Source organism: Magnetospirillum sp. XM-1, assembly GCF_001511835.1.
GTDB lineage: Bacteria > Pseudomonadota > Alphaproteobacteria > Rhodospirillales > Magnetospirillaceae > Phaeospirillum.
In genome coordinates this window covers 3,283,670-3,511,470 of record NZ_LN997848.1, presented here as the reverse complement: position 1 = coordinate 3,511,470, position 227,801 = coordinate 3,283,670, and the positions used below count along the sequence as shown (strand labels likewise).

General features: G+C 66.5%; 209 protein-coding genes (2 of these 209 running past the window's edge). 105 read left to right on the top strand and 104 right to left on the bottom strand.

What is annotated here, in order from left to right:
• The 5 genes from XM1_RS16240 to XM1_RS16220 all read left to right on the top strand — a co-directional run.
• Positions 1–1,054, top strand: the 3' portion of a protein-coding gene (locus tag XM1_RS16240; protein ID WP_068435280.1) for a hypothetical protein. 722 nt of this gene lie to the left of the window's left edge; only the last 1,054 of its 1,776 coding nucleotides appear in the window; the start codon falls outside the window, past its left edge; the stop codon is at positions 1,052–1,054.
• Positions 1,055–1,259: 205 nt separating this feature from the next.
• A complete protein-coding gene (locus tag XM1_RS16235) occupies positions 1,260–2,639 on the top strand; it encodes a ribulose-bisphosphate carboxylase (RefSeq protein WP_068435278.1) in 1,380 nt (459 codons plus the stop codon).
• A gap of 12 nt (positions 2,640–2,651) precedes the next feature.
• Positions 2,652–3,545 (top strand): phosphoribulokinase, encoded by an 894-nt coding sequence (locus XM1_RS16230; RefSeq protein ID WP_068435276.1) that lies wholly within the window; start codon positions 2,652–2,654, stop codon positions 3,543–3,545.
• A 68-nt stretch (positions 3,546–3,613) separates the two neighbouring features.
• A complete protein-coding gene (locus XM1_RS16225) occupies positions 3,614–3,862 on the top strand; it encodes a CopG family ribbon-helix-helix protein (RefSeq protein ID WP_068435275.1) in 249 nt (82 codons plus the stop codon).
• Positions 3,859–4,152 (top strand): type II toxin-antitoxin system RelE/ParE family toxin, encoded by a 294-nt coding sequence (locus XM1_RS16220; RefSeq protein ID WP_068435273.1) that lies wholly within the window; start codon positions 3,859–3,861, stop codon positions 4,150–4,152. The genes XM1_RS16225 and XM1_RS16220 overlap by 4 nt, the downstream gene beginning before the upstream one ends.
• 3 nt (positions 4,153–4,155) lie before the next feature.
• Here the strand turns inward: XM1_RS16220 and nudC are convergent, their stop codons facing one another.
• Positions 4,156–5,076, bottom strand: coding sequence for an NAD(+) diphosphatase (gene nudC / locus XM1_RS16215; protein ID WP_068435271.1), 921 nt, complete (start codon positions 5,074–5,076; stop codon positions 4,156–4,158).
• A gap of 89 nt (positions 5,077–5,165) precedes the next feature.
• On the opposite strand from nudC, the gene XM1_RS16210 reads away from it, so the two are divergent.
• The 8 genes from XM1_RS16210 to XM1_RS16175 all read left to right on the top strand — a co-directional run bounded on the left by XM1_RS16210 (position 5,166) and on the right by XM1_RS16175 (position 13,280).
• A complete protein-coding gene (locus XM1_RS16210) occupies positions 5,166–6,812 on the top strand; it encodes an EAL domain-containing protein (RefSeq protein WP_068435269.1) in 1,647 nt (548 codons plus the stop codon).
• Between the two features lie 173 nt (positions 6,813–6,985).
• The gene (locus tag XM1_RS16205) at positions 6,986–7,471 is read left to right on the top strand and encodes a ferredoxin-type protein NapF (protein ID WP_231920548.1); all 486 of its coding nucleotides are present in this window, start codon (positions 6,986–6,988) and stop codon (positions 7,469–7,471) included.
• 10 nt (positions 7,472–7,481) lie between these two features.
• Positions 7,482–7,796 carry a chaperone NapD gene (locus XM1_RS16200; RefSeq protein WP_068435265.1) on the top strand — a complete coding sequence of 105 codons (315 nt, stop codon included), beginning with the start codon at positions 7,482–7,484 and terminating at the stop codon, positions 7,794–7,796.
• Entirely contained in the window at positions 7,793–10,276 is a 2,484-nt protein-coding gene (napA, locus tag XM1_RS16195) for a nitrate reductase catalytic subunit NapA (protein ID WP_068435263.1), read from the top strand. Before XM1_RS16200 ends, napA begins: the two co-directional genes overlap by 4 nt.
• 70 nt (positions 10,277–10,346) lie before the next feature.
• Positions 10,347–11,174: a ferredoxin-type protein NapG gene (gene napG, locus XM1_RS16190; RefSeq protein ID WP_068435261.1), complete on the top strand. Its 828-nt coding sequence runs from the start codon at positions 10,347–10,349 to the stop codon at positions 11,172–11,174.
• Positions 11,171–12,124 (top strand): quinol dehydrogenase ferredoxin subunit NapH, encoded by a 954-nt coding sequence (napH, locus tag XM1_RS16185; RefSeq protein WP_068435259.1) that lies wholly within the window; start codon positions 11,171–11,173, stop codon positions 12,122–12,124. The genes napG and napH overlap by 4 nt, the downstream gene beginning before the upstream one ends.
• Positions 12,125–12,162: 38 nt before the next feature.
• Positions 12,163–12,618: a nitrate reductase cytochrome c-type subunit gene (locus tag XM1_RS16180; RefSeq protein WP_068435258.1), complete on the top strand. Its 456-nt coding sequence runs from the start codon at positions 12,163–12,165 to the stop codon at positions 12,616–12,618.
• Positions 12,619–12,638: 20 nt separating this feature from the next.
• The gene (locus XM1_RS16175) at positions 12,639–13,280 is read left to right on the top strand and encodes a cytochrome c3 family protein (RefSeq protein WP_068435256.1); all 642 of its coding nucleotides are present in this window, start codon (positions 12,639–12,641) and stop codon (positions 13,278–13,280) included.
• A 275-nt stretch (positions 13,281–13,555) separates the two neighbouring features.
• On the opposite strand, the gene XM1_RS16170 is transcribed toward XM1_RS16175, so the two are convergent.
• From XM1_RS16170 to XM1_RS16155, 4 genes are all read right to left on the bottom strand, one after another.
• Positions 13,556–14,419, bottom strand: a complete 864-nt coding sequence (locus XM1_RS16170; RefSeq protein ID WP_068435255.1) for an FkbM family methyltransferase — start codon at positions 14,417–14,419, stop codon at positions 13,556–13,558.
• A 140-nt stretch (positions 14,420–14,559) separates the two neighbouring features.
• Positions 14,560–15,360, bottom strand: coding sequence for a ferritin-like domain-containing protein (locus XM1_RS16165; RefSeq protein ID WP_068435253.1), 801 nt, complete (start codon positions 15,358–15,360; stop codon positions 14,560–14,562).
• 109 nt (positions 15,361–15,469) lie between these two features.
• Entirely contained in the window at positions 15,470–15,931 is a 462-nt protein-coding gene (locus XM1_RS16160) for a peroxiredoxin (RefSeq protein WP_068435251.1), read from the bottom strand.
• On the bottom strand, positions 15,928–18,897 hold the full coding sequence (locus XM1_RS16155) for a bifunctional [glutamine synthetase] adenylyltransferase/[glutamine synthetase]-adenylyl-L-tyrosine phosphorylase (RefSeq protein ID WP_068437949.1): 2,970 nt from the start codon (positions 18,895–18,897) through the stop codon (positions 15,928–15,930). Before XM1_RS16155 ends, XM1_RS16160 begins: the two co-directional genes overlap by 4 nt.
• A gap of 82 nt (positions 18,898–18,979) precedes the next feature.
• On the opposite strand from XM1_RS16155, the gene XM1_RS16150 reads away from it, so the two are divergent.
• On the top strand, positions 18,980–22,141 hold the full coding sequence (locus tag XM1_RS16150; protein ID WP_068435249.1) for a DUF3971 domain-containing protein: 3,162 nt from the start codon (positions 18,980–18,982) through the stop codon (positions 22,139–22,141).
• A gap of 58 nt (positions 22,142–22,199) precedes the next feature.
• Here the strand turns inward: XM1_RS16150 and XM1_RS16145 are convergent, their stop codons facing one another.
• Together XM1_RS16145 and XM1_RS16140 are read right to left on the bottom strand one after the other, a co-directional pair.
• Positions 22,200–22,778, bottom strand: coding sequence for a DUF1013 domain-containing protein (locus XM1_RS16145; RefSeq protein ID WP_068435247.1), 579 nt, complete (start codon positions 22,776–22,778; stop codon positions 22,200–22,202).
• 185 nt (positions 22,779–22,963) lie between these two features.
• Positions 22,964–23,956, bottom strand: coding sequence for an NAD(P)H-quinone oxidoreductase (locus XM1_RS16140; protein ID WP_068435245.1), 993 nt, complete (start codon positions 23,954–23,956; stop codon positions 22,964–22,966).
• A 75-nt stretch (positions 23,957–24,031) separates the two neighbouring features.
• On the opposite strand from XM1_RS16140, the gene XM1_RS16135 reads away from it, so the two are divergent.
• From XM1_RS16135 to XM1_RS16120, 4 genes are read left to right on the top strand one after another with little or no spacing between them, the layout of a single operon-like run.
• Positions 24,032–24,214, top strand: coding sequence for a DUF1192 domain-containing protein (locus XM1_RS16135; RefSeq protein ID WP_068435243.1), 183 nt, complete (start codon positions 24,032–24,034; stop codon positions 24,212–24,214).
• A 58-nt stretch (positions 24,215–24,272) separates the two neighbouring features.
• The gene (locus tag XM1_RS16130; protein WP_068435241.1) at positions 24,273–25,055 is read left to right on the top strand and encodes a 3-hydroxybutyrate dehydrogenase; all 783 of its coding nucleotides are present in this window, start codon (positions 24,273–24,275) and stop codon (positions 25,053–25,055) included.
• Positions 25,052–25,495, top strand: a complete 444-nt coding sequence (locus tag XM1_RS16125; protein WP_068435239.1) for a thioesterase family protein — start codon at positions 25,052–25,054, stop codon at positions 25,493–25,495. Before XM1_RS16130 ends, XM1_RS16125 begins: the two co-directional genes overlap by 4 nt.
• Positions 25,492–26,109, top strand: coding sequence for a transferase hexapeptide repeat family protein (locus XM1_RS16120; RefSeq protein ID WP_068435237.1), 618 nt, complete (start codon positions 25,492–25,494; stop codon positions 26,107–26,109). The genes XM1_RS16125 and XM1_RS16120 overlap by 4 nt, the downstream gene beginning before the upstream one ends.
• 88 nt (positions 26,110–26,197) lie before the next feature.
• On the opposite strand, the gene XM1_RS16115 is transcribed toward XM1_RS16120, so the two are convergent.
• The 9 genes from XM1_RS16115 to fdhD all read right to left on the bottom strand — a co-directional run bounded on the left by XM1_RS16115 (position 26,198) and on the right by fdhD (position 34,672).
• Positions 26,198–27,178: a formate dehydrogenase subunit gamma gene (locus XM1_RS16115; RefSeq protein ID WP_068435235.1), complete on the bottom strand. Its 981-nt coding sequence runs from the start codon at positions 27,176–27,178 to the stop codon at positions 26,198–26,200.
• A gap of 13 nt (positions 27,179–27,191) precedes the next feature.
• Complete coding sequence (locus tag XM1_RS16110) at positions 27,192–27,455, bottom strand: hypothetical protein (protein ID WP_068435233.1); 264 nt, start codon at positions 27,453–27,455, stop codon at positions 27,192–27,194.
• Between the two features lie 2 nt (positions 27,456–27,457).
• On the bottom strand, positions 27,458–28,093 hold the full coding sequence (gene fdh3B, locus XM1_RS16105; protein WP_068435231.1) for a formate dehydrogenase FDH3 subunit beta: 636 nt from the start codon (positions 28,091–28,093) through the stop codon (positions 27,458–27,460).
• 12 nt (positions 28,094–28,105) lie between these two features.
• Positions 28,106–30,994 carry a formate dehydrogenase subunit alpha gene (locus XM1_RS16100; protein ID WP_068435229.1) on the bottom strand — a complete coding sequence of 963 codons (2,889 nt, stop codon included), beginning with the start codon at positions 30,992–30,994 and terminating at the stop codon, positions 28,106–28,108.
• Positions 30,995–31,015: 21 nt separating this feature from the next.
• The gene (locus XM1_RS16095; protein ID WP_231920547.1) at positions 31,016–31,240 is read right to left on the bottom strand and encodes a twin-arginine translocation signal domain-containing protein; all 225 of its coding nucleotides are present in this window, start codon (positions 31,238–31,240) and stop codon (positions 31,016–31,018) included.
• 11 nt (positions 31,241–31,251) lie between these two features.
• A complete protein-coding gene (locus tag XM1_RS16090; protein ID WP_068435226.1) occupies positions 31,252–31,857 on the bottom strand; it encodes a molecular chaperone in 606 nt (201 codons plus the stop codon).
• A gap of 244 nt (positions 31,858–32,101) precedes the next feature.
• The gene (locus XM1_RS16085; RefSeq protein WP_068435224.1) at positions 32,102–32,527 is read right to left on the bottom strand and encodes a DUF3306 domain-containing protein; all 426 of its coding nucleotides are present in this window, start codon (positions 32,525–32,527) and stop codon (positions 32,102–32,104) included.
• Positions 32,528–32,640: 113 nt separating this feature from the next.
• Positions 32,641–33,798 (bottom strand): molybdenum cofactor guanylyltransferase MobA, encoded by a 1,158-nt coding sequence (gene mobA / locus XM1_RS16080; RefSeq protein WP_068435222.1) that lies wholly within the window; start codon positions 33,796–33,798, stop codon positions 32,641–32,643.
• Entirely contained in the window at positions 33,791–34,672 is an 882-nt protein-coding gene (gene fdhD, locus XM1_RS16075; protein WP_068435218.1) for a formate dehydrogenase accessory sulfurtransferase FdhD, read from the bottom strand. Before fdhD ends, mobA begins: the two co-directional genes overlap by 8 nt.
• 81 nt (positions 34,673–34,753) lie before the next feature.
• On the opposite strand from fdhD, the gene XM1_RS16070 reads away from it, so the two are divergent.
• Entirely contained in the window at positions 34,754–36,763 is a 2,010-nt protein-coding gene (locus XM1_RS16070; protein ID WP_068435216.1) for a 4Fe-4S binding protein, read from the top strand.
• Here the strand turns inward: XM1_RS16070 and XM1_RS16065 are convergent.
• Complete coding sequence (locus XM1_RS16065) at positions 36,738–37,595, bottom strand: SUMF1/EgtB/PvdO family nonheme iron enzyme (RefSeq protein ID WP_082700556.1); 858 nt, start codon at positions 37,593–37,595, stop codon at positions 36,738–36,740. The two genes, XM1_RS16070 and XM1_RS16065, sit on opposite strands and share 26 nt — an antisense overlap.
• Positions 37,592–38,065 carry a [NiFe]-hydrogenase assembly chaperone HybE gene (hybE, locus tag XM1_RS16060; RefSeq protein ID WP_068435214.1) on the bottom strand — a complete coding sequence of 158 codons (474 nt, stop codon included), beginning with the start codon at positions 38,063–38,065 and terminating at the stop codon, positions 37,592–37,594. Before hybE ends, XM1_RS16065 begins: the two co-directional genes overlap by 4 nt.
• Before the next feature lie 156 nt (positions 38,066–38,221).
• Here hybE and XM1_RS16055 point away from each other — a divergent pair, with 156 nt between their 5' ends.
• Positions 38,222–39,238, top strand: coding sequence for a class 1 fructose-bisphosphatase (locus tag XM1_RS16055; RefSeq protein WP_068435212.1), 1,017 nt, complete (start codon positions 38,222–38,224; stop codon positions 39,236–39,238).
• A gap of 61 nt (positions 39,239–39,299) precedes the next feature.
• On the opposite strand, the gene XM1_RS16050 is transcribed toward XM1_RS16055, so the two are convergent.
• Positions 39,300–40,979: a methyl-accepting chemotaxis protein gene (locus XM1_RS16050; protein WP_068435210.1), complete on the bottom strand. Its 1,680-nt coding sequence runs from the start codon at positions 40,977–40,979 to the stop codon at positions 39,300–39,302.
• 249 nt (positions 40,980–41,228) lie between these two features.
• Between XM1_RS16050 and XM1_RS16045 the strand changes: the two genes are divergently transcribed.
• Positions 41,229–42,401, top strand: a complete 1,173-nt coding sequence (locus tag XM1_RS16045) for a PP2C family protein-serine/threonine phosphatase (RefSeq protein WP_231920546.1) — start codon at positions 41,229–41,231, stop codon at positions 42,399–42,401.
• Positions 42,402–42,403: 2 nt separating this feature from the next.
• Here XM1_RS16045 and XM1_RS16040 read toward each other — a convergent pair whose 3' ends face one another.
• The 5 genes from XM1_RS16040 to XM1_RS16020 all read right to left on the bottom strand — a co-directional run bounded on the left by XM1_RS16040 (position 42,404) and on the right by XM1_RS16020 (position 46,624).
• A complete protein-coding gene (locus tag XM1_RS16040) occupies positions 42,404–43,129 on the bottom strand; it encodes an ATP-binding protein (RefSeq protein WP_068435208.1) in 726 nt (241 codons plus the stop codon).
• Entirely contained in the window at positions 43,126–43,431 is a 306-nt protein-coding gene (locus XM1_RS16035) for a lipid asymmetry maintenance protein MlaB (protein ID WP_068435207.1), read from the bottom strand. Before XM1_RS16035 ends, XM1_RS16040 begins: the two co-directional genes overlap by 4 nt.
• A gap of 18 nt (positions 43,432–43,449) precedes the next feature.
• Positions 43,450–45,138: a methyl-accepting chemotaxis protein gene (locus XM1_RS16030; RefSeq protein ID WP_068435205.1), complete on the bottom strand. Its 1,689-nt coding sequence runs from the start codon at positions 45,136–45,138 to the stop codon at positions 43,450–43,452.
• A 278-nt stretch (positions 45,139–45,416) separates the two neighbouring features.
• Positions 45,417–46,121, bottom strand: a complete 705-nt coding sequence (locus XM1_RS16025; RefSeq protein ID WP_068435203.1) for a glutathione S-transferase N-terminal domain-containing protein — start codon at positions 46,119–46,121, stop codon at positions 45,417–45,419.
• An 80-nt stretch (positions 46,122–46,201) separates the two neighbouring features.
• Positions 46,202–46,624, bottom strand: a complete 423-nt coding sequence (locus XM1_RS16020) for a bacteriohemerythrin (RefSeq protein WP_068435201.1) — start codon at positions 46,622–46,624, stop codon at positions 46,202–46,204.
• Between the two features lie 181 nt (positions 46,625–46,805).
• Here XM1_RS16020 and gcvA point away from each other — a divergent pair, with 181 nt between their 5' ends.
• The gene (gene gcvA, locus XM1_RS16015) at positions 46,806–47,699 is read left to right on the top strand and encodes a transcriptional regulator GcvA (RefSeq protein WP_068435199.1); all 894 of its coding nucleotides are present in this window, start codon (positions 46,806–46,808) and stop codon (positions 47,697–47,699) included.
• Between the two features lie 127 nt (positions 47,700–47,826).
• Here the strand turns inward: gcvA and XM1_RS16010 are convergent, their stop codons facing one another.
• Positions 47,827–48,618, bottom strand: coding sequence for a crotonase/enoyl-CoA hydratase family protein (locus XM1_RS16010; RefSeq protein WP_068435197.1), 792 nt, complete (start codon positions 48,616–48,618; stop codon positions 47,827–47,829).
• A gap of 223 nt (positions 48,619–48,841) precedes the next feature.
• Between XM1_RS16010 and XM1_RS16005 the strand changes: the two genes are divergently transcribed.
• The 3 genes from XM1_RS16005 to glyS all read left to right on the top strand — a co-directional run bounded on the left by XM1_RS16005 (position 48,842) and on the right by glyS (position 53,850).
• On the top strand, positions 48,842–50,809 hold the full coding sequence (locus XM1_RS16005; RefSeq protein ID WP_082700555.1) for a cache domain-containing protein: 1,968 nt from the start codon (positions 48,842–48,844) through the stop codon (positions 50,807–50,809).
• Positions 50,810–50,894: 85 nt separating this feature from the next.
• On the top strand, positions 50,895–51,779 hold the full coding sequence (locus XM1_RS16000) for a glycine--tRNA ligase subunit alpha (RefSeq protein ID WP_068435194.1): 885 nt from the start codon (positions 50,895–50,897) through the stop codon (positions 51,777–51,779).
• Between the two features lie 4 nt (positions 51,780–51,783).
• Positions 51,784–53,850: a glycine--tRNA ligase subunit beta gene (gene glyS, locus XM1_RS15995; RefSeq protein ID WP_068435192.1), complete on the top strand. Its 2,067-nt coding sequence runs from the start codon at positions 51,784–51,786 to the stop codon at positions 53,848–53,850.
• A 9-nt stretch (positions 53,851–53,859) separates the two neighbouring features.
• Here glyS and XM1_RS15990 read toward each other — a convergent pair whose 3' ends face one another.
• Positions 53,860–55,188, bottom strand: a complete 1,329-nt coding sequence (locus XM1_RS15990; RefSeq protein WP_156428760.1) for a M48 family metallopeptidase — start codon at positions 55,186–55,188, stop codon at positions 53,860–53,862.
• Between the two features lie 221 nt (positions 55,189–55,409).
• Here XM1_RS15990 and ppdK point away from each other — a divergent pair, with 221 nt between their 5' ends.
• From ppdK to XM1_RS15965, 5 genes are all read left to right on the top strand, one after another.
• Positions 55,410–58,094 carry a pyruvate, phosphate dikinase gene (gene ppdK / locus XM1_RS15985; protein WP_068435188.1) on the top strand — a complete coding sequence of 895 codons (2,685 nt, stop codon included), beginning with the start codon at positions 55,410–55,412 and terminating at the stop codon, positions 58,092–58,094.
• Positions 58,095–58,317: 223 nt separating this feature from the next.
• Positions 58,318–58,725, top strand: a complete 408-nt coding sequence (locus XM1_RS15980) for a response regulator (protein WP_082700554.1) — start codon at positions 58,318–58,320, stop codon at positions 58,723–58,725.
• A gap of 218 nt (positions 58,726–58,943) precedes the next feature.
• Complete coding sequence (locus XM1_RS15975; protein ID WP_068437940.1) at positions 58,944–59,318, top strand: hypothetical protein; 375 nt, start codon at positions 58,944–58,946, stop codon at positions 59,316–59,318.
• A 13-nt stretch (positions 59,319–59,331) separates the two neighbouring features.
• Entirely contained in the window at positions 59,332–59,838 is a 507-nt protein-coding gene (locus XM1_RS15970; protein ID WP_068435186.1) for a sigma-70 family RNA polymerase sigma factor, read from the top strand.
• Positions 59,835–60,605: an anti-sigma factor gene (locus XM1_RS15965; protein ID WP_068435184.1), complete on the top strand. Its 771-nt coding sequence runs from the start codon at positions 59,835–59,837 to the stop codon at positions 60,603–60,605. Before XM1_RS15970 ends, XM1_RS15965 begins: the two co-directional genes overlap by 4 nt.
• Positions 60,606–60,618: 13 nt before the next feature.
• On the opposite strand, the gene XM1_RS15960 is transcribed toward XM1_RS15965, so the two are convergent.
• Positions 60,619–61,431 carry an RMD1 family protein gene (locus tag XM1_RS15960; protein WP_231920545.1) on the bottom strand — a complete coding sequence of 271 codons (813 nt, stop codon included), beginning with the start codon at positions 61,429–61,431 and terminating at the stop codon, positions 60,619–60,621.
• Between the two features lie 179 nt (positions 61,432–61,610).
• Between XM1_RS15960 and XM1_RS15955 the strand changes: the two genes are divergently transcribed.
• From XM1_RS15955 to XM1_RS15940, 4 genes are all read left to right on the top strand, one after another.
• A complete protein-coding gene (locus XM1_RS15955) occupies positions 61,611–63,662 on the top strand; it encodes a methyl-accepting chemotaxis protein (protein ID WP_068435182.1) in 2,052 nt (683 codons plus the stop codon).
• A gap of 115 nt (positions 63,663–63,777) precedes the next feature.
• Complete coding sequence (locus XM1_RS15950; RefSeq protein ID WP_231920544.1) at positions 63,778–66,285, top strand: PAS domain S-box protein; 2,508 nt, start codon at positions 63,778–63,780, stop codon at positions 66,283–66,285.
• Positions 66,286–66,485: 200 nt separating this feature from the next.
• Positions 66,486–66,944: a response regulator gene (locus tag XM1_RS15945; RefSeq protein ID WP_068435177.1), complete on the top strand. Its 459-nt coding sequence runs from the start codon at positions 66,486–66,488 to the stop codon at positions 66,942–66,944.
• 74 nt (positions 66,945–67,018) lie between these two features.
• The gene (locus tag XM1_RS15940) at positions 67,019–68,116 is read left to right on the top strand and encodes a cobalt-precorrin-5B (C(1))-methyltransferase (protein WP_068435175.1); all 1,098 of its coding nucleotides are present in this window, start codon (positions 67,019–67,021) and stop codon (positions 68,114–68,116) included.
• Here XM1_RS15940 and XM1_RS15935 read toward each other — a convergent pair.
• The 11 genes from XM1_RS15935 to XM1_RS15885 form a co-directional block, all read right to left on the bottom strand.
• Positions 68,102–68,851 carry a cobalt-precorrin-6A reductase gene (locus XM1_RS15935; protein ID WP_068435173.1) on the bottom strand — a complete coding sequence of 250 codons (750 nt, stop codon included), beginning with the start codon at positions 68,849–68,851 and terminating at the stop codon, positions 68,102–68,104. The two genes, XM1_RS15940 and XM1_RS15935, sit on opposite strands and share 15 nt — an antisense overlap.
• The gene (locus XM1_RS15930) at positions 68,848–69,258 is read right to left on the bottom strand and encodes a response regulator (RefSeq protein WP_068437936.1); all 411 of its coding nucleotides are present in this window, start codon (positions 69,256–69,258) and stop codon (positions 68,848–68,850) included. Before XM1_RS15930 ends, XM1_RS15935 begins: the two co-directional genes overlap by 4 nt.
• A gap of 70 nt (positions 69,259–69,328) precedes the next feature.
• Complete coding sequence (locus XM1_RS15925; protein WP_068435171.1) at positions 69,329–71,248, bottom strand: sensor histidine kinase; 1,920 nt, start codon at positions 71,246–71,248, stop codon at positions 69,329–69,331.
• Positions 71,249–71,266: 18 nt separating this feature from the next.
• Positions 71,267–71,641: a response regulator gene (locus XM1_RS15920; protein ID WP_068435169.1), complete on the bottom strand. Its 375-nt coding sequence runs from the start codon at positions 71,639–71,641 to the stop codon at positions 71,267–71,269.
• 10 nt (positions 71,642–71,651) lie between these two features.
• On the bottom strand, positions 71,652–72,173 hold the full coding sequence (locus XM1_RS15915; protein WP_068435167.1) for a chemotaxis protein CheX: 522 nt from the start codon (positions 72,171–72,173) through the stop codon (positions 71,652–71,654).
• Positions 72,174–72,266: 93 nt separating this feature from the next.
• Complete coding sequence (locus XM1_RS15910) at positions 72,267–73,409, bottom strand: sensor histidine kinase KdpD (RefSeq protein ID WP_068435165.1); 1,143 nt, start codon at positions 73,407–73,409, stop codon at positions 72,267–72,269.
• A 21-nt stretch (positions 73,410–73,430) separates the two neighbouring features.
• Positions 73,431–73,811, bottom strand: a complete 381-nt coding sequence (locus XM1_RS15905) for a response regulator (protein WP_068435163.1) — start codon at positions 73,809–73,811, stop codon at positions 73,431–73,433.
• Positions 73,812–74,087: 276 nt separating this feature from the next.
• Positions 74,088–75,866, bottom strand: coding sequence for an acyl-CoA dehydrogenase (locus tag XM1_RS15900; RefSeq protein ID WP_068435162.1), 1,779 nt, complete (start codon positions 75,864–75,866; stop codon positions 74,088–74,090).
• Positions 75,867–75,869: 3 nt separating this feature from the next.
• Positions 75,870–76,805, bottom strand: coding sequence for an electron transfer flavoprotein subunit alpha/FixB family protein (locus tag XM1_RS15895; protein ID WP_068435160.1), 936 nt, complete (start codon positions 76,803–76,805; stop codon positions 75,870–75,872).
• A 2-nt stretch (positions 76,806–76,807) separates the two neighbouring features.
• A complete protein-coding gene (locus XM1_RS15890; protein ID WP_068435158.1) occupies positions 76,808–77,560 on the bottom strand; it encodes an electron transfer flavoprotein subunit beta/FixA family protein in 753 nt (250 codons plus the stop codon).
• Positions 77,560–79,185 carry an acyl-CoA synthetase gene (locus XM1_RS15885; RefSeq protein ID WP_068435156.1) on the bottom strand — a complete coding sequence of 542 codons (1,626 nt, stop codon included), beginning with the start codon at positions 79,183–79,185 and terminating at the stop codon, positions 77,560–77,562. Before XM1_RS15885 ends, XM1_RS15890 begins: the two co-directional genes overlap by 1 nt.
• A 151-nt stretch (positions 79,186–79,336) precedes the next feature.
• Between XM1_RS15885 and XM1_RS15880 the strand changes: the two genes are divergently transcribed.
• A complete protein-coding gene (locus XM1_RS15880; RefSeq protein WP_156428759.1) occupies positions 79,337–79,942 on the top strand; it encodes a cytochrome c in 606 nt (201 codons plus the stop codon).
• Positions 79,943–80,073: 131 nt separating this feature from the next.
• On the opposite strand, the gene XM1_RS15875 is transcribed toward XM1_RS15880, so the two are convergent.
• Both XM1_RS15875 and XM1_RS15870 read right to left on the bottom strand, forming a co-directional pair.
• Entirely contained in the window at positions 80,074–80,793 is a 720-nt protein-coding gene (locus XM1_RS15875) for a response regulator transcription factor (RefSeq protein ID WP_068435154.1), read from the bottom strand.
• Positions 80,794–80,803: 10 nt separating this feature from the next.
• Positions 80,804–83,581, bottom strand: a complete 2,778-nt coding sequence (locus XM1_RS15870) for a cache domain-containing protein (protein WP_068435152.1) — start codon at positions 83,579–83,581, stop codon at positions 80,804–80,806.
• A 150-nt stretch (positions 83,582–83,731) separates the two neighbouring features.
• Between XM1_RS15870 and XM1_RS15865 the strand changes: the two genes are divergently transcribed.
• From XM1_RS15865 to XM1_RS15835, 7 genes are all read left to right on the top strand, one after another.
• On the top strand, positions 83,732–84,046 hold the full coding sequence (locus XM1_RS15865; RefSeq protein ID WP_068435150.1) for a DUF485 domain-containing protein: 315 nt from the start codon (positions 83,732–83,734) through the stop codon (positions 84,044–84,046).
• Positions 84,046–85,713: a cation acetate symporter gene (locus XM1_RS15860; protein WP_068435148.1), complete on the top strand. Its 1,668-nt coding sequence runs from the start codon at positions 84,046–84,048 to the stop codon at positions 85,711–85,713. The genes XM1_RS15865 and XM1_RS15860 overlap by 1 nt, the downstream gene beginning before the upstream one ends.
• A gap of 300 nt (positions 85,714–86,013) precedes the next feature.
• Positions 86,014–87,111 (top strand): polyamine ABC transporter substrate-binding protein, encoded by a 1,098-nt coding sequence (locus XM1_RS15855; protein ID WP_068435146.1) that lies wholly within the window; start codon positions 86,014–86,016, stop codon positions 87,109–87,111.
• Positions 87,112–87,116: 5 nt separating this feature from the next.
• Positions 87,117–88,256 carry an ABC transporter ATP-binding protein gene (locus XM1_RS15850; protein ID WP_068437930.1) on the top strand — a complete coding sequence of 380 codons (1,140 nt, stop codon included), beginning with the start codon at positions 87,117–87,119 and terminating at the stop codon, positions 88,254–88,256.
• The gene (locus XM1_RS15845; protein WP_068435144.1) at positions 88,253–89,140 is read left to right on the top strand and encodes an ABC transporter permease subunit; all 888 of its coding nucleotides are present in this window, start codon (positions 88,253–88,255) and stop codon (positions 89,138–89,140) included. Before XM1_RS15850 ends, XM1_RS15845 begins: the two co-directional genes overlap by 4 nt.
• Positions 89,137–89,943, top strand: a complete 807-nt coding sequence (locus tag XM1_RS15840; protein WP_068435143.1) for an ABC transporter permease subunit — start codon at positions 89,137–89,139, stop codon at positions 89,941–89,943. The genes XM1_RS15845 and XM1_RS15840 overlap by 4 nt, the downstream gene beginning before the upstream one ends.
• Positions 89,944–90,033: 90 nt before the next feature.
• On the top strand, positions 90,034–91,236 hold the full coding sequence (locus tag XM1_RS15835; protein WP_068435141.1) for a cation:proton antiporter: 1,203 nt from the start codon (positions 90,034–90,036) through the stop codon (positions 91,234–91,236).
• 36 nt (positions 91,237–91,272) lie between these two features.
• Here XM1_RS15835 and XM1_RS15830 read toward each other — a convergent pair whose 3' ends face one another.
• The 23 genes from XM1_RS15830 to XM1_RS15720 form a co-directional block, all read right to left on the bottom strand.
• Entirely contained in the window at positions 91,273–91,686 is a 414-nt protein-coding gene (locus tag XM1_RS15830; RefSeq protein ID WP_068435138.1) for a hypothetical protein, read from the bottom strand.
• Positions 91,683–91,976: an RnfH family protein gene (locus tag XM1_RS15825; protein ID WP_068435136.1), complete on the bottom strand. Its 294-nt coding sequence runs from the start codon at positions 91,974–91,976 to the stop codon at positions 91,683–91,685. Before XM1_RS15825 ends, XM1_RS15830 begins: the two co-directional genes overlap by 4 nt.
• 18 nt (positions 91,977–91,994) lie before the next feature.
• On the bottom strand, positions 91,995–92,666 hold the full coding sequence (locus XM1_RS15820; protein WP_068435134.1) for an electron transport complex subunit E: 672 nt from the start codon (positions 92,664–92,666) through the stop codon (positions 91,995–91,997).
• Positions 92,666–93,295 (bottom strand): electron transport complex subunit RsxG, encoded by a 630-nt coding sequence (gene rsxG / locus XM1_RS15815; protein ID WP_068435132.1) that lies wholly within the window; start codon positions 93,293–93,295, stop codon positions 92,666–92,668. The genes XM1_RS15820 and rsxG overlap by 1 nt, the downstream gene beginning before the upstream one ends.
• Entirely contained in the window at positions 93,292–94,368 is a 1,077-nt protein-coding gene (locus XM1_RS15810) for an RnfABCDGE type electron transport complex subunit D (RefSeq protein WP_068435130.1), read from the bottom strand. The genes rsxG and XM1_RS15810 overlap by 4 nt, the downstream gene beginning before the upstream one ends.
• Positions 94,365–95,861: an electron transport complex subunit RsxC gene (rsxC, locus tag XM1_RS15805; protein ID WP_068435129.1), complete on the bottom strand. Its 1,497-nt coding sequence runs from the start codon at positions 95,859–95,861 to the stop codon at positions 94,365–94,367. Before rsxC ends, XM1_RS15810 begins: the two co-directional genes overlap by 4 nt.
• Positions 95,862–95,874: 13 nt before the next feature.
• Complete coding sequence (locus tag XM1_RS15800) at positions 95,875–96,411, bottom strand: RnfABCDGE type electron transport complex subunit B (RefSeq protein WP_068435127.1); 537 nt, start codon at positions 96,409–96,411, stop codon at positions 95,875–95,877.
• Positions 96,412–96,424: 13 nt separating this feature from the next.
• On the bottom strand, positions 96,425–97,006 hold the full coding sequence (gene rsxA / locus XM1_RS15795; protein WP_068435125.1) for an electron transport complex subunit RsxA: 582 nt from the start codon (positions 97,004–97,006) through the stop codon (positions 96,425–96,427).
• A 15-nt stretch (positions 97,007–97,021) separates the two neighbouring features.
• Complete coding sequence (locus tag XM1_RS15790) at positions 97,022–97,543, bottom strand: SoxR reducing system RseC family protein (RefSeq protein WP_068435122.1); 522 nt, start codon at positions 97,541–97,543, stop codon at positions 97,022–97,024.
• A 7-nt stretch (positions 97,544–97,550) separates the two neighbouring features.
• Complete coding sequence (locus tag XM1_RS15785) at positions 97,551–98,549, bottom strand: FAD:protein FMN transferase (protein WP_068435120.1); 999 nt, start codon at positions 98,547–98,549, stop codon at positions 97,551–97,553.
• Between the two features lie 559 nt (positions 98,550–99,108).
• Positions 99,109–101,079 (bottom strand): glycosyltransferase family 41 protein, encoded by a 1,971-nt coding sequence (locus tag XM1_RS15780; RefSeq protein ID WP_231920543.1) that lies wholly within the window; start codon positions 101,077–101,079, stop codon positions 99,109–99,111.
• Positions 101,080–101,116: 37 nt separating this feature from the next.
• Entirely contained in the window at positions 101,117–102,337 is a 1,221-nt protein-coding gene (locus XM1_RS15775) for a CaiB/BaiF CoA-transferase family protein (protein ID WP_068435118.1), read from the bottom strand.
• Positions 102,338–102,348: 11 nt separating this feature from the next.
• On the bottom strand, positions 102,349–103,758 hold the full coding sequence (locus XM1_RS15770) for a hypothetical protein (protein WP_068435116.1): 1,410 nt from the start codon (positions 103,756–103,758) through the stop codon (positions 102,349–102,351).
• The gene (locus tag XM1_RS15765; protein ID WP_231920542.1) at positions 103,755–104,801 is read right to left on the bottom strand and encodes a nitronate monooxygenase family protein; all 1,047 of its coding nucleotides are present in this window, start codon (positions 104,799–104,801) and stop codon (positions 103,755–103,757) included. Before XM1_RS15765 ends, XM1_RS15770 begins: the two co-directional genes overlap by 4 nt.
• Positions 104,798–105,229, bottom strand: coding sequence for a PaaI family thioesterase (locus XM1_RS15760; protein WP_068435114.1), 432 nt, complete (start codon positions 105,227–105,229; stop codon positions 104,798–104,800). The genes XM1_RS15765 and XM1_RS15760 overlap by 4 nt, the downstream gene beginning before the upstream one ends.
• Positions 105,219–105,947 (bottom strand): ABC transporter ATP-binding protein, encoded by a 729-nt coding sequence (locus XM1_RS15755; RefSeq protein ID WP_197603083.1) that lies wholly within the window; start codon positions 105,945–105,947, stop codon positions 105,219–105,221. Before XM1_RS15755 ends, XM1_RS15760 begins: the two co-directional genes overlap by 11 nt.
• Entirely contained in the window at positions 105,931–106,647 is a 717-nt protein-coding gene (locus XM1_RS15750; RefSeq protein ID WP_197603082.1) for an ABC transporter ATP-binding protein, read from the bottom strand. Before XM1_RS15750 ends, XM1_RS15755 begins: the two co-directional genes overlap by 17 nt.
• Positions 106,637–107,599: a branched-chain amino acid ABC transporter permease gene (locus XM1_RS15745; protein ID WP_068435112.1), complete on the bottom strand. Its 963-nt coding sequence runs from the start codon at positions 107,597–107,599 to the stop codon at positions 106,637–106,639. The genes XM1_RS15750 and XM1_RS15745 overlap by 11 nt, the downstream gene beginning before the upstream one ends.
• A gap of 4 nt (positions 107,600–107,603) precedes the next feature.
• A complete protein-coding gene (locus XM1_RS15740; protein ID WP_068435110.1) occupies positions 107,604–108,479 on the bottom strand; it encodes a branched-chain amino acid ABC transporter permease in 876 nt (291 codons plus the stop codon).
• Positions 108,480–108,638: 159 nt separating this feature from the next.
• Positions 108,639–109,805 (bottom strand): ABC transporter substrate-binding protein, encoded by a 1,167-nt coding sequence (locus XM1_RS15735; protein ID WP_068435108.1) that lies wholly within the window; start codon positions 109,803–109,805, stop codon positions 108,639–108,641.
• Between the two features lie 20 nt (positions 109,806–109,825).
• Positions 109,826–111,379 carry a class I adenylate-forming enzyme family protein gene (locus XM1_RS15730; RefSeq protein WP_068435106.1) on the bottom strand — a complete coding sequence of 518 codons (1,554 nt, stop codon included), beginning with the start codon at positions 111,377–111,379 and terminating at the stop codon, positions 109,826–109,828.
• On the bottom strand, positions 111,379–112,530 hold the full coding sequence (locus XM1_RS15725; RefSeq protein WP_068435104.1) for an acyl-CoA dehydrogenase family protein: 1,152 nt from the start codon (positions 112,528–112,530) through the stop codon (positions 111,379–111,381). The genes XM1_RS15730 and XM1_RS15725 overlap by 1 nt, the downstream gene beginning before the upstream one ends.
• Before the next feature lie 33 nt (positions 112,531–112,563).
• The gene (locus XM1_RS15720) at positions 112,564–113,361 is read right to left on the bottom strand and encodes an IclR family transcriptional regulator (protein WP_068435102.1); all 798 of its coding nucleotides are present in this window, start codon (positions 113,359–113,361) and stop codon (positions 112,564–112,566) included.
• A gap of 133 nt (positions 113,362–113,494) precedes the next feature.
• Here XM1_RS15720 and XM1_RS15715 point away from each other — a divergent pair, with 133 nt between their 5' ends.
• The 14 genes from XM1_RS15715 (at position 113,495) to XM1_RS15650 (ending at position 129,085) form a co-directional block, all read left to right on the top strand.
• Positions 113,495–114,265 (top strand): enoyl-CoA hydratase, encoded by a 771-nt coding sequence (locus XM1_RS15715; RefSeq protein ID WP_068435100.1) that lies wholly within the window; start codon positions 113,495–113,497, stop codon positions 114,263–114,265.
• A gap of 2 nt (positions 114,266–114,267) precedes the next feature.
• Positions 114,268–115,788, top strand: a complete 1,521-nt coding sequence (locus XM1_RS15710) for a 3-hydroxyacyl-CoA dehydrogenase (protein WP_068435098.1) — start codon at positions 114,268–114,270, stop codon at positions 115,786–115,788.
• Between the two features lie 3 nt (positions 115,789–115,791).
• Positions 115,792–116,988, top strand: coding sequence for a 3-oxoadipyl-CoA thiolase (locus XM1_RS15705; RefSeq protein WP_068435096.1), 1,197 nt, complete (start codon positions 115,792–115,794; stop codon positions 116,986–116,988).
• 3 nt (positions 116,989–116,991) lie between these two features.
• Positions 116,992–117,675 (top strand): universal stress protein, encoded by a 684-nt coding sequence (locus XM1_RS15700; protein ID WP_068435094.1) that lies wholly within the window; start codon positions 116,992–116,994, stop codon positions 117,673–117,675.
• Between the two features lie 72 nt (positions 117,676–117,747).
• Positions 117,748–119,187 (top strand): aldehyde dehydrogenase family protein, encoded by a 1,440-nt coding sequence (locus XM1_RS15695; RefSeq protein WP_068435092.1) that lies wholly within the window; start codon positions 117,748–117,750, stop codon positions 119,185–119,187.
• 106 nt (positions 119,188–119,293) lie between these two features.
• Positions 119,294–120,238 carry an alpha/beta hydrolase gene (locus XM1_RS15690; RefSeq protein WP_068435090.1) on the top strand — a complete coding sequence of 315 codons (945 nt, stop codon included), beginning with the start codon at positions 119,294–119,296 and terminating at the stop codon, positions 120,236–120,238.
• Between the two features lie 91 nt (positions 120,239–120,329).
• Positions 120,330–121,097 (top strand): enoyl-CoA hydratase/isomerase family protein, encoded by a 768-nt coding sequence (locus tag XM1_RS15685; RefSeq protein WP_068435088.1) that lies wholly within the window; start codon positions 120,330–120,332, stop codon positions 121,095–121,097.
• 25 nt (positions 121,098–121,122) lie between these two features.
• Complete coding sequence (locus tag XM1_RS15680; RefSeq protein ID WP_068435086.1) at positions 121,123–121,869, top strand: SDR family NAD(P)-dependent oxidoreductase; 747 nt, start codon at positions 121,123–121,125, stop codon at positions 121,867–121,869.
• A 38-nt stretch (positions 121,870–121,907) separates the two neighbouring features.
• Positions 121,908–122,726: an enoyl-CoA hydratase family protein gene (locus XM1_RS15675; protein WP_068435084.1), complete on the top strand. Its 819-nt coding sequence runs from the start codon at positions 121,908–121,910 to the stop codon at positions 122,724–122,726.
• A gap of 57 nt (positions 122,727–122,783) precedes the next feature.
• Entirely contained in the window at positions 122,784–123,968 is a 1,185-nt protein-coding gene (locus XM1_RS15670; protein ID WP_068435080.1) for an acyl-CoA dehydrogenase family protein, read from the top strand.
• Entirely contained in the window at positions 123,965–124,738 is a 774-nt protein-coding gene (locus tag XM1_RS15665; protein ID WP_197603081.1) for an SDR family NAD(P)-dependent oxidoreductase, read from the top strand. Before XM1_RS15670 ends, XM1_RS15665 begins: the two co-directional genes overlap by 4 nt.
• A 68-nt stretch (positions 124,739–124,806) precedes the next feature.
• Positions 124,807–125,484 (top strand): TetR/AcrR family transcriptional regulator, encoded by a 678-nt coding sequence (locus XM1_RS15660; protein ID WP_068435078.1) that lies wholly within the window; start codon positions 124,807–124,809, stop codon positions 125,482–125,484.
• A gap of 52 nt (positions 125,485–125,536) precedes the next feature.
• On the top strand, positions 125,537–127,759 hold the full coding sequence (gene parC, locus XM1_RS15655; RefSeq protein WP_068435076.1) for a DNA topoisomerase IV subunit A: 2,223 nt from the start codon (positions 125,537–125,539) through the stop codon (positions 127,757–127,759).
• 231 nt (positions 127,760–127,990) lie between these two features.
• Positions 127,991–129,085, top strand: coding sequence for a TRAP transporter substrate-binding protein (locus tag XM1_RS15650; protein ID WP_068435074.1), 1,095 nt, complete (start codon positions 127,991–127,993; stop codon positions 129,083–129,085).
• A 62-nt stretch (positions 129,086–129,147) separates the two neighbouring features.
• Here XM1_RS15650 and XM1_RS15645 read toward each other — a convergent pair whose 3' ends face one another.
• The 6 genes from XM1_RS15645 to motA form a co-directional block, all read right to left on the bottom strand.
• Positions 129,148–130,608, bottom strand: a complete 1,461-nt coding sequence (locus XM1_RS15645; RefSeq protein ID WP_068435071.1) for a TRAP transporter large permease subunit — start codon at positions 130,606–130,608, stop codon at positions 129,148–129,150.
• On the bottom strand, positions 130,605–131,168 hold the full coding sequence (locus tag XM1_RS15640; RefSeq protein WP_068435070.1) for a TRAP transporter small permease subunit: 564 nt from the start codon (positions 131,166–131,168) through the stop codon (positions 130,605–130,607). The genes XM1_RS15645 and XM1_RS15640 overlap by 4 nt, the downstream gene beginning before the upstream one ends.
• Positions 131,169–131,282: 114 nt before the next feature.
• Positions 131,283–132,011 carry an arginyltransferase gene (locus XM1_RS15635; RefSeq protein WP_068435068.1) on the bottom strand — a complete coding sequence of 243 codons (729 nt, stop codon included), beginning with the start codon at positions 132,009–132,011 and terminating at the stop codon, positions 131,283–131,285.
• Positions 132,012–132,115: 104 nt separating this feature from the next.
• Positions 132,116–132,637: an RDD family protein gene (locus tag XM1_RS15630; RefSeq protein ID WP_068437914.1), complete on the bottom strand. Its 522-nt coding sequence runs from the start codon at positions 132,635–132,637 to the stop codon at positions 132,116–132,118.
• A gap of 9 nt (positions 132,638–132,646) precedes the next feature.
• Complete coding sequence (locus tag XM1_RS15625) at positions 132,647–133,681, bottom strand: flagellar motor protein MotB (RefSeq protein ID WP_068435066.1); 1,035 nt, start codon at positions 133,679–133,681, stop codon at positions 132,647–132,649.
• Positions 133,682–133,700: 19 nt separating this feature from the next.
• A complete protein-coding gene (gene motA / locus XM1_RS15620; protein WP_068435064.1) occupies positions 133,701–134,561 on the bottom strand; it encodes a flagellar motor stator protein MotA in 861 nt (286 codons plus the stop codon).
• A gap of 210 nt (positions 134,562–134,771) precedes the next feature.
• Here motA and XM1_RS15615 point away from each other — a divergent pair, with 210 nt between their 5' ends.
• Entirely contained in the window at positions 134,772–135,275 is a 504-nt protein-coding gene (locus tag XM1_RS15615; protein ID WP_068435062.1) for a flavin reductase family protein, read from the top strand.
• Between the two features lie 4 nt (positions 135,276–135,279).
• Here the strand turns inward: XM1_RS15615 and XM1_RS15610 are convergent, their stop codons facing one another.
• Positions 135,280–137,655 carry a penicillin acylase family protein gene (locus XM1_RS15610; protein WP_231920541.1) on the bottom strand — a complete coding sequence of 792 codons (2,376 nt, stop codon included), beginning with the start codon at positions 137,653–137,655 and terminating at the stop codon, positions 135,280–135,282.
• Between the two features lie 182 nt (positions 137,656–137,837).
• Here XM1_RS15610 and mce point away from each other — a divergent pair, with 182 nt between their 5' ends.
• From mce to XM1_RS15555, 11 genes are all read left to right on the top strand, one after another.
• Entirely contained in the window at positions 137,838–138,242 is a 405-nt protein-coding gene (gene mce / locus XM1_RS15605) for a methylmalonyl-CoA epimerase (RefSeq protein WP_068435058.1), read from the top strand.
• Positions 138,243–138,308: 66 nt separating this feature from the next.
• The gene (locus XM1_RS15600; RefSeq protein ID WP_068435056.1) at positions 138,309–138,866 is read left to right on the top strand and encodes a DNA-3-methyladenine glycosylase I; all 558 of its coding nucleotides are present in this window, start codon (positions 138,309–138,311) and stop codon (positions 138,864–138,866) included.
• 204 nt (positions 138,867–139,070) lie between these two features.
• Positions 139,071–139,874 carry a hypothetical protein gene (locus XM1_RS15595; RefSeq protein ID WP_156428758.1) on the top strand — a complete coding sequence of 268 codons (804 nt, stop codon included), beginning with the start codon at positions 139,071–139,073 and terminating at the stop codon, positions 139,872–139,874.
• Between the two features lie 313 nt (positions 139,875–140,187).
• Positions 140,188–141,048: a hypothetical protein gene (locus XM1_RS15590; protein ID WP_068435053.1), complete on the top strand. Its 861-nt coding sequence runs from the start codon at positions 140,188–140,190 to the stop codon at positions 141,046–141,048.
• 161 nt (positions 141,049–141,209) lie between these two features.
• Positions 141,210–142,454: a lipoprotein-releasing ABC transporter permease subunit gene (locus XM1_RS15585; protein ID WP_068435051.1), complete on the top strand. Its 1,245-nt coding sequence runs from the start codon at positions 141,210–141,212 to the stop codon at positions 142,452–142,454.
• Positions 142,447–143,127, top strand: coding sequence for an ABC transporter ATP-binding protein (locus XM1_RS15580; RefSeq protein WP_068435049.1), 681 nt, complete (start codon positions 142,447–142,449; stop codon positions 143,125–143,127). Before XM1_RS15585 ends, XM1_RS15580 begins: the two co-directional genes overlap by 8 nt.
• 136 nt (positions 143,128–143,263) lie before the next feature.
• The gene (locus tag XM1_RS15575) at positions 143,264–144,475 is read left to right on the top strand and encodes an HD-GYP domain-containing protein (RefSeq protein WP_068435047.1); all 1,212 of its coding nucleotides are present in this window, start codon (positions 143,264–143,266) and stop codon (positions 144,473–144,475) included.
• A gap of 32 nt (positions 144,476–144,507) precedes the next feature.
• The gene (dnaE, locus tag XM1_RS15570) at positions 144,508–147,972 is read left to right on the top strand and encodes a DNA polymerase III subunit alpha (protein WP_068435045.1); all 3,465 of its coding nucleotides are present in this window, start codon (positions 144,508–144,510) and stop codon (positions 147,970–147,972) included.
• A complete protein-coding gene (locus tag XM1_RS15565; protein WP_068435043.1) occupies positions 147,972–148,442 on the top strand; it encodes an LEA type 2 family protein in 471 nt (156 codons plus the stop codon). Before dnaE ends, XM1_RS15565 begins: the two co-directional genes overlap by 1 nt.
• Before the next feature lie 55 nt (positions 148,443–148,497).
• On the top strand, positions 148,498–150,183 hold the full coding sequence (locus tag XM1_RS15560) for an exo-beta-1,3-glucanase (protein ID WP_068435041.1): 1,686 nt from the start codon (positions 148,498–148,500) through the stop codon (positions 150,181–150,183).
• The gene (locus tag XM1_RS15555) at positions 150,184–150,990 is read left to right on the top strand and encodes an FkbM family methyltransferase (protein WP_068435039.1); all 807 of its coding nucleotides are present in this window, start codon (positions 150,184–150,186) and stop codon (positions 150,988–150,990) included.
• Here XM1_RS15555 and XM1_RS15550 read toward each other — a convergent pair whose 3' ends face one another.
• From XM1_RS15550 to XM1_RS15535, 4 genes are all read right to left on the bottom strand, one after another.
• Entirely contained in the window at positions 150,991–151,782 is a 792-nt protein-coding gene (locus XM1_RS15550; RefSeq protein WP_068435037.1) for a formylglycine-generating enzyme family protein, read from the bottom strand.
• Positions 151,783–151,806: 24 nt separating this feature from the next.
• Positions 151,807–152,319: a pentapeptide repeat-containing protein gene (locus XM1_RS15545; protein WP_068435035.1), complete on the bottom strand. Its 513-nt coding sequence runs from the start codon at positions 152,317–152,319 to the stop codon at positions 151,807–151,809.
• Between the two features lie 176 nt (positions 152,320–152,495).
• Complete coding sequence (gene hemB, locus XM1_RS15540; protein ID WP_068437911.1) at positions 152,496–153,461, bottom strand: porphobilinogen synthase; 966 nt, start codon at positions 153,459–153,461, stop codon at positions 152,496–152,498.
• Positions 153,462–153,639: 178 nt separating this feature from the next.
• On the bottom strand, positions 153,640–154,932 hold the full coding sequence (locus XM1_RS15535; protein WP_068435033.1) for an O-acetylhomoserine aminocarboxypropyltransferase/cysteine synthase family protein: 1,293 nt from the start codon (positions 154,930–154,932) through the stop codon (positions 153,640–153,642).
• A gap of 165 nt (positions 154,933–155,097) precedes the next feature.
• On the opposite strand from XM1_RS15535, the gene XM1_RS15530 reads away from it, so the two are divergent.
• Positions 155,098–156,156, top strand: a complete 1,059-nt coding sequence (locus XM1_RS15530) for an enoyl-CoA hydratase/isomerase family protein (protein ID WP_068435031.1) — start codon at positions 155,098–155,100, stop codon at positions 156,154–156,156.
• 15 nt (positions 156,157–156,171) lie between these two features.
• Positions 156,172–156,372 (top strand): hypothetical protein, encoded by a 201-nt coding sequence (locus XM1_RS15525; RefSeq protein ID WP_068435029.1) that lies wholly within the window; start codon positions 156,172–156,174, stop codon positions 156,370–156,372.
• Between the two features lie 415 nt (positions 156,373–156,787).
• On the opposite strand, the gene XM1_RS15520 is transcribed toward XM1_RS15525, so the two are convergent.
• The 3 genes from XM1_RS15520 to XM1_RS15510 all read right to left on the bottom strand — a co-directional run bounded on the left by XM1_RS15520 (position 156,788) and on the right by XM1_RS15510 (position 161,190).
• Positions 156,788–157,450 (bottom strand): flagellar motor protein MotB, encoded by a 663-nt coding sequence (locus tag XM1_RS15520; protein ID WP_068435027.1) that lies wholly within the window; start codon positions 157,448–157,450, stop codon positions 156,788–156,790.
• A 16-nt stretch (positions 157,451–157,466) separates the two neighbouring features.
• A complete protein-coding gene (locus tag XM1_RS15515; protein ID WP_068435025.1) occupies positions 157,467–158,264 on the bottom strand; it encodes a motility protein A in 798 nt (265 codons plus the stop codon).
• A gap of 214 nt (positions 158,265–158,478) precedes the next feature.
• Positions 158,479–161,190, bottom strand: a complete 2,712-nt coding sequence (locus XM1_RS15510) for a bifunctional acetate--CoA ligase family protein/GNAT family N-acetyltransferase (protein WP_068435021.1) — start codon at positions 161,188–161,190, stop codon at positions 158,479–158,481.
• Between the two features lie 218 nt (positions 161,191–161,408).
• On the opposite strand from XM1_RS15510, the gene XM1_RS15505 reads away from it, so the two are divergent.
• The 4 genes from XM1_RS15505 (at position 161,409) to XM1_RS15490 (ending at position 164,861) form a co-directional block, all read left to right on the top strand.
• Positions 161,409–162,818 carry a bifunctional enoyl-CoA hydratase/phosphate acetyltransferase gene (locus XM1_RS15505; RefSeq protein ID WP_068435016.1) on the top strand — a complete coding sequence of 470 codons (1,410 nt, stop codon included), beginning with the start codon at positions 161,409–161,411 and terminating at the stop codon, positions 162,816–162,818.
• Positions 162,819–162,915: 97 nt separating this feature from the next.
• Entirely contained in the window at positions 162,916–164,112 is a 1,197-nt protein-coding gene (locus XM1_RS15500; RefSeq protein ID WP_068435014.1) for an acetate/propionate family kinase, read from the top strand.
• A 103-nt stretch (positions 164,113–164,215) separates the two neighbouring features.
• Positions 164,216–164,593, top strand: a complete 378-nt coding sequence (locus XM1_RS15495) for a cyclophilin-like fold protein (RefSeq protein WP_068435012.1) — start codon at positions 164,216–164,218, stop codon at positions 164,591–164,593.
• Positions 164,594–164,597: 4 nt separating this feature from the next.
• Positions 164,598–164,861: a hypothetical protein gene (locus XM1_RS15490; RefSeq protein ID WP_068435010.1), complete on the top strand. Its 264-nt coding sequence runs from the start codon at positions 164,598–164,600 to the stop codon at positions 164,859–164,861.
• A gap of 13 nt (positions 164,862–164,874) precedes the next feature.
• Here the strand turns inward: XM1_RS15490 and XM1_RS15485 are convergent, their stop codons facing one another.
• The 4 genes from XM1_RS15485 to XM1_RS15470 all read right to left on the bottom strand — a co-directional run bounded on the left by XM1_RS15485 (position 164,875) and on the right by XM1_RS15470 (position 166,673).
• Positions 164,875–165,282 carry a dihydroneopterin aldolase gene (locus XM1_RS15485; RefSeq protein ID WP_369816006.1) on the bottom strand — a complete coding sequence of 136 codons (408 nt, stop codon included), beginning with the start codon at positions 165,280–165,282 and terminating at the stop codon, positions 164,875–164,877.
• Positions 165,283–165,351: 69 nt separating this feature from the next.
• Positions 165,352–165,894: a hypothetical protein gene (locus tag XM1_RS15480; RefSeq protein WP_068435006.1), complete on the bottom strand. Its 543-nt coding sequence runs from the start codon at positions 165,892–165,894 to the stop codon at positions 165,352–165,354.
• Between the two features lie 68 nt (positions 165,895–165,962).
• Positions 165,963–166,457, bottom strand: a complete 495-nt coding sequence (gene folK, locus XM1_RS15475; RefSeq protein ID WP_068435004.1) for a 2-amino-4-hydroxy-6-hydroxymethyldihydropteridine diphosphokinase — start codon at positions 166,455–166,457, stop codon at positions 165,963–165,965.
• Positions 166,458–166,466: 9 nt separating this feature from the next.
• Complete coding sequence (locus XM1_RS15470) at positions 166,467–166,673, bottom strand: YdcH family protein (protein WP_068435002.1); 207 nt, start codon at positions 166,671–166,673, stop codon at positions 166,467–166,469.
• Positions 166,674–166,767: 94 nt separating this feature from the next.
• Between XM1_RS15470 and XM1_RS15465 the strand changes: the two genes are divergently transcribed.
• Complete coding sequence (locus tag XM1_RS15465; RefSeq protein WP_068435000.1) at positions 166,768–167,853, top strand: ATP-dependent 6-phosphofructokinase; 1,086 nt, start codon at positions 166,768–166,770, stop codon at positions 167,851–167,853.
• A 135-nt stretch (positions 167,854–167,988) separates the two neighbouring features.
• Here XM1_RS15465 and XM1_RS15460 read toward each other — a convergent pair whose 3' ends face one another.
• Entirely contained in the window at positions 167,989–168,564 is a 576-nt protein-coding gene (locus XM1_RS15460) for a UbiX family flavin prenyltransferase (RefSeq protein ID WP_082700550.1), read from the bottom strand.
• Positions 168,565–168,697: 133 nt separating this feature from the next.
• Between XM1_RS15460 and XM1_RS23515 the strand changes: the two genes are divergently transcribed.
• A complete protein-coding gene (locus XM1_RS23515; protein WP_082700549.1) occupies positions 168,698–168,871 on the top strand; it encodes a YdcH family protein in 174 nt (57 codons plus the stop codon).
• A 305-nt stretch (positions 168,872–169,176) separates the two neighbouring features.
• Entirely contained in the window at positions 169,177–171,093 is a 1,917-nt protein-coding gene (locus tag XM1_RS15455) for a propionyl-CoA synthetase (RefSeq protein WP_068434996.1), read from the top strand.
• Between the two features lie 669 nt (positions 171,094–171,762).
• On the opposite strand, the gene istB is transcribed toward XM1_RS15455, so the two are convergent.
• Positions 171,763–172,602, bottom strand: a complete 840-nt coding sequence (gene istB, locus XM1_RS15450) for an IS21-like element helper ATPase IstB (RefSeq protein WP_068429053.1) — start codon at positions 172,600–172,602, stop codon at positions 171,763–171,765.
• Complete coding sequence (gene istA / locus XM1_RS15445) at positions 172,599–174,095, bottom strand: IS21 family transposase (RefSeq protein ID WP_082700336.1); 1,497 nt, start codon at positions 174,093–174,095, stop codon at positions 172,599–172,601. The genes istB and istA overlap by 4 nt, the downstream gene beginning before the upstream one ends.
• Before the next feature lie 176 nt (positions 174,096–174,271).
• Here istA and XM1_RS15440 point away from each other — a divergent pair, with 176 nt between their 5' ends.
• Together XM1_RS15440 and XM1_RS15435 are read left to right on the top strand one after the other, a co-directional pair.
• Positions 174,272–174,718, top strand: a complete 447-nt coding sequence (locus XM1_RS15440) for a hypothetical protein (protein WP_068434994.1) — start codon at positions 174,272–174,274, stop codon at positions 174,716–174,718.
• The gene (locus XM1_RS15435; protein WP_068434992.1) at positions 174,708–175,370 is read left to right on the top strand and encodes a hypothetical protein; all 663 of its coding nucleotides are present in this window, start codon (positions 174,708–174,710) and stop codon (positions 175,368–175,370) included. Before XM1_RS15440 ends, XM1_RS15435 begins: the two co-directional genes overlap by 11 nt.
• A 482-nt stretch (positions 175,371–175,852) precedes the next feature.
• Here the strand turns inward: XM1_RS15435 and XM1_RS15430 are convergent, their stop codons facing one another.
• The 4 genes from XM1_RS15430 to XM1_RS15415 form a co-directional block, all read right to left on the bottom strand.
• Positions 175,853–176,083, bottom strand: a complete 231-nt coding sequence (locus XM1_RS15430) for a hypothetical protein (RefSeq protein ID WP_068434990.1) — start codon at positions 176,081–176,083, stop codon at positions 175,853–175,855.
• A gap of 277 nt (positions 176,084–176,360) precedes the next feature.
• Complete coding sequence (locus tag XM1_RS15425; RefSeq protein ID WP_068434988.1) at positions 176,361–177,407, bottom strand: GTP-binding protein; 1,047 nt, start codon at positions 177,405–177,407, stop codon at positions 176,361–176,363.
• A gap of 123 nt (positions 177,408–177,530) precedes the next feature.
• The gene (hisI, locus tag XM1_RS15420; RefSeq protein WP_068434986.1) at positions 177,531–177,929 is read right to left on the bottom strand and encodes a phosphoribosyl-AMP cyclohydrolase; all 399 of its coding nucleotides are present in this window, start codon (positions 177,927–177,929) and stop codon (positions 177,531–177,533) included.
• A 32-nt stretch (positions 177,930–177,961) separates the two neighbouring features.
• Positions 177,962–178,876, bottom strand: a complete 915-nt coding sequence (locus XM1_RS15415) for a zinc ABC transporter substrate-binding protein (protein ID WP_068434985.1) — start codon at positions 178,874–178,876, stop codon at positions 177,962–177,964.
• 66 nt (positions 178,877–178,942) lie between these two features.
• Between XM1_RS15415 and XM1_RS15410 the strand changes: the two genes are divergently transcribed.
• From XM1_RS15410 to XM1_RS15390, 5 genes are all read left to right on the top strand, one after another.
• Entirely contained in the window at positions 178,943–179,425 is a 483-nt protein-coding gene (locus XM1_RS15410) for a Fur family transcriptional regulator (protein ID WP_068434983.1), read from the top strand.
• Between the two features lie 11 nt (positions 179,426–179,436).
• Positions 179,437–180,213 (top strand): ATP-binding cassette domain-containing protein, encoded by a 777-nt coding sequence (locus XM1_RS15405; protein WP_068437908.1) that lies wholly within the window; start codon positions 179,437–179,439, stop codon positions 180,211–180,213.
• The gene (locus tag XM1_RS15400) at positions 180,206–180,988 is read left to right on the top strand and encodes an iron chelate uptake ABC transporter family permease subunit (RefSeq protein WP_068434981.1); all 783 of its coding nucleotides are present in this window, start codon (positions 180,206–180,208) and stop codon (positions 180,986–180,988) included. Before XM1_RS15405 ends, XM1_RS15400 begins: the two co-directional genes overlap by 8 nt.
• Before the next feature lie 106 nt (positions 180,989–181,094).
• Complete coding sequence (locus tag XM1_RS15395) at positions 181,095–182,267, top strand: hypothetical protein (RefSeq protein WP_068434979.1); 1,173 nt, start codon at positions 181,095–181,097, stop codon at positions 182,265–182,267.
• A 143-nt stretch (positions 182,268–182,410) separates the two neighbouring features.
• A complete protein-coding gene (locus XM1_RS15390; RefSeq protein ID WP_231920540.1) occupies positions 182,411–184,357 on the top strand; it encodes an ATP-binding protein in 1,947 nt (648 codons plus the stop codon).
• A gap of 103 nt (positions 184,358–184,460) precedes the next feature.
• Here XM1_RS15390 and XM1_RS15385 read toward each other — a convergent pair whose 3' ends face one another.
• Positions 184,461–185,186 carry an MgtC/SapB family protein gene (locus XM1_RS15385; protein ID WP_068434975.1) on the bottom strand — a complete coding sequence of 242 codons (726 nt, stop codon included), beginning with the start codon at positions 185,184–185,186 and terminating at the stop codon, positions 184,461–184,463.
• A gap of 3 nt (positions 185,187–185,189) precedes the next feature.
• On the bottom strand, positions 185,190–186,956 hold the full coding sequence (locus XM1_RS15380; RefSeq protein ID WP_172821932.1) for an efflux transporter outer membrane subunit: 1,767 nt from the start codon (positions 186,954–186,956) through the stop codon (positions 185,190–185,192).
• A gap of 373 nt (positions 186,957–187,329) precedes the next feature.
• On the opposite strand from XM1_RS15380, the gene pdhA reads away from it, so the two are divergent.
• The 8 genes from pdhA to XM1_RS15340 all read left to right on the top strand — a co-directional run bounded on the left by pdhA (position 187,330) and on the right by XM1_RS15340 (position 194,951).
• Positions 187,330–188,328 carry a pyruvate dehydrogenase (acetyl-transferring) E1 component subunit alpha gene (gene pdhA / locus XM1_RS15375; protein WP_068434971.1) on the top strand — a complete coding sequence of 333 codons (999 nt, stop codon included), beginning with the start codon at positions 187,330–187,332 and terminating at the stop codon, positions 188,326–188,328.
• A 17-nt stretch (positions 188,329–188,345) separates the two neighbouring features.
• The gene (locus XM1_RS15370) at positions 188,346–189,707 is read left to right on the top strand and encodes a pyruvate dehydrogenase complex E1 component subunit beta (RefSeq protein ID WP_068434961.1); all 1,362 of its coding nucleotides are present in this window, start codon (positions 188,346–188,348) and stop codon (positions 189,705–189,707) included.
• Between the two features lie 15 nt (positions 189,708–189,722).
• The gene (locus XM1_RS15365) at positions 189,723–190,994 is read left to right on the top strand and encodes a pyruvate dehydrogenase complex dihydrolipoamide acetyltransferase (protein WP_068434958.1); all 1,272 of its coding nucleotides are present in this window, start codon (positions 189,723–189,725) and stop codon (positions 190,992–190,994) included.
• A 13-nt stretch (positions 190,995–191,007) separates the two neighbouring features.
• Entirely contained in the window at positions 191,008–191,586 is a 579-nt protein-coding gene (locus XM1_RS15360) for a hypothetical protein (protein WP_068434957.1), read from the top strand.
• Positions 191,587–191,626: 40 nt separating this feature from the next.
• Positions 191,627–192,073 (top strand): hypothetical protein, encoded by a 447-nt coding sequence (locus tag XM1_RS15355; RefSeq protein ID WP_231920539.1) that lies wholly within the window; start codon positions 191,627–191,629, stop codon positions 192,071–192,073.
• Positions 192,074–192,086: 13 nt separating this feature from the next.
• On the top strand, positions 192,087–193,475 hold the full coding sequence (gene lpdA, locus XM1_RS15350) for a dihydrolipoyl dehydrogenase (protein WP_068434954.1): 1,389 nt from the start codon (positions 192,087–192,089) through the stop codon (positions 193,473–193,475).
• 96 nt (positions 193,476–193,571) lie between these two features.
• Positions 193,572–194,510: a lipoyl synthase gene (gene lipA, locus XM1_RS15345; RefSeq protein ID WP_068434952.1), complete on the top strand. Its 939-nt coding sequence runs from the start codon at positions 193,572–193,574 to the stop codon at positions 194,508–194,510.
• Positions 194,511–194,522: 12 nt separating this feature from the next.
• Positions 194,523–194,951 carry a type II toxin-antitoxin system RatA family toxin gene (locus tag XM1_RS15340; protein WP_068434950.1) on the top strand — a complete coding sequence of 143 codons (429 nt, stop codon included), beginning with the start codon at positions 194,523–194,525 and terminating at the stop codon, positions 194,949–194,951.
• A gap of 207 nt (positions 194,952–195,158) precedes the next feature.
• On the opposite strand, the gene XM1_RS15335 is transcribed toward XM1_RS15340, so the two are convergent.
• The 6 genes from XM1_RS15335 to XM1_RS15310 form a co-directional block, all read right to left on the bottom strand.
• Entirely contained in the window at positions 195,159–195,860 is a 702-nt protein-coding gene (locus tag XM1_RS15335; protein WP_231920538.1) for a Crp/Fnr family transcriptional regulator, read from the bottom strand.
• Positions 195,861–195,874: 14 nt separating this feature from the next.
• Entirely contained in the window at positions 195,875–196,822 is a 948-nt protein-coding gene (locus XM1_RS15330) for a branched-chain amino acid ABC transporter permease (RefSeq protein WP_068434948.1), read from the bottom strand.
• Positions 196,823–196,826: 4 nt separating this feature from the next.
• Complete coding sequence (locus XM1_RS15325; protein ID WP_231920797.1) at positions 196,827–197,711, bottom strand: branched-chain amino acid ABC transporter permease; 885 nt, start codon at positions 197,709–197,711, stop codon at positions 196,827–196,829.
• Positions 197,712–197,779: 68 nt separating this feature from the next.
• A complete protein-coding gene (locus XM1_RS15320) occupies positions 197,780–198,994 on the bottom strand; it encodes an ABC transporter substrate-binding protein (RefSeq protein WP_068434944.1) in 1,215 nt (404 codons plus the stop codon).
• A 31-nt stretch (positions 198,995–199,025) separates the two neighbouring features.
• A complete protein-coding gene (locus XM1_RS15315) occupies positions 199,026–199,736 on the bottom strand; it encodes an ABC transporter ATP-binding protein (RefSeq protein WP_156428756.1) in 711 nt (236 codons plus the stop codon).
• Positions 199,729–200,514: an ABC transporter ATP-binding protein gene (locus XM1_RS15310; RefSeq protein WP_068434941.1), complete on the bottom strand. Its 786-nt coding sequence runs from the start codon at positions 200,512–200,514 to the stop codon at positions 199,729–199,731. Before XM1_RS15310 ends, XM1_RS15315 begins: the two co-directional genes overlap by 8 nt.
• 526 nt (positions 200,515–201,040) lie before the next feature.
• Here XM1_RS15310 and gltB point away from each other — a divergent pair.
• From gltB to XM1_RS15280, 6 genes are all read left to right on the top strand, one after another.
• On the top strand, positions 201,041–205,672 hold the full coding sequence (gltB, locus tag XM1_RS15305) for a glutamate synthase large subunit (RefSeq protein ID WP_068434939.1): 4,632 nt from the start codon (positions 201,041–201,043) through the stop codon (positions 205,670–205,672).
• A gap of 1 nt (position 205,673) precedes the next feature.
• The gene (locus XM1_RS15300; RefSeq protein ID WP_068434937.1) at positions 205,674–207,092 is read left to right on the top strand and encodes a glutamate synthase subunit beta; all 1,419 of its coding nucleotides are present in this window, start codon (positions 205,674–205,676) and stop codon (positions 207,090–207,092) included.
• 330 nt (positions 207,093–207,422) lie between these two features.
• Positions 207,423–209,111 (top strand): methyl-accepting chemotaxis protein, encoded by a 1,689-nt coding sequence (locus tag XM1_RS15295; RefSeq protein ID WP_082700547.1) that lies wholly within the window; start codon positions 207,423–207,425, stop codon positions 209,109–209,111.
• A gap of 227 nt (positions 209,112–209,338) precedes the next feature.
• Positions 209,339–210,550, top strand: a complete 1,212-nt coding sequence (locus XM1_RS15290; protein WP_068434936.1) for an NnrS family protein — start codon at positions 209,339–209,341, stop codon at positions 210,548–210,550.
• A 143-nt stretch (positions 210,551–210,693) separates the two neighbouring features.
• Positions 210,694–211,419 (top strand): S-adenosyl-l-methionine hydroxide adenosyltransferase family protein, encoded by a 726-nt coding sequence (locus XM1_RS15285; RefSeq protein ID WP_068434934.1) that lies wholly within the window; start codon positions 210,694–210,696, stop codon positions 211,417–211,419.
• 106 nt (positions 211,420–211,525) lie between these two features.
• Positions 211,526–212,350: an MBL fold metallo-hydrolase gene (locus XM1_RS15280; RefSeq protein WP_068434932.1), complete on the top strand. Its 825-nt coding sequence runs from the start codon at positions 211,526–211,528 to the stop codon at positions 212,348–212,350.
• 10 nt (positions 212,351–212,360) lie between these two features.
• Here the strand turns inward: XM1_RS15280 and XM1_RS15275 are convergent, their stop codons facing one another.
• The 3 genes from XM1_RS15275 to XM1_RS15265 form a co-directional block, all read right to left on the bottom strand.
• Positions 212,361–213,020, bottom strand: coding sequence for a cyclic nucleotide-binding domain-containing protein (locus XM1_RS15275; RefSeq protein WP_068434931.1), 660 nt, complete (start codon positions 213,018–213,020; stop codon positions 212,361–212,363).
• Positions 213,021–213,082: 62 nt separating this feature from the next.
• Positions 213,083–214,570, bottom strand: a complete 1,488-nt coding sequence (locus tag XM1_RS15270) for an aldehyde dehydrogenase family protein (protein ID WP_068434929.1) — start codon at positions 214,568–214,570, stop codon at positions 213,083–213,085.
• A 10-nt stretch (positions 214,571–214,580) separates the two neighbouring features.
• Complete coding sequence (locus XM1_RS15265) at positions 214,581–216,263, bottom strand: thiamine pyrophosphate-binding protein (protein WP_068434927.1); 1,683 nt, start codon at positions 216,261–216,263, stop codon at positions 214,581–214,583.
• A gap of 97 nt (positions 216,264–216,360) precedes the next feature.
• On the opposite strand from XM1_RS15265, the gene XM1_RS15260 reads away from it, so the two are divergent.
• Complete coding sequence (locus tag XM1_RS15260; protein WP_231920537.1) at positions 216,361–216,690, top strand: hypothetical protein; 330 nt, start codon at positions 216,361–216,363, stop codon at positions 216,688–216,690.
• Here XM1_RS15260 and XM1_RS15255 read toward each other — a convergent pair.
• Positions 216,632–217,123, bottom strand: coding sequence for a CinA family protein (locus XM1_RS15255; protein ID WP_156428755.1), 492 nt, complete (start codon positions 217,121–217,123; stop codon positions 216,632–216,634). The two genes, XM1_RS15260 and XM1_RS15255, sit on opposite strands and share 59 nt — an antisense overlap.
• Entirely contained in the window at positions 217,123–217,608 is a 486-nt protein-coding gene (locus XM1_RS15250) for a phosphatidylglycerophosphatase A (RefSeq protein WP_156428754.1), read from the bottom strand. The genes XM1_RS15255 and XM1_RS15250 overlap by 1 nt, the downstream gene beginning before the upstream one ends.
• 459 nt (positions 217,609–218,067) lie before the next feature.
• On the opposite strand from XM1_RS15250, the gene XM1_RS15245 reads away from it, so the two are divergent.
• On the top strand, positions 218,068–220,467 hold the full coding sequence (locus tag XM1_RS15245; protein ID WP_231920536.1) for a HAMP domain-containing sensor histidine kinase: 2,400 nt from the start codon (positions 218,068–218,070) through the stop codon (positions 220,465–220,467).
• A 6-nt stretch (positions 220,468–220,473) separates the two neighbouring features.
• On the opposite strand, the gene XM1_RS15240 is transcribed toward XM1_RS15245, so the two are convergent.
• The 3 genes from XM1_RS15240 to dapA are packed head-to-tail and all read right to left on the bottom strand — an operon-like array spanning position 220,474 to position 222,507.
• Entirely contained in the window at positions 220,474–221,115 is a 642-nt protein-coding gene (locus tag XM1_RS15240; RefSeq protein WP_068434922.1) for a sulfite oxidase-like oxidoreductase, read from the bottom strand.
• A gap of 37 nt (positions 221,116–221,152) precedes the next feature.
• Positions 221,153–221,614, bottom strand: a complete 462-nt coding sequence (smpB, locus tag XM1_RS15235) for an SsrA-binding protein SmpB (protein WP_068434920.1) — start codon at positions 221,612–221,614, stop codon at positions 221,153–221,155.
• Positions 221,615–221,634: 20 nt separating this feature from the next.
• Positions 221,635–222,507 carry a 4-hydroxy-tetrahydrodipicolinate synthase gene (gene dapA / locus XM1_RS15230; protein WP_068434918.1) on the bottom strand — a complete coding sequence of 291 codons (873 nt, stop codon included), beginning with the start codon at positions 222,505–222,507 and terminating at the stop codon, positions 221,635–221,637.
• Between the two features lie 178 nt (positions 222,508–222,685).
• Here dapA and XM1_RS15225 point away from each other — a divergent pair, with 178 nt between their 5' ends.
• The 5 genes from XM1_RS15225 to XM1_RS15205 all read left to right on the top strand — a co-directional run.
• Complete coding sequence (locus XM1_RS15225) at positions 222,686–223,849, top strand: efflux RND transporter periplasmic adaptor subunit (protein WP_068434916.1); 1,164 nt, start codon at positions 222,686–222,688, stop codon at positions 223,847–223,849.
• On the top strand, positions 223,846–224,979 hold the full coding sequence (locus XM1_RS15220; protein WP_068434915.1) for an FtsX-like permease family protein: 1,134 nt from the start codon (positions 223,846–223,848) through the stop codon (positions 224,977–224,979). Before XM1_RS15225 ends, XM1_RS15220 begins: the two co-directional genes overlap by 4 nt.
• 2 nt (positions 224,980–224,981) lie before the next feature.
• Positions 224,982–225,680 carry an ABC transporter ATP-binding protein gene (locus XM1_RS15215; RefSeq protein ID WP_068437894.1) on the top strand — a complete coding sequence of 233 codons (699 nt, stop codon included), beginning with the start codon at positions 224,982–224,984 and terminating at the stop codon, positions 225,678–225,680.
• A gap of 62 nt (positions 225,681–225,742) precedes the next feature.
• Positions 225,743–227,707: a lytic transglycosylase domain-containing protein gene (locus XM1_RS15210; protein WP_156428753.1), complete on the top strand. Its 1,965-nt coding sequence runs from the start codon at positions 225,743–225,745 to the stop codon at positions 227,705–227,707.
• Positions 227,704–227,801 carry the 5' portion of a haloacid dehalogenase type II gene (locus XM1_RS15205; protein ID WP_068434913.1) on the top strand. It continues 574 nt past the right edge of the window, so only the first 98 of its 672 coding nucleotides appear in the window; the start codon lies at positions 227,704–227,706; its stop codon lies beyond the right edge, outside the window. The genes XM1_RS15210 and XM1_RS15205 overlap by 4 nt, the downstream gene beginning before the upstream one ends.

Sequence of the window (227,801 nt, the reverse complement as noted above, 5' to 3'; positions counted from 1 at the left end):
CAACAACCTGCTCTGGGTGGGTTTTCGAGCCGACAGCGATTCGGGGGTCCTGCTTCAGTGTTCTTCCGCCGACGGCATCAACTGGTCGTCCAACGGCTCGATCGGCCAGACGGGGCAGGGCGGGCCGACATTCCTGGGAGTGGATATCCAGACGGGGACCCTGACGCCCAAATACATCGTCACCAGCGTCATCTACGCCCCGCCGGGCAGTGCCGCCGGCACGGCTTCCTCCGTGAGCTACAGCCAGGGAAGCCAGGCGGGCACGACCGTATCCACCGGCAATTCGTTTCAGCAGGGCTACAGCGTCACCGCCGGAGTCGATACCGGTGCCTTTTCGGCCGAGGCAAGCTTTGGCTGCTCCAGTGAAACCTCCTCGTCCAGCTCGGTCAGCATCAACAAGAGCACGACTTTCACCATCGACCTTTCGGGGCCGAATAACGACGGCATCGACCACCAAAATGACGGCTTCTACCTGTGGCTCAACCCACTGCTCAACATCTACGCGGATTCGTTCGGTGATGTGCAGTGGCTGATGAGTGTGGCCGGCGCCACCATGCAGATCGTGTGGGTCCAGGCCGGCTGGCTGCTCCAGCCGGGCACCATGCCGCAGGACGTTCAGCAGACTCTCGACGCCGCCGGGCTGACCCCGACCGACTACGCCGCAATCCTTTCGACAAACCCGTTCATGCCCGGCGGCACCATCGATCCCAACCGCTACCTGCTGCTGAACCAGACCTTCACCTACGAAGCCGGCTCGCCCACTGAAAGTTTTACCCTCTCCAATTCCGAGACCCAGACCCAAACCCAGGAAACCAGTGTTACCTATTCCGTGGATGCGACCGTGAAGGGGGGAGAGGAGGTTACCGCCGCGATCGGCGCCAATTTCGAGTGGACCAACAGCTCGTCCACCGAGACCGAGAGCGAGACCGATCAGACCGCGACATTCACCATCAACCCGCCGTCATCGGGCTATGATGGGCCGGTCATGCTGTATGTCTATTGGGACAATGTGTATCAGAGCTTCGCCTTCTCTCTGGAGCCCCTTTCGTCCTGAACGCAGCTCAGGCGTCACCGCCAGGGCTATGAGCGCGACAGGTGGGGCACGCCCACCCATCCCACACCTGACGGGTAGGCGTGTCCCACCTAACTAATTTCCCATACTCCCCCTATGGGTGTTCCTGCCCCGTGCCGGAGTGGCCATAGTAGCGTCCGCGAATACAAGGGCGAATGCCCAGAACCATCCGGGAGATTGCGGCGCCATGGACCAGTCGAAGCGCTATGTGAATCTGGGCTTGCGCGAGGCAGACCTGATCAGGGGCGGCCGCCACGTGCTGTGCGCCTATCGCATGCGGCCCAGGGCCGGCTACGGCTATGTGGCGACGGCGGCCCATTTCGCCGCCGAATCGTCTACCGGCACCAATGTGGAGGTCTGCACCACCGACGACTTCACCCGTGGCGTCGATGCCCTGGTCTATGCGGTGGACGAGGCGGAAGGGCTGATGAAGATCGCCTATCCGGTGGAGCTGTTCGACCGCAACATCATCGACGGCAAGGCGATGATCGCCTCGTTCCTGACGCTCACCGTGGGCAACAACCAGGGCATGAGCGACGTGGAGCACGCCAAGATGGAGGATTTCTGGGTTCCGCCGGATTTCCTTCGGCTGTTTGACGGTCCGGCGGTCAACATCTCCCACATGTGGAAGGTGCTGGGCCGTCCGCAAGTGAACGGCGGCATGGTGGTCGGCACCATCATCAAGCCCAAGCTGGGCCTGCGCCCCAAGCCTTTCGCCGACGCCTGCCACCAGTTCTGGCTGGGCGGCGACTTCATCAAGAACGACGAGCCCCAGGGCAACCAGGTCTTCGCCCCCTTCAAGGAAACCATGGTCCTGGTGGCCGATGCCATGCGCTGCGCCCAGGACGAGACCGGCCAGCCAAAGCTGTTCTCCGCCAACATTACCGCCGACGATCCGGCCGAGATGATCGCGCGCGGCGAATTCATCCTGAAGACCTTCGGCGAGAATGCCTCCCACGTGGCCTTCCTGGTGGACGGCTTCGTGGCCGGTCCCACGGCGGTGACCACCTGCCGGCGCAACTTCCCCGGCACCTTCCTGCACTATCACCGGGCGGGTCACGGCGCCGTCACCTCGCGCCAGTCCAAGCGCGGCTACACCGTGCTGGTCCACATGAAGATGGCCCGTCTGATCGGGGCCAGCGGCATCCATACCGGCACCATGGGCTATGGCAAGATGGAAGGCGCCCCCGACGAGAAGATGGTGGCCTACATGCTGGAACGGCAACTGGCCGACGGCTCCCATTACCGCCAGGATTGGGGCGGCATGGCGTCCTGCACGCCGATCATCTCGGGCGGCATGAACGCGCTGCGGCTGCCGGGATTCTTCGACAATCTCGGCCATTCCAACGTCATCCAGACCTCGGGCGGGGGCGCGTTCGGCCACAAGGACGGCCCCGTCGCCGGCGCGCTGTCGCTGCGCCAGGCCCACGAGGCGTGGCAGGCGGGAATCGACCTGGTGGACTACGCCCAGGGGCACCCTGAACTTAAGGGTGCGTTCGAATCCTTTGCGTCCGACGCCGATCGGCTGTATCCCGGCTGGCGGGATCGCCTGCGCATCGCCGCTTGAGTGGGGTAAATCGTGTCGAGAAAACATCCGGTCATCGCCGTCACCGGCTCGTCGGGGGCGGGGACCAGCACGGTCAAGGAAGCCTTCGAGCATATGTTCCGCCGCGAGGGCATCAAGCCGGCGGTGGTCGAGGGCGACAGCTTCCATCGCTATAACCGTGCCGACATGAAGAAGGCCATGGGCGAGGCGGAAAGGGGCGGGCGCCGCACCTTCAGCCATTTCGGCCCCGAGGCCAACCTGTTTCCCCAGCTCGAGGAGCTGTTCGCCTCCTACGGCGACACCGGGCGGGGTAAGCGGCGCTTCTACGTTCACAACGAGGAAGAGGCGGCGCGCTTCGCCCATCTGGGCGTGGCGTCGGGCGAGTTCACCCCGTGGGAGGACCTGCCCGAGGACACCGACTGCCTGTTCTACGAGGGCCTGCACGGCTGCGTGGCGACAAGGGACAACAACGTCGCCCAGCACGTGGACCTGAAGATCGGCGTGGTGCCGGTGATCAATCTGGAGTGGATTCAGAAGATCCATCGCGATACGTCAGAACGCGGCTATTCGGAAGAGGCGGTGATGGACACCATCCTGCGCCGCATGCACGACTACGTTCACTACGTGGTGCCGCAGTTCAAGCTGACCGACATCAACTTCCAGCGGGTGCCCATCGTCGACACCTCGGACCCCATCATCGCCCGCGACATTCCCACCGCCGACGAGAGCCTGGTGGTGATCCGCTTCAGGAAGCCCGACCGCTTCCGCGTCGATTTCCCCTTCCTGCTGCAGATGCTGAAGGATTCGTGGATGAGCCGGCGCAACACCATCGTGGTGCCGGGCGGCAAGATGGGGCTGGCCATGGAGCTGATCCTCACCCCCATCCTGCGCCGCATCATGGAGGATCGCCGCGCCCTGCTGGGGTAGGCGGGTTGATTCAAGGGGGCTGATTACCTATGATTACAACGTAATCATAGACCCTGCGGAGCCGCGCCATGAGCGGACAGAATTTCTCCATTCGTACCGACGCGGCCAAGCTGAGCGAGATCGACCGCTTGGCCCAGGCCCACAACCGCTCGCGCAATTTCGTGGTCAACGAGGCCATCGATCGCTATCTGGCCGATGAGCGCCGCTGGGTGGAGGCTGTTCAGGCGGGGCTGGCGGCCGCCAAGGCGGGGGATTTCGCCTCCGCCGATGAGATCGATACGCTTTTCAAGGGATTTGAAGCGGCAGCCAAGGAATGAGGCTGCGCTGGACCCGGCCGGCCCTGAGGGACCTGAGCGATATTCATGCCTATATCGCCGAGCGGGATACTGCCGCCGCCTTGCGGGTTATCCGATTGCTGCGGGCGCAGGCCGACGGGCTTGCGGTCCATTCTCATATGGGGCGCGAGGGGCTGGTCGAAGGAGCCCGTGAACTGGTGGTGCCGGGTTTGCCGTTCCTCATCGCCTATCGGGTGACGGAGGAGTTTGTCGATATCCTCGCTCTTCGTCACGGGGCAAGGCTTTGGCCCGGGCGGTTACCGGCGACTTGACGATCAGCCTTTCAGCCAGGCATTCACCAGCACGCGGGCGATGGAATCCTTGCGCGGCAGGAAGCGCCCTTCCGCGCCCGGTCGGTCGGCCTCGCCGAAGGTGCGGACCTCGTCGCGGGTGAACCAGCGGACGTCCTCGATCTCGTGGGGGTCGGCCACCGGCTCGCCCCCGTCCGCCAGGGCGTTGAAGCCGATCATCAGGGAGGAGGGGAAGGGCCAGGGCTGACTCGCTACATAAGTGGTTGAGCGCACCTCGATGCCGGCTTCCTCCCACACTTCGCGGGCCACGGCGCCTTCCAGCGATTCGCCCGGTTCGACGAAGCCGGCCAGGCAGGAATACATGCCGGGCGCCCATACGGGCTGGCGCCCGAGCAGGGCGCGCCCCATTGGATCGGTGACCAGCATGATGATGGCCGGGTCGGTGCGGGGAAAGTGCAGGGCGCCGCAGGACGGCGCGGCGCATTTGGTCGAATGGCCGGAATCCTGGACCAGCAGCGAGCCGCCGCAGGTGGCGCAGAACCGGGTCTTCTCGCGCCAGACCAGCACGCCCCTGGCATAGGCCAGCAGGGCGGAATCCTGGGCGGGCAGCAATCCGCCCACCGAGCGGAGCCACACCCAGTTGCCGCCCATTTCCGGCCCGTTCTCGTCGGCTTCCAGCCCCGAGACGTCGAGCGCCAGCAACGGCCCCGACGCATCCTCGCCCAGCAGCAGGCAATTGCCCGCCGTCGCCTCGGCGAGGCGCAGGCCGTAGGCGCGGTCGAGCCAGCGGACCGAGGGCGGGGTGCCGGCCACCAACTGGCGGCCGCGCCAGTAAAGGGTGAAGCGGGCGCCCGGGCGGCGCATGAGTTCGGCGATGTCGCCGCCGCGGCGGACCGCGTGGGCGCGGTCGAGGCCGAGTCCGGAATAGAGAATGGCTGAGGTCATGGCGGCAGCTTGGCATGACCAAAAGATGGCGGCGAGAAGAAGATTGCGAATCCGGTGGCAATTTGGAAGATTGTCGCCGGCGGTGATCCATGAATGATATCCAAGCGCTTCTCAACGGCCTGCTCGACTCCATTCGCGACGCGGTGATCATCGCCGACGGAGAAGGCAATCCCCTGCGCTCGAACCCGGCGTTCGAGACGCTGATGGGCTTTTCCTCCTCGGGCGGGGCCGAGGTGTCCCGCCTGGCGGCCGGCATGATCTACCGGGCCCTGAACCCCGGCGCGGGCGGCCGCTGGCAGGGCATGGTCACCTGCCCCGACGGCAAGGAACGCCCTTTCGAGGTGACCGCCGCCGCCATCAACTCGGCCGCCGACTTCCCCGATCGCTATCTGTGCGTGGTGCGCCCCGCCGTGGCCGAGGATGCCAACGGCGAGAGCGGCACCTTCGGCTACGATTCGCTGACTGGCCTGCCCAACCGCGACCTGTACGCCGACCGTATCGGCCAGGCGGTGCTGCAGGCCAACCGCACCGGCGGTTCGGTGGCGCTGATGATGATGGGGCTGGACCGCTTCACCCTGGTCAACGACGCGTTGGGCCACGGGGCCGGCGACCGGCTGCTGATCGAGGTGGCGCGCCGTCTCAAGATGTGCGTGCGCGAGACCGACACGGCGGTACGCCTGGACGGTGACAAGTTCGCCCTGGTGATGGCCATCGCCGACACCGACGACAGCGTCATCGTCGCCGAAAAGGCGCTGAACGCCGTCAAGGAGCCGTTCGCCCTGGACGGGCAGGAGGTGGTGATCACCTTCTCCATCGGCATCAGCGTCTATCCGCTGGACGCCGATTCCAGCGCCCAGCTGGTCAAGCATGCCGAGAACGCGCTGCATTACGCCAAGGTCTCGGGCCGCAACCAGTACCAGTTCTTCTCCAAGGACATGAACCGCAAGGCCAAGTCCAGGCTGGAGCTGGAGGGCCGCCTGCGCCGCGCCCTGGCCAACGATGAATTCGTGGTCTTCTACCAGCCCAAGGTCTCCGCCGACCGCGACACCATCGTCGGCGCCGAGGCGCTGATCCGCTGGATGGATCCCGAGCGCGGCATGGTCTCGCCGGGAGAGTTCATTCCCGTCGCCGAGGAAAGCGGGCAGATCGAGGCCATCGGCACCTGGATTCTGCGCGAATCCTGCGTGCAGAACCGCAAGTGGCAGGATGCCGGCTTCGATCCCTTGAAGGTGTCGGTCAACGTTTCGGCGCGGCAGTTCCGCTCGCGCACCCTGATCGAGACGGTGACCGAGGCGCTGGACTCCTCCGGCCTCGATCCCAAATGGCTGGAGCTCGAGATCACCGAGAGCATGCTGATGAACGACGTGGATACGGCGGTGCGCAAGATGAAGGCGCTGCGCGACCTGGGCGTCGGGCTGTCCATCGACGATTTCGGTACCGGCTATTCCTCGCTCAGCTATCTGGGGCGCTTCCCCATCACCACTCTCAAGATCGACCGCGCCTTCATCGCCGATGTGGACACCAATCCCAAGACCGCCGAGATCGCCCGGGCCATCATTGGCCTGTCGCGCGGTCTCAACCTAGAGGTGGTGGCGGAAGGTGCCGAAATCGCCGAGCACATCATGTTCCTGCGCAACAATGGATGCGACACCGTGCAAGGGTTCTATTACTCTCGTCCAGTGCCGGCCGAAGAGTTCGAGCGCATGATGCGGCAAAGGGTCCTGATTCACGCCTGATCTCGCGTTACGGTAAGTTTTCCCCTCACTTCCTTGGGGTCTTTTGACCAACGTCAAAGCGCCCGATCGGGCCGAGTGACATTTTGCCGCCATCTGGCGTCATCCCTGGGGAGAGGGGGTGGCCTGCCGAGGGAGGAGTTCCGATGTCTGGGCTAATGTCCCGGCGGACGTTGTTGACGAGGCGGACCGAAAGCCGGGCGCCTTCGGGTCCTCGTCCGCCCTGGAGCATCGATACCTTCGCCGCTGCCTGCGATGGTTGCGGCGCCTGCCTCACCTCCTGTCCCGAACACATTCTCGTCAAGGGTGCCGATGGCCGGCCGGTGGTGGATTTCACCCGGGGTGGCTGCACCTTCTGCGGCGATTGCGATACCGCGTGCGTGGCGCGTGACGGCCGTCCGGCGGCCATTGACCGCAAGGCGTTCGACGGCGCCGGCTCTCTGCCCGTGCTGGCGCGCCTGGGCGCCGCCTGCATTTCCATTCAAGGCGTGACCTGTCGCCTGTGCGGCGACCCCTGCGAGTCCCGCGCCATCAAGTTCAGGCCTTTGCCGGGCGGCCGCGTGCTGCCCGAGATCGCCGACGAGTCCTGTAATGGTTGTGGAGTTTGCGTTTCGACCTGTCCGGTCGGGGCGCTTTCCATGGCACCTTTGGTTCGAGCCTGAGAGGAAGACGATGAGACTCGCGACCTTCGTTGCCACCGAGCAATCCAAGCCCAGGGAGCAGGTGGAGAACATCTGCGGCGTGTTGATTCACGTCAAGCCGGAGCGCCGGCACGAGGTTCATGATGCCCTCAGCCGGATTCCCGGCGTCGAGGTCCACACCATGACCGACGATGGCAGGATGGTGGTTACCGTCGAGGATGCCGAAGGCAACTGGGCGGGTTCCACGATTACCAGCCTGACCGACATCCAGGGAATTCTGAATGTGTCCCTGGTTTATCATCACTTTGATTCTGATCTTGATCTGGAAGGGGAGACCGTTTCATGAGCCTCACCAGGCGCGACTTCATTAAGGCGAACGCCGTCGCGGCCACTGCTGCCGCTGCGGGGATCGCCACGCCGGCCATCGCCCAGCCGGCAAAAGCCAATATCCGCTGGGACAAGGGTGTCTGCCGCTTCTGCGGTACGGGATGCGCCGTTCTGGTGGGCGTTCAGGACGGCCGGGTGGTTGCCACCCAGGGCGATCCCGATTCTCCCGTCAACCGTGGCCTGAACTGCATCAAGGGCTACTTCCTGTCCAAGATCATGTACGGCGAAGACCGGCTGACCAAGCCGCTGCTGCGCATGAAGAACGGCAAGTTCGACAAGAACGGCGAATTCACGCCGATCACGTGGGACCAGGCCTTCGACATCATGGCGGAGAAGTGGAAGGAGCAGCTGAAGAAGCCCGACGGCGCCACCCGCGTCGGCATGTTCGGCTCGGGCCAGTGGACCATCTGGGAAGGCTACGCCGCCTCCAAGCTGTACAAGGCCGGCTTCCGCTCCAACAACCTGGACCCCAATGCGCGCCACTGCATGGCCTCGGCCGTTGCCGGCTTCATGCGCACCTTCGGCATCGACGAGCCCATGGGCTGCTACGACGACATCGAGCAGACCGACGCTTTCGTGCTGTGGGGCTCCAACATGGCGGAGATGCACCCCATCCTGTGGTCGCGCGTCACCGATCGCCGCCTGACCCACGAGGGCTGCAAGGTCGCCGTGCTGTCCACCTTCGAGCACCGCTCGTTCGAGCTGGCCGACCTGCCGATGGTGTTCACGCCCCAGACCGATCTGGCGATCCTGAACTACATCTGCCACTACATCATCTCGAAGAACGCCTATAACAAGGAGTTCATCGAGAAGCACGTCAACTTCAAGAAGGGCGTGACGGACATCGGCTATGGCCTGCGTCCGACCAATCCGCTCGAGAAGGATCAGGCCAACGCGGCCACTCCGGACAAGTCCGACCCGATGACCTTCGACGAGTTCAAGGCCTTCGTGTCCGAATACACCCTGGAGAAGGTGTCCAAGCTGTCGGGCGTTCCCGCCGACAAGCTGGAAGCCCTGGCCAAGATGTACGCCGATCCGAAGATGAAGATCGTGTCGTTCTGGACCATGGGCTTCAACCAGCACGCGCGCGGCACGTGGGTCAACAACATGATCTACAACGTGCATCTGCTGATGGGCAAGATCTCCGAGCCGGGCAACAGCCCGTTCTCGCTGACCGGCCAGCCCTCGGCCTGCGGCACGGCCCGCGAAGTGGGCACCTTCGCCCACCGCCTGCCCGCCGACATGGTGGTGATGAACGACAAGCATCGTGAGATCACCGAGAAGCTGTGGCAGCTGCCGGCCGGCACGCTGAACCCCAAGATTGGCTATCACGCGGTTCTGCAGCATCGCATGCTGAAGGACGGCAAGCTGAACGCCTATTGGGTCCAGTGCACCAACAACATGCAGACCGCGCCCAACATGAACGAGGAGGGGTATCCGGGCTACCGCAACCCCGCCAATTTCGTGGTGGTGTCCGATCCCTATCCGACCGTGACCGCGCTGGCGGCCGACCTGATCCTGCCCACCGCCATGTGGATGGAGAAGGAAGGGGCCTACGGCAACGCCGAGCGCCGCACCCAGTTCTGGCGTCAGCAGGTCAAGGCTCCGGGCGAGGCCAAGTCGGATCTGTGGCAGCTGATGGAGTTCTCCAAGCGCTTCAAGGTCGAGGAAGTGTGGCCGGAGGAACTGATCGCCAAGAAGCCGGAAGTGCGCGGCAAGACGCTGTTCGACATCCTGTACAAGAACGGCGCCGTGGATAAGTTCCCGCTGGCCGAGCTGCAGGCCGGTCACGACAACGACGAGTCCAAGGCGTTCGGCTTCTACGTCCAGAAGGGCCTGTTCGAGGAATATGCCCAGTTTGGTCGCGGCCATGCCCACGATCTGGCGCCGTTCGAGACCTACCACAAGGCCCGCGGCCTGCGCTGGCCGGTGGTCGACGGCAAGGAGACCCTGTGGCGCTTCCGTGAGGGCTACGACCCCTACGTGAAGGCGGGCGAGGGTGTGAAGTTCTACGGCAAGCCCGACGGCAAGGCCTGGATCTTCGCGCTGCCCTACGCTCCGGCCGCCGAGTCGCCGGACAAGGAGTACGACCTGTGGCTGTCCACCGGCCGCGTGCTGGAGCACTGGCATTCGGGGTCCATGACCCGTCGCGTGCCGGAACTGCACAAGTCGGTGCCCAACGCCGTGCTGTACATGCATCCCAACGACGCCGCCAAGCGCAATTTGCGCAACGGCGACGTGGTGAAGATCGCCAGCCGGCGCGGCGAGGTGACCACCCGTATCGACACCCGTGGCCGTAACAAGCCGCCGGAGGGGCTGGTCTACATGCCGTTCTTCGACGAAAGCCAGCTGGTCAACAAGCTCACTCTTGACGCCACTTGCCCGATCTCCAAGGAGACGGACTACAAGAAGTGCGCGGTCAAGGTGACCAAGGCCTAAGGAAGAGGGAAGGGACCGCCCGTAGCGCCCAAGGCGGGGCGGGCGGTCCCAACCATCGGAGAAGCCAATCATGGCCAAGCACCACAAGACAGGTGGGGATGCTGTGGACCACAACCGGCGAGCCGTGCTGGCCGGAACGGTCAAGGGCGCCTGTACGGTCGGGCTGCTTGGCGCTTTGCTTGCCATTCCCGCCCGGCGCAAGGCCGAGGCGGTGGCGCTCCGGCCGCCCGGCGCGGTGGCCGAGAAGGATTTTCTTTCGGCCTGCGTCCGCTGCGGGCTGTGCGTCAAGGATTGCCCCTACGACACCCTGAAGCTGTCGGACGTGGGCGACGGCCCGGCGCTGGGCACGCCTTTCTTCAACGCCCGCAAGGTCCCTTGCGAGATGTGCGAGCACATCCCCTGTGTCGCCGCCTGCCCGACGGGCGCGCTGGACAAGGGGCTGACCGACATCAAGAACGCCAAGATGGGCGTGGCCGTCCTGGTCGGCCAGGAGACCTGCCTGAATTTCCTGGGCTTACGCTGCGACGTCTGCTATCGCGTCTGCCCGCGCATCGGCGAGGCCATCACGCTCGAGCTCAGCCACAACACCCGCACCGCCAAGCACGCCTTCTTCATTCCCACCGTGCATTCGGCCAAATGCACCGGCTGCGGCAAGTGCGAGCGGGCCTGCGTGCTGGACGAGGCGGCCATCAAGGTCCTGCCGCACGCCTTGGCCACCGGCCAGCTGGGCCGGCATTACCGCCTGGGCTGGGAAGAGAAGAAGAAGGCGGGCGCCTCGCTGGTCGAACCCAGCCCCGAGGTGCAGGTGCGCGGCATGGAGGGCGTCGAGATGACGCCGGGCGGCACCTACAAGCTTGAGAAGCGCCCCGATGGCGGCTTCAAGGAGTTCAAGCCATGAGCGCGACCAAGACCGCTCATTCCGGCCTCGTTGATCCCGGCGCCTCGGCGGTGGCCGCCAAGGGCTGGCTGGCCGCCAACAAGTGGCTGCTGGCCCGGCGCCTGTCCCAGGCCCTGGTGGTCGCCGTGTTCCTGACCGGCCCGCTGTGGGGCGTGTGGATCGCCAAGGGCAATCTGGCGTCGAGCCTGACGCTGGGCGTGCTGCCGCTGACCGATCCCCTGATGGTGCTGCAGGCCCTGGTGGCCGGGCATGTGATGACCGGGACCGCCCTGATCGGCGCGGCCATCGTGCTGGCCGCCTATCTGGTGGTCGGCGGGCGCGTCTATTGCTCCTGGGTCTGCCCGGTCAACGCCGTCACCGATCTGGCCCACTGGTTGCGGTTGCGCTTGGGGATCGAGAAGGGATTGCCGCTCAACCGCAACACCCGCCTGTGGGTGCTGGGCGGCGTGCTGGTCGCCTCGGCTGCCACCGGCACCATCGCCTGGGAACTGGTCAACCCGGTGACCATGCTGCATCGCGGGCTGGTGACCGGGGCGATCCTGACCTTCGGTTCGGCCGCCCTGATCACCCTGGCCGTGTTCCTGTTCGACCTGGGCGTCGCAAGCCGCGGCTGGTGCACCCATCTTTGCCCGGTGGGGGCCTTCTACGGCCTGCTGGGCCGGGCGGCGGTGCTGCGGGTTTCCGCGGTCAACCGCGCCGCCTGCGACGATTGCATGGATTGTTTCGCCGTCTGCCCCGAACGCCACGTCATCGCGCCCGCGCTGCGCGGCGCCGCCAAGGGAGTAGGCCCCGTCATCATGTCGCACGACTGCACCAATTGCGGCCGTTGCATCGACGTGTGTTCAAAGACCGTTTTCCGGTTCGACACCAGGTTCCACAACCGGCCGTCCGACACTCCGTCGTCCGGCTCGGGGGTGAAGGCCGAAGTGCCGCCGGTCAAAGTTGCTTGATGATTTCTTTCGAGAGTTCTGGAAGGGGAGTGACCGCAGTGAAGACTAAGATCAAGGCAATCGCCCTCGCGCTGGCCCTGGCGCTGGGCATGGGGGTGACCGCACTGGGCGTGGTGGCCGGCGAGGTGAAGTCGCTTCGCCCGACTGCCGCCGATTCGCCCGACGCGCCGCCCGCCATCTACAAGGTGATGGAAGGCTCGAAGCACGAGCGCGCCTATCGCCAGCAGCCGCCGCTGGTGCCGCACACCACCGACAAGTACGAGATCGACCTCAAGGTCAATCAGTGCCTGCGCTGCCATGAATGGCCGTACAGCGACCAGGAAAAGGCTCCGAAGATTTCGGACCTGCACTACATCGACCGTAGCGGCGTGCGTCAGGACGTGGTCAACGGCAACCGGTATTTCTGCAAGCAGTGCCATGTGCCGCAGGTGGATGCCAAGGCGCTGATCGACAACAAGTTCCAGGCCGCCACCACCAATACCAACATCCGCTAGGCATGGGGAAGGATCGGGCCATGAGCAACGAGAATCCGGCCAAGCAAGGCGTATTGGCGGAATGGTGGGGGGCGTTGTGCCGTCCGAGCGGCCGCTGGTCCTTGGGCGTGCTGCTGGTGGCGGGGTTTGTCGGCGGCGTCGTCTTCTGGGGCGGTTTCAACACCGTCCTGGAACTGACCAATACCGAAGCCTTCTGCCTCAGCTGCCACGAGATGGAGCAGAACGTCTACCGCGAGTATCGCGGCACCATTCACGATTCCAACCGTTCCGGCGTGCGGGCGACCTGCCCGGACTGCCACGTGCCGCGTCCCTGGATCTACAAGATCCAGCGCAAGATCCAGGCCTCCAACGAAGTCTGGCATAAGATCCTGGGTTCCATCGACACCCGTGAGAAGTTCGAGGCCAAGCGCATCGAACTGGCCAAGCACGAGTGGGCCCGCATGAAGTCCACCGATTCCCGCGAGTGCCGCAACTGCCACAATTTCGGGGCTTTCGACCTGACCCGGCAGCAGGCGCGCGCGCGCAATCGTCACTCCGAGGCGGAACAGCAGGGCAAGACCTGCATCGACTGCCACAAGGGTATCGCCCACCAGCTTCCCGCCGGCGCCTTCAAGGCCGAGCGCGAGTTGAACGAAAGCGTGGGCGGGGCGGTCAAGCCGTAGGGACCACCGCTTGATCCCCAACATCATGGGCCTCCCGAGACTCCCCGGGAGGCCCTTTTTTTGTCTTTAGATCATCAAGCCGTAAATCTGCCCCGTTCCCACTCTCGTCATGCCCGGACTTGTTCCGGGCATCCACGTGGCTCCACCTGGCACCGTACCGAACGGCTCCACATGGATGGCCGGGTCGAGCCCGGCCATGACGCAAAGGGGTGGAATGCGGATTTACGGGTTTGAATGCCCGTGGCTTCAGAGACCCATGGCTCCGCTGCGGGCCGTCAGGCCGGCAGGGCGGAGTTGTAGTGCTGCCTGAGATTGTTGAGGTAGGTGGGCGCCAGGGCCGTTCCGTGCCGGGTGTCGTAGACGCTTAGCAGCCGCATGCTGGCGTCCACCGACTGATACAGGTCGTGCAGCAGCATCGCCAGTTTCAGGATCTCCTGGTCGGACAGCTGGTTGGCCTTGGACAGGTCGCGGATGAACACGGCGTTGGCCCAGAAATGCTGGTTGAAGCCCGCCGTGGGGTCGTCGTTCAGCACCAGCGGCGTGATGCAGCGCGTGTTCATTTCCTGGAAGGTGTGGAGCATGAAGCCCTGCGAGCGCAGGAAGATCTCCACTTCCGAGAACAGGGGCTGGCCCTTGTAGATGGGCACGAACTCCACCTCGCAATGGATCAGCAGGGTCGTCTTCAGGCGTTCTGCCGCATTTTCCAACGCCATCAGTTCGGCGCCCTGGATGTCGATGGAGATCATGTCGACGCCTTCGGTCTCCGGCACGTCGTCCAGGCGGACGGTGTCCACCTCCATGGTCTCCAGCACCGAGCCCCACAGGGAGCCCCGGGGAAACAGGTCCAGCACCGCGGGGTCCGGCTCGAAGATCGACGACATGCCCGGCGCGAAGCACAGGTGAAGGGTGTGCCGCCTGCCGTCTCCCACCGCCAGGGGAAGATAGGTTTCGCGCGGGCCCTTGGTTTCCTGCAACTGGGCGAAGGGGACCGGCGCCGGCTCAAAGCCGACGATGTCGATGTCGCCCGCCTGATGCATCCAGTAATAGATCGGATAGGAAATGGGATTGGCCCCGATATCGATGATCTTCGGATGAAGGTCGAGACCGAGAAGCTCGTTGAAGCGTGCCTTGGCGCCCATGCTGCAATCCTGCCGTAAGACCTTTCCGATCATGACCAATGCGCAGATCGGTCACGCCCCAGGGTCTTTCCGAGCTAGCCGCCCATTCCACCCCCCGGTTGACGGTATGGTACCCCGATCCCCCCATGGCCGGAAGGCCGCTATGAACTCACCCTGGCCATGGGCTCGTACCAGTCGCGGGGAAAGCCGGCCTCGGCGCGGGCGGCGTGGTTGAAGGGCTCCTTCAATCCGCCGGGATAGCGCAGCGGCAGCAGCCGGTGGTATTCGGCGCGGGGGTCGAGGCCGCGTTTCCTCGCCACGAAGGTGAACCAGCGCACGCCGGCGGCCACGTGGCGAATCTCGTCGTTGTAGATGACGTCCAGCGCCGGGGGCGTCAGGGTGTCGCCGTTGCGGGCCAGCTTCTCCATGGTGGCGGGCGTGGTGTCGCAGCCGCGCGCCTCCAGCGTCATGGGCACCACCACCAGTCGGGCCAGGATGTCGTCGGCGGTCTTCTCGGCCGCCTGCCACAGCCCGTCATGGGCGGGCAGGTCGCCATAGGCCGCCCCCAGACTGCCCAGCAGGCGCTCCAGCATCTCGAAATGCTCGACCTCGTCCAGCGCCACCTGCACCCAGTCCGAGGCGAAGTCGTCGGGCAGGCCTTCATGGGCGAAGCGCGCCACGATGTCCCAGCCGAGATCGATGGCGTTCAGCTCGATATGGGCCAAAGCGTGCAGCAAGCCGATGCGGCCCCGATCGCCCCCGTACGAGCGGCGCGGCATCTCCTTGGGCGCCAGAAGCTGCGGGCGGGCGGGCCGGGCCGGGCGGGCGGGGGGCAGGGTGTCGCCCACCCGGGTGATCCGGCCTTCCCGCCAATCGGCGGCGTAAAGGCGGGTGAGGCGGCACTTCTCCGCCGGATCGGCGGCGGTCAGGACGGCAAAGGCAGCTTCTGTGAGGGTGATCATGTGTTGTCCCAATCTTGCGGGGCTGCCGCCCCGGACCCCGCTTGGAGGCGAGGCCTCCAAACCTCCCTTGTTTTTGAAAATAAAAGGGGGTTTGGGCGATAGCCCGATATTAAAGCCCCTTGGCCGCCTTCAGCACCGCCTCGGCATGGCCGGTGACCTTGACCTTGCGCCATTCGGCGCGCAGCACGCCATTTTGATCGATCAGGAAGGTGGAGCGCTCGATGCCCATGTATTCGCGGCCGTACATGCTCTTCTTTTTCCACACGCCATAGGCCTCGCACACCGCGCCGTCGGGGTCGGAGCCCAGGCGGAAGGGCAATTCGTGCTTGGCGCGGAACTTGGCGTGGCTGGCCACCGAATCCTTGGATACGCCCAGGATTTCGATTCCGGCCGCCCGGTATTCGGCCATGGCATCGCGGAAAGCCTTGGCCTCCGAGGTGCAGCCCGAGGTGTCATCCTTGGGGTAGAAGTACAGCACCAGGATCTTGCCGCGGTAATCGGCCAGGGCGGTCTTGCCGTCGTCCGTTTCCATGGCGAAGTCGGGGGCGGGGGCGCCGGGGGCGGTGGTCATTGGGCATTCTCCTTCTGCTTCAATGCGGTGGCCGGCTGCTCGATCAGGCGGCTGAACACCTCGTGGGCGTCGGCGGCGCAGTCTTCCATGCGGTCGGTGAGGCTCTTGAAATCGGTCATTCCGGCGGCGCGCACCAGGACGTCCTTGAGCCCCCGGGGCGCGGTGTGCTCGTCGAAGCCACCGGCGATGGTCTGGCGCAGCACGGTCTGCACCGCCGACCACAGCCGCAGGGCCTCGGTGAGCGTGGCGCAGTCGGCCCGGTCCAGGACGCCGGCCTGGGCGGCCTTGTCCAGCGCGCCGGCGGTGTTGCTGTCCAGCATCTCGGGGTGGGCGGGGCCATGGGCCAGCTGCAGGTACTGGGCGGTGAACTCGATGTCCACCAGACCGCCGCGCAGATGCTTGACCTCCCAGATGGAACCGGCCTTGTGTTCCTTGGCCATGCGTTCGCGCATGTCGGCCACGTCGGCCAGCAGCTTGGCCCCGTCGCGGGGGCGCGTCAGGGTCTGCCTGATGATGGCTTCGACCCGGGCGGCCAGGGCGGGGTCGCCGGCGACCACCCGGGCGCGGGTCAGCGCCATGTGCTCCCAGGTCCAGGCGGCTTCCTCCTGATAGCGGCGGAAGGCTTCCAGGCTGGACGCGATGGGGCCGGAATTGCCGGACGGCCGAAGGCGCATGTCCACTTCGTAGAGCGTGCCCTCGCCGGTCTTGGCGGTCAGCGCGTTGACCATGCGCTGGGTCAGGCGCGAGAACCACACCGGCGGAGCCAGGGGGCGCGAGCCGTCAGATTCCTCGGCATCCTCGGGGCAGTCGTAGACCAGGATCAGGTCCAGGTCCGAGGTGGCCGACATCTCGCGGCCGCCCGCCTTGCCCATGGCCAGGATTACCCAGGCGCCGCCCGGGACATGGCCGTGGGCGCGGGCGAACTCCTCCTCCACCTTGGGTCCCAGCTGGCGCAGGATGGCGCCGGCCACGTCGGAGAGCGCGCTGGCCGCCTCGCTCGCCTCGATGACGTTTCGGAGCGTCAGCACGCCCACCTGGAACTTGCGGTCGTTGGCCCAGCGCCGCGTCACGTCGAGGACCAGCTGGAAATCGTCGGCGTCGGACAGTGCCTTGGCCAATTCGGCCTCCAGCACGTCCTGGGGTGGCAGGGGCTCGAAGAAATTGGCCTGCAGCACCGAATCCAGCGTGGTGGTGTGCCGGGCCAGATGCTCGGCCAGCATGGGCGCATCGCCCATGATCTCGGCCACCAGCTCCAGCAGGGAGGGGTTGGCGTAGAACAGCGAGAACAGGGGCACCCCGGCCGGCAGGCGGGTCAGGAACTCGTCGAAGCGCATGAAGGCGTCGTCGGGCGCCGTGGTGGTGGCCAGCGCCGACAGCAGGGCGGGGGTCAGCTCGGTGAGCAATTCCCGCGCCCGGGTCGAGCGGGTGGCCCGCACCCGGCCGTGATGCCAGCCGCGGATGGTGGAGCACACTGCGTCGGCGTTGGTGAAGCCCATTTCCGTGATGGTATGGACCGTCTCGGGGTCGTTCTCGCCGCCGGTGAACACCAGGTTGCCGCCCGCGCCCAAGGGCGGCGCGTCCTCGAACAGGCCGGCGTAATGGTGCTCGACCTTCTGCAGGTGGGCGGTCAGATCGGCGGAGAACGCCTCCACATCCGCCGCCCCCATGAAGGCGGCGATCTCGGCCAGCACATGGGGATTGGTGGGCAGGGTCTGGGTCTGCTTGTCGTCCACCATCTGCAGGCGGTGTTCCAGCGTGCGCAGATAGCGGTAGGCGGCCTCCATGTCGGCCACCACCTCGGGCGTGACATGGCCGGCGGCGGCCAGGGCGTGCAGGGCCTCGAGCGTGCCCGAGACGCGCATCTCCGGCTGGCGGCCGCCCCAGATCAACTGCTGGGTCTGGGCGAAGAACTCGATCTCGCGGATGCCGCCGCGTCCCAGCTTGACGTTGTGGCCGGCCACCGCGATGGAGCGCCCGCCCTTGTGGGCGTTGATCTGGCGCTTGATGGAATGGATGTCCTGGATGGCGGCGAAGTCCAGGGACTTGCGCCAGATGAAGGGGCGCAGGAAGCGGATGAAGGCCGCCCCGGTCTCGGCATCGCCGGCCACCAGACGGGCCTTGATCATGGCGGCCCGTTCCCAGTTCTGGCCGAAGCCCTCGTAATAGGCCTCGGCGGCGACCAGGGCGACGGCGGGGGGCGTCGAGCCGGGATCGGGACGCAGGCGCAGGTCGGTGCGGAAGACGTAGCCCTCGTGGTCGCGTTCGTCGAGGATGCGCACCAGCTCCTTGGTCATGGCGATGACGCATTCCTGGATGGAACGCTTGCCGGTATAGACCAGCTTTTCATGGTCGTAGAAGACGATCAGGTCGATGTCGCTGGAATAGTTCAGCTCGCGCGCGCCCAGCTTGCCCATGCCCAGCACGATGATGCCCGAGCCCTTTTCCGGGTCCTCGGGATGGGCGAGCGTCAGGTTGCCGCGATCGGCCTCGCGCCGTAGCAGGAAGGAAAGGCCGAGGCGGCAGGCCACCTCCGCCATGGTCGCCAGGGCGCCGGTGACTTTTTCCAAGGGCCAGGCCCCGCCCAGATCGGCCAGGGCGGCCAGCAGCGAGCAGCGCCGCTTGGCGATGCGCAACTCGCGCATCAGGCGGGGGAAATCGCTTTCGGTGCGCAGGTCGGCGGCAAGTTCGGCGATCAGGCCGTCGAGCGCCCGGTCCGGTCCCACCTCCAGCGCGTGGCGCAGGAACCCCGGTTCCTTTTCCAGGCACAGGGTCAGGAAGGGCGAGTTGGCGAAGACGCCCCGCAGCAGGTCGCCGATGCCGTCCCGGCCGGGAAGGGCGCGCATGAAGGCCGCCAATTCGGCGTCGTCCTGGGCATCGGCGGCTTCGCGCCAGCGGGCCAGGCCGACCTCGACGCGGGCGGGATCGGCAACACCGGGGAAGAAACGTGGATCGAGTGGAAAACTCACCTTGTGCGGCCCCAAATGTTGTGGTTGCTTCACACTGCGGAATACGGGATCAAGGGTCAAGCGGGCATGGAGAAGACGCAGAGTGGTTCACGGCACCGTTAGGAGTCTGTTCCAGCTGCTGGGGGCCGTGCTGGTGGGGCTGCTGCTCGTTGTGCCGCTGGCGGCTTGGCGGCTGTCCCACGGCCCCATATCGCTCGAATTCCTGACACCTTATATCGAGGACGCCCTTTCGGCGAGGGATGGTTCGCTCGCCGTCCGGCTCGACGCCACCTTGCTGCAGCGGGGCGACGACGAGCGCATGCTGGAAATCCACGTCAGCAACGCGCGGGCCTATGTGGCCGGTAACGACGTGCCCGTGGTGGCGGTGCCCGACATGGCCCTGTCCTTGAGCGGGCGGGCGTTGCTCAGGGGTGTCATCGCCCCCAATTCCATCCGCCTGAACCGGCCTCGCCTCTCCTTGGTCCGTGATGCCTCGGGCCGTTTCCAGTTCGACCTGCCCGAAGGCGGCGACGGGGGGGATGCCGGTCTGGTCATCGCCCGCGTCAAGGATGCGCTGCTGGGCGAGCCGGACCCCGCCAAGCCGGGACGCTCGCTGCAATCCTTCAGCATCCGGGGCGCCGAGCTGATGATCGACGACCGGGCGCTGGGCACCTCGTGGCATGCCCCCGGGGCCGATCTGTCCATCCGCCGCGTTCCCGCCGGAATCCAGGCCAAGGGACGGGTTCCCCTGGATCTGGCGGGCGAGACCGGCGAGGTGACGGTGGAAGCCGGCTACGCCAAGGCCGATGGCGCCGCCAACCTGGATCTTCGCCTGCAAGGCATCCGTCCGGCGGTGCTGGCCCGTTTCGGCGGTCCGGCCGTGCATCTGGGCGTGATCGACATGCCGCTGGCCGGCAGCGTGCACGCGCGGGTCAACGCCGGCGGCGTGCTGGAGACCCTGGCCTTCGACCTGTCGGGCGGGGCGGGGCGTCTGAACATGCCGGTGCCGTTCAACGCGGTCCACCCGGTGGCGTCGGCGGCGCTCAGGGGCGAACTCAGCCGGGGCATGACGCGGCTCGACCTCTCCGAGGTCCGCTTGGACCTGAATGGTCCCACCTTCGCCCTGGCGGCGGTGGTGGACGGCCTGGGGGGCGAGACCTCGATCAAGGCCGAGGGGGCTTTACGTGACGTGCCGGTGGATCAGGTCCGCGACCTGTGGCCCAACGGCCTGGCCCAGAACGCGCGGGACTGGGTGATTCCCAACCTGTCCAAGGGCGTGGTGCGCGAGGCGACCATCCAACTGTCCGCCCGCTCGCCTTCGGGCAATTTCGACGACGTGGTGATCGACCATCTGGGCGGCGAGATCCGCCCCGAAGGCGTGACCGTCGACTATCTCCACCCCATGCCGGTGGCGCGCAACACGGTGGGCGTGTGCACCTTCGACGCCTCGTCGTTCCGCATCGCGCTCAATGGCGGCGAGGTCTACGGGCTCAGGCTGAAGGAAGGCTCCATCGTCTTCACCGGCCTGGACAAGGAGGACCAGTTCGCCGACATCGAACTGGTGATCGCCGGGCCGGCCACCGACGCGCTGAAGCTGATCGACAATCCGCCGCTGCGCTACGCCCAGGCCTTAGGCATCGAGCCCGCCAAGGTGAGCGGCGACGCCCTTGCCAAGGTACGGCTCAAATTCCCGCTCTTGAAGACGCTGCGCCTGGACGACGTGGGCATCAAGGCCTCGGCTACCGTCAAGAAGGTGGTGATCCCCAAGGTGATGATGGGGCTCGACCTGTCGGACGGCACCTTGGAGCTGGACGTGGACGCCAAGGGCCTCGACGCCACCGGCCCGGTGGTGCTGGCCGGCATTCCCGGCCATCTGGCCTGGCGCGAGAACTTCTCCAAGGGCCAGGCCTTCCGCTCGCGCTATTTCCTCAAGGCCCCCGAGGTTTCCGAGGATCAGCGCAAGCTGCTGGGCCTGGACGGCGTTCCCTTCGTGGCGCCCTTCACCAGCGGTCCGGTGGGCGCCGAGGTGGTGGCCACCTTCATGGACGGCGGCAAGGCGGAGATCGACGCCAAGGTCGACCTGGCCACCGCCAGCATGGAGCTGCCGGGGCTGGGATGGAAGAAGCCGGTGGACAAGCCGGGCAGCGCCGAGGTCCTGGTGAAGCTTGACCGCAAGCTGATCTCGGCGGTGCCGCGCTTCGCGGTCAAGGCCGGTGACTTGGACGTGGCGGGGGCGGTGGCGTTCGGGGCGGACGGCGCGGCGCGCAGGGTGGATTTCTCGCGGGTGAAGTATCTGCGCACCGACGGCGAGGGCTCCATTTCCATTCGCCCCGACAAGGCGGGCCTGGACATCGTCTTCAAGGGCGCCAGCTTCGACGCCGAACCGGTCCTGGCCCGCGACGAGGACGCCAAGGCCGGCAAGAAGAAGGATGACGCCGACAGGCCGCCGCCCATGAGCGTGACCGCGTCGGCCAAGTCCATGTGGATGTCGGAGAAGGGGGCGCTGGCCAACGCCACCGCATCGCTTTCCCGCGACGCCCGGGAATGGCAGCACGTCCAGGTCAAGGGCGGCCTGGGCGGGGCCAAGAGCTTCTCCGCCAACGTCCAGCCCGGTGGGCCGCAGCGGCGCAATTTCTCCGTCGTCTCCGACGATGCCGGAGCGGTGATGCGGGTGTTCGACATCTATGGCGACCTGATGGGTGGCGAGCTGTCCATCGAGGGCCAAATCGACGATTCCCGCAAGGACCAGCCCTATGACGGCATCATCAAGGTCTCGGACTATCACGTGCGCAACGCGCCGGTGCTGGCCCGCCTGCTGACGGTGGCGGCCCTGGCCGGCATCCTGGATGTCCTGCAGGGCGAAGGCGTCAGCTTCTCGTCGCTGGAGGCTCCGTTCACCATGACCGACGGGCTGGTGGAAGTGCGCGACGTGCGCGCCTGGGGCCCGGCGCTCGGCATCACCGCCAAGGGCCAGATCGACATGGACAAGTCCCGCATGGCCATGGAAGGCACCGTGGTGCCGGCCTATGTCCTGAACTCGGTGCTGGGCAAGATTCCGGTGCTGGGCTGGCTGATCACCGGCGGCGAGAAGGGCGGCGGCATCATCGCCTTCAACTACTCCATGAAGGGGCCCACCGATGATCCGTCGGTGGTGGTCAACCCGCTGTCGGCGCTGACCCCCGGATTCTTGCGGAACCTCTTCAACATCTTCGACGACGGTTCCGAGACCAACGCCAGGAAGCCGGCGGCGAAGGACCCCAAATAGCAAAACGCCCGCCGGATGAGGGCGGGCGTTTCGTCTTGGTCTTCGATGCAAAGGAGGATCAGTCCTCGGCCGGGCCGTCGTCGTGATGGACCGGCTCGTCGTCGATGATGTGCGAGCGGGTGCGCCCGGACAGCGCCACCACCTTCTCCAGATCGGCCTCGCTGCACATGCCCAGCGTGACGGGATTGCGCGGCTTGATGTTGGTGGCGTTCCAGTGGGTCTTGTCGCGCACCGACTGGATGGTCGGCTTGGTGGTGCCGATCAGCTTGGAGATGGCGGCGTCCGACAGTTCCGGGTGGTGCTTCAGGATCCAGGCGATGGCGTCGGGACGGTCCTGGCGCTTCGACACCGGGGTGTAGCGGGCGCCCTTGGGCTTGGCGCGCGGCTGGGGAATGTCGGTGACGGTCAGCTTCAGGTGGCCGTCGGGATTGCCTTCGCAACGCTCGATCTCGGCGCGGGTCACCTGGCCGTTGGCCACGGGGTCGAGCCCGACGATGCCGGCGGCCACTTCGCCATCGGCGATGGCCTGGACCTCGAGCGGATGCAGGCCGCAGAAATCGGCGATCTGCTCGAAGGAGAGAGCGGTGTTCTCGACCAGCCAGACGGCGGTCGCCTTGGGCATGAGCGGCAGAGCCATTAAACCTCCTGACGCGGCGTTGTCCCCCTCCGTCCGCCCGGGACGGGGCGGGTCCAACCCCCGCAACGCTTTTCACGAATTACCCGCGAGACCGCATGGGGTCGAATCGCGGATGGCGACACTCCCCAATAATTACCTCTGTGGCGAGTGCGCAGAGGTAGTTATAGGTGCGAATGTGGCTTTGGTCAAACCTGCAGCACGATCTTGCCCATATGAGCGTTGCTTTCCATCAGGGCGTGGGCCCGGGCGGCCTCGGCCAGGGGGAAGACGGCGTGGATCAAGGGCGCGATGCTCCCCCGGTCCAGCAGCGGCCACACCGTCTCGGCCAGGCCCTTGGCCATGCGCGCCTTGGCTTCGTTGGACTGCGGGCGCAGCGTCGAACCGGTCAGCGTCAGGCGCTTCAGCATCACCGGCATCAGGTTCAGCTCGGCGCTGGAGCCCCTAAGGAAGGCGATGGAGACCATGCGGCCGTCGGCGGCCAGGCTCTTGATGTTGCGGGCGAGATAATCGCCGCCCACCATGTCGAGGATGACGTCGACGCCCTTGCCCTTGGTCCGCTCCTTGATCACCTCGACGAAATCGGCCGATGAGTAGTCGATGGCCAGGTCGGCGCCCAGATCGCGGCAGGCCTTGCACTTGGCCTCGCCGTTGGCGGTGGCGAAGACTTCGGCGCCCAGCGCCTTGGCCAGCTGGATGGCGGTGGTGCCGATGCCGCCCGCGCCGCCATGGACCAGGAACTTTTCGCCAGTCTTCAAGGCCCCGCGCTCGACCACGTTGTGCCAGACGGTGAAGAAGGTCTCGGGCAGGGCGGCGGCGCGGACCATGTCGTAGCCCTTGGGAAGGGCCAGGCAGTGCCGCGCGTCCACCGTGCAGTACTCGGCATAGCCGCCGCCGGGCGCCAGGGCGCAGACCTCAGCGCCCAGGGCGGGGGAGGCGACCCCTTCGCCCAGGGCGGCGACGGTTCCCGCCACCTCCAGGCCGGGCAGGTCCGAGGCGCCGGGCGGGGCGGGATAGGCCCCGGCGCGCTGCAGCACGTCGGGGCGGTTGATGCCCGCCGCCGCCACCTTGATCAGCACCTCGCCGGGCTTCGGCTGTGGCAGCGCGCGGATGACGGATTTAAGCACCTCCGGGCCGCCGGGGGTGGATATCTCGATGCAGGTCATTGTTTCGGGCAGCATCCGTCGGGCCTCGTACTGTCGGTGAGGGGCTCAATCTGGTACGTTCGTCCAAGCCTGGCAAGAGAGGAAACCCCCATGGACGCCGATGACCTGGAACCGCGCAACAAGCCGCAGGGCCTGAAGAACCTCGATCCCATGTCCATCGAGGAGCTGAACGACTACATCGCCGACCTGCGGGCCGAGATCGCCCGCGCCGAACGGGCGATCAGCGCCAAGCAGGCGGTGAAGGCCGGAGCCGAGGCGTTCTTCAAGCGGTAAATCGGTACTTGTTTACCGCTTTGCGGCTTGGTAAGACCATAGGGAGGGAGGAAACGGCATGTTGAACGGGAAAAGGGCCCTGGTCACCGGGTCCACCAGCGGCATCGGCCTCGGCATCGCGCGCGCACTGGCGGCGCAGGGCGCCTCGGTGATGCTCAACGGCTTCGGCGACGCGGCCGAGATCGAGGCGCTGCGCGCCGGTCTCGCCAAGGAATTCGGCGTCACCGTGCTTTACAACGGCGCCGACCTCTCCAAGCCCGACGGGGCCGGCGATCTGGTGCGCGACACGGAAAGCCGGTTGGGCGGCGTCGATATCCTGGTCAACAACGCCGGCATCCAGCACGTGGCCCCGGTGGAAGAGTTTCCGCTGGAGCGCTGGGACGCGGTGATCGCCATCAACCTCACCTCGGTGTTCCAGGCCATCCACGCCGCCATGCCCGGCATGAAGGCGCGGGGCTGGGGCCGCATCATCAACATCGCCTCGGCCCACGGCCTGGTGGCTTCGGTCAACAAGGCGGCCTATGTGGCCTCCAAGCACGGGGTGATCGGCCTGACCAAGGTGGTGGGGCTGGAAACCGCCGAGATCGACGTCACCTGCAACGCCATCTGCCCCGGCTGGGTGCTCACCCCCCTGGTGCAAAAGCAGATCGATGCCCGCGCCCAGGCGCAAGGGCTGCCGGTGGAGCAGGCGGGGCGTGACCTGCTGGCCGAGAAGCAGCCGTCCAAGACCTTCACCACCCCGGAACAGCTGGGCGAACTGGCGGTGTTTCTCTGTTTGCCCGCCGCCGCCAACATGACCGGTACGGCGCTTTCCATGGACGGCGGCTGGACGGCGCAATGAGCCACAAGAAGGAGCCGTCGCGGCAGGCCGATTATCCCTATCGCGTCGAGATTCAGACCCGCTGGTCCGACAACGACATGTTCGGCCACCTGAACAACGTGGTGTACCAGCGCTTTTTCGAGCACATCGTGGTGAAGTTCCTGACGGGGCCGTGCGGGCTGGACCTGATGACCGCGCCGGTGATCACCTTCGCCGCCGAATCCTCCTGCCGCTTTCTCAAGCCGCTGTCCTATCCCACGCCCGTGGTGGCGGGCATCCGCATCGACCACATGGGCCGCACCAGCGCCCGCTACGGTCTGGCCCTGTTCGAGGAGGGATGCGACGAGGCCGCCGCCGAGGGGCACTGGATCCACGTCTTCGTCGATCGGGCCAGCGGACGCCCGGTTCCCATTCCCGACACGGTGCAGGCCGTGTTCGAAGCCCACCGGAGGATGCCATGACCGGCCTTTGCTATGCGTTCGAGGGAATGGTGCCGGTGGTCGACCCCACTGCTTACGTCCATCCCACCGCCGTGCTGATCGGCGACGTGCGCATCGGTCCCGGCTGCTTCATCGGGCCGGGCGCCAGTCTGCGCGCCGACTTCTCCAGCGTGATCATCGGCGCGGGCGTCAACATCCAGGACAATTGCATCCTGCACGGCACGCCCGGCTTCCACACCGTGGTGGAGGATTACGGCCATATCGGCCACGCCGCCGTGGTGCATGGCTGCCGCATCCGCCGCAACGCCCTGGTGGGCATGGCGTCGTCCATCTATGACGGCGCCGAGGTGGGCGAGGAGGCGATCATCGCTGCCATGGCCTTCGTCCCCGCCGGCTTCAAGATTCCGCCCCGCACCCTGGTGGCCGGTCTGCCCGCCAAGGTGCTGCGCGAACTGTCGGCGGAAGAGGTGGCGCGCAAGACCCGCGGCACCGAGGCCTACCAGCAACTGGCCGCCCGCGCGCTGAAATCCATGGTGCCCTGCCAGCCGCTCACCGCGCCCGAGCCGGGCCGCGCCGAGCTCAATCCCAGCGCGCTGTGGCCCGATGATCTGACCCGGCACAAGCCCAAGGGGTAGGAGAGGGGCGGGCGGGACGCCCGCGCTCCAGCAAGAAAGGGACGGGTGAGACGCGGCTTATTTGGAGCGCGGGCGTCCCGCCCGCATACTACTCCGCCGCCTTCGGCTCTTTCTTTTCCACGTCCTCGACCCAGGCGGCATGGTGCGCGCGCGCCCATTCCCGGTCCACGTAGCCGGTGGTGACGGCGGTGGATGCGCCTTCCATGCCGATGGTGCCGATATAGATGTGGCCCAGGATGAACAGCACCATCACCACCGCCAGGGCGGCGTGGATCAGGTGCATCACCTGCATGGCGTGGATGTCGCCCATGGTGAAGGGGAACAGCAGGTTGAGCCCGGTGGACGACACCAGGGCGCCGACCAGGATCACCATCCAGAACTGGGTCTTCTGGCCGAAATTGAACTTGGCCGCCGGCGGATGGACGCCCTTCTTGAGAAGGCCGCCGCCGCCCTTGATCCAGCCCCAGTCGTAGCGGTCCCAGAGATTGTCCCGGGCCCACAGGAAGAAGATCATCACCAGCCCGGCGATGAAGACGAAGCCGGCGATGTTGTGCAGCCACTTGCCCGCCCAGGTGATCCAGGAGAACAGGGTCTTGCCCAGCCAGGGCTCGATGATCCAGCGGCCGAACAGGATGTTCAGCCCGGTGGCCGCCAGCACCAGGAACGAGCCGGCGGTCAGCCAGTGGCCGATGCGCTCGACCTTGGTGAAGCGCAGGATGGTCTGCCCCGAGGGGCCGCCCTCCATCATGATCTTGCCGCGGATGACGTAGAAGGCGGCGATGGCCAGCGTCACGCCGATCAGGGCCCAGCCGGCATAGACCGCCAGCTTGCCGTTGCGGAAATTGCGCCAGATCTCGCCTTCCGACTGGATCAGCACGCCGCGCGCGGCGGGCTGGCCGCCGATATAGCCGGTCTCGCCCTGGCGGATGGCCCGCCAGGAATCGGGTTCGGTGATGCGGTCCGACTGGGCGGCGCTGGTGACGTCGCCGTCATAGCTGGCGGCCTGGGAAGGCTGCGCCATGCCCAGACCCAGAACCAGCATCAGGACCGCGAGGATGGTTCGGCTCATGCGATGCCTCCCCTTAGAATTTCTGCCCGGTGATGCGGCCCGATGGGGTCGCCTCGCCGGTCGGAATGGGGCCGTTGGTCGTCAGCCTGGCTATGCCGTCGTTCTGGCTGGCGATCCGCTGTTGCAGGGCCGTCCTGGTGGCCGGCGTAATCTCGCTGTCGGCCGGCCCCCCATAGCTTCCCTTGTCCAGCTTGACCTGACGGCCCATCTCCTCGCCCTTGCAAGCGGCAAGGGCGAGAAGGCAGACCAATGCGGTGGCCGCGGCGGGCGGGCGCATTTCTATTTGTCCCTGGCCGGAGCGCCCTGACCCTCGCGGGCCCGTTCGCGCCGCTGTTCGCCATAGGCCTGGCCCCAGCCCGACGCGCCGGAACCGAAGCCGCGGGCCATGACGCGCTCGCGGTAGATGGTCGACACCATGTCGCCGTCGCCGGCGAGCAGGGCCTTAGTGGCGCACATCTCGGCGCAAAGCGGCAGCTTGCCCTCGGCGATGCGGTTGCGGCCGTACTTCTCCAACTCCGCCTTGGAATGGTCGGCCTCGGGGCCGCCGGCGCAGAAGGTGCACTTGTCCATCTTGCCGCGTCCGCCGAAATTGCCGGTGGAGGGGTATTGCGGCGCGCCGAACGGACAGGCGTAGAAGCAATAGCCGCAGCCGATGCACAGATCCTTGTTGTGCAGCACGATGCCGTCATTGGTCTGGTAGAAGCAATCTACCGGGCAGACCGCCATGCACGGCGCGTCCGAGCAGTGCATGCAGGCCACCGAGAGCGATTTCTGCCCCGGCTTGCCGTCGTTGATGGTCACCACGCGGCGGCGGTTGATGCCCCAGGGCACCTCGTGCTCGTTCTTGCAGGCGGTGACGCAGCCGCTGCAGTGGATGCAGCGTTCGCCGTCGCAGAGGAATTTCATGCGGGCCATGGTCGTTCCTCCTTACGCCTGGAACTTCTCGATGCGGCACAGGGTGACTTTCGTCTCCTGCATGCCGGTCACCGAGTCGTAGCCGTAGGTCTGGGCGGTGTTGGTGCTTTCGCCCAGCACGATGGGCGCCGCCCCTTCGGGGTATTTGCTTCTCAAGTCCTTGCCCTGGAACCAGCCGCCGAAGTGGAAGGGCATGAAGGCCACGCCACGTCCGACGCGTTCGGTGATCTTGGCCTTGACCTTGACCTTGCCGCCCTCGGGGCCGTGGACCCAGACATAGTCGCCGGCGCGCACCCCGGCGTTGTTGGCGTCGAAGGGGTTGACCTCGACGAACATGTCGGGCTGCAGCTCGGCCAGCCAGGGGTTGGAGCGGGTCTCGTCGCCGCCGCCCTCGTACTCCACCAGACGCCCCGAGGTGAGGATGATGGGGAACTCCTTGGACACGTCCTTGTCCTGGATGGATTTGTAGAGGAAGGGCAGGCGCATCATCTTCTTGTCGGCGTGGGTGGGATACTTCTCCACCAGGTCGCGCCGCGGCGTATACAGCGGCTCGCGGTGCAAGGGCACCGGATCGGGGAAGTTCCACACCACGGCGCGGGCCTTGCCGTTGCCGAAGGGGGCTGCGCCGTGCAGCACGGCGACGCGCTGGATGCCGCCCGACATGTCCACCGTCCAGGCCACGTCGTCGGCCTTCTCGCCGCCGATCTTCTGGATGGTGGCCAGCTCCTCGGGGCTTAAGTCCTTGTCCCAGCCCAGCTTCTTCAGCATCCCATAGGTGAAGCCGGGGTGCCCCGCCGGCAGTTCCGAGCCCTCGGGCCAGGAATCGGTGGCCAGCAGGCTCTCGCCCTTGTACTCGGGGAACAGGGCGCGGAAGTTCAGCCCGCCGTCCTTCACCGGCTTGGAAGTGTCGTAGAGGTTGGGCGTACCGGGATGCTGCAGCGTCGCGGCGTTGCCCCAGCACGGCCAGGGCAGGCCGTAATAGTCGCCGTCGCACGGGCCGCCCACGGCCCTGAGCGTGGTCTTGTCGAAGGTCTGCTGGTTGGCCATGTGGGCCTTGAGGCGCTCGGGGCTTTGGCCGGTATAGCCGATGGTCCAGGCGCCCCGGTTGATCTCGCGCAGGATGTCCTCGATCAGCGGAACGGTGCCGTTCACCTTGATGTTCTTGGTGAATTCGGCGGCGAAGCCGAACTTCTGGGCGAACAGGTACATGATCTCGTGATCGCCCTTGCATTCGAACATGGGCTTGATCACCTGCTCGGACCACTGGAGCGAACGGTTCGACGCGGTGCGCGAGCCGTCCACCTCGAACTGGGTGGCGGCGGGCAGCAGGTAGACCCCGTCGGTGCGGTCGTGCAGAACGGCGGATACCGTGGGATAGGGATCGATGATCACCAGGGTGTCCAGCTTCTCCATGGCCTTCTTCAGCTCGGGCTGGCGGGTCTGGGAATTGGGGGCGTGGCCCCAATAGACCATGGCCTTGATGGGCTCGGGCTGGGCGATGTTCTCCTTGGCCTCGTTGACGCCGTCATACCAGCGCGAGACCGGGATGCCGGGGGCTTCCATCAGCTCGGGCGTCTTGAAGCGGCCCTTGATGTAGTCGTAATCCAGGCCCCACACCCGCGCCCAGTGCTTCCAGGCCGGGGCGGCCAGGCCGTAATAGGCGGGCAGGGTGGTGACGTCCAGACCCATGTCGGTGGCGCCCTGGACGTTGTCGTGGCCGCGGAAGATGTTGGTGCCGCCGCCCGAGACGCCGAGATTGCCCAGGGCCAGCTGCAAGATGCAATAGGCGCGCACATTGGCGTTGCCCACCGTGTGCTGGGTGCCGCCCATGCACCACACCACGGTGCCGGGCCGGTGGGTGGCGAGTAACTGGGCGACGCGCCGCAATTGGGCGCCGGGCACGCCGGTGACCCGCTCGGTCTCCTCCGGATTCCACTTGGCGACCTCGGCCCGGACCTGCTCCATGCCCCAGACGCGCTTACGGATGAATTCCTTGTCTTCCCAGCCGTTCTCGAAGATGTGCCACAGGATGCCCCAGATCAGCGGCACGTCGGTACCGGGGCGCATGCGCACGTATTCGTCGGCATGGGCGGCGGTGCGGGTGAAGCGGGGGTCGCAGACGATCAGCGGCGCCTTGTTCTGCTCCTTGGCCTTGAGGATGTGGAGCATGGCGACGGGATGGGCTTCGGCGGCGTTGGAGCCGATGAAGAACATCGCCTTGGAGTTATGGATGTCGTTGTAGGAATTGGTCATGGCGCCGTAGCCCCAGGTCTGGGCGACGCCGGCGACGGTGGTGGAATGGCAGATGCGGGCCTGGTGGTCGACGTTGTTGGTGCCCCACAGCGCCGCGAACTTGCGCATGAAATAGGCCTGTTCGTTGGAGAACTTGGCCGAGCCCAGCCAGTAGACCGAATCGGGACCCGCCGTCTCGCGGATCTTCAGCAGGCGGTCGCCCACCTCGGTGATGGCCTGCTCCCAGGAGATGCGCTTGTACTTTCCGCCTTCGAGCTTCATGGGATATTTCAGGCGGTGGTCGCCGTGGGCGTGCTCCCTGACCGCCGCGCCCTTGGCGCAGTGGCTGCCCAGGTTGAGGGGCGAATCGAAGGCCGGCTCCTGGCCGATCCATACGCCGTTGGAGACCTCGGCATTGACGGTGCAGCCCACCGAACAGTGGGTGCAAATGGCCTTCTTGACCTCGGCCTTGGGGTCGTACATGGCAGGCGCCGCCTCGGCCTTGCGCACCGTACCGGCACCCACCCCGCCCGCCAGGGCGGCGCCGCCGGCAGCCAGGCCCGAGCGGCGCAGGAAGGCGCGGCGGTCCATGGCGCCGCCGGCCACCGAAGCCAGGGTTTCGGAGAGGGCGGATTTGCGGGCCTCGCCGTCACGCTTCTTGATCAGCATGTCTTCCTCCCGTCAGGTCTTTTAGAAGCCGGCCGCTTCGTAGGCGCGCCGCACGTGTTCGGTCTCGCGGTAGCCGGCCCCGGTCTGGGTCTCGGATGCCGCCTGGGCGTCCTGGCCCGCTCCGATCATCCCGGCGGCGGCGGCTCCGGCCGCGCCGGCCGACAGCACGGCGCCCTTCAACAGGCCTCGGCGGTTGAGGACGGTCTTGCTTTCGGAGCTTTGGGATTCGGGGCTCTTGGTCGTCATCTCGCTCTCCATCAATCCACCATGGCGAAGGCCTGGGTTTCGATCTCCAGGAACACCCGGCCGATTCCGGCCACGCTCCGGTAGAAGCGGGCGGAAGGGGCCTTGTCCAGATCGTCCAGGAAACGGGGCATCCAGTTGCCCAGATGGGCCTGGAAGAAAATCTTCTGCTCGGGCAGCGCCAGGGCTTCGCCGAACAGGCCGGTGATCAGGCCCTGCATCATCTCGAGCAGCGAGGCGGCGTGATCCTCGGGCTCGGACACGCCGGGGGCGGGTTCGATCCCCAGCCGGATCATGTCCTGGCGCAACTCGGCCAGGGGCTTTTCATGCAGAAAACCGGTCAGGTGCCAGGAGGCATAGGGCATCACCTCGCCGCCGGTCACGCCCACGAACAGGGCGGCGAACTCGTCGGCGACGGTATCGGCATCGGTGGCGGCGGCGGCTTCGGCCAGATGGCCGAGCGCGGCGCCCAGCGGGGTGGAATCAGCCTTCATGGCGGCCAGACGGCGCAGCAAATCCTCGGGCGGCGGAGCAACCAGCAGGGCCGCCAGCAATCCGTAGAAACGGGCGCGCAGGAAATCGTCCTCGGCAACGCCTTGGTGCGCCGTCACTGCCCTCATCACTCCTCCCGTGGTTCCGGTCTTGCGCCGAAACCTTGGCCATCTCCCATGGCGATCAGTCGATCATCCGGTAACTGGTGTGACCAGTCAAGGAGATCGGGAGTAGAAGGCTGTAATTCTATGGGTGTAGGGAAGATTTTCATTGCTGCACCACAGCAATGACGGGTGTTTCTTATTTAGGTATTTCTTTGCTGTATTATATTGCGTGAAAATTACGGGCTATCTGTAAAAAAATGCAGAGTTGTTAGGAATCCTGTTCAGGTGGGGCGGGCGGCGGGGCCGCCTTGGCCTTCTCCTCTTCCTCGGCGGCCAGTTCGGCGGCGTCCAGCACGCCTTTGCCCAGGCGCCAGGCGGTCTTGACCACTTCGCCGACGGGAGAGGCGTAATCGCCCATGTGCAGGTCCATGACTTCCGGCGCCATCAGGGCCGGGTCCGATTGCCACAGCTTTTGCAGCGCCGCCTGCTTCAATTCCTGCGGCACGCCGGCCTTGAGGAAGGCGGAGAAGTCCGAGTCCTTGGTCAGGGAGTCCACCGGCGGCAGGTCGGGCGGCGGGGGAGGCGCGGGAACGGGTTCCTGGGCCTTGGCCTCCTCGGGCGGTGGCGGTGCCGGCTCGGCCTTGGCGTCGAGCTTGCGCCGCGACCAGCGCGACAGGAAGGGCTCGGTCATCATGTTTGTCCCTCAATTGCCGGGCGGGTTTCCTTGAAACCCTTGGCTCCTCCGCTGCGTTTCGGGTCGCTCAATGCTCCCGCGCTTCGGCTTCGCCTCGCTCGTCTGTTCGTCTCTCAATCACCGGGCCGGTCCTGGCGTCCCTTGCCCACGAACACCTGGTTGGAATCCAGTCGGTCGCGCTTGCGCTTCTTCATGGGCTCGTCCGGGGGATGGCAGGCGCAGAACGCCATGGCCCAGTCGAACAGCGGGCGGGGCAAGGGCACGCCGTCCACCATGTCCTCGCCGCTCTCGCTCATGGCCTGGGCCTCGTCGGGGGCGATGGTGGCCATCACCACCCGGACCGGCTGGTCGGCTTCGCCGGTGGGACGCAGCACCACGTAGAGGCGGGGCTCCAGCCCGGCGAGATTGTAGCGGTAGGAGGCCAGGTCCGAGCGGTGCAGCACCACCTTGATGCCGGTCGCCAAGTAGTGCTCGTGCCCGTCGTCCCGGCGCAGCAGGGTCCAGGGGGCGGCCCCCGGCGGCTCGTCCAGGGCCTCGAGCGGCCGCCAGGATTCAGCGACCCACTGACTGGCGCCGTCGCGGCGCTCCACCAGCACGGCGATGCCGGTCTCGGCCCTGACCGGCGGCTCGGCCGGCAGGGTGCCGTCGAGGATCATGGTCAGCCGCATCACGTCTTCGGGGGTGTTGACGTTGAAGAACGGATCATGGGGCCGGGTGGGCCAGTCCACATGGGCGACGCGATAGCGCTCGGTCCACAGATCGATCTTGCGCATCTCCTCGTCGACCACGGCGCGGCGCAGGTCGCCCGCCAGGCGCAGCGGCCACAGGGCGAAGACCGGGTGGGCCTGGTCGCCGGTCCTGGCCACGGCGATGTCGGCGCCCTGCTCGGTGACGGCTGCCAGCAGGCGTTGCACCAGATCTGGGGGGAACAGCGGCGTGTCGGCGGCGCAGCTTACCATCCACTCCACGTCCAAGGTGTGGTCCTTCAGCCATTCCAGCCCGGTCAGCACGCCGACCAGCGGCCCGCCATAGCCGTCGATCACGTCGGGCACCACCGGCAGGGTGGTATCGGCGAAGCGGGCGGGGTCGCCGTTGGCGTTGAGCACGATCTGTCCCACCTGGGGGCGCAGCCGCTCGATCACCCTGTCCAGGAGAGTCTGGCCGCCGACGCTGATCAGCGGCTTGTCGCCGCCGCCCATGCGCCTGGACAGCCCGCCGGCCAGGATCAGCCCGGCGACGGAATTGGAGGCGGGCGGCACCATGTCAGTCATCGTCCCGGCTCCCCTTGCGCGACAGATGCCCCGGCTCTTCCGCCGCCTGGGCGGGGTCGGCGTCGAAGACGATGCGTTCGGTGCCGGCCAGGGCGATGAAGCGCTTGCCCTTGGCCCGGCCGATCAGGGTCAGCCCCGCCTTGCGCGCCAGATCCACCCCCCAGGCGGTGAAGCCCGAGCGCGACAGCAACACGGGAATTCCCATCTGCACCGTCTTGATCACCATCTCGCTGGTCAGCCGACCGGTGGTGTAGAGGCTTTTGCCCTTGGTGGACAGGCCGTGGCGGAACATGTAGCCGGCGATCTTGTCCATGGCGTTGTGGCGGCCGACGTCTTCCATGTAGATCAGCGGCCGATCCTCCTCGCACAGCACACAGCCGTGAATGGCGCCGGTCTTGAGGTAGAGGCTGGGCATGGTGTTGATGGATTTCTGCAGGCCGTAGAGCCACGAGGTGCGAAAGCGCTCGTCGGTGGGCAGGCTGACCGTCTCGAACTTCTCCATGACGTCGCCGAACACGGTGCCCATGGCGCAGCCCGAGGTCTGGATCTTCTTCTTCAGCTTCTCCTCGTAATCGGTCTGGCGCGTGGTGCGTACCACCACCGTCTCGATCTCCTCGTCGTAATCGACGGCTTTGACCTCGTCGTCGGCGCGCAGCATGTTCTGGTTCAGCAGATAGCCCAGCGCCAGGTATTCCGGGTAGTCGCCGATGGTCATGGCGGTGACGATCTCGCGGCCATTCAGGAAGATGGTCAGCGGCCGCTCGTTGATGATGTCGGCGGGGACTTCCGCCCCGGTGTGGTCGATGCCCGAAACGGTCTGGTAAAGCCGCCTGTCGTCGGGGTCGGGGCGCACCAGCATGTCTTTGTCGTTCATTCTTGGCCTCCTGGTCTTTACAGTATGCGGCCCCGGCCCGACCTACAATGGGCCGAGGCAACGAAATAAGGGACGAGGCGCATGAAGGTCGGTGGCAAGCGGGTGATGGTGTGTTCGTGCGAGGCGACGATGCCCCTGGACGTCAAGGCCCTGGCCAAGGCCTTGGGGACCGAGCCGCCGGATCAGGTGTATTTCCAGCTTTGCCGGTCCCAGGCCGATGCCTTCCGCAAGGCCGCCGCCGCGGGCGAGGACCTGCTGGTGTGTTGCGGCCAGGAGGCGCCGCTGTTCGCCGAACTGGCCCGTCTGGCCGAGGCACCCGAGCCGACCTGCGTCGATATCCGCGACCGCGCCGGCTGGTCGGCCGAGGCGGCGCGTGCCACGCCCAAGATCGCCGCCCTGATCAAGGATGCGGCCGAGGAATCGGAGCCCACCCCCAGCGTGACGCTTACCAGCGAGGGCTCCGTGCTGATCCTGGGTCAAGGCCAGGAGGTTCTCGACGCCGCCAAGCGCCTGGGGGCCGACCGCGCCGTCACCTGCGTGCTGCTGCCCGGACACGAGGCCGAGTTGATTCCCCCCATGGTGCGTTCCCTCGGCCTGTTCCGGGGCAAGCCGCTCGGCGCCTCGGGCCATCTCGGCGCCTTCAAGGTCGGCGTCGCCGATCTGGCCGGGGCTTCGCCGTCGGCGCGTGGCGCGCTGTCCTTCGAGATTGCGGTGGGCAGCCGCGACCTGGCCGCCGATATCGTGCTGGACCTGACCAATCAGCCCGCTTTGCTGGGGCCCCGCGACGGCTGGCTGCGGGTCGATCCCCGCGACAAGCTGGCCCTGGAGCGGGCGCTGGCCGAGATCGGCGGATTGGTCGGTGAATTCGAGAAGCCGCGCTGGATCAAGGTGGATTCCGCCTTGTGCGCCCATTCGCGCAACGGACAGGTGGCCTGCACCCGCTGTCTCGACATCTGCCCGTCGGGGGCGCTGTCGCCCTTGGGCGATGCGGCCTCGGTGGACGCCCATGTGTGCGGCGGGCACGGCTCGTGCGCCGCGGTTTGCCCCACCGGGGCCATCCGCTTCGACGTTCCCGCCGGCAACGGCCTGTTCAAGCGCCTCGGCGTGCTGCTGGAGACCCATCGGGCCGCTGGCGGCGGTTCGCCCGTCCTGCTGATCCATGACGAAGTCGGGGGCGAGGCTTTGGCGGCGCTGTCCCGCTTCGGCGACGGCCTGCCCGCTGACGTGATGCCGGTGCAGGTGGCGGCCGTCGCCGCCCAGGGCGCCGATACCCTGCTCGCCGCCCTGGCCAAGGGGGCGGGCGAGGTTCTGCTGCTGGCCGACCCGGCGCGGCGCGACGATCTCGACGGGGCGCGCGCCGCGATCAGCCTCGCCAACCGGGTCGCCGAGGGGCTGGGCTGGCAGGCCCGCGCCCGCCTCGAGGTGGAATCCGATCCTTCCGCCATCGCCGCCCTGCTGCCGTCCAAGGCGCCCAAGGCGGTGGACCCGGCGGCCGAGTTCCTGGTGCTCGGCGGCAAGCGCCAGACCCTGGGGCTGGCGCTCACCCATCTGCACCGTCACGCCCCCGCTCCGGTCGACGTGCTGGCGCTGGAGACCGGCGATCCCTTCGGCACCATCCTCGTGGACGAGGCCAAGTGCACGCTGTGCATGGCCTGCATCTCGGCGTGCCCGGCCAAGGCGCTGTCGGGCCATCCCGACAAGCCGTCGCTGGGCATCCTGGAAGCCAATTGCGTCCAGTGCGGCCTGTGCCGCGTCACCTGTCCGGAAAAGGCGGTGACCCTGGTGCCGCGTCTGGCTTTCGGCCCCGAGGCCAAGGTGCGCACGGTGCTGAAGGAGGAGGAGCCCTACCAGTGTATCCGCTGCGGCAAGCCCTTCGCCTCGAAATCGGTGATCGAGCGCATGACCGAGCGCATGAGCGGTCACGCCATGTTCAAGGGCACCGGCAAGCTGGACCTCATCAAGATGTGCGAGGATTGCCGCGTCGTCGCCCAGTACGAGTTGGAGGAAGGCGCGCGCCCCATGGCCGGGGCGGCGGCGCCGGTGACCCGGACCACCGAGGACTATCTCAAGGAGCGGGACGGGAAGGGGTGATGTGCGGGCGGGACGCCCGCGCTCCGAGATCAGGTTGGAGCGCGGGCGTCCCGCCCGCAGGCCTGAAACCCTCCGGCAACTCGCACAGCACCCGCACGCCGATATTGTAGCTCCACACCATGGCGTCGTTCTTGGCCCTGGCCGAGGCCCGCGACATGGCGGAGAAGTAGTACCACGAGCCGCCCTTGACCACCTTGTCGCGGCAGGCGGGATCGGCGCTGGGGGGCTTGGAGTGGTCGGGGGTCCAGCAATCGCTGGTCCATTCCCAGACATTGCCGTGCATCTCGTAGAGGCCCCAGGGGCTGGGCGGGAAGCTTCGCACCGGCTGGGAGCCATAGGGGGGCTCCTTGCCCAGGCAGTCGCGGCAGTTGAGCCGTCCCTTGCCCGCATCCTCGCCCCACCAATAGCCGGTGGCGGCGCCCGACCGGGCGGCGTGTTCCCATTCCGCCTCGCTGGGCAGGCGGCAGACGAGCCCGCTTTCCCGCCCGACCCAGGCGGCATAGGCGCGGGCCTCGTCCCAGGTCATGTTGATCACCGGCCGCCGTCCCTTGCCCCAGGTATGGTCGTCCTGGCCGCCCTTGCAGGAATTGGCGTCGACGCAGGCCTGCCACTCGTCGAAGGTGATTTCGGAGGCCGACAGGGCGAAGGGGCGGGGAATGGTCACCTTCACCGCCGGCTTCTCGTTGGCGAACTTCGCCTTGTCGTCGCCCATCACCGACTGTCCAGCGGGAATGCGGACCATGGGTGGGCATTGGGGGCAGGGCCGCCATTCCTCCGCACCGGCGGCCGGCGCAATGGCTGCAAGCAGGAGGGTGGCGGCGAGCCTCCTCATGGCCCCTTGTTGACGCCCCAGCCGAAGCCGCAGCCCGCCTGCTGTTCTTCGCCCGGCTCCTGGAACCAGGGACCGACGGCGGCCCAGGCGGTGGTCGAGGCGCTGGCGTGGTCGGGGAACTGGCCCATGGGCGAGTGGATGGAATGCGACAGGTAGGGGCCCACCTCCTCGACCTCGCCGACCACGAACACCACCTCGCCCTTGGGCAGTTCGATGCGTCGGCGCGAGCCGGGCTCGACGCCCGCAAGGTTCTCGGTGTCGGGGCCGGGCAGCAGCATGAAGTTCATGAACCACGGCGTCACCAGGATGCCGGCCAGCCAGCCCTGCCAGCGGCGGAAGCCCACCGCTTCGACCTGAAGCTCGGGATTGTAGAGGCCCAGATCCTTCATGCGCTCCTCGCCGATGCGCGCGAAGACGGTCACCAGGTCGCGGATGCGGGTCTGGTCGGCGGGAGACAGCGGGTCGGCCATGGACGGAGTGCTCCTGGATAATGGGGAAGGGATCGTATCCTACCCGGGAGAAGGGGTGAAGCCCCCACCTTCGCATTGCATTTTTGTGGCCATGGGCTTAAGTCATTCCGCCATCCAATGACGGGGAAACCCCGCCCAGCGAGAGAGAGGGTAGACATGCCGTACAAGAGGATCACGCTGACCCACTTCCTGCTGCAAGAGCAGCGCCGCCTGGGCGGTTCGGGTTCGTTCACCGCGCTGATGACTGACATCATCTTCGCCTGCAAGATGATCTCGCACGAGGTCAACCGCGGCGCGCTGGCCGGCAATCTGGGCGTGGCGGGGTCCGAGAACGTCCAGGGCGAGGAGCAGAAGAAGCTCGACGTGCTGGCCAACGACATCTTCCTGCACATGAACGCGCTGGGCGGTTCCTATGCCGGCATGGCCTCGGAAGAGCTGGAGGACGTGCATGCGGTCCACGGCGCCGCCGACGGCAAGTACCTGCTGCTGTTCGATCCCCTGGACGGGTCGTCCAACATCGACGTCAACATCTCGGTGGGCTCGATCTTCTCGATCCTGAAGCTCCCCGACGGCGCGTCGGGGGCCTCCAAGGACGCCTTCCTGCAGCCGGGCGTCAAGCAGGTTGCCGCCGGCTACGCCCTTTACGGCTCGTCCACCATGATGGTGCTGACCACCGGCAACGGCGTCAACGGCTTCACGCTGGACAACAATGTCGGCATGTTCATGCTGACCCACCCCAACATGACCATTCCGGACGACACCAAGGAATTCGCCATCAACGCGTCCCGCGAGCGGTTCTGGGAGCCGCCGGTGAAGCGCTATATCGACGAATGCCGCCAGGGCAAGGAAGGCCCCCGGGGCAAGGATTTCAACATGCGCTGGGTGGCCTCCATGGTGGCCGAGGTGCATCGCATCCTGTGTCGCGGCGGCGTGTTCCTCTACCCGGCCGACACCGAGAACATGAAGAAGGGCGGCAAGCTGCGCCTGATGTACGAAGCCAACCCCATGGCCTTCCTGGTCGAGCAGGCCGGCGGCGCCGCCACCACCGGGCGCGGCCGCATGATGGAGGTGCCGCCCACCAGCCTGCACCAGCGCGTGCCGGTGGTCCTGGGCTCGAAGAACGAGGTGGAACGCATCGGCGCCTATCACGCCGAATACGATTCCAAGAAGTAGTCTCGGCTGAACAAGGGGCCGGACGCGGTGGGAGACGCCGCGTCCGGCCTTTTTTATTGGCCTAGCCCTGGCGCATGTTGGCGAGGAACCCGCCCACCTCGGAACGCAGGTGACCGGCTTCCTCCACCAGTTCGTCGGCGGCCTTGAACATGCCAGACGCCATCTCGCCGGTGGCGATGGCGGCCTTGGACACGTCGGCGATGTTGCGCGTGATCTCGGCGTTGCCCGAGGCCGCTTCCTGCACCGAGCGGACGATTTCGTCGGTGGCGGCGCTTTGCTCTTCCACCGCCGCCGCGATGGACGACACCACCTGATTGACGCGGTCGATGGTCAGCCCGACGCTGCGGATGGTGTCCACCGCCTCCTTGGAAATGGACTGGATGCCGGCGATCTGCTGGGCGATCTCGTCGGTGGCGCGCGCCGTCTGGTTGGCCAGGGTCTTGACCTCGCTGGCCACCACGGCGAAGCCTTTGCCCGCTTCGCCGGCACGGGCCGCCTCGATGGTGGCGTTCAGCGCCAGCAGGTTGGTCTGGCCGGCGATGTCGTTGATCAGCTGCACCACCTCGCCGATGCGCCGCGCCGCCTCGGCCAGGCCGTCCATGGTGCCGTTGGCGGTATGGATGCCGCTGACCGCTTCCGTGGTGATGGAGGCGGTTTCGGTAACCTGGCGGCTGATTTCCTGCACCGACGATCCCAATTGCTCGGCGGCGCTGGCCACGGTGGCCACGTTGGCGGCCGAGTGCTCGGCGGCGTTGGCCACCGCCGAGCCCTGCGAGCTGGTCTGCTCGGCGTTGGCCTGGAGCGCGTTGGATAGATTGTGGACCCGGTCGATGGACGAACTGACCGTCGCCATGATGTTTTCCATGGCTTCGTTGAAGCCGGCGATCATGGTGTCGCGCTTGGCCAGCAACTCGGCCTGCTGGTCGCGCTGGCGGCGCTGCTGGGCCTCCAGTTCGGCGGCCCGCTTCATGGAATCGCGGAACACCGCCACGGCGCGGGCCATTTCGCCCACCTCGTCGCGGTTGTCCTGGGAGGGAATCTCCACGTCGGTGCTGCCCTCGGCCAGGCGTCCCATCACGCCGGTCAGCTGGGTCACCGGCCGGGCGGTGAGCCGCGCCATGCCCAGCGTCACCACCACGCCCACTCCCAGGAACACCGCCAGCACCAGGAAGTACTGGGCCTTGGTGGAGTGGGCGGCGGCGGTGGCGTCGCGGTAATCGTCGGCCGCCTTGGCGGCGGCGTTGTCGACCAGCTCCCGCAGCTTGGTCCGGATGCCGTCGTATTCCAGCTCGGTGGCGCCCATCATGGACAGCGCCGTCATATGGTCGCTGGCATACATGTCCAGCACGTCGCCGGCGGCCAGGATGTAGTCCTTGACCTGCTTGGCGGCCGCCGGATCGGATTTCATGGAATCCAGCAGAATCTTGGACTTCTCGCCCAGGGCCTTCAGGTCGGCGCGCACCTGGGTGTCCAGGCCCTTGATGCGCTCCTTGTCTTCCTTGGCGGCCTGCCAGCCTAGCAGGCGGTAGATGTTGGACTCGATGGTGGCCGCCATGCCGTCCAACTCCGCCGCGGTGCGGCTGTTGGCGAAGGAGACGGTGACCATGCCCTCCATGGAGTGTTCCTGCCGGCTCATGGCCACATTGAACACGATGCCCAGCACGGCGATGCAGGCAACCAAAAGGAGAGGGGCGATAAAGAATTTGACGGTGATGCGGGCGTCGGCAATGCGGGCGAGCACGGGAATCTCCCAGACAGGTAATGGCGATTACCGGACCCACAATGGTTCCGGCCCTACCGAATTACTGCTGGCTTCCCTATACGAACGCATAATTATTTTGTTTTGCCGCGTCCTGGCGCAACAACCTTGCCAAGTTGGCGGCGATCAGGTCAAGCCCTTGTTGATCCCCCTTGGGAAATTGACGCCCTTCCACATCCCGGCCTTGGTGATTTTCCCCGGCATGGCTATCCTGGCGGCAGGGAGGATGACGTGGACAGGCTGGACGAGGGGAGCATCGACCTGACCGGGGCCCGGGTTCTGGTTGTCGAGGACAACGAGATGAATCGGGTCTTCGCCTGCGCCGTGCTGGAAAGCATGGGGCTCCTGAATGTGGAGTGCGCCCGCAACGGCCGCGAAGGTCTGGACAAGGTCGAAACCTTCGAGCCGGACATCGTTCTGCTCGACCTGATGATGCCGGTGATGAACGGCGAGGAATTCCTGGCGGCGCTGCGGGCCGACCCGCGCCGCCGCGCCCTGCCGGTGCTGGTGCTGTCGGCGGTGGTCGACCAGACAACCCGCAACGCCCTGTTCGCCGCCGGCGCCAACGACTATATCGCCAAGCCCATCGACCGCCGGGAACTGGTGGCCCGCGTCGAGGTTCACCTGCGCAGCCACCTTGCCCTGGCCGATCTGCGCCGCTATCGCGACCGGCTGGCGGTGGATTTGCGCATGGCGCGCGGCATGCAGAACGCCCTGCTGCCCGGTTCCGAGCAGATGCGGGACATGCGCCGGCGCTATGGCCTGGCCATCGATGCGGCGTTCAGCCCGTCTTCCGAACTGGGAGGCGACCTGTGGGGGCTGGCGCCGGTGGACGACCATCGCCTGGCGCTCTATACCGTGGACTTTTCCGGCCACGGCGTGGCGGCGTCCATCAACACCTTCCGCCTGCACCTGCTGCTGCAGGACCTGGAAGCCCAGATGGGCGACCCCGGAGCCGCGCTGGAAAAGATCAACCTCGCCCTGAAGCAATTGCTGCCGCGCGGCCAGTTCGCCACCATGACCCTGGCGGTGGTCGATTGCGCCGCCCGCACGCTGTCCCTGGTCAATTGCGGCGGGCCGGCCCCCATCCTGGTGGAGCCGGGTGGGGAGCCGCGCCTGGTGGGCGGCGTCGGCTTGCCCTTGGGGATCAGCCAGACGGCCCGCTACCAGACCGAGGTGCTGCCGTTTCCGCCCGGCAGTCAGCTGTCGTTGTACAGCGACGCCCTGATCGACGCCTCCGACGTCTCCGGCAAGCCGCTGGGCGAGCACTGGGTGGTGGATCTGGTGCGCGACGTACTAAGCCCCGATCCCGGCGAAATGGTGGCGGGGGTGATGGCCGGCTTCGCCGCCCGCTCACCGGGCGAGTTCGCCGACGACGTCACCTGGGTTCAGTTGGTCGGCTGACCCTAGGTCTCGGACGGCAGGCAAAAGCGCATGGAAATGCGCCGGCCGTTGCGGGTGAAGGAGACCCGCTGGCACAGGGCGCGGATCTGGCCGATGCCGCGTCCGCTGCAGGCTTTCGGCATGACGGGAAGCGACACGGCGGGCGGCTGGAAGCCCCGGCCGCGATCCTCGACCCTTATCACCAGATGGGTGTGGTTCCAATCGGCGGCGATGGTCACCGGCCGGTGGGCGAAGCGGGGGTCCTCCAGGCGGCGCTGCATGGTCTGGGTGAAGAGGCTGAGCCCTTCGCGGCTGCTCCGCAGGCGCCCGTCGAGACAGAGATTGCCGTGCATGACGGCGTTGCCCACCGCTTCCTGCAGGGCGAGGCGCAGGTCCAAGGCCAGGGCCTCGGCCCGCGGCAGGCGCTGGACCAATGCGGCGATCAGCACGCCGACCAGATCGTGGTTGACGGCGGCGAGCGTGGACGCGCGCAGCAGCAGCCGGGCGGGTAGGCGCCGCAATCCCTCGTCGGGGGAAGAGCAATCCAGGTCGATGGCCCACGACGCCGGCGGGCAGAGGATATCCTCGACACTGGCCGCTCCGGCGCCTTCGAACAGCACGAGGCAATGCCCGTGCTCGTCGGTGCGCAACGGCAGCAGCCCGGCGGCGGCCAGACGGCCGAAACGCCCGAGGCCGCGCTTGCCCGCGGTCCGGCTTACAATGGTCGGCGATGCGTGGGCCCGGCTCACTTGAACTCGAAAAGAGTCTTGAAGGCGGCGCGCTCCATGGCGGCCGCCACCGGCCCGACGGCACCCTGGATGGCGACGTGGAGATTCCGGCTTTGCGAGGCGTCGTAGATATGCACGAACAGGCTCATGCCGGTTGAATCGATGAAGTTCAGGCCGTTCAGGGCGATGGTCAGGTTGGTCACGTCCCGTGCGGCTTCCAACTCGGCCAGGACCTTGGGAAAAAGCGGGGCCTGGGCGAAGGTCAGGGTCCCGCTGATGGTCAGCTGGGCCGTATTGCCGTTGCTCTTGAGCGCGTATTGCATGTCGATTTCTCTCGATTGCTAGGATGCCCGGATGCTGGTCAGGAAGGTGTCCACCCGTTCGCGAAGAGTGTTGGCGCGCCCCGCGACGTTCTTGGCCGTGTCGAGCACGTCGTCGGCGATCTTCTCCGTCTGCTCGGCGGCCTGATTGACACCTACGATATTCGAACTGACCTCGGTTGTCGCCTGGGCAACTTGCTGAACGTTCTCGGCGATCTCGCCGGTGGCTTCGTCCTGCTGGTGGACGGCGTCGGCGATTCCCGACGACGCCTCCCGGATCCGCTCGATCACCGCTGAGATGGAGGCGATGGCGGCGACGGCGTCGCCGGTGACTTTCTGGACGGTGGAGATCTGGGTGGCGATCTCGTCGGTGGCCCTGGCCGTCTGGTTGGCCAGGGTCTTCACCTCGTTGGCCACCACGGCGAAGCCCTTGCCGGCGTCGCCGGCGCGCGCCGCTTCGATGGTGGCGTTCAGGGCCAGGAGGTTGGTCTGGGCGGCGATGTCGTTGATCAGTGCGACCACGGCGCCGATCTTGTCCACCGCCTCGGCCAGGCTGTTGATCAGCGCGGTGGTGCGCCCGGCCTCGACCGAGGCGTCGCCGGCGATGCTCACCGAGGTGCCGACGCGCTGGCTGATATCCTCGCCGGAAATAGCCAGCTGCTCCGCCGAATTGGCCGCCGTGCGCATGTTGACGGCGGTCTCCTCGATGGCCGAGGCCACCGCGGTCGCCTGGGTCGAGGCGCCCTGGGCGGCCTCCGACAGCACGCGCGAGGTGGATTCCAGCTCGCCGGCGGTGGCCGCCATGGCCTGCAGGGCTTCGGTGACCTCCTCGTTGAATTCCTTCAGCAGGTTGTCGACCACGCGGGCCCGCTTGTCCTTGGTCCACTCGGCCTCGCGCTGCTCGGCCGCCAGCTGCTCGGCGCGGATCAGGCCTTCCTTGAAGATCTCCACCGTGCGGGCCATGTCGCCCACTTCGTCCTTGCGGGCCAGGGCGGGGACCTCCATGTCGAATTCCTTCTTCGACAGGCCGTCCATGACATGGGACAGATTGACCAACGGGCGGGTGATGCGGCGCGCCACCAGCATGGACAGGGCCAGGACCAGGACGGTCAGCGCCAGGACGCCGCCGCCGAAATAGAGCGCGGTGGACCAGAAGGCCGCGTCCACGTCGTCCAGGTAGATGCCGGTGCCGACCACCCATCCCCAGCTGGAGTTCAGTTTGACGTAGGACACCTTGCGCACGGGCTTAGGCGAACCGGGCTTGGGCCAGTCGTAGTAATGGAAGTCGGCGCCCTTGGCCTTGACCAGCTCGTTCATGCGCACGAACAGGGGGTGGTCGGTGGCGTCCTTCAGGTCGCTGACGTCCTTGCCGTCCAGTTCCGGCTTGATGGGGTGCATGACCATGCGCCCCGCCAGATCGTGGATCCAGAAGTAGTCGTTGTCGCCGTAGCGCAGGGCGGCGATGTCGCGCTTGGCCGCCGTCTTGGCCTCGGCCTCGGGCAGGCGTCCGGCCTTCGCCTCGGCCTCGTAGGCGGCGATGATGCCGGCGGCGCTGTCCACCAGGTCCTTGACCTTGGCCTTGCGCCCGCCCAACACCTCGCCGTTCAGCACCTGAAGGGCGCCGAGGAAGATCAGGCACATGCCGACGAAGGCCGCCGCCACGATCAATCCGATTTTTGTTCCAATCCGCCGGTCATCAAGCCACGTCATCGCCGCCCTCAAGTTCAATGGCCAATTTTGCTGCAGTGCAACTAAATAGCATGGCGCCGCGGATGTCAAACGTCCGCGGCGCCGTTATGCAGATGAACTTGAGATGTGTCGGCCTGTCACGAAATTAAACCAAGATATAAACCGGACTTTAAAATCCTCCTCCTGGCTGTTTGCTAGTATTATCTAGTTATAATATTGGCCTCGCCTGCCGTGCCGCCGGCGCGCCGGCTTAACATGCGCCAAAAATGCATCATGAAAACTGCGTCTCCTTTGGTGGGTCACGGCTTTCCGGGCAGGGAGGCGGCGGTTTGTCCGAACAGCACCTTCTTTGCCTCGTCGGTGACCACCCGCTGGGTGTTGACCTCGTCGGCGCGGGCATAGGCGCGTTGCACCGCCGGGCGGGCGGCGATGGCGTTGAACCAGCGCTTGAGGTGGGGGAAGTCGTCCAGGTTCTGGCCCTGGCGCTCCCACGGCACGATCCAGGGATAGGAGGCCATGTCGGCGATGGAGTACTCGCCCGCCATGAACTCGGCCTCGGCCAGACGTCGGTCGAGCACGCCGTAGAGGCGGTTGGTCTCCTTGACGTAGCGGTCGATGGCGTAGGGAATCTTTTCCGGGGCGTATTGGACGAAGTGGTGGTTCTGGCCGAGCATGGGGCCGAGGCCTCCCATCTGCCAGAACAGCCATTGCAGCGTTGTCGCCCGGCCGCGCGGGTCGGCGGGCAGGAAGCGGCCGCATTTCTCGGCGAGGTAGACCAGGATGGCGCCGGATTCAAAGACGCTGAGCGGTGCGCCGCCGTCGGCGGGGTCGTCATCGACGATGGCCGGCATGCGGTTGTTGGGCGAGATGCGCAGGAAGTCCGGCTGGAACTGCTCGCCCTTGGAGATGTTGACCGGCTTGATGCGGTAGGGCAGGCCGGATTCTTCCAGGAAGATGGTGATCTTATGCCCGTTGGGCGTGGTCCAGTAGTAAAGGTCGATCATGCCTGCGCTCCCGTTCGGTGTCCCAGAGAGGTAGGCCGGTCGCGGCAGGGCGGAAGCCCTGCCGTTGGTATGACCTTATCTTAACGCCACTGCTCGACCTTCATCTTGCCCTTCATCTTGAGGTCGGTTTCCAGGATGTGGTTCATCAGCCAGTGGTTCAGGAAGGCCGACATCTCGCCGGCGGCGACGCCCAGGTCAGTGTACTGGCCGGCGTTGAACTTGGCGATGTAGTCGCCCAGCGTCTTTCTGAGCGCGGCGTGCTGGCGCTTGTTCTCTTCCAGGCCGTCATACTTGGCCACCGCCTGGATGTATTCCTCGCGGGCGAAGTGGTCGTAGGCGTAGAGCTGAAGGCGTTCCAGCGTCACCTGGATGGCGTGCTTGTCGACGCCGTCCGGGGCCTTGGCCTTGGCTTCGAAATCGTTGATCAGTCCGATGAGTTCCTTGTGATCGGCGTCGATCTCGATATCGCCGACCTTTAATGTTTCATCCCAAGCAATGGCCATGGTTGTTTCCCCTTTTGGCTACCTCCTTAGGGTAACCCGTCCTTTGGCCCGGCTCAACGGGCGAAGCTTGTGCCTGAGGTATGGATGAATTCCGCTCATCCGGGCGTGGCGGCAAATCGTTTGCAAAGACGGCCGCCGGCCCGGACACTTGGGACGGGACCTGCATTTGGGGCGAGCGTCCATGGCCTACCGACTTCCTCCGCTGAATTCCCTTCGCCTGTTCGAGGCCGCCGGCCGGCATCTCAGCTTCAAGCTGGCCGCCGAGGAGCTGAACCTCACCCCCAGCGCCGTCAGCCACTCCATCGCCTCGCTGGAGGATTGGCTGGGCGTGCCGCTGTTCGCCCGCGGGCACCGCTCGCTGGCCTTGACCACCGCCGGGCGGGCCTATCTGCCCCGTATCCGCGACGTGCTGCAGCAATTGGCCGGGGCCACCGAATCGGTGCCGGGGCGCAAGCCCACCGGCCGGCTGTCGGTGAGCGTGGCGCCCAGCTTCGGGCTGCGCTGGCTGATTCCCGGCCTGCCCCGTTTCCACGAGCGCCATCCCCATATCGAGGTGAGGCTGGACACCGCCAGACGCCAGGTGGAGTTTCCCCGCGACGGCATCGACGTGGCGGTCCGCATGGGGCAGGGGGGCTGGCAGGATCTCTACAGCCTGTGCCTGACCATGGAGGATCTGGTGCCGGTCTGCGCCCCCGAGATGGCCGCGCAGATCCGCACCCCCGAGGATCTGAAGGGCAAGACGCTGTTGCAGGTGAGCAGCATCTCCGAGGACTGGGCCGCCTGGGCCGATCTGGCCGGGGTGGAGGGTCTGGATCTCGATCGCGGGCTCAGGCTCGACACCTTGCACATGGCCTGGGAGGCCGCCTCCCAGGGGGTGGGGGTGGCGCTGGGCCGCCTACCGCTGGCCGCCCCCGACCTGGACAGCGGGCGGCTGGTGCCCGTGCTGGGGCCGCCGCGCCGCTGCCGTACCGGCTATTGGCTGGTGGCGGGCCGGGAATCGCTCGCCCGGCCCGAGGTGGTCGCCTTCCGCAACTGGCTGCGGGAGGAGTTGAAGGATCACGCCCCTCCGATATGATCCGTGATCGGGCTATCGCCCGAACCCATCCGGGGCGATGCCCCAAACCCCCTTTTCATTTCAAAAGCAGAAGGGAGGTTTGGAGGTTTCCTCCAACCGGGGCCGGGGCGGGAGCCCCGCTTGTATCTCATGCTCCTTTATAGACCGGGACCCGGTGGCCGATCCAGGCGTCGAGGCCTTCGCGCAGGTCGAAGGTGGGGATCATGCGGGCGAATTGCTCGCCTTCCACCGCCAGCCCCTCGGCAATGGGCAGGTTGATGCCCCGCGTCACCGCGTTGATCACCGCCCGCGTCGCCAGCGGCGAGTGGCGGATGATGCGCCCGGCCAGATGGCGGGCGGCGGCCATCAGGGTGTCGTGGGGCACCACGGCGTTGACCAGCCCCAGTTCCAGGGCGCGGGCCGGCTTGAACGGATCGCCGGTCAGCAGCAGTTCCAGCGCCCGCTTGCGCCCGGCCAGGCGGGGCAGGCGCTGGGTGCCGCCGAAGGTGGGCGGCATGCCCAGCTTGATCTCCGGCTTGGCGAACATGGCCCGCTCGCTGGCGACGGCCAAATGCACCGCCTCGGTGATCTCGCAGCCGCCGCCATAGGCGATGCCGTTGACCGCGGCGATGATGGGCTTGCCGAAGGCTTCCAGGCGGGCGGTCATGGCCTGGCCCCGGCGGACGAAGTCGCGCATGGCCTTCTCGCCGCCCGCTTCGACGCCCCTCGAGAATTCGTGAATGTCGGCCCCGGCCGAGAAGGCCCGCTCGCCGGCCCCGGTGATGATCACGGCGGCGACCATCTCGTCGGCCTCCAGGGCGTCGAGCAGGGCCATCATCGTGTCGACAAGGTCGTAGCTGATGGCGTTGAGCTTTTCCGGACGGTTGAGGGTGATTGTGGCGATGTTGCCGCTCACCTCGCAAAGGACACTTTCGGTCATGGCGGGCTCCTTCGGTGGGGTTCGTCAGGAGATCTTCCGGCCTTCGTCAAGTCCTTGCAAAAGAGGTCTTTTCACTCCTGGGTGAAGCGGACGGGGGCTGAGGCCGGCCTCTCACCCCCCACCGCCGGACATACATGCCACGCAGAATTACCGGTTTCTTTTTATAGGTATATTCATCTAATACAAAAGATGTACGTACGAGGGTTCGCCCAGGGAGGATAGAATGTCGAACAGGAGCGTATCGCTGCGGTTTCGCCTCTTGGCTATTCCGGCCCTTGCGGCGCTGGGGCTTTTCGCCTTCGCCGCCGTGACCGTGCTGACCGTGCGGAACGGCCAGCTGGAAACCCGGCGGGTGCAGATCCATTCGGTGGTGGAATCCGCCGCCAAGGTGGCCGAGGCCTACCATGCCAAGGCCAGGAAGGGCGAGATGCCCGAAGAGGCCGCCAAGGCCGCCGCCCTGGAGGCCATCGGCATGATCCGCTTCGATGGCGACAATTACCTGTGGGTCAACGATCTCGACGGCAAGCTGCTGATGCATCCCTTCCGCCCCAAGGAAGTGGGCAAGAGCATGTTGGAGGTGAAGGATTCCGCCGGCAAGTTCATCTACCGCGCCTTTATCGAAAGCGGTCGCACCGGCGGCGGGCTGGTGGATTACGTGGGGCGGCGCCCCGGGGCGGATTCCTATGATTCGCCCAAGCTGGCCCAGATCATTCCCTATGCGCCCTGGAACTGGGGGATCGGCACCGGCGTCTATATCGACGATGTGGAGGCGGTGACCCGCGCCGCCATCGTCAAGGTGGCGCTGATCGCGCTGGCCATCCTCGCCGTGGTGTCAGGGGTATCGGCCTGGATCGGCATGCGCATCGGCAGCCGCGTCCAGCGCCAGGCCCGGACCATGCTGCGTCTGGCCGAGGGCGATCTGGAGGTCGAGGTCGATCTGTCGGGTGCCCGCGACGAGGTGGGCGAGATGGCCGAGGCCATCACCGTCTTCAAGCGCAATGCCCTGGAGAAGAAGCGGCTCGAGGCCGAAACCGCCGCCGAGCAGCAGGCCCGCAACCGTCGGCAGGAGGCCATCGAGCAACTGACCACCGATTTCAACCGCAGCGTCGAGGGAGTCCTGCACTCGGTCTCGGCCTCCACCACCCAGCTGCGCTCGGCCGCTGAATCCCTCAGCCATGTGGCGGACGGCACCAGCCGCAACGCCGCCAGCGTGGCCGCCGCCGCCGAACAGGCTTCGGTCAATGTGGAGACCGTGGCGGCCGCCGCCGAGGAAATGGCCGCGTCCCAGGGCGAGATCGCCAGTCAGGTGGCTCGCTCCTCCGAGATTGCCGAGCGCGCTGCCGCCGACGTGCGGCACATCGACGAGATCGTCCGGGGCCTGTCCGCCGCCACGAGCCGGATCGGCGACATCGCCGGCATCATCAACGACATCGCTGCCCAGACCAACCTGCTGGCGCTCAACGCCACCATCGAGGCGGCCAGGGCGGGCGAGGCGGGCAAGGGCTTCGCCGTGGTGGCGGGCGAGGTCAAGCATCTGGCCACCCAGACCGCCAAGGCCACCGAGGAGATCGGCGTCCATATCCAGGCGGTGCAGGATGTCAGCCAGGAGACGGCCCAGGCGGTGCGCGCCATCGGTGAGACCATCGCCACCGTCCACCAGACCGCCTCGGCCATCGCCGCGGCGGTGGAGGAGCAGAGCGCCGCCACCCACGAGATCGCCCGCAACGTCCATGAAGCCTCCATCGGCACCCGTGGCGTCACCGAGACCATTTCCGAGGTGAGCAACGGCGCCGGGACCACGGGAGACTCCGCCAAGCAGTTGTTCGAGACCGCCAACGAGCTGACCTCGCAGACCAAGGAGCTGACCTCCGACGTCACCGACTTCCTGCTCGCCCTGCGCCAGTCGGGCAACCGGCGCCAGTTCGAACGCTTTGCCGTCGGCATTCCGGTGACGGTGGACGGGCGCTCCTGCCACTCCGTCGACCTGTCGGGTGGCGGCGCCTGTCTCGACCTGGATCTCGGCTTGGCGCCGGGCAACGCCGTCCAGGTCCTGCTCGACGGCGGACCGGCGGTTCGCGCCCGTGTGGTGCTGATCAAGGACGGCCACAGCCATCTCCAGTTCGCTCTGGATGCCCAGACCCAAGGAGCCCTCGAGAGCCGTCTGGAATCGTGGCGCCGCCGGGCGGCATGAAACCCGGCCCCGCCCTTGACCCTGTGGGGCCGCGAAGCTAGGGTTGCGGCAATTTTGCTGCAACCCACTTGAATGGCGGTTTTCCATGGGCATTATCGGGGGCAAGAAGCCGAGCTTCCAAAGCCTGATCCTCACCTTGCAGGCGTTCTGGGCCGAGCAGGGCTGCATCATCCTCCAGCCCTACGACATGGAGGTGGGCGCCGGAACCTTCCATCCGGCCACCACGCTGCGCGCCTTGGGCCCCGAGCCCTGGAAGTGCGCCTATGTCCAACCGTCGCGCCGGCCCAAGGACGGCCGCTACGGCGAGAATCCCAACCGCCTGCAGCATTACTACCAGTATCAGGTGCTGCTGAAGCCCTCGCCGCCCAATTCCCAGGAACTGTACCTGGAAAGCCTGCGCCGTCTCGGCATCGACCCGCTGGCCCATGACATCCGCTTCGTCGAGGACGACTGGGAGAGCCCGACGCTGGGCGCCTGGGGCCTGGGCTGGGAAGTGTGGTGCGACGGCATGGAGGTCACCCAGTTCACCTATTTCCAGCAGGTGGGCGGCATCGAGTGCGACCCCGTCGCCGTGGAGCTGACCTACGGCCTGGAACGTCTGGCCATGTACATCCAGGGCGTCGAGAACGTCTACGACCTGGACTTCAACGGCGACGGCGTCACCTATGGCGACGTCTTCTTGCAGGCGGAGAAGGAATACTCCGCCCATAATTTCGAGCACGCCGATACCGACATGCTGCTGCAGCATTTCCTCGACGCCGAGAAGGAATGCCAGAACCTGCTGGCCAAGGGCGTGGCGCTGCCGGCTTATGACCAGTGCATCAAGGCGAGCCACCGCTTCAACCTGCTGGACGCGCGCGGCGTGATCTCGGTCACCGAGCGCCAGGCCTATATCGGCCGCGTCCGCGCGCTGGCCAAGGCCTGCTGCGAGGGCTGGCTGGCGTCCCGAACCACCAAGGGGGAGGGCTGAAGCCATGGCCGAGTTCCTGCTTGAAATCTTCTCCGAGGAAATCCCCGCCCGCATGCAGGCGCGCGCCGCCGACGACCTGCGCACCATGGTGGTGGACGGCCTCGCCAAGAACGGCATCGCCTTCGAGGCGGTGCGCTCCTACGTCACGCCGCGCCGTCTGGTGCTGGTGATCGAGGGCCTGCCCCAGGCCGGTCCCGACGTCTCTGAGGAAAAGCGCGGCCCCCGTGTCGGATCGCCCGCCCAGGCCATGGAGGGCTTCCTCAAGTCCACCGGCATGAGCGTCGAACAGCTGGAACAGCGCGACACCGGCAAGGGCGTGTTCTATTTTGCGGTGATCAACCGCAAGGGCCGCCCGACGGCCGAGGTCCTGAAAGACGTGGTCGAGGGCGCCATGGCCGCCTTCCCCTGGCCCAAGAGCCAGCGCTGGGGCGCCAACACCATCCGCTGGGTGCGTCCCATCCAGTCCATCCTGGCCCTGTTCGGCGGCGCGGTGGTGCCGGTGGAGTTCGGCCCCCACAAGGCGGGCGACATGACCGCCGGTCATCGCTTCCTGGCGCCCGAGAGCTTCCGGGTCAAGGATTTCGCCGATTACCTCGCCCGGCTGCGCCACGCCAAGGTGATGCTCGATTCCGTCGAGCGCCGCCACGCCATCCTTTCGGGCGCCGAAGCCCTGGCGGCGGCCGAGGGGCTGACGCTCAAGGCCGATGACGGCCTGCTGGCCGAGGTCACCGGACTGGTGGAGTGGCCGGTACCCCTGGTCGGCTCCATCGACGACAAGTTCATGGACGTGCCGGCCGAGGTGCTGATCACCTCCATGCGCGCCCATCAGAAGTATTTCTCGCTCTTGAAGGCCGACGGCTCGCTGGCGCCCCGCTTCATCGTCATCTCCAACATGGAGACCAGTGACGGCGGAAGCGCGGTGGTGGCGGGCAATCAGCGCGTGCTGCGCGCCCGTCTGTCCGACGCCAAGTTCTTCTGGGACACCGACCGCCGGCATCGCCTGGAATCCCGTCTGCCCAAGCTGGCGGAGCGCACCTTCTACGCCAGCCTCGGCACCGTCGCCGACAAGGCCGAGCGCATCGCCCAGCTGTCGGCCAACATCGCCGGTATGATCGGGGCCGACACGGCGGCGGCCGAACGGGCGGCGCGTCTTGCCAAGGCCGATCTGTCGTCGGAACTGGTGGGCGAGTTCCCCGAGCTGCAGGGCCTGATGGGCCGCTACTACGCGCTCAACGACGGCGAGAAGCCTGAGGTGGCCGACGCCATCGCCGCCCATTACTCGCCCCAGGGGCCGGGCGATTCCTGCCCGACCGCGCCGGTGTCGGTGGCCGTCGCCCTGGCCGACAAGATCGATTCCCTGGTGGGCTTCTTCGGCATCAACGAGAAGCCGACCGGATCGAAGGATCCCTTCGCGCTGCGCCGCGCCGCGCTGGGCATCATCCGTCTGGTGGTGGAGAACGGCCTGCGGCTGCCGCTGACCCAGGCCATTTTCCTGGCGTCCGGCCATTACAAGGCCAGGCTGGAGATGGCGCCGGGCGAGGTGGCCACCGAGCTGATGAACTTCTTCGCCGACCGTCTGGCGGTGGCGCTGAAGGAGAAGGGGGTGCGTCACGACCTGATCACCGCCATCTTCTCGCTGGGCGGCGAGGACGACCTCGTCCGCCTGCTGAAGCGGGTCGAGGCACTGGGCGCCTTCCTGGCCTCCGACGACGGCGCCAACCTGCTGATCGCCTATCGCCGCGCCGCCAACATCGTGCGCATCGAGGAGAAGAAGGACGGCACCCAGTTCAGCGGTTCCGCCGACGCGGCGCTGCTGCGCCAGGACGAGGAGAAGGCCCTGGCCGCCGCCCTGGCCGATGTGGGCCCGGCGGTGGAGAAGGCCCTGGCCGCCGAGGATTTCGCCGCCGCCATGGCGGCGCTCTCCCGGTTGCGCCGCCCCGTCGACGCCTTCTTCGACAAGGTCACCGTCAACGCCGACGAGGCGCCCTTGCGCGTCAACCGTCTCAAGCTGCTGGCGCTGATCGGCGCGGCCATGGGCCGGCTCGCCGACTTCTCCAAGGTCGAGGGGTAAGAGGCTAACCTAGCCTCGCCTCGCTCCCTGGGGATCCAGCAACTCGGCGAATTCCTTGTCGAAGGCGCCGAAGACCGCCAGATCCTGGTCTCGGGCCCCCTCCGGGGGGATCCAGAGCTGGAACAGCCACCCGCGGGTGGTCGGATCGGCCTCCAGCGCCGCCTTGACGTGGGCGAGGGCGTTCTTGCGCGCTTCCGCCAGTTCCTCGGCGCGGGCTTCGTTTTCGCCCCTTTCGGCTTCGATCCGCTGGCTCAGGTATTGGTATTGCTGGCCAAAGGCGCAGGCCAGCCAGACGTTGAGGGTGGCGAGATTCTTCGGGTCTATCTTGCGCAGTAGATGCTTGCCCAGCCGGATTGCTTCGGTAAAGCCGCCGGGGGGCGGCTCGTACAGTGCCGAGAGGACGTCCATCATCCTGGTATAGGGCAGGTCGATTTGCTGGCGCAGGGCGTTGACCTTGTCCATCCGGTTCTGGGCGGTGTAGACCGCCATCAGCGAACGGGCGAAATCCTTGTTGTCGGGATCGGAGCGCAGGGCCGATTCCAGGGCGACGGCGGCTTCGTCCAGCTTGTTGGCCCGGGCGTGCGCCACGCCCCATGCGGCGATCTGCTGCGGAGTGGTCAGCTTTTCCAGCGGAAGACCAAGCAGCACGTTGTCCGCGGCGGCGACCTCCGGTGATTGCGCCGCGGCGATGATGACGGTCTTGCCGTCGCCGCCGCGCAATGTGTCGATGGCCAGTTCGGTGGACAGGACCTTTTCCGATTGGCCCTCGGCCAGGCTGCGGTCGAACTTCCCGAACATGTGGCTGAGAAGGGTTCTGGTCCCCACATAGCCCGTCCAGAAGCCGCCGCCGGTGAAATAGAAGAAGATCGACACGGCAAGCAATTGGCCCCCGGCCTCCCATTTGAAGCCGAGGGCGTTGATTTTGCCGGCGGCCTGCCAGATGTAGGAGGGCAAGGTGAACAGACCGGTCAGGGTGACGCCGACGATGGTCTTGGTCAGCCAGTCCGAGATGTCTTCCAGGTTGGTGTTGGCCTTGCTGATCGCCTTGTTTCCGTTGGTGCCTCCACCATCTGAATCCCGATTGACGGATTTGGGGATGCCGAACAGCAATCCGATGATCCATCCGCTGATGGCCGATGCCCCGGCGAAGACCATGCCCAGGCCCAGCACCCTGAGACCGCTGCCTAATGAATCGGTGTTGAATCCGGCAGATATGGCCGCAATGAGAATTCCGATCGGACCAACAACAAAAAATCGGAGAGTGAACCAGTCAATGACTGCGCCTGAATCGAGCTCTTGAATGACTCTTGACCACGTAAACCTATTATAACCAATCATGGTTGGCGTCCGATTACGGGAAAATCTAATCTTTGACGCAAAGCGGTCCGCTGTCAATCGGCTCTGTGTCCGTCTCGCGCCGGGGGCAGTGCCGGAGCGGGCCGGCGGGGTAGAAAGCAGCACTACCTATTTTCAATCCCTCTGGGACGTTGCATGATGAAGCCCGCGTCGCGCTCGGCGGCGCGGGTTTTCCTTTTTCTGGATCGGGGACGAGAACGGCCATGACGAAATGGGTCTACAGCTTCGGCGCAGGCAAGTCCGAAGGACGCGCCGACATGAAGAACCTGCTGGGCGGCAAGGGCGCGAATCTGGCGGAGATGAGCAATCTCGGCATTCCCGTCCCCCCCGGTTTCACCATCTCGACCGAGGTCTGTACCTACTATTACGCCAACGGCGAGACCTATCCCGCCAGCCTCAAGGACGAGGTGATGGGCGCCCTGGCCCAGGTGGAGGAGGATATCGGGCTGAAGTTCGGCTCCACCGCCGACCCGCTGCTGGTTTCTGTGCGCTCGGGCGCGCGCGCCTCCATGCCGGGCATGATGGACACGATTCTGAATCTCGGCCTCAACGACAAGTCGGTGGAGGGCCTGGCCAAGCGGTCGAACGACGCCCGCTTCGCCTATGACAGCTATCGCCGCTTCATCCAGATGTATTCCAACGTGGTGCTGGGCGTCGACCATCACAATTTCGAGGAGATCCTCGACGAGGTGAAGGAAGACAAGGGCGTCAGCCTCGACACCGAGCTGGACGCCGCCGATCTGAAGAAGGTGGTGGCCAAGTACAAGGACAAGGTCCAGGAGCAGCTGGGCAAGCCCTTTCCCCAGGACGTCCACGAGCAGCTGTGGGGCGCCGTCGGCGCCGTGTTCGGGTCCTGGATGAACCAGCGCGCCATCACCTACCGCCGTCTGCACGACATCCCCGCCGAGTGGGGCACCGCCGTCAACGTGCAGTCCATGGTGTTCGGCAACATGGGCAACGACTGCTCCACCGGCGTGTGCTTCACCCGCAACCCATCCACCGGCGAGAACGAGTTTTACGGCGAGTTCCTGGTCAACGCCCAGGGCGAGGACGTGGTGGCCGGCATCCGTACGCCGCAGCAGCTGACCATCGCCGGCAAGAACGCCCAGCATTCCGATCTGGCCGCCATGGAAGAGTGCATGCCCGAGGTGTTCAAGGAGCTGAACGCCATCCGCCACAAGCTGGAGGCGCACTACAAGGACATGCAGGACATGGAGTTCACGGTTCAGCAGAACCGCCTGTGGATGCTCCAGACCCGCACCGGCAAGCGCACCACCAAGGCGGCGCTGAAGATCGCCGTGGACATGGCGCGTGAAGGCCTGATCACCCGCAAGGAAGCCATCAAGCGCATCGATCCGGCCTCGCTCGACCAGCTTTTGCACCCCACGCTCGATCCCAAGGCGCCGCGCACCCTGCTGGGCCGCGGCCTGCCGGCCTCGCCGGGCGCCGCCTCGGGCAAGGTGGTGTTCTCGGCCGAGGACGCCGAGGACTGGGTCAAGAACCGCAAGGAGCAGGTGATCCTGGTCCGCATCGAAACGTCGCCCGAGGATATCGGCGGCATGCACGTCTCCGAGGGCATCCTCACCACCCGGGGCGGCATGACCAGCCACGCCGCCGTGGTGGCCCGCGGCATGGGCACGCCCTGCGTCGCCGGCGCCGGCGAGATGCGCGTCGATTACGCCGCCAAGACCATCAAGGTGGCCGGCAAGCTGGTCAAGGAAGGCGAGATCATCACGCTGGACGGCTCCACCGGCGAGGTGTTCGTCGGCGCCGTCGCCACCATCCAGCCGGAGCTGACCGGCGATTTCGGCACCCTGATGGAGTGGGTGGACACCATCCGCACGCTCAAAGTCCGCGCCAACGCCGAGACCCCGCTGGACGCCGCCACGGCGCGCAAGTTCGGGGCCGAAGGCATCGGCCTGTGCCGCACCGAGCACATGTTCTTCGATCCCAAGCGCATCATCGCCATGCGCGAGACGATCCTGGCCGAGACCGAGAAGGGCCGCCGCGCCGCGCTGGCCAAGCTGCTGCCCTTTCAGCGCCAGGACTTCATCGACCTGTTCGAGATCATGCAGGGCCTGCCGGTGACCATCCGCCTGCTGGACCCGCCGCTGCACGAGTTCCTGCCCCACACCGAGGACGAGATCGCCGAGGTGGCCAAGGAAGCGGGCGTCGAGGCCGCAATGATCAAGGCCCGCAACGCCGCCCTGCACGAGAGCAACCCCATGCTGGGCCATCGCGGCTGCCGTCTGGGGATCACCTACCCGGAAATCTACGAGATGCAGGCCCGCGCCATCTTCGAGGCGGCGGTGCATGTGTCGCGCGAGACCGGGCGCACCGTGACGCCCGAGATCATGATCCCGCTGGTGGGCGCCAAGAAGGAGCTGGACCTGATGAAGGCCAGCATCGACAAGGAAGCCGAAGCGGTGTTCGCCGAGCAGAAATACTCGGTCAAGTACATGGTCGGCACCATGATCGAACTGCCGCGCGCCGCCCTGCTGGCCGGCGAGATCGCCAAGACGGGCGAGTTCTTCTCGTTCGGCACCAACGATCTGACCCAGACCACCTTCGGCATGAGCCGCGACGATTCCGGCCCGTTCCTCGAGGTCTACCGCGCCAAGGGCATCTACGAGCACGACCCCTTCGCCAGCCTGGATCAGGCCGGCGTCGGCGAACTGATCAAGATCGCCGCCGAACGCGGCCGCGCCACCCGCTCGGGCCTCAAGCTCGGCATCTGCGGCGAGCATGGCGGCGACCCGGCCTCCATCCACTTCTGCCAGGGGGCGGGGCTGGATTACGTGTCCTGCTCGCCCTACCGCGTGCCGATCGCGCGGCTGGCGGCGGCCCAGGCGGCGCTGGGCGGCTCGTCCTCCTCGGGGACGGCCTGACGAAAACGGGAAAAGGGCCCCTAGTGGTCCTCCCCAGACGCTTGGTTCCCAAGCGTCTGGATAAGGAGGCCCGCCAACCTGTTGAATTGTGGAAATAATCTGCCGCTTGCGCGGGGGCGCATGCGGCAGATTTTTTCCACGAGGGGCCCTTTTTCAATTCAGGGACTGGAAACTGGCGGGGAGGCATACTAAAGTTATTAGGGGTTTGCAGGAGATGCCGTTGATGAATGCGCCGGAAGATGCCGACTTCACCGCCTGGATGGGCAGCAAGGTGTTCATGGTGGTCGAGGACATGACCTCGGCCCGCATGTTGGAAGCCAGCCTGCTGCGCGGCCTGGGGGCGAAGAAGGTGGTGCCTGCCACCGATGGCGCCGACGCCCTGGCCAAGCTGGAACACGCCGATCAGATGCCCGACATCATCATCAGCGACTGGATCATGCCCGAGGTGGATGGTCTGGCCCTGCTGGAGGCGGCCAAGGTCAAGTACCCCCAGGTTCAGTTCATCATGCTGACCTCGAAGACCGACCTGGACGATGTGCGCGTCGCCCGGACCAAGGGCGTGGACGGCTATATCGCCAAGCCCTTCACCCGCGAAACCCTGGTGGCGGCGCTGAAGAAGGTGAAGGGGTAGGGGGGCTTTTCCCACTCCGTCATGCCCGGACTTGATCGGGGCATCCGCGTGGCACCGTTTGCGCGCCCAATGAAACCGTGAGGCTGGCGGATGGGCGTGGATCACCGGGCCAAGCCCGGCGATGACGGAAATAAAAAGTTTTCTCCTCCAGGGAATAATCCCGGCCTTCGTCCGTTTCCTCATTGATGGCCCATGCGGGGCCGTACCTGGAGGAAACCATGACCATCAAGAGCCTCACCGTCTTCGCCGCCGCGCTGCTTGCCAGCACGGCCGCCTTCGCCGCCCCGGTCAAGCATGGGCAGTCCTCGCTGGGCGCCGTCCTGACCGATGAGAAGGGCATGACGCTTTACACCTTCGACAAGGATACGCCCGGCATGTCGGCTTGCGTCGACGCCTGCGCCCAGAACTGGCCGCCGCTGATGGCCGCGTCGGGGGCCATGGCCGAGGGCGACTACACCGTGATCAAGCGGGCGGACGGCTCCATGCAATGGGCCTACAAGGGCAAGCCGCTCTACACCTGGATGAAGGATTCCAAGCCCGGCGACGTCACCGGCGAGGGCTTCAAGGATATTTGGCACGCGGCCAAGCCATAGCCATCTATCCTTCATGACCATGCTGGAGAGCCAGATCGAGGCGGAGATTCCCGGGCTGCGGCGCTACGCCCGCGCCCTGTCCGGGAATGCCGCCCAGGCGGACGACCTGGTCCAGGATTGCCTGGAGCGGGCTCTCGCCCGTCCGGCCCTGTGGCGCCGCGAGGGCAACCTGCGGGCCTGGCTCTTCACCATCTTGCGCAATGTCTGGATCGACGAGTTGCGGCGGCGCAAGGTCCGCCCGGATATGAACGGCATGGACGAGTCCGTGGACACGATGGCTAGCGCCCCCAACCAGATGGACCGTCTGGCGGTGCGCGACATGGCCGCCGCCCTGGCCCAGCTGGCGCCCGAACAGCGCGAGACGGTGCTGCTGGTGGGGCTGGAGGGCATGAGCTACGCCGAGGTCGCCGTGGTGACCGGCGTGCCCGTGGGCACGGTGATGTCGCGCCTGAAACGCGGCCGCGATCGCCTCGCCCAGCTCATGCACGGCGGAGAAGCCGCCATTCGGAGAGTGAAATGAGTATCCCGGTCTCCGACGACGACCTGCTGTCCTATGTGGACGGCTTCCTCGACCCCGGCAGGGTGGACGAGGTCGAGGCGTGGCTGGCGGCCAATCCCCGCGACGCCGAGCGGGTGCGGCAATGGCGCGAGCAGGTGGACGGCCTGCACCGGCTGTTCGACCCGGTGCTGGACGAGACCGTGCCCGACCGCCTCGGCGTGGCGGCGGTCAAGGCCGGGGCGCGTGCACGCTGGCTGGGGCCCTTGCTGCGCGTTGCCGCCATGGTGCTGCTGGTCCTGGCCGGCGGGGCGGGGGGCTGGTGGCTGCGCGGCGGAACCGGCGGGCCGGCCGCGACGCCCGGCGCCATGGTCGCTGCCGAGGCCCTGTCGGCCCATGTGGTCTTTGCCGCCGAGATCCGCCACCCCGTCGAGGTGGCGGCGGGCGAGCGCGCCCATCTGGTCGCCTGGCTGTCCAAGCGGCTGGGGGCGGAGCTGAAGGTTCCCGATCTGTCGGCCGCCGGCTTCTCCCTGGTGGGCGGGCGGCTGCTGCCCGCTTCGTCGGGCCCCGCCGCCCAGTTCATGTACGAGAATTCCGACGGCCGCCGGGTGACCCTTTACCTGCGGCGCAACACCGAAGGCACCGAGACCGCCTTCCGCTTCGCGGCGCAAGGAAGGGTCGAGGCCTTCTACTGGCTGGACGGGCCGCTGGGCTACGCCCTGTCCGGCGACGTGGACCGCGAGCGGCTGATGGACATGGCCAAGGCGGTCTATCACCAGCTGGAGAGCTGAGGGGGCTGTTTATCTACCCCCGGACCATCTCGTAGATGGAAATGAGGATCTCGAAGACGATCAGGCCGACAATGTACCATTCCACCTTCATGGACGAACGGGTCTGAATCAGGTCGAGCAGCGTCTCGGCGGTGTCGGAGATCACCTCCAGCTTGCGGTCCAGGGCCCGGTTGCGGCCCGACAGGTCGTATTCGCGCTCCAGCCGGATGAACAGGCGTTCCAGTTCCGGCCTGACCCACAGGACCTCGGGGCTTTCAAGCAGTTCGACGCGCCCGACCATGCGGTGCTCGGCCAGCAGCACCTCGCCGATCTGGGCGAGCAATTCCTTGGTCTTCAGCTTGCGCAGCGCTCCCTTGCTGAGCGATACCGCCAGGGGCTCGATGGCGTCGAACACCTTGGCGATGCGCGTCTCGTAGTGGCTGAGAACCAGATCGCGGGCCAGGACCTCGGCCACCAGTTGCAGGCGCTGGGGGCTGGTATCGGCCAGGAACACCGTTCCCGACGGGTCCACCTTGTCGTCGCCATCGGGCTCGATCTGCACCTGGGCGGATTCCCGGCCCTGGACGGGCAGGGGATCGGCCACCAGCTTGCCCAGCGAGGCGAGGAACACCGCCTCCTCCATGGGGTCCAGATTGATCAGGACCGCCACGCCATAGCGGAACAGCACGGCGAATCCCTCGCGGCCGGCGCGGATGATGAGCGGCGCGGTGGCCAGCACCACGCCTTCCTCCAGGCGCTTGATGTCGAGCCGCTCTCCCAGCAGCAGAACCTGGACGGAAAGACGGTGGGGAGCGGATGAAGAGGGCTGGGTCATCGGGCGGGCCATGGCGTTGGGCGCCCCTTTTCTAGCACTTCGCGGCGGGACTGTGACCCGCAGGACATCGGTGTCACGAATTCTTCATGTCGGGTGGCTGCATTCTCGAATGCGCATAGGCCGCCTGAAACGAAATGTGATAAATATGCGGTGAAAATACTTATCTGAGGACCGAGGGGGAAAAGGGTACCGTGACTCTCCGCAATTCCCGTATCGGCGGCCGTATCGCCTTCGGCATCCTGCCGGTGATCGCCGCCCTGATCGTGCTGTCCTTCTGGCTGGTTCGCCAGGACATGGCTGCCGCCGGGCGCGGCAAGGTTCTCACCGGATTGGCCGACGTGGCGGTGAAGGCCAACGGGGTGGTCCATGAACTGCAGCGCGAGCGCGGGTCGTCCGCCCTGTTCCTGGGTAGCAAGGGAACCCAGTTCGCCGCCGAACTGGCGGACCGGCGCAAGGCATCCGACGGGAAGATCGCCGAACTGGAGGCGGGACTGGGCGGCCTGGAAGCCGCCACCGCCGAGGCGCTGGGGTCCGGCACCGTGGAGGGTATGCGCGACGCGCTGCGCCGCCTGCCCGACCTGCGGGGCCGGGTGGACCGGCTGGAACCCAAGGTGCCCGAGGCTGTGGGCGCCTATACCGAGGCGATCCGCCGCCTGATCGCCGCCGTCGCCCGGGTCGGAATCGTCAGCCCCGACGTGGAGACCGCCAAGCTGATCTCGTCCTACGTGGCGCTGACCGACGCCAAGGAAAGCGCGGGTCTTGAGCGCGCCACCGGGGCGGGCGGATTCGCGTCGGGCAAGTTCGAGCCGGTCTTGTACCGGCGCTATCTGGAACTGGGGGCGGAACAGCGTTCCTCCTTCGCGGTGTTCCTGCGTTACGCCTCGGCCGAGGCCGTCGCCGCGCTGAAGGCGGCCCTGTCGCCCGAGATCGAGGAGCCGGTGACGCGCATGCGCACTGTCGCCGTCGAAAGCGCCGTCACCGGCACCATCGGCGATGTTACCGGGCCCGCCTGGTTCGCCGCCTCGACCAAGCGGATCGACGCGCTGAAGACGGTGGAAGACCATATCGGCCGGGAAATTCATGCCCAGGCCGGGCGCCTCAGGGACGAGGCCACCCGCTCGCTGGTCCTGATGTCAACCGGGCTGGCGCTGCTGCTGGCGCTCACCGGCGTGATCATCGTGGCGGTGGTGCGGTCCATCGTCCGGCCGGTCTCCCAGCTGGCCGATGCCATGACCCGCCTGTCGGGCGGCGACCTCAACGTCCGTCTGGACGGTACCGAGTATGCCGACGAGATCGCCGAGATGGCGCGGGCCACCCAGGTGTTCCGCGAACACAGCGAGGCCCGCCAGCGCCTCGAGGCCGAGCGGGCCGAGGCGGAGCATCAGGCCGCCATCAACCGCCGCCAGATGCTGCATGATCTGGCCGACCATTTCGAGGCCACCGTCAAGGCCAAGGTGGCCGAAGTGGGGCGCTCGACCGCCGGCATCCGGGGGACCGCCCAGATCATGGCCAAGCGCTCGGAAACCAGCGGTGGCCGGTCCCTCGACGTGGCCGAGGCCTCCAAGCAGACCACGGAACGCGCCGACGTCGTCTCCGAGGCCACCCGGCAAATGACCATATCGGTCAACGAGATCGCCCAGCAGGTGGGACACGCCAGCCATATCGCGCGGCGTGCCGTCGACGACGTCAGCGAAACCACCCGCCAGATGAATGACCTGTCCCAGGCGGTTCAGTCCATCGGCGAGATCGTCAAGATGATCAGCGACATTGCCGCCCAGACCAATCTGCTGGCCTTGAACGCCACCATCGAGGCGGCGCGGGCCGGCGAGGCGGGCAAGGGCTTCGCCGTGGTGGCCAACGAGGTCAAGAACCTGGCCAACCAGACGGCCAGGGCTACCGACGACATCACCACCCAGGTGGCGGCCATCCAGGATTCCACCCGTGACATGACCGGCAGCATCGCCGGCGTGGTGGAAACCATCCGCTCCATCGATCAGGTCTCGTCGGCCATCGCCGGCGCGGTGCAGGAGCAGGAGGCGACCACCCGCGACATCTCGGGCAATATCGGACAGGTGGCGGTGGAGGCGGCCGCCGTATCGGGCAGCGTTGCCGAGATGTCCCGATCCTCGGCCATGGCCTGCGCCGGAACGGTGCGGGTCATCTGGAGCGCCAGGGCGCTTGCCGACGTGGTGTCCAGCCTGGAGACGGAAGTGGAACAGTTCTTGAGAACGGTTCGGGATTAGCCCTATCCTGTCTCGGGGTCTGGGGGCGGGAGGCAGCGTGGACTTCAGGTCGTTACGGATTCGGATTCTCACCCTTTTTCTTCTTTCGTTTCTTGCGGTCGGCGCAGTCATCGCCGTGGTGCTTGCCGGTTCGCTGCAGCGCGACGTCGAAAACCTTCTGGCGCGCCAGCAGATCGCCTTCGTCGGCGGATTGGCCGAGGAGCTGGATCAGAAGATCAAGCTGCAGATCGACGCCATGGAGCGGGTGGCGGGACTGGCGTTCGCCGCCGGTTGGAGCGATCCGGCTGCCCTGACCACCTTTCTCGACAACCGTACCGGCATCAGGGGATTTTTCGCCGGCGGACTGGTTCTTCTCGACCATCACGGCGTGGTGCGGGCCGAGTCCCCCGCCCTGGGGCGGTTGGGCAGCAACCTCGCCCGGCTGAAGGGCATCGATTCGGTGATCGAGAACGGCCGCTTCATGCTGAGCGAGCCCTATTTCGACCCCGCCCTCGGGCAACCGGCCGTCGCCATGGCCGTGGCCGTCAGAGATGGCCAGAAGATCGTCGGCGCGCTGGTGGGAACCGCCACCCTGACCCAGAGCAACTTCCTCGGCCGTCTGGTGGAGCAGCAAGTGGGCGCCACCGGCGGACTTTACATGGTGTCCCCGAAATCGGGGCTCATCGTCGTTTCCACCAACAAGGAACGCATATTCACGCCCCTGCCGCCGCGTGGCGTCAACCGAATGCTGGACCGCTATATTGACGGCTACGAGGGGGCTGGGGTCACCGTAAGCTCTGCCGGGACCGAGGAGCTGACCGCGGCGCGTCGGATCGGCTCGACCGGGTGGGTGCTGGTGGCGAGGCTCCCCACGACCGAGGCCTTCGAGCCGGTGGCGGACATCAAGAGCCGTCTGGTGGCGGCCCTGGCCGGGTTGGGGCTGGTGTCGCTCGGGCTGCTGTGGCTGGTGCTGCGCACCGCCCTGTCGCCGTTGCATCGCGCCACCGGCCGCATCCAGGCCATGGTCGACGGCAGCCTCCCTTTGGAAGCGCTGGAGGTGACCCGCATCGACGAGGTCGGTCGGATGATCGGCGCCTTCAACGCGCTGCAGGCCAAGGTGGCGGCCGCCGAAACGGCGCTCAGGGAGCGCGAGGCGCTTTACCACGCGCTGTTCCGCGGCTGCAGGGCGGTGGAGATGCTGATCGATCCCGCCGACGGGCGGATCATCGACGCCAACCGCGCCGCCGAGGCCTATTACGGCTGGTCCCACGAACAACTGGTCTCCATGCGCGTCTCGGAGATCAACACCCTGGACAAGGCGGCGGTCGCCGAGGAGATGCGCAAGGCCAAGGCCGAGCTTCGCGATCATTTCGACTTCCGTCATCGCCTGGCCTCGGGCGAGATACGCGACGTGGAGGTGTGGTCTGGCCCGGTCGAGGTGACCGGCCGCCATTTGCTCTATTCCATCGTCCATGACGTGACCGCCCGGCGGCAGGCCGAGCGTGAGGTCCGCTCGCTGCTGGCCTTTCGCCGCGCCGTGCTGGATGGGGCGGGGTCCTCCATCATCGCCACCAGCGTCGACGGGACCATCTTGCTGTTCAATCCCACCGCCGAGCGCTGGCTGGGCTATGGCGCCGACGAGATGATCGGCAAGACCTCGCCGGCCGTCTTCCATGATCCGGGCGAGGTCAGGCGCCGCGCCGCTCAGCTCGGCGAAGAGCTTGGCCGGCCGGTCGAGGCGGGGTTCGAATGCTTCGTCGCCAGGATCCTGGCCACCGGCAAGCCCGACAGCGGCGAATGGACCTATATCAGGAAGGATGGCGGCCGGTTCCGCGTCCTGCTGACCGTGACCGCGCTGTACGACGATTCCGGCGAACTCAGCGGTTTCCTGGGCGTGGCCCAGGACATCTCCGCCCGTTTGTCGATCGAGAAGGAACTGAAGCGCTCCAACGCCGAGCTGGAGCACTTCGCCTATGTGGCGTCCCACGACCTGCGCCAGCCGTTGCGCATGATCAGCTCCTACATCACCCTGCTGCAGCGCCGCCTGGGCGACGGTCTCGACCACGATTGCCGTGAATTCATCGGATTCGCGGTGGACGGGGCCAAGCGCATGGACCGCCTGATCACCGACCTGCTCGAATATTCGCGCATCGGGCGCAGCGGCCATGACGACGAGAACGTTGCCCTGGACGAAATCCTCGAATTGGCCGTGACCAGTCTGGGGGCGTTGATCCAGGAAAGCGGCGCCGAAGTCGTGGTGGCCAAGGGCTTGCCGGCGGTTCATGGCAACGCCGTCGAACTGGAGCGCCTGTTCCAGAACCTTATCGCCAACGCCATCAAGTTCAGGGCCGAGGATCGCCCGCCCCACGTGGACATCACCTGCGAGGCGGTTGGCGAGGAATGGGTCGTCTCGGTCCGCGACAACGGCATCGGCATCGATGAATCGGGGCAGGCGCGCCTGTTCCAGATCTTCCAGCGACTGGTCGGCCAGGAGCAGTATCCCGGAACCGGGATCGGCCTGGCCTCGTGCCGCAAGATCGCCGAACACCATGGCGGGCGGATCTGGGTGGAATCCGTGCCGGGGGAAGGCTCGGTTTTCCGGGTCGCCTTGCCGGTCGGCGGTCCGAATGTCACGGTGGCCTGACCCGTGTTGAGTTCATTATCCGATACAGGGTGACATGTTTGCTTGCAACAATTCGTCTTCAAGGCATGGTTGCAATCTGCCCGCGTCGGAGATAGGCTTACTCCTGAACGCCGCATCCCGTTAGGGCGGCGTTTTTTTGTGTCGCCATGAATGGTTGTGTGGGCGTCGGGTTTTGATTAATGCAGGAATGGGGCCGGCATATGCAGCAAAATCAGGTCGCACCTTTCGAGGTTCTGATCGTCGATGACGAGCCAGGCGATGTGGAGCTGATCCGCTCTGCCATCGTCGAGGGCCGCTTCATCTGTCGCACCCATGTCGCCCAGGACGGTGTCGAGGCCATGGCCTTCATGCGCAAGGAAGCGCCGGCCTACAGCGCGGCGGTGACGCCCGACCTGGTGCTGCTTGATCTCAACATGCCCCGCATGACCGGCCGCGAGGTTCTGGCCGCCATGCAGTCCACCGACCATCTGTCGCGCATTCCCGTGGTGGTTCTGACCACTTCGGACGTGGAGCGCGACGTGTTGCAGGCCTATGATCTGGGGGCGTCCGGCTTCGTCACCAAGCCGGTGGACATCGAACAGCTGTTCAGCGCCATCCACGGGATTCAGGATTACTGGTTCGGCGTGGTGCGCAAGCCCAGCCTCAACGGCGCCGCCTGACCGCTTCCTTCGGCGATTTCGATCCGCACAATCTGGTATAAGACCAGCCAAGGATGATTGGCTGGCGGACAGTGATGGCCGAGGACGACAAGGGAAAGGTTTTGCGGCCGGGCTGGACCACCGGGGCGTGCGCCACGGCGGCGGCCAAGGCCGCCTGCTCGGCCTTGCTGGGGGACGGCTTTCCCGATCCGGTGGAGATCGCGCTGCCCGGCGGCCAGAAGCCCGCTTTCCCCCTGGCCCTGGCCGAGACCGGCCCCGGCTGGGCGCGGGCCGGAGTGGTCAAGGATGCCGGCGACGATCCCGACGTCACCCATGGGGCCATGATCATCGCCACCTTGCGGCATGGGCGGGCCGGCACGGGATTGGTGTTCCGGGCCGGGCCGGGGGTGGGGATTGTCACCAAACCGGGCCTGCCCCTGGAGGTGGGAGAGCCGGCCATCAACCCGGTGCCCCGCCGGCTGATGGGCGAGGCGCTGGCCGCCCTGGCCGACAGCCACGGCGTGGCCTGCGATTTCGAGGTGGAGATCGCGGTTCCCGGCGGCGAGGATCTGGCGCTACGCACCTGGAATCCCCGCCTGGGCATCCTGGGCGGCATCTCCATCCTGGGGACCACCGGCGTGGTGGTTCCCTATTCCTGTTCCGCCTGGATACACTCCATCCAGCGCGGCATCGACGTGGCGCGGGCCTGCGGCGTCACCCACGTGGCGGGCTGCGTCGGCTCCACTTCGGAAAAGGCGGTGCGCCGGGCGCGCGGCCTGGGCGAGGAGGCGATCATCGACATGGGCGATTTCGCCGGCGGTATGCTGAAATACCTGCGCCGCCATCCCATGCCCCGCGTCACCATCGCCGGCGGCTTCGCCAAGATGTGCAAGCTGGCCAAGGGGGAGATGGACCTGCATTCCAGCCGCTCGCAGGTGGACATGGACTGGCTGGCCGGGCAGTTGAGGCAATTGGGGGCGGACGAGGCGCTGGCCGCCGCCGCCGCCCGCGCCAATACCGCGCTGCAGGTTCTGGAACTGGCGGGCGCCCTGCCGCTCGGCCAGTCCATCGCCCGGCAGGCCGAAGCGGCGGCGCGGGCGGTGCTCGACAATGGAGAGGTCGGCCTGGACGTGCTGGTGGTGGACCGCCAGGGCAAGGTGATCGGCGACAGTAGCCGCTCAGGCAAGGAGTAGCGTTTCGACCCAGCGGGCGGCCTCTTCGGCCGATCCGACGCTCAGGCCTTCGGGGCGGGGGGGGCGGCGGCGCATGATCACCGGCAGGTTCAATTGGGCGGCGGCGGCCAGCTTGGCGTGGGCGGCGGTTCCGCCGCTGTTGCGGCAGACGATGGCGCCGATGTCGTGGGCCAGCAGCAAATCCCGCTCGCCTTCCGGGGTGAAAGGACCGCGATCGGCGACCAGGGCGAAGCGGGCCGGCGCCGGATTGGGCGCGGCCTCCTCGGCGAAGCGCAGCAGGAACCACCGATCGTCCAGCCCGGCGAAGGCGTCCAGTTCCTGACGCCCCACCGCCAGGAAGACCCGCCTGGACATGCGGCGCAGGATCGGGATCGCCTCGTCCCAGCTTTCCACCTCGGTCCAGCGATCCTTGGGCCCCGCCACCCAGGCGGGGCGTTGCAGGCGCAGCAGCGGCAGGCCCAGGCCGGCGCAGGCGCGGGCGGCGTTCCAGCCCATGCGGTCGGCGAAGGGATGGGTGGCGTCGACCACCATGGTGACGGCTTCGCGGCGCAGATAATCGGCCAGTCCGCTTTCGCCGCCAAAGCCGCCGACGCGGCATTCTCCAGGGGGGAGGCGTGGTGTGGCGGTGCGCCCGGCCAGCGAGGAGACGACCCGCAATCCCCGGGTCCCGGCCAGGACGCGGGCCAGGTCGGCCGCCTCGGCGGTGCCGCCCAGGATCAGCAGGCTGGCCGTCATCGGCCGTCGGCCAGGGGGTCGGGACGCCGGGCGCGCGGCGACAGGGCGATGCCGGCGGCCATCAGCTTGGTCGCCAAAATCTCCACGTCGAAGGGCTTCATGATGTATTCGTCCGCCCCTTCGGCCAGGGCCTGGGAGATGTGCTCCAGGTCGCTCTCGATGGTACACAGCACCACCTTCGGCGTCTTTCCCGCCGGCATGGCCCGTAGGGCCTTGAGGAAGGTGAAGCCGTCCATCACCGGCATGTTCCAGTCCACCAGGACAAGGTCCGGCATCCGGGCGGTGCAGTTGCTCAGGGCCTCTTCGCCGTTCTCTGCTTCGCTCACCGTCAGGCCGAGCTGGGTCAGCATGCTGCAATGGATGGTGCGGATCAGCTTGGAATCGTCGATGACCAGGCAGTGGCTCATGATGGGGGCGGTCTCGATCAATGGGAATTATCGCTATATGGGGGGCGCAGGCGGCGGATCTTAGATCCGGCTACAGGTCGAAGTGCCGGGTCAGTTCCGCCTTGGTCTCGTCCCATTGCCGGCGCAGGCGGCCGATCATCCGCGAGACCTCCTCGGCGTTCCCGTCCTGCAGGGCCTTGCCGATAGCGACGGCCAGATTCTCCAGCCAGGGGGTACCCGAATAGGCGGCCAGCCCCTTCAATTCGTGGAGGGCCGCACCGACAAGCCTGGGATCGCCGTCGGCGGCTTCCAGCCGGGAGCAGACCTCCTCGCCGCTGTCCATGAAGGTCCGGGCCAGGATGGCGGCATTCTCGGTTCCCAGCTGCTCGGCCATGCGGGCCAGCGAGTAGCCGCCTTCGCCACGGCCTTTGCCGGACGCGGGCGACTGGCGGATCAGCACCTCGGCGATGGTCGAGCGCAGCAGCTGCGGATCGATGGGCTTGGCCACATGGGCGTCCATGCCGGCCGCCCGGCAGCGGGCGACATCCTCGATCATGGCGTTGGCGGTCAGCGCGATGATGGGCATGTCGGCCACCGGTCCGGGCATGGCGCGGATGCGCCGGGTCGCTTCGGGACCGTCCATTTCGGGCATCTGCATGTCCATCAGGATCAGGTCGAAATTCTCCTGGCGCAGTTTGTCGAGGGCCTCCAGGCCATTGCAGGCCACGGTGACATGGTGTCCCTCGCGGCTGAGCAGGCCGGCGGCCACCTTCTGGTTGAAGGCGTTGTCCTCGGCCAGCAGGATCGAAAGCGGGCGAAGGGCCGGGGCGTCGTGTCGCACCGTTTCGGCGGTCGGAGCGGCGGCCGGGGGATAGTCGAGGTGGACCCAGAAGCGGCTGCCCAGGCCCTTGGCGCTGTCGACGCCGATCGTTCCGCCCTGGGCCTCGACCAGCTTCTTGCAGATGGCCAGCCCCAGGCCCGAGCCGCCGAACCGCCGGCTGATGGAGGCGTCGGCCTGATGGAAGGGCTGGAACAGCGAGGCAGCCTGGTCGGCATCCAGCCCGATTCCGGTGTCGATCACCGAGAATTCGTAGCCGTTTGCTTCGGCCACGCGGGCGAGGCGGAGCACGATGCCGCCCTGGGCGGTGAACTTGACGGCATTGCCGATCAGGTTGATCAGCACCTGGCGCAGGCGGGCGCCATCGCCGCTCACCCAGCCGGGCAGGGGCGAGGGGGCGTCCAGGGACAGGCTGAGACCCTTTTCCGAGGCGCGGCCGTGCAGCAGCGACACGACGCCCTGGACGGTGGCGCCCAGGTTGAAGGGCGCGTTCTCGAACTGGACGCCATCGGCCTCCAGGCGCGAGAAATCCAGGATGTCGTTGATGATGCCCAGCAGGGCGGCGCCGGAATCATGCACCACCGCCAGCTTCTCGCGGTCCTCGGCGGCCAGGGGACGGTCCATCAGCAGATGGACCATGCCCAGGATGCTGTTCATGGGCGTGCGGATCTCGTGGCTCATCACCGCCAGGAACTCGCTCTTGGCGCGTTCGGCGTCGCGGGCCTGGGTGACCGCCTTCTCCAGATCGCGGTTCTTCAGGGCCAGTTCGGCATGGGCCTCGGCCAGGGCGTTCTGAAAGCCCTTGAGAGCGCTGATGTCCACCGCGATGGAATGCTTGGCCCGGCGGCCGTCGAACCAGGTGAGCATGCTTTCCCGCAGCTGGTACCAACGGTCGTCGCGGTCGTTGAAATGCTCGAATTCCAGCGAGGTCTCGACACCCTGGGCCATCATCTCCGGCATCTTGCAGAAGCGGCAGGGATGGGTTTGCTGGTAGATGGCCTCGTAGCACTTGCGCCCCTGCACCACGCCCACCTTCTGGCGCATGGCGCGGTTGGTGCAGATGATGTCATGGGTTGCCGCGTCGGCCACGTAGACCGGAAACGGAATGACGTCGAAGATCACTTCCCAGTAGCCGGGATCGCCGGGATTGAGGCCTGGGAAGGGGGATGTCATGCCTGTGGCCGTCCCGGATCAGGTGGAGCGGGCCATGACCTTGTCGATCATGTCCGAGAGCTTCTCGGTGCGAACGGGTTTGAGCACGTAGCCCTTCGCCCCGGCGTCCAGCGAATCGATGACCATCCGCTCCTGGCCGTGCGAGGTGACCATGATGATGCGGGCGGCGGGAAACTCGCCGATGATCCTGGCGGTGGCCTCGACCCCGTTCATGTCGGGCATGGTGATGTCCATGGTGACCAGATCGGGATTGCTTGCGCGATAGGCGTCCACGGCCTTGGCGCCGGTTCCCGCGGTTCCCACCACCTGATGGCCCATTCCTTCAAGCATCAGGGTCAGCTTTTTAACCGCGATAAGAGAATCGTCGACGATGAGGACTTTAAGCGCTGACATCGGTTCGGCCCTAGGATTGATAGTTCAGGTGATCATCAAACAGGTCGCGCGGACCGACAAAACTTACGCTGACGATACCTCTTTCGGTACGTATCCGCATGTTGGCGAATACTGCGTTTTTTGGTCGATGAATGCAACGCGCATCCTCGATGATCACCGGTGGAGAAAGCGCGATACTCTCCTCGATGTTCTGAAAGTCGATGGTACAGAGACCAAGGATGGTATTGACGATTTCCCCCGCCGTTTCCCGCCGGTACAGATCCTCCTCGCCGGGCGGCACTTCGATGTCGGCGGTGACCCGGGTGTACAGGGCCTCGACCAGCGAGTTCTCGAAGCTGAAGGCGATCAGCAGGCTGATGGGGCCGCCCAGTCCGGCGATCACCGTCATGTCGTGCAGGTGAAGCTTGGTGACGTCGCAATCAAAGGTTTCCGCCCCATCGACGGCGATCACCGCCTCGGCGGCCAGCACCTCCCTGGTCTGCCCTAGGATCGACGCCATGACGCGGGGGATGATGGTTTTGTTGAAGGTCATTCCTTGCCAATCCTTGAATAGATCCGCGTGACGGGCGGGCGGCGATATTGCCATGAATTTGCAACCCGCGCGATCCCTTCCCGGCGCGGGTGATCAGGCCGTTTCGACGGGCAGCGTGATGGTGAAGGCCGAGCCTCCGGATGAGCCGGGTTCGACCCGGATCTGGCCGCCGTGGCTTTCGGCGATCCGCTTGACGATGTAGAGGCCGAGGCCGGCGCCCCGCGTCCCGGTGGCCGAGGGGGAGCGGTAGAACTTCTCGAAGATCCGTTCGGCCTCGTCGGCGGGAATGCCGGGGCCGTTGTCGGTGACGATGATGCGGGCCTCGGCCGGGTCGCATTCCAGGACGACCTGGACGGGGCCGCTGCCCGGTGGTGAATATTTGAGGGCGTTGTCCACCAGATTGGACACCGCGACCCGCAGCAGGGCCTGGTCGGCGGCGACCGTAACGGGGGCGCCGATGGTCAGGCGAAGGCGTTCCGGCCCGCCCAGTTCGGCCTTTTCCCGCAAGATGTCCTCGAGCAGCGGGGCCAGGGCCAGCGGCCTCGGCTGCAAGGCCGCGACGGCCGAGGTGAAGCGTTCGTCGGCAAGGCAGACGTCGATCAGGCCGGACATGCGGTGGACGGCGCGGTCGATCTTGGCGATCTCCTCCTTGGGCTCGGGCTTGTCGTCGGCATAAAGCTCGAGCACCTGCGCCGCTCCGCCGATGATGGACAGGGGCATGCGGAATTCGTGGGAGACCATGGCGAGGAAATTGCGCTGGTTGAGGGTGACCTCCTGCTCGGACAAAAGGGCGCCGTTCAGCCGGCGGTTCTTCAGGGCCAGTTCGGCGTGGGCCTCGGCCAGGGCGTTCTGAACCTCCTTCAGCGCGCTGATGTCCACGGCGATGGAATACTTGGCGCGGCGTCCGTCGAACCACGCCACCATGGTCTCGCGCAGCTGGTACCAGCGGTCGTCGATGTCGTTGAAAAGCTCGAATTCCAGGTAATTGGTGCCGCAGGCCGCGATCCCCTCCAGCTCCTGCATCCGGCAGAAGGTGCAGGGCTCGGGCTGCTGGTAGATGGCGGCATGGCACTTGTCGCCGGGCTTGACGGCGACCCGCTGCATCATGGCGCGATTGGCGCAGATGATGTCGTAGGTCTTGCTGTCGGCCACATAGACCGGGAAAGGGATGACGTCGAAGATGACTTCCCAATAACCGGGATCGCCAGGATTGCCACCGGGAAAAGCTGCCGACATCGATTTCTCGTCTGCGCCGGTCTAGGGCGCGCGCTCCATGATCTTGGCGATCATATCGGAGAGTTTCTCGATTCGCACTGGCTTTAGCACATAACCTTTGGCCCCGGCGTCCAGCGAATCGATCACCATGCGCTCCTGGCCGTGCGAGGTGACCATCATGATGCGGGCGGCGGGGAATTCGGCGACGATCCGGGCGGTGGCCGTCATGCCGTCCATGTCCGGCAGGGAAATGTCCATGGTCATCAGGTCGGGCTGATGCCGGCGATAGGCCTCGATGGCGTCGAGGCCGTTCGACACGGTGGCGACCACCTGATGACCCAATCCCTCCATCAGCACGGTCAGCTTTTTGACTGTGATGATCGAGTCGTCAACGATAATAACTTTTAGTGGAGTCGTATGCAAAATTGTAATCTATTCGTATTTGATGGGTGGAGTTCCTTACAATGCCAAAATATTGTTGAATGAATGTGTAAGATGCAATTGGAATTTCTTGCTATTTCATGTCGGTGTATTTCTGATTGAGAATGCGTCGATCGGTGGATGTCCCTGGTTGGGCTAAAAAGAGAGGCCGGGTGTTGCCACCCGGCCTTGAAGTCTGGCTCGTGAAGGGAGACTCGAGCGATTCCGGCAGAGGAGACTGGTCCACGGAATCGGAAAGCCGTCGAGAGCCGCCGACGGCTATAGGATCGCTTCATCCACCCCCATGACGGTGGCGGAACCGCCGATGACGGCGTGTTCCAGGGCGCTGGCGTGGGGCAGGGTGTGCTCGGCGTAGAAATGGGCGGTGGCCAGCTTGGCGGCATAGAAGCCGTCATGGTCGCGCCCGGCATCCATGGCCGCCTTGGCGACCTTGGCGGCCAGCGCCACCTGCTGTCCGCCCACCACGATGCCCATCAGTTCCAGGGTGGGGACGGCGGCGGCGGCGGCGAGGCGCGGGTCCGCGCAGCCCTGGCCCACCAGCCAGTCCACCACCCGGGCGGCGGCGGCGGCCGCCTCGGACAGGCGCGAGCCCGTGGCGGAAAGGGCGGGCAGCGGGCTGGCCGACAATTCGGCGGCGAGGGAGGCGATCTCGGCCAGCATGGTATGGGCGAAGGCGCCCTTGTCGCGCAGGATCTTGCGGCCGATCAGGTCGTTGGCCTGGATGGCGGTGGTGCCTTCGTAGATGGTGGTGATGCGGGCGTCGCGCAGGTGCTGGGCGGCGCCGGTCTCCTCGATATAGCCCATGCCGCCGTGGACCTGCACGCCCAGCGAGGCGATGTGCTGGCCCAACTCGGTACACCAGCCCTTGGCGATGGGGGTGAGGAATTCCAGGCGCTGGCTGGCCTCGTAGCGGGCGTTGGGCTCGGGGTGGTGGTGGGCGATGTCGGCCTGGGCGGCGGCCGTGTAGTGGATGCCGCGCATGGCCTCGATTCCGCTCTTCATGGTCATCAGCAGGCGACGGACGTCGGGGTGGTGGACGATGCCGGCCGGGCCCAAACCGGTCCAGCCCGCCGGCTTGCCCTGCACCCGGTCGCGGGCGTAGGAGCGGGCCTGCTGGTAGGCGCGCTCGGCGATGGCCAGGCCCTGCAGGCCCACCGCCAGACGGGCGTGGTTCATCATGACGAACATGTATTCCAGGCCGCGATGGGGCTGGCCCACCAGTTCGCCCAGGGCGCCCTCGTGGTCGCCGAAGCTCATGACGGCGGTGGGGCTGCCGTGGATGCCCAGCTTGTGCTCCAGCGACACGCATTTGAGGTCGTTGCGCGAGCCGTCGGCCAGGATCTTGGGCACCACGAACAGCGAGATGCCCTTGACGCCGGCGGGCGCGTCGGGCAGCCGGGCCAGGACCAGATGGACGATGTTGTCCGTCATGTCGTGGTCGCCATAGGTGATGAAGATCTTCTGGCCGCTGATGCGGTACTTGGTCCCGTCGGGCACCGCCTTGGTGCGGATGGCGGCGAGATCGGAGCCCGCCTGGGGCTCGGTCAGGTTCATGGTGCCGGTCCATTCGCCGGTCACCATCTTGGGCAGGTAATAGGCCTTCTGCGCGTCCGAGCCGTAGAGGGACAGCGCGTTGACGGCGCCCTGGGTCAGCATGGGGTTCAGGGTGAACGCCATGTTGGCCGCCTGCCACATCTCGTGGACGGCGTGGTTGAACAGGTTGGGCAGGCCCATGCCGCCGAAATCGGGCGAGAAGGGCAGGCCGTTCCAGCCGCCATCGACGATGGTGGTCCAGGCCTCCTTCCAGCCCGGCGAGGTGCGCACCACGCCGTTTTCTTGGGCGGCGCCGTCCTGGTCGCCCACCCGGTTCAGGGGCGACAGCACGCCCTCGGCGATATGGCCGGCCTCGGTCAGGATGGAATCGGCGGTCTCGGCGGTGGCGTCCTCGAAGCCGGGCAGGGCGGTGATGGGCTCCAGGCCCACCACCTCTTCCATGGTGAAGCGGATATCCCTGAGCGGCGGAATGTAGGTGGACATGGATCAGCCTCCCAGGGCGTTGGACAGTTCAGGCAGGACCTTGAAGAGGTCGGCGACCAGGCCGTAATCGGCGACCTGGAAGATGGGGGCCTCTTCGTCCTTGTTGATGGCGACGATGACCTTGGAATCCTTCATGCCGGCCAGGTGCTGGATGGCGCCCGAGATGCCGACGGCGATGTAGAGGTCGGGGGCGACGATCTTGCCGGTCTGGCCCACCTGGAAGTCGTTGGGGACAAACCCGGCGTCCACGGCGGCGCGGCTGGCACCGACCGCGGCGCCCAAGCGGTCGGCCACGGCTTCCAGCAGGTGGAAGTTGTCGCCCGACTGCATGCCGCGACCGCCCGAGATGATGATGCGGGCCGCAGTCAGCTCGGGCCGCTCGGACTTGGACAGCTGGCTGCCCACATAGGCGGACAGGGCCGGATCGGCGGCGGCGGCGACCGCCTCGACGGATGCGGAGCCGCCCTCGGCCTTGGCGGCCTCGAAGCCGGTGCCGCGCACGGTGATCACCTTGACGGCATCCTTGGACTGCACGGTGGCCAGCGCGTTGCCGGCATAGATGGGACGCACGAAGGTGTCGGCCGACACCACCCCGGTGATCTCGGAGATCTGGGCCACGTCGAGCAGCGCCGCGACGCGGGGCGCCACGTTCTTGCCGCCCGTGGTGGCGGGGGCCAGAATGTGGCTGTAACCGCCGGCGAGGCTCACCACCAGGGCGGCCAGGGGCTCGGCCAGGGCGTTGGCGTAAAGCGGCGCGTCGGCGGCCAGCACCTTGGCGATTCCGGCGATCTTGGACGCGGCCTCGGCCACGGCGCCGATGCCCGACCCGGCCACCAGCACATGGATGTCGCCGCCGATCTTCGACGCGGCGGAGACGGTGTTCAGCGTGGCGGCCTTGAGAGCGCCGCCCTCGTGCTCGGCAATGACGAGAACGGTCATGATCAGATCACCTTGGCTTCGTTCTTGAGCTTGTCCACCAGGGCGGCCACGTCGGCCACCTTGATGCCGGCGGAGCGCTTGGGCGGCTCGGCCACCGAAAGGGTCACCAGCCGGGGCGCCACGTCGACGCCCAGGTCGGCCGGGGAAACCGTGTCGATGGGCTTCTTCTTGGCCTTCATGATGTTGGGCAGCGAAGCGTAGCGCGGCTCGTTGAGGCGCAGGTCGGTGGTCACCACCGCCGGCAGCTTCAGGCTCACCGTCTCCAGGCCGCCGTCGATCTCGCGGGTCACCGTGATGGACTCGCCCACGATCTCCACCTTGCTGGCGAAGGTACCCTGGGGACGGCCCAAGAGCGCGGCCAGCATCTGGCCCACCTGATTGCTGTCGTCGTCGATGGCCTGCTTGCCCAGGATGATCAGGCCGGGGGCCTCCTTGTCCACCAGGGCCTTCAGGACCTTGGCGACGCCCAGGGGCTGAACCTCGTCATCGGTCTGGACCAGGATGCCCCGGTCGGCGCCCATGGCCAGCGCGGTGCGCAGCGTCTCCGACGCCGCCGCCGGGCCGACGGACACCACCACCACCTCGGTCGCCTTGCCGGCTTCCTTGAGGCGCACGGCTTCCTCGACCGCGATCTCGTCGAACGGATTCATGGAGAACTTGACGTTCTGGGTCTCGACACCCGAACCATCCGACTTCACCCGGATCTTCACGTTGTAGTCGATCACCCGCTTGATCGCGACGAGTACCTTGGTCATCACAGCTCCTTGGCCTTCTGGCGCAGCATGAACTTCTGGACCTTGCCGGTCGAGGTTTTGGGCAGGCCGCCGAACACGATGGTCTTGGGCACCTTGAAGTGGGCCATGCGCTCGCGGCAGAAGGTGATGATATCGGCTTCCGACGCTTCCGCGCCATCCTTCAGAGCGATGAAGGCGCAGGGCGTCTCGCCCCACTTCTCGTCGGGACGCGCCACCACGGCGGCTTCGAGAATGGCGGGGTGGGCGTAGAGGATGTCCTCCACCTCGATGGACGAGATGTTCTCGCCGCCTGAGATGATGATGTCCTTGGAGCGGTCCTTGATCTCGATATAGCCGTCGGGGTGGCAGACCGCCAGGTCGCCGGTGTGGAACCAGCCGCCGGCGAAGGCCTCGTCGGTGGCCTTCTCGTTCTTGAGGTAGCCCTTCATGACGTTGTTGCCGCGCATGAAGATCTCGCCCACCGTCTTGCCGTCCTTAGGGCAGGGTTCCAGCGAGATGGGATCGGCGACCATCAGGCCTTCCAGCATGGGGCCGCGCACGCCCTGGCGGGCCTTGATCTGGGCCTTCTCCTCGATGGAAAGGCCGTTCCACTTGTCGTGCCAGACGCATTGGACGGTGGGGCCGTAGCACTCGGTCAGCCCATAGACATGGGTCACTTCCCAGCCCATGCGCTCCATGCCGGCGATGACGGGGGCGGGCGGGGCGGCGCCGGCGGTCATCACCTTGACCGGATGGCTGATGTCCTCCTTGAGCGTCGAGGGCGCGTTGTTGATCATGTTGAGCACGATGGGGGCGCCGCAGAAATTGGTCACCTTCTCGTCGCGGATGGCCGCCATGATGGCATCGACGCGCACATGGCGCAGGCAGACCGAGGTGCCGGCCACGACGGCCATGGTCCAGGGGAAGCACCAGCCGTTGCAGTGGAACATGGGCAGCGTCCACAGATAGACCGTGCCGTCGCCCATCTGCCAGGACAGCGCGTTGGACACCGCGTTCAGGTGGGCGCCGCGATGGTGGTAGACCACGCCCTTGGGATTGCCGGTGGTGCCCGAAGTGTAGTTCAGAGCGATGGCCTGCCACTCGTCGGTGGGCATGGTCCAGGGGGCTTCTTCCGCCGCCTCGGCCAGCAGCGCCTCGTAATCCTTCTCGCCCAAGAGCTCGCCGCCCTTGAACTGGGGATCGTCGATGTCGATCACCGGGATGGTGCGGCCCAAGCCGGCCAGGGCCTTCTTCACCACCGGCGAGAATTCGCGGTCGGTGATCAGGATCTTGGCCTCGGCATGGTTGAGGATGAAGGTGATGGCGTCGGCGTCGAGCCGGGTGTTGATGGCGTTCAAGACCGCGCCGGTCAGCGGCACGCCGAAATGGGCCTCGAAGGTCTCGGGCGTGTTGGCGCCCATCAGGGCCACGGTGTCGCCCCGGCCGATGCCGCGCTGGATCAGCGCGGCGGCCAGCTTGCGGCAGCGGGAATAGGTCTCGGCCCAGGTGCGGCGCACGGGGCCGTGGATGACGGCCAGACGGTCGGGCCACACGGCGGCCGAGCGCTCGAGGAAGGTGAGCGGCGTCAGCGCGACGAAATTGGCGGCATTCCTGTCGAGACCCAGTTCATACGGATTGACGGACATCTTTAGGACACTCCCTTCCAATATTTTGCCAAGGGTTCTAGCGCTCCGTCATTGCCCAAGTGTCTCCGGATTATAACGAATTGTTTCCGCTGGACGGGCGGGGCGCCGTGGTGCAATCAGAAAGTCCGACACGGGCGATAAGGAGAGGGCCATGGGAATGTTGCGCTTTGGATCCATGCTGGCCGGATGCGTCCTGCTGCTGGCGCTTCCCTCCCAGGCCGCCGACATCAAGGCGCGGGTCAAGGAACTGGTCACCGAGCGCTGTTCGCTCTGCCACGGCGTGGACGGCGAGGCGGCGACCTCGGTCTATCCCCGCCTGGCCGCCCAGAACGAGACCTATCTGGTCAAGCAGCTGAAGGATTTCCGCGACGGGCGGCGCAAGGGCACCATGAACGAGATGGCCAAGGACCTGACCGACGAGGAGGCCGCCGGGCTGGCCGCCTATTTCAGCGGCAAGAAGGCCCTGTCCAAGCGTCCCCTGGACGGCGACTTCGCCGCCGTCGGCAAGTACATCTTCCACAACGGCAACAAGTATTCCGGCATCGCGCCCTGCGCCTCGTGCCACGGCGCGTCCGGGCACGGGACCGAGCAATTGCCCCGTCTGGCCGGGCAGCATCCTTCTTACGTGGAAGGCCAGCTGATGGAGTTCGTGTCGGGCTCGCGCACCAACGACAAGTCGATCATGCACGCCGTGGCCACCAAGCTGACCACGCTGGAGATGAAGGCGGTGGCGAGCTATATCGGCGGGCTGGAGTAGGGGGGATATGGCAGGGCTCTGCCCTGCACCCGCCAGGGACTTAGTCCCTGGACCCCGCTCCATTTAACCCAATGGGATCAAAGGGCCTTGGGCCCTTTGCGGGTGTGGGCGGAGCCCACGGGGAACCTGTCTTATTCCCACCGCACGTCGGCGGCGAACAGGTAGCCGGCGCCATAGACCGTCTTGATCAGGCGGGGCGATTTGGGGTCGGATTCGATCTTCTTCCTGATGCGCGAGACGCGCACGTCGATGGCGCGGTCGAAGGCGATGTCGTCCTTTTCCGGCTCGGCGCCCTGCAACTGCTCGCGCGACAGCACCCGCTTGGGGGCCTTCAGCAGGGCGGTCAGCAGATGGGCCTCGGCGGCGGTCAGCGTTTCGTGGCGTCCGTCGGCGTGGGTCAGGCTGAGATCGCCCGATTCGAAGACCCACTCGCCGAACGCCGCCCGCGTGGTCACCGGTCCGCTGCTGGCCGCCAGTTGCTCGCGGCGGCGGATGACGGAATTGACCCGGGCCACCAGTTCGCGCGGCTCGAACGGCTTGACGATGTAGTCGTCGGCGCCCAGCTCCAGGCCCAGCACCCGGTCGGACACGCCGCCGCGTCCCGTCAGGATGATCACCCCGAAGCGCACGTCCTCCCACAATTCACGCACCAAGGTCAGGCCGTCCATGTCGGGCAGGCCGAGATCGACGATGCACAGATCGGGGGGGTCGCGCCGGATGGCCTGGCGGGCCAGCGCACCGCTGGCCAGCGGCGTCACGTGATAGCCGTAGCCTTCCAGCACCTGACGCAACAGGGCGCGGATGTCCGGCTCGTCGTCGATGACATAGATGCGCTTCTTGTTGCCGCCCACTCCCAGGCCCCTATGCCGCGTCCGACGGCTCCGTCGTCCGGGCGACGGCGGCGGCCAGGTCGGACAACTCCCATGGCTTTCGCAATATGACCAGATCATCGGCCTCGGGGCTAGTGTCGAAGGAGAAGCCGCTGATCAAAATTACCGGGAGCGTCGGGCGCTCGCCCTTGATGCGTGACGCCAGTTCGATGCCGCTCATGCCGGGCATGACGATGTCCGAGACCACCAGGGACAGGCCTTCGATCTGGCCCACCAGTTCGGCGGCCTCGTCGCCGCTTTCCGCCTCGACCACCGAGAAACCCAGATCCACCAACTGGCCGCGCAGCACGGCGCGCACATCCGAATCGTCCTCGGCGATCAGGGCCAGCTGGCCCTGCCAGCGCGATTGCGACGGCTGCGGGTCGTCCATCTCGCTTTCCACCGCCACGGGTGCTGCGCGGGGCAGCAGGATGGTGACGGTGGAGCCCAGCCCGAGGCGGCTGTCGAGCGTGATGTAGCCCCGGGACTGCTTGACGAAGCCGTAGACCATGGACAGGCCCAGGCCCGAGCCCAGGCGCTTGGTGGTATAGAACGGCTCGAACGCCCGGCTCATGGCCTCGGGCGCGAAGCCGGTTCCGTTGTCCGAGACGCGGATTTCCAGGTAGTCGTCGGGCTCCACCCGCTCGTCGAAGGTCAGCGGGTCGCTGACGGCCCGCAGGCGTACGTCCATTTCCAGGCGGCCGCCGTCGGGCATGGCGTCACGGGCGTTGAGCGCCAGATTGATCAGGGCGTTCTCCAGCTGGTTGGCATCAGCGATGGCCCAGCATTCGCCGCCCTCGTCGGGAATCGTGATGGTGATGGAGGACGGCAGCGAGCGCGACAGCAGCACCGAGACCTCGCGCACCAGGGCCGAGACGTCCACCGGCTGGGGTTTCAGGGGTTGCTGGCGCGAGAAGGCCAGCAGGCGGGACGTGATGTCGGCGCCCCGCCGGCTGGCGCGCACCGCCGGCTCGAGATAGGAGTCCAGGCCGTCCACCTCGCCGTAGCGGTCCCGCGCCGCCGCCAGATTGCCCAGGATCACCGACAGCAGGTTGTTGAAGTCGTGGGCCAGTCCGCCGGACAGCTGGCCCACCGCCTTCATGCGCTGGGCCTCCATCAGCCGGGCCTCGGTCTCCTTTTCCGCCGAGACGTCCAGCGCCAGCACGAACATGGCGGCCACCGTGCCGTTGGCGGCCAGCTGGGGAATCAGGGTGTTCCTGGTGGTGACCACATGGCCGTCGGGATGGGGGAAGGAATAGGTGAAGGTCACCTCCTCGCCCGCCCAGGTGCGCTGCATGTGGGGCTGGATGGAATTGTGGGCGAAGCGGCCGATGGCCGATTTCAAGTCGCGGCCGATCAGGTCGGCGGCGTCCTGGCGCACCAGCTCGGCCCAGCCCCGGTTGACGAAGCGGATGATCTCGTCACGGCCCAGATAGGCGATGGCCGCCGGAATGGCGTCGAGGATCAGCTTACGGCGGGTCTCGGCCTCCTCCAGTTCATTGGTGCGCTCCTGCACGCGGGTGTCCAGCGTCGAGATGTCGTCCTTGACCCGGCGCACCATGGCGTCCAGCGCCTCGGCCAGCAGGCCGATCTCGTCGTCGCGGCGGATGCCGCTCTGGGCGTCCAGGTTGCCGGCCTGCACCTGCTCGGCGGTCTCGGCCAGACGGTTCAAGGGCCGGGTCAGCCAGTCCACCGCCAAATAACCCATCGCGCCGGCCACCACCATCAGGGCCAGCGCGATGGTCACCAGCCGGTTGCCCAGCACCTCGGAGGAGCGCTTCAGCTCGTCCACATAGACCGAAGAGGCGATGTACCAGTCGAAGCCCTTGAAATGCCGGACCCAGGAAATCTTCTCGTAGGCGTAATTGCCGGGGTCGGACGGCTTGTCCCACAGATAGGAGAGCGGGCGGTCGCTGTCGGCGGCCTCCATCAGCTCCTCGCTGATGGGCCGGCCGGTGGCGGGGTCGGCGCGGGTGCCGAAATCCTGGCCCTCGATGTTGGGGTTGGGGTGGATGATCATCTTCTTGGCGGCGTCGAAGATGTAGACGTAGCCGGTGCGCGCGATGCGGATGTTTCTGAGTGCCTGGCGTAAATCCTCGATGGCCTCTTCCTTGCGGCGTTCCACCTCGCGGTCGATGTCGGCGAGATAGGCCCCGGTGCCGATCACCAGGCCGCGATGGGGCAGGTCGATGAAATAGGACAGCTTCTCGCTGGGCCTGGTGTCGCCCAGGCGCTGCCAGGGATAGGTATGGAAGCCCTCTCCCTTTTCCCTGGCGGTGGAGATGATGGTGGGCAGGATGGCGCGGCCGTCCGGGCCCTGCAGCCGTGAAGCGTCGCGGCCCTGGAATTCCGGGTCGGGGTGGGAGCGGATCACCGAATTGTAGTCGGTCACCCAGATGTAGTCGTTGTTGCCCCATTTGAAAGCCCGAAGGCCGTCGAAGGCCTGGCGCTTGGCCTCGGCCTCGCTGATCTCGCCCCGGTCGGCGCGGGCCAGCACATGGTCCAGGTAGGAGGCGGCCAGCGACACCACGTTCTTCAACTGGGTCTTGTAGGACTCCACCGTCATGGCGCGGCGGTCTTCCAGGCTGCCGTCGATCTTGCCGGCCATGGCGAAGACGTTGTCGAGGATGGTGCGGCTGGCGTTCAGCTCGATCTCGTAGGCCTTTTCCTCGATGAGCGGGACGGAAAAGACGTAGATCGCCGCCGCGAACAGGGCCACGGCGGCGAGGATGGCCGAGAACAGCCGGAAGAACAGGCGCGAGCGGATCATTCTCCGATCATTTCAAACCCGGAGCCCGGGCTCAACCGCGCTGATGTCCCCGCATGGCTGCGTCCCGGCAACAATTGGCAACAATTGGGGAAAAATTCGGACACGCTCCTTTGATAGGTGAGGTGGCCAAAGAAATCCTCCGGAGGGGACATGTCCAACTCATCCATCTACGAACGGGTTCGCCAGAATCCGAAATTCCACGAACTGGTCCGCAAGCGCTCGCGTCTGGCGGTCGCGCTGTCGGTGATCGTTCTGGGGTCCTATTACACCTTCATGATGATCGTCGCCTTCGCGCCGGAATTCCTGCGCACCCCGCTGTCCCAGGGCTCGACCCTGACCGTGGGCGTGCCGGTGGGCGCCGCCATCATCGTGGTCTCCTGGCTGCTGACCGGCCTTTACTCCCACTTCGCCAACGGCGAGTTCGAGGAGCTGAACAAGGACGTGGTGCGCGAGGTGCTGGAATAATGAATAGGATGATCCCCCTCGCCCTGGCGGCCCTGCTGGTCGCGGGCCCCGCCTTGGCCGGTCCCGGCGATCTCGGCGGCTCTGAGAAGCAGCCGATCAACATGACCGCCATCATCATGTTCTTCGTCTTCGTCGCCAGCACACTGGGCATCACCTGGTGGGCGTCCAAGCGCACCAAGTCGGCCAGCGACTTCTACACCGCGGGCGGCGGCATCTCGGGCTTCCAGAACGGCCTGGCCATCGCCGGCGACTACATGTCGGCGGCCACCCTGCTGGGCCTGTCGTCCATGGTGTTCGCCACCGGCTTCGACGGCTTCATCTACACCATCAGCTTCTTCGTCGGCTGGCCGATCATCCTGTTCCTGCTGGCCGAGCGCCTGCGGAATCTGGGCAAGTACACCTTCGCCGACATCGCCTCCTACCGTCTCGACCAGACCAAGGTGCGCACCTTCGCCGCCATGGGCTCGCTGACCGTGGTGTGCTTCTACCTGATCGTCCAGATGGTCGGCGCCGGCCAGCTGATCAAGCTGCTGTTCGGCCTGGATTACGCCGTGGCGGTGATCCTGGTGGGCGTGCTGATGGTGGTCTACGTCACCTTCGGCGGCATGATCGCCACCACCTGGGTGCAGATCATCAAGGCGGTGCTGCTGCTGGGCGGCGGTACCCTGCTGGGCTTCCTGGCGCTGTCCAAGTTCGGCTTCAGCCTGGAAAACCTGGCCGCCAAGGCGGTTTCCTCGCACAAGGCGGGCGTCAAGATCATGGGCCCCGGCACCCTGCTGGCCGATCCGGTCTCGGCGGTGTCGCTGTCGCTCGGCCTGGTGTTCGGCACCGCCGCGCTGCCGCACATCCTGATGCGCTTCTTCACCGTTCCCAACGCTAGGGAAGCGCGCAAGAGCGTGTTCGTGGCCTCGGGCTTCATCGGCTTCTTCTTCCTCGTCGTCTGCATCCTGGGCATGGCGGCCATCAGCATCGTCGGCACCGATCCGCAGTTCTTCGAGGGCGGCAAGGTGGGCGGCAAGCTGCTGGGCGGCGGCAACATGCCCGTCATGCACCTGGCCAAGGCGCTGGGCGGCGACATCTTCCTGGGCTTCCTGTCGGCGGTGGCCTTCGCCACCATCCTGGCGGTGGTGTCGGGGCTGGCGCTCGCCGGCGCCTCGGCCATCGCCCATGACATCTATGCCCGCGTCATCCGCAAGGGCCACGCCACCGAAGCCGAGGAGATGCGCGTCTCCAAGCTGGCCTCGCTGGTGCTGGGCGTGCTGGGCGTCATCCTCGGCATCATGTTCGAGAAGCAGAACGTCGCCTTCCTGGTGGGCCTGACCTTCGGCATCGCGGCCTCGGCCAACTTCCCGGTGCTGTTCCTGTCCATGTACTGGAAGGGCCTGACCACCAAGGGCGCCCTGTGGGGCGGCATCGCCGGCCTCGTCTCGGCGGTGGCCTGCGTGGTGCTGTCCAAGACGGTGTGGGTGGCGGTGCTGGGCAATGCCGCGCCCATCTTCCCCTACGAGCATCCTGCCCTGTTCTCCATGACCTTCGCCTTCGCCGTCACCATCCTGGTTTCCAAGCTGGACGGCAGCGAGACGGCCAAGGCGGAGAAGGCCCTGTTCGACGACCAGTATGTCCGCGCCCAGACGGGAATCGGCGCGGCTTCGGCCTCCAATCACTGATCCATATGCCCGGTGACCGCACGCGGTCACCGGGCGCCCTCAGGCGCCGGGCGGGCCACCTCCGTGACCCTTGGCTTCCGCGGCATAAGCCGCGCGGCCCCTTGGGCCTAGCCAAACCCCGCAAGGGTTTGGCGCGATTTTCCTCCCGCAAACTGCGAGACCCGCCGGGGTTCTTCTCCGGCGGGCTTTTTTTTGAGCATTGCCCGTTGACAAGGCACTCGTAGGACCGGAAATATCGGCCCCGCGCGGGCATGCGGCGTTTGGCCCGGCGTTCCGGTTTTCTGGCTGGGGGGTAAGGTCATGCGCGTTTCCTTGACGGCTGTCGCGGTGTCGCTGGTTGCAATGGTGTCGGCCGCCCAGGCGGCGGAAGACAAGGTGCTGAACGTCTACAACTGGTCGGACTACATCGCGCCAGACACGCTGGAGAAGTTCACCGCCCAGACCGGCATCCGCGTCAATTACGACGTCTACGACAGCAACGAGGTGCTCCAAGCCAAGCTGCAGGCCGGCAAGTCGGGCTATGACGTGGTGTTTCCCTCGGCATCGCCCTTCCTCGCCAACCAGATCAAGGCCGGCATCTACCGCAAGCTGGACCGCTCCAAGCTCACCAATTACGGCAACCTGGACCCCCAGGTGATGGTGACCCTGAACCGCTCGGCCGATCCCGGCAACCTCTACGCCATCCCCTACGCCATTTCGCCCACCGGCTTCGCCTACAACGTGGACAAGGTGGCCAAGGCCGCTCCCGGCATGGATCTTTCCGGCTGGTCGGCGCTGCTCGACCCGGCCCAAGTGTCCAAGCTGAAGGGCTGCGGCGTCAGCCTGCTGGACGCCCCCACCGAGGTGTTCCCCGCCGCCCTGGCCTATCTGGGCAAGAACGGCGCCTCGCTGGACTCCGCCGACTTGAAGGCGGCGGCCGAGGTGGTGACCAAGGTGCGGCCCAACATCAAGTATTTCCACTCGTCCAAGTTCATCAACGACCTGGCCAACGGCGACATCTGCATGGCGCACGGCTATGTGGGCGATCTGGTCCAGTCGCGCAACCGCGCCGCCGAGGCCGGCAAGGGTGTCAACATCAAGATCGTCATCCCTAGGGAAGGCGCGGTGATCAACATCGATTCCATGGTGATCCCGGCCGACGCCCCCCATCCCGACAACGCGCACAAGTTCATCGACTTCCTGATGAAGCCCGAAGTGGCGGCCGGCTTCACCAACCTGACCGGCTACGCCAATCCGGTCTTGGATTCCAAGAGCCTGATCAAGAAGGATATCCAGGCCGACCCGGTGGTGTTCCCGCCCGAGGCGGTGGCCTCCAAGCTGTTCCAGGTTCCCCCGGCCGACATGGGCAAGGAGCGCGAGCGCACCCGCCTGTGGACCACGGTCAAAACGGGTCGCTGACGGGCATGGCGCAGGCGGCGGTCAAGCGGGAGGCGGATGCTCCCTGGAACGACCCCCAGGCGGTTCCGCTGATCCGCTTCGAGGGGATTTCCAAGCTTTTCGGCGACTTCACCGCCGTCGAGCACGTGGACCTGGCCATTCACAAGGGCGAGTTCTTCTCGCTTTTGGGCGCGTCGGGCTGCGGCAAGACCACGCTGCTGCGCATGCTGGCCGGTTTCGAGACGCCAACCACCGGGCGCATTCTCATCGACGGCCAGGACGTCACCAATGTGCCGCCCTATGAGCGGCCGGTGAACATGATGTTCCAGTCCTACGCCCTGTTCCCCCATATGAGCGTCGCCGACAACATCGCCTTCGGCCTGAAGCAGGACGGGTTGGCGCAAGCGGTGATCAAGGACAAGGTGGCGGCCAGCCTGGAGCTCGTCCAGATGGGCCGGTTCGCGGGCCGCAAGCCGCACCAGCTGTCCGGCGGCCAGCGCCAGCGCGTGGCGCTCGCCCGCTGTCTCGCCAAGGAGCCCAAGGTGGTGCTGCTGGACGAGCCGCTGGCGGCCCTGGACAAGAAACTGCGGGAAGCCACCCAGCTGGAGCTGGTCAACATTCAGGACCGGGTGGGAATCACCTTCGTCATGGTCACCCATGACCAGGGCGAGGCCATGACCATGTCGAGCCGCATCGGCGTGATGAACGCCGGGCGCATCGAGCAGGTGGGCCGCCCGGTAGAGATCTACGAATATCCCGGCACCCGCTTCGTGGCCGACTTCATCGGCGTCGCCAACATGTTCGAGGGCACCGCCAAGGGCGGCGAGGGGACGCTGGCCGTTTCCTGCCCCGAGCTGGAGCACGATCTGTCGGTGACGGGTGGCGCTTCGGTGGCGGGCGGTATGGCGGTCACCGTCATGGTGCGGCCGGAAAAGATGGTCATCGGGCGCGAGAAACCGCAGGCCGGCCTGAACTGGGCCGAGGGCGTGGTCAGCGACATCGCCTATCTGGGCGACGTCTCCGTCTACCACGTGCGCCTCGCCTCGGGCCGCAAGGTCCAGGCGCTGCGCACCAACCTGCATCACGGCGAGGAAAGCCGCCTGACCTGGGACGATCCGGTGTTCCTGTCCTGGCATCCCGCCGATTCCCTGGTGCTGACCAAATGAAAAACCTGGCAGAGGGCAGGGGCGGCCGCTTCCTGGTGGGCCTGGCGCCCTATGCCTGGCTGCTGCTGTTCTTCCTGGTGCCCTTCCTGATCGTCCTGAAGATCAGCCTGTCCGAGCCGCAGATGGGCATTCCGCCCTACATGCCGCTGTGGGTGGACGGTGTCTTCAAGGGCACGCTGGCCGGCTACAACACGCTGCTGGGCGACAATCTCTATCTGCTGGCCTATCTGGGGTCGCTGCGTCTGGCCGGCATGGCGACGCTGGGCTGTCTGTTGCTGGGCTATCCCGCCGCCTACGCCATCGCCCGCGCGCCCAAGGCCCGCCGGCAGGCGCTGCTGATGCTGGTGGCGCTGCCGTTCTGGACCTCGTTCCTGATCCGCGTCTACGCCTGGATTGGTATCTTGAAGACCGAGGGCCTGCTCAACATGGCGCTGATGGCGATCGGCGTCATTTCCGAGCCGCTGCAGATCCTCGAGACCGACATCGCGGTGACCATCGGCATGGTCTATTCCTACCTGCCGTTCATGATCCTGCCGCTCTACGCCACGCTGGAGAAGATGGACCTGTCGCTGCTGGAGGCTGCCGCCGACCTGGGCTGCCGGCCGTTCCGGGCCTTCCTTTCCATCACTCTTCCGCTGTCCATGCCGGGCGTGGTCGCCGGCTGCATGCTGGTGTTCATTCCGGCGGTGGGCGAGTTCGTCATTCCCGACCTGCTGGGCGGCCCCGACACATTGGTGATCGGCAAGGTGCTGTGGGCCGAGTTCTTCGACAACCGCGACTGGCCCACGGCCTCGGCGGTGGCGGTAGCCATGCTGGTGCTCCTCGTGGTGCCCATCATGATCTTCCAGCACTTCGAGGCCAAGCGGGCGGAGCGCGAGGGATGAACAACCGCGGCTTCGCCCTTTATACCGCCCTGGCGCTGGTCTACGCCTTCCTGTACCTGCCCATCGCGCTGTTGGTGATCTATTCCTTCAACGCGTCCAAGCTGGTGACGGTGTGGGGCGGCTTTTCCACCAAGTGGTACGGCGAGCTGCTGCAGGACGAGCAGGTGCTGGGCGCCGCCTGGCTGTCGCTGAAAATCGCCTTCCTCAACGCCTGTCTTGCCACCGGGCTGGGCACCCTGGCGGCGGTGGTGCTGGTGCGCTTCCAGCGCTTTCCCGGCCGCGCCCTGTTCACCGGCATGGTCTCCGCGCCGCTGGTGATGCCCGAGATCATCACCGGCCTCGCCCTGCTGCTGCTGTTCGTGGGCATGGAGCAGATGCTGGGTTGGCCCGACGGTCGGTCCATGACCACCATCGTCATCGCCCACGTCACCTTCAGCCTGTCCTTCGTCACCGTGGTGGTGCGCTCGCGCCTGGCGCAGATGGACCGCTCGCTGGAGGAGGCGGCCATGGACCTGGGGGCCCGGCCGCTCACCGTGTTCATGAAGATCACCCTGCCCATCATCGCGCCCGCTTTGGCGGCGGGCTGGCTGCTGGCCTTCACCTTGTCGGTGGACGACGTGGTGATCTCCGCCTTCGTCTCGGGGCCGGGCGCCACGCCGCTGCCCATCGTCATCTTCTCCAAGGTCCGCCTCGGCGTCAGCCCGGAGATCAACGCGCTGGCCACCATCGTGGTGGCCCTGGTCGGCATCGCCATCGCCATTGCCGGGCGGGTGATGATGAGCAAGGAAAGCCGGAGCGGATAAGGCTGGGGCGGGCGGGACGCCCGCGCTCCCAAATCGCGTCATTTTCTTGGAGCGCGGGCGTCCCGCCCGCATTGCATCAGGTTTGCCGGCATGAGCCTTTTCCTTATCCAGACCGCCCTGATCATCGGCCTGCCCTACGCCCTGTGGCGGCTGGGGTTGGTCGGCCGGCTGATGCCGCTGGCCGCCGTGCAGATGGCGGCGGGCATCGCGCTGGGGCCCAGCCTGCTGGGCTGGCTTGCCCCCGAGCTGTCCATGCGGCTGTTTCCGCCGGCTTCGCTGGCGGCACTGGACGGGCTGGTGCGGCTTGCCGTGGTGTTCTTCGCCTTTTCCATTGGCCTGCATTTCGATCTGGCCCAGATCCGGGGGCAGGGGCGGTGCTTTTCCGTCGTGGCCCTGTCCAGCGTGGCGATTCCCACCCTGGCGGGCGTCTTCGGCGGCTGGTGGCTGTTCGCCGCCGTGCCCGATTCTTCCGGCTTTTTCGCCTCGCGCCCCGTTTTCGCCGCCGCGATGGGCATCGCGGCGGGGGTGACGGCGCTGCCCGTCCTGGGCGCGGTGGTGCGCGAGATGGGCCTCGAGCGGCACAAGGTGGGCGTGATGGCGCTGGGTGCTGCGGCCTTCAACGACGCCGCCCTGTGGGTGGCGGTGGCCCTGCTCCTGGCCGTGGCCCAGGGCAATGACCCCTGGTCGGCGGGCTGGGCTGCGGCCGGGGCCCAGCTGTTCGTCGGCTTCATGGTGGTCGTGGTCCGGCCGCTGCTGTCGCGGGTGTTCGCTGGCGTCGAGGCCTGCGGTAAGGTGTCGCCCGGCGACGTGGTGCTGCTGACCATGGGCCTGTCGGCCTCGGCGCTGGCCACCGAGTCCATGGGCCTGCACGCGGTGATCGGCGCCTTCGTCTTCGGGGCGGTGATGCCCCGCACCCTGGCTCAGGCCATCGTCGGCAGTTTCGAGACCTTCGTGCAGGTGGTGCTGTTGCCGTTCTTCTTCATCTCGGTGGGCTTAAAGACCCGCATCGACCTGAACACCGGGGCAGTGACCATCTTCCTGGTGATGAGCGCGGCGGCGGTGGTCGGCAAGCTGGTCTCGGCGCTGCCCGCCTGGATGGGTGGCTGCACGGGGCGCGAGGCCTGGACGCTGGGCGGATTGCTGACCTGCAAGGGTCTGATGGAGCTGGTGGTCCTGACCCTGCTGGCCGATGCCGGGCTGATCTCGGACACCACGTTCGGGGCCATGGTACTGATGGCCCTGTTCGCCACCATGCTGACCAAGCCGCTGGCATCGCTGGGCGGCAGGCCCTGAAAAGAAAAGCGGGGCAAAAGCCCCGCATTTCACGTCCTAGAATTCCTTCTGCACCTTGGCCCGCAGCTCGGCCGAGCGGGGGCTTTGGGTGTCCAGGGTTCCGTCGCTGCTGCCCATGCGGATGGACTCGGCCACCGCGCCCAGGCATTGCTCGTTTCTCAGCTCGTACTGGTCCAGCTGCCAGCTGGCGTTGCGGTTTTCGCTCATCAGCATCGCCGCCTCGGTCTGCAACTGGGTGGCCTCGGCCAACAGGCGGGCGGCGTTGGAGGCGGACTTGGCCGACGGGGTCGAAGCCCCCGCGGCGGCCATCTGGGCCGACGCCGCGGTGCGGTCGTCGCCCTTCAGCCAGATGTGGGCCCAGGCCTTCCAGGGGGCGCCCGCCTCGATGTCCAGGGCGTAGAGGACGGCATAGGCCACCGCCTGGGTGACGGTCAGATCCTCGGTGCTCATGACTCGGCTCCTCCCGCCGCCGGGGCCTCGGGGGCGGCGCGGCGCTTGACGGTCTTGGGATCGACGGTGATGGGGCGGTAGATCTCGATGCGCGCCCCTTCCTCCAGCACGGTCTCCAGGGTTGTGGCCTTGCCGAAGATGCCGACCTTCTGGGTTTCCAGGTCGATCTCGGGGAACTGGTGCAGGATGCCCGACTTCTCGATGGCGGCCCGGACCGTGGTTCCCTCCGGCACGTCGATGGACAGCCAGGACTGGCGGGACGGCAGGGCGTAGACGACTCCGACTTTCATGATCTCAAGCCCTTTCCGTTACACGCTGTGGGCGCCGGCCATCTTGATCTCCTTGCCCGAGGCAAGGTCGATCATGCGCTTGGCCACCACCATCAATCCGGCGATCAGGAAGCCGCCCGGCGGCAGGATCAGCACCAGGATGCCCCAATCGGCGGGCATGATGCGCATCTCCAGCACCTTGGCCCAGGGGCCGAGCAGCAGGGCGGCGTCGGCGAACAGGGTGCCCTGGCCGATGGCTTCGCGCACCAGGCCGATGGCGGTCAGCGCGAAGGTGAAGCCCAGGCCCATGAACAACCCGTCGAGGAACGAGGGCAGCACCGGCTCCTTGGCGGCGAAGGCCTCCAGCCGGGCCAGCGGCAGGCAGTTGGAGACGATCAGCGGGATGAACAGGCCCAGCACCTTGTACAGCTCGTGCATCCAGGCGTTCATGGCCAGGTCGACGAAGGTGACGTTGGCCGCCACGATCAGGATGTAGACCGGGATGCGCACCTCGTGGGTGACGTAATTGCGGAACATGGCGACCATCAGGTTCGACGCCGCCATCACCGCCGCGGTGGCGATGCCCATGCCGAAGCCGTTGGTGCCGGTGCCGGTCATGGCCATGGTCGGGCACATGCCGAGCAGCATGCACAGCACGCCGTTGTTTTCCCACAATCCGTCCTTGACGATCCGTCCGTAGCTGGCAGACATCACTTCTTCTCCATCATGCGAGACGAATTGGCGGCAAAGAACTCAAGCCCCTGGCGGATGCCGCCCACCACGGCGCGCGGCGTGATGGTGGCGCCCGAGAACTGGTCGAACTGGCCGCCGTCCTTCTTGACCTTCCACTTGTCCACCGGCGGGTTGCTTAAGCTGAGGCCGCTGAAGCGGGTGATCCAGTCAGTCTTGGCGGCGTCGATCTTGTCGCCCAGGCCGGGGGTTTCCTTGTGCGAGATGACCCGCACGCCCAGCAGCTTGCCGTCCGGCGCGATGCCCATCATCAGCTTGATCGGGCCGCCATAGCCGCCCGACGCGTTGTATTCGTAGGCGATCGCCACGACCTTGCCGTCCTTGGTGGCGCGGTAGACCTCGGTCTCGGCCGTGCCGCCGTGGCCGCCGGCGGCGGGGTTGGCGACCTTGACCGTGTCGGTCACCGGGTTGTTGTCGTGGATGGCGCGAGGGATCACCTGCCCCAGCGAGTTCATCTTGTCTTCCAGGGCGCGCTCCTTGATGGGCGCCTTGGTGATGTCGTCGGTGAGCGCGAGCGCCACGCCGAACCCGGCGCAGAAGACGCCCAGGATGGTGGCGTGGACCCAAGTGGGCCGAATGGCGTGGCTCATTTGTCCCCCCTGACCGGCAGAGGCTCGCCCTTGCGGGTGCGCCCGAAGACGCGCGGCCGGAAATGTTGATCGAGAATGGGCGTCAGCGCGTTCATCAGCAGCACGGCGAAGGCCACGCCCTCGGGATAGCCGGCATAGGTGCGGATGATCCAGGTGAGCAGCCCGACGCCGATGCCGAAGGCGATCTGCGCCGACTTGGACACCGGCGAGGTGACGTAGTCGGTGGCGATGAAGAAGGCGCCCAGGAACGACGCGCCCGACAGCAGCTGGACCATGCCGCCCACATGTCGGGCCGGGTCCAGGGTGCTGAAGATGGTGCCCATCAGGAACAGGGTGCCCAGCATGGACACCGGAATGTGCCAGGAGATGATCTTGCGCCACATGAGGAACAGGCCGCCCACTAAGATCAGCGGCACCGCCGTCTCGCCCATGGAGCCGGGGTGGAAGCCGATCATCATCTCGCCGATGGTGGGAAGCGATTCCAGCGAGTGGCTGACCGGATTGCCCTTGGACAGCTCGGTCTTGATGAAGCCCAGCGGCGAGGCGGTGCTGATGCCGTCCAGGGTGAAGCCGCGCCCGAAGGTGATGGTCAGCGCCTCGGACAGGCCGGGCGAGCCGGGGGTGAACAGCGGCTTGGGCGTGACGAACGAGGTCATCTGCAGCGGGAAGGAGACCAGCACCACCACGCGGCCGACCATGGCCGGGTTGAAGACGTTCTGGCCCAGTCCGCCGAAGGCGTGCTTGGCGAGGCAGACGGCGAAGACCGAGGCCACCACGGCCACCCACCAGGGCGCCCACGGCGGCAGCGACAGGGCCAGCAGCCAGCCGGTGATGGCCACCGATCCATCGCCCAGCGCCCGGTCGGCATTGCCGCCGCTGATGCGCACGCACAACGCCTCGCAGGCCAGGCAGGCCAGCATGGTGACGATGAACAGGAAGATGGCGGGAAGGCCGAACAGCCACAGATTGTACAGCGTCGCCGGCACCAGGGCCGCCAGGACCGTGAACATGGTCCGGGAGACGTTGTTGGGGCCGTGGGTGAACGGTCCGCTCTTGTCGATCACGATACTCATGCGTTGGCCCCGCCTGCGGAATTGGTTTGTGCCTGAGCAGCCGCCGCAAGCTCGGCGGCCTCCTTGGCGGCCTTGGCCTTGGCGGCGGCTTCCCGCTTGGCCTGGGCCTGGCGTTCGAGACGCGCGTTATGGGCCTCGACCAGCGCCTTGGTCTGCTCGTTCTTGCGCCGCTCGCGGTCGAGCGCCGCGATCTTGCCCTTGGCGTAGTTGAAATAGTGGACCAGCGGAATGTGCGACGGGCAGATGTAGGAGCACGATCCGCACGACACGCAATCCTGCACGCCGATCTTGGCGGCCAGCTCCAGCTTGTCGTTTCGGATGTAGCTGGCCATCTCCACCGGCACCAGGCCGCAGGGGCAGTAGGTGACGCAGGAGCCGCAGCGGATGCAGGGGCTGGGGGCGTGCTCGTTGGTTTCGGCCTGGGTCAGCGCCAGGATGCCGGACGTGCCCTTGACCACCGCCACGTCGAGCGAGGGCAGGGGCTGGCCCATCATGGGACCGCCCGAGATGATGCGCTTGGCCGCCTTGGACACGCCGCCGCAGAACTCCAGCAGCTCCGAGACCCGGGTGCCCAGCGGCACCTCGATATTCTTCGGCTCGGGCACCGCCCCGCCGCTCACCGTGACGACGCGCGACACCAGCGGACGGCCGAGGCGCACCGCCTGATGCACGGCCCGCGCCGTGGCGACGTTGTGCACCACCACGCCCACATCGGCGGTCAGCTTGCGGGCCGGCGTCTCGCGGCCCGTCACCGCCTGGGTCAGGTGGCGCTCGGCGCCCATGGGATACTGCACCGGCACGCCCACCACCTCGACGTTTGGCTGCTTGGCCGCTTCGTCCTTGAGCGAGGCGATGGCGTGGGGCTTGTTGTCCTCGACCGCGATGATCACCTTGGGCGCGCCCAAAGCGTGGGCCATGATGCGGGCGCCGTCCACCACCTGCGCCGCGAACTCGCGCATGACGCGGTCGTCGCAGGTGAGGTAGGGCTCGCACTCGGCGCCGTTCAGCAGCAGGATTTCCAGCTTGTGCTGGCCGCCCAGGCCCAGCTTCACCGCCGACGGGAAGGTGGCGCCGCCCATGCCGACGATGCCGGCCTCGGCGACGCGGGTCTTGATCTCATTGGCCGAAGCCGCGAAGGGGTCGGCGATGGGGGGCATGGGCTCGGCCCATTCGTCCTTGCCGTCCGCGTCCAGCATGATGGTCAGGGTCGGCAGGCCCGACGGATGCGGCGCGGTCATCTCGGTGATGGCGGCGACGCGGCCCGAGGTGGGGGCATGCACGGCGGCCGAGATCGCTCCTTGCGCCTTGGCCAGCAGCTGGCCCTTCTTGACCATGTCGCCGACGTTGACCGTGGTGTTGGCCGGCGCGCCCATGTGTTGCTGCAGGGGCAGATAAAGGGTCTTCGGAACGGGCAGGGCGACGATGGCCTTCTCGCTCGTCAGCTCCTTGCGGTATTCCGGGTGGATGCCGCCCAGGATGGGAAACAGTTTCATCGACCGTCTCTCCTCAATGCGCCGAATGCTCGCCCGGCTTTTGCCAGTGCCAGCCTGCGATGGTTTGCGGAATGGGGCGCATCTCGATGGCCTCGGTGGGGCAGATCTTGAAGCACTTGGAACAGGCGTGGCAGGCGTCGGCGATCACCGTGTGCAGCTGCTTGGGCGCGCCGACGATGGCGTCGGAGCCGCATTCGCCGATGCAGCGCAGGCAGCCGATGCACAGATCCTCGTTGATGAAGGCGACGCGGGGGCCGACTTCCTCATGGGCATCCGCGTCGGCGTGCACGCCCAGCTTGGCGGCCAGCGCCTCGATGGTGGCCTTGCCGCCGGGGGCGCACAGCGTGATGGGGGTGTCGCCCTTGGCCAGGGCGGCGGCGTATTGCGAACAGCCGACGAAACCGCACTGGCCGCATTGCGAGCCGGGCAGCAGGGCCTGAAGCTCGTCCTCGATGGGATTGGTGGGCACGGCCAACAGCTTGGCGGCGGTTCCCAGAACCGCGCCCAGCGTCACACCCATCACCGCCAGACTTCCGACATCCAACAACATGACAGGCAACCTCCTAATTGGTGCTCATACCGGAAAAGCCCATGAAGGCGAGCGCCAGCAGGCTGGCGGTGATGAAGCCGATGGGCGGGCCGGCGAACAGGCGGGGCACGGCGTTGAGCGCGATGCGTTCGCGCAGGCCGGCGAACAGCACCATGACCAGCGAGTAGCCCAGCGACGAGGCCAGGGCGAACACGGTGCTCTCGATGAAGTTCATCTTGCCTTCGACCAGCAGCAGGTTGACGCCCAGCACGGCGCAGTTGGTGGTGATCAGCGGCAGGTAGATGCCCAGCATCTGGAACATGGCGGGCGAGACCTTGCGCACCACCGCTTCGGTGAACTGCACGGCCGCCGCGATGACCAGGATGAAGGTGACGGTGCGCAGGTAGCCCAGGTCGTAGGGCTCCAGCAGCGCCTTCTCCACCCCCCAGTCGATCATGGCCGAGACCGTGATGCAGAAGGTGGTGGCGGCGCCCATGCCGATGGCGGTGTCCACCCGGGTGGTGACGCCCATGAAGGAGCACAGGCCCAGGAACCGCATCAGAACGACGTTGCTGACCAGGGCGGCGCTGATGATCAGCAGAAGGTAATGTTCCATCGGGTGCTTCCCCCTTTACCCATGTTCCGTGTGGCATGACCCGTCGACCGGCGCCTCGAAGGCGCGGCGCAGGTAGCGGGGGGTCAGCACCCCCCGTGCCGAAAGATAGCCGGAGATGATCCGGGCCCCGAGCAGGCCGAGCAGCAATCCGCCGACGGCGCCCATGGCCGCCATGGAATCGCTGTGGCCCACTTCCTGTCCGGCGATGCCGCCCGCCAGCAAGGTGAGCAGCGGCAGGCCATAGGCCGTGAGAGCCCCCTTGGTGAGCGTGTCCTCGCGCACGCCGACCACCACGCGCTCGCCGACCGACAGGCCGAGATCGCCCGGCAGGGCGAAGCGCTTGGCCAGCTGGCGCGCCGAAGGATCGCCCATCTGCTTGCCGATGCTGCACAGCCCGGCCGAATGGCAGGTGCCGCAGCCGGCGACCGGCTCGGGCTCGGCCCAGGTCTTGCCGCCGCTGATGGCGACCACGCGGGCGAAGCCTTCGACCATGTCGCGGTCATGGGCATCGGGGAAAGTGGACTCCGGATTGCTCATCGCCAGATCAGGCCGTCACCGTCGCGACGACGCCCTGGGGCGTGACGAAGAACGCCTGCAAGGCGCCGCCCGCCCGCAAAATCCGCTGGCGCTCGGCTTCCGGGGCCAGGATCAGGGCGGTGGCCAGGCCGTCGGCGATGGTGGCGTTGTCGGCGATCACCGTGACGCCCAGATCGGCGGGCGCGGTCCTGCCGGTCTTGGGGTCGATGATGTGGGTGAACTTGCCGGCCTCGTCGAAGATGGTGCCATAGCCGCCTGAGGTGGAGACGCACTTGTTGACCACGTCCACCGAGGTGACGGCCCTGGTGTTGTCGGCCGGGTTGGCGATACCGATGCGCCAGGCCGAGCCGTCCGGCTTGGCGTCCAGGGCGCGGGGCTCGCCCATGTCCACCAGCATCTGGCTGAAGCCGTGGGAGCGCAGCACGTCCGACACCTTGTCGGTGATGTAGCCTTGGGCGCGGGCGTTGAGCGTCAGCGCCATGCCGGGCCGGGCCAGCCGGACGCTGCGGCCGGCGGCGTCGATCTCGATGCCCTTCCAGTCCACCAGGGCCAGGGCGGCCTCGATGTCCTTGGCCGCCGGGCCGGCGGCATCGGGGGAGGCGGCGGTGAAGTGGCTGAAATACAGCTGCCACACCGGCTGGATGGTCGGGTCGAAGGCGCCGCCGCTGATCTCGGCCAGGGACTTGGCGTGGGCGACCAGTTCGATGAATTCGGCCGGCGCGTTGTCCAGCTTGCCGTCGCGGTTCAGGGCCGACAGGGCCGAATCGGCGCGATAGACGCTGAACATGGCTTCCAGACGGGCCAGCTCTCCTTGCGCGGCGGCCAGGGCCGCCTTGGCCTTGGCCTCGTCGGCGGCGTAGAGCTGAATGGAGGACGGCGCACCCAGCGTCGTCCCTTCCCAGCGCACCAGGTGGGCCTGGGCGGCATTGGCCTTCATCAGTAGCGGCAGTCCGGCGGCGGCGGCCAGAATGGTGATGGCGCGACGGCGGGTGATACGAACGGTCATCGAGCCTGAGCCCTCCTTCGGGTGAAACTTCCGGGCACCCAAGGGCCAGTCCCGTCTTGGGCCTGTTCCCGTGGTCCTGCCGAACTCTCTTAGCAAGACCCGCGCCACAAAAGTATAATTGCTCAAAAAAACGTCACATAGATGGTATGCGAGGACAACGCCCACATCAAGAGTGCGTGTTTTGAAATACGCATTGCAATACCAATTTTTAAAAACGGCGGAAATGAGCCGAATTTTAAGCGATACGGGGCAAAATGCCGGGGTGTAACAAGACCGCTATGGCCTTTAGGCAGCAGAAAAAATTCCGTGTCCGCCGATCCGCTCCGAGTGTCGGAAGTACGACAGGACGGAATGATTCCGCACCAATTGTCACGCCTGAGCTTTAGTATGGGGGATTTCTAACCTTTTGCGCTTGGCGATGTCGGCAAACGGTGGTAAGTAGAAACCCGCAAGGACCTGAGCCCATTGGGCCGGGTCATTTTTTTTGCGACGCGATCGCCATCGACGCGCTTTCCGACCCGGGGGGGTAGGGGAGAGCGGTAAAGGGGGAGGCCCGATTTCAGGCCTCCCCCTTTATCTTTGCGCACCAGCCTTTCCAGGCCGTCCGGAAGAAGTCCTCCACCGCCGCCACATGAGCGGCCTCGTCGCCCGGCCCTTGGCGCATGGCCGGGCGCAGGCGGCGTCGCAAATCCGACAGGCGGGCGGGATCGGCGGCCAGGGCGACGGCCAGATCCTCGTAGCCCTCGAGGTTCGGGCGGGCCAGTTCGCCCTCCATCCCCATGGCGGCAAGCAGGGCCAGGGTCTGGCGCGAGAAGGGGCGCGGTCCCGGCTGCGTGACCACCGGCACCCCCATCCACAGCGCCTCGCACGAGGTGAAGGCGCCGCAATAGGGGAAGGGGTCGAGGCCGATATCCACGTCGGCATACTCGGCCAGCAATTGCGCCGGCGGCGAATTGCCGCGCATCTCCAGCCGCTCGGGCGCGATGCCACAGGCGGCGAAAGCGTCGCGCAGGCGTCCGGCCACTTCCGCATGGGCGAGGTGGGGCCATTTGAGCAGCAGGCGCGATCCGGGCGTGCGGGCCAGGATGCGCGACCAGGATTCGATCACCCGGTCGTTCAGCTTGGCGATGTTGTTGAAGCTGCCGAAGGTGACGTGGCCGCGTGCCAGCACGGGCGGCGGCGCGGGTTCCGGCGTTTCCGGCCCCTGGTAGCACAGGCGCGAGCCGGGCAGGAACGCCACCTTCTCGCGGAACCAGCCTTCCGCCTCGGGCGGGACCGTGGCGCGGTCCATCAGGGCGTAGTCCATGGCGGCCAGCCCGGTGGTGAAGGGATAGCCCAGCCAGCCCACCTGCACCGGAGCGGGCTTGGCGGCGAACAGGCCCAGCCGGTTGCCCGCCGTGTGGCCGTCCAGGTCCACCAGGATGTCGATTCCATCCTCTCCGATCAGCCGGGCCAGGGCTTCGTCATCCAGGCTTTCGGCCTCGCGCCAGAGATCGGCGTTGTGGCGCAATTGGCGGGCGATGTCGTCGTCGCCCGGCCTGGTGGCGTAGCAGACGGCGAAAACCTTCGTGCGGTCGTGGCCTTTCAGCACCGGGCGCATCAGCAGGCCCAGGGGATGGCGGCGGAAATCGGCGGAGACGTAGCCGACGCGCAGCACCCGCTCGGGCTCGGGCACGTTGGCGTAACGGGCCGGAACGGGGGTGCGGCGGCGCTCCATGATCCGCCGATGGGCCAGCCCGATGTCCTTGCCGCTCAAATCGGGGAGGTAGTGCAGGCAGTTGAGGTGGTTGGAGGCCGCCATGGTCAGGCGGGGATCCATGGTCCAGGCGGCGTGGTAGCAGGCGGCGGCCTCGGCGGCGCGCCCCTCGCCATAGAAGGCGTTGCCCAGGTTGTAATGGGCGGCGGAATGGCTGGGGCGCAGCGAGATGGCGGTGCGCAAGCTGTCCTGGGCCGCCCGCATGCGTCCCGCCTGCTGCTGCAGCGCGCCGAGATCGGTCAGCATCCGCCAGTCGCCGGGGGCGAGGCGGGCGGCGGCTTCCATGGCATCGGCCGCCTCGGGTGCCCGGCCCAGTGCGTCCAGGCAGCGGGCCAGCTGGGCGTGGACCACCGGCAGATGGGGCAGCATATCGGCGGCGCGGCGGTAGCAGGGCTCGGCCTCCGCCGCTTGCCCCAGGCGCATCCGGGTGTTGCCCAGGTTGAACCAGGCCGGGGCGAGGCCGGGGGAAAGGCTGGCGGCGCGGGCGAAATCGGCCTCCGCCTCGTCGAGCCGTCCGAGATCGGAGAAAAGGTCGCCCCGGTTGCACCAGGCTTCGGCCAGATCGGGGGCCAGGTCCAGGGCGTGCCGGTGAAGGGCCAGGGCGTCGTCGGTCTGGCCGCGCTGCTGGGCGATGACGCCCCGGTTGGTCAGCGCCTTGGCGGCCAGGGGCGGGGGCGCGACAATGCGTTGGTAAAGGGCCTCCGCCTCGTCCAGGCGGCCCTGGTTGTGCAGCGATTCGGCCTGTCGGAGCAATTGGGCGGGATCGGAGGTCATCTCCGATTTATCGGGGGCGGCCGCTGCCCCGTCAAGGCTACACCACGCCCTTGGCGCGCAAGGCGTCCAGCGCCGCCGCGTCCAGCCCCAGCAGCTCGATCAGCACCGAATCGGTATGCTCGCCCAGGAGCGGCGGCCCCCGGTCATAGGCCACCGGCGAATCCGACAGGCGCAGCGGGCTGGCCACGGTGGGAATGGTCCCGGCCGTGGCGTGGGGAACCTCGCGGCGCAGGTCCCGCGCCTGGGCCTGGGGGTCGGCGAACACCTTGTCCATGGTGTTGATGGGGCCCGAGGGAATCTGGCGGCGTTCCAGGGCGTCCAGCAACTGGGCCGAGCCATAGCGCCGGGTCTCGGCTTCGATCAGCGGGATCAGGATATCGCGGTGCTCGACCCTGGCGCGGTTGAGCGTGAAGCGCTCGTCCGCCGCCCATTCGGGATGGCCCAGCTCGTCGGCCAGCTTGGCGAACTGGCCGTCATTGCCCACCGCGATGATCAGGTGGCCGTCGGCGGTGGGGAAGGCCTGATAGGGCACGATGGCCGCGTGGCCGTTGCCGGCCCGTGCCGGGGCGTCGCCGCTGACCAGATAGGTCATGGCCTGGTTGGTCATCATGGCGACCTGTACGTCCAGCAGGCCCAGATCGATATGCTGGCCGCGCCCGGTGCGGTGGCGCTGGTTGAGCGCCGCCAGCACGGCGATCACCGCGTGCAGGCCGGTGGACAGGTCGGCGATGGCGATGCCGGCCTTCTGCGGCCCGCCGCCGGGCAGCGCATCCTTCTCGCCGGTCACGCTCATCAGCCCGCCCATGGCCTGGATCATGAAGTCGTAGCCGGCCCTGGGCGCATAGGGGCCGTCCTGGCCGAAGCCGGTGATGGAGCAATAGACCAGCCGGGGATTGATCTCTTTCAGGGACTCGTAGTCCAGGCCGTATTTCTTCAGGCCGCCCAGCTTGTAGTTCTCCACCAGCACGTCGGCCCGGGCGGCCAGCCGGCGGACCAGATCCTGGCCCTCGGGCGTCGCCATGTCGATGGTCACCGAATGCTTGCCCCGGTTGGCCGCCAGGTAATAGGCGGCGTCGCCCTTCTCCCCCGTCTCGGGATCGGTCAGGAAGGGCGGGCCCCAGCCCCTGGTGTCGTCGCCGGAACCGGGCTTTTCCACCTTGATCACCCGGGCGCCCAGGTCGGCCAGCATCTGGGTGCAGAAGGGACCGGCCAGCACGCGCGAAAGGTCGAGGACCAGGATGTCGTCAAGGGCCCGCATCTCGTCATTCCTTATTGTGTCAAACGCGACAGGACGGTCAGCCACAGGGTCAGCGCCGCGAAGGCCGCCAGGGTGAACAACCCGTTCCAGCCCAGCACGATGGTCTTGGACGGCTTGCCCACCAGTTCGCCCAGCAGCATGGCCGAGGCGGTCATGGCCGAGGAATTGATGGCCAGGCACCAGCCGCCGATCAGGCCCAGCGCCAGGGATTCGGTGGACAGCGGCAGCGAGGGCGCGGCGCTCAGCGCCGAGGCGATGATGGTGACGCTGACGATGGGATTGATGCCGATCAGCGCCGGGCCCATCACCGCCAGGATGGCCAGCGCCGGCAGGGCGGCGGGCGGCAGCAGCGGCGAGGCGATCAGCGTGCCCAGGGTCTCGGGCGGGATCATGGCCGAGAACAGGGTGCCGATGAAGCCGGCCGAGGACAGGATGGCGATCTCGGTGCGGTAGGCGGGGAAGGTGATGGCGGCCTGGGTCACCACCCGGCGTCCGGTTTCGGCGCAGCCCTTGGCGATGCCGCCCTCCATATACTGGCGGGCCAGCCAGCCCAGGCCCACCAGCGGGGTGGAGACCAGCATGGCGCGGCTCAAGGGAACGCCCAGCAGGAACTCGAAGGCCAGCGCCATGACGAAGACCAGCAGCACCAGCCCGGCCACGCCCATCAGGGCGGCGACGTCGCGGGTGGACTCGGTGGGCGGCAGCAGGTGCCGGAGATGGGCGGGGGCCTGGATGCGGTCCTGCACCCAGCCCAGCCCCAGCACCATGGCCCCCGTCGCCATGCCCAGCGGCAGCATGGAGCTCCAGTGCAGGCTGGGCAGCGCGGTCAGCAGCACCGCCAGCGAGATGGAAAGCGGGGAGGCCAGGGGCGTGATGGAAAAGCCGCGCAACAGCGCCAGGATCATGCGGCGTTCGCGGATGTCCCTGATCTGCTCATTGCCGCCTGCCGCCTCCAGCGAGTTGCGGCTCTTGATCATGATGCCCAAGAGGCTCAGCACCCCGATGTTGAGGATGATGCCGAACAGATAGCCGCCGAGCGTCAGCAGGGCGTAGCGCCGTCCCGGCGTCTGGTTGACGAAGAAGGTGGAACAGCGGCTGACCAGGGGCGAGGTGCGCGCCGCTTCCCGCAGGAAGAACTGGTTGGCGAAGAAGGTGGCGAAGAAGGCGCCGGTGTCGAGCGAACTGGCGATGACCCGCCCCGGTTCGGCGGTTCCCGTCACCGCCGCGCCCATGGTCAGGCCCAGCGCCAGGCCGATCATCACCTTGGCGTTGACGGCCATGCGCCGCCATTCCGCCGCCAGGAAGGCCACCAGCAGGATGCGCGCCCCCATGCGCAGCATTTCGGCGGGCGCGATCACATCGGCCAGCACGCAGGCGATCATGCCGAGCAGCAGAAGTGCGGCCGGGCGTCCGCCGTTCATGATGGCGACAATCCCTTCAACCGGGCCAGTGCCGCCCGCGCCTCGTCCTCGAAGCGGCGGATGATGGCGGCCAGGGGCTCGATGCGGTCGGCGAAGGCCACCGACTGGCCCACCGACAGCGCCGCCTTGGTCCAGTCGCCGGTGCGGTAGGCCTCGCGCCCCACCTTGCCGGAGATGTGAGGCATCAGCGCCTCGATGCCGGCACCCTCCTTCTCCAGGCTTTGCACCGTGGCGGTGGCCTCGTTGCGCAGCACGCGCGCCGTGTTGCGCAAGGACGACAGGATCAGGGTGGTCTCGGTCTCGTCGGCCGCGATCAGGCGCTGCTTGTAATCGGCGTGGGCCCAGATTTCCTCGGCCACCAGGAAGCGGGTGCCGACCACCACGCCGTCGGCGCCCAGGGCCAGGGCGGCCACCAGATGGGCGCCGGTGCCGATGCCGCCGCCCACCAGCAGGGGGATGGACAGCTTGGCCGCCGCCACGTTGGCCTGGACAAAGGTGCCCACCATCTCCATGCCGGGATGGCCGCCGCATTCGGCGCCCACCACGGCGACGGCGTCGACGCCTTCGGCCTGGGCCTTGAGCGCGTATTTCACCGCCGGGACCTTGTGGACCACCTTGATCCCGGCCGCCTTCAGCGCAGGAAGGTAGGGAGCCGGATTGCGGCCCGAGGTCTCGACGAAGGGCACGTTCTCCTCGACGATCAGGTCGAAGACGGCTTGGGTGCGTTCGCCCTGGACCAGCTTGGGCAGCATGGAGACGTTGACGCCGAAGGGCTTGCCCTCCGAGAGCTCGCGGCACCGGCGGATGGCGGATTTGAGGTCGGCGATGTCCTCGTAGCTGGCGGCGGTGATGAAGCCGCAGATGCCGGCATGGGCCGCGGCGGCGACATAATCGGGGGTGGCCAGCCATTGCAGCCCGCCGGCCAGCACCGGCAGGCGAATGCCGAACAATTCGGTGACGCGGGTGGTGAAGAGGGCGGGCGGGACGCCCGCGCTCCCTGTTCCGCCGGTGTCCGGAGCGCGGGCGTCCCGCCCGCCGATCACAGCGCCACCCCTTCCGGCGATTCGCTGCCCGTGCGGTAGCGGAAGGTGCCTTCGCCCATGGCGATCAGCTTGCCGTTCTCGTCGAGGATTTCCGACGAGCAGAACACGATGCGGCTGCCGCCCGCCTTCTTGCGGCCGACGGCGCGGATCAGGCCGTGGCGGACCTGGCCGGTGAAGCTGGTGGTCAACTGCAGGGTGACGCAGCGCCGCACCCGTCCGGGATGGGGGCAGAAGGTGGCGGCGAAGCCGCACGACGTGTCGATCAGGGTGGCCAGCACGCCGCCATGCACCAGTCCGGCGCGGTTGCAGTGCTTGGGCTCGATGGTCAGCTCCAGCACCGCGTGGTTCTCGTCCCACTCGGCCAGATGATAGCCCAACAGGTCCTGGAAGCCCGATGTGGGCTCGCCGTCCAGCAGGTCAGTGCTCATGAAGGGTGTCCCTGGCGAAATAGAGGTCGTGGAGACGGCTAAGATCCACCGAATCGGCGGCCTCCGACAGCACAACCTTGCCGCCCCTGACCAGATAGACGTGGTCGGCGATCTTCAAGGCCTTGTTGGTGTTCTGCTCCACCAGCACGATGGTGCGGCCGTCCTGCTTCAGGCGGTCGAGGATGCCCATCACCTCGTCCACCACCACGGGGGCAAGGCCCAGCGACGGCTCGTCCACTAAGATCAGCTTGGGCTCCTCCATCAGGCCGCGCCCCATGGCCAGCATCTGCGCCTCGCCGCCCGACAGCGCGCCGGCCAGCTGGTCGCGGCGCTCGTACAGCCTGGGGAACATGTCGTAGACCATCTGAAGATTTTTCGGCGCGTTGGCCCGGCACTTTTTGGGGAAGGCCCCCATCATCAGGTTGTCGGCCACGCTCATGTCGCGGAACACCATGCGGCCTTCCGGAATCATGGCGATGCCGTCCGCCACCATGTCCCAGGTGGGCGCGTTGGTGCGGTCGGCGCCCTGGTAGAGGACGCGGCCCGCCTCGGTCTTGACCAGTCCCATGATGGCGCGCAGAAGCGTGGTCTTGCCGCCGCCGTTGGGGCCGAGGATGCAGGTCAGCTTGCCTTCCTCGATGGCGAGCGACAGGTCCCACAGCACGTTGATGGAGCCGTAGCCGGCCCGCAAGGCTTCGATTTCAAGCAGCTTCGCCACCGGTATAGCTCCTGATGACTTCGGGGTCGTTGAACACGTGCTCGGGGCTGCCCTCGGCGATCAGTCGGCCGAAATTCAGCACCACAACGCGGGGACACAGCCGGGTGATGGTCTCGATGTCATGCTCGATGATCAGCAAGGCGAGGCCATAGCGGCTCCGCACTTCCGACAGCGTATGCATGAAGGCGCGCTTGCCCGCCGTCTCCAGCCCGGCCAGCACCTCGTCGAGCATCAGGAGCTTGGGGTTGGTGGCCAGCGCCTTGCCCACCTCCAGCGCCTTCTGTTCGGTTAGCGCCAACGAGGTGGCGGCGTCGGAATCGGCCTTGTGGCCCAGCTTCAGCAGATCGAGAATCTCGTCGATGCGCTGCTTGTCCACCCGGCCGGTGGCGAAGCGCGACGCCACCATCAGGTTCTCGCGCACCGTCAGCTCGTGCATGGGCTGGGGCACCTGGAAGGCGCGGCCGATGCCGGCCCGCGCCCTTGTGTGGATGGGCATGGCCACCAGATCGCGGCCCAGGAAGCGGGCCTTGCCCCGGGTGGGGCGCACCAGCCCCGACACGGCGTTGAACAAGGTGGTCTTGCCCGCCCCGTTGGGGCCGACCAGCCCCAGCACGTCGCCCTCGGCCATGGAAAACGACACGTCTCCCACGGCGATCAGGCCGCCGAAGGCCACGGTGACTCCGTCAAGCTCAAGCAGCATGGGCGTGGCCCTCCTTGCGCGACAGTTTGGCCATCAGCATGGGGATCAGGCCGCCGGGGCTGAACAGGATCATGGCGCCCAGCAGCGCGCCCAGCACGATCTGGTGGCCCTGGGGCAGGATGGGCTTGAACACCAACTGGTCCACCAGATAGACCGCCAGCGCGCCCACCAAGGGGCCGCTCACCGTGCGGTAGCCGCCGAAGATGGCCGAGACGATGGCCAGCGTCGTCCACTGCCCGGCGAAGGCGTAGTCGGGCTCGAGGAAGTTGATGTAATGGGCGTTGAAGGCGCCCACCATGCCGGTGATGAAGGCGGACACCACCAGCATCCAGGCCTTCAGCAGCGTCGAGTTGACGCCGACCACGCGGGTGGCGTCCTCGCTGTCATGCATGGCCTTCAGCGCCAGGCCGTAGGTCGAGCGGCGGATCAGGTGATAGGCCGCCATGGAGGCCACCACGATGGTGAGGATGACGAAATAGCCGCCCAGCTTGGAGCCGAAATCCACCCCCAGCAGGGTGGGCAGGCGGGGAATGGACAGCAATCCCGCCGCGCCGCCGGTGATGGGCTTCAATTCGGTGGCCAGGATGCGGAAGATCTCGGCATAGGCCAGGATGGCCAGGGCGAAATAGGGGCCGCGCAGCCGCAGCGCCGGCATGGTCGCCACCGAGGCGATGGCCGCGCCGATGCCGGCCATCAGCATGGCGGGAAACACCGGCCAGCCGCCTTTCAGCGTCAGCAGGGCCGAGACATAGCCGCCCACTCCGAAGAAGGCGGCGTGGCCGAAACTCACCATGCCGCCCAGATTGCCCAAGAGCGCCCAGGCGATGGCGATGCCGCCGATGGTGAGTGCGGCGACGATCAGGCCGATGACATAGGCGTTGGAGCCCAAGGCCAGCGGCACGGCGATGTAGGCGAAGGCCAGGAACAGGCCGATCCTGATGGTGTTGCCCATGGTCTCAGCCCCTCCGCTTGGCGCGGCCGAACAGGCCGGACGGCATCAACAGCAGCACCACCAGGAACAGCACCATGCCGGCCAGTTCCTGCAATGCCGACGACGCCATGGTGACGGTCAGGCTTTCCACCACGCCCAGCAGCACCGCGCCCAGCAGCACGCCGGGCACCGAGCCCATGCCGGCCAGCACGGTGATGATGAAGGCCTTCACCGTCAGGTGATGGCCCAGCGACGGCTGGATCACCTTGGCGGTGTAGATGGCGATGCCCGCCACCGTGGCCAGCAGGCCCGACACCGCGAAGGACAGCACCTCCGTCAATTGCGGGTTGACACCCATCAGCTTGGCGGCGTCGCGGTTGGAAGCAACGGCGCGTAACGCCCTGCCATACCAGCTTTTTTCCAGCCACCACCATACCGCGCCCACCAGGGCGATGCCGATTCCGGCGAACACCAGTTCGGCCTGCATGGCGAACAGGATGTCGAAGGGAATGACGGCGTCGTGGTACCAGGGCGTGGTGGCGGAATGGATGTCCGCCGACCAGATCATCAGCACCGCGTTGGTGAGGATCACCCCGATGCCGAAGGTGAGGATCAGCGAGTTCAGCTCGCGGTCCTTGCTTATCAGGCTGACCAGGTAATAGACCGCCATGGCGGTGGCCACCACCACGGCCAGTGCCAGGGGCAGCGAGGCCAGGGGATCGAGTCCCAGCTTCTCCTCGGCGGTGTAGCTGATATAGGCGCCCAGCAGCACCAGCTCGCCATGGGCGAGGTTGATGACCCGCATGGTGCCGAACACCAGCGCCAGCCCCAGCGCGATCAGGGCGTAATACGCCCCCGACAGCAGTCCGGAGAACAGGGATTGAAGGGTTAGCTCAAGCATGGAGTTCGGCCCTGGAACGGAAGAGAGGCAATCCTGTTCCCGTCATCACCGGGCTTGACCCGGTGATCCACGAGGGGCCGTTTTTCCCATGGTATCGGGAGCGGCCCGGCGTGGATGCCCGGAACAAGTCCGGGCATGACGGGGAGGTCACAACGGGTGTCACCACGGCACGGCCGGATACTTGACCTTGCCGGTGGCGGCGTCGGCGGGCCAGACCAGAACCACCTTGCCGCCCTGGTGCTGGCCCATGCGGTGGGTGAATTCCGGGTTGTCGCCGGCCTCGTCGAAGCGGACCTTGCCGATCACCGTGTCGGCCTGGGTCTTGCGCATCTCCGTGGCGATGCCGCCCTTGTCCACCGTGCCGGCGTCGGCGGCGCGCGCCACCGCCTCGAACAGCAGCTTGGACTGCACATAGCCGAAGATGCCCAGGTAATCGGGTGCCTTGTTGAACATCTTCTGGTAGGTCTCGGCGAATTCCTTGGCTTCCGGCGTGGTGAACTCGGCCGGATAGGACAGCGTCGAGGTGCCCGACACGTTCTCCATCAGATCGGGGAACTCGGCGGCCATCTTGGAGGTGGCGAGGGACCACACGCCGGCGATGGTCTTGATCTCGGGCTTCAACACCTTGGCGGCGCGCAGGATGCCCACATAGTCGTTCTCGTAGCCGATCATGGCGATGGCGTCGGGGCGGTCCTGCAGCTTGATCTTGTGGACGATCGGCTTGAAGTCGTTGGTGGCCGGGTCGAAGGCGTGCATGGTGACCTTGACGCCCTTGGGCGAGAGGCCGGTCTGCAGCATCTTGGCCACTTCCTCGGTGGCTTCCTTGGTGGAATAGACCACCGCCACCGATTTCACGCCCACCTCGTTGAACATGCCCATCAGGGCGCGGGCATAGCCTTCCGAGCTGTTGATGCGGAAGAAGGTCTTGAGGTTGCGCTTGGTCAGCTCGGTGGCGACGCCGCCCGAGGTGATGTAGACCTTGCCCAGCTTCTCGGCGGCTTCCGAGGCCGGGCCGATGATGTTGGAGCCGTAGCCGCCGGTATAGGCCACCACCCCGTCGGCGGCCAGCTTCTCGACGGCGCCCACCGCCTTGGCCGGCGAGGATTCGTCGTCCACGGTGAGGATCTTCACCGTATGCTTGCCGTTCTTTTTGTTGAACATCTCGGCGGCCACCTGGATGCCCTCGTTCATGGCGGTGCCGACGCGGGCAAGATTGCCCGACAGCGGGATCTCGGCGCCGATCTTGAACTCGGCCGCCTTGGCCGGGGCAAAGCCCAGCATCACGGACAGGGCCAGGGCCGAAACACAGAGCTTGCTCTTGGACATTTTGCTTCCTCCCAACGTTTTTAAAGATTGTCGTAGGCGTGGTTTCTTGCCGCCTCGGCGAGGCGGTTTTTCAGAATTTTTCCCGTCGCTCCGGCGGGCAGGTGGCCGACCACCACCACTTCGCCGGGGCGCTTGTAGGGCGCCAGGCGGGCGGCGGCCCACTCGGTCAATTCAGCGACGGCAAGGTCGGTGCCCGGCGCCACCTGGACGAAGGCCACCACCTCCTCGTTGCCGTCGGCGGCCGGGCGGCCGACCACGGCGGAATGGGTGACCAGGGGATGGGCGTTGAACACCGCCTCCACTTCCGCCGGATAGACGTTGAAGCCCGAGCGGATGATCAGCTCCTTGGCGCGTCCGACGATGAACAGCGCCCCGTCCGGATCGCGCCGGGCGAAGTCGCCGGTATTGAGCCAGCCTTGGCCGTCGATCACCTCGGCGGTCATTTCGGGGGCGCGGTAATAGCCCTTCATGGTGCCGGGGCCCCGGCACCACAGCTCGCCCACCTGGCCGTCGGGGACGTCCTTGCCGTCAGGCCCGACGATGCGCACCTCGACGCCCGGCAGGGCATGACCCACCGAGCAATCGCTCCTCGGCGCGTCCAGGCGGGTCTGGCAGATGGTGGGCGCCGATTCGGTCAAGCCGTAGCCGTTGTTCAGCACGCGGCCGAACACCGCTTCGGTCTCCGCCTTGATGGCGGGGTCCAGCGGCGAGCCGCCCGCCGACAGGAAGCGTAAGGCGGGGGCTTCGACCGATGCGCCGGTGAGGCGGATATGCTCGAGGAACTTGGCGAACATGGCCGGCACGCCGTTCCACATGGTCAGCCCGGCCTTCAGGTCGGCCAGCACCTGGGCGGGGGCGAAACGGGGCGCCACATGCAGGCAGGCGCCGCCATAAAGCGTACCCACCAGCACCGAGGCCAGTCCGAACACGTGGGACATGGGCAGCACGCCATAGGCCACGTCACCGGGGCCGATGTCGCGCAGCCCCCCCGACACCGCGCCGATGAACATGATGTTGCGGTGGGTGAGCATGACGCCCTTGGGCGTGCCGGTGGTGCCCGAGGTGTAGATCAGCGCCGCCACCTGGCCGTTGCCGGGCTCGACGGGCTCTGAACTACAGCTGTGGTTGAGCGGTCCCACGGCGAAGCTGCCGAGCCGGGGAAGCGAGCGCAGCCCCGCCCCGTGCCGCCTTGCGTGCAAGGTGGCCTCGGCCGAGACGTCGGTGGTGTAGATCACCCGGCGCGCACCGCAATGGTCACGGATGGTGTCGATCTCGCGCTCGGACAGCCGGGCGTTGATGATCGCCGCCCAGGCATCCATTTCGCCCGCCGCCAGGATCAGGGCGACCAGCAGCAGGCTGTTCTCGCCCACCAGCATCAGCCGGTCGCCGGGACGCACCTCCAGCTCCTTCAACAGGGCCACGGCCTCGTCCATGGCCTCGCCCAGCTGGGCATAGGTCCAGCGGATGTCGCCCTGGAGCATGGCGGGGGCGTCGGGGGTCCGCCGCTGCCATTGCCGTGCCAGTTGCGACAGGCGCGGCGGCAGGTCGGCCAGGATGTCGGCGACAGCCCGCATCAGGCGATGTCCTTCAGCATGTTGCGCGCGATGACCAGCTGCTGGATCTGGGTGGTGCCCTCGTAGATGCGGAACAGGCGGACGTCGCGGTAGAACCGCTCGATGCCGTAATCGGCGATGTATCCGGCCCCGCCATGGACCTGCACGGCGCGGTCGGCGATGCGGCCCACCGCCTCGGACGCGAACATCTTGCAGCAGGCGGCTTCCGTCGAGACGTTCAGGCCCTCGTCCTTCTTACGGGCCGCGTCCAGCACCATGCAGCGCGCGGCGTAGGCCTCGGTCTTCGAATCGGCCAGCATGGCCTGGACCAGCTGGAACTCGCCGATGGGCTTGCCGAACTGGACGCGCTCGGCGGCGTATTTGACGGTGTCACGGATCAGGCGTTCCGACACGCCGACGCAGGTGGCCGAGATGTGCAGCCGGCCACGGTCGAGCACCTTCATGGCGGTCTTGAAGCCCTGGCCCTCCTTGCCTCCGATGATGTTGGCGGCGGGCACGCGGACGTCTTCCAGGATCACGTCGCAGGTATGCGCGCCCTTCTGGCCCATCTTCTTGTCGATCTTGCCCAAGGACAGGCCGGGGGAATCGGCGTCGACGATGAAGGCGGTGATGCCGCCGGCGCCCTTGTCGGACGGATTGGTCCGGGCCATCAGGGTGAAGATCGAGGCTTCCGGCGCATTGGTGATGAAGCGCTTGGTCCCGTTGATGACGTAATGGTCGCCGTCCTTGCGGGCCGTGGTGCGAAGCGAGGCGGCGTCCGATCCGGCATTGGGCTCGGTCAGCGCAAACGAGGCGATCAGCTCGCCGGTGGCCAGGCGGGGCAGGTACTTCCGCTTCTGCTCCTCGGTGCCGTCGATGATGATGCCCTGGGAGCCGATGCCGTTATTGGTGCCGAAGATGGAGCGGAAGGCCGGGCTGGTCTGGCCGATCTCGAAGGCGCACAGCACCTCTTCCTCCATGGTCAGGCCCAGGCCGCCGTATTCCTCGGGGATGGACAGGCCGAACAGGCCCAGCTCCTTCATCTCGGCGATGATCTCGGGGGGGAGGGCGTCGTCCTCGGCGATGCGCTCCTCGTTGGGCACCAGACGCTCGCGCACGAAGCGCGAAAGGGTATCGAGCAGCTGGTTCAGGATTTCCTGGTCACGGATCATGTCGGTCTCGTCCCGTCAGATAAGGGTAAAGGGTCAGCGGCGTCCCAGCGCCGCCTCGATCTTGCGGGCCACCGCCACCAGGCGGGGGCCGAGGTCGTCTTCCAGGCGCTCGCGCGACAGCAGAAAGGCCGCGCCGCCGCAGTTCAGCGCCATCACCGCGCCGGTGGCGGGATTGGTCAGCGCCACGCCCACGGCGTGGACGTCCGACTGCCAGTCGCCCACCGACATGGTGAAGCCGCGTTGGGTGTATTCGCGCAACGCCCGCTCAAGGCCCAGCTTGATGCGCGGCCAGTCGTCGGGGTGGCGCTTCCGGACCTGATCGAGGACGGCGTTGCGCTCGGCCTCGGGCAATGCGGCCAGATAGGCGCGGCCCATGGCGGTGGTCGCCACCGGAATGCGCGAGCCCACCGACAGCCTGATGGTCAGCGCCCCTTTGCCCCGGCAGGATTCGATGTAGATCATGCTGGTCTGGTCGCCGCTGCCCAGCGACACCGCCACGTCGGAATAATCGGCCAGTTCCTGCATCAGCGGGCGGGCCACGTGGCGGATGTCCATGCTGGCCAGCGCGGTGTAGCCCAGCGACAGGACGGCGGTGCCCAACTGGTACTTGGCGTAGCGCTCGATATAGCTGAGGTAGCCCAGCTTGGTCAGCGTATAGGTCAGCCGCGACACCGTCGGCTTGGGCAGTCCGGTGCGCGACGCGATCTCCTGGTTGCCCAGCATGGCGTCGTTGGCGCGAAAGCAGCGCAGAACGTCCAGGCCGCGCGACAGCGCCACCACGAACTGGCGGTCATGGGTTTCCTCGCCGCCGCTTTCCTCGGATTCCGTCAAGGCTTCATCTCCCGGACCCCTCCATTGCGATTGGGGGGCATGATTTTGTTTGCCAAGGGACCAAATCACGACTTAGGCTCTGGCGTCAACAAAATGTGAAATCGAATTCCGCACAGCGAAATTGAGGAACGTCATGACCGAAGTGCTCCTGGAAAAACCCTTTGATTCCGTGGCCTTGCTGCGAATCAACCGGCCCGAGGCCAAGAACGCGCTCAACGGCGAAGTGCGGCGTCAGTTGGCCGGGCACCTGACGGAACTGGGTGCCGACCCCGCCATTCGCGCCATCGTCATGACCGGCAACCAGGAGGCCTTCGCCGCCGGGGCCGACATCAAGGACATGGCCGAGGTAGGCGCCATCGAGCTGATGCAGCGCAACAACCACCTGCTGTGGCGGGCCATCGCCAGTTGCCCCAAGCCGGTGATCGCCGCCGTGAATGGCTATGCCTGGGGCGGCGGCTGCGAGCTGGTGATGCATGCCGACATCATCGTGGCGGGCGAGAACGCCAGCTTCTCCCAGCCCGAGGTCAAGGTGGGCATCATGCCGGGCGCCGGCGGCACCCAGCGCCTGACCCGCGCGGTGGGCAAGTTCAAGGCCATGCTGATGGTGATGACCGGTCAGGCCATCAGCGGCGTGGAGGCCGGGCAGATGGGCCTGGCCAGCCTGGTGGTGCCCGATTCCGAGGTTCTGGACAAGGCCTTGGAGATCGCCAAGACCATCTCGCGCATGCCGCCCGTCGCCATCGCCCAGATCAAGGAAGTGCTGCTGGCCGGCCAGGACGCCTCGCTCGACACCGCCCTGATGCTGGAGCGCAAGGCCTTCCAGCTGCTGTTCGCCAGCGCCGATCAGAAGGAAGGCATGAAGGCCTTCATCGAGAAGCGCAAGCCCACCTATGAGGGGAAGTGACCATGAGCCTCGACGCCAACCGTTCCGACCTCATCCTCGGCCTAGTCGGCACCGGCACCATGGGCCGGGGCATCGCCCAGATCGCCGTGGCTTCCGGCGTGACCGTCATCCTGGTTGACGCGCAGCCCGGCGCCGCCGCCAAGGCCCGCGACGCCGTCGCCGCCATGCTGGCCAAGCTGGCCGAAAAGGGCAAGCTGACGCCGGATGCCTGCGCCGCCGCCACCGGTCGTTTGAAGCTGGGTGAAAGCCTCGCCGATCTGGCCCCTGCCCATGTGGTGGTCGAGGCCATCATCGAAGACATCAAGGTCAAGCAGTCGCTGATGAACGAGCTGGAGGCCATCGTCTCCGCCGACTGCCTGATCGCCAGCAATACCTCGTCGCTGTCGGTGACCTCCATCGCGGCCGCCTGCAAGCACCCTGAGCGGGTGGGCGGCTTCCATTTCTTCAATCCCGTTCCACTGATGAAAGTGGTGGAGGTCATCGATGGCGTCATGACGGCGCCCTGGGTGGTCGAGGCGTTGACCACTCTGGCCAGGCGCATGGGGCATGCGCCCGTCAAGGCCAAGGACACGCCCGGCTTCATCGTCAACCACGCCGGGCGCGGCTATGGCACCGAGGCGCTGAAGCTGGTGGGCGAGGGGGTGACCGACGTGTTTGCCGCCGACCGCATCCTGAAGGGCGCTGCCGGCTTCCGCATGGGGCCGTTCGAGCTGCTGGACCTCACCGCGCTGGACGTCTCCCACCCGGTGATGGAAAGCATCTACGACCAGTATTACCAGGAGCCGCGCTACCGGCCGTCGCCCATCACCCGCTCGCGCCTCGCCGCCGGGCTGCTGGGCCGCAAGGTGGGGCGCGGCTTCTACGCCTACGAGGCGGACAAGCAGGTGGTGCCGCCGGCGCCGCCTGTTCCCGCCGCCTGGGACGGCCCGGTCTGGGTGGCCCCCGGTGAAGGTTCGCTGGCCGTCGCCGCCCTGGTCACCCGGCTGGGCGCCAAGCTGGAGAAGGGCAAGAAGCCGACCAAGTCGGCCCTGATCCTCATCCCCGTGCTGGGCGAGGACTGCACCAGTGCCTGTGTCCGTCTCGGCCTGGACGCCACCCGTACTGTCGCCATCGACCCGCTGTTCGGGCTGGACAGCCACCGCACCATCATGACCAACCCGGTGACGGCGCAGGCGACCCGCGACGGCGCCTTTGGCCTGCTGGCCAGCGACAATGTCGCCGTCTCGGTGGTCTCGGACAGTCCCGGTCTGGTGGCGCAGCGGGTGGTGGCGACCATCGTCAACATCGGCTGCGACATCGCCCAGCAGCGCATCGCCAGCCCCGAGGACATCGACAAGGCGGTGACGCTGGGCCTCGGCTATCCCGCCGGGCCGCTGTCCTGGGGCGACCGCATCGGCGCCGACAAGGTGGTGGCCATCCTCGACACCATGCTGGCCATCACCGGCGATCCCCGCTACCGCGCCTCGCTCTGGCTGAAGCGCCGTGCCGCCCTGGGCGTTTCCCTTTTGACTTCGGAGTCCTGATCCATGCTCGACGCCTACATCTATGACGGCCTGCGTTCTCCCATCGGCCGCCATGCCGGCGGCCTCGCCCCGGTGCGCCCCGACGATCTCGCCGCCGAGGTGATTCGCGCCCTGGTGGCCCGCTCGTCCTTCAAGCCGGAAGATGTCGAGGACGTCATCCTCGGCTGTACCAACCAGGCGGGTGAGGACAGCCGCAACGTGGCCCGCCACGCCGCGCTGTTGTCCGGCCTGCCCGTCGAGGTGGCGGGCCAGACCGTCAACCGGCTGTGCGCCTCGGGCCTGGCGGCCGTGCTGGACGCGGCTCGCTCGGTGACCTGCAATGAGGGCGACCTGTTCATCGCCGGCGGCGTGGAAAGCATGAGCCGCGCCCCCTTCGTGCTGGCCAAGGCCGAAAGCGCCTGGTCCAGGGACGCCAAGATCTTCGACACCACCATCGGGGCGCGCTTCGCCAATCCCAGGGTGATCAAGGGCTTTGGCAACCATTCCATGCCCGAGACCGCCGACAACATCGCCCACGACCTGAATCTCACGCGTGAGGCCTCGGATGCCTTCGCCGCCGCCTCCCAGGCCAAGTATGCGCGCGCCAAGGCCGACGGCTTCTACGAGGGCGAGATCCATCCCATCACCATAGTGGGCCGCAAGGGCGACATTGTGGTGGCCGAGGACGAGCATCCGCGTCCCCAGACCGATCTGGCGGCGCTGACCAAGCTGAAGCCTCTGTTCGAGGGCGGCGTGGTCACCGCCGGCAATGCGTCCGGCATCAATGACGGCGCGGCGGCCCTGTTCATCGGCTCGCGCGCGGCGGGCGAGAAGGCGGGTGTTGCGCCCATCGCCCGCATCGTCGCCGGTGCTGCGGCCGGCGTGCCGCCCCGTGTCATGGGCCTGGGGCCGGTTCCGGCCATCACCAAGGCCCTGGCGCGGGCCAAGCTGTCCTTGAAGGACCTCGATCTCATCGAGATCAACGAGGCTTTCGCCGTGCAGGTGCTGGGCTGCGTCACCCAGCTGGGCGTGGCGGCCGACGATTCGCGGCTCAACCCCAATGGCGGGGCCATCGCCATCGGCCATCCGCTGGGCTGTTCGGGCGCCCGTCTGGCGCTCACCGCCGCCCGGCAGCTGCAGCGGACCGGCGGGCGCTATGCCGTGGTCTCGCTCTGTATCGGCGTCGGCCACGGGCTGGCCGCCGTGATCGAAAGGGTCTGAGCCATGGCCATCCGGGAAATCCTGGTCCATGTGGAGCCCGATGCCGCAGGCGCCGGGCGTCTCGACCTCGCCCGCGCCCTGGCGGATGAACACAAGGCCCGGCTGGTGGGGGTAGGCAAGGGCGACGAGGCCCCCGAGGGCGTCGACGAGTGGCGGCCCATCAATGGACTGAAGGATCTGGCGCTCCACGCCCGCTATGCCGATTTGACCATCGTCGGCCAGGCCTCGCCCGGCACCTCCGACCACGTCACCGAGACGCTGATGCGGGTCGGCCGCCCCATTCTGGCGGTGCCGCGCCACGGGCGTTATCCCCGGGTCGGCCAGCGGGTGCTGGTGGCCTGGAACGCGTCGCGCGAGGCGACGCGGGCGGTGTTCGATTCCCTGCCGCTGCTGGCGGGTGCCGTCAATGTCACGGTGATGACCATGGACGCCGAGGACGGGGACCGGGTGCCCGGCGCCGATATCGGCCTGACCCTGGCGCGGCACGGCATCAAGGTGGACGTGGTGCATTCGACGCTGGGCGATATCGACGCCGGCAACGCCTTGCTGTCGCGGGCCGCCGACCAGGGGGCCGACCTGCTGGTCATGGGGGCGTTCGGCCATTCGCCTTTGCGCGAGAAGGTGCTGGGCGGGGCCACGCGGCACATCCTCGACCACATGACCGTACCGGTGCTGCTCTCACATTGAGGATGTTTCATTCGACGGGGGGCGGCGGATGGGGCAACAATCCGCCGCCCCCTTTTTGCTTGGAGACTGGCTATGCGTGATTGCCTGGATTTCTACATCGACGGCGCCTGGGTGAAGCCCGCCAAGGGCTCGCGCAATCTCGACGTGATCAACCCCGCCACCGAGCAGGTTTCGGGCCGGGTGGCGCTGGGCTCCGCCGCCGACGCTGTCCTGGCCATCCAGGCGGCGGCCAGGGCCTTTCCCGCCTGGGCGGCGACGCCGTTGGCCGAACGCCTGGAAATCCTGGCCAAGGTGACCGCGCTCTACGAGGCCCGCATCGACGAGATCGCCCAGGCCATCAGCCTGGAGATGGGCGCGCCCTTGGAGCGTCTGGCCAAGCCGGCCCAGGCCCGCGCCGGGCTGGGGCATTTCAAGACGGCGCTTAGCATCGCCAAGACCTACGCCTTCGAGCGCCGCCAGGGCACCACCCTGGTGGTCAAGGAACCGGTGGGGGTGGTCTCGCTGATCACGCCGTGGAACTGGCCCATGAACCAGATCGCCTGCAAGGTGGCGCCCGCCTTGGCGGCGGGCTGCGCCATGGTGTTGAAGCCCAGCGAGTTCGCGCCCTATTCCGCCCGCATCCTGGCCGAGATCGTCCACGAGGCCGGGGTGCCGGCCGGCGTGTTCAACATGGTGTTCGGCGACGGGGCCGAGATCGGGCCGGTGCTGTCGTCGCACCCGCTGGTGGACATGGTGTCGCTGACCGGCTCCAACGCCGCCGGCTCGTCGGTGATGCGTGAAGGGGCGGCCACCATCAAGAAGGTGTCGTTGGAGCTCGGCGGCAAGTCGGCCAACATCATCTGCGACAGCGCCGATTTCCACAGGGCCATGGGCCACGCGGTCAAGGCCATGATGGGCAATTCGGGCCAAAGCTGCAACGCGCCGTCCCGGCTGTTCGTTCCCGCCCATCGGTTGGAGGAGGCCGAGGCGCTGGCCGCCGAATTGTGCGCCCAGATCAAGGTGGGCGATCCCGCCGATCCGGAAACGGTGATGGGCCCCATCGCCAACGCGCGGCAGTTCGACAAGGTGCGGCGCATGATCCGCACCGGTATGGAGGAAGGCGCCAAGCTGGTCTGCGGCGGGCCCGAGCGCCCCGAAGGCCTGGACAGGGGCTTTTTCGTCCGTCCCACCGTGTTCAGCCGGGTCACGGATTCCATGACCATCATGCGCGAGGAAATCTTCGGCCCGGTGCTGTCCATGCGCGGCTACAAGGATCTGGACGACGCGGTGGCGGGCGCCAACGATTGCGTCTACGGCCTGTCGGGCTATGTCACCGCCGGCGACCTGGCCGAGGCGCGGTCGGTGGCGCGCCGCTTGCGCACCGGCATGGTGCATTTGAACGGCGCGCTGTCCCATCCCGGCGGCCCGTTCGGCGGCATCCGTCAGTCGGGAGTGGGGCGCGAATGGGGCGAGGCGGGGTTCGAGGAATTCCTGGAATCCAAGACGCTGTTCGGCTCCGAGCCCAAGGAGTAAGCATAGTCGTCATGGCCGGGCTCGATCCGGCCATCCACGCCTGTTTAGGCGGCACCACGTGGATCGCCGGATCAAGTCCGGCGATGACGTTGTAAAGGGGGCAATCATGCTTGAGACCGGCTTCTACTCCCTCGGCATGCCGGGGCGGTTGGACGACGACATCGCCTTCGTGCTGGCCAAGGCCGCCGAGCTGAACCTGCCCAAGCTGGGCGAGTTGGGGCCGGTGGCGGGACGGGCGGAATTCGCCCGGCGGCTGTCGCGCACCAATCCGCCCGCTCCCGAAGGCGTCCTGGCCGAGGACTTCGCCATCGCGGGCATTCCGGCCCGGCGCTACCAGCCGGTGGGCGGGCCCAGGGCCAAGGCGCTGCTGCTCTATTTCCACGGCGGCGGCTTCGTGGTCGGCGATCTCGAGACCCACGATCCCCATTGCCGCGCCCTGGCCGCCGAAAGCGGCTCGGTGGTGGTGGCGGTTCACTACCGCCTGGCGCCCGAGCATCCCTATCCCGCCGCCATCCAGGATGGCCTTGCCGCGCTGAAATGGGCGGCGGCCGAGTATCCCGGCTGGAAACTTGGGCTCGCCGGCGACAGCGCCGGCGGCACCCTGTCGGCGGTGGTGGCGCTGCATGCCCGCGACCTGGGCATCGGGCTGGCGTTGCAGATGCTGATCTATCCGGCGGTGGACCAGAAGGGCGACTTTCCCTCCCGTGCTCGCCTCGCCGAGGGCTATCTGCTCACCCAGGCCGATATCGACTGGTTCACCGCCCAGTATTTCGGCCAATGCCACAGCCCGGTGCTGGAGCCCGACGCCTCGCCGCTGCGCGCCGCCTCCCATGCCGGGCTGGCCCCGGCCCTGGTGCTGACCTGCGGCTTCGATCCCCTGGTGGACGAGGGCGATGCCTATGCCGAGGCCCTGAAAAGGGCGGGGGTGCCGGTGCGCCATGTCCGTCTTGAAGGCTCCATCCATGGCTGTCTGGGGCTGGCGGGCTATGTGAGTTCGGGCAAGGCTGTGCTGGCCGAGGCGTGCCGGGCGTGGAGTTCGGTCCTGTCCTGATTTATTGAACGACCATTCAAGCAGCTTGACTCGCACCGTCAAATGAATGAACATTCAGTCAGATTGAATGGTCAGTCAGTTCGAGGCGTGAATGTCCTTTTCCGTGCTGAATACCGCCCGCCGGGGCGCCGTCTTCGTGGTCACCCTGGCCAGCCCGCCGGTCAACGCGCTCAGCCGCGCCCTGATCAAGGACCTGCACGCCGCCATGGACATGGTGGAGGAGGACAAGTCCGTCCGGGTCCTGCACGTGCGCTCCGAGCAAAAGGCGTTCTGTGCCGGCGCCGATCTGGCCGAGATGCGCGAAAACCTCGCCAATCCTAATCTGGTGGATGCCCAGATCGCCTTCGTCCGCGATCTGCAGAACGTGTTGAAGCGCATCGAGCGGCTGCCGCTCGCCACCATCGCCGAGGTGGGGGGCGCCGCCATGGGCGGCGGGCTGGAACTGGCGCTGGCCTGTGATTTCCGCATCGCCGCGAACGAGGCCAAGCTGGCCCTGCCCGAGGTCAATCTGGGCCTGATCCCCGGCGCGGGCGGCACCCAGCGCCTGACCCGGCTGTGCGGCCCGGCCATCGCCAAGCGCCTGATCCTGGGTGCCGAGATTCTGGACGGCCAGAGCGCTGCCGAGATGGGCATCGTCCACTGGTCGGCGCCGCGCGCCGAGTTGGCCGACAAGGCCGCGACGCTGGCCGACCGCATCGCCACCCTGCCACGTGCCGCCGTGGCGGCGTCGAAGTCCTGCATCGAGGCTTCCCTCGACCCCAGCCGCGACGGCTACGAGGAAGAGCTTCTCGCCACCCGCGACCTGCTGTTGCACGAGCCCGAGACCCGCCACCGGGTCGAGGCCTTCCTGTCCAAGTGAGTCTTCCATCCAAGGAGCCAAGGAAATGAAGTTCGAGGATAAAGTCGCCCTGATCACCGGCGGAGCGTCGGGTATCGGCTATTGCACCGTGAAGTCCATGGCCGAGCTGGGCGCCGACGTCCTGATCGCCGACATCAACGTCGAAGCCGGCGAGAAGGCGGCGGCCGAACTGAAGGCCAAGGGCTTCAAGGCCGAATTCGTGCGCCTCGACGTCACCGACAAGGCGAACATCGCCAAGGTCAAGGAGCACGTGCTGGCCACCCGCGGCCGCCTCGACATCCTGTGCAACGTGGCGGGCTGGGGCCACATCCAGCCGTTCGTGGACAATGACGACGCCTTCATCGCGCGTGTGATGAGCCTGAACCTCACTGGCCCCATCGAGCTGATCCGCGCCTTCTTCCCCATGATGATCGAGAAGAAGACCGGCAAGATCGTCAACGTCGCCTCGGACGCCGGCCGCGTCGGTTCCCTGGGCGAAAGCGTCTACTCGGCGGCCAAGGGCGGTCTGATCGCCTTCTCCAAGGCCCTGGCCCGCGAGGGTGCGCGCTTCAACATCAACGTCAACGCCATCTGCCCCGGCCCGACCGACACCCCGCTGTTGAAGTCCGAGCCGGAGAAATTCCTGGAGGCCTTCTTGAAGGTCATTCCCATGCGCCGCTTCGGTCAGCCGCAGGAAGTGGCCGATTCCATCGTCTTCATGGCGTCGAACCGCGCCGACTACATCACCGGCCAGGTTCTGTCGGTCAACGGCGGCATCACCATGGTGGGCTAAGGGCCCCCTTCGCAACATCGAGACAAGAGGACAATCCCATGCGCAAGTTCAAGGCTGCCGAGTACAAGGCCGTTCATTTCGACTGGAAGGTGGACGGCAAGGTGGCGACACTCACCCTGAACCGTCCCGACAAGAAGAACCCGCTGACCTTCGACTCCTATGGCGAGCTGCGTGACCTGTTCGAGAACCTGGTTTATGCCGACGACGTCAAGGCGGTGGTCGTCACCGGTTCGGGCGGCAATTTCTGCTCGGGCGGCGACGTGCACGAGATCATCGGCCCGCTGACCAAGATGGACATGCCGGAACTGCTGGAATTCACCCGCATGACCGGTGACGCGGTGCGCGCCATGCGCAACGCGCCCCAGCCGATCATCGCCGCCATCGACGGCGTGTGCGCCGGCGCCGGCACCATGCTGGGCTGCGCCGCCGACATCCGTCTGGGTACCGCGCGGTCCAAGGTGGCCTTCCTGTTCGTGCGCGTCGGCCTGGCCGGCGCCGACATGGGCGCCTGCACCCTGCTGCCCCGCCTGATCGGGTTGAGCCGTGCCGCCGAGTTGCTCTACACCGGCCGCGCCATGGGCGGCGAGGAATCCGAGCGCGTCGGCTACTACAACTCGCTGCACGCCCCGGAAGAGCTGCTGGACGCCGCCAACAAGCTGGCCCATTCGCTGGCCAACGGCCCGACCTTCGGTCACGCCATGACCAAGAAGATGCTGTGGCAGGAGTGGAACCACGGTCTGGGCGAGTGCATCGAGGCAGAGGCCCAGGCCCAGGCCATCTGCATGCAGACCAAGGACTTCGAGCGCGCCTACATCGCCTTCGCCAACAAGCAGGCGCCGGTGTTCGAAGGTAACTGATCCCGGCTTATCCCCCCTCTCCCGCCTGCAGGAGAGGGGATACCTAAGGAAAATAAAATGAGCGATGCCACGTTCCTCGACTGGCCCTTTCTCGACGAGTCCCACCGCGCGTTCGCCGCGTCGCTCGAGGTCTGGGCCAACACCACCCTCCCAGAGGTGTGTCCCGAGGACGAGGCGCACGGCCCCGCCATGGACCAGACCGCCCGACGCCTGGTAACGGCTCTGGGACAGGCGGGGTTCCTTCGGGCGGCCATTCCGGCCGCCCACGGCGGGCGGGCAAAGGATTTCGATGTCCGGGCGCTCTGCCTGGGCCGCGAGATCCTGGCCCGCCATGCCGGTCTTGCCGATTTCGCCTTCGCCATGCAGGGTCTGGGCTCTGCTGCCATCACCTTGTTCGGCAACGAGCAGCAGCAGGCCCGCTATCTGCCCAAGGTGGGCACCGGCGAGATGATCGCCGCCTTCGCCATCTCCGAGGCCGACGCCGGTTCCGACGTGGGCGCCATGACCACCAAGGCGGTCCTGGACGGCGACCATTACGTCATCGACGGCGCCAAGACCTGGATTTCCAATGCAGGTCTGGCCGATTTCTATACCGTCTTCGCCCGCATCGGCGACGAGCCGGGGGCCAAGACCCTGGCGGCCTTCGTGGTGGACGCCTCCACGCCGGGCCTGTCGGTGTCCGAGCGCATCGACGTCATCGCGCCCCATCCGCTGGGCTCGCTCAAGTTCGAGAACATGCGGGTGCCCGCCGCCAACATGCTGGGCAAGCCCGGCGACGGCTTCAAGGTGGCCATGAGCGTGCTGGACGTGTTCCGCACCACGGTGGGCGCCGCCGCCCTGGGCTTTGCACGCCGCGCCATGGACGAGGCCCTGGCCCGTTCGGTCAAGCGCAAGGCCTTCGGCTCGCGCCTTGCCGATTTCCAGCTGATCCAGGCCAAGATCGCCGACATGGCGGTGGCCGTCGACACCTCGGCCCTGCTGATCTACCGCTCGGCCTGGACCAAGGACACGCACGGCGGACGGGTAACCCGCGAGGCCTCCATGGCCAAGCTGTGGGCTACCGAACAGGCCCAGATGGTCATCGATCAGGCGGTGCAGATCTTCGGCGGCCTGGGGGTGATCAGCGGCATGATGGTGGAACAGCTCTATCGCGAAATCCGCGCCTTGCGTATCTATGAAGGCACCAGCGAGATTCAGAAGCTGGTCATCGCCTCCAAGGTTTACGAAGGGTTGACCCTATGATGGGTGATTCCAGGCCGCTTGTCGGCCGTCATGCCCTGGTCACCGGCGGCGGTCGCGGCATCGGCGCCGCCATCGCCCGCCAGCTGCTGGTGTTGGGCGCCGCGGTGACCATCACCGGCCGCGACCAAAAGCGCCTGGACGAGGCGGCCGCCGCCATGGGCTGCCAGGGGCTGGCCGTGGACGTCACCGATCCGGCGGCCATCCAGACCGGCTTCGCTCGCGCATCGGCCCAGCTCGGCCCCATCGCCATCCTGGTCAACAATGCCGGCATCGCCAAGGCGGCGCCTTTCGCCCGGACCGATCTCGCCCTGTGGGACGACATCCTGCGCACCGACCTGACCGGCGCCTTCCTGTGCACCCAGGCGGCGCTGCCCGACATGCTGAAGGCCGGATGGGGCAGGGTGGTCAACGTGGCCTCGACCGCCGGACTGACCGGCATGGCCTATTGCGCCGCCTATTGCGCCGCCAAGCATGGTCTGGTGGGCATGACCCGCGCCCTGGCGGTGGAACTGGCCGCCAAGCCGGTAACGGTCAACGCCGTCTGCCCAGGCTATACCGAGACGGACATCGTCGAGGAGACGATCGCCAACATCGTGGCCAAGACCGGGCGGACGCGGGACGAGGCCCTGGCCGGACTGGTCGCCTCCAACCCGCAGAAGCGCCTGATCAAGCCGGAAGAGGTGGCCGAGGCGGTGGCTTGGCTGTGCCTGCCGGGCTCGGGCTCCATCACCGGCCAGAGCATCGCCGTGGCGGGTGGAGAGCTGATGTAGAGGTTGACCTCTGGCCAGGGGCGGGGTAGTCGGACTTTTAAATTCCTCCAACCAGGGCGGGACGCTGAATGGACAACAAGCCGGCTGCGGTTCACGACGTCAAGGCGCAGGTCGCTGACGAAACCCTGGTCGCCAGGCGGCGCGGCCAGATCATCGCCGCGGCGGTGGAGCTGTTCTCGCACCAGGGCTTCTACCGCACCACCATTCAGGACGTGGCCAAGAAGGCGGGCGTTTCGGCCGGTCTGATCTACCAGTATGTCAGCGACAAGGAGGACGTGCTGCTGCTCGCCCTTCTGTCGGTGCTGGAATCCTACAAGCACGAAATTCCGGCGGCGCTGGAAGGACTTTCCGACCCGCTGGAGCGCTTTCAGGCGGCGATCCGCGCCTATTGCCGGGTGGTGGACCAGCGGCGCGAGGCCACCGTCCTGGCCTATCGCTCCACCAAGTCGCTGCCCGACGACCGCCGCCGCCTGATCAAGGATTGCGAGATCGAGACCAACGGCATGATCGCCGCCTGCCTTGCCGATTGCATCAAGGCGGGGCTGATGCGCGAAGTGAATGTGGAGCTGGTGACCTACCAGCTGGTGACCTTCGCCCATTCCTGGGCGCTAAAGCACTGGCGGCTCAAGGAGCAGTGCGGGTTGGAGGAATATGTGGCCGAGGGCCTGGATTTCTTCGCCCATGCCCTGCTGACCCCCAAGGGTTGGCGCCAGTGGAAGAAGATGGCGGACGCCACGACCGGTTGACGTTGGCGGCCCATCGGGTACTATATCTGGCTTCAAAAGCCAGAGGACTGTAATGACCCAACCCGCCGTGACCGGCGAAATCCGCGAGACGCCGCTTGCCGAGGCCTTGGGCGAGCGCTATCTCGCCTATGCCATGTCCACCATCGTGTCGCGCTCGCTGCCCGATGTGCGCGACGGGTTGAAGCCGGTGCATCGCCGCCTGCTGTTCGCCATGCGCCAGTTGAAGCTGGACCCCAGCGGCGGCTTCAAGAAGTGCGCCCGCGTGGTCGGCGACGTCATCGGTAAGTACCATCCCCACGGCGACGTGGCGGTCTACGACACCCTGGTGCGTCTGGCCCAGGATTTCGCCGTGCGCTATCCCCTGGTGGAAGGCCAGGGCAATTTCGGCAATATCGACGGCGATAACGCGGCCGCCATGCGTTACACCGAGGCCAAGCTGACCGAGGTGGCCGCCGCCCTGATGGAAGGGCTCGACGAGGATTGCGTCGATTTCCGCCCCACCTATGACGGCACCGAGGAAGAGCCGGTGGTCATGCCGTCGGCCATCCCCAACCTGCTGGCCAATGGCTCGGCGGGCATCGCGGTGGGCATGGCGACCAGCATTCCGCCCCATAATCTGGGCGAGATCTGCGACGCGCTCGACCATCTGATCGCCAAGCCGGAATGCGACGTGGACGAGCTGATCGCCCACATGCCCGGCCCCGATTTCCCCACCGGCGGCGTGCTGGTGGAGACCAGCGCGGCCATCACCGAGGCCTACCGCACCGGCAAGGGCGCCTTCCGCGTGCGGGCCAAGTGGGCGGTGGAGAAGCTGTCCCACGGGCTGTACCAGATCGTCATCACCGAGATTCCCTATCAGGTGCAGAAGGCCAAGCTGATCGAGAAGATCGCCGAGCTTCTGTCCGAGAAGAAGCTGCCGCTGCTGGCCGACATCCGTGACGAATCCGCCGAGGACATCCGCCTCGTGCTGGAGCCCCGCAACCGCACCGTCGAGGCCGAACTGGTGATGGAGCAGCTGTTCCGCCAGACCGATCTGGAATCGCGCTTCTCGCTCAACATGAACGTGCTTGACGCGCAGGCGGTGCCGCGCGTCATGAACCTCAAGGAGGTGCTGCGCGCCTTCCTCGACCACCGCATGGTGGTGCTGGAACGCCGCGCCCGGCACCGGCTGGAAAAGATCGCCAAGCGCCTGGAGGTGCTGGAAGGATTCCTCAAGGTCTATGCCGACCTCGACAAGGTCATCAAGATCATCCGCTTCGCCGACGAGCCCAAGGCCGAGCTGATCAAGACCTTCAAGCTGTCCGAGGTGCAGGCCGAGGCCATCCTCAATATGCGGCTGCGCTCCTTGAACAAGCTGCAGGAGCTGGAGATCAAGACCGAGCACGCCGAATTGTCGGCGGAGAAGGCCGATCTCGAGGCGCTGCTGGCCGACGAATCCCGCCGTTGGGCCGCCATCGCTGCCCAGGTGGCCGAGACCCGCAAGGCCTTCGGCGGCCACACCCAGCTGGGCAAGCGCCGCACGGAGCTGGGCGACGCCCCTTCCGCCGTGGTGGTGCCCATCGAGGCCTATGTGGAGCGCGAAGCCATCACCATGGTGCTGTCCGAGAAGGGCTGGATCAGGGCGCTCAAGGGTCATTCCGACAATCCCGACGCGCTCAAGTTCAAGGAAGGCGACCAGCTGGGATTCCTGCTCAAGGCCTGGACCACCGACAAGATCCTGATCTTCGCCACCGACGGGCGCTTCTACACCATCGGCGGCGATAAGCTGCCGTCGGGCCGCGGCCATGGCGAGCCCTTGCGCCTGATGATCGATCTGGCTGGTGACGTGGACATCGCCGCCGTGCTGGTCCACAAGCCCGGGCGCAAGCTGCTGCTGGCCACCAATTCCGATCGCGGCTTCGTGGTCGAGGAGAACGAAGTCCTGGCCCAGACGCGGGCGGGCAAGATGGTCCTCAACTGCGCCGACGGTGAAAAGGCCAAGTTCTGCCTTCCCTTCGAGGGCGACGCCGTCGCCGTCATCGGCGAGAACCGCAAGCTGCTGGTGTTCATGGCGGACGAGATTCCGGTGATGAGCCGGGGCAGGGGCGTCATCTTGCAGAAGTACCGCGACGGCGGCATGGCCGACATCAAGGTCTTCACCCTGGCCGAGGGCCTGAGTTGGCCGCTGGGCGAGCGCACCCGCACCGAAGCCGACCTTACCCCCTGGCTGGGCAAGCGCGCCTCGGTCGGCCGCCTGCCGCCCACCGGATTCCCCAGGAATAACCGGTTCTCCTGAATATCCAAGACGTCATGGCCGGGCTTGTCCCGCCCATCCACGCCTTTTTAGGCGGCACCGCGTGGATCGCCGGATCAAGTCCGGCGATGACGACGGTGGAACGGGTGTCCCTGGATGGGATATTACGGTTTTCCGTAATGGCCGTCGCGTTGCGTCCCCCTTGCATTGGTGTAGGATAATTTCCACCTGATCCGGATCAACCGGTAAAAAGTTTTCTGGGAGGAGACTTTAATGCAGCGACGTAAATTTCTGACCGGCGCCGCCGTGGGCGCGGCCGCGGCCTCGACCACGATTGCCGCTCCGGCCATCGCGCAGAGCATGCCCGAGATCAAGTGGCGCCTGGCGTCCAGCTTCCCCAAGAGCCTGGACACCATCTACGGCGCCGGCGAGGTGCTGGCGAAAAGGGTCGCCGAGGCCACCGACGGCAAGTTCCAGATCCGCGTCTTTGCCGGCGGCGAGATCGTCCCCGGCCTGCAGGTGCTGGACGCCGTGCAGAACGGCACCGTCGAATGCGGCCATACCGTCAGCTACTATTACGTCGGCAAGGACGCCACCTTCGGCTTCGACGCCTCCATGCCCTTCGGCGCCAATACCCGCCAGCAGAATTCCTGGCTGTACCATGGCGGCGGCATGGCGCTGATGCGCGAGTTCTTCGCCAAGTACAACATGCTGAACTTTCCCTGCGGCAACACCGGCACCCAGATGGGCGGCTGGTTCCGCAAGGAGATCAAGACCGTCGAGGACCTGAAGGGCCTCAAGTTCCGCATCGGCGGCTATGCCGGCAAGGTGCTGACCAAGCTGGGCGTGGTGCCGCAGCAGATCGCCGGCGGCGATCTCTACCCCGCCCTGGAAAAGGGCACCATCGACGCCGCCGAATGGGTCGGCCCCTATGACGACGAGAAGCTGGGCTTCAACAAGGTGGCTCCCTACTACTACTACCCCGGCTGGTGGGAAGGCGGCCCCTGCGTCTCGGCCCTGGTCAACAAGAACGAGTGGGAAAAGCTGCCCAAGCACTACAAGGCGGTGTTCGAGGCGGCGGCGGCCGAGGCCAATCTGGACATGAGCGCCAAGTACGACGTGCTCAACCCGCCGGCGCTCAAGCGCCTGATCGCCAACGGCACCCAGCTGCGTCCGTTCTCCAAGGACATCATGCTGGCCTGCTACAAGGCGGCCCAGGAAACCTATGCCGAGGAATGCGCGACCAATCCCAACTTCAAGAAGGTCTTCGACCATTGGAGCGCCTATCTGGCCGAGCAGCGCTCCTGGTTCAGCGTCGCCGAGGCCGGCTTCGACAACTTCATGCTCTACGGCGTCCCCAAGAAGTAGTCTCGGGAAACCGCAAAAGGAAAGCCCCGCACCGGAAGGTGCGGGGCTTTTTCGTTGCTCCGTTACTTGCTGTCGGGGCCGCCATACATGCCGCCGCCGAACTCGCCCTGCGGCACCTCGATCTGGATTTTCGAGGTGTCGATGTCGGCGGCCTTGTCGATGCCGCCGGTGACCAGGTCGGGAAAGGCGATGACCAGGCCGACCATGATGATCTGGATGATCACGAACGGAACGGCGCCCCAGTAGATCTGGCCGGTGGTGATCTTGGGCGTCAGCTTGCCGGTGATCTTGTCCACGTAATCGGTCTTGGGCGCCACGCTGCGCAGGTAGAACAGCGCGAAGCCGAAGGGCGGGTGCATGAACGAGGTCTGCATGTTGACGCCCAGCAGCACGCCGAACCAGATCAGGTCGATGCCCAGCTTTTCGGCCACCGGTCCCAGCAGGGGAACCAGGATGAAGGCCAACTCGAAGAAATCGAGGAAGAAGGCCAGCACGAACATCAAGACGTTGACGACGATCAGGAATCCCAGCTTGCCGCCCGGCAGGCCGGTCAGCAGGTGCTCGACCCACAAATCGCCGTTGACGCCGCGGAACACCAGGCCGAACACGGTGGAGCCCACCAGGATGAACACCACGAAGCACGACAGCTTGGCGGTGGTGTCCATGGCCTGGCGCATCAGGGCCCAGTCCAGCTTGCGCTTCATCAGCGCCAGGATCATGGCGCCGGCCGCGCCCATGGCGCCGCCTTCCGTGGGAGTGGCGACGCCGATGAAGATGGTGCCCAGCACCAGGAAGATCAGGATCAGCGGGGGCACCAGGCAGGTCACGGTGCGCACCAGCAGGGCCATGCCGCGTAAGGAGCGGGCCTCGGGCGGCAGGGCCGGGGCGAAGTCCGGCTTGATCATGGTGACCAGGAAGATGAAGCCGGCATAAAGGCCGGTCAGCACGAAGCCGGGGAGGAAGGCGCCCTGGTACATGTCGCCCACCGAACGGCCCAACTGGTCGGCCATGATGATGAGGACCAGGGATGGCGGGATGATCTGGGCCAATGTGCCCGAGGCGGCGATGACGCCGGACGCCACCCGGCGGTCATAGCCGTAGCGCAGCATGATGGGCAGCGAGATCAGGCCCATGGAAATCACCGACGCCGCCACCACGCCGGTGGTCGCCGCCAGCAGGGCGCCGACGAAGACTACCGCATAGGCCAGGCCGCCGCGGATGGGGCCGAACAGCTGGCCGATGGTGTCCAGCAGGTCCTCGGCCATGCCTGATCGTTCGAGGATCAGACCCATGAAGGTGAAGAACGGAATGGCCAGCAGGGTGTCGTTGCGCATGATGCCGAACACGCGCTCGGGCAGGGCCTGGAACAGGCTGACATGCAGCAGCCCCAGTTCGACGCCGAGCAGCCCGAAGACGATGCCGTTGGCCGCCAGGGCGAAGGCCACCGGGTAGCCGATCAGCAGGAAGAACACCAGCGCCGCGAACATCAGCGGCGCCATGTTGGCGATCAGGAATTGGGTCATACCGCTTCTCCGTCCGCCGAGGTGTGGTGGTGGTGGCCGTGGTCGCCGGGGTCGGCGACATCACCGGTCAGGATGCCGATCTTCTTGATCAGCTCCGACACGCCTTGCAGCATCAGCAGCGAGAAACCCAGGGGAATCATCAGCTTCACCGGCCAGCGGATCAGGCCGCCGGCATCGGACGACATCTCCATCATGGTGAAGGACTTCATGAACATGGGCCAGGACAGGACCAGGATCAGCAAGACCATGGGGAACAGGAAGAACAGGGTTCCCAGAATGTCGATCCAGATCTGGGTCCGGCGCGGCAGGCGGCCGCAGATGACGTCGATGCGGATATGCTCGTTCTTCAACAGGGTGTAGCCGGAGCACAGTAGGAACACCGTGGCGAACAGGTACCACTGGACCTCGAGCCAGGCATTGGAGCTGTTGGAGAAGATGTAGCGGTAGGTGGCGTTGCCGGAACTGACGATCACCATGACGAGGATCAGCCAGTAGACGCTCCGCCCGACCCGCTCATTGATTCCGTCAATGAACGAGCTGAGTGCCAATAGTGGTTTCAACGCGGAATCCTCCCGATATTCCTGTCGTTTCTTCCGGAAGCCCGGCTTATCGCGCCGATTCCCCCTAAAATGATGGCATGCCTGCAGGAAGGGGCCAATTGTGGACTTCCGAACTCAGTCTTCCACGTCCAGCAGCTTCCATCCGTCGGGGCCGAAGGCCTCCAGCGGCTGGTAGCGGGTCTTGTAGGACATCTTGCGGCTTTCGGCGATCCAGTAGCCGAGATAGACGTAGGGCAGACCGAGGCGGCGCGCTTCCTCCACCAGCCACAGCACCATGTAGGTGCCCAGGCTGCGGGCCGCGAGATCGGGATCGAAGAAGGAATAGACCGCCGACAGGCCGTCGCTCATGCGGTCGGCCAGGCAGGCGGCCGCCAGATTGCCCTCGGAATCGCGGAATTCGACGATGAAGGTGTCGATGGGGCTGTCCTCGACCATGGAGCGGTAGTCGTAAAAGCCCATCAGCGCCATGTCGCCGCCCGAATGCCGGGATTCCTGGTAGCGGGCGAACAGGCGGAACTGGTCGGCGGTGGCGCGGGCCGGAACGATGCGCGCCACCAGCCCGCCATTGGCGCGGACCACCTTGCGCATGGTGCGGTCGGGGCTGAAGCCATTGGCCACGATGCGCACAGGGACGCAGGCGCTGCAGCCGGGGCAGGCCGGGGTGTAGGCGATGGAATGGCTGCGGCGGAAGCCGGCGCGCGACAGCGCCTCGTGCAGGGTGTCGGCGTCGCTGCCGTTCAACTCGGTGACGATCTTGCGCTCGAGGCGGCCGGACACGTACGGACAGGGCAGGGGCGCCGTGGTGAAGAAGAAGTGTGGCCGCTTGAGAGGAAAATGATCCATGGAAATCCGCTATCCGTCACTTTCCGGGCGAACCGCCCAGCTTCCTGCATAAATTGGCATCTCACATATAGGAGGCGGCGACCGCCGTCACCAGCCCCCCCGATTCAGCCGCCCCATTGGGCGGGATCGTTGACCACCACGGTGCCGGCCAGCATGTCGTGTACGGTCCGGCGCCGGGGATTGAACAGGGCGACCAGCAGAATCAGCGAGCCGGTCACCGCCACCGAGCCGTAGAAGCACGCCGTCTGGATGGCGGCCTGCAACAGGCTGGGGCGCCCATTGTCGTCAAAGGCGTTGGCGCCCACCGACATCACCCGGATGTTGGCCGCCCGCATGCCCAGCGTGGCCGCCCGCTTTCCGCCGATGGTCAGGGTATGGTAGGCGATGGGCGTCAGCGCCATGGCCAGCATCATCACCGGCCACAACAGGCCCAGCGTCAGCGCGCCCAGGATGATGGCGGCCATCCACATCATGCCGATCAGCAGGGCGACCACCACCAGATCGATGCAATAGGCGTAGATGCGCCGGATGGTGATGCCCATGTAGTAGCGGGGCTGGCCCCAGGGGTCGTTCCATTCCGGGGCGTGGTCGATGATGCGCGAGAATGGAGTGGGCGGGTTGGCCATGGCGGCCACCTAGCGTCGGGCCGGCGGCGCGGCGCCCTTCATGGGAACCGACAGCGACTGGGAATCCACCGGCCCCAGGTCGTTCTCGCGCAGCAAGATGATACTGATGCGGCGGTTGCGCAGTCCCTTGGGATCGTTCTTTTCCAGCGGCTCCTGATCGGCGCGGCCGACGATGCGGTCGATGCGGCTTTCCGGCACGCCGGAATTGATCAGGGCGCGCCGGGCCGCCAGGGCACGGTCGGCGGACAATTCCCAATTGGTGTAGCCGGAGGGATCGCGGAACGGAACGGAATCGGTGTGGCCGGAAATGGCGATGCGGTTGTCGGGCAACTGGCGCACCACGCGCGACACCAGGTCGAGCATGGCCCGGGTGTGGCCGTAAGGCGCGCTCGAGCCCGACGGGAACATGGCCAGGCCTTCCTGATCGGTGATCTGGATGCGCAGGCCCTCGGGCGTGTTGTCCACCAGCATGGAGCCCTGGAACTGCTTCATCTCGGGAATGCCCTTCATGGCGCCTTCCAGCACTTCCTTGGCCTTGTCGAACTTCTGCTGCTCGCGCTGGGCCTGGGCTTCCTTGAATTCCTGCTCGGACATGCCGGCGCGGTCCTTGCCCTGGCCCGCCCCCTGTCCTTCGCCCTGTCCGGCGCCCTGGCCGGGCCCCTGATTGCTTTCGCCGGGATTCTCGGGCTCGAATTCCTTGGACCCGGTCAGGTCCTCGCCGCCCGGGCCGATGGAGGCGGGGGGCAGATGCTGCACCAGGGTGGGCGAGGAGGTGTTGGAGACCTGGGCGCCTTCGCCGATCACCTTGCCGCCCAGCAGGCCGCCGGCGCCGGACGCGCTCTTCGACGCCATGGTGGGGGCGAAATAGTTGGACACGCCGGTCAGCTGCTCCTCGGTGACGGCGTTGAGCAGCCACAGCAGCAGGAAGAAGGCCATCATGGCGGTCACGAAGTCGGCATAGGCCACCTTCCAGGCGCCGCCATGGGCGCCGCCGGCCACCTTCTTGACCCGTTTGATGATGATCTGCTGACCGCCTTCCGCCATGTCCAGCTGCTCCTATGGATCAGTCGGGCGGCAGGTTGGTGACGGTCTCTTCCAGTTCCTGGAAGGTCGGGCGCAGCTCGTCGGGCAGGATCTTGCGGGCGAATTCGATGGACACCTGCGGCGCGTAGCCCTGCATGTGTCCCAGCAGCCCGGCCTTGATGGCCAGGAAATAATAATGGTCGGAATCGAAGCACATCTGCATGTTGCGGGCGATGGGCGCGATGAAGGCGTAGGAGATCAGCACGCCCGAGAAGGTGCCCACCAGCGCCGCGCCGATCAGATGGCCCAGCACTTCCGGCGGCTCGGTGATGGAGCCCATGGTGTGAATGACGCCCAGCACCGCCGCCACGATGCCCAGAGCCGGCATGGCGTCGCCCATCAGGTTCACCGCGTGGGCGATCTCGTGATAGTGCTTGTGGTGGGCTTCCAGCTCGCCGTCGATGATGGATTCCAACTCGTGGGCGTTGCTGGTGCCGAGAGTCAGCAGACGCAGGTAGTCGCAGAAGAACGTCCGCGTGTGGTGGTCGGAGCTGAACTTGGGGAACTTGCCGAACAGCGGGCTTTCATCGGGCTTTTCCACGTGGCTTTCCAGCGCCAGGTCGCCCTTGGTCTTGGCCAGCTTGAACACCGCGTACAGAACCGACAGCAATTCGATGTAATCGTCCTTGCCGTGATGGGCGCCCTTGAACACCAGGCCGATATTCTTGCCGATGCCGACGATGGTGGATTTGGGGTTGCCGAGCAGCAGCGAGCCGACCGCCGCGCCGATGATGATCAGCCATTCGAAGGGCTGGAACAGAACGCCCAGATGGCCGCCGGGTGCAGCATAACCGCCGATGACGCTGACGAATGTCACGACGATGCCGATGATTGCGAACATTCACTTCCCCTGGACGCCATCCCGAGGGGGGATGGGCAGATCATCTCCTTACCACGGAGAATGCTATAATTCCTCCTCCATGTCTTGAGTCAACTGCCTTCTCGTGATCAAAAGCGTCTCTTTTTCCGCGAGAAGGGTAATGGCGCATTTGACCTGGGCGGTGGAAGGCTTTTAAATTCGAATCCCGCCCCCAGTGATACCGAGCCGTTCATGTCCCTTGACCCCCGTTCCTTTCGCAAGACTTTGGGCTGCTTCGCCTCCGGCGTCACGGTGGTCACCACCCTGACCCCCCAATCTCGGGAGCCGGTGGGGGTCACGGTCAGCGCGTTCTCGTCCCTGTCGCTGGACCCGCCGCTGGTGCTGTTCTGCCTGGGCAATTCCACCTCCAGCATCGAGGCGTTCAAGGGCTTCGGCCACTTCGCCATCAACATCCTGTCCGAGCGCCAGCGCGACCTGTCCATCCGCTTCGCCAGCCGTTCCGAGGACAAGTGGCAGGGCGTGCCCACCACCACCTGGAACAGCGGCGTGCCCATTCTGTCGGGGTGCCTGGCCAGCCTGGAATGCTCGCTGGTCAACGTCGTCGACGGTGGCGACCATCAGATCTTCATCGGCAAGGTCGAGAAGCTGAAGCACCAGGAAGGGGGCAACCCGCTGGTCTACTTCCGCGGCAGCTACATGGATCCGGCCGCGTCCTCGCTCACCGACGTGGTGTAAGGCCCTACCGTCCCCGTTCCAGCACCAGCACCGAACGCTTGCTGTCCAGTCCCAGGCGGTAGAGGCGGTTGACGCTCCATGCCGGCAGCATGTCGGCGTAGTGGCGCGACAGCGGGTTGCCCGACTGGCCGGTGGCGATGACGAAGCGGCTGTCGGCAAGGTCGGAAAGGTCGAACACCGCCCGCAGGCCGGCGCCGTGGATCTGGGGAAAGCGGGTGGCGCCCGGCTCGACGCGGTAGGCGGCGCGCGACACGGTGAAATCGTCGCCGTCGGCGGGGACGGACAGGTCGGCCATGCCGCCCAGCAGGGGAACCTTGCCCAGGAAGGGATGCTCGAAGCGGGCGGGGTGGGCCGCGCCCCAGCGCCAGGTCTTCATGTCCTTGCCCCAGGTGGCTTCCAGGTCGGCGAGCGCCTGGTCCAGGCTGCGTTCGATCAGCTCGTCGCAGCTTTCCGCCTCGGGGGTGTTGACGTCGTCGCACCAGTGGCGCCGCCGGGTCAGGATATCCATCAGTACCTGGGGGCGAACCCGTTCGAAGGCCGCAAACGAGTCCTTCAACTCGTCGGCCAGGATGGCGCGGTTCAGGCGGTTGATCCAGGCGGCGAAGATCAGCGGCTCGGACCTGTCGCGGTCGGCCTTGCCGTCCCACTCGGCCAGCCGGTGGGCGACGTCGCGGGAACGCAGGGCCTTGAACTCGATTCCGGTCAGCAATTCCTTGAGCTCGACGGCCTGCAGCGACACGGAATCGGCCTGGATGGCCATCATGTCCTCTATGCCCAGGCCGCGGCGCTCGCCCAGCAGGTCGCGGATGCGCGAGGCGCGGTAGCCCTCGGACCAGGTGGCGGAAATCAGGTAGGGGTACTTGTCGCCCACCACCTTGTTGTTGGCGTTGACCAGCACGCCGGACTTGGGGTTGAAGCTCTGGGGCAGCTTGGCCACCGGCACCCAGCCGGTCCAGTCGCCCTCGTTGGTCCAGCCCCGCGCCGGCACGGTGCCGTTGCCCGACTTGCGGATGGGAATGCGTCCGGCGGTGAAGAAGCCGATATTGCCGGTGGTGTCGGCATAGGCGATGTTCAGCACTGGCGCCTGCACGTCCCGGACGGCCTTGTTGAAGGCGGCCCAGTCGCCGGCCTGATTGAGCAGGTGGAGCGCCTGGACGCTGGTGTCGCCGTGGCTGAGCGCGGTGGCGGCCAGGGCGAGCACCTCGTCCTTGCCGGCGACGCCCTGGCCCAGCAGGTCGGACACCACCGGGCCGTGGCGGGTCTCGCGCACATTCATCACCACGTCCGCCATACCCTTGACCTTGATGGTCTCGGTGCGGGTGAGGAAGGGGCGGTTGCCTTCGGGGGCACGGTAGTGGGTCTCGCCGGCCAGCTTCTCGACGAACAGGTCGACGGTGTCGGCCTGGGTGGCGGTGAAGCTCCAGGCGATGCGGCCGTTATGGCCGATCAGATGGAAGGGCAGGCCCGGCACCGTGGCGCCGGCCAGCTTGAGGTCGGGGGCCTCCAGTTCGGCCAGATACCACAGGATGGGGGCGCGGAAGGCCAGATGGGGGTCGCCGGCCAGCAGCGGCTTGCCCGACCGGGTGCGCGAACCGCCCACCACCCAGACATTGGAGGCCGGGGTGGGGCGCATGGTTTCGGGGAAGGCGTCGAGCAGCGCCTTGCCGCCCTCGGCCGACAGGGTCACCGGCGCGTCGGCGGGATAGGCGGGGAACAGCTCGGCCAGGCGCTTAGGCTCCATGGTCCGCGCCAGCTGGGCGCGCAGGATGTCGTCATGCCAGTTGCCGGTCAGCGTCATGGCCATGATCTTCTGCCAGACCATGGAATCGGCAGGGGTCCACGGTTCCGGCCGGAAGCCGAGGATGGTGAATTCGGGGGGCAGGCGATGGATGTTGTGGCCCATCCAGGCGTTGATGCCGTCGGCATAGGATTGCAGCGCCGAGCGGGTGGGCTCGGACAGCGCCCCCAGGGAGCGCTCGGCGGCCTGGTAGAGGCCCAGCGTGCGCATGTAGCGGTCGCTGGCCAACCCGGCCTCGCCCACCACCTCGGCCAGGCGGCCGGCGCCCAGGCGCCGCTGCGCCTCCAACTGCCACATGCGGTCCTGGGCATGCACCCAGCCCATGGCGAAATAGGCGTCGTGGCGCGTTTCGGCGACGATCTTGGGGATGCCGACGCTATCGCGGGTGATGGTGGTCTTCAGCTGGATGCCGTTGACCGGGTGGCGTCCGTCGATGCGCGGCAGCGAGCCCATCACCACCACGAACAGGGCCGACACGCCGAGGATCAGGACCAGGGCGATGCCGTTGACCAGTTTGGACCAGCCGGACATGACGTCGCCGATATGCGCATAGTCCTGGTCGCCGGATTTGTTTCCGGCCACGGGCTTGGTCTTCGCGGCGTGTTCCGGCAAGGCGCTTCGCCCCCGCTTTTCCGTTTCGAACGCTCTTGCCTCTTCGTAACCCGCTGCGGGCGGCAAGTCAAAGGCCGCATCGCCTTTGGAGGGCGCGGCGGAGCGTGCTATAGGTGGCTGACACGCATTCTTCATCAAGGACGAGGATTCCGATGATCGGTAAGTTGAACCATGTCGCCATCGCCGTGCCCGATCTGGCCGCCGCCACCGCGCTCTACCGCGACACGCTGGGCGCCAAGGTGTCCGCCCCGGTGCCGCAGCCGGCCCACGGCGTGACGGTGGTCTTCGTGGAACTGCCCAACACCAAGGTGGAACTGCTCCATCCCCTGGGGGAGAAGTCGCCCATCGCCGGCTTCCTCGACAAGAACCCCTCGGGCGGCATCCACCACATCTGCTACGAGGTCGAGGACATCCTGGCGGCCCGCGACAAGCTGAGGGCCACCGGCGCCCGCGTGCTGGGCGATGGCGAGCCCAAGATCGGCGCCCACGACAAGCCGGTTCTGTTCCTGCACCCCAAGGATTTCAACGGCACCCTGGTCGAGCTGGAACAGGCCTGATCCAGGCTCCAACCCTCCTCGGCCACGCGGGGTTGGCGGGGCGGCCGCGTGGCCGAGGAGAAACGAATGTCTTGGTATTGCGACGTCGCGCCGGGCCATCCGGTCCACGGTCCCTATCATGATCAGGAATACGGCTTCCCGCTCACCGACGAGCGGGCGCTGTTCGAACGCCTGTGCCTGGAAATCTTCCAGGCGGGCCTGTCCTGGCTGATCGTTCTGAAGAAGCGTCCGGCCATGGTCGCCGCCTTCGACGGCTTCGACGTGGACAAGGTGGCGGCCTACGGCGAGGCCGAAATGGAGCGCCTGCTGGCCGATCCCGGCATCATCCGCAACCGCCGCAAGCTCGAGGCCATCATCGAGAACGCGCGGCGCCTCCAGGCCCTGCGGGCGCGCGAAGGCAGCTTCGCCGCCTGGATCGAACGCCACCATCCGTTGATCAAGGATGGCTGGGTCAAGCTGTTCAAGGCGAATTTCGTCTTCATGGGCGCAGAGGTGGTGGGTGAATTCCTGATGAGCATCGGCTATCTGCCGAATTCCCATCGAGAGGATTGCCCGGTGCGGCTTCGCCTGAATGCGCTCGAAGTTCCATGGGTGAGGGTGGGGGCTGATTTCTATTCAAAATAGAAGCAAACAGATTGTTAATGAAATGTATCCCGATTGTTATTGAAGATAAACGGTGTTCATTGATTGTGTGCAGTGTGAGTCTGGAGCCGAGATCTGTTTCTGATCGGGTTGCCAAGGTAATATGAACATTGTTCGATATTGAGTTGCTTCTTTGCATCGCTTATAGTTCTACCGGGGATAGGCGCTTTTCTGGTGGGATAGACGATGTCTGAGAACGACCCAGGGGCGCGATGCCGCAGCACGGCCGGAATCGTCGTCAGGGCTTTTGCCGGCTTGCTGGAGGAACAGGCGGTCGGCGGTCAGGTGTCCGTGGACGCCATCCGGCGGACCTGCAATGCGGTCGGCGGGGCCGGCGACTTGCTCGATGACCTTTACGCCGGCGCCGAACGAACCTGCCAGGATCTGTTCGCTCTGCGCCAGGTGGATTCCCAGCGCGTCAATTACATCGGCCGGATCGTCACCAAGACCTTTGCCCATGTGCTTGACGACCGCGCCTCGGGGATCACCCGGTCCCATCTCGGCCGGCTGTTCGCGGCGCTGCGCATGATCCTGGGCGAGGAGGCCTTCGACGAGATACAGGAGCGCTGCGCCGTCATCGCCGGCGAAGTGTCGTCGGGAAACGGTGGCGTCACCCGTTGGGAGGCCTTCTACCGCCATTCCGAGGCCTTGCTGATCCGGGAGCGGATTCTGGTGTCCATCGCCCGGACCTTCCGGCGGTTCGAGGCGCGGATGGACTGGCTGCTGATCGTCATGAACTCGTCGCCGGGCAGTCGCTCCCTGGGCGGCGGCGCCTTCGTGGCGGCCAAGCCGGGCAAGCGGTGCTCCGACGATTTCGACGCGGCCAAGTTCCTGAAGATCTTCGAGGCCCTGTTCGCGTCCTGCGATCTCCAGGCCATGGACGAGGGGGCGCGCAACGACTTCCTGTCACGCTGGCAGGTGACGCCGGATTCGGTGTTCGGTCCGCTGCTGGCGGAACTGGCGCAATTGCGGATGCGTCTGTCGGTCTGATCCGGCAAAGGCGGCCCAAAAACGGAAACGGCAGGACCGCCTTGGCGATCCTGCCGCATCCTACGTTCCTGGCCTCGGCCTTTCGGCGGACCTGGGACACGTTCCTCCCGACACTCAAGCCGCTTTGGCGCAACCGTTATCGGATGTCTTGCCCGTTCTCCGAGCTTGAAGCCAGTGTACGCAATAATCTGACCGCCGTCACCCCATTTCTTTGTGAACATTACGTAAATGTCGCGAGGTGCGAAAGTGTTGATGCCGGGCTTCGAGGCGCGCATCGTGGTGGTGTCGCCGTCCCGCCGTTCGGAGCCAGGCCATGCGCCGTTTCCTGATACTGCCCGCAATTCTCTCGCTTGCCACCCCCGTCGCCATGGCGCAATCGGCGTCCACGTCGTCTGGGCCGATGGTCATCACCATTTCCAAGCCCGATTGTTCGCGGCTGGTCAGCCACACCCCCTCCGCCGACGTGGCCTACAAGCCCGGCGTAGACGTGCGGGGCAGGCCGGTGGTGCCGGCCGACGCCGACCCCAAGCAGGCCGAATTCGCCAAGAAGGTGCTGCCCGAGGTGCTGGAAATCCCCCTCACCATCAATCCGCTGACTTACAACAAGGCGAAGACGGCCAACAAGAACAAGGCGGCGGCCGCCTCGGCCGTGGCGTCGAACACCAGTGCCATCGCCACCGCCCAGGCCCAGGGCACGACGCTTTCCAGCCAGCTTTCCACCCTGAACAGCCAGAAGACGGCGCTGACCACCCAGTACAACACGGATACGGCGGCGATCGTCGCCATTACCGGGGGCGCGGGCGCCACCGATCCCGGCCTCTTGAAGGTGCGGGCGGCCCGCCAGGCGACCATCGACAGCACCTACAACAGCAATCTTACCTCCATCAATTCCAAGATCGCCTCGGTGAATACGGCCATCACCGCCAACAACGCCAGCATCGCCACGCTGCAATCCAACGACACCACGCTCAGGAACAAATACACCGACACCAACATGGCGACCGAGGGCACCCTGGCCGACCTTTCCGCCAAGGGGCTGGATTCCACCACCATGAAGGTCGGCACGGTGAAGTACGACATCGCGCGCAACATCTTCACCTTCAACGACGAGCCGCTGATGAGCGAGGACCAGCGCGCCCTGGCCGAGGCCTGCGCCAAGCGGGGCGTGCGCTAAACACCGTCTTGTCCCTGACCTGTTCGGGTCAGGGACAAGACGGCAAGCGCAAAGCGCGCCGCGGCTTATGCCGCGAGCGCTTAGGCAGACTGAGGGCAATGAATTGCCAAGGTGGCCGCCATTGCCTATTGTCCCGGTCCAGGATTGATCCGCGGGGTTTCATGATCTTCAACTCGTTCGAGCGCATGGTGGCGTTCCGCTATCTGCGGGCCCGGCGCAAGGAAGGCTTCATCTCGGTCATCGCCGGGTTCTCGCTGGCCGGAATCGGCCTTGGCGTCGCCACCCTGATCGTGGTGATGGCGGTGATGAACGGTTTCCGCCACGAATTGCTGGGCCGCATCCTCGGCATCAACGGCCATATCGGCGTCTACGGCGCCGGCGCGCCGCTGGCCGGCTTCGATCCCCTGGCCGAAACCATCCGTAAGCTGCCGGGCGTCACCAAGGTGATCCCCACTGCCGAGGGCCAGGTCTTCATCACCTCGGCCGGCGGGGGGACGGGGGGCATCGTGCGCGGCGTGCGGGCGCAAGACCTGCTGACCCGGCCCATCTTCCAGAAGAAGTATCGCGGCAACCCCGCCGATTTCGCCGGCGACGACGCGGTGGTGATCGGCAAGCGCCTGGCCGAGAAGTTGGGCGTGCGCATCGGCGATCCCATCTCGCTGATCTCGCCCAAGGGCAACGCCACCGCGTTCGGCACCGTGCCGCGCATGCGCGGCTACAAAGTGGTCGGCACCTTCGACGTGGGCATGTTCGAATACGATTCCGGCTTCGTCTTCATGCCGCTGGAAGCCGCCCAGACCTATTTCCGCCTGCCCGACGCCGTCACCCAGATCGAGGTGTTCCTGGAGAACCCCGACATGGTGCCCGAGACCCGCAAGGCCATCTGGGACATCACCGGCAACACCGCCAACATCTACGACTGGCAGCAGGCCAACGCCAACTTCTTCAACGCCATCCAGGTGGAACGGAACGTCATGTTCCTGATCCTCACCCTGATCATCCTGGTGGCGGCCTTCAACATCATCTCCAGCCTGATCATGCTGGTGAAGGACAAGGGGCGCGACATCGCCATCCTGCGCACCATGGGGGCGACCAGGGGCATGATCTTGCGCATCTTCTTCCTGGCCGGCGCCTCGGTCGGCGTGGTGGGGACGGTGGCGGGCACCATCCTGGGGGTGGCCTTCGCCACCAACATCGAGAACATCCGCCAGTTCATCCAGTCCATCATCGGTCGCGAGCTGTTCGCCGCCGAGATCTACTTCCTGACCCAGCTGCCCGCCCGGGTCGAGACGCGCGAAGTGGTCACCGTGGTGCTGATGGCGCTGGGCCTGTCGTTCGCCGCCACCATCTACCCGGCGTGGCGCGCCGCCAAGCTCGATCCGGTGGAGGCCCTTCGCTATGAGTGATCCCGGTCTGAAGCTGGAGAACATCCGCCGCGTCTTCCACCAGGGCAAGGAGGAGTTGGAGGTGTTGAAGGGCGCCAACCTGGAGATCCGAGCCGGCGAGATCGTCGCCCTGGTCGGCCCCTCGGGCGCGGGCAAGTCGACCCTGCTGCACATCGCCGGCCTGTTGGAGCGTCCCGATTCCGGCGAGGTCCATCTGGCCGGCAATCCGGCCGGCGCCCTGGGCGAGAAGGAACGCACGGGGCTGCGCCGCCTGCACCTGGGCTTCGTCTACCAGTACCACCACCTGCTGCCGGAATTCTCGGCCGCCGAGAACGTCATCCTGCCCCAGATGATCGCCGGCGTTCCCCAGGATCAGGCCCGCGCGCGGGCCATGGAACTGCTGGGCCGCATGAAGCTGGCCGAACGGGCCGAGCACCGCCCCGGCCAGCTGTCGGGCGGCGAGCAGCAGCGCGTTGCCATCTGCCGGGCGCTGGCCAACGCCCCCCGTGTCCTGCTGGCCGACGAACCCACCGGCAACCTTGATCCCCACACCGCCGACGGCGTGTTCGACGAACTGATCCGTCTGGTCAAGGGCTCCGGCGTCGCCGCCCTGATCGCCACCCACAACCCCGAGCTGGCCGCCCGCATGGACCGGGTGGTGAAGATGAGCGAGGGCCTGCTGGTCGAGCAATAGGGGGGATGCGGTCAAGATACCGGCGCTCCGTGAATGTGTTGGAGCGCGGGCGTCCCGCCCGCAGACCGCCGGTGCGGCTGGAGTCCGTCGCCACTGGGGAGTAGACTACACCCGGATGGTGAAGGGGGGGGCGCCGATGGGTGCGATTCCGAGCGTTTTCGATCTCGACCGTCTGGTTCTGGCCCTGTCCGACGCCTTCGATCTGGTGGGGGTGGACAAGACCGGGCATTCGCGCCGCGTCGGGCTGATCGCGGCGCATGTGGCCGAGGAACTGGGATGGGAGAACGGCGAGATCCGCTCGCTGCTCCGCGCCGCCCTGCTGCACGATTGCGGCGTCTCCACCACCGGTGAGCACCACGACCTGATGGGGGCGCTGCGCTGGGCGGATTCGGTGGAGCATTGCCAGCGGGGCGCCGGCTATCTCGCTTCCATTCCCGAACTGGCGGCGCTGGCCCCAATGGTGGCCGAGCATCACACCGCCTGGACCAATCTGTGCAACCGGGGCGTTACCGAGGGCGTGGCGCTCGCCGCCAACCTGATCTGCCTGGCCGACCGCACCGACGCGCTGCTTCAGGGCGGGGTCACCCCCGGGCGCGATCTGGTGGCGGCGCTTAAAGGTCATGGCGGATATTTCGCGCCGCAAGGACTGGCGGCGCTCGACCGTCTGGCCCGCTGCGAGGCCTTCTGGTTCGCCCTGGAGGAGCCGGTCCTGTCGGAAGCCCTGGCCCGCCGGACCGCCCTGGGGCCGCCCGAGCTGCTCGATTCCTGCGCCGTGCTGCGTCTTGCGGCGGTGGTGGGCGGCATCATCGACCGCAAGAGCCCCTATACCGAGTGTCACAGCGGCGGGGTGGCGAAGGTTTCCGTGCTGCTGGGTCAGGCCATGGGCCTGGGCGAGGCGACCCGCCGCGGGCTCGAGATCGCCGGCTATCTGCACGACATCGGCAAGCTGCGCATCCCCGACGAACTGCTGGACCGCCAGGGGGCGCTGGACGCCGCCGACCGCCTGCGCATGGCCCGGCACGCCTTCGACACCAGGGTGATCCTCACCCACGCCTTCGGCCCCGGCGCCATCGCCGATTGGGCGGGGTTCCACCACGAATGCCTGTCAGGCAACGGTTATCCCTTCCATCTGAAGGAGGCCGAGCTGTGCCCGGAGGCCCGCATCGTGGCGGTGGCCGACGTGTTCCAGGCCCTGGCCCAGCACCGTCCCTACCGCGCGCCGCTGATCCCCGACGAGATCGCCGCCCTGATGGACGGCATGGTGTTCGCAGGCAAGCTGGACGCGCAAGTGGTGGCCGTCTGCAAGGAGCATCTGGACGAATGCTGGGCGGCGGCGACAGGCGGGTGACGGGGCGGCCCGACTAGGGTAATCTCGCCGCCATGCCAGCCCATGCCGACTTCGTCCATCTGCGCGTCCACACCGCCTATTCCCTGGCGGAAGGGGCCATCAAGCTCAAGCAGCTGATCAAGCTGTGCGAGAAGATGGCCATGCCCGCCATCGGCATCGCCGATACCGGCAACCTGTTCGGCGCCCTGGAATTCTCGACCTCGTGCTCGGATGCGGGCATCCAGCCCGTGGTCGGCGCCCAGATCGCCATCCGTCGCGAGGATGGTGGCCCGTCCAAGGATGGACGCAAGCCCGAGCCCGACACCCTGGTGCTGCTGTGCCAGAACGAACCCGGCTACCTCAACCTCTTGAAACTGGTGTCCAAGGCCTTCCTGGAGACCGAATCGGGCGAGACGCCCCAGGTTACCCTGCACGATCTCGAGACCCGCTCCGAGGGGCTGATCGTGCTGACCGGCGGTCCCGCCGGGCCGGTGGGCCGCCTGCTGGCCGACGGCCAGGCGGAAAAGGCCGAGATCGTGCTGGTCCGGCTGGCCCGCGCCTTCGCCGGGCGCTGTTACGTGGAACTGCAGCGCCACGGCCTGGAGGTGGAGGACCGCATCGAGCCGGCCCTGGTGGCCATGGCCTACAAGCACGATTTGCCCCTGGTCGCCACCAACGAGCCGTTCTTCGCCGACCGGGGCATGTACGAGGCCCACGACGCCCTGATCTGCATCGCCGAGGGCGCCTACATCTCCCAGGATGAGCGCCGCAGGCTGACGCCCGAGCATTACTTCAAATCGCCGGAAGAGATGCGCGAATTGTTCGCCGACCTGCCCGAGGCATGCGACAACACCCTGGTGATCGCCAAGCGCTGTGCCTTCGGCGTTTCCAAGCGCAAGCCGATCCTGCCTCCCTACCGCATGGACGGCCTGACCGAGGCCGAGGTGCTGCGCAAGGTCACCCTGGAAGGCCTCGATCTGCGGCTGGACAAGCACGTCTTCCAGCCCGGCATGACCGACGACGAGAAGGAGCACGCCGCCAAGCCCTATCGCGAGCGCGTCGAATTCGAGCTGAACGTCATCGAGCAGATGGGCTTTCCCGGCTACTTCCTGATCGTGTCCGACTTCATCCAGTGGTCCAAGGCCCACGACATTCCCGTTGGGCCGGGCCGCGGATCGGGCGCCGGCTCGGCGGTGGCCTGGGCGCTGACCATCACCGACCTGGACCCGCTGCGCTGGGGGCTGCTGTTCGAGCGCTTCCTCAATCCCGAACGGGTCTCCATGCCGGACTTCGACATCGATTTCTGCCAGGACCGCCGCGAAGAGACCATCCGCTACGTCCAGGGCAAGTACGGCTACGCCCAGGTGGCGCAGATCATCACCTTCGGAAAGCTGCAGGCCCGCGCGGTGCTGCGCGACGTGGGCCGCGTGCTGCAGATGCCCTACGGCCAGGTGGACCGCATCTGCAAGCTGGTGCCCAACAATCCCGCCAATCCCATGACGCTGGAACAGGCGCTGGAGAGCGAGCCGCTGCTGAAGGAGCAGAAGGACAGGGACGAGACCGTCTCCCACCTGATCGATCTGGCCATGAAGCTGGAGGGGCTTTACCGCCACGCCTCGACCCATGCCGCCGGCGTGGTGATCGGCGACCGCTCTCTCGACGAGCTGGTGCCGCTCTATCGAGACCCGCGCTCCGACATGCCGGTCACCCAGTTCAACATGAAATGGGTGGAATCGGCCGGTCTGGTGAAGTTCGACTTCCTGGGCCTCAAGACCCTGACCGTGATGGTCACGGCGGTGAAGCACGTCAAGAAGACCAAGGGAATCGATATCGACCTGTCGGCCATCCCATTGGACGACGCCAAATCCTACGAATTGCTGTCGCGGGGCGATGCGGCCGGCGTGTTCCAGCTGGAAAGTTCGGGCATGCGCGACGTGCTGCGCAAGATGGGCCCCAACCGCCTGGAAGACCTGATCGCCGTGGTGGCGCTGTACCGTCCCGGTCCCATGGACCAGATTCCGCGCTACATCGCCTGTAAGCACGGCAAGGAAGAGCCGGACTACATGCATCCGCTCCTCGAGCCCATCCTGAAGGAGACCTTCGGGATCATGGTCTACCAGGAGCAGGTGATGCAGATCGCCCAGGTGCTGTCGGGCTATTCGCTCGGCGGCGCGGATCTGCTGCGCCGTGCCATGGGCAAGAAGATCAAGGAGGAGATGGAGGCCCAGCGCAAGACCTTCGTCGAAGGCGCCACCGCCAGGGGCGTCGACGGGGCCCAGGCCTCCATGATCTTCGACAAGGTGGCCAAGTTCGCCGAATACGGCTTCAACAAGAGCCACGCGGCGGCCTACGCCCTGATCGCCTACCAGACGGCCTGGCTCAAGGCCAACCACCCGGCCGAGTTCATGGCGGCGACCATGACCTACGAAATGAGCAACACCGACAAGCTCAATTCGTTCAGGCAGGAGCTGGACCGTCTCGGCATCAAGCTGCTTCCCCCCGACATCAACGCCTCGCAGCCCACCTTCTCGGTGGAAGTGCTGCCCGACGGCGGCTCGGCGGTGCGCTACGCCCTGGCGGCCTTGAAGAACGTGGGCGAGGCGGCCATGCAGTCCCTGGTGGACGAGCGTGAGAGGGACGGCCGCTTCAAGGATATCGGCGACTTCGCGGCGCGCATGGATTCCAAGGTGCTCAACCGCCGCCAGCTGGAGAACATGGTCAAGGCCGGCGTCTTCGATTCGCTCGACAAGAATCGCGGGCGGCTGTTCAAGAACGCCGACACGCTGTGCCGCTACGCGGCCCAGGCCGCCGAGGACCGCCACTCCAGCCAGATGAGCCTGCTGGGCGGCTCCAACGCGCCGACCTTGAAGCTGGAGAACGGCCCCGACTGGTCGCCGCACGAGAAGCTCAACCAGGAATTCGAGGCGGTGGGCTTCTATCTGTCCGCCCATCCGCTGGACGCCTATTCCAAGAGCATGAAGCGCCTCAACGTGCTGAAGATCGCCGAGCTGCCCCGCCACCTCCAGGCGGGCGGCAAGGGCAGGGTGCGCCTGGCCGGCTCGCTTCTGTCCAAGCAGGAGCGCGTCTCGGCCAAGGGCTCGCGCTACGCCTTTTTGCAGTTCTCCGACGCGTCCGGCATGTTCGAGGTCACGTGCTTTTCGGAAATCCTCGCCACCTCGCGGGACTTGCTCGACGCCGGCGGGCCGTTGCTCATCGACGTGGACGCCAAGCTGGAGGAGGATCAACTGCGCATGACCTGCCAGCGCATCGCCTCGTTGGATCAAGAGGCCGCCAAGGCCGCCGCCGGCATCCGCGTCATCATCTCTGACGACAGCGCCCTGAAGCAGCTTTCCGAGCTGATCAACGGCGAGGCGCGGGGCCGCAACCGTGTCGCCATCGTGGCCCGGGCCGGCAACCGCGAGGTGGAACTGGGCCTTAAATCCACCATCACGCTTTCGCCCAAATTCATGGGCACGCTGCGCAGCATTGCCGGCATCACCGAGGTGGAGGAGATTTGATGGCGTCCAAATGGCTGACGGCTTTGGTGGTGTTCCTGGGGCTTGCCGCCTGCACGCCTTCGGAATTCGCCGAGCCTCCGGAAGTGGTGCTGCTCTCCATGGTGCCGGTGGACGTGTCGCTGATGGAACAGCGCCTGGCCGTGACCCTTCGGGTGCGCAATCCCAACAATGCGCCCATGAGCATTGACGGCATGCGCTTCGCCATCGACATCAACGGCAAGACCTTCGCCAAGGGCACCAGCGACAAGGCGGTCACCGTGCCGCGCCTGGGCGAGACCGAGGTGGCGGGGGTGGCCCATGTCGCCACCACCGATCTGATGCGCCAGATGGTGGGCGTTCCCGACGCCAAGGGCGTGGAGTACCGGCTGTCGGGTTCCTTGTTCCTGGCCCATGGCGGCCGGGCGGCCTTCGATCAGTCGGGCGATTTCGACTTCGCCTCCGCCCTGGGCGGCGCGGGCAAGAGGAATTGACGCCTCCCGTGCCGGGGAATAGACAAAACCATAGCTTCTGCCGTTCGGGATCCCCATGAACCGCTTTTCCGTTCTTTTCGCCGTCTTCGTCCTGGCCGTCCTCAACGCCGCCGGCTGGTGGTGGTTCAACCGGCCGGTGCCGGTGGAGCTGTCGTTCAACGAGCCGTTTCCCTCGGTGTCCTTCGCGCCGTTCCGCCGGGGCCAGGGGCCCATCACCCAGATCTATCCCAGCTCGGACCAGATCGCCGCCGACATGAAGAGCCTGGTGGGCGTGGCCAAGGGGGTGCGCACCTACACCTCGCGGGAAGGCTTGGACGTGGTGCCGGAGCTGGGCCGCAAATACGGCATCGAGGTCACCCACTCGGCCTGGCTGGGCAAGAAGTTCGCCATCAACGATGCCGAGGTGGACGCGCTGATCAAGGCGGCCAACGCCTATCCCGACGTCATCAAGCGGGTCATCGTCGGCAACGAGGTGCTGCTGCGCCAGGATCTGCCGCCCGAGCAGCTGATCGGCTACATCCGCAAGGTCAAGGCGGCGGTGAAGCAGCCGGTGTCCTATGCCGACGTCTGGGCCTTCTGGCTGAAATACCCGGAAGTGGCCAAGGAGGTGGATTTCCTCACCATCCACATCCTGCCCTATTGGGAGGACGAGCCCATCGGCGTGGACGGCGCCGCCAAGCATATCGTCGCCATCTACAAGCGCATGGCCGAGCAGTTCGGCAAGCCCATCCTGATCGGCGAGGCCGGCTGGCCGACCCGGGGCCGTTCGCGCGGACCCGCCGTCGCCGACATGGAGAACGCGGCGCGCTTCGTGCGCACGCTGGCCCTGGTCTCCAAGGAGAACGGCTTCGACTACAACGTGGTCGAGGCCTTCGACCAGCCGTGGAAGGCCTTCCTGGAAGGGACCGTGGGGGCCAAATGGGGCGTGGTGGACGAGAACCGCCGGGTCAAGTACGCCATGTCCGGCCCGGTCGAACCCAGCCCCGACTGGCCGCGCCACGCGGCGGCGGCCGTGCTGATCGGTTCGGCCCTGTCGCTGGCGCTGTTGTGGCGGCGCTGGGACCGCTATGACGTGAAGGGCGGCCTGTTCGTGCTGGTCCTGGCCCAACTGGCCGGGCTGTTCATCACCTGGCAGACCGTCAACGCCCAGGCCATGGCCTATGACCGTCTGGAAGACATCTGGGCCTGGGCCCGCATCGGCCTGCACGCCGCCTTGTCCATCACCCTGGCCTGGGCCGCCGCCCAGCAATTCCGCCGCGAACCGGCCAGGCTGAACTGGCCGTGGGCGGAAAAGATCGTGCCGCTCTATGGCTTCGCCGCCATCGTGGTGGGGGCCACCCTGCTGCTGCATGGCCGTTACCGCGATATTCCGCCCATCGAGTTCCTGGCGCCTTGCATCGGCCTCACCCTTTATGCCATCGGCCGCATGGTGGTCCTGGGCAAGTCGTGGAAAGAGGCCTTCGCCGCCGGGCGGCTGTTCGGGGGCGACGGCTTCGGCATGGCAAGGCGCTTTGCCGTCGGGCTGGCCCTGTCGGCCCTGGCGGCGCCGCTGTCCGAGGCCTGGGCGCTGTCGCGCGGCGACGATTTCATCACCTCTCATCCCCAATGGTCGGACCGCATTCCCCTGCTGGTCCGCGCCCTGTGGGAGAATCAGGAAATGTGCGTCTGGGCCGCCATGGTGGCGGTGATGATCCTGCCGTTCTGGGCTGAATGGCGGTTGCGGTCGGAAAAGGTGAGCTAGATGAGTCAGTCTTCCCTCTCGCTGCCACCCTATCTGGGGGTGGCGCCCACGCGCTACGGCACCATGCTGTTTCCCGCCGGCGACATCTGGGTGGGGCGCTCCATCGCCACCTATGGCGAGTATTCCGAGGGCGAGACCGCCCTGTTCCGCCACTTCGTCACTGCCGGCGATACCGTGGTGGAGGCGGGCGCCAATATCGGCGGCCTGACCCTGCCCCTGGCCGGGCTGGTGGGGGCGAATGGGCGGGTGCTGGCCTTCGAGGCGCAGCGCGCCATTCACGCCATCCTCACCACCAACCTGCTGCTCAACGGCTTTCGGCACGCCCATGCCGAGCGGGTGGCGCTCGGCGCCGAGGCGGGGAGTATCAAGGTTCCCGAACTGGATATCTCGCGGGTCGAGAATTTCGGCGGCCTGTCGTTGGGCGGAGAGGAGGGGGAGGATTGCCCCGTCCGCACCCTGGATTCCTATAACCTGGCGGCCGTGAAGCTGATCAAGGTCGACGTGGAAGGCGCCGAATCCGAGGTGATCGACGGCGCCCGCGACACCATTCTGCGCACCCGCCCGCTGCTTTACGTGGAGAACGACCGCCGGGACAAGTCGGCGGCGCTGATCAAGCGCATCCTCGACCTGGGCTATCGGCTGTGGTGGCACGTGGTGCCGCTTTACTCGCCCCACAATCCGCGCGGCAACGCCGAGAACGTGTTCGGCAACACCGCCTCGCTCAACATGGCCTGCCTGCCCAAGGAAAGCGGGCAGGCCTTCGGCGGCATCGAGATCCTGTCGCCCGACGCGCCGCCGCCGTTCTGATCACTTCTCCGGCAGGGTCTTGGCCAGCCGGAAGCCGAGATTGGCGTTGTGGAGCGGCTGCTTCAGCGAGGCACGGTACCAGCTGGTCACCGCCATGGGCAGGTTCAGCGCCGAACCGCCCCGCGTCACGCGGTAGCAGCCGGTCTCCCAGTCCTTGGAGAACTTCTGGTCCTTCAGTCCGGCGATGAACTTTTCCAGATAGCAGTCGGCCGTCCATTCCCAGACATTGCCGTGCATGTCGTAAAGGCCGAAGGCGTTGGGCTTGCGGCTGCCCACCGGGTGGGTGACGTTGCCGGAATTGGCGGCGTACCAGGCGTATTCGCCCAGCGTCTTCTCGTCCTCGCCATGGGAATAGGAGGCCGACGACCCGGCGCGGGCGGCGTATTCCCACTCCACTTCCGTGGGCAGGCGGTAGGTCTGGCCCGACTTGGCGTTCAGCTTGGCGATGAACTCCTGGATGATCTTCCAGTCCACATGCTCGACCGGATTGTTGGGTCCCTTGTTCTCGCTGGGGTTCGAGCCCATCACCGCTTCCCACTCGGCCTGGGTGACCTCGTACTTGCCGATGGCGTAGGGCTTGGCGGCGGCGATGGTCGGGCGCTTGGGGGCGTCGGGCTCCGGGTCCTCGTAATCCTTGGGATTGCCGGCGGTCACCGAACCGGCGGGGATCACCACCATCTCGGGGCAGAAGGCGCAATCCTTGAAGCTCTTGCCCGGGGCTGGGGCATCGGCCTGGACGGCCGCAGGAACGGCGAGCGCGAGGGCCGCAATCAGCAGGTGGGGAACTCTCATAATCGCGACCCTCTCCTCATGGTTCTAGCGGCAGCCGCCGATGGAATCTTCCTTGCAGACATGCCCGTCGGTCCAGATGGCACCGGAGAAATTGGCGCCTTGCAGCGACGCGTGGGTCAGATTGGCGCCCTTGAAATTGGCGCCCATGGCAAAGGTCTTGGTCATGATGGCGTCCGACAGGTCGGCGCCCGACAGGTCGGCCCCCATCAACTGGGCGGCGTGCAGGTGGGTGTGAACCAGCTTGGCGTTATGCAGATTGGCCTTGGTCAGGTTGGCGACCTGCATGCTCGAGCCGCTGAGGTTGGCGCCGGACAGGTTGGCGCCGTCCAGGCGGGCGGTATCGTAATTGCCGTCGTGCAGGTCCTTGCCGGCCAGGTTGGCGTTGCGCAGTTCGCCGAAAGCGCACTGGTTTTCGGGCTCGGCCTTGCAGGCAGGATTGACCACGCCCTTGTCGTTGGCCAGGGCCGGGACGGCGGCCGCCATGGCGAGGAGCGAGAGGAGGGCACCCTGGTACAGCCGGTTCTTGATCCTGGTCATCGCGCTGGTCCTTCCCTGGTTTCGGAAATACCGCCGTTCAACACCAAATCATGCGGTATTTGTCGGTAATCATATACCTCAATGCGGCCTTCCATTCTTGACTTTGGTTAACTACTAAAAACATGTGTTCAATATCGCCGCGAGGGAGGGCTTTCCTCCATATGGCGGCTTGCGGCCTACTTCGCCAGCAGGCGGGCGGCTTCGGGGGCGGTGTAGGTGAGGATGGCGTCGGCGCCGGCCCGGCGGAAGGCCATCAGGCTTTCCAGCACGACCTTGTCCCAGTCCAGCCAGCCGTTCAGCGCGGCGGCCTTCATCATGGCGTACTCGCCCGACACCTGATAGGCCAGCGTCGGGACGGCGAAGGCCTCCTTGACCCGGCGCACGATGTCGAGATAGGGCAGGCCGGGCTTGACCATCACCATGTCGGCGCCTTCCGACAGGTCCAGGGCCACTTCGCGCAGCGCCTCGTCGGTGTTGGCGGGGTCCATCTGATAGGTCTTCTTGTCGCCGCCCTTCAGCGCCGATTTCGAGCCCACCGCGTCGCGGAACGGGCCGTAGAAGGCCGAGGCGTACTTGGCGGCATAGGACAGCAGGCGCACATGGTCGCAGCCCGCCTGATCCAGGGCCTCGCGGAGGGCCCTGATGCGGCCGTCCATCATGTCGGACGGCGCGTTGACGTCGCAGCCGGCCTCGGCCTGCACCACCGCCTGGCGGCACAGCGCCTCGATGGTGGAATCGTTGGCGACGTAGCCGTCCACCACCAGACCGTCGTGGCCGTCGCTGTTATAGGGGTCCAGCGCCACGTCGCAGATGACGCCGAGTTTCGGCACCGCCTTCTTGACGGCGCGCACGGCGCGGCAGACCAGATTGTCGGGATTGCCGGCTTCGGCGGCGTCGGGGGTCTTGAGCGACGGCTCGACCGAGGGGAACACCGCGATGGCGGGAATGCCGAGGTCGGCGGCGCGGCGCGCTTCGTCGGCCAGCAGGTCGATGGACAGGCGCTCGACCCCGGGCATGGAGGCCACCTGCTGGCGCACCCCGGTTCCTTCCACCACGAACAGCGGCCAGATCAGGTCGTCCACCGTCAGCTTGGTCTCGGCGACCAGGCGGCGCTGCCATTCGTCACGGCGGTTGCGGCGCATGCGGGTGAGCGGGAATTCGGCGTGGGGCAGAAAGGACGGCACGGTCCGGGTCTCCAACAGGGGGGCGGCAAACGGGACATGGCATAATGCCCGCCGGCTTGCCAATGAACAATCGTCCATGAAAGGAAAAGGGCCGGCTCCCTGGCGGAGCCGGCCCCATCTTACGCCGGAAGCGTCCTCAGGCGGCGTCCAGGGCCTGCTTCAGGTCGGCCAGGATGTCGTCGATATGCTCGATGCCGATGGACAGCCGCACATAGCCCGGCGTCACGCCCGTGGCCAGCTGGTCGTCGGCCGACAGCTGGGAATGGGTGGTGCTGGCCGGGTGGATGGCCAGCGTGCGGGCGTCGCCGATATTGGCCACGTGGTAGATCAGCTTCAGCGCGTCGATGAAGCGCCGCCCGGCGTCGGCACCGCCCTTCAGCTCGAAGCCCAGCAGGCCGCCATAGCCGCCCTTCAGCGTCGCGTCGGCGCGGCGGCGGTACTCGCCGTCTTGGCGCGACGGATGGATGACGTGGGCCACCTTGTGGTGGCCGGCCAGGAACTCGGCCACCGCATTGGCGTTGCGGCAATGCTCGCGCATGCGCAGCGGCAGGGTCTCCATGCCCTGCAGCGCCTGGAAGGCGTTGAACGGGCTGATGGCGGCGCCGATGTCGCGCAGCAGGGTGACGCGGGCGCGGATGATGTAGGCGATGGGGCCCAGCGGCTTCACCGCCTGGGTCCACACGGCGCCGTGATAGCTGGGGTCGGGCTCGTTCAGCAGCGGGAAGCGCTTGGCGTGCTTCTCCCAGTCGAAGGTGCCGCCGTCGACGATGGCGCCGCCGATGGAGGTGCCGTGGCCGCCGATATACTTGGTGCAGGAATAGACGACGATATGGGCGCCGAGGCTCAGCGGCTTGGCGATCACCGGCGACGCGGTGTTGTCGATGATCAGCGGCACGCCGACCTTGTTGGCCAGCTTGGCCACCTCACTGATGGGGAACACCTGCAGCTTCGGGTTGGGCAGGGTCTCGGCGTACCAGGCCCGGGTCTTTTCATCGGTGGCACGCACGAAGGCTTCCGGGTCGGCGGGATCGACGAAGCGGGCCTCGATGCCCATCTGCTTGAAGGTGTTGGCGAACAGGTTCCAGGTGCCGCCGTAGAGGTCGGTGGAGGTGACGAAGTTGTCACCGGCCTGGGCGAGGTTCAGAATGGCGAAGGTGGATGCCGCCTGGCCCGACGACAGCGCCAGCGCCGCGACGCCGCCCTCCAGGGCGGCCAGGCGCTGTTCCAGCACGTCGGTGGTGGGGTTCATCAGGCGGGTGTAGATGTTGCCCAGTTCCTTCAGCGCGAACAGGTTGGCGGCGTGCTCGGTGTCGCGGAACTGGTACGAGGTGGTCTGGTAGATGGGAACCGCGACGGCGCCGGTGGCGGAATCGGCGCGATAGCCGGCATGGAGAACGATCGTCTCGGGATTGGCGCTGGTGACGGTCATGGGCGTCGCATTCCTGTGGTTGGCCGCCGGGGCGGTAAGTGGCGTGAGATTCGACCGCGCAAGGGTCGGCAACGGAAGCCTTTTTGGCAATGGAAAAAATTTCACGCAAATTTTGTGTGCTGTCAATAATAAATCTAGTTATTTGGTGGATTAAGAGGGGCGGCGATGAATGGCGAGACGGTGATCGGCCGCGACGGGCGGCTGGGGCGCATCCTGCTCAACCGGCCCAAGGTGCTGAACGCATTGTCGGCGGCGCAGTACCACGACATCACGCGAAGCTTAAGCGGCTGGGAAGACGATCCGGACGTTTCCGTGGTGCTGATCGAGGGCGAGGGCGAGCGGGCCTTTTGCGCCGGCGGCGACATCCGCATGGTGTGGGACGCGGCGAAGCGGGGCGATCACGGCTTCAACCGCGACGTCTTTTCCACCGAATACCGGCTGAACCGCCGTATCTACCGTTACCCCAAGCCCTATGTCTCGCTGCTGGACGGCATCTGCATGGGGGGCGGGGCCGGATTGTCGGTCAACGGCGGCTTTCGCGTCGCCACCGAGCGCACCCGCTTCGCCATGCCCGAGACCGGCATCGGCTTCTTTCCCGACGTGGGGGCCACCTGGTTCCTCAACCGCTGCCCCGGTTCCGTGGGCCTCTATCTCGGCCTGACCGGCAAGCAATTGGGCCCGGCCGATTCCCTGTGGGCGGGTATCGCCACCCATTTCGTGCCCTCCGGGCGCCTCGACGAATTGCGCACGGCCCTGGTGGCGGCGTCCCAATCCGCCGATCCCCCTGACGCGGTGGCCGCCACCCTGGCGCGGTTTCACCAGGAGCCCGGCGACGGGCCGCTGGTCCGCCATGTGGACAGTCTGGAACGGTGTTTCGCCCCGCGCCGGCTAGCCGACGTCATCGAGGCGCTGCGCGGAGATGGCGGACAATGGGCCTGGGACACCATATGGGACTTGTCGGGCCGCGCGCCCTTCAGCCTGGCGGTGACCAGCCGGCAGCTGCGCGAGGGGCGGGACCTGGGCTTCGACGAGGCGATCCGGCGGGAATTCCGTCTCGCCTGGCATTTCCTGCTGGGGCACGATTTCCTTGAGGGAATCCGGGCTCTGGTCGTAGATAAGGACAAACGGCCGGCCTGGACTCCGTCCAGCCTGGCCGAGGTGGACGAACTGGCGGTGGCGGCGTATTTCCAGCCGCTGGGCGACGACGAGTTGCAATTGCCCTGAGGAACGGGACGAGGGATGGCGGGCGATATCGATGTGGGCGAAGTGCTGTTCGAATTCATCCGCGTCGGCAATGCCGTCAAGGTGACGGCGTTCCACGTCCCCACCCTGACCGAGATCTCCATCGTCGGCGCACGCGGCGCCAGCGAGGCGCACCTGAAGCTTCTGGGCCTGAAGCGGCTGGAATACGTGCTGGCCAAGCAGCGCGGCGAGGGGTGAGGCGCGGCCTGTTAGAGCTCTTCGCCTCGTCGTCTCGGACTTGATCCGGGACCCAGGAGCATTTGGACTGCTCCCCCTGGACCCCGGGTCAAGCCCACGGGTGTCCGGTTTAAATTTTCATGAGAGACCCGAATGGCGGAGCCAATGCGGGTTTCATCTGGTCATGGAACACGGATGGACACGGATGCCGCTTCGCGGCCACGGATGATCACGGATTATGGAAATCCCAGATGGTCATCCTGGGTCAGGGGCGGGGAGGTGACCGGAAACGAGAGCATTTCCGTGTTTATCCGTGAGCGGTGCGAAGTACCGCATCCGTGACATCCGTGTCTCATGACTCCACGTCTGCCGGCTCGAATCAAACCGGACAGCAGTGGGTCAAGCCCGGGGTGACGGACGAGGGAACTGCGTCGATTTATCGCGGATAGATGTGAATTTCGACCCGGCGGTTGATGGCCTGGTTCTCGGGATACGCCTTGCCGGTGTCGCTGCGGTTGGGGACGCGCGGCGCGGTGTCGGCCAGGGCGGCGAGCTTCATGCGCGAGGTGGGGATGCCCATCTCGTTCAACACCTTCAGCGTCGACAGCGCGCGGGCCGCCGACAGGTCCCAGTTGCTGGGGAATTGCGGGGTCTTGACCGGCGTGTCGTCGGTATGGCCCTGGATGTCGATCTGGTAGTTCTTGAAGCGCTCCTGCTTCAAGGTGCCGCTGATTTCCTTCAACAGCGGCATGATCTCGGGCCGCACGTCGGCCGAGCCCGGCTTGAACATGGTGCCGCTGGCCAGATTGAGCACGATGCCCTTGTCGTCCTTGCCGACATCCACCGTGTCCTCGACGCCGGCTCCCGTCACCTGGCCCAGCAGTTCCGAGCGCATGTCCTGCAAGGGCGTGGCGGTCTCGCGCAGGCCGATATCCTTGGCCATGCCCTTCTGCACCTGCTCGTACTTGTTCTTGTCGATGGTCGACATGGAGACCAGCACGATGAAGAACGCCATCAGCAGCGTGATCATGTCGGCGTAGGACAGCAGCCAGTCCTCGGCCGCTTCCTTGTTTTCCTTGTGGAACTTGCTCTTGCTCATGGCGGCCCGCTCCCGGCTACTTCTTCGGCGCCTTGTCGATGTCGAAGTGGATGGCGGGATCGAGATAGGAGTTCATGGCGTCCTGGATGAAGCGGGGCGAACGCCGCTCGGCCAGCATCACCAGTCCTTCCGCCACCAGCATGTTGCGGAAGCGGATGATGGATTCGCGCTGGTGGGCCTTTTCCGCCGCCGGCATCAGGACCAGACGGGCGAACAGCACGCCGTACAAAGTGCCGAGCAGGCCCACCGCCATGCCGCCGCCCAGCTTGGACGGGTCGTCGCCCATGTTGTCGAGCATGACCACCAGGCCGACCAGGGTGGCCATCATGCCGAAGGCCGGGGCGTTGGACGCCATGTATTTGAGGATTTCCACCGAGACGGTGTGGCGCTGGAAGGCGGTTTCCACCTGATTGTCCAGCATGTGGCGCACTTCCTCGCCGGTATAGCCCGACACCACCAGGCCGACGCCGTAGGCCAGGAAGGCGTCCTGGCTCTTCAGGCTCTTCACGTCGCTTTCCAGGGCCTGGATGCCGCTCTTCTGCAGCAGGTAGCCCCAGCGGATGACGCGGGCCACCTCGTTGGTCAGCATGCCGCGCGCCATCTTGGGCGAGAAGAAGATGGCCTTGACGTTGCCCAGCGCCTGCTTCACGTAGCGGGCCTCGAAGCCCACATTGGCGGCGGCCAGGGTGCCGCCGATGACCATCAGCAGACCCGACAGGTGCAGGAAAATCTTGAAGTTGGTCGTAAGCTCGAGAATCGAGCCGATGATCAGCAGCAGGCTGAGCGTAAAACCGATGATCGTCGGAATCGACATGACGGCGAAATCCCCAATTGCCCGCAAGCCCACTTACCCACCGGCCTAAAGTGGCCGACGAGTGCTTTATGTTTGGTGAACGGACGCCCAACCAAAACATTCCAAATCCGGCCAGCCCGCCTGCCCCCAAAGCTTCCAACGGGACCGGATCCTTGAATCCGCCTCATCTTGCGGCAAGTCGCCTTATTGAGCAACAAGTTAGGGGGGCGACCCGTCAGGCCGTCGGATCTGGCCCCAGTTCGTGTTCCTTTTGCAGCTCCAGCTCGACCTCGACGATGTCACCGTCGATGGTGCGGATGGGCAGGAAGCCCAGGTGCTGGACGAAGGCCAGCATGCGCTGGTTGTCCTTCAGGACCTGGCCTACGATGGTGCGGGTGCCGCGCGAGCGGCAATATTCGATCATCTTGACCAGCAGGCGCTTGCCCAGGCCCGAGCCCTTGAGGTCCGAGCGCACCACGATGGCGAATTCGGCGGCGTCGTTGTCGGGATCGGTGACGGTGCGCACCACGCCCAGCGTCTCCTTGCCGCCTTCGGGCTTGTCGATCTCGCCGATGAAGGCCATTTCGCGGTCGTAGTCGATCTGGGTGAGCCGCGCCATTTCCGAATGGGGCAGCTCGTGGACCAGTCCGAAGAAGCGGAAGCGGATGTCTTCCGGCGTCAGCTTGGACACCAGGATGTGGTGGTTGGGTTCGTCCTCGGGCCGGATGGGGCGCAGCAGGGTCTTGCGCCCGTCGGTCATGGTGAAGATTTCCTCCAGCTCCTTGGGGTAGGGGCGGATGGCCAGGCGGTCGGTGCCCGCCCTGGCCGGAGCCACCACCATGCGGGCGTCCAGCGCCAGCACGCCGTGGGAATCGGCGAACAGCGGGTTGATGTCCAGCTCGACGATCTCGGGGAAGTCCACCACCAGTTGGGAGAGCTGTACCAGGGCCAGCTGGATGGCTTCCTTGTTGGCGGGCGGGCGGCCGCGATAGCCTTCCAGCAGCCGCGCGACCCGGGTGCGCGAGATCAGCTCGGCGGCGAGGTTCATGTTGAGCGGCGGCAACGCCATGGCGCGGTCGGCGATGACCTCGACGGCGATGCCGCCCTGGCCGAACATGACCACGGGGCCGAACACCGGGTCTGTGGCGACGCCGCAGATCAGTTCCTGGGCGCCGGGCCGGCGCGCCATGCTTTGGACGGTGAAGCCGTCGATGCGGGCCTCGGGGTAGATTTCCTTGACCCGCTCCAGCATGGCGTGGGCGGCCTTTTCCACCTCGAAGGCGCCTTGCAGGTTGAGCATGACGCCGCCCACGTCGGATTTGTGCAAGATGTCGGGCGACAGGATCTTCAGCGCCACCGGCTCTTTCATGGCCATGGCGATCTTGCCGGCCAGGGCCGGGCTGCGGGCCACGTGGGTTTCCACGGTGGGAATGCCGTAGGCTTCCAGCACCGCCTTGGCCTCGGGCTCGTTCAAGGTGCCGCCGCCCTTGGCCATGGCCTCGTCGATCAGGAAGCGGGCCCGCTTGGTGTCGGGGATGAAGTCGGTGGGCGCCGAGGCCGGCACCTCCATCAGCAATTCCTGGTTCTTGCGGTATTGCAGCAGATGCATGAACGCCTGGATGGCGGCGCGCGGCGTGTCGTAGGTGGGAATGCCGGCGCCGCTGAACAGGTGGCGGCCCCGGGCCACCGCCTCGTTGCCCACCCAGCAGGTCATGACGTTGGCCCGCGGCCGGTCCTTGGCGGTCTTGATGATGGCCGCCGCCACGTCGGTGGGGTCGGACACCGCCGAGGGGGCGTGCATGACCAGGACGGCGTCCACCGCCTTGGATTCCGACAAGATGTTCAGCGTCTTGACGTAGCGGTCGCCATCGGCGTCGCCCGAGATGTCGACGGGATTGCCCTGGGACCAGCCGGGGGGCAGCACCGCCTTCAGCTTGTCGATGACGTCGTCGGGAAGCACCGCCAGCTCGCCGCCCATTTCGGCCAGGTCGTCGGCGGCGATGACGCCGATGCCGCCGCCATTGGTGAGGATGGCCAGGCGGCGGCCCTTCATGGGCTTGGAGCGGGCCAGGGTCTCGACCGCGCCGAAGATCTCCTCGATGTCGTGGACGCGCAGCATGCCGGCCCGGCGCATGGCGGCGTCGAACACCAGGTCCGATCCGGCCAGCGCTCCGGTGTGGGAGGCGGCGGCGCGCGCGCCCTCCTTGGAGCGTCCGGCCTTGACGGCCAGCACCGGCTTGTTGCGGGCGGCGGCTCGGGCCGCCGACATGAAATTACGCCGCTCGTGGATGGATTCCATGTAGAGCAGGATGGCCCGCGTGCCGGGATCGCTGCCCAGGTAGTCGAGTACGTCGCCGAAATCCACGCCCTCGGTGTCACCCAGGTGGATGAAGTGGGAAAAGCCGATCTCGCGGGCCCGGGCCCAGTCCAGCACCGCCGTGCAGAGCGCTCCCGACTGGGAGACGAAGGCCAGCTTGCCGGGCAGGACGCTTTCATGGGACGAACTGGCGTTGAGGCCGATGCCCGGCACTAAGATGCCCATGGAATTGGGGCCCAGCAGCCGCATGCCGTATTGCCGCGCCGCCGCCAGGGATTGCTCCAGCAAGGTGGAGCCCTCGGCGTTCTGCTCCAGATGCAGTCCGCCGGTCATGACGCAGGCCGCCTTGGTGCCGCGCTCGCCCAGCGTGCGGATGATGGCGGGAATGGTCGACGGCGCCGTGCAGATCAGCGCCAGATCCGGGGCCTTGGGCAGGCATGCCACATCGGGATAGGCCAGGACGCCGCCCACCGAGGCGTGTTCCGGCGTCACCGGCATCACCGGCCCGGCAAACTCGCCTTTCAGAAGATTGCGCATCACCACCGATCCGATGCTCTTCGGCTTGGTCGAGGCACCGATCACGGCGATGGATTGCGGGCGGAACAGGGATTTAAGATTGCGGGTGCTCATGGGAATCTTGTCCTGGCGGTCAATTTCCAGCGTCGTAGGGGAGATTAGTCCTCTTCCATGGTGCGCCGCAACATCTTGTAAGGGCTATCCCGCATATCCCCCACATGCATACGGCGTTGACCTTAGTCATGAACCGGTCATTGTGCGGCGCGGCGGATCGGGTCTATAGTTTCGCGCTGCAATATTATTTCGTCGGTATGTGTCGAAGGGGACCGGGCATGGTTGAGATGATGGAGAACCGCACGTTCGCCGAGATCAAGGTGGGCGACACGGCAAGCCTGACGCGCACCTGTTCCATGAAGGACGTGGAGCTGTTTGGCGTCGCCACCGGGGACCTCAACCCCACCCATTACAGCGTTGAAAGCGCCGAAAAATTCGCCCATCACCGCAAGGTGGTGGCCCATTCCATGTGGGGCGGCTCGCTCTTGTCGGCGCTTCTGGGCAACGAGCTGCCGGGGCCGGGCACCGTCTATCGCAGCCAGCAGCTGGATTTCGCCGGCGCGGTCGAGGTGGGCGACACCCTGACCGTCACCGTGACGGTGACCGAGAAGATCGCGCCGCAGGACATCGCGCTCGACTGCAAGGGAACCAACCAGCGGGGCGAGACGGTGTTCGCCGGCCGGGCCCGGGTTTCGGCCCCCGCCGAGAAGCTGGTGCAGCCGCGCATGGAGCTGTCCGAGGTGGCGCTGCGCCGTCGCCATCACGTGTTCGAGGACATCATCGCCCGCTGCGCGCCCTTGGCGCCCATTTCGGTGGCGGTGTGCCATCCCTGCGACCAGGTGTCGCTGGAAGGCCCCGTGGAGGCGGCGAAGCTGGGGTTGATCGACCCGATCCTGATCGGACCGGAAGCCAAGATCCGCTCGGTGGCCAAGGAGTTCAACCTGGACATCACGGGCCTGCGCATCGTCGACACCCAGCATTCCCACGAATCCGCCGAGAAGGCGGTGGCCATGTGCCGTTCGGGCGAGGCCGAGGCCCTGATGAAGGGCTCGCTCCACACCGACGAGATGATGCACGAGGTGGCGTCCAGGGATAAGGGCCTGCGCACGGCGCGGCGCATCAGCCACGTCTTCGTCATGGACGTGCCCACCTATCCGCGCACCCTGCTGATCACCGACGCGGCCATCAACATCTACCCGACGCTGGAGGACAAGGCCGACATCCTGCAGAACTGCATCGAGCTGGCCCACGTGCTGGGCGTCGAGCTGCCCAAGGTGGCCATCCTGTCGGCGGTTGAAACGGTGTATCCGAAGATCAACTCCACCATTGAGGCGGCGGCCCTGTGCAAGATGGCCGATCGCGGCCAGATCACCGGCGCCCAGCTGGACGGGCCGCTGGCCTTCGACAACGCCATCAGCGAAGAGGCGGCCAAGATCAAGAAGATCACCTCGCCGGTGGCGGGGCGCGCCGACATCTTGCTGGTGCCCGATCTCGAGGCCGGCAACATGCTGGCCAAGCAGCTGTCCTACCTGGCCGACGCCGATGCGGCCGGCATCGTGCTGGGCGCGCGCGTCCCCATCGTGCTGACCAGCCGCGCCGACAGCGCCAAGGCCCGCCTGGCGTCCTGCGCGGTCGCCGTCCTGTTCGCCCACGCCCGCCGCGCCAAGGGCGCGGTCGCCGCGCAGTAATTAAAGCCCCTCGCCGGGCGCGGGCTTTCGCCCGCTTGGCCGCCGCCTCAATGGCGGCTGGAACCGGTGACTCGGTCACCAACGGAGTTTGGGACATATGCGTGAAGGTATCCTGGTCATCAACGCCGGCTCGTCCAGCATCAAGTTCTCGCTGTACATCTCCGAGGGCGACGACGAGCCGCAGCTGTCGTCCAAGGGGCAGGTGGAGGGCATCAACGTCGCCCCCCATTTCATCGCCAAGTCGCCCGACGGGACGGTCCTGGCCGAGGACCGCTGGCCGGACGAGCCCAATCTCAGCCACGAGGCGCTGTTCAAGCACATGATCGGCTGGATCGAGTCCCATCTGGACGGGGCCGAGCTGAAGGTGGCCGGGCATCGCGTGGTGCATGGCGGCTCGCTCTATTCCCATCCGCTCTTGATCAACGACGACCTGATGGCCGAGCTGGAGCAGCTGGTGCCCCTGGCGCCCTTGCACCAGCCCCACAACCTGGCCCCCATCCGGGCGCTGGCCAAGGTCCATCCCGGCCTGCCGCAGGTGGCGTGCTTCGACACCGCCTTCCATCGCTCCAATCCGTGGGTGGCCCAGACCTTCGCCCTGCCGCGCGCCCTGACCGGCGAGGGCGTGAAGCGCTACGGCTTCCACGGCCTGTCCTACGAATACATCTCGCGCCGGCTGGCCAAGCTGGCGCCTGCCCAGGCCCGTGGCCGGGTGGCGGTGGCCCATCTCGGCTCGGGCGCTTCAATGTGCGCCATCAAGGGCGGCAAGAGCGTCGCGTCGACCATGGGCTTCACCGCGCTGGACGGCCTGCCCATGGGCACGCGGACCGGCACGCTGGACGCCGGCGTGGTGCTCTATCTGCTGCAGCAGAAGGGCATGACGGCCAAGGAGATCGAGAATCTGCTCTACAAGCAGTCGGGCCTGCTGGGCGTATCGGGGCTCAACAACGACATGCGGGTGCTGCTGGAAAGCTCGGAACCCCACGCGGCGGAAGCGGTGGAGCTGTTCGCTTACCGCATCGCCCGCGAGCTGGGCTCGCTGGCCGCCGCCATGGGGGGCCTGGACGCCCTGGTGTTCACCGCCGGCATCGGCGAGCATTCGCCCCCGGTGCGCACCAAGGTCTGCCAGCTGTCGGAATGGCTGGGCATCCGCCTCGACGATGAAGCCAACGCCGATGGCGGGGCCGAGCTGATCAGCGCCATGGACAGCAAGGTGGCGGTCTGGGTGATTCCCACCGACGAGGAGATGATGATCGCCGAGCATACCCGCGAGGTCTTGTGGAGCTTGCGCGACTAGGCTGAAACCACTACATATGGTATGGCTATTGTGCTTCTGGTCAATTCCCTTGGGAAATGGCACAGTGAAGCCATGACACCGAACCAGCCGGGACCGCGAAGGCATGCGTAAGCTGAAGATTTCCATCGGACACCATGTCCTGCACGTCGACCTCTACGACACGGGGACGGCGGACGCGATCCTGGCGGCGGTGCCGTTCGAGGCCCGCGCCGCCATCTGGCAGGGTGAGGTCTACTTCCAGGCCCCCGTCCACGCCGACCGCGAGGACCACGCCCGCGACGTGGTCGAGGCGGGGGAGCTGGCTTTTCGCCATGAAGGGGAATCCATCGTCATCGGCTATGGCCCGACGCCGTGTTCCGAGGGCGAGGAGATTCGTCTGGCGGTTCCCGCCAACATCTTCGGCCGCACCGGCGATTCGCTGGCCTTTCTGGCCAAGGTCGAGGCGGGGGAGCTGGTCCGGGTCGAAGCGGCCGCGGAGTAGGGGCATGCCGTTCCGGGCCGCATTGCGGGTATTTGCCGTTTTCGCGCTGATGGCGGGGCTGTCGGGCTGCGCCGTCGCCGAACTGGCCGCCCATGGCGTCAAGGAATGGGACAAGCGCAATCAGGGTGGGCCGCAAAGCGCGTCCCAGTCCGCGCCCCAAAGCCAGGCCCAATCCCGGACCGAGGAGGAACCGCCGCCGCCGGCCCGCGCTCCGGCCTCGCCGTCGGGCCGCTCGTCGGTGACCGTCGAGGAACTGCCGGCCCGGTAGGCCGGCCGCGCCCCTATCTGCGTCCGCGTTCGATCTCGATGCCGACCGAGGCGGCCTCGGCGTAGACGTCCAGCTTTTCCACCCGGATGCGGGCGGTTTCCACCCGGTCGTCGGCGAGGCACAGCTCGGCGATCTTTTCCGCCAGGGTTTCCACCAGATTGATGTGACCCTCGGCCAGCATGGCCTTGATGCCGTCGATCACGTCCTCGTAGGACACCACGTTGGCGATGTCGTCGCTCAACGGCCCGGCCTGTTCCAGCACGCTCATGTCGACGTTGATGCGGACCCGCTGGGGCGCCAGCAATTCATGGGCATGGATGCCGATGGAGCATTTCAGCACCAGATCACGGACCAGGATGCGATAGAGGCGGCGGACCGGCGCTTCGCCCGGCTGCGGGGTCTCGGCTTGACTGCGGCTCACGAACACTTCGACTTTCCTCAGGCTTGGAAAGCAGGGTCATAGCGCTTACCGAGCGCGGCGCGCAAGTGGTCAATGTCCGTTGGGGCCGCAGGACGGGCAATGAGCCGGCCATGTGCGGAAGGGAAGGTCGTCGGCGAAGATGCCCAGCGACTCCAGCGCCGATCCCGCGGCAAGCCACTGATCCTCCACCTTGATGCCCCCGCATTTCGGGCAAATGTCCACACTGAGCGGCATGGCGCGGTGCCGCCGGATGAACGCGGCGCTGTCCTGGCGCTCCTCGGCGATGGGACGGCTGGAAAAACGGATGCCGCCGTCGCCGACGGGCACCATGGCCATGGACATTACCCGCCGGGTATTGAAGTCGTCGCAGCGGAAGGTGAAGCACTGGCCCATACCCGTCCTTCGGGTCTCGGTCACCAGGGCGCGGTAGATGTCGGCGATGTTGCCGTTGCCCAGCAGATCCCAGAGGCTGCGGCCAAGGGCGGGATGCCGGGTGTTGCCGTTCGCCCAGCCCGGACTCATGGCGACGATGCGGTCCCGGCCGCAAATCTCGTAGGCGAGGATTTGGGAATCTTGGATATCGGACGCCGGATAGTAGACGGATGCACCCATTGCTGCGCCCCTTAAGTCCATAGGCATATACCACAAGGATGTAATTGCGACCGGGGGCGGCGACAAGGTCATAGTGTCGAGAGAGGGCCGATCCTTCGAACGTCGTCGGCTGCGGGCAGGCGGCCGAGCAGGGTGGCGACGCTGGCGGCCAGTGCGGGATGCAGGCACGGCCCGGCAATCTCGGCCAGGGGGGCCAGGGCAAAGTGGCGTTCGTGCAGGCGGGGATGGGGCAGGGTGAGAGTCTCGTCCTCCATCACCACATCTCCATAGAGCAGGATGTCGAGGTCGATGAGGCGCGGCCCATAGCGCACCGACGCCACCCGGCCCAGTTCGTCCTCCATGCGCTTCAGGCGCGCCAGCAGGTCGCTCGGCGGCAGCGTGGTGGCCAGGGCCACGGCCATGTTGAGGAAGGCCGGCTGGTCGGTGACGTAGAGCGGGGCCGTCTCCCAGACCTGGGAGCAGGCGGCGACGGTGCCCAGCGTGGCGAGCGCCTCCACGGCGGCGCGCAGATTGGCGGGCCGGTCGCCAAGGTTGGTGCCGAGGCCGAGGTGAACCAATGTCATGATGGAGCGTCAGGCGATGATGTCGGGAATCAGCAGGTTTTCCAGCCGGGCGATCTCGTCCTTGAGATGCAGCTTGCGTTTCTTCAGCCGCTGCAGGCGCAACTGATCGAACGGCGCTTCATCGGAAACGCGGGAGATCACGTCGTCCAGGTCGCGGTGCTCGGTCTTCAATTCCGCCAGTTGACGGCGGACTTCTTCAAGGTTGTCATCGATCATGGGGCTGGACGAAGCTAGGATTTAAGTGGCTGGAGGGTAGCAGAACTCGTCCGGAAACGGTATGGGTAAGGTAGGATAAAGAGGAGGTTGGGGTATGGCGGCCAAGCGTATCGGAATTCTGACCAGCGGCGGCGACTGCGCCGGATTGAACGCGGCCTTGCGCGCCGTGGTTCATCGCGCCATCCGCAATTACGGCTGGCAGGTCTTCGGTATCCGGGACGGCAGCCTGGGACTGATGGACCGCCCCCTCAACTTCGTCGAGTTCGACCTGAAATCGGTCAACGACGAGATGCTGCGCCTGGGCGGCACCATCTTGGGGACCATCAACAAGGGCGATCCCTTCGCCTATCCCATGCCCGACGGGACCAAGAAGGACCGCTCGCAGGATTTCGTCGACGGCTACAAGGAACTGGGCATCCAGGCCTTGGTGGTGATCGGCGGCGACGGCTCCATGCGCATCTTGAACCAGCTGTGCCGCCAGGGCGGCATTCCCATGGTCGGCATCCCCAAGACCATCGACAACGACGTGGCCTGCACCGACTACGCCATCGGCTTCGCCACGGCGCTCAACGTGGCGGGCGAGGCCATGGACCGCCTGGCGCCCACGGCGGCCAGCCACCACCGCGTGATGATCCTCGAGGTCATGGGCCGTGACGTCGGCCACATCGCCATCAACGCCGGCATCGCCGGCGGCGCCGACGTGGTGCTGATCCCCGAGATTCCCTATACCCTGGAAGGCATCGCCAAGAAGATCGCCGAGGTGCGCGAAGAAGGGCGCAACCATGCCCTGATGGTGGTGGCCGAGGGCTGCAAGACCGAGACGGGCCAGGCGGTGACCCAGCTGCAGAGCGGCGGGCAGGCCCGCTATGGCGGCATCGGCCAGTATCTGGCGGCCCGCCTTGCCGAGACGGTGGAGGCGGAAACCCGCGTTACCGTGCTGGGCCACGTGCAGCGCGGCGGCATGCCCGCCATGCGCGACCGCATCATCGCCTCGGCCTTCGGCGTGTATGCCGTCGACCTGATCGCCCAGGGCAAGCTCGGCCGCATGGTGGCCTGGCAGCACGGCCAGGTGGTGGACGTGCCCATCACCGACGTGGCCGGCATCACCCGGGCCATCGATCCCTACGGCACCCTGGCCCAGACGGCGCGCGGCCTGGGCATCTATATCGGCGAGATGTAGGGAGCCGATTCTTCCGTCATGGCCGGACTTGTTCCGGCCATCCACGCGGTTCCGTCTATCTCATTGCTTCGAAGGATGTTCCGACGTTGCCGCGTGGATCACCGGGACGAGCCCGGTGATGACGGCATAAGGGGCCTATTCCCCCCAGCGCCGGATCGTCCCGCAATCGAGCCCGAACAGGTCGAGCATGCGCCCGACCGTGTGCTCGACCATGTCGTCCAGGCTTTCGGGCTTGGCGTAGAAGGCCGGGACGGGGGGAGCGACCACCGCGCCCATTTCCGACAATTGCAGCATGGAGCGCAGATGGCCGGTGTGCAGCGGCGTCTCGCGCACCATCAGCACCAGCCGGCGGCGCTCCTTCAGCGCCACGTCGGCGGCCCGGGTGAGCAGCGAGGTGGTCACCCCGGTGGCGATCTCGCTCATGGAGCGGATGGAGCAGGGCGCCACGATCATGCCGAGCGAGGGGAACGAGCCCGAAGCGGGCGCGCCGCCGATATCCTCGGCCTTGTACCACTTGGTGGCCAGGGCGCGCACCTGGGCGAGCTTCAGGTCGCTTTCGTGGGACAGCGTCACCTCGGCGGCCCGGCTCATCACCAGATGGGATTCGACCCCGAGGCGGCCCAGCATCTCGAGGGCGCGGATGCCGTAAACCACCCCCGAGGCTCCACTAATTCCTACGATCAGGCGGGGCGGATGGGCGTTCAAGGCGATTAATCCTCGTGGCGGTATGAGGTTGGGGTAAGAACCTTAGTCCAGGAGGATGGGCAGGGCAATTTCCCTGCTGACAATTCCGTGACAGGAGGAATAAGATTCCAAGGTCACCCACCCCATAGGGAGGACCGTAATGAGCCTTCATGACCGTGTCGAGTCCTTGAAAGCCAAGCATGCCGCTCTGGAAAACGCCATCGAGTCGGAAACCAGACGCCCGCTGCCGGACAATACCCAGATCCATGATCTCAAACGCAAGAAACTGCTGATCAAGGACGAGCTGAGCCGCATCGGCTCCGGACCTCACTGAGGAAGGCGATCAAGGGGCCGGGTTTTCCCGGCCCCTTATTTCATTCGGCCGCCTGTTGCCGAATTCACAAATTGCAATATTTACCGCCGGACCGCGGAAAAATGCGAACCTTGCGAATGGGTGAGGATCGTTCGATAACCTATTGTGAAACAATGTGAAAACATTGTTGGCCCAGGGTGTGTGAAAATGCTTATGCGCCCCCGCAATGCACCTTTGCAAAATTAGCCTGATTACGGCATTCTCCCGCTCAGACGGAGGGGCGGAAAGCCCCCCATGGGAGTGGCAAAGCAGAGGACCTGTCCGACATGACGAACGCATACCAGCAAGCCTACGACAAGTCGCTGAAGGACCCGGAGGGGTTCTGGGGAGAAGCGGCCAAGGACATCCATTGGTACAAGACCTGGGACAAGGTCCTGGACGATTCCAACAAGCCGTTCTATCGCTGGTTCGTCGGTGCCGAGACCAACACCTGCTACAACGCCGTCGACCGCCACGTCGAGCAGGGCCGTGGGCCGCAGACCGCCATCATCTATGACAGCCCGGTCACCCAGACCAAGCGCAAGATCAGCTATGACGAGCTGAAGGACCAGGTGTCGCGCCTGGCCGGCGCCATGGCCGCGCTGGGCGTGACCAAGGGCGACCGCGTCCTGCTCTACATGCCCATGATCCCCGAGGCCGTAATCGGCATGCTGGCCGTGGCCCGTCTGGGCGCCATCCACTCGGTGGTGTTCGGCGGCTTCGCCCCCACCGAGCTGGCCACCCGCATCAACGACGCCAAACCCAAGGTGATCCTGTCGGCGTCCTGCGGCATCGAGGGCTCGAAGGTCCTGCCCTACAAGCCCATGCTGGACGAGGCCATCGCCATCTCCGAGCACAAGCCCGGCAACACCATCATGTTCCAGCGCCCCCAGGCGGCCGCCGTGATGGACAAGGCCGGCGACCTCGACTGGGTCGAGGTCTGCGCCAAGGCCAAGCCTGCCGATTGCGTGCCGGTGAAGGCCACCGATCCGCTCTACATCCTCTACACCTCGGGCACCACCGGCCAGCCCAAGGGCGTGGTCCGCGACAACGGCGGCCACATGGTCGCCCTGATGTGGTCCATGAAGTACATCTACAACATCAAGCCGGGCGAGGTGTTCTGGTCAGCCTCCGACGTGGGTTGGGTGGTCGGTCACTCCTACATCTGCTACGGCCCGCTGCTCAACGGCTCGACCACCGTGGTCTACGAGGGCAAGCCGGTCGGCACTCCCGACGCCGGCGCCTTCTGGCGCATGATCAGCGAGTACAAGATGGCCTCGCTGTTCACCGCGCCCACCGCCTTCCGCGCCATCAAGCGCGAAGACCCCAACGGCGAGCTGATCAAGAAGTACGACCTCAGCAGCTTCCGCGCCCTGTTCCTGGCCGGCGAGCGCTCGGACCCCGACACCATCAACTGGGCCCGCGACAACCTGAAGGTCCCGGTGGTCGACCACTGGTGGCAGACCGAGACCGGCTGGGCCATCGCCGCCAATTGCCTGGGCCTGCATGAATTCCCCATCAAGCCCGGCTCGCCCACCAAGCCCGTTCCCGGCTGGGGCCTGGAAGTCCTCGACGAAGGCCACCAGCCCTGCGAGGCCGGCAAGGTCGGCTCGCTGGTGGTCCGCCTGCCGCTGCCCCCCGGCGCCCTGCTCACCCTGTGGAATGCCGACCAGCGCTGCATCGACAGCTACTATTCGGAATTCCCGGGCTGCTACAAGACCGCCGACGCCGGCATGATCGACGAGGACGGCTACGCCTACGTCATGGCGCGCACCGACGACATCATCAACGTCGCCGGCCACCGCCTGTCCACCGGCGGCATGGAAGAAGTGCTGGCCAGCCACCCCGACGTGGCCGAATGCGCCGTCATCGGCGTCGCCGACCAGCTGAAGGGCCAGCTGCCGCTGGGCTTCATCTGCCTCAAGGCCGGCGTCACCAAGCCCCACGACCAGGTCATCGCCGAGGTGGTCAGGCTGGTGCGCGAGAAGATCGGCCCCGTCGCCGCCTTCAAGACCTGCACCGTCGTCAATCGCCTGCCCAAGACCCGCTCGGGCAAGATCCTGCGCGGCACCATGCAGAAGATCGCCGACAACCAGGACTACAAGATGCCCGCCACCATCGACGATCCCTCCATCCTGGAAGAGATCGGCGAATCGCTGGAAAGCGTCGGCTACGCCAAGGCCCGCAAGGAAACCGCTGAATAAGCGGCTCCCTGTTACCCCCTCTCCCGCCTGCGGGAGAGGGCAGGGGTGAGGGCACGGCCCCCGGAGCGATCCGGGGGCCGTTGTCGTTGGGGGAAGGGGGGAAAGGGCGAAGGGACTCGTCCCTTCGCGCATCCCTGGTCCATTTCTATCCCCCTCGCCCGCTTGCGGGAGAGGGAGGGGCCCGGCCATCAGGCCGGGAGGGTGAGGGCCCCTTGGGTGATCATCGCGGGGATGCGGTGATTGAACACAGAGACACAGAGAAGGCGCAGAGAAAAAGAACTGTGATGGCTTGAGCGGAGCGAAGCATCTTGCAGCGTGAAGCCGCCGCCCCGGATGCCTGAAGCTCAGGGTGACGGCTTTCCCGGTTTTATTCCTCCGCGCCCCCTCTGTGTCTCTGTGGTTTATCCCCGGTAACCGCCTCCAGCCCTGATCTCTCCTTGCCAACCTCCCCGCTCTCGGCCAAGCCAACCCGTTACGGGGGATGATATGGCAGACAAAACACTCAATACGTACTTGGAAAGCGCCGCCACCACCGGTGTCAACGCCGGAGAGAAAGGGAGCCACCACGCCGGAGCAAAAGGGAGCCACCCGGTGGTTGGGATGGGGGAAATGCGAAGGGGGGCCGATCGGCCCCCCTTCGCATTTTCGGCCGCTGATTTCGCGTGGTGGTCAGGGGGTGATGATCTCGCCGGTGTCTGGATTGATGATGTCCGGTGGTGTGGTTGATCCGGGCGAAGCGGCCTTCCGTCGCCGTGCCTTGGAATGCGCAAGACGGTAGCTCTCGCCGTTCATCTCCAGAATGTGGACGTGATGGGTGAGACGGTCGAGCAGTGCGCCGGTCAGACGTTCCGAGCCAAACACCGAAGTCCACTCGTCGAATGGCAGGTTCGAGGTGACGATGGTGGAGCCGCGTTCGTAGCGTTGGCTGAACGCCTCGAACAGCAGTTCGGCGCCGGTGGGCGACAGTGGCACGTAGCCCAGTTCATCAATGATGAGCAGCTTGTATGCTTGGATCTGGCTCTGGAGCTTGAGCAGACGCTTCTCATCGCGGGCCTCCATCATCTGGCTGACCAGTCCGGCCGCAGTGGTGAAGCCGACCGAGAAGCCGTGTTGGCAGGCCGCCAGCCCAAGGGCTAGGGCCGTGTGCGTCTTGCCGGTGCCGGAATTGCCCAGCGCGATGACGTTTTCGCGCCGGGTGATGTAGTCGCAACGCGCCAGATCGAGCACCAGCATCTTGTTGAGCGACGGGATGGCGGTGAAGTCGAAGCTGTCGAGCGATTTGACCGCTGGGAACCGGGCCTCTCGGATGCGGCGCTCGACCGTCCGTCGTTCCCGCTCGATCAGCTCCAGTTCAGCCAGCCGCAGCAGATAGCGGGGATGGTCGACGCCCTCGGCGGCGCAGAGCTGGGCCAGCTTGTCGTATTCGCGCAGAAAGGTCGGCAGCTTGAGGGTTTTCAGGTGATGGGCCAGCAGAACCTGCGGCAGAGCCGTCTCGGCGGATGTCGTCATGCCGCTTCTCCCAGCAAGGCCATGTAATCGGCGGCGGCCGTGGTCTTGACCTCCGTGCCAGGCAGGAAGGGATAGGCCGACAGATCCAGTCGCGGCGGACGCCGCTCGATCCGGCATAAGGTCAGGTGCTTGATGGCATCGAAGGCGATGGCGCCGCGCTCGATGGCATCCCTGATCGCCGCCGTCACCGGCGCCAGCGGGAAGACCTCCAGCAGTCGCAGAACCTGAACGAACTCCCGTCGGCCACGTTTGTCCATGCGGGCTTCCAGCAGGCGGCGCAACTCGGCGAACACATCGGGCAATTGCCATCCTTGGAGTGGAGCGGCTTGGTCCAGTGCGCCGGTCTTCTGCTCCAGCAGGGCGAGATAATGCAGGGGATCGAACACGAAGTCGGCACTGTCGTATGACCGGGGATGACGGGCGATCACCTCGTTGCCGTGGGCAATCACCACCTCATCGACAAACCCCTTCACCAGCACCTCGCGGTGACCGAACTGGGTCGGCACCGAATAGTCGTTACAGCGGTAGCGCACCAGGCTGAGCGAACTGACCCGGCCGGGGCGTTTGTCGCACGGCTCGAAGGGGGCGGCAGGCAATGGACGGAAGACAGCAAGATCAGCGGCCAGCCGCTCACCTATGGTCTGGTGGTGGCCCCGCAGCACATCGCCGTGGTGCTCCAGACTGCGAGCCAGCAACATGGCATTGAACGCGTCAAAATCAGCGGCCACCGGCTTGGGCACCATCCAGTTACGCCGGGCGTAGCCCACCAACCCCTCGACCTTGCCTTTGTCATTGCCCTTGCCGGGACGGCCGAAGCGATCCGTGAACAGGTAGTGGGACTGCAGCTCGGTGAAGGCCCTCGTCCGCTTCCGCTTGCCGTCGCCGAGAATCTTGGCCACCGCCAGCGTCGTGTTGTCGTAGAGGATCGACACCGGCAGGCCGCCGAAACGGTCGAACGCGGCCACGTGACCATCCAGAAACGCCTCGGTGGTCTCCGCCGGATACGCCTTTACGAAGGTCGCATCAGAGTGCGGCAGGTCCATGCAGAAGAAGTGGATCTTGCACTCCACCCCGCCGATTACGGCCAGCGCCTCGCCGAAATCCACCTGCGCATGGCCGGGCGGATGGTATAGCGGCACGAACATCTCCTTCGATCGAAGCCGCTGCTCGGCCACATATTCCTTGATGATGGTGTAGCCGCCGGTGAACCCGTGCTCGGCCTTGAGACGCTCGAAGATCCGCTTTGCCGTATGTCGCTGCTTCACCGGCATCTTGGGGTCATTGGCCAGAATTTGGTCGATGATCCCGGTGAACCTGTCCAGCTTCGGCCGTGCGGCTGGCTCCTTCCGCCGATACCCCGGCGGCACCGAAAACGCGCACATCTTGTCTACCGTCTTGCGCGCAATGCCGAATAAACGCGCAGTCTCTCGCCGGGACCGGCCTTCAACGAAGACCGATTGCCGCACCAACAGATAAAGATCCACGGGCTTCATGCTCCCGCCCTTCGTCATCATCAGAAACGAAGGGCATATCACTGGCCGACTTTTACGCCGCCCTCAGCACCACAACGGCGCCGATCCGTGGCCTACTTTCTCTCCGGCGCGCACACACCGGGGAGTGGGCGACATTCACCAGCGCAGATGTGATCTCCGCCGCGTGGATACGCACATTGGCCCTCGCCGAAAAAGGCCCCCCCAAGGGGCTCAGGATCACGGGCGCCACCATCCAGGGCCGCCTGGACTTTGAAGGCTGCACCCTGCCGCGCCCCCTTTTGCTCGGCGCCTGCACCATCGCCGACGGCATTACCTTGCGCCGGGCCACAGCCATGGATTTGGGATTTCAGGTCTGCCCCCTAATCGGCGGCATCGAGGGCGGAGGATTGAAGGTCGACAATGACCTCTTCCTTCGCCGCTCCACCATCACGGGACGTGTCTTTCTTGCCGGCGCTAAGATCGGTGGCAACCTCGAATGTAATGGCGCCACTCTGGATGGCGGTGAGGGTAATGCCATGAACGCCGATCGCCTGGAGGTCAAGGGTGGGGTGTTTTTGCGCGACGGATTCTCGGCCAAGGGCGTGGCCGATCAAGCATGCCACGATCGGGGTTTTGGTCGATGAGGCCGCCTGCTGGCCCGATTTGATCCTCACCGGCCTGACCTATGACAGTATCGGTCACGGATCACCCCAGACGGCGGAAGAGCGGTTGGTGTGGCTTGGTCGGCGGCAAAATACCGAAAAATTCGATCCCCAGCCCTACGAGCAATTGGCAAAGGTCCTGAAGGCCACGGGCCATGCTGGGGAGGCCCGGCGGATTTTGATCGAGAAGGAGCGGGACTATGCCCGGCGCAAGCGACAGGCTGCCGGGACAGGTCCCCAATGGCTGCATGTGATCTGGCTGTGGTTGATGGACAAGCTGACCCGCCATGGTTATGAGCCCTGGCGGGTGTTGCCCTATGTCCTGGCGGTTTGGGCGCTGGGCTGGGGCATCTACAGCGACACCGACCGGCACTTTGCCATGGTTCCGGCTAAGGAACGGGTCTACATGAGCGAGAAGTACCAGGAGGGTGCGTTACCGCCGCAATATCCGCGCTTCAACGCCTTCATCTATTCCGTCGACGTGTTCTTCCCCTTCGTTGATCTGCATCAGGAATCCGAATGGCGCCCGGCCACCGAGAAGGTGCGCAAGGATCAGAGTGAATTCTACGCTCACAATGGGTGGATCGCCAAGGTCTACACCTGGATTCACATCGCCTTGGGGTGGGGTTCCTGAGCGGTATCGGCGTCGCGGCCGTTACCGGGCTGGTGAAGCGGGAGTAGGGGGCATAAGAAGCATCACCTTGCGTCATGGCCGGGCTCGTCCCACTGGTGTCCGGTTTAATTTGAGGCGGCAGACGTGGAGTCATGAGACACGGATGTCACGGATGCGGTGCTTCGCACCGCTCACGGATAAACACGGAAATGCTCTTGTTTCCGGCTACCTCCCCGACCCTGCCCCAGAATGACCATATGGGATTTCCATAATCCGTGATCATCCGTGTCCATCCGTGTTCCATGACCGGATCAAACCCGCATTGGCTCCGCCATTCGGGGCTCTCATGGAAATTTAAACCGGACAGCACTGGGCTCGACCCGGCCATCCACGTGGATGCCCGGAACACGTCCGGGCACGACGAGTGTGGAAACGGCTAAAACCAACGGGATCAAAGGGCCTTGGGCCCTTTGCGGGTGTGGGCGGCGCCCACAAGGGGCTTTCTAGCCGGTCCACACGGTCATTTCTTTTTCGTCGCCGTTCTCGGCCAGCCAGTGGTCGATCTGGTTGAGGCGGAGGTCGCAGGCGGCGCGTTGGCGGCAATCGTCGCGGTGCAGGCAGTCGTGGGCGACGGAGGCGGTGCAGCGGACCAGATCCGGGTCGCAATGATGGCTGGCCCATTTCAGGGCCAGGTCCAACCCCTGGAGGCAGGTGCAGTCGAGGGACCGTGCCATGATTCGTCCTTCCACTCCTTCATGCTGAAATCATGATAACCCGGCGGCGGCGGGATGTATCGCTTCGCGTGTTGCGCAAAAGGATAGGTTCGCCGAATTGTTTGCATACGTTGGACGTAGGACAAAAAAATCCGCCCCGAACCTGTGGGCCGGGGCGGTGGAAGTTGCTTAGAGAGGGAGGCTGACCTCGGGGGAGGTCAACATCTGGAATAAGACTAACAAGCAGGGATTCCGCAGTCAAACGATTTTAATGTGCGACGCGGTAATTCCGAGCGATCTAGTGGGATTGTTGGGTTTCGTCCAGGGCCAGCACGCCCTTCAGCAGGTCTTCCACCGCTTGGCGCGACAGGTCGCGGGTGATGAAGACGATGCGGGTGCGATGGTCGTCGTCGGGCCAGCCGGGCAGGGGGGCGGGGGGATGGAAGACGTGCTGCACCCCGTGGATGGCGAGCGGGTCCTCGGATTCGCGGGCGTTGACGATGCCCTTGATGCGCAGCAGATTTTCGCCCTTGGACGAGATCATCAGCTCCAGCGCGAAGCCCAGCGCCATCCACGACACCGGCTCGGTGGCGGTGAAGACGAATGCCTGGATGTGAGCATCGTGGCGGTTGGCATCGTGGTGATGATGGTGGTCGTGATGGGCGTGCTGGTGGGCGCGGTAGGCTTCCTCGTTCAACCAACCGGCCACATCGGGAATTTTACTCCCGGCGTTGAACAGCCCGGCATCAAGGATGTCCCTGGGCTCCAGTTTGCCCTGCACCGCGACGATGATCGGCGCGGCGGGGTTGAGGCGGCGCAGCCGGGCGCGCAACACCTCCACTGCGACGGGATCGGCGATGTCGGCCTTGGTCAGCACCAGCCGGTCGGCCACCGCCGCCTGCTTCACCGCCTCGGCCTGGGCGTCCAGGGTACGGTCGCCGTTGACCGCGTCCACCGTGGCGACGATGCCGTCCAGCTTGTAGCGGCTGGAGATCAGCGGATCGCTCATCAGGGTGTGGATGATGGGGGCGGGGTCGGCCAGGCCGGTGGTCTCGATGATCATGCGGTTGAATTCGGGGATTTCGCCCCGCACCCGCTTGATGAACAGGTCGCGCATGCCTTCGACCAGATCGCCCCGCACCGTGCAGCACAGGCAGCCCGATTGCAGCAGCACCACATCCTCGGCCACCTGACGCACCAGCAGATGATCGAGGCCCACCGAGCCGAACTCGTTGATCAGCACGGCGGTGTCGGCCAGACCCGGCTGGGCCAGCAGGTGGTTCAAAAGGGTGGTCTTGCCGCTGCCCAAAAAGCCGGTCAGGACGGTGACGGGAATGAGGCTCATGCGTGCAACTCCGTTATATGGGCTGCCGCCCATACCCGCTTGGGGCCTCGGCCCCAAACCCCATTCTAATAATCAAAGGGGGTTCGGGGCATCGCCCCGAATGGGTTTGGGCGATAGCCCAATTTACTTCTTATACAGTTCCTCGGGCGAGACCTGCACCTTCGCCACCTCGGTCAGGCCTTCCGCCCGGGCGGCGGTGTAAAAGCAGGTGCGCCGGCCGGTGTGGCAGGCGACGCCGTCCTGGTCCACCTTCAGAAGGATGGTGTCGCCGTCGCAATCGATCAGGAAGTCCTTGAGCCGCTGCTGCTGGCCCGAGGTCTCGCCCTTGCGCCACAATCCGCCGCGCGAGCGCGAGAAATAGCAGACCCGGCCGGTTTCCAGGGTCTCGGCCACCGATTCGGCGTTCATCCAGGCCATCATCAGCACCTCGCCGGTGTCGAATTGCTGGGCGATGGCGGGCACCAGCCCATCGGCGTTGAACTTGAGCTTGGGCAGCACGGCGGCGGAATCGATTGCGGGCATGACGGAAACCTCTCCAACGGGAGGCTAAGGGTTTAGCGGGCGGAAAGGCACTCGGCAAGGGCGCCGGCCAGTCCCTTCATCTGCTGCACATAGGAATCGGGGCCGGCGGCCACAAGCAGGCCTTCCGGGTCCAGCCGCCCCATCCTGGCACCCGCCGCCTCGGCCAGGGCGGCGGCGGTGGCCGACGGCGCGCCCGGCTCGCCGAAGACGCAGGACGCTCCCGTCGCTTTCAACCGGTCGCGCAGCTGGGCCATGCGTTTGGCGCCCGGCGGACGCTCGGGATCGACGGTGATGGCTCCGGCCGGCGACAGGCCGTAGCGCGCCTCGAAATACTGGTGGGCGTCGTGGAACACCACATAGGGCCGCTTGGCCACCGGGGCCAGTTGGGCGGCGATCTCGGCGTCCAGGGCGGCCAGCCGCCGCTTCAAGGCTTCGGCGTTGGCGGCGTAGCGCGGCGCGTTGGCGGGGTCGAGGGCGGCAAGGCGCTCGGCCACCGCCCCGGCCAGCAGCTGGGCGTTGCGCGGATCGAGCCAGACATGGGGGTCGGTCTCGTCCTGATGCTTGCCGTGGTGGTCGTGGTCGTGGCTGTCCCAGGCTCCGCCCTCGCGGGCGTCCAGGCGGATCAGGCCGGGCAGCGACAGCATGGCCAGCCCGTCCTTGCGCCGGGCCATGGGGCGTTCCAACCAGGATTCCAGGGCCGGACCGACCCAGACCACCAGTTTGGCTCTTTCGGCGGCGCGGGCGTCGGAAGGCTTCATGGCGTAGCCGTGGGGGGACGCGCTGCCCGCCACGATCAGGCCGGGTTCGCCCACGCCCGCCATCACCGCCGCCACCAGGGAGTGCAGGGGCTTGATGCTGACCAGCACATCCGGCGCCTCGGCCCGGACGGGGGAGAACGGGGCGGCAAGGCCGAACAGGAGAAGGGCTGTCGCCAGGGTCTTCCGCATAAGGGCGCTCCGTGCCATGATGGAATGGATGGAACGTTATAATATAACATTTCGGTGGCGACAAGGATGAGCTTTCCGGTTCCCCAGCACGATCACGGCGCCTGTATCCGCGCCGCCATGGCGGCGGCCGAGGAGGAATGCCGTCGCCGTGGCGCCCGGCTGACCGACATCCGCCGCCGGGTGCTGGAACTGGTATGGGGCAGCCACCGGCCTGTCGGGGCCTATGCCCTGTTGGAATCCCTGGGCAAGGAGGGGTGGTCGGCGGCGCCGCCGACCGTCTATCGCGCCCTGGATTTCCTGCTGGCCCATGGGCTGGTCCATCGCATCGCCCTACTCAACGCCTTTGTCGGCTGCGTCCATCCGGGCCATGCCCATGCCGGGCAGTTCCTGCTGTGCGGTGAATGCGGCATCGCGGTGGAACTGGAGGACCGCGAGGTGGATGACGCCATCGGCCGGGCCGCCGGGCGCCTGGGATTTAGCGTGGCGCGCCAGACCATCGAGATCGAGGGGCTGTGCCCGGATTGCCGGGCTAAGGGGGATGCGCCGTGACCCTGCTAAAGATGTCCGGCGTGCGTCTGACCCATGGCGGGCATCCGGTGCTCGACCGCGTGGATCTGGGCGTGGAGGCCGGGCGGATCATCACCGTGGTGGGGCCCAACGGAGCCGGCAAGTCGTCGCTGCTCAAGGTGGCGCTGGGGCTGCTCCGTCACGACGCGGGAACGGTGGAGCGCAGCGCCGCCATCGTCGGCTACGTGCCCCAGCGCCTGGATATCGGCCGGCTGCTGCCGCTGTCGGTGCGGCGCTTCCTGGCCATGGCCCTGCCGGGGCGGGTGGGCAACGGCACGCTCGAGGACATGCTGGACACGGTAGGCGCCGGCCATGTGCTGGGGCGCCAGGTGGCCGACCTGTCCGGCGGCGAATTGCAGCGGGTTCTGCTGGCCCGCGCCCTGCTGCGCCGCCCCGACCTCCTGGTGCTGGACGAGCCGGTGGGCGGCGTCGACGTGGCGGGGCAGGCCGAGCTTTATGACCTGATCACCGCCCAGGCCCGCGACCACGGCGTCGGCGTGCTGATGGTCTCGCACGATCTGCATGTGGTGATGGCCGCCACCGACCACGTGGTCTGCCTGAACCGCCATGTGTGCTGCGCCGGCCATCCCGAGGCGGTCAGCCGCCATCCCGAATACCTGGCGCTGTTCGGCCCCCGGGTGGCGGCCAGCCTAGCCATCTACACCCATGCCCACGACCACGGGCACGGCGCCGACGGTTCGGTCATGCCGCTGGAGGGCGGGGCAGAGGCCCACGGGCACGTTCACGGGCCGGGGTGCCGCCATGGATGACTTCCTGCTGCGCGCTCTGCTGGCCGGCGCGGCGGTGGCCCTGGTGGCGGGGCCGCTGGGCTGCTTCGTCGTCTGGCGCCGCATGGCCTATTTCGGCGACGCGCTGGCCCATTCCGCCCTGCTGGGCATCGTGGCGGGACTGCTGCTCGGCGTGGCGCCCCTGGCCGGGGTGGCGGCGCTGTGCGTGGTCGCCGCCCTGATCCTGGCGCGTGCCGAGGCTGACCGGGCCAGCGGCATCGATTCCCTGCTGGGCATCCTGGCCCACGGCTCGCTGGCGGCGGGACTGGTGCTGCTTTCCCTGATGGAGCGGGTCAGGGTCGATCTGATGGGCTGGCTGTTCGGCGACATCCTGGCGGTGACCGCCGACGACCTGTTGTGGCTGTGGGGCGGGGCGGGGCTGATCCTGTCGGTCCTGGCCACCCAGTGGCGCACCCTGGTGGCGGCGGCGGTGGACGAGGATCTGGCGGTGGTCGAGGGACACAAGGTCGCCCGCGCCCGTGCCCTGCTGATGCTGCTGGTGGCGCTGGGGGTGGCGGCGGCCATGAAGGTGGTCGGCGTGATGCTGGTCAGCGCCATGCTGATCATCCCGGCGGCGACCGCCCGCCGGCTGGCCCGCACGCCGGAACAGATGGCCCTGGTGGCGGCGGGGGCTGGGCTGGCCGCCACGGCGTTCGGACTGGGCGGCAGTTGGCAGTGGGATACGCCGTCGGGACCGAGCATCGTCACGGTGGCGACGGCGCTTTTCCTGCTGTCGCGCGCGATTCCCAGGCGATGAAGCGAGCGGATGGCCTTGCCCAATGCAAGCGGCGGTGCCATCATCAGCCCTCACTAGTGTTATTTGGGGGAGGCCGCGTCCCAGAAGGGACAGAAGGCCTTGAAAGATGAACGATTCCAAGCGTCGCGAAAAATTCGAATCCAAGGTCGCGGAACTGCTGGCGGTGACCGCGGGGCTGAAGGTGCCGCAGATTCTCATGCTGCGCCGGATGACCTCGTCCGATCCGGACACCCAGTCCTGGGCCAACGACCGCGAACTGGGCGTGGTGTTCGACACCATTCTCGACCGCGCCGTGGCGGCCATGGACGTCGAAGAGCTTGGCGCCGCCGCCGACCAGCATTTCGATGGATTGCTGCCGCCCGGACCCGACGATTCCCGCGACAAGGAACGCTGGCTGCTGTTCGACGTCACCAAGAAGTATCTGGTCAACCGCGCCAAGGGGGCGGCGCAGGTTCCGGTCGCGCCCGAGCCGCCGCCGGCGGTCATCGAGGAAGAGGAGGAGGCGCCCATCGCCTTCGACAACTTCCGCCAGATGTTCGACGAGACCCTGGCCCGCTATGCCCGGCGCGCGCTGCAGGTGCTGGTGGTCAATCCGGCCGGCGCCGCCAGCCTGCGCCCGCATATTCCGCTGCCCTTCATCATCTCGCCCGGCTTCGCCACCTGTTATGAGACCCTGCTGCGCAAGTTCGTGCTGCCCGACATCCGCGCCACCAAGCGCATCAAGGAACTGTCAGAAAGCCGGACCTGGGATTCGACCGGCCCCAACCGGCTGATCGGCATCATTCAGCAGGGAGGCCAGGGCAACCCCATCCTCGACACCTGGGATTCCCGCTGGGCCGCCTACAAGTCGGAAGGTGTGGGGTCCAAGCACGCCAAGACCAACGATCCCTGGGCGGTGTTCCATGACTGGGCCAAGGCCGGCGGTTTTCCGTCTCCGGGCGAAGCCGATATTCCGCTGCTCCATTCGGTGATCCGCTGGGAGCCCGAGGCACTGATCGAGGCCTGGCGTGAAGTGGCGCTGCTCTACCAGCAGGAATTCCACCCCAAGGACCGCCACGATCAGGCCCGCGAGGGCGCGTTCCGCGACGCCATCGTCCGGGTGATCCGCGAACTTCCCAAATACGGCGGCGATCTCATCGCCATGAAGGCGTTCTTCGAGATGCCCAAGTGTGACCGGATGTTCCTCAGGAAGCTGATGCAGACGGTGGGGGGAACCGAAACCGAGCGCCGCCGCGTGGCTCCCGGTCTGGTCCATTTCTATAACAACCTGCCTTTGTGACCGTTCCGCACTTGCGGGAATTTTGGTCTCTTGCGATTGGTGTTATAACCAAGGCATAGGTTCGGGTTGGAGAAGCCGGCATGCCCGGTAGGGTGAGTATCCGAGATGACGCCAGGAAGCCTTCCACATGGCTTCCCTTTGTCATGGCCGCTTTCGTCACCTTCTGTTCGGGCCTGGCCCTGCTTCAGCTCTACGCCCTGCAATCGGAGCGTCGGCACGAGGCGGCGCGGGCCGAACTGGTGTCCCAGCTCAGCGTGATCCGCGCGCGCCTGGAATACAATCTGACCGCTCCGCTGTTCATCACCCGGGGGCTGGTGGCGCAGTTGATCTTTCACAATGGCATGAGCGACGCCGATTTTGCCCGGGCCTCCTCGCTGGTGATGCAGGATTACGAGTCCATCCGCAACCTGGCCATGTCGCGAGGCACGGTGATCACCTCGGTCTATCCCGCCGAGCCCAACCGGGCGGCCCTGGGGGCGGATTACCGCGATCTGTCGGGCCAATGGCCGGCGGTGGAACGGGCCATCAACAGCCGCAGGCCGGTGGTGGCCGGGCCGGTCAATCTGCTCCAGGGCGGAACGGCGCTGATCGGCCGGGTGCCGGTGTTTCTGCCCGGACCCGGCGGCGAGCCCAAATTGTTCGGCCTGATCAGCGTGGTGATCGACATTCCCAAGGTCTTCGCCGCCTCCGGCATCGATGCCGGCAGCCTGCCGCTGGACCTGGCCCTGCGCGGTCGCGACGGGCTGGGCAAGGCCGGGGCGATGATCTGGGGCGACGAGGAGATCTTCAGGCGGTCCCCGGTGGAAATGGAAGTGACGCTGCCCGATGGAACCTGGGCCATGGCGGCTATCCCCAAGGGCGGCTGGCCCAAGGGTGGATGGTCTGGCGATGACGGCGAGTTGCGGGTGACCCGCGGCATGGGAATGCTTCTCTTCGTGCTGACCGCCCTGGTGTCGTTCGGCTGGGCGGTCTACGCCAGGCGCCAGCGCCGCGCCCAGCGGTTCATGGCCGAGAGCGAGGAGCGCTACCGCGCCCTGATGGAAACCGCCCCCGTGGCGGTGATCGTTCACCGCGACGGCCGCATCCTGTTCGCCAACACCCAGGCGTCGCGGATGTTGCGGGTGAGCGAGGGCCAGGCCCTGGACGGACGGGATGTTTTCGACTTCGTGCATCCCGACAGCCGCGACGCCTTGGCCGAACGGGTGGATGCGGTGCTCGCCCAGCCCGATTCCGTGGCCAGCGGCTCGAGCCGCTATCTCACCGCCGAGGGCGAGGCTATCGAGACCGAGGTGATCTCGACCCGGGTCAGCCTCGACGAACGGCCGGCGGTGCTGTCGGTGGTCCGCGATGTGACCGACCGTCTCAGGGCCGAGGCGGAGCGTGAAAGCCTGCTCGAAAGCCTGCGGCGTTCCAACGAGGACCTGCAGCAATTCGCCTATATCGCCAGCCACGACCTGCAGGAGCCGCTGCGCAACGTGGCTGGCTATGTCCAGCTTCTGGGGCGGCGCTATCGCGGCCGGCTGGACAAGGATGCCGACGAGTTCATCGCCTTCGCCGTCCAGGGGACCAAGCGCATGCAGGAGATGATCGCCAATCTCCTCGACTATTCGCGGCTGCGCCATGACGACGGCGGGACCGAGTCCATCGACAGCCGGATTCCCCTCGACGAGGCCCTGGCCGATCTCGGCGCCGCCATGGACGAGTCGGGGGCCGTGGTCGAGGTGATCGGCACCATGCCCATGGTGTCGGTCCGGCGGGTGGAACTGGCCCGCATCTTCCTCAATCTGGTGAGCAACGCCATCAAGTACCGTCGCCGCGACGTCATTGCCCGTATCCGCATCTCGGCCCGGCGGGACGGGCTGAACTGGGTGTTCTCCGTCGCCGACAACGGCATCGGCATGGAGCCGGCCTCGCTGGACCACATCTTCACCCTGTTCCAGCGCCTGCACTCGCGCGAGACCTATGAAGGCACCGGTATCGGCCTCGCCATCTGCCGCAAGCTGGTGCAGCACAACGGCGGGCGGATCTGGGCGGAATCCGAGCCCGGCCGGGGCTCGACCTTCCATTTCAGCCTGCCGGCGGCGGACTGAGCTTATACCAGGATGTGCTGATCGAAACCGATCCTCGCATCGCCCTCAATCGCCGGGCGCCGCCCCTCGGGCCTAGCCAAACCGGGCTCATCGCAGTTTGGTATTACGAGCGGGCGGGAGAGAGGCGGAAACCGGCCAGGGACGGGGTCTTGGACAGGGTGTCCAGCAGTTCCAGGGGGGCGGGTGCGCGCTCGGCCAGCAGCGACATCTGGTACTGGAACAGCGCTCCGCCGTCTTCCAGCTGGAAGCTCCAGTCGCGGGCCACGAAGCCGTGGCGCGACAGCATGGCGTGAATCTCTTCGGCCGGCGGCGTCTGGTTGTGCAGATAGGTCAGCGTCAGGTGGAGCGCCGTCTGGTGGGGCAGGGCGTTCTCGATGCGCCGCGCGGCGGTCATCACCGCCACGGTGCAGAAGGCCCCGAACAGCGCCGCCACGTAGAAGCCCACGCCGATCAGCACGCCCAGCGCCGCCGTCACCCAGATGGAGGCGGCGGTGGACAGGCCGCGGATGCTGAAGCCTTCCTTCATGATCACGCCGGCGCCGAGAAAGCCGATGCCCGTCATGATGCCCTGTATGGTGCGCGTCGGATCGGCGATGCCCGGCGTGTCGGACAGGCCGGCGTACCACATGCTGGGATAGCCGTTGACCACGGTCAGCGCCGTTGACGCCATGCACACCAGCGCATAGGTGCGCAGTCCCGCCGCCCGTCCGTGATAGGAACGCTCGTAGCCGATCATCAGCCCGGTGGCCAAGGCTCCGAGCATGTGCAGCAGGATCAGGCCATTGGTGGCCAGTTCCTTGCCGGACCAATAGGCCTGCAGCGTTTCCATGCCTTAGCTGGCGTTGTCGTTGAACGCCGCCGTCTCGTAGATGTCGGCGGGCGCCATGGATGGGATCGGCGTGTCCATAGAGGACTGGAACGACGCCGGCACGTTGCCGGTGCTGGCGGCCGTCTCCACCGGCTGTGCCGCCGGGGTGGCGGGCGGCGGCGGGGCCAGGCGGGCCGCCGGAGTATTGATCGCCGATGGTGCGGTCGGATTCTGCTCGGTTTCCACCGGCGGCAGCGGCGTGGCCGGCGGAGGCGGCGCCTCGGTCGCGGCGGGCGCCGCAGGCGGCGTCGGAGCTGTCGCCGGGGCGGGGGAGGGCGGCGCGGCGCGGGTCTCGCTCTGGCCTGCCGGGGCGGAGGGGGGCGTGTTCGGCTCCTCGGCGTCCTCATCCAGCTCCATTCCGCCGCCCAGCGCCTTGTAGAGGCCGATGGCGGCCTCCAGGCGGCCGAAGCGGGCCTGGACCTTGGAATCCTCGGCCTGGAAGCGGGTGCGCTGGGTCTCCAGCACGTTGAGATAATCGACCATGCCCAGGCGGAAGGCCTCGGAGCTGAGGCCATAGGCGTCGAGCGAGGCCTGCAGAACCTCCTGTTGCGCCACTTCCAGGTCTCCCTGCAGGCGCACGGCCATCAGCGCGTCTTCCACGTCGCGCAAGCTGACCAGGACGGTCTGCTGGTAGGTCTCGATCAGTTCGACGTACTTGCCCTCGCTGTATTCGATGTCGGAACGGGTCTTGCCGTTGTCGAACAGGGTGGCGGCCATGGTCCCGGCCAGGGTGAAGAAGATGCTGGTGGGATTGGTGATGTTGTCGAAATACTGGGCGGCCCAGCCGCGGTCGCCGGAAATGGAGAGCGTCGGGAACAGCTTGGCGCGGGCCACGCCGATATTGGCGTTGGCGGCGACCAGGTTGGCTTCGGCCTTGCGGATGTCCGGACGGCGCAGCAGAAGGTCCGACGGCAGCCCCGCCGAAACCTCGGGGACCCGCAGGTCGCGCAAGGTCCGGCCGTTCAGCGACAGGGTCTGGGGCGGACGCCCCAGCAGCACGGCCAGTTTATTGAAGGCCCGCTCCCGCTGGAGGACGATGGGGGGAATCGTCGCCTCGGCCTGGGCCAGCACGTTACGTTGCTGGGCCAGTTCCAGGTTGGAGCTTTCGCCCAGGCGGACGCGTTCGGACACCGCCTGGTACATGGCCTTCATGTTGGCGATGTTGCTGCGCGCCACCGTCTCGCGGTCCATGCCCTCGAGGTACTGGATGTAGCTCAGCACCACGTCGGAAATCATCGACAGTCCGACCGCCTCGCGGTCGTGGACGTTGGCGAAGGCGGTAGCCAGCGCCGAAGCCTCGGAGGCGCGGATCTTGCCCCACAGATCCACTTCCCAACTGGCCGAGACATAGGCCGAGCTGAGGCGGTGGGTGCGGTTGGTGGGCGGGTTGGGGTCGGCGCCCTGGCCGCCCTGGGGCGAATCCACGCTGCGCTTGCCCGACGCGCTGATGGTCGGTAGCAGGGAAGAGGCGGCCGAACCGGCCGTGGCGTCGGCCTGTCGGATACGGGCGGCGGCGGCCTTGAGGTCGTGGTTGTTGGCCAGCGCCTCTTCCACCAGCTTGTCCAGCTCCTCGGAGCCGAAGATCTTCCACCACTGGGACAGCGGCTTGGGCATTTCCGGCGAGGGCTCGGGCAGCGGATTGCGGTAGCTGGCGGGTATGTCCTGCTTCGGGCGTTCGTAGTTCGGCGTGACGTTGCAGGCGGTGCTGCTGACCGTCAAGGCGACAACCATCACCCATCGCGCCGCGCGGGCGGACACACCCAGTCTTTCCCTCTTGCCCATAGGTTCCCCTGGTCCTGTACGGGCCCAGTAAGTACCACGATTGCCGCCCCCCCGGAAGTCCCGTCCGACCAATGGGTAGGGTGGGTAGTCTTTCAGTCGTGGGCCTGCCTCCCCACATGAGGGGGCGGGACTGTTTCATCCGACCGTTCAATCATACTTTTTGATGCTGCAATGCAGCAATCGGTTCTCAGTTAACCAAAGTACAGTTAACGATAAGTAGCGCGTTACGAAACAACACTTTTTTCGGTAGATGGTGCTTGCAAAATAGGGAAGGTTCATTTACCTATCCACCCATCGAACGATTCAGGCTCCGGGAGGAACCATGGCCACCAAGAAGAAGGAACGGGGGGCGGCCGAACCCACCCCTCAGGAACTCATCCGCTATTATCGCGAGATGCTGCTCATTCGCCGGTTCGAGGAAAAGGCGGGACAGCTCTACGGCATGGGACTGATCAACGGCTTCTGCCACCTCTATATCGGCCAGGAGGCCGTGGTGGTCGGCATGCAGGCCGTGGCCGGGGCGGCGGATTCTTGCATCACCTCCTACCGTGACCATGGCCACATGCTGGTCTGCGGCATGGACCCCAAGGGAGTGATGGCGGAGCTGACGGGCCGCGCCGGCGGGTATTCCCGCGGCAAGGGCGGCTCCATGCACATGTTCTCGCGCGAGAAGCGCTTCTACGGCGGCCACGGCATCGTCGGCGCCCAGGTGCCGCTGGGCACCGGCCTGGGCTTCGCCCACAAGTACTCCAAGGACAACGGCGTGGCCCACGTCTATTGCGGCGACGGCGCCGTCAACCAGGGCCAGGTTTACGAGGCCTTCAACATGGCGGCGCTGTGGAAGCTGCCCGTGGTGTTCGTCATCGAGAACAACAAGTACGCCATGGGCACCTCGACCGTGCGCCACGCCGCCGGCCAGGAGCTGTACATGCGCGGCGCCGCCTACGGCATTCCGGGCGAGCCGGTCAACGGCATGAGCGTCATCGCGGTGCGCGACGCCGCCGCCCGGGCGCTGGAGCACGCCCGTTCCGGCCAGGGTCCCTATATCCTGGAAATGAACACCTACCGCTATCGCGGCCACTCCATGTCCGACCCGGCCAAGTACCGGAGCAAGGAGGAGGTGACCAAGATGCGCGAGCAGCACGATCCCATCGACCAGCTGAAGGAAAAGCTGCTGGCCGACGGCCTGATCGACGAGGCCGGTCTCAAGGAGATCGACCGCGAGGTCAAGGTGATCGTCACCGAAGCCGCCGAGTTCTCGCAGTCCAGTCCCGAGCCGGATCCGTCCGAGCTGTGGACCGACGTGCTGATCGAAGCTTAGGCGAGGGGGGACATAACATGCCGATTCAAGTTCTGATGCCGGCGCTGTCGCCGACCATGACCGAGGGCAAGCTGGCCAAGTGGCTCAAGGCCGAGGGCGAGGCCGTCAAGTCCGGCGACGTGCTGGCCGAGATCGAGACCGACAAGGCCACCATGGAGATGGAAGCCGTCGAGGACGGCGTTTTGGGCAAGATCCTGGTGCCGGGCGGCACCGAGGGCGTGGCGGTCAACACCCCCATCGCCGTCATCCTGGAAGAGGGTGAGGATGCCTCGGCCCTGTCCGCCGCCCCGGCTCCTGCCGCTGCTCCGGCCGCTCCGGTGGCTACTGCTGCGCCGGCTCCGGTCGCCGTTCCCCTGGCAGCCGCCCCGGCGCCCGAGGAGAAGGTCTACGCCTCCTACAAGCGCCAGACGGTGCGTGAAGCTCTGCGCGACGCCATGGCCGAGGAAATGCGGGCCGATGCCAACGTCTTCCTGCTGGGCGAGGAAGTGGCTCAGTACCAGGGCGCCTACAAGGTCAGCCAGGGTCTGCTGGAGGAATTCGGGGCCGAGCGCGTCATCGACACGCCTATCACCGAGATGGGGTTCGCCGGTCTGGCCTGCGGTGCCGGCTATGCGGGTCTCAAGCCCATCGTCGAGTTCATGACCATGAACTTCTCCATGCAGGCCATCGACCACGTCATCAACTCGGCGGCCAAGACCCTGTACATGTCGGGCGGCCAGCAGCCGTGCTCCATCGTGTTCCGCGGCCCCAACGGCGCGGCCAGCCGCGTCGGTGCCCAGCACAGCCAGGACTACGCCTCGTGGTATGCCCACTGCCCCGGCCTGAAGGTGCTGGCGCCGTGGAGCGCCGCCGACGCCAAGGGCCTGCTCAAGGCCGCCATCCGCGATCCCAATCCGGTGGTGTTCCTGGAAAACGAACTGCTCTACGGCCAGAGCTTCGACGTGCCTGACGATCCCGATTTCGTCCTGCCCATCGGCAAGGCCAAGATCGAGCGGGCCGGCGCCCATGTGACCATCACCGCCTATTCGCGCATGGTGCAGATCGCGCTGGACGCCGCCGAAATCCTCAAGGCCGAGGGCATCGAGGCCGAGGTCATCAACCTGCGTTCCATCCGTCCGCTCGACACCGCGACCATCGTCGCCTCGGTCAAGAAGACCAACCGCATCGTCTCGCTGGAGGAAGGCTGGCCGGTGGCCGGCATCGGCGCCGAGATCGCCGCGCTGATGATGGAGCACGCCTTCGACTGGCTGGACGCGCCGGTGGTGCGGGTGGCGGGCGCCGATGTGCCCATGCCCTATGCCGCCAATCTGGAAAAGCTGGCCCTGCCGCAGGCCGAACAGGTGGCCGCCGCCGCCCGTTCCGTCTGCTACCGCGGTTAAGAGGGGGGATACGACATGCCTGTGCAAATCCTGATGCCGGCGCTGTCGCCGACCATGACCGAGGGCAATGTGGCCAAGTGGCTGAAGGCCGAGGGTGATGCCGTCAAGTCCGGCGATATCCTGTGCGAGATCGAGACCGACAAGGCGACCATGGAGTTCGAGGCCGTCGACGAAGGCATCCTCGGCAAGATCCTGGTGGCCGGCGGCACCTCGGGCGTGGCCGTCAACACCCCCATCGCCGTGCTGCTGGAGGAGGGCGAGGACGCCTCGGCTATCTCCGCCGCTGCACCGGCGCCCAGGGCCGCTGCCGCTCCGGCCGCCGCGCCGGCCCCGGTTGCCGTGGCTTCGGCCCCGGCGGTCCCGGTCCACGGCGGCGACCGCGTCTTCGCCTCGCCGCTCGCCAAGCGCATCGCCCGTGACGGTAACGTCGACCTCGCGGCGGTGAAGGGCACCGGCCCCCATGGCCGCATCGTCAAGGCCGATGTGGAAGCGGCGATCGCCGGTGGTGGCGCCAAGGCTGCCGCCGCTCCGGCCGCTGCCGCGCCTGCCGCTGCTCCGGCCCCCAAGGCCGCGCAGGCTCCCGCCGTCGCCAGCCCGTTCGAGCCGGCCTTCGAGGAGATCCCCAACTCCTCCATGCGCAAGATCATCGCCCGTCGCCTGACCGAGGCGAAGAGCACCATTCCGCACTTCTACCTCAGCATCGATTGCGAGCTGGATGCCCTGTTGAAGGTGCGTTCCGACCTCAACGGCCGGTCCGATGCCTACAAGCTGTCGGTCAACGACTTCGTGGTGCGCGCCGTGGCGCTGGCCTTGAAGAAGGTGCCCGCCGCCAACGCGTCATGGGGCGAGGACGCCATCAAGCGCTATACCGACATCGACATCTCGGTGGCGGTGGCGACGCCTTCGGGCCTCATCACCCCCATCGTCCATCATGCCGATCACAAGGGCCTGGCCGAAATCTCCAACGAGATGAAGGCGCTGGCGGGGAAGGCAAGGGACAACAAGCTGAAGCCCGAGGAGTTCCAGGGCGGCGGCTTCACCATCTCCAATCTCGGCATGTTCGGGATCAAGGAGTTCGCCGCCATCATCAACCCGCCCCAGGGCTGCATCCTGGCGGTCGGCGCGGGCGAGCAGCGCCCGGTGGTGAAGAACGGCGCGCTGGCCGTGGCCACGGTGATGACCTGCACCCTGTCCGTCGATCATCGCGTGGTGGACGGCGCGGTGGGGGCCGAGTTCCTGGCCGCCTTCAAGAAGCTGATCGAAGACCCGCTCTCCATGCTGCTGTAAGGGGGGACGCGTCATGAGCCGCGAGGCCGTGCTCGCCGCCTTCGCCAGCCTGAAGGCCGATTTCCGCGATGAGCGTTTTCCGTTCATCGCGGGACGGCTGGCCGGCGAATCCCTGACATGGGGCGAGAAACTTCTGACGCTGTTCGCCCATGGCGACCGCGACGCCCTGGAGGCGGTGGACATGCTGTCCCGCTTCTGGGTGGTGCGCTACCGCGGCATGCCCGAACCCGCCGATTTGAGCGGGGCGGGGCCGGGGCCGGCTTTCGTCCTGGGCTTCACCGCCTTTCCCTATCTCGACGTCATGATGGACGCCTGGGAACTGGGCGAGGTGGCCGAGGAACAGGGGCCTGACCGCCTGACCTTCCGCTGCCTGTTCGACGGCGAGGACCAGGGCACCCTGGTCACGGCCGAGCGGGCCGGGGCCGGGTGGCGCTTCGACCTGATGGGGCTTTACCGCGCCAAGGCCGCGGCGCTGGAGACCTTCATCGAGCTGGAGTTCGGCGCTTTCGACACCTTTCTCGACCATTACGTGGCCGAGCACGATCTGAGTTTCGACCTGGAGCAGGCCTGGCGGCCTTTGACCGGGCAATAAGAAACCGGGAGGGAGTGACATGGGATTGAGAGTAAGGGAGATGCCCCGGCAACCGGGCATGCCGGTGACGCCGTTTCCCGTCGGGACCGTGGCCGAGCGTTCGGCCCTGGCCGGTCTGGTGGCGATGATCGAGAACAACCCCGCCTTCTGCAATCGCGGCGTCCTGCCGGAAGAGCAGGAGCGCTGCTACCGCGCCGTGGTCGATGCCAAGCGCCTGATCGGCGAGACCGCCGAACTGCTGCCGCCCGGCACCCCGGCCGACGACCTGCTGGCCGCCATGCGCGCCGCCTGTCGCAAGTACATCACCGAAGCCGAGTCCTGGGACCGGCGCACCGGTCGGCGCTACCAGATGCCGACCTTCGTCTTCTACCAGTTGCTGGGCGCCTTCCGCGAATTGCTGGGGCTGCATGTCTGGCGGCTGGCCGAGGCCTACGACATGGAAATCGAAGGCCGCCTGAACATGATCTTCCCCGGCACGCCGGAATAGACTGGAGAGAAAGATGGCCGAGAACAGCTTCGACATCATCGTCATCGGCGGCGGTCCCGGCGGCTATGTGGCCGCCATCCGCGCCGCCCAGCTGGGTATGAATACCGCGCTGGTCGAGCGCGAGCACCTGGGCGGCATCTGCCTCAACTGGGGCTGCATCCCCACCAAGGCCCTGCTGCGCTCGGCCGAGGTCTACCGCAACATGCAGCATGCCGATGCTTACGGCCTGTCGGCGCCTGGCGCGTCCTTCGATCTGGCCAAGATCGTGGCCCGCTCGCGCGGGGTCTCGGCCCAGCTGCAGGGCGGGGTCAAGCATCTCTTAAAGAAGAACAAGGTCACCGTCATCGACGGCACCGCCCGTTTGGCTGGCGGCGGCAAGGTGGCCATCGAGGGCAAGCCGACCATCTCGGCGCCTCACATCATCCTGGCCACCGGCGCGCGGGCCCGCGTCCTTCCCGGCTTCGAGCCCGATGGCAAGTTCATCTGGACCTACAAGGAAGCCCTGGTCCCCGACACCATGCCGAAGCGTCTCCTGGTCATCGGCTCGGGCGCCATCGGCATCGAGTTCGCCAGCTTCTTCAACGCGCTCGGCGCCCAGGTGACCGTGGCCGAGGCCATGGACCGCGTGCTGCCGGTGGAAGATGCCGAGATCAGCGCCATGGCGCAGAAGTCCTTCGAGAAGCAGGGCATGAAGATCCTGGTGGGCGCCAACATCAAGGGCTGCAAGAAGAACGCTGCCGACGTCACCGTCACCATCGAGGCGGGCGGCAAGACCCACGAGCTGACCGTCGACCGGGTCATCACCGCCATCGGCATCGTCGGCAATGTCGAGAACATCGGCCTGGAAGGCACCAAGGTGAAGGTGGAGCGCACCCACGTCATCACCGACGAGTACTGCCGCACCGGCGAACCCGGCATCTACGCCATCGGCGACATCGCCGGCGCGCCCTGGCTGGCCCACAAGGCCAGCCACGAGGCGATGATCTGCGTGGAAAAGATCAAGGGCTTGGCCGACGTCCATCCCCTCGACATGCGCAAGATCCCCGGCTGCACCTATTGCCATCCCCAGGTGGCGTCGGTGGGCCTCTCCGAGGCCAAGGCCAAGGAGAAGGGCTATGCCGTCAAGGTCGGCCGCTTCCCCTTCATGGCCAACGGCAAGGCCATTGCTCTCGGAGAGACCGAGGGCATGATCAAGACGGTGTTCGACGCCAAGACCGGCGAGCTCTTGGGCGCCCACATGATCGGCGCCGAGGTCACCGAGATGATCCAGGGCTACGTGGTCGCCAAGACCCTGGAAACCACCGAGGCCGAGCTGATGCACACCGTCTTCGCCCATCCGACGCTGTCGGAAATGATGCACGAATCGGTGCTGGACGCTTACGGCCGGGCGGTCCACTTCTAGTCTTGAAGCGTTCAAGTACGGCCGGGCGGGGGGAAACCCTTTGTCCGGCCGTTTGTTTTTCTTGACCTTCCTTCCTCGCTGGACGAAATCTACGCCATGAGCGACACGAAAGCCCTTCGCCACCCGGAAAAGGCCCGCAAGCCGGACCAGATCAGCCCGCGCAAGCCCGACTGGATTCGGGTCAAGGCTCCCACCTCGGAAGAGGCGGCCGAGGTGCGCCGCCTGATGCGGGAAAAGAACCTGCACACGGTGTGCGAGGAAGCGGCCTGCCCCAATATCGGCGAGTGCTGGAAGCACAAGCACGCCACCTTCATGATCCTGGGCGACACCTGCACCCGGGCCTGCGCCTTCTGCAACGTCAAGACCGGCAATCCCAAGGGGGCCGTGGATCTGGCCGAGCCCGAGAATCTGGCCGAATCGGTCAAGGCCATGGGCCTGAAGCACGTGGTCATCACCTCGGTGGACAGGGACGATCTGGCCGATGGCGGCGCCTTCCAGTTCGTGGCCTGCATCGAGGCCATCCGCGCCACCTCGCCCCAATGCACCATCGAAGTGCTGACCCCTGATTTCCGCGACAAGGGCGACGGGGTCGAGCGCATCGCGGCCGCCCGGCCCGACGTCTTCAACCACAACCTGGAAACCGTGCCGCGCCTTTATCCCGGCATCCGGCCCGGCGCGCGCTATTTCGAATCGCTGCGGGTGCTGCAGCGGGCCAAGGCCGCCGATCCGACCATCTTCACCAAGTCCGGCATCATGGTGGGGTTGGGCGAGGAGCGGGCCGAGGTGCTGCAGGTCATGGACGACATGCGCTCGGCCGGGGTGGATTTCATCACCATCGGCCAGTACCTGCAGCCGACCCTGAAGCATGTGGCCATCGAGCGTTTCGTCACCCCCGACGAGTTCGAGGATTACCGCGCCATGGCCCGGTCCAAGGGCTTCCTCATGGTGGCGGCGACGCCGCTCACCCGTTCCAGCCACCACGCCGACCGCGATTTCGAGGCGCTGAAGGCCGAGCGCCTGCGGCGTCAGGGGTAATCAGGGACCGACATGCCGACCCACGCCGAGCAGCGCGTCCTGCCCTATACCCCGGAGCAATTGTTCGAGCTGGTGGCCGATGTCGCCCGCTACCCCGAATTCCTGCCCTGGTGCGTGGCGTCGCGTATCCGTTCGCGCGACGGCGACGTGTTCTTCGCCGATCTGGTGATCGGCTTCAAGATGGTCCGCGAGCGCTTTACCTCCAAGGTGACGCTGACCCGTCCCAACCGGGTCGACGTCACCTATACCGAGGGGCCGTTCAAGCACCTCAACAACCACTGGATCTTCAAGCCCCACCCACAGGGCACCGAAATCGACTTCTACGTGGATTTCGAGTTCCGCTCGAAATTGCTGCAGACCATGATCGGCGCGCTGTTCAACGAGGCGGTCAAGCTGATGGTCGGCGCTTTCGAAAAGCGCGCCAAGCAGCTTTACGGCTGATCGACCATCCCCAAAACGGAAAAAACCCCCGGCGGAGGATCGGCGCCGGGGGCTTTTGCCCAGAGGTAGTGCCCCAAAAGTCACCCTCGGGCCCGTCTTTAAGTCCCGTTCGTTCGTTCGAGGAGGGGACGGACTGGAATTCGTGACGGGACCAATGTAGGGGGAGGGGGATACCTTCGTCTGTGAAGAGTCTCACACAGCGGAAAATCAATCGAGAGAGGTCAGCCCCTCCAGGGCGGCGACCTTGTTCAGCGTGATCTGGCCGCGGCCCAGCGTCACGATGCCGGCCTGTTCCCACTTGGACAGCACCTTGTTGACGCTTTCGCGGCTGATGCCCAGATGGTCGGCGATTTCCTGCTGCGACAGCTTGATGGTCGAGGGTGCGCCCGCCTTGGCCTTGGTCCCCAGGGTCTGGTCGAGCATCAGGAGATGCTTGGCCAGACGGGACGGCAGCGACAGGAACACCATGTCCTCCAGTTGGTTGTCGGCCTTGCGTATGCGATCGCACAGCACCTCGATCAGGTGCAGCGCCTGCACCGGATGTTTATGCAGGAAGGCGTGGACGTCCTTGCGCTCCAGGGCGATCAGCTCGGTGGCCTCCATGGCGGTGGCGTCGGCGGAGCGCTCCTTGCCGTCCAGCACGGCGATCTCGCCGAACAGCTGGCCGGGCTTGATCAGGCCGTAGGTCACCTCGCGCCCGTCGGCGGACAGGACGCCGATGCGGATCATCCCCTTGGCCACCAGATAGAGCCGGTCGCCGGGATCACCCTTGGAAAACAGCGTCTCGCGCGCGTCGACCTTGACCATCTTGGCCTTGGCCGCCAGCTCGTCGAGCAGGTCGGTCTGGACCGACGCGAACAAAGGCGTGTTCGCCAGCATCTCGCGGCGACGCAGTACGGTTTCCGGCATGCTATCTCCCCAGCCTAGCCAGTAATGCCGCGCCTTTTCAGCCACGGCGCGAGCACGCCGATCATACCGCTACGGAACAACAACACGCAAACAACGAAGATGACGCCCTGGATGATGATGACCCAGGACCCCACCCCGGCGAAGAAATCCTGGATGGCGACCACCAGGAAGGCGCCCACCGTCGGCCCCAGCACGGTGCCGACGCCGCCCATCAGGGTCATCAGCACCACCTCGCCCGACATGTGCCAGTTGACGTCGGCCAGCGAGGCCAGCTGGAACACCAGGCTTTTCAGCGAACCGGCCAGTCCGGCGAAGGCGGCCGACAGCACGAAGGCGATCAGCTTGTAGCGGCTGACCTCGTAGCCCAGCGAGATGGCGCGGGGCTCGTTGTCGCGGATGGCCTTCAGCACCTGTCCGAAGGGGGAGTTCACCACCCGGTGGAGGAACAGCAGCGAGACCACGAACACCGCCAGCACGAAGTAGTACATGGCCATGGTGTTGGCGAGGTCGATCAGCCCGAACAGATGGCCGCGCGGCACGCCCTGGATGCCGTCCTCGCCGTGGGTCATGGGGGCCTGCACCGCCACGAAGAAGCCAAGCTGGGCCAGCGCCAGGGTGATCATGGAGAAGTAGATGCCCTGGCGGCGGATGGCCAGCCAGCCGACCACCGCGCCCAGCGCCGTGGCCAGCGCCACGCCCAGCAGGATGGCGATTTCCGGCGTCAGGCCCCATTCCTTGGCGGCGTAGGCGGTGACATAGGCCGACCAGCCGAAGAACATGGCGTGGCCGAAGGACAGCAGCCCCACATAGCCCAGCAGCAGGTTGAAGGCGGCGGCGAACAGGCCGAAACACAGCCCCTTCATCAGGAACACCGGATAGACGGTGTAGGGCAGCACCAGGGCCACGGCCAGCAGGGCCAGGACGAAGGGGATCTGTCGCGAGGGAATCTTGGTCACGGTCATGGCCTCAGGCTCCCTTGCCGAACAGGCCGGCCGGTTTGATCAGCAGCACCACCACCATCACCATGAAGATCACGGTGCTGGCGGCCTCGGGGTAGAACACCTTGGTCAGGCCCTCCACCAGCCCCAGCATGTAGCCGGTGACGATGGAGCCCATGATCGAGCCCATGCCGCCGATCACCACCACGGCGAACACCACGATGATCAGGTCCGAGCCCATCTTGGGGCTGACCTGATAGATGGGGGCGGCCAGCACGCCGGCGATGGCGGCCAGCGCCACGCCGAAGCCGTAGGTCAGCGTGATCATCAGCGGCACGTTGATGCCGAAGGCCTGGACCAGGGTGGGATTCTCGGTTCCGGCGCGCAAATAGGCGCCCAGCTTGGTCTTCTCGATGGCGTACCAGGTGCCCAGGCAGAGGATCAGCGAGGCCACCACCACCCAGCCGCGATAGATGGGCAGGAACATGAAGCCCAGGTTCCAGCCGCCGGCCAGGGCCGACGGCACGGCGTAGGGCTGGCCTGACACGCCGTATCCCTCGCGGAACAGGCCCTCGATGATCAGCGCCAGGCCGAAGGTGAGCAGCAGGCCGTAGAGGTGGTCCAGCTTGTAGAGCCGGCACAGCATGGTGCGTTCGATGACGATGCCGACCAGGGCCACCGCCAGGGGCGCGACGATCAGGGCGGGCCAGTATCCCAGCCCCAGGAAATTCAGCGCTGCCCAAGCGACGAAGGCGCCCATCATGTAAAGGGCGCCGTGGCTGAAATTGATGATGTTGAGAAGCCCGAAGATCAACGCCAGGCCCAGGCTGAGCATGGCGTAGAACGCGCCGTTGATGAGACCCAGCAGCAATTGCCCGAACAGGGCCTGGGTCGGTATGCCGAGGATGGTCATCATGGGCTTGGGGCTCCCCCTTCAAGCAGGCCGGGATGCCGGATCGCTCCGGCATCCCGGTCCTCACGCTACTTCTTCACCAGCGGGCAGGTGCTCTCGGACAGCGGCTGGTAGGCCTCGTCGCCCGGGATGGTGCGGACGATCTTGTAATAGTCCCACGGCCCCTTGGACTCGGACGGCTTCTTCACCTGGGCCAGATACATGTCGTGGACCATGCGGCCGTCGGCGCGGATCTTGCCGTTCTTGGCGAAGAAATCCTGAATGGGCAGCTTGCGCATCTCGTCGGCGACCTTGATGCCCTCGTCGGTCTTGGCGGCCGCCGCGGCCTTCAGGTAGTGCAGCACCTGGGAATAGGTGCCGGCATGGACCATGGACGGCATCTTGCCGCCGCCCATCTTCTCGGACCAGCGCTTGGACCAGGCGCGGGTGCCTTCGTCCATGTCCCAGTAGAAGCCGGTGGTCAGCATCATGCCCTGGGCGTTTTCCAGGCCCAGCGAATGGACGTCGGTGATGAACACCAGCAGGCCGGCCAGGGACTGGCCGCCCTGGGTGATGCCGAATTCCTTGGCCTGCTTGATGGCGTTGATGGTGTCGGCGCCGGCATTGGCCAGGCCGATGATCTGGGCGCCCGAAGCCTGCGCCTGCAGCAGGAAGGACGAGAAGTCGGAGTTGGGGAAGGGGTGCTTGACCGCGCCCTTGACCGTGCCGCCATTGGCCTTGACCACCTTCTCGGTCTGGGCCTGGAGATTGTGGCCGAAGGCGTAGTCGGCGGTGAGGAAGAACCAGGTCTTGCCGCCGTTCTTCACCACCGCGTCACCGGTGCCGTTGGCCAGGGCGTAGGTGTCGTAGGTCCAGTGGAAACCGGTGGCCGAGCACTTGTCGTTGGTGAGAGGCGTCGAGGCGGCGCCCGACACCAGGTCGATCTTGCCCTTTTCCTTGGACACCTCGCGCACCGCGATGGCGGCCGCCGTGGTCACCAGCTCGGCGATGACGTCCACCTGCTCGGTGTCGTACCACTTGCGCGCGATGCCCGACGCGATGTCGGCCTTGTTCTGGTGGTCGGCGGAGATCAGCTCGATGGGCTGGCCGTTCAGCTTGCCGCCGAAATCGTCGATGGCCATTTGGGCGGCCACGATGGTGCCCTTGCCGGCCAGGTCGGAATAGGTTCCCGACAGGTCGGTCAGCACGCCGATCTTGACCTTGCCGTCGCTGTACTGGGCATGGGCGGCGCCGGCCGACAGGGCCAGCGCGGCGGCGCCGAGAAGCAGCTTCTTCATCACCATGGTTAAGTCCTCCCGTTGACTTGGTTTGTCTTCAAACGCCGAGATAGCTCTTCAGCTTGTCCATGTTGGCCGCCAGGGATTCGTTGGGGATCATGTCGATCACCTGCCCGTGCTCGACCACGTAGTGGCGGTCGGCGACGGTGGCGGCGAAGTGGAAGTTCTGCTCCACCAGAAGAATGGTGAAACCCTTCTCTCTCAAAGTCCGGATGATGTCGCCGATGTGCTGGACGATGACCGGGGCCAGGCCCTCGGTGGGTTCGTCCAGCAGCAGCATGTCGGCGCCGGTGCGCAGGATCCGGGCGATGGCCAGCATCTGCTGCTCGCCGCCCGAAAGCTTGGTGCCCTGGCTGGAGGCGCGCTCCAGCAGGCGGGGAAACAGGGCGTAGACCTCGTCCAGCGACAGGCCGCCCGGCTTGATCACCGGGGGCAGCACCATGTTTTCCTTCACCGACAGCGAGGAGAAGATGCCGCGCTCTTCCGGGCAATAGGCGAGGCCCAGGCGCGCGATGCGGTTGGACGAGAGATTGATGGTCTCGGCGCCCTGGTATTTCACCGATCCGGCCCGCTTGCCGACGATGCCCATGATGGAGCGCATGGTGGTGGTCTTGCCGACGCCGTTGCGGCCCAAGAGCGTCACCACCTCGCCCCGGGGCACGTCGAAGCTCATGCCGTGCAGCACATGGGATTCGCCGTAATGGGCGTGCAGGTCCCTGACCGAGAGGAGGATTTCGGACTCAGCCATGACCGGCGGCTCCCCCAGTGGCTTGACCATGGCCCGAGCCCATATAGGCCTCGACCACCTCGGGATTGTCGGTGATCTCGGCGTAGCTGCCCTCGGCCAGGACCCGGCCCAGCTTCAGCACCGTGATGGTGTCGGACAGGTCGGCGACCACGTTCAGGTTGTGCTCGACCATCAGGATGGTGCGGTTGGCGGCCACCCGGCGGATCAGCTCGGCGGTGCGCCGGACGTCCTCGGTGCCCATGCCGGCCATGGGTTCGTCCAGCAGCAGCATTTCCGGGTCGAGCGCCAGGGTGGTGGCGATCTCCAGCGCCCTCTTGCGGCCATAGGACAGCTCGCCGGCCGGGGTGTCGCGGTATTCGGCGACGCCCACCGCCTCGATCAACTCCTCGGCGCGGGTGTTCAGTTCGTTCAGGCACTCGCCCGAGCGCCAGAACTGGAACGATTTGCCCTGGCGGCGCTGCAGCGCGACGCGCACGTTCTCCAGCACCGTCAGATGGCCGAACACCGCCGAGATCTGGAACGAGCGCACCATGCCCTGGCGCGCGATGGCGGCCGGCTGGGTATGGGTGATGTCGGTGCCGTTGAACAGGATCTGGCCCCGGGTGGGGGTCAGGAACTTGGTCACCAGGTTGAAACAGGTGGTCTTGCCGGCGCCGTTGGGCCCGATCAGCGCGTGGATGGTATGGCGGCGAACCTTGAGATTGACGTCGGATACCGCGACGAAACCCTTGAACTCCTTGGTCAAGGAGCGGGTCTCGACGATCAAGTCGTCACCCATGCGGACACCTCCCTGCGGCGACCTGAATCCGGCGGGCTGGCGCGGGTGTTTTCCCCGTCTTCACGCTCGCCTGAATATTATTCATCAAATAAGGCCATCAAAATCGCACCCTGTCAAAGCATGGAATTGTCATGTGGCGCGGATCGGGTAAACACCCTATTCCAAGGGCAGGCGGGCAATTGCCGCGAGGCGAAGTCTATGATCCCCTCGACAAAGAATGAGGGAATTGAACATCCATTTTACAAGAGGCGGGGTTGGGCCCCGTTGTGGTTGTCCAAGTCTATGGCGGAGTCCCGCGAAAACCGGCCGTGATCAATGGCCGCATTTCCGCTCCGGGATCACGGGCGGCGGGCAGGGTGCAACCTACTCTTGGCGAACCGGGCGGAATGCCGTATGAAGTCCAACTTGGCCGATCGCCGCTGGTGATCGGGAGGGGGGCTGTCTGCCCGCCCAAGGGACGGTTTGGGTGTGTTGGATCAGGCTGCGCGGCCGGTAGGGGTTGCGGGGCGGTATAAAGGAAGACGAAGTGAATATCAGCGGATTGCCCGAAGCACAGGGACTCTATGACCCGCGCCACGAACACGATGCCTGCGGCGTCGGCTTCATCGTCGACATCAAGAACCGCAAGTCGCACGACATCGTCCGCGATGGCCTGGAGATCCTCGTCAACCTCACCCATCGCGGGGCGGTGGGCGCCGACCCCAAGGCGGGTGACGGCGCCGGCATCCTGATCCAGATGCCCGATGCCTTCCTGCGCGACGAGGCGGCCAAGCTGGGCATCACCCTCCCGGCCGAGGGCTCCTATGGCGCCGGCAGCGTGTTCCTGCCCCAGGACGAGGCCATCCGCAAGGCGTGCGAGACCCACATCGAGACCCTGGTCAAGGCCGAGGGGCAGGTGCTGCTGGGCTGGCGCGACGTGCCCACCGATTCGTCCAGCCTGGGCTATTCGGTACTGCCCACCGTGCCGGTGGTGCGCATGGTGTTCATCGGCCAGGGCGCCAACTGTCCCGACCAGCAGGCGTTCGAGCGCAAGCTGTTCGTGATCAGGAAGCAGGTGTTCAACAAGGCCCCCGAGGGCTCGGAGCGCGATCTCTACATTCCGTCGCTGTCCACCCGCACCCTGATCTACAAGGGCATGCTGCTGGCCGACCAGGTGGGCGTGTTCTACAAGGAGCTCTCCGACGAGCGCATGGTCAGCGCGCTGGCCATGGTGCATCAGCGCTTCTCCACCAACACCTTCCCCTCGTGGCGTCTGGCCCATCCGTTCCGTATGATCTGCCACAACGGCGAGATCAACACGCTGCGCGGCAACCTCAACTGGATGAACGCCCGGCGCCAGACCATGGTGTCCAAGGTCCTGGGCGACGATCTGGCCAAGCTGTGGCCGCTGATCCCGGAAGGCCAGTCGGATTCCGCCTGCTTCGACAACGCGCTGGAACTCCTGGTCATGGGCGGCTATCCGCTGGCCCACGCCATGATGATGCTGGTGCCCGAGGCGTGGTCGGGCAACCCGCTGATGGACGAGAAGCGCAAGGCCTTTTACGAGTACCACGCCGCCCTGATGGAGCCGTGGGACGGCCCGGCCGCCGTGTGCTTCACCGACGGCCGCCAGATCGGCGCGACGCTCGACCGCAACGGCCTGCGTCCCGCCCGCTATCTGGTGACCAAGGACGACAAGTTCATGATGGCCTCCGAGATGGGCGTTCTGCCCATACCTGAGGACCGCATCAAGAAGAAGTGGCGGCTGCAGCCCGGCAAGATGTTGCTGATCGACCTGGAACAGGGCCGCATTATCGACGATTCCGAGATCAAGGCCCAGCTGGCGGGCGACAAGCCCTACGCCGAGTGGCTGGCCCAGTCGCAGATCATGCTGGAAGACCTGGACATCCCGGTCGAGACGGTCCAGCCCGACCCCTCCACTCTGCTGGACCGCCAGCAGGCCTTCGGCTACACCCAGGAAGACGTCAAGTTCCTGATGCAGCCCATGGCCGTCACCGGCCAGGAGGCGGTGGGCTCCATGGGCACCGACACGCCCATCGCCGTGCTGTCGGCCAAGCCCAAGCTGCTGTTCAACTACTTCAAGCAGTGCTTCGCCCAGGTGACCAATCCGCCCATCGATTCCATCCGCGAGGAATCGGTGATGAGCCTGGTGTCGCTGATCGGCCCGCGCCCCAACCTGCTGGGCCTGGGCCAGGACGGCGGCCAGGCCAAGCGGCTTGAAGTGCGCCAGCCCATCCTCACCAACGAGGACCTGGAGAAGATCCGCCGCATCGAGACCCTGCCCGGGTCCGGCTTCAAGGCGGTGACCATCGACATGACCTGGCCGGCGTCGGAAGGCGCGGCCGGTCTGGAAGCGGCCGTGGCCGGCATCTGCCGCCAGGCCAAGGCCAAGGTCACCGAGGGCTTCAACATCATCGTCCTGTCCGACCGCTCGGTGGGGCCGGACAACGTGCCGATTCCGTCGCTGCTGGCGGTTTCCGCCGTGCATCACTTCCTGATCCGCGAGGGCCTGCGCACCAAGGCGGGTCTGGTGGTGGAGACGGGCGAGGCCCGCGAGATCCATCACATGTGCGTGCTGGCCGGCTATGGCGCCGAGGCGATCAATCCCTATCTGGCGTTCGAGACGCTGGAAGAGATGCGCCCCAACCTGCCCGAGCAGCTTTCCTCCTACGAGGTGCAGAAGCGCTACATCAAGGCCATGGCCAAGGCCATCCTGAAGGTGATGGCCAAGATGGGCATCTCCACCTACCAGTCCTATTGCGGCGCCCAGATTTTCGACGCCATCGGTCTGTCGTCGGGCTTCCTCAACACCTACTTCGCCGGGACCTCCAGCCGGGTCGAGGGCATCTCGCTGGCCGGCGTCGCCGAGGAGACCGTGCGGCGCCACCAGATCGCCTATTCCGACGCGCCGGTCTACCGCAACGCGCTGGACGTGGGCGGCGAGTACGCCGTGCGCCTGCGCGGCGAGGAGCATGCCTGGACTTCCGAGACCATCGCCTCCATGCAGCATGCGGTGCGTTCGGGCTCGGCCGACAAGTTCCGCGAGTTCTCCAAGGCCATCGACGACCAGAGCAAGCGTCTGTTGACGCTGCGCGGCCTGTTCGAGATCAAGCCGGCGGGGAATGGCATCTCCATCGACGAGGTGGAGCCGGCCAAGGAGATCGTCAAGCGCTTCGTCACTGGCGCCATGTCGTTCGGCTCCATTTCCTATGAAGCCCACTCGACCCTGGCCGTGGCCATGAACCGCATCGGCGGCAAGTCCAACACCGGCGAGGGCGGCGAGGAGCCCGAGCGCTTCCTGCCGCTCGCCAACGGCGATTCCATGCGCTCGGCCATCAAGCAGGTGGCGTCGGGCCGCTTCGGCGTCACCGCCGAGTATCTGGTCAACGCCGACGACATCCAGATCAAGATGGCCCAGGGCGCCAAGCCCGGCGAGGGCGGCCAGCTGCCCGGCCACAAGGTGGACAAGGTCATCGCCCGGGTGCGTCACTCGACCCCCGGCGTCGGCCTGATCAGCCCGCCGCCCCACCATGACATCTACTCGATCGAAGATCTGGCCCAGCTGATCTACGACCTGAAGAACGTCAATCCGGCGGCCCGCATTTCCGTCAAGCTGGTCTCGGAGATTGGCGTGGGCACCGTGGCGGCCGGCGTGTCCAAGGCCAAGGCCGACCACGTCACCATCTCGGGCTTCGACGGCGGCACCGGCGCCTCGCCGCTGACCTCCATCAAGCACGCGGGCTCGCCCTGGGAGATCGGCCTGGCCGAGACCCATCAGACCCTGGTGCTGAACCAGCTGCGCGGCCGCATCGTGGTCCAGGCCGACGGCGGCCTGCGTACGGGCCGCGACGTGATCATCGCCGCGCTCTTGGGCGCCGACGAGTTCGGCTTCGCCACCGCGCCGCTGATCGCGGCCGGCTGCATCATGATGAGGAAGTGCCACCTCAACACCTGCCCGGTGGGCGTTGCCACCCAGGACCCGGAGCTGCGCAAGCGCTTCGTCGGCCAGCCCGAGCACGTCATCAACTACTTCTTCTTCGTCGCCGAGGAAGTGCGCGAGTGGATGGCCAAGCTGGGTGTGCGCACCCTGTCCGAACTCACGGGCCGCACCGATCTGCTGGACATCAACAAGGCCATCGACCACTGGAAGGCCAAGGGCCTGGACTTCTCCAAGGTGTTCCACCGCATTCCGTCCCAGCCGGGCGTGGCCGAGCGTCATTGCGAATCCCAGGAGCACGACGTGGTCGACATCCTGGACCGCGAGCTGATCAATGAGGCCAAGCCGGCGCTCGACGACCGCGTCTCGGTGCGCCTGCAAAAGCCGGTGCGCAACGTCAACCGCACCGTCGGCGCCATGCTGTCGGGCGAGGTGGCCAAGCGCTACGGCCATGCCGGTCTTCCCGGCGACACCATCCACGTCAAGCTGACCGGCACCTCCGGCCAGAGCTTCGGCGCCTTCCTGGCGCGCGGCGTGACGCTGGAGCTGGAAGGCGAGGGCAACGATTACGTGGGCAAGGGCATTTCCGGCGGCCGGGTGATCATCTATCCGTCCAAGGACTTCACGGCTCCTGCCGAGGACAACATCATCGTCGGCAACACCGTGCTGTACGGCGCCATCGAGGGCGAGTGCTATTTCCGCGGCGTGGCGGGCGAGCGCTTCGCCGTGCGCAACTCGGGCGCCATCGCGGTGGTCGAGGGCGTGGGCGACCACGGCTGCGAATACATGACCGGCGGCGTGGTCCTCGTCATCGGCCCCACGGGCCGCAACTTCGCGGCGGGCATGTCGGGCGGCGTCGCCTACGTGCTGGACGAGGCCGGCGACTTCAAGAAGCGCTGCAACCTCTCCATGGTCGAGCTGGAGCCGGTGGCCGCCGAGGAAGAGGCCAATTCCAAGCACGAGAACCAGGCCGGCGACCTGGAAGGCCACGGGCTGGTGGACGTCATGGGTGACATGACCCGCGACGACGCGTCGCGCATCCAGGCGCTGCTCAGGAACCACCAGCACTACACGGGCTCCAAGCGGGCCCACGACATCCTGCTGAACTGGGAGTACTACATGCCGAAGTTCGTCAAGGTGATGCCGGTCGATTACCGGCGCGCCCTGCTCGAAATGCAGAAGGCCCAGGAACCCAAGGTCGCTGTTGGGGGAGGGCGCTGACATGGGAAAGGCTACCGGTTTCAAGGAATTCGATCGCCAGACCCCCGGCTATGAAAAGCCGGAAGAGCGGGTGAAGCACTATCGCGAGTTCACCAAGCCGCTCTCGGACGAGGAACTGGCCCGCCAGGGGGCGCGCTGCATGGATTGCGGCATTCCCTTCTGTCACCAGGGGTGCCCGGTCAACAACATCATTCCCGACTGGAATGATCTGGTGTACCGCAACCGCTGGAAGGAGGCCGCCGAGGTCCTGCATTCCACCAACAACTTCCCGGAATTCACCGGCCGCGTCTGCCCGGCGCCGTGCGAGGCGGCGTGTACGCTGAACATCACCGACAGCCCCGTGGCCATCAAGACCATCGAGCACGCGGTGGTGGAGCGCGCCTTCGCCGAGGGCTGGATGGTCCCCGATCTGCCTAAGCGCGAGACCGGCAAGATGGTGGCGGTGGTGGGCGGCGGTCCGGCCGGCATGGCCGCCGCGCAGCAATTGGCCCGCGCCGGCCATTCCGTCACCCTGTTCGAGAAGAACGCCAAGGTCGGCGGCCTGCTGCGCTACGGCATTCCCGACTTCAAGCTCGAAAAGGAGGTCATCGACCGCCGCGTGGCCCAGATGGAGGCCGAGGGCGTCGAGATCCGATGCAACACCCATGTGGGCGTCACCTTGCCCGTCAAGGACCTGCTGGACGGCTTCGACGCCGTGGTGCTGACCGGCGGTTCGGAAAAGCCCCGCGATCTGCCGGTTCCCGGCCGCGAGCTGAACGGCGTGCATTTCGCCATGGATTTCCTGACCCAGCAGAACCGCCGCGTCGCCGGCGAGACGGTGGGCGCCCTGGATATCCTCGCCAAGGGTAAGAAGGTGGTGGTCATCGGCGGCGGCGACACCGGCGCCGACTGCGTCGGCACCTCCAACCGCCACGGCGCCGCCTCGGTCACCCAGATCGAGATCATGCCCCGCCCGCCCGAGAAGGAAGACAAGGGCGTGTCCTGGCCGCTGTGGCCCAACCGCCTGCGGACCTCGTCCTCCCATGACGAGGGCTGCGATCGCCGCTGGTCGGTCAGCACCGTCCGCTTCACCGGCAAGGACGGCAAGGTGACCGGCCTGGATTGCACCCAGGTGGATGCCAAGTTCCAGCCTATCCCCGGCACCGAGTTCAAGCTCGACGCCGATCTGGTCCTGCTGGCCATGGGCTTCGTCCATCCCATCCATGAGGGGCTGGTGGACGGACTGGGCCTGGACAAGGATGTGCGCGGCAACGTCAAGGCCGACACCACCTCCTACCAGACCTCCAATCCCAAGGTCTTCGCCGCCGGCGACATCCGTCGCGGCCAGAGCCTGGTGGTCTGGGCCATCCGCGAGGGCCGTCAGGCCGCCCGCGCCGTGGACGCCTACCTCATGGGAAGCAGTGACCTGCCCATGTGCTGAATAGGCGAAGTTCTTCGAGGGGGCGCGGTCCTATAGGCTGCGCTCCCTCGAATGATTCTAGGGCTGTGTTCGCTGAGAAATTGGTTACTGTCACTAACAAAATCAGTAAAGCGATTGCTGTAAATCGAAAAATTAGAATACATGCCGGAAATTACATTAAATTATTCTCTTGAATTGTTAAGTTAACTGTAAGTTCTACCTTAAATTGCCGTCAATAGTATATGCATGCTGGATATGCGGGCGAACTTATTGACTAGTTCATAAGGTCGTCATAGAAGAGCCTCCGATGGAAGGGGTCCGTCTTCGCGGCAATCTTGGGGTAATCCGTTCATGTCGATCAGCAATTGGCGCTTCCGGGCCAAAATTCTTCTTATTGTTGTTTTGTCCCTCATCGGCATGGCGGCCATCATCACGGCGAATCTCGCCAATCTGCGCCAGGACCTGCTGTCGGCGCGACAGGTGAAGACCCAGCACGTGGTCGAGACCGCCCATAGCGTCATCGGGCACTACATCGCCCAGGCCAAGGCCGGGACCATGACCACCGAAGCGGCCCAGGCCGCCGCCATCGAGGCGGTCAAGGCCATGCGTTATGCCGGCACCGAGTATTTCTGGATCAACAGCATGGCTGGCAAGATGGTCGTCCATCCCATCCGTCCCGACATGCTGGGCAAGGATCTGATGGGGCTGAAGGATCCGGCCGGCAAGAATTTCTTTGCCGCGATGATCGATGTCGTGAACAAGGACAAGGCTGGCTTCGTCGACTACCTGTGGCCCAAGCCCGGCTTCGACCAGCCGGTGCCCAAGGTGTCCTACGTCAAGGGTATCGAGGACTGGGGCTGGCTGGTGGGCTCGGGCATCTATATCGACGACGTGGACGCCGCCTTCCGCGCCGAGGTTGCCAAGCTGGGCGGCATCACCGCCGGCGTGCTGGTGCTGGTGCTGCTGGTGTCGTGGTGGATCGGCAACAACGTGATCTCGGGTATGAACTCGGTCACCGGCGGCATCCGCAAGCTGGCCGAGGGCGACACCGCCGTCGAGATCCGGGGCGCCGAGCGCGGCGACGAGATCGGCGATCTGGTCCGCGCAGCCGAGGTGTTCCGCGAGCATTCCCTGGCCATGAAGCGCATGTCCGACGAACGGGCCGAGCAGCGCCGCCAGGCCGAGGCCGAGCGCCGTTCGACCCTGGAGACCCTGGCCGGCGAACTGGAGCGCGGCGTCAAGTCCACGGTGGTGACCGTCAACGAATCCGCCGGACGCATGCAATCCACCGCCAACGGCATGGCCGCTTCCATCGACCAGGCGTCGCAGGAAAGCCAGGCCGTCGCCGCCGCCGCCCAGCAGACCTCGTCCAACGTGGAGACGGTGGCCGCCGCCGCCGAGGAGCTTTCGGCCTCCATCCGCGGCATCGGCACCCAGGTCATGGAAAGCACCCAGATCGCCAGGGAGGCGGTGGACGCCGCCCACCGCACCGATTCCGTGGTGCGCGGCCTGTCGGAAGCCGCCGACCGCATCGGCGAGGTGGTGCGCCTGATCAACGACATCGCCGGCCAGACCAACCTGCTGGCCTTGAACGCCACCATCGAGGCCGCGCGGGCCGGCGAGGCGGGCAAGGGCTTCGCCGTGGTCGCCAACGAGGTCAAGCATCTGGCCAGCCAGACCGCCAAGGCCACCGACGAGATCGGCCAGCAGATCGCCTCGATCCAGTCCACCACCGCCGACGCGGTGAGCGCCATCGAAGGCATCGGCAAGACCATCGGCCGCATGGACGAGATCGCCACCGCCATCGCCGAGGCCGTGGACCAGCAGGGCGCCGCCACCCAGGAGATCGCCCGCAACGTCCACGAGGCGGCTGGAGGCGCGCAGGAAGTGTCGCGCCACATCTCCTCCATCAGCCGCACCGCCTCGGAAGCCGGAACCGCCGCCCGCGACCTGCTCGGCGCGGCCGCCGGCCTGGCCCGGGAATCCGAAACCCTGCGCAACGGCGTCGACCGCTTCCTGGGCGAAGTGCGGGCGATGTAGCGTCAGACTGCGGTGAGTGGAACTCATTGCAGTCTGATTAGGCCCAAGGGGCCGCTCGCCTTAGGGCGAGGGAGGCAAGGGCGCGGAGGCGCCCGCCCGCCGCTTGAGGGCAGCGTTGATCGATTTCGATCGGCCATTATTTAGGCGGCATCCTTGACCCGCCTCAAGGTCAGGCGACCGGCGATGGGGCACCATCCGCCGGTCGTTTTGCTTCAGGATGCTTGTTCATGGCCACGATTCCGCTGATGGAACCCGTCTACAAGGGCAACCAGGGTCCGGTGTTCTTCGCCGCCGGGTTCCGCCCCTTCTTCCTGTTCGCCGCCATCCAGGCGGCGGTGATGCTGCCCATGTGGCTGCTCGCCTTCGCCGGCATCCTGCCGGTGGGGCCCAACTGGAATCCGGTGGTCTGGCATTCCCACGCCATGGTGTTCGGCTTCGCCGGCGCGGCGGTGGGCGGCTTCCTGCTGACGGCGGTGCCCAACTGGACCAATTCCCACCATGTGTCGGGCAAGCCGCTGATGGCGCTGTTCGGTCTGTGGCTGGCCGGGCGGGTGGCCATCGCGCTGGCCGGCGTGCTGCCGCCGGTTCTGGTCGCCGTGCTCGATCTGGGCTTCCTGCCGCTGCTGGCCTTCCTGCTGGCCAAGCCGCTGATCGAGGCGGGCAAGTGGCGCAACATCGTCTTCCTGCCGATTCTCGGCGTGCTGTGGCTGGCCGGGCTGTGCGCCCATATCGAGGCCCTGACCGGCAAGGCGGTCGGCCTCAAGGGCGTGACGCTGGGCATCTTCGTCCTGCTGCTGATGATCGCCATCGTTGGCGGGCGTATCATTCCCTCCTTCACCCAGAACTGGCTGCGCATGCAGGGCCGCCCGGTGGACGTGGCGCCGGTGAGCTGGATCGAGCAGGGCGGGGCGGGGGCCATCGTCGCCCTGGCCGGCCTTGCCCAGGTGTTCCTGCCGTCCTCGCCGCTGGCCGGCGTGCTGCTGCTGGTCGCCGCCGCCATCCACGCCTGGCGGCTGTCGGGCTGGCACGGGCTCAAGACCGTGTCCAACCCCATCCTGGTGGTCCTGCACGTGGGCTATGCCTGGATGGTGCTGGGCTTCGCCCTGCTGGGCCTTTCGGCCTTCATCGAGCCGCTGCCGGCTTCGGCGGCGCTGCATGCGCTGACCGCCGGCTCGGTGGCCACCATGATCATGGCGGTGATGAGCCGCGCAGCCTTGGGCCATGCCGGCCATCCCCTGGTGGTGGCCAAGGCTACCGTCTGGGCCTATGGCCTGATCTCGGTGGGCGCCATGCTCCGCGTGGTGGCTCCGGTCATCCCCGACGGCATGATGGTGCTGACCATGGTCGGCGGCGGGCTGTGGAGCCTTGGCTGGATCCTCTACGTCGTGGTCTACTTCCCCATCTGCACCAAGCCGCGCGCCGACGGGCGGCCGGGGTAAGGCCCCTTCAAAGGGGGGCTGGTCCCGCCGGCCTCTCTTGAGGCCGGCTAGGCCCAAGGGGCCGCGCGGCTTATGCCGCGGGAGCCAAGCGTGCGGAGGCACGCGCCCGGCGCTTGAGGGGCGGCGAAGAATGGGGCAAACGGATGATTGTTCTCTTTACCGATTTTGGCATCCAGGGACCCTATCTCGGCCAGATGGAGATGGTCATCCGCCAGACCCTGCCGGCCGAACCGGTGGTCAACCTGATCGCCGACGCCCCTCGCTTCGACCCCAAGGCGTCCGCCTATCTGCTGGCCGCCCTGGCCCCTGGCATTCCCCGCCAGTCGGTGGTGCTGGCGGTGGTCGACCCCGGGGTGGGAGGCGAGCGCCGCCCGCTGGTGGTCGAGGCGGACGGCGTCCTTTATCTCGGTCCCGACAACGGCCTGTTCGAAATCCTGGCGCGCCGCGCCAGGATTTTCCGCGCCTGGGAGATCGTCTGGCGCCCGGACCGCCTGTCGGCCAGTTTCCACGGCCGCGACCTGTTCGCTCCCATGGCCGCCCGGCTGGCCGCCGGGCTGGGGCCCGAGGATTGCGGCTGCCGGCCGGTCGAGCCCTTGCGCCATGCCGACTGGCCCGACGATCTGGCCTCGGTCATCTATCATGACCATTACGGCAACGCCTGGACCGGCCTGCGCGCCGGGATTCTGGCCGGGGATGCCGTCCTGCGGGCGGGAGAGGGAGAATTCCGCCGGGCGCGGACCTTCTCGGACGTGCCGCCGGGAACGGGGTTTTGGTACGAGAATTCCTCGGGCCTGGCCGAAATCGCCGTCAATGGCGGAGCGGCATCCAGCCTTTCGGCCCTGGCCGTTGGAAGTATCGTCACAAATTAACTAACATTCTTTCTTATTTTTCGCCGTTTGTGTGACCAAATACATAGGAGTAGGGTGGCGCGCTGAGTACAATCGCGTGTCATGGGGCTTGACGCGGGAGTGATGGATGGCTTGTTCGGTGAAGTTTTGGGGGGTGCGTGGAAGCATCGCCTGTCCTTCGCCCGATCATGTGGTCTATGGCGGCAACACATCCTGCATCGCCGTCACCACCGAGGCTGGGACCGTGATCTTTGACGCCGGCACCGGTATCCGGGGCCTGGGGCGCGATATCGTCGGCCGCGGCCTGGGACAGGCCCAGCTGTTCTTCACCCATACCCATTGGGACCACATCAACGGCTTTCCCTTCTTCGCTCCGGCCTACAACCCGGCCTTTCGCCTGGAGGTCCACGGACCGAAGCAGGAGGGCAGCCCGCGCGGCATCCAGCACGTGCTGACCGGCCAGATGGAGACTCCCAATTTCCCGGTTCCCCTGGCCGCCATGCGCGGAATCGTCTCCTACGAGGATTTCGAGGTGGGCAGCGTCTTCACCCCCTTCGAAGGGGTGACCCTGCGGACCGCGCCGCTGAAGCATCCCAACGGAGCATGCGGCTACCGGCTGGAAACCGGCGGTGCCGCCATGGCCTACATCACCGACACCGAGCACACGCCCGGCACCTTCGACGAGAACGTGCTGTTCCTGATGAAGGGCGCCGACCTGGTGGTCTACGACTGCACCTATACCGACGCCGAATTTCCTTCCAAGGTCGGCTGGGGGCATTCCACCTGGCAGGAAGGCATCCGTCTGGCCCGGGCGGCGGGCGCCAAGCGGCTGGCCATCTTCCACCACGATCCCGAACATACGGACGACGTCATGGCCGGCATCGAGGCCGAGGCGCTTGATACCTGGGACGGCGTGGTGGTCGCCCGCGACAATATGGAAATCGTGCTCTGAGGCTGAAGGCCTAGAGTTTGCGGTGTCCGTCGGTACCCATCACCGTCTTCAGGCCGACATTGTGGGCGTCGCCTTCTTCCACGATATGGTCGTGGCGCTTGTCCTTGGCACGGTTGCCGATCTCGGCCAGTTCGGCCACGGCCTTCTCCACCTTGTCCAGCGCCGCCTGGATATCGTTGGCCAGGGGCCGGTCGTCCATCAGGTTGGCGTAGCGGTGGATGTTGAAGGCGAAGTGGCGGATCAGCTTGATATTGTCGCGGAAGCTTCTGGGCCGGCGCACGAAGATGCGGTGCGAGGTGCGGATGTTCTTGATGAACATGTTGACCAGGGCGCGGACGAACTTGTCCGTGGCTTCCAGCTTGCGGTTGAAGATGGCCTGGGGCACCCGGGTGACGGAGCAGTCGGTGGCGGCGATGGCGGTGGCCATGCGCTCGGACGAGTCGATTACCGCCATCTCGCCGAAGATTTCGCCCGGCCGGATGGTGTCCAGCTCCACCCGCTGGCTTTCGACCTGCTGGTAGATCATCACCTTACCCTTTTCCAGGATATAGGCGGCGTCGCCGGGCTCGCCCTGGCGGAACAGGACGGCTCCCGCCGCGACGGCGAGCTTTTCCATCTTGGGTTCGCCCACCTTGGGCAGGGGGGCGAGGGGGGCGCTGATCTCGTTCATGAGGGCGAATGTGCTGGATTTTGCGCCGCACCGCAACGGGCGAGGCGCAACGAAGTGTGACGTCACCCGCCGCCGAAGATGATTCCTTGAGCCAGCGGCAGATCGTTCCCGTAATTGATGGTGTTGGTGGCGCGGCGCATATAGGCTTTCCAGGCATCGGAGCCGGATTCGCGTCCGCCGCCGGTCTCCTTCTCGCCACCGAAGGCGCCGCCGATCTCGGCGCCGGAGGGGCCGATATTGACGTTACTGATACCGCAATCGCTGCCCGAGGCGGCCAGGAAGGTCTCGGCCTCGCCCAACTCGCGGGTGAAGATGGACGAGGCCAGCCCCTGGGACACGCCGTTGTTCAAGGCGATGGCCTCGCCCAGGTCGTCATAGGCCATGACGTAGAGGATCGGCGCGAAGGTTTCGCTGCGCACCAGTTCGGTCTGCCGTTTGATTTCGACCAGGGCGGGGCGGACATAGAAGGCGCCGTTCCAGCCGTTCACCGCGATCCGCTCGCCGCCGTGGACGATGGCCCCGGACGCCTCGGCCCTCGCCAGGGCGTGGCGCATGGCCTGATAGGCGCCGCCATCGATCAGCGGCCCCACCAGGGTGGCGGGCTCGCGGGGATCGCCCACAGGCGTGCGGCCATAGGCGGCCTTCAGGCGCTCGACCAGAGGCTCCTTGATCGAGCGGTGGACGATCAGGCGCCGCAGGGTGGTGCAGCGCTGGCCGGCGGTGCCGGCGGCGGCGAACAGCACGGCGCGCTCCGCCAGGTCCAGATCCGCCGAGGGGCAGATGATGGCGGCATTGTTGCCGCCCAGTTCCAGCAGCGATCGGCCCAGCCGGCGGGCGACGCGGGGCGCCAGCGCCTTGCCCATGGCGGTGGAGCCGGTGGCCGAGACCAGGGGAATGGCCTTGTGGTCGGCCAGGGCGCGGGCATGGTCGCGGCCGCCGATCACCACCTGCGACAGGCCGTTCGGAATCTCGCCGAAACGCCGGGCGGCGCCCGTCAACAACGCGTTGACGGCCAGAGCGGTCAACGGCGTCTTTTCCGAGGGCTTCCAGATCACCGGATCGCCGCAGACCAGGGCCAGGGCGGCGTTCCAGGCCCAGACGGCGGCAGGGAAGTTGAAGGCGGTGATCACCGCCGCCGGCCCCAGCGGGTGCCACGTCTCCATCATGCGGTGACGGGGGCGTTCGGTGGCGATGGTCAGTCCGTAGAGCTGACGCGACAGGCCGACCGCGAAGTCGCAGATGTCGATCATTTCCTGCACTTCGCCCAGCCCCTCCTGAAGGATCTTGCCGCTTTCCAGGGTGATCAGCAGGCCGAGATCAGGCTTGGCGCGTCGCAATTCTTCCCCGAACAGGCGGATCAGTTCGCCCCGGCGCGGAGCGGGAATCTCGCGCCACTGCCGGAAGGCTTCGGTCGAGGCGTCAACCATGCCGTTGACGTCGCCGGTGGGCTGGACGCAGGCCATGACCTCGCCATCGACGGGCGAGCGGACATCCAGTCCACCGCTCGGCATATCAAGGCCCAGGCGGGCCAGCAGGTCGGAGACGTCCATGGGGCCTCCTTTACGATTTGCCTGCCTTCTCCCGAATGGCCGACAGCGTGGTGCGGGTGGTGATGGCCTCGGGATCGAGGACCAGATGCAGCAGGGCCAGACGCCCGGCGGCCAGGGCCTGCTCGAAGGCGGGGGCGAAGTCCTCGGTGCGCTCCACCCTTGCCGTCCAGGCGCCGTAGGCGGCGGCCAGGGCGGCGAAATCGGGATTGGCCAGGTCGGTGGCCAGCGTCCGGCCGGGATGGGACGCTTCCTGATGCATGCGGATGGTGCCGTACATGCCGTTGTCGACGACCAGCACCACGGGCGACAGGTTGTGCAGCTTGGCGGTGGCCAGTTCCTGGGCGGTCATCAGGAAGCAGCCGTCGCCGGCGAAGGCCAGCACGGTGCGGTCAGGGTACAGCGACTTGGCGGCCAGGGCGGCGGGCAGGCCATAGCCCATGGAGCCGTTGGCCGGCGCCAGCTGGCCGGGATAATGGCGGAAGCGGTGGAAGCGCTGGGGCCAGCCGGTGTAATTGCCGGCCCCGGTGCAGATGATGGCGTCACCGGGCAGCCGCGCCTCGATCTCGCCCATCACAAGCCCCATGTCCAGCGCCCCGGGGCAGGGGTTGGGCACCCGGTTGGCCAGGTGGTCGGCGCGCACCGCTTGCGTCCAGGCCGCCCACGGCCTGGACGCCGGGGCTTCCAGGGCGGCGGCGCGCCGGGCGAAGGGCAGCATGGCGGAGGTGATGGCGAGATGGGGGCGGAAGACCCGGCCCAGTTCCTCGGCCTCGGGGAAGACGTGGACCAGGGTCTGCTTCGGGTTGGGCGCTTCGATCAGGCTGTAGCCCGCCGTATCGATGTCGCCGAGGCGCGTTCCCACCGCCAGGATGAGGTCGGCTTCACGCACCCGTGCTCCCAGGCTGGGCGCCATGGAATAGCCCAGTTCGCCCCCATAGCAGGGCGATTCGTTGTCGACGATGTCCTGGCGGCGGAAACAGGCGGCCACCGGCAGGTTCCAGCCTTCCGCGAAGCGGGTGATCAGCTGGGCGGCCTCTGGCGTCCAGCCGCCGCCGCCCACCAGCATCAGCGGGCGTTGGGCTGCCCTCAGCAAGTCCACCATCTTGTCCAGGCGGCAGGGGCCGGGATGGGGCAGGGCCGGGGGCAGGCGCTCCACGTCGGCTACGTCGGCGCGCTCGGCCAGCATGTCCTCGGGCAGGATCAGCACCGCCGGGCCGGGGCGGCCACCGGTGGCGGCTGCGAAGGCGCGGGCCACCGCCTCGGGCAGGCGGTCGGGCGAGGTGATCTCCTCCACCCTTTTGGCCAGCGGCCGGAACATCTGGGCCAGTTCCACCTCCTGGAAGGCCTCGCGGCCCCGGATGGGCCGGTCCACCTGGCCGATCAGCAGCACCATGGGGGTGGAATCCTGGAAGGCGGTATGCACGCCCACCGAGGCGTGGGTAGCGCCGGGACCGCGCCCGACGATGCACACGCCGGGCCGCCCCGTCAGCTTGCCGTGGGCTTCGGCGGCATAAGCCGCTCCGCCCTCATGGCGGAAGGCCAGGACCTTGAGCCGGTCGCGGCGGTCCCAGGCGGCGTCGAGGAAGGGCAGGAAGCTTTCGCCGGGCACGCAGGTCACGGTGTCGGCTCCCTGGCCGATCAGGGAATCGGCGAGAATTTCGCCGCCGGTACGGGATGCGGGGCCGGATCGGGACATGGAACTCTCCCACATGTCTTGAAAGTGGCTGTGACGGAGCGGACGGACAAGATAGGCTGTAGGCGGCCGGTCCGTCCATGGACGGCGTGGAGAAATGATGGCCACCGATTGGCTTGAACTGGGGCGGAAGCTGGAACGGGCGAGCGGGGCCGAGCCCGAGCTCGACCGCTTGCTGGCGGATGCGTTCGGCGTGGCGGCGGCGGCCTTCACCGCCTCGGTCCCCGATTGCCGCGCCCTGGCCGAGACCGTTCTGCCGGGCATGAAACTGCATCTGGGCTACGGGGCCAGCGGGCTGTTCCCCTACGCCTCCCTGGCGGGCGAGGGGTTGCACGTCATCTCCGAGGCGCCCACCGTGCCCCTGGCCGTCCTCAGGTCGGTTGTGGCGGCACAAACAGCCCGAGCGCGGCCAGAGCCGCCTGCAGCCTGATTCCATCCCGGTCACCGTCGAAGCGATGCTCGGCGTGCCGGGTGGCTTCGCCGCGCCGCGCCAGGGCGAAATGGACCAGCCCCACCGGCTTGTCCGCCGAACCGCCGCCCGGCCCGGCGATGCCGGTCACCGCCACGGCGGCATGGGCGCGGGAGTGGGCCAGGGCGCCTTCCGCCATGGCGACGGCCACCTCGCGGCTGACCGCGCCATGGGTTTCAATCAAGTCGGGCGGAACTCCCAACATCTCGGCCTTGGCTTCGTTGGAATAGGTGACGAAGCCCCTGTCCACCACCCTGGAGGAACCGGAAATCGCGGTGAGCGCCGCCGCCACCAGCCCGCCGGTGCAGGATTCCGCGGTGGCGACGCGTTCGCCCCGCTCTTCGGCATGGCGCAGAACCTGGGCGGCCAGGTCGGTCAGGCCGGAAGGCAGCATCACCAACTCCGCACGTGGTTGAGGATGGACAGAATCCCAATTCCGTACAATCCAGCCAGAATGTCGTCGAGCATGATGCCCAGCCCGCCGCCCACCTGGCGGTCGGCCCAGCGCACCGGCCAGGGCTTCCAGATGTCGAACAGGCGGAACAGGAAGAAGGCGGCCAGATAGGAGACGGGGTCCAGCGGCGCGGCCAGCAGCACCAGCCACTGCCCGGCCACCTCGTCGATCACCACCTCGCCGGGATCTTCGGCGCCGGTGCGCGCCACATAGACCGACGACGCCCACCAGCCGATGGCGAAGCAGGCCACGGTGGCGGCCAGCAGGACCACCGGGCCACCGGCGGCCATCAATGCCCAGGCGAAGGGCAGGGCGGCGGCCGAGCCCCAGGTTCCCGGCACCTTGGGCAGCAGGCCGGCGCCGAACCAGGTGGATGCCAGGGTGGCGGGGTGCAGGACTGAAATGCCGGTACGGCAACGGAACAACGGCGGCCTCCTTGGAAGGCGCACACCATACCATCCAGGCGGCCGGCGGCAAGGCGGATCCAAAGGGCATAATGCATAAAGTATCTGGTTGGGCCGGGAGATGAGGTCCGTCACATATGGAGATGATTGCGTCACAATATTCAACTTGAGCGGGACTAGACAGATTCTGGTGATTGTGTGAGACTCTGTGGCATTCCAAGGGATTTTATTGGTATCAACAAATTAGTTGGTCTGGTCTTACTGACATCCTGGCCTATGCGTAAGGGTGGGGTTTGACCTTATTGTTTGCTGAGCTTCTTCATCGCAGAGGCGGGAATGGCTAGGCCTCAAGGGTCAGGGCGGATTGGCGGACGCAGCCTCATGGTGAGGCTTGTGTTTTTTGGCATGGCCGCCTGCATCGCCCTCTGGGCCATTCTCGAACTCTTGCATCAAAGGAAACTCGCCGGCTTGGTGGATGCCATGCTGATGGAGCGCCTGGAGCAGAAGGCCGGCCGCGACGCCGTGCGTATCGAGGCGATGCTGCAATCCCATCAGGCCCTGGCCAATCTGGTCGGCCGTCTGGAAGGCGTCGGCGCCAACGGCGAACCCAACTGGCTGCCGGGCCGCGACGAGACCGGCGCGTTTCCCCCCGTGAACATCCTTGCCGCCATGCAATCCGGCCAGGTCCGGATGTGGCCGCTGGAGGGGCGGGCGATCCCCCCCGGGCTGGCCGAGATGCTTTCCAACCTGCCGCCGGGGCGGGTTCAGCGCATCGCCTCCCTCGAATCCGGCGCCGTGGTGATTTCTGCCGCCCCCCTGACCGGGGAAGGGACGCGGCGGCTGGCGGTGGTGTCGGTGGTCGACGACGGCTTCCTGCAGGCGACCATGGGGGCCTATCTGGATCGCGGCTTCTCCATGGTGGCCAGCGAACCGGCCGGCGGCCGGGTGATCGCCCGCGCCGGGGCTCAGGACAGCGCCCCCTCCCAGGCCCCCCTGGTCTTGAGCGATTGGCAGGCCAATTTCCTGGTCGCCGGAGGCCGTGTGTTCGGGGCGGGCGACGGGTTTGCCGGGCTGGCCTTCTCCACCTTGCTGCCGCGCGACCGCCAGAAGGTGATGAGCGAGCCGCTGATCGCCCTGGAACGCTCCAACCGGACCATCATGGGCGTGGGCCTGAGTTCGCTGTTCTTCGCCGCCCTGGTTTACGTGGCCTGGAGCATCCGCAGGTCGGCCCGGCGGGTCGCCGCCATGACCCATCAGGTGTTCGGCACCGAGAGCAAGGTGGCCGACGTCGACGAACTGGCTCATCTGGAGACCGAGGTCGAGAATCTGGTGTCCGAGGTGGAGCGTTCGCGTCAGGCGCTGCGCGGCGAGGAGGAGGCGCGGATCGCCCTTCTCACCGAGCAGATGGCGTTGTCCACCGAGAACGAGCGCCTGCGGCTGCTGCAGGCGGTGACCGACATCATGGGAATCGGCGTCATCCGCATCACCGACGCGGGGCCGCAGGCCGAGAACGGCGTCATGCGCGGTTTCGCCGAGGCGGCCGGGGGGCTGGAGCCCTTCCTGCAGGCCCGTACCAGCGGCAGCGACGAGGTGCGCATCGGACAAGGCGCCGATTTACGTATTTTCGAAACCATGCTGGCGCGCACCGTCGATGCCGGGCTGATCCTGGTGGAGGATGCCACCGCCCGGCGCAAGGCCGAGGAATCCATCGCCATCTTCGCCCAGTTCCCCTCCCAGGACCCCAATCCGGTGCTGCGCGTCACCGGAGATGGCGTGGTGACCCATGCCAATCAGTCGGCGTCGCGACTGCTGGAATTCTGGGGTATCGACCTGGGCGGCGTGCTGCCCGACGACTGGAAGGTCAGCATCGCCGATGCCCTGCAAGGCGGCGTGCAGTCGGAAATGGAGGTCACCGTCCGCGACCGCATCCTGTCGCTGGTCTTCGTGCCGCTGCCGGGCGTGGGCGTGGTCAACGTCTATGGCAGCGACATCACCGGCCGCATCGCCGCCGAGCGTCTGCTGCACATGGTCAACGAAAGCCTGGAACGCCGCGTCCACCAGCGGACCGAGGCGCTGAAGGCGGAAATCGCCGAACATATCCGCGCCGAGCGTGAACTGGTCGCCGCCAAGGAGCAGGCCGATCTGGCCAACCGCGCCAAGACCGAGTTCCTGGCCAATGTCAGCCACGAATTGCGCACGCCGCTCAACGCCGTCATCGGCTTTTCCGAGGTGATGGCGTCCGAGATGTTCGGCCCCCTGGGCTCGGCCCGCTACAGCGGCTATGTCAACGACATCCTGGCGTCCGGCCGCCATCTCCTGGCGGTGATCAACGATATCCTCGACATCGCCAAGATCGAGGCCGGCCAGATGGAATTCGACATGTCCATGGTGGAGCCGGCCGAGGTGGTGGCCGCCGCCGTGCGCATCGTCGAAAGCCGCGCCGACGCCGGCGGCCTGTTCCTCGGCACCCATGTGGGCGACGACGTTCCCGCCATGTGGGCCGACCGCCGGCGGTTGCTGCAGATTCTGGTCAACCTGCTGTCCAACGCCGTCAAGTTCACTCCCGAAGGCGGCAGCGTCGAGGTCACGGTCGAGGTGATGGGCGACGAGGTGGGCTTCACCGTCGCCGACACCGGCATCGGCATGAGCGACGACGAGGTGGTGGTGGCCATGCTGCCCTTCCGCCAGGTGGACGGCAGCCTGTCGCGGCGTTACGACGGCACCGGTCTGGGCCTGCCGCTGGTGCGGGCCTTCGTCGAACTGCATGGTGGCCACATGGATATCGCCAGCCGCAAGGGGGCGGGGACCAAGGTGACCGTGCGCCTGCCGCTTGGCCCCTATCCAGACCGCTCCGGACAGTTCCAGAACGCCGGGGAGTAGGCGAAGTCAGCTGTAGCGCTCTTCCTTCCACGGGTCGCCTTCGCCGTGATAGCCGCGCAATTCCCAGTATCCGGGAGTGTCGCGGTCGGAAAAGGTGATGTGGCGCAGCCACTTGGCGCTTTTCCAGAAATACAGCTTGGGGATCATTGCGCGGACCGGCCCGCCATGCTCGCGCGAAAGCCTTTGCCCCTGCCAGGAATGGGCCAGCAGCACGTCGTCGTCGGCGAACCGGGACAGGGGAATGTTGGTGGTGTAGCCGTCGAAGCTGCGCAGCAGCAGGAAGCGCGCCTCCTTGCGCGGCCGGACAATCTTCAAGAGGTGCTGCGCCGCCACGCCGACCCAGGCATTGTCGTAGCGCGACCAGGTGGTGACGCAATGGATGTCGGTGACCAGCTCGGTCTGCGGCTGGGCCATGAAGGTCTCCCAGTCCCAGCGGATGGGGTTTTCCACCATGCCGCCGACGCTCAAAGACCAATCGCGGGTGGAAAGGTTGGGCTGGTCGCCCAGGTCGAGGACGGGAAAGTCGAAGGTCTCGCGCTGGCCGGGAGGCAGGCGCCGGGCGGCGGGTGCGGCCTTTTCACCCGTCAGGCCACGACCATCGCGGGCCCATTTCTCCTTGGCGGCGATCAGTTTGTCCTTGTCGGTCATGGCGTATCTCCGGGCGTATTGCCGAAGAGATGGGGATTCAGCCCTTGTCGCGCATCAGGCGGGCCTTGTCGCGGTTCCAGTCCCGCTCCTTGATGGCCTCGCGCTTGTCGTGCAGCTTCTTGCCCTTGGCCAGGCCCAGCTGCACCTTGGCGATGCCCCTTTGGCCGAAATGGATGTCCAGCGGCACCAGGGTCATGCCGTCCTTGGTGATGGCGCTCATCAGCTTGGCCATCTCGCGCTTGTGCAGCAGCAGCTTTCTCGGCCGCCGCGTCTCGTGCGGGAAGGGCATCTTGGACTGGTATTCGGGGATATAGGCGTTGAACAGGTACAGCTCGCCCTGCATGGGGCCGGCAAAGGCTTCGTTGATGTTGCCTTTGCCGACCCTGAGCGACTTGACCTCGGTGCCCACCAGCATGATGCCGGCTTCCACCTCGCTGATGATGAAGTATTCGTGGCGCGCCCGGCGGTTCTGAGCGGCGACGTGGCCGGGAAGCACCATGATTCCTTACCTTGCCAGGACTAGATCAGGCCGGCGGCCTTCATGGCCGCCTCGACCCGGTGACGGGCGTTCTCGCTGGCGGCGACCAGCGGCAGGCGCACGTCGGGAGTGGACTTGCCCAGCAGGCTGGCGGCGTATTTTACCGGCGCCGGGCTGGTCTCGCAGAACAGGGCGTCATGCAGCGGCATGAGCTTCTTGTTCAGCTCGTTGCAGGTGGCCAGATCGCCCTTGGCCCAGGCGTTCTGCATCTGCGCGCACAGCTTGGGCGCGATGTTCGAGGTCACCGAGATGCAGCCCACGCCGCCCTGGGCGTTGAAGGCGATGGCGGTGGCGTCCTCGCCCGACAGCTGGCACAGCCGGTCGCCCAGCGCGGCGCGGATGCGCAGCGGACGGGCCAGGTCGGCGGTGGCGTCCTTGATGCCGGCGATGTTGGGCAGCGCCGACAGACGCACGAAGGTCTCGACGCTGATGTCGATCACCGAGCGGCCGGGGATGTTGTAGACGATGATGGGGATGTCCACCGCCTTGGCGATGGCCTCGAAATGGCGGAACAGGCCTTCCTGGGTCGGCTTGTTGTAATAGGGCGCCACCACCAGGGCCGCGTCGGCACCGGCCTGCTTGGCGTGCCGGGTCAGCGCGATGGCCTCGTCGGTGGAGTTGGAGCCGGTGCCGGCGATGACCGGGACCTTGCCCTTGGCCACTTCCAGGCACAGTTCCACCACGCGATGGTGCTCGTCGTGCGACAGGGTGGGCGACTCGCCGGTGGTGCCGCAGGGGACGACCGCATGGGTGCCCTCGGCGATCTGCCAGGCGACCAGATCCTGGAACGCTTTCTCATTCACCTTTCCATTGAGGAAGGGAGTGATGAGAGCGGTGATGGATCCCTTGAACATGGCAGTCTTCCCGGATGGGCGGTTGATGGAACACGGGACATTAGCGGCAAGCGCGGCCGGGGGCAAGACGACCATGCGCGTCTCATGACAGTCATGAGGCGAAGATGGATTGGCAATGTAAATTAGATATGTCTAAATCATGCCGGGATTACGCATAATTTCCCGGAAGGTCGTATCCATGAAGTTTGTCGCCCTGCTGCGCTCTCACCCACGGCTGGCCGCGAGTTTGGCGGTTGTTCTTGCCGCCCTTGCCTTTGGCCGGATGGTTCTGGGCGGCGTCGCGGTCGAGGTGGCGGTTGTGTCCCGCGACGTCCCCATCCGCGTCTACGGGCTGGGGACCATCGAGGCCAAGGTCGCTTCCAAGATCGGCTTCGCCGTGGCGGGAACCTTGGCCGAGCTGCGGGCCGATGCCGGGGACGGCGTGGTCAAGGGACAGGTCCTGGCCCGGCTGGACGATGCGGAACAGCGGGCCAAGGTGGCCGCCGCCCGCGCCCAATACGACAAGGCCCTGGCCCAGTCCACCTCGGCGCGGGCGGTCGTCGCCAAGGCGGCGGCCAACCGGGCGCAGAAGGAAAAGGTCAGCCAGCGGCGCAAGTCCCTGGTGGCCTCGGGGACCATCAGCGAGGAGACCTTCGGAGACGCCCAGGCGGCGGCGGTCAGCGCCGGCGCCGACGCCCAGGCCGCCAATGCCGAGGTGTCCCTGGCGCTGGCTACCCTGGCCGACGCCCGCGCCCAGCTGGAGCTCAACGAGGTGCTGCTGGCCCGCCATACCCTGGCCGCGCCCTATGACGGCCGGATTTCGCTGCGTTCGCGGGAACTGGGCAGCGTGGTGGCGCCGGGCGAGGGGGTGTTCACCCTGTTCGATCCCGAAACCGTCTGGGTCCTGTCCTATGTGGACGAAACCCAGGCCGGCGGCGTGGCCGTGGGCCAAGAGGCCGAGGTGCGGCTGCGCTCGGCCCCGGCCAAGCGCTTTGCCGGTCAGGTGGTGCGCATCGACATCGAGAGCGACCGCACCACCGAGGAGCGGAAGATCTATATCGCCTGCCGCGATTGCCCCCAGAATCTGGGCGAACAGGCCGAAGTGGTCATCGACGCCGCCCGGCTGGACAACGCCATCCTGGCGCCCATTTCGGCGATTCAAGGGTTCGACGGCCGCCAGGGTCTGGCCTGGGTGGTGGAGAACGGCCGTCTGGCGCGGCGGACGCTGTCCTTCGGTCGCCGCACCCTGGACGGACGTCTGGAGGTGATCGGCGGCCTGTCCGACGGAATCCGGGTGGTGACGCGGCTGACCGCCGGGCTGGCCGAAGGACTTTCGGCCCGCATGAGCGATGCCGCGCCATGAACCTTGCCCTGCGTGACATCCGGCACAAGCTGGGACGCTTTTTGCTGACCTGCCTGGGGCTGGCCCTGCTGCTGGGCGTGGTGCTGTCCATGATCGGCATCTATCGCGGTCTGGTCGAGGACGCCCTGTCCCTGGTGCGCGCCCCCGCCGCCGACCTCTGGGTGGTGGAGGCGGGGTCCAGGGGGCCGTTCGCCGAGGCCTCGCGCATGCCCGGCGACACCCGCGAGATGGTGGCCCGCGTTCCCGGCGTGGCTGATGCCGGTTCGGTCACCTATCAGACGGTGGAAACGGCCCATGGGGACCGCAAGCTGCGCCTGCAGGTGGTCGGCTACGAGCCCGGCCGCATGGGCGGCCCGGCCGGCATCGAAGCGGGGCGCGCCATCGCCGTCCGCCATGGCGAGGCGGTGGCCGACCGCCGCGCCGGCCTGGCGCTGGGAGAGCACCTGCGCCTGGGCCGCGACGAGTATCTGATCGTCGGGCTGACCCGCAATCACGTCTCCACCGGCGGCGATCCCGTGCTGTTCCTCAGCCTGCGGGACGCCCAGGATCTGCAATTCCTGCCCAAGCCGGCCACCTATCGCCGCGATCAGGCGCGCGGCGCGCCGCCGCCGGCCCTGGACACCATCAATGCCGTGGTGGCGCGGCTGGATTCCGGCATGTCCGCCGATCGGGTGGCCCACGAGATCTGGCGCTGGAAGCATCTGGGAACCGCCACGCAAGGACAGCAGGAATCCATCCTGGTGGAATCCGTGGTGGAGAAGGCGCGCCGCCAGATCGGCCTGTTCACCGCCATCCTGATGGTGGTGTCGGCGGTGGTGATCGCGCTGATCATCTACACCATGACCATGGACAAGACCCGCGAGATCGCCACCCTGAAGCTGATCGGCGCGCCCGACCGCACCATCGTCGGCCTGATCCTGCAGCAGGCCCTGGCCATGGGGCTGATCGGCTTTTCCATGGGGGCGATTCTTGTCAACCTTGTGGCTGACAGGTTTCCCCGCCGGGTGGTGCTGCAAGCCGAGGACGCCTTGATGCTGGCCGGTCTGGTGCTGGTGGTCTGCGTCCTGTCCAGTGGCCTGGGCGTGAGGCTGGCGCTTCGGATCGAGCCGGCGGCGGCATTGGGGGGATGATCATGAACGCTGCGCGTCCCCTGGCGGAACTGACGGGAATCGCCAAGCATTTCGGCGAGGGAAGCTCGCGGGTCGACGCCCTGCGCGGCGTCGACCTGTCTTTGTATCCCGGCGAGGTGGTGGGGCTGCTCGGCCCCAGCGGTTCGGGCAAGAGCACTTTGCTCAACATCATCGGCTGCGTGATCGAGCCCAGCGCCGGGCGGATGGTTCTGGACGGGGCGGCGGTCTATGACGGAGCCTGGACGGGCGGCGACCTGCGCCGCCTGCGCCTGGACAAGATCGGCTTCATCTTCCAGTTCCATAATCTGTTGCCCTTCCTCGACAGCCGCGACAACGTGGCCGTGGTGCTGGAACTGGCCGGGCGGGACCGGCGCGAGGCGCAGATCCGCGCCGACGAGTTGCTGGACTACCTGGAGGTGGGCGCGCGCGCGCAGGCGGTTCCGGCCCAGCTGTCGGGCGGCGAGGCCCAGCGGGTGGCCATCGCCCGCGCCCTGGCCAACAATCCCAGGCTGATCCTGGCCGACGAACCGACCGCCGCGCTGGATTCCCAGCGCGCCGCCATCGTCATGGACCTGCTGATCAAGGTGGCCCGCGAACAGCGGGCGGCCGTTCTGGTGGTCAGCCATGACGAGAAGATCTACGACCGCTTCGACCGGATGGTGCGGGTACGCGATGGGGTGCTCGAGAGCGGTTCGGCTTGAAAGCCCTTGGGAGTGCCCTCTAGAATACGGGCCCCGCTGAACGATCCCACTGGATGCGTCCGTTGAAGGTTCTGTCCGTCCTCGTCCTTGCCGCGCTTGTCGCCATCGGTTCGTTCCAGCCGGCCCAGGCCGAGGGGGATTCCGCCCTGACCCGGCAGGTGATCGCCGCCGCCAAGCGCGACCATTTCGACGAGGCCGCCCGCCTGGCCCGGCAGTCCCATTCCAAGGTTCTGCCCCGCCTGGTCACCTGGATGGCCTATGTCTCGGGCCGTTCGGGGGCCGAGTTCGCCCAGCTGGCCGCCTTCATCCACGCCAATCCCGAATGGCCGATGATGAGCCAGATGACCAAGCGGGCCGAGGAATCCATCACCGCCGCCACGCCCACCGCCCAGGTGCTGGCCTGGTTCGATTCGCATCCGCCCACCACCGCCGACGGCGGCCAGGCCTATGCCCGGGCCCTGTTCGCCGCCGGCCGGGGCGAGCAGGCGGTGCAGGTGATCCGCGACACCTGGGTCACCTTGAGTTTCGGGGCCTTGCAGGAAAAGCAGTATCTCAGCCATTTCGGCGAGCATCTGCGCTACGAGGACCACTGGCGCCGTCTTGACCGCCTGCTGTGGGACCGGCAGGAAGCCTCGGTCCAGCGGATGATCATGAAGGTGGATGCCGGCCACCGCGCCGTGGCCCAGGCCCGCCTCGCCCTGCAGGCGGGCAAGTCCAATCCCGAGCCGTTGATTGCGGCCGTTCCCGCCTCGTTGCGCGACGACCCCGGCCTGATCTACGAGCGGGTGCGCTGGCGTCGCCAGAAGGACATGGACGAGGAGGCGCTGGATCTCCTGGCCCATCCGTCGCGCAACAAGATCCGTCCCGACCTGTGGTGGCAGGAACGCGCTATCCTGGCGCGGCGCGCCCTGCAGAAGGGGCTGGTGTCCAAGGCCTATCAGGCCGCCGCCGATCACGGGCTGGAGGGCGGCACCCAGTACGTGGACGCCGAATTCCTGGCCGGCTGGGTGGCGCTGCGCTTCCTCGACGACAAGACCACCGCCATCCACCATTTCACCCGCCTGCACGAATGGGCCAGCCATCCCATCTCGCGGGCCCGCGCCGCCTACTGGGCCGGGCGCGCCTTCGAGGCGGCGGGGGACGCCAAGGCGCGGGACTGGTTTACCCGGGCGGCGCGCTATTCCACCACCTATTACGGCCAGCTGGGGGCCTCCAAGCTGGGCGACCAGCATTGGCCGCTGCCCGACGAGCCGCAGCCGACGCCCGAGGACGTGGCGCGGTTCGAGGCCCGCGACGTGGTCGCCGCCGCCCGGCTGCTGATGCAGGTGGGCGAGAACGATCTGCTGCGTTCCTTCTTCATCCGCCTCAACGACACCGTCCAGACCCCGGGCGAGCGTACCCTGGTGGCCGGGCTGGCCAGCCGCACCGGACGCCACGACCTGGGGCTGACGGTGGCGCGCCGGTCGGACCGCGAAGGCGTCACCCTGGTCCAGGCCGGCTGGCCGGTCCCTGCGCTCCAGGCCGACGAGACCAATCCGGAAAAGGCCCTGGTGCTGGCGGTGATCCGCCAGGAAAGCGGCTTCGTCGCCGATATCGAGTCGCCGGCCGGGGCCAAGGGATTCATGCAGCTGCTGCCGTCCACCGCCTCCAAGGTGGCCAAGTCCATGGGCCTCAAATACCACGTCAAGAAGCTGGACGACCCCAACTTCAACGTGGCGGTGGGCTCGGCCTATCTGCGCGATCTGGTCGGCGATTTCGAGGGCTCGTACATTCTGGCCCTGGCCTCGTACAATGCCGGGCCGAGCCGCGCCCGGCGTTGGATCCGCGAATACGGCGACCCCCGCGACATGAACGTGGACGTGGTCGACTGGGTCGAGATGATTCCGTTCAGCGAGACCCGCAACTACGTGCAGCGGGTAATGGAAAGCGTCGCGGTCTACCGCCGCCGCCTGGGCAAGCATGTGGGCCCCACCCTGGAGGCCGATCTCAAGCGCTGGGCGCGGCGCACGGCGGAGGCCCGTCCGTGACCCTTCGCCAGGCCAAGGTCTGCGTCTTCGACGCCTATGGAACCCTGTTCGACATCACAGGGATCGCCCGGTCGGCGCGCGGTGAGCTGGGCGA

Bases quoted from the DNA above. Each gene is read 5' to 3' on its own strand.
- XM1_RS16235 (WP_068435278.1), top strand. From the start codon at position 1,260: ATGGACCAGTCGAAGCGCTATGTGAATCTGGGCTTGCGCGAGGCAGAC.
- XM1_RS16225 (WP_068435275.1), top strand. From the start codon at position 3,614: ATGAGCGGACAGAATTTCTCCATTCGTACCGACGCGGCCAAGCTGAGC.
- XM1_RS16220 (WP_068435273.1), top strand. From the start codon at position 3,859: ATGAGGCTGCGCTGGACCCGGCCGGCCCTGAGGGACCTGAGCGATATT.
- nudC (WP_068435271.1), bottom strand. From the start codon at position 5,076: ATGACCTCAGCCATTCTCTATTCCGGACTCGGCCTCGACCGCGCCCAC.
- XM1_RS16210 (WP_068435269.1), top strand. From the start codon at position 5,166: ATGAATGATATCCAAGCGCTTCTCAACGGCCTGCTCGACTCCATTCGC.
- XM1_RS16200 (WP_068435265.1), top strand. From the start codon at position 7,482: ATGAGACTCGCGACCTTCGTTGCCACCGAGCAATCCAAGCCCAGGGAG.
- napA (WP_068435263.1), top strand. From the start codon at position 7,793: ATGAGCCTCACCAGGCGCGACTTCATTAAGGCGAACGCCGTCGCGGCC.
- napG (WP_068435261.1), top strand. From the start codon at position 10,347: ATGGCCAAGCACCACAAGACAGGTGGGGATGCTGTGGACCACAACCGG.
- napH (WP_068435259.1), top strand. From the start codon at position 11,171: ATGAGCGCGACCAAGACCGCTCATTCCGGCCTCGTTGATCCCGGCGCC.
- XM1_RS16175 (WP_068435256.1), top strand. From the start codon at position 12,639: ATGAGCAACGAGAATCCGGCCAAGCAAGGCGTATTGGCGGAATGGTGG.
- XM1_RS16170 (WP_068435255.1), bottom strand. From the start codon at position 14,419: ATGGGCGCCAAGGCACGCTTCAACGAGCTTCTCGGTCTCGACCTTCAT.
- XM1_RS16165 (WP_068435253.1), bottom strand. From the start codon at position 15,360: ATGATCACCCTCACAGAAGCTGCCTTTGCCGTCCTGACCGCCGCCGAT.
- XM1_RS16160 (WP_068435251.1), bottom strand. From the start codon at position 15,931: ATGACCACCGCCCCCGGCGCCCCCGCCCCCGACTTCGCCATGGAAACG.
- XM1_RS16145 (WP_068435247.1), bottom strand. From the start codon at position 22,778: ATGGCTCTGCCGCTCATGCCCAAGGCGACCGCCGTCTGGCTGGTCGAG.
- XM1_RS16140 (WP_068435245.1), bottom strand. From the start codon at position 23,956: ATGCTGCCCGAAACAATGACCTGCATCGAGATATCCACCCCCGGCGGC.
- XM1_RS16135 (WP_068435243.1), top strand. From the start codon at position 24,032: ATGGACGCCGATGACCTGGAACCGCGCAACAAGCCGCAGGGCCTGAAG.
- XM1_RS16130 (WP_068435241.1), top strand. From the start codon at position 24,273: ATGTTGAACGGGAAAAGGGCCCTGGTCACCGGGTCCACCAGCGGCATC.
- XM1_RS16125 (WP_068435239.1), top strand. From the start codon at position 25,052: ATGAGCCACAAGAAGGAGCCGTCGCGGCAGGCCGATTATCCCTATCGC.
- XM1_RS16120 (WP_068435237.1), top strand. From the start codon at position 25,492: ATGACCGGCCTTTGCTATGCGTTCGAGGGAATGGTGCCGGTGGTCGAC.
- XM1_RS16115 (WP_068435235.1), bottom strand. From the start codon at position 27,178: ATGAGCCGAACCATCCTCGCGGTCCTGATGCTGGTTCTGGGTCTGGGC.
- XM1_RS16110 (WP_068435233.1), bottom strand. From the start codon at position 27,455: ATGCGCCCGCCCGCCGCGGCCACCGCATTGGTCTGCCTTCTCGCCCTT.
- fdh3B (WP_068435231.1), bottom strand. From the start codon at position 28,093: ATGGCCCGCATGAAATTCCTCTGCGACGGCGAACGCTGCATCCACTGC.
- XM1_RS16100 (WP_068435229.1), bottom strand. From the start codon at position 30,994: ATGCTGATCAAGAAGCGTGACGGCGAGGCCCGCAAATCCGCCCTCTCC.
- XM1_RS16095 (WP_231920547.1), bottom strand. From the start codon at position 31,240: ATGACGACCAAGAGCCCCGAATCCCAAAGCTCCGAAAGCAAGACCGTC.
- XM1_RS16090 (WP_068435226.1), bottom strand. From the start codon at position 31,857: ATGAGGGCAGTGACGGCGCACCAAGGCGTTGCCGAGGACGATTTCCTG.
- XM1_RS16085 (WP_068435224.1), bottom strand. From the start codon at position 32,527: ATGATGACCGAGCCCTTCCTGTCGCGCTGGTCGCGGCGCAAGCTCGAC.
- mobA (WP_068435222.1), bottom strand. From the start codon at position 33,798: ATGACTGACATGGTGCCGCCCGCCTCCAATTCCGTCGCCGGGCTGATC.
- fdhD (WP_068435218.1), bottom strand. From the start codon at position 34,672: ATGAACGACAAAGACATGCTGGTGCGCCCCGACCCCGACGACAGGCGG.
- XM1_RS16070 (WP_068435216.1), top strand. From the start codon at position 34,754: ATGAAGGTCGGTGGCAAGCGGGTGATGGTGTGTTCGTGCGAGGCGACG.
- XM1_RS16065 (WP_082700556.1), bottom strand. From the start codon at position 37,595: ATGAGGAGGCTCGCCGCCACCCTCCTGCTTGCAGCCATTGCGCCGGCC.
- hybE (WP_068435214.1), bottom strand. From the start codon at position 38,065: ATGGCCGACCCGCTGTCTCCCGCCGACCAGACCCGCATCCGCGACCTG.
- XM1_RS16055 (WP_068435212.1), top strand. From the start codon at position 38,222: ATGCCGTACAAGAGGATCACGCTGACCCACTTCCTGCTGCAAGAGCAG.
- XM1_RS16035 (WP_068435207.1), bottom strand. From the start codon at position 43,431: ATGCAATACGCGCTCAAGAGCAACGGCAATACGGCCCAGCTGACCATC.
- XM1_RS16030 (WP_068435205.1), bottom strand. From the start codon at position 45,138: ATGACGTGGCTTGATGACCGGCGGATTGGAACAAAAATCGGATTGATC.
- XM1_RS16025 (WP_068435203.1), bottom strand. From the start codon at position 46,121: ATGATCGACCTTTACTACTGGACCACGCCCAACGGGCATAAGATCACC.
- XM1_RS16020 (WP_068435201.1), bottom strand. From the start codon at position 46,624: ATGGCCATTGCTTGGGATGAAACATTAAAGGTCGGCGATATCGAGATC.
- gcvA (WP_068435199.1), top strand. From the start codon at position 46,806: ATGGCCTACCGACTTCCTCCGCTGAATTCCCTTCGCCTGTTCGAGGCC.
- XM1_RS16010 (WP_068435197.1), bottom strand. From the start codon at position 48,618: ATGACCGAAAGTGTCCTTTGCGAGGTGAGCGGCAACATCGCCACAATC.
- XM1_RS16005 (WP_082700555.1), top strand. From the start codon at position 48,842: ATGTCGAACAGGAGCGTATCGCTGCGGTTTCGCCTCTTGGCTATTCCG.
- XM1_RS16000 (WP_068435194.1), top strand. From the start codon at position 50,895: ATGGGCATTATCGGGGGCAAGAAGCCGAGCTTCCAAAGCCTGATCCTC.
- glyS (WP_068435192.1), top strand. From the start codon at position 51,784: ATGGCCGAGTTCCTGCTTGAAATCTTCTCCGAGGAAATCCCCGCCCGC.
- XM1_RS15990 (WP_156428760.1), bottom strand. From the start codon at position 55,188: ATGATTGGTTATAATAGGTTTACGTGGTCAAGAGTCATTCAAGAGCTC.
- ppdK (WP_068435188.1), top strand. From the start codon at position 55,410: ATGACGAAATGGGTCTACAGCTTCGGCGCAGGCAAGTCCGAAGGACGC.
- XM1_RS15980 (WP_082700554.1), top strand. From the start codon at position 58,318: ATGAATGCGCCGGAAGATGCCGACTTCACCGCCTGGATGGGCAGCAAG.
- XM1_RS15975 (WP_068437940.1), top strand. From the start codon at position 58,944: ATGACCATCAAGAGCCTCACCGTCTTCGCCGCCGCGCTGCTTGCCAGC.
- XM1_RS15970 (WP_068435186.1), top strand. From the start codon at position 59,332: ATGACCATGCTGGAGAGCCAGATCGAGGCGGAGATTCCCGGGCTGCGG.
- XM1_RS15965 (WP_068435184.1), top strand. From the start codon at position 59,835: ATGAGTATCCCGGTCTCCGACGACGACCTGCTGTCCTATGTGGACGGC.
- XM1_RS15960 (WP_231920545.1), bottom strand. From the start codon at position 61,431: ATGGCCCGCCCGATGACCCAGCCCTCTTCATCCGCTCCCCACCGTCTT.
- XM1_RS15945 (WP_068435177.1), top strand. From the start codon at position 66,486: ATGCAGCAAAATCAGGTCGCACCTTTCGAGGTTCTGATCGTCGATGAC.
- XM1_RS15940 (WP_068435175.1), top strand. From the start codon at position 67,019: ATGGCCGAGGACGACAAGGGAAAGGTTTTGCGGCCGGGCTGGACCACC.
- XM1_RS15935 (WP_068435173.1), bottom strand. From the start codon at position 68,851: ATGACGGCCAGCCTGCTGATCCTGGGCGGCACCGCCGAGGCGGCCGAC.
- XM1_RS15930 (WP_068437936.1), bottom strand. From the start codon at position 69,258: ATGAGCCACTGCCTGGTCATCGACGATTCCAAGCTGATCCGCACCATC.
- XM1_RS15925 (WP_068435171.1), bottom strand. From the start codon at position 71,248: ATGACATCCCCCTTCCCAGGCCTCAATCCCGGCGATCCCGGCTACTGG.
- XM1_RS15920 (WP_068435169.1), bottom strand. From the start codon at position 71,641: ATGTCAGCGCTTAAAGTCCTCATCGTCGACGATTCTCTTATCGCGGTT.
- XM1_RS15915 (WP_068435167.1), bottom strand. From the start codon at position 72,173: ATGACCTTCAACAAAACCATCATCCCCCGCGTCATGGCGTCGATCCTA.
- XM1_RS15910 (WP_068435165.1), bottom strand. From the start codon at position 73,409: ATGTCGGCAGCTTTTCCCGGTGGCAATCCTGGCGATCCCGGTTATTGG.
- XM1_RS15900 (WP_068435162.1), bottom strand. From the start codon at position 75,866: ATGTCCACCTACATTCCGCCGCTCAGGGATATCCGCTTCACCATGGAA.
- XM1_RS15895 (WP_068435160.1), bottom strand. From the start codon at position 76,805: ATGACCGTTCTCGTCATTGCCGAGCACGAGGGCGGCGCTCTCAAGGCC.
- XM1_RS15890 (WP_068435158.1), bottom strand. From the start codon at position 77,560: ATGACCAAGGTACTCGTCGCGATCAAGCGGGTGATCGACTACAACGTG.
- XM1_RS15885 (WP_068435156.1), bottom strand. From the start codon at position 79,185: ATGTCCGTCAATCCGTATGAACTGGGTCTCGACAGGAATGCCGCCAAT.
- XM1_RS15880 (WP_156428759.1), top strand. From the start codon at position 79,337: ATGGGAATGTTGCGCTTTGGATCCATGCTGGCCGGATGCGTCCTGCTG.
- XM1_RS15870 (WP_068435152.1), bottom strand. From the start codon at position 83,581: ATGATCCGCTCGCGCCTGTTCTTCCGGCTGTTCTCGGCCATCCTCGCC.
- XM1_RS15865 (WP_068435150.1), top strand. From the start codon at position 83,732: ATGTCCAACTCATCCATCTACGAACGGGTTCGCCAGAATCCGAAATTC.
- XM1_RS15860 (WP_068435148.1), top strand. From the start codon at position 84,046: ATGAATAGGATGATCCCCCTCGCCCTGGCGGCCCTGCTGGTCGCGGGC.
- XM1_RS15855 (WP_068435146.1), top strand. From the start codon at position 86,014: ATGCGCGTTTCCTTGACGGCTGTCGCGGTGTCGCTGGTTGCAATGGTG.
- XM1_RS15850 (WP_068437930.1), top strand. From the start codon at position 87,117: ATGGCGCAGGCGGCGGTCAAGCGGGAGGCGGATGCTCCCTGGAACGAC.
- XM1_RS15845 (WP_068435144.1), top strand. From the start codon at position 88,253: ATGAAAAACCTGGCAGAGGGCAGGGGCGGCCGCTTCCTGGTGGGCCTG.
- XM1_RS15840 (WP_068435143.1), top strand. From the start codon at position 89,137: ATGAACAACCGCGGCTTCGCCCTTTATACCGCCCTGGCGCTGGTCTAC.
- XM1_RS15835 (WP_068435141.1), top strand. From the start codon at position 90,034: ATGAGCCTTTTCCTTATCCAGACCGCCCTGATCATCGGCCTGCCCTAC.
- XM1_RS15830 (WP_068435138.1), bottom strand. From the start codon at position 91,686: ATGAGCACCGAGGATCTGACCGTCACCCAGGCGGTGGCCTATGCCGTC.
- XM1_RS15825 (WP_068435136.1), bottom strand. From the start codon at position 91,976: ATGAAAGTCGGAGTCGTCTACGCCCTGCCGTCCCGCCAGTCCTGGCTG.
- XM1_RS15820 (WP_068435134.1), bottom strand. From the start codon at position 92,666: ATGTCTGCCAGCTACGGACGGATCGTCAAGGACGGATTGTGGGAAAAC.
- rsxG (WP_068435132.1), bottom strand. From the start codon at position 93,295: ATGAGCCACGCCATTCGGCCCACTTGGGTCCACGCCACCATCCTGGGC.
- XM1_RS15810 (WP_068435130.1), bottom strand. From the start codon at position 94,368: ATGAGTATCGTGATCGACAAGAGCGGACCGTTCACCCACGGCCCCAAC.
- rsxC (WP_068435129.1), bottom strand. From the start codon at position 95,861: ATGAAACTGTTTCCCATCCTGGGCGGCATCCACCCGGAATACCGCAAG.
- XM1_RS15800 (WP_068435127.1), bottom strand. From the start codon at position 96,411: ATGTTGTTGGATGTCGGAAGTCTGGCGGTGATGGGTGTGACGCTGGGC.
- rsxA (WP_068435125.1), bottom strand. From the start codon at position 97,006: ATGGAACATTACCTTCTGCTGATCATCAGCGCCGCCCTGGTCAGCAAC.
- XM1_RS15790 (WP_068435122.1), bottom strand. From the start codon at position 97,543: ATGAGCAATCCGGAGTCCACTTTCCCCGATGCCCATGACCGCGACATG.
- XM1_RS15785 (WP_068435120.1), bottom strand. From the start codon at position 98,549: ATGACCGTTCGTATCACCCGCCGTCGCGCCATCACCATTCTGGCCGCC.
- XM1_RS15780 (WP_231920543.1), bottom strand. From the start codon at position 101,079: ATGACCTCCGATCCCGCCCAATTGCTCCGACAGGCCGAATCGCTGCAC.
- XM1_RS15775 (WP_068435118.1), bottom strand. From the start codon at position 102,337: ATGCGGGCCCTTGACGACATCCTGGTCCTCGACCTTTCGCGCGTGCTG.
- XM1_RS15770 (WP_068435116.1), bottom strand. From the start codon at position 103,758: ATGAACGGCGGACGCCCGGCCGCACTTCTGCTGCTCGGCATGATCGCC.
- XM1_RS15760 (WP_068435114.1), bottom strand. From the start codon at position 105,229: ATGAGCACTGACCTGCTGGACGGCGAGCCCACATCGGGCTTCCAGGAC.
- XM1_RS15750 (WP_197603082.1), bottom strand. From the start codon at position 106,647: ATGCTGCTTGAGCTTGACGGAGTCACCGTGGCCTTCGGCGGCCTGATC.
- XM1_RS15745 (WP_068435112.1), bottom strand. From the start codon at position 107,599: ATGGGCAACACCATCAGGATCGGCCTGTTCCTGGCCTTCGCCTACATC.
- XM1_RS15740 (WP_068435110.1), bottom strand. From the start codon at position 108,479: ATGCTTGAGCTAACCCTTCAATCCCTGTTCTCCGGACTGCTGTCGGGG.
- XM1_RS15735 (WP_068435108.1), bottom strand. From the start codon at position 109,805: ATGTCCAAGAGCAAGCTCTGTGTTTCGGCCCTGGCCCTGTCCGTGATG.
- XM1_RS15730 (WP_068435106.1), bottom strand. From the start codon at position 111,379: ATGCGGGCTGTCGCCGACATCCTGGCCGACCTGCCGCCGCGCCTGTCG.
- XM1_RS15725 (WP_068435104.1), bottom strand. From the start codon at position 112,530: ATGATCCGTGACCAGGAAATCCTGAACCAGCTGCTCGATACCCTTTCG.
- XM1_RS15715 (WP_068435100.1), top strand. From the start codon at position 113,495: ATGACCGAAGTGCTCCTGGAAAAACCCTTTGATTCCGTGGCCTTGCTG.
- XM1_RS15710 (WP_068435098.1), top strand. From the start codon at position 114,268: ATGAGCCTCGACGCCAACCGTTCCGACCTCATCCTCGGCCTAGTCGGC.
- XM1_RS15705 (WP_068435096.1), top strand. From the start codon at position 115,792: ATGCTCGACGCCTACATCTATGACGGCCTGCGTTCTCCCATCGGCCGC.
- XM1_RS15700 (WP_068435094.1), top strand. From the start codon at position 116,992: ATGGCCATCCGGGAAATCCTGGTCCATGTGGAGCCCGATGCCGCAGGC.
- XM1_RS15695 (WP_068435092.1), top strand. From the start codon at position 117,748: ATGCGTGATTGCCTGGATTTCTACATCGACGGCGCCTGGGTGAAGCCC.
- XM1_RS15690 (WP_068435090.1), top strand. From the start codon at position 119,294: ATGCTTGAGACCGGCTTCTACTCCCTCGGCATGCCGGGGCGGTTGGAC.
- XM1_RS15685 (WP_068435088.1), top strand. From the start codon at position 120,330: ATGTCCTTTTCCGTGCTGAATACCGCCCGCCGGGGCGCCGTCTTCGTG.
- XM1_RS15680 (WP_068435086.1), top strand. From the start codon at position 121,123: ATGAAGTTCGAGGATAAAGTCGCCCTGATCACCGGCGGAGCGTCGGGT.
- XM1_RS15675 (WP_068435084.1), top strand. From the start codon at position 121,908: ATGCGCAAGTTCAAGGCTGCCGAGTACAAGGCCGTTCATTTCGACTGG.
- XM1_RS15670 (WP_068435080.1), top strand. From the start codon at position 122,784: ATGAGCGATGCCACGTTCCTCGACTGGCCCTTTCTCGACGAGTCCCAC.
- XM1_RS15665 (WP_197603081.1), top strand. From the start codon at position 123,965: ATGATGGGTGATTCCAGGCCGCTTGTCGGCCGTCATGCCCTGGTCACC.
- XM1_RS15660 (WP_068435078.1), top strand. From the start codon at position 124,807: ATGGACAACAAGCCGGCTGCGGTTCACGACGTCAAGGCGCAGGTCGCT.
- parC (WP_068435076.1), top strand. From the start codon at position 125,537: ATGACCCAACCCGCCGTGACCGGCGAAATCCGCGAGACGCCGCTTGCC.
- XM1_RS15650 (WP_068435074.1), top strand. From the start codon at position 127,991: ATGCAGCGACGTAAATTTCTGACCGGCGCCGCCGTGGGCGCGGCCGCG.
- XM1_RS15645 (WP_068435071.1), bottom strand. From the start codon at position 130,608: ATGACCCAATTCCTGATCGCCAACATGGCGCCGCTGATGTTCGCGGCG.
- XM1_RS15635 (WP_068435068.1), bottom strand. From the start codon at position 132,011: ATGGATCATTTTCCTCTCAAGCGGCCACACTTCTTCTTCACCACGGCG.
- XM1_RS15630 (WP_068437914.1), bottom strand. From the start codon at position 132,637: ATGGCCAACCCGCCCACTCCATTCTCGCGCATCATCGACCACGCCCCG.
- XM1_RS15625 (WP_068435066.1), bottom strand. From the start codon at position 133,681: ATGGCGGAAGGCGGTCAGCAGATCATCATCAAACGGGTCAAGAAGGTG.
- motA (WP_068435064.1), bottom strand. From the start codon at position 134,561: ATGTTCGCAATCATCGGCATCGTCGTGACATTCGTCAGCGTCATCGGC.
- XM1_RS15615 (WP_068435062.1), top strand. From the start codon at position 134,772: ATGTCCCTTGACCCCCGTTCCTTTCGCAAGACTTTGGGCTGCTTCGCC.
- mce (WP_068435058.1), top strand. From the start codon at position 137,838: ATGATCGGTAAGTTGAACCATGTCGCCATCGCCGTGCCCGATCTGGCC.
- XM1_RS15600 (WP_068435056.1), top strand. From the start codon at position 138,309: ATGTCTTGGTATTGCGACGTCGCGCCGGGCCATCCGGTCCACGGTCCC.
- XM1_RS15595 (WP_156428758.1), top strand. From the start codon at position 139,071: ATGTCTGAGAACGACCCAGGGGCGCGATGCCGCAGCACGGCCGGAATC.
- XM1_RS15590 (WP_068435053.1), top strand. From the start codon at position 140,188: ATGCGCCGTTTCCTGATACTGCCCGCAATTCTCTCGCTTGCCACCCCC.
- XM1_RS15585 (WP_068435051.1), top strand. From the start codon at position 141,210: ATGATCTTCAACTCGTTCGAGCGCATGGTGGCGTTCCGCTATCTGCGG.
- XM1_RS15580 (WP_068435049.1), top strand. From the start codon at position 142,447: ATGAGTGATCCCGGTCTGAAGCTGGAGAACATCCGCCGCGTCTTCCAC.
- XM1_RS15575 (WP_068435047.1), top strand. From the start codon at position 143,264: ATGGGTGCGATTCCGAGCGTTTTCGATCTCGACCGTCTGGTTCTGGCC.
- dnaE (WP_068435045.1), top strand. From the start codon at position 144,508: ATGCCAGCCCATGCCGACTTCGTCCATCTGCGCGTCCACACCGCCTAT.
- XM1_RS15565 (WP_068435043.1), top strand. From the start codon at position 147,972: ATGGCGTCCAAATGGCTGACGGCTTTGGTGGTGTTCCTGGGGCTTGCC.
- XM1_RS15560 (WP_068435041.1), top strand. From the start codon at position 148,498: ATGAACCGCTTTTCCGTTCTTTTCGCCGTCTTCGTCCTGGCCGTCCTC.
- XM1_RS15555 (WP_068435039.1), top strand. From the start codon at position 150,184: ATGAGTCAGTCTTCCCTCTCGCTGCCACCCTATCTGGGGGTGGCGCCC.
- XM1_RS15550 (WP_068435037.1), bottom strand. From the start codon at position 151,782: ATGAGAGTTCCCCACCTGCTGATTGCGGCCCTCGCGCTCGCCGTTCCT.
- XM1_RS15545 (WP_068435035.1), bottom strand. From the start codon at position 152,319: ATGACCAGGATCAAGAACCGGCTGTACCAGGGTGCCCTCCTCTCGCTC.
- hemB (WP_068437911.1), bottom strand. From the start codon at position 153,461: ATGCGCCGCAACCGCCGTGACGAATGGCAGCGCCGCCTGGTCGCCGAG.
- XM1_RS15535 (WP_068435033.1), bottom strand. From the start codon at position 154,932: ATGACCGTCACCAGCGCCAATCCCGAGACGATCGTTCTCCATGCCGGC.
- XM1_RS15530 (WP_068435031.1), top strand. From the start codon at position 155,098: ATGAATGGCGAGACGGTGATCGGCCGCGACGGGCGGCTGGGGCGCATC.
- XM1_RS15525 (WP_068435029.1), top strand. From the start codon at position 156,172: ATGGCGGGCGATATCGATGTGGGCGAAGTGCTGTTCGAATTCATCCGC.
- XM1_RS15520 (WP_068435027.1), bottom strand. From the start codon at position 157,450: ATGAGCAAGAGCAAGTTCCACAAGGAAAACAAGGAAGCGGCCGAGGAC.
- XM1_RS15515 (WP_068435025.1), bottom strand. From the start codon at position 158,264: ATGTCGATTCCGACGATCATCGGTTTTACGCTCAGCCTGCTGCTGATC.
- XM1_RS15510 (WP_068435021.1), bottom strand. From the start codon at position 161,190: ATGAGCACCCGCAATCTTAAATCCCTGTTCCGCCCGCAATCCATCGCC.
- XM1_RS15505 (WP_068435016.1), top strand. From the start codon at position 161,409: ATGGTTGAGATGATGGAGAACCGCACGTTCGCCGAGATCAAGGTGGGC.
- XM1_RS15500 (WP_068435014.1), top strand. From the start codon at position 162,916: ATGCGTGAAGGTATCCTGGTCATCAACGCCGGCTCGTCCAGCATCAAG.
- XM1_RS15495 (WP_068435012.1), top strand. From the start codon at position 164,216: ATGCGTAAGCTGAAGATTTCCATCGGACACCATGTCCTGCACGTCGAC.
- XM1_RS15490 (WP_068435010.1), top strand. From the start codon at position 164,598: ATGCCGTTCCGGGCCGCATTGCGGGTATTTGCCGTTTTCGCGCTGATG.
- XM1_RS15480 (WP_068435006.1), bottom strand. From the start codon at position 165,894: ATGGGTGCATCCGTCTACTATCCGGCGTCCGATATCCAAGATTCCCAA.
- folK (WP_068435004.1), bottom strand. From the start codon at position 166,457: ATGACATTGGTTCACCTCGGCCTCGGCACCAACCTTGGCGACCGGCCC.
- XM1_RS15470 (WP_068435002.1), bottom strand. From the start codon at position 166,673: ATGATCGATGACAACCTTGAAGAAGTCCGCCGTCAACTGGCGGAATTG.
- XM1_RS15465 (WP_068435000.1), top strand. From the start codon at position 166,768: ATGGCGGCCAAGCGTATCGGAATTCTGACCAGCGGCGGCGACTGCGCC.
- XM1_RS23515 (WP_082700549.1), top strand. From the start codon at position 168,698: ATGAGCCTTCATGACCGTGTCGAGTCCTTGAAAGCCAAGCATGCCGCT.
- XM1_RS15455 (WP_068434996.1), top strand. From the start codon at position 169,177: ATGACGAACGCATACCAGCAAGCCTACGACAAGTCGCTGAAGGACCCG.
- istB (WP_068429053.1), bottom strand. From the start codon at position 172,602: ATGACGACATCCGCCGAGACGGCTCTGCCGCAGGTTCTGCTGGCCCAT.
- istA (WP_082700336.1), bottom strand. From the start codon at position 174,095: ATGAAGCCCGTGGATCTTTATCTGTTGGTGCGGCAATCGGTCTTCGTT.
- XM1_RS15430 (WP_068434990.1), bottom strand. From the start codon at position 176,083: ATGGCACGGTCCCTCGACTGCACCTGCCTCCAGGGGTTGGACCTGGCC.
- XM1_RS15425 (WP_068434988.1), bottom strand. From the start codon at position 177,407: ATGAGCCTCATTCCCGTCACCGTCCTGACCGGCTTTTTGGGCAGCGGC.
- hisI (WP_068434986.1), bottom strand. From the start codon at position 177,929: ATGCCCGCAATCGATTCCGCCGCCGTGCTGCCCAAGCTCAAGTTCAAC.
- XM1_RS15415 (WP_068434985.1), bottom strand. From the start codon at position 178,876: ATGCGGAAGACCCTGGCGACAGCCCTTCTCCTGTTCGGCCTTGCCGCC.
- XM1_RS15410 (WP_068434983.1), top strand. From the start codon at position 178,943: ATGAGCTTTCCGGTTCCCCAGCACGATCACGGCGCCTGTATCCGCGCC.
- XM1_RS15405 (WP_068437908.1), top strand. From the start codon at position 179,437: ATGTCCGGCGTGCGTCTGACCCATGGCGGGCATCCGGTGCTCGACCGC.
- XM1_RS15400 (WP_068434981.1), top strand. From the start codon at position 180,206: ATGGATGACTTCCTGCTGCGCGCTCTGCTGGCCGGCGCGGCGGTGGCC.
- XM1_RS15395 (WP_068434979.1), top strand. From the start codon at position 181,095: ATGAACGATTCCAAGCGTCGCGAAAAATTCGAATCCAAGGTCGCGGAA.
- XM1_RS15390 (WP_231920540.1), top strand. From the start codon at position 182,411: ATGGCCGCTTTCGTCACCTTCTGTTCGGGCCTGGCCCTGCTTCAGCTC.
- XM1_RS15385 (WP_068434975.1), bottom strand. From the start codon at position 185,186: ATGGAAACGCTGCAGGCCTATTGGTCCGGCAAGGAACTGGCCACCAAT.
- XM1_RS15380 (WP_172821932.1), bottom strand. From the start codon at position 186,956: ATGGTTGTCGCCTTGACGGTCAGCAGCACCGCCTGCAACGTCACGCCG.
- pdhA (WP_068434971.1), top strand. From the start codon at position 187,330: ATGGCCACCAAGAAGAAGGAACGGGGGGCGGCCGAACCCACCCCTCAG.
- XM1_RS15370 (WP_068434961.1), top strand. From the start codon at position 188,346: ATGCCGATTCAAGTTCTGATGCCGGCGCTGTCGCCGACCATGACCGAG.
- XM1_RS15365 (WP_068434958.1), top strand. From the start codon at position 189,723: ATGCCTGTGCAAATCCTGATGCCGGCGCTGTCGCCGACCATGACCGAG.
- XM1_RS15360 (WP_068434957.1), top strand. From the start codon at position 191,008: ATGAGCCGCGAGGCCGTGCTCGCCGCCTTCGCCAGCCTGAAGGCCGAT.
- XM1_RS15355 (WP_231920539.1), top strand. From the start codon at position 191,627: ATGCCCCGGCAACCGGGCATGCCGGTGACGCCGTTTCCCGTCGGGACC.
- lpdA (WP_068434954.1), top strand. From the start codon at position 192,087: ATGGCCGAGAACAGCTTCGACATCATCGTCATCGGCGGCGGTCCCGGC.
- lipA (WP_068434952.1), top strand. From the start codon at position 193,572: ATGAGCGACACGAAAGCCCTTCGCCACCCGGAAAAGGCCCGCAAGCCG.
- XM1_RS15340 (WP_068434950.1), top strand. From the start codon at position 194,523: ATGCCGACCCACGCCGAGCAGCGCGTCCTGCCCTATACCCCGGAGCAA.
- XM1_RS15335 (WP_231920538.1), bottom strand. From the start codon at position 195,860: ATGCCGGAAACCGTACTGCGTCGCCGCGAGATGCTGGCGAACACGCCT.
- XM1_RS15330 (WP_068434948.1), bottom strand. From the start codon at position 196,822: ATGACCGTGACCAAGATTCCCTCGCGACAGATCCCCTTCGTCCTGGCC.
- XM1_RS15325 (WP_231920797.1), bottom strand. From the start codon at position 197,711: ATGACCATCCTCGGCATACCGACCCAGGCCCTGTTCGGGCAATTGCTG.
- XM1_RS15320 (WP_068434944.1), bottom strand. From the start codon at position 198,994: ATGGTGATGAAGAAGCTGCTTCTCGGCGCCGCCGCGCTGGCCCTGTCG.
- XM1_RS15315 (WP_156428756.1), bottom strand. From the start codon at position 199,736: ATGGCTGAGTCCGAAATCCTCCTCTCGGTCAGGGACCTGCACGCCCAT.
- XM1_RS15310 (WP_068434941.1), bottom strand. From the start codon at position 200,514: ATGGGTGACGACTTGATCGTCGAGACCCGCTCCTTGACCAAGGAGTTC.
- XM1_RS15300 (WP_068434937.1), top strand. From the start codon at position 205,674: ATGGGAAAGGCTACCGGTTTCAAGGAATTCGATCGCCAGACCCCCGGC.
- XM1_RS15295 (WP_082700547.1), top strand. From the start codon at position 207,423: ATGTCGATCAGCAATTGGCGCTTCCGGGCCAAAATTCTTCTTATTGTT.
- XM1_RS15290 (WP_068434936.1), top strand. From the start codon at position 209,339: ATGGCCACGATTCCGCTGATGGAACCCGTCTACAAGGGCAACCAGGGT.
- XM1_RS15285 (WP_068434934.1), top strand. From the start codon at position 210,694: ATGATTGTTCTCTTTACCGATTTTGGCATCCAGGGACCCTATCTCGGC.
- XM1_RS15280 (WP_068434932.1), top strand. From the start codon at position 211,526: ATGGCTTGTTCGGTGAAGTTTTGGGGGGTGCGTGGAAGCATCGCCTGT.
- XM1_RS15275 (WP_068434931.1), bottom strand. From the start codon at position 213,020: ATGAACGAGATCAGCGCCCCCCTCGCCCCCCTGCCCAAGGTGGGCGAA.
- XM1_RS15270 (WP_068434929.1), bottom strand. From the start codon at position 214,570: ATGGACGTCTCCGACCTGCTGGCCCGCCTGGGCCTTGATATGCCGAGC.
- XM1_RS15265 (WP_068434927.1), bottom strand. From the start codon at position 216,263: ATGTCCCGATCCGGCCCCGCATCCCGTACCGGCGGCGAAATTCTCGCC.
- XM1_RS15260 (WP_231920537.1), top strand. From the start codon at position 216,361: ATGGCCACCGATTGGCTTGAACTGGGGCGGAAGCTGGAACGGGCGAGC.
- XM1_RS15255 (WP_156428755.1), bottom strand. From the start codon at position 217,123: ATGCTGCCTTCCGGCCTGACCGACCTGGCCGCCCAGGTTCTGCGCCAT.
- XM1_RS15245 (WP_231920536.1), top strand. From the start codon at position 218,068: ATGCTGATGGAGCGCCTGGAGCAGAAGGCCGGCCGCGACGCCGTGCGT.
- XM1_RS15240 (WP_068434922.1), bottom strand. From the start codon at position 221,115: ATGACCGACAAGGACAAACTGATCGCCGCCAAGGAGAAATGGGCCCGC.
- smpB (WP_068434920.1), bottom strand. From the start codon at position 221,614: ATGGTGCTTCCCGGCCACGTCGCCGCTCAGAACCGCCGGGCGCGCCAC.
- dapA (WP_068434918.1), bottom strand. From the start codon at position 222,507: ATGTTCAAGGGATCCATCACCGCTCTCATCACTCCCTTCCTCAATGGA.
- XM1_RS15225 (WP_068434916.1), top strand. From the start codon at position 222,686: ATGAAGTTTGTCGCCCTGCTGCGCTCTCACCCACGGCTGGCCGCGAGT.
- XM1_RS15220 (WP_068434915.1), top strand. From the start codon at position 223,846: ATGAACCTTGCCCTGCGTGACATCCGGCACAAGCTGGGACGCTTTTTG.
- XM1_RS15215 (WP_068437894.1), top strand. From the start codon at position 224,982: ATGAACGCTGCGCGTCCCCTGGCGGAACTGACGGGAATCGCCAAGCAT.